At 35.4% G+C, this 230686-nt stretch carries 206 protein-coding genes, 4 tRNA genes and 3 pseudogenes (1 of these 213 cut by a window edge); 78 read left to right on the top strand and 135 right to left on the bottom strand.

Going from position 1 to position 230686, the window contains the following annotated elements; genetic code table 11:
* Positions 1–1583, top strand: partial view of a ferrous iron transport protein B gene (gene feoB / locus ACY2RT_RS06750; protein ID WP_490155136.1) — the 3' portion only. The gene continues 517 nt to the left of window position 1, outside the view; only the last 1583 of its 2100 coding nucleotides appear in the window; its start codon lies off the left edge, out of view; its stop codon occupies positions 1581–1583.
* 174 nt (positions 1584–1757) lie between these two features.
* On the opposite strand, the gene ACY2RT_RS06745 is transcribed toward feoB, so the two are convergent.
* Positions 1758–2174 carry a hypothetical protein gene (locus tag ACY2RT_RS06745; RefSeq protein WP_490155135.1) on the bottom strand — a complete coding sequence of 139 codons (417 nt, stop codon included), beginning with the start codon at positions 2172–2174 and terminating at the stop codon, positions 1758–1760.
* A 179-nt stretch (positions 2175–2353) separates the two neighbouring features.
* Between ACY2RT_RS06745 and ACY2RT_RS06740 the strand changes: the two genes are divergently transcribed.
* Complete coding sequence (locus ACY2RT_RS06740) at positions 2354–3769, top strand: serine hydrolase (RefSeq protein WP_490155134.1); 1416 nt, start codon at positions 2354–2356, stop codon at positions 3767–3769.
* Between the two features lie 38 nt (positions 3770–3807).
* On the opposite strand, the gene ACY2RT_RS06735 is transcribed toward ACY2RT_RS06740, so the two are convergent.
* The 7 genes from ACY2RT_RS06735 to ACY2RT_RS06705 form a co-directional block, all read right to left on the bottom strand.
* Positions 3808–4968 (bottom strand): metal ABC transporter permease, encoded by a 1161-nt coding sequence (locus tag ACY2RT_RS06735; protein WP_490155133.1) that lies wholly within the window; start codon positions 4966–4968, stop codon positions 3808–3810.
* Positions 4961–6085, bottom strand: a complete 1125-nt coding sequence (locus ACY2RT_RS06730; RefSeq protein WP_490155132.1) for a metal ABC transporter permease — start codon at positions 6083–6085, stop codon at positions 4961–4963. Before ACY2RT_RS06730 ends, ACY2RT_RS06735 begins: the two co-directional genes overlap by 8 nt.
* Positions 6085–6822, bottom strand: coding sequence for a metal ABC transporter ATP-binding protein (locus tag ACY2RT_RS06725; protein WP_490155131.1), 738 nt, complete (start codon positions 6820–6822; stop codon positions 6085–6087). Before ACY2RT_RS06725 ends, ACY2RT_RS06730 begins: the two co-directional genes overlap by 1 nt.
* 1 nt (position 6823) lies before the next feature.
* A complete protein-coding gene (locus ACY2RT_RS06720) occupies positions 6824–7735 on the bottom strand; it encodes a metal ABC transporter solute-binding protein, Zn/Mn family (RefSeq protein WP_490155398.1) in 912 nt (303 codons plus the stop codon).
* A gap of 9 nt (positions 7736–7744) precedes the next feature.
* The gene (locus ACY2RT_RS06715; protein ID WP_490155130.1) at positions 7745–8536 is read right to left on the bottom strand and encodes a transporter; all 792 of its coding nucleotides are present in this window, start codon (positions 8534–8536) and stop codon (positions 7745–7747) included.
* Complete coding sequence (locus ACY2RT_RS06710; protein ID WP_490155129.1) at positions 8537–9193, bottom strand: metal-dependent transcriptional regulator; 657 nt, start codon at positions 9191–9193, stop codon at positions 8537–8539. It lies immediately after the preceding gene.
* A gap of 107 nt (positions 9194–9300) precedes the next feature.
* Complete coding sequence (locus ACY2RT_RS06705; protein ID WP_490155128.1) at positions 9301–10041, bottom strand: TerB family tellurite resistance protein; 741 nt, start codon at positions 10039–10041, stop codon at positions 9301–9303.
* Positions 10042–10179: 138 nt separating this feature from the next.
* Here ACY2RT_RS06705 and ACY2RT_RS06700 point away from each other — a divergent pair, with 138 nt between their 5' ends.
* The gene (locus ACY2RT_RS06700; RefSeq protein ID WP_490155127.1) at positions 10180–10590 is read left to right on the top strand and encodes a BrxA/BrxB family bacilliredoxin; all 411 of its coding nucleotides are present in this window, start codon (positions 10180–10182) and stop codon (positions 10588–10590) included.
* A gap of 64 nt (positions 10591–10654) precedes the next feature.
* Positions 10655–11392, top strand: a complete 738-nt coding sequence (locus tag ACY2RT_RS06695; RefSeq protein WP_490155126.1) for a lysophospholipid acyltransferase family protein — start codon at positions 10655–10657, stop codon at positions 11390–11392.
* A gap of 14 nt (positions 11393–11406) precedes the next feature.
* Here ACY2RT_RS06695 and ACY2RT_RS06690 read toward each other — a convergent pair whose 3' ends face one another.
* The 9 genes from ACY2RT_RS06690 to ACY2RT_RS06650 all read right to left on the bottom strand — a co-directional run bounded on the left by ACY2RT_RS06690 (position 11407) and on the right by ACY2RT_RS06650 (position 20765).
* Complete coding sequence (locus ACY2RT_RS06690; protein WP_490155125.1) at positions 11407–12477, bottom strand: PA0069 family radical SAM protein; 1071 nt, start codon at positions 12475–12477, stop codon at positions 11407–11409.
* A gap of 107 nt (positions 12478–12584) precedes the next feature.
* The gene (locus tag ACY2RT_RS06685; protein WP_490155124.1) at positions 12585–13367 is read right to left on the bottom strand and encodes an enoyl-CoA hydratase/isomerase family protein; all 783 of its coding nucleotides are present in this window, start codon (positions 13365–13367) and stop codon (positions 12585–12587) included.
* Positions 13368–13423: 56 nt separating this feature from the next.
* Positions 13424–14881, bottom strand: a complete 1458-nt coding sequence (locus ACY2RT_RS06680; RefSeq protein WP_490155123.1) for a sensor histidine kinase — start codon at positions 14879–14881, stop codon at positions 13424–13426.
* A 47-nt stretch (positions 14882–14928) separates the two neighbouring features.
* Entirely contained in the window at positions 14929–15468 is a 540-nt protein-coding gene (locus ACY2RT_RS06675; RefSeq protein ID WP_490155122.1) for a CopD family protein, read from the bottom strand.
* 140 nt (positions 15469–15608) lie between these two features.
* Positions 15609–16436: a polyphosphate kinase 2 gene (ppk2, locus tag ACY2RT_RS06670; protein ID WP_490155121.1), complete on the bottom strand. Its 828-nt coding sequence runs from the start codon at positions 16434–16436 to the stop codon at positions 15609–15611.
* Position 16437: 1 nt separating this feature from the next.
* Positions 16438–17286, bottom strand: a complete 849-nt coding sequence (gene ppk2, locus ACY2RT_RS06665; protein WP_490155120.1) for a polyphosphate kinase 2 — start codon at positions 17284–17286, stop codon at positions 16438–16440.
* Positions 17287–17368: 82 nt separating this feature from the next.
* Entirely contained in the window at positions 17369–18745 is a 1377-nt protein-coding gene (locus tag ACY2RT_RS06660) for an MATE family efflux transporter (protein ID WP_490155119.1), read from the bottom strand.
* On the bottom strand, positions 18745–19782 hold the full coding sequence (gene hemH / locus ACY2RT_RS06655) for a ferrochelatase (RefSeq protein WP_490155118.1): 1038 nt from the start codon (positions 19780–19782) through the stop codon (positions 18745–18747). The genes ACY2RT_RS06660 and hemH overlap by 1 nt, the downstream gene beginning before the upstream one ends.
* A 92-nt stretch (positions 19783–19874) precedes the next feature.
* A complete protein-coding gene (locus ACY2RT_RS06650; RefSeq protein WP_490155117.1) occupies positions 19875–20765 on the bottom strand; it encodes an AraC family transcriptional regulator in 891 nt (296 codons plus the stop codon).
* Positions 20766–20954: 189 nt separating this feature from the next.
* On the opposite strand from ACY2RT_RS06650, the gene hemA reads away from it, so the two are divergent.
* The 14 genes from hemA (at position 20955) to ACY2RT_RS06580 (ending at position 33811) form a co-directional block, all read left to right on the top strand.
* Positions 20955–22226 (top strand): glutamyl-tRNA reductase, encoded by a 1272-nt coding sequence (gene hemA / locus ACY2RT_RS06645; RefSeq protein ID WP_490155116.1) that lies wholly within the window; start codon positions 20955–20957, stop codon positions 22224–22226.
* The gene (hemC, locus tag ACY2RT_RS06640) at positions 22223–23128 is read left to right on the top strand and encodes a hydroxymethylbilane synthase (protein WP_490155115.1); all 906 of its coding nucleotides are present in this window, start codon (positions 22223–22225) and stop codon (positions 23126–23128) included. The genes hemA and hemC overlap by 4 nt, the downstream gene beginning before the upstream one ends.
* On the top strand, positions 23118–23804 hold the full coding sequence (locus ACY2RT_RS06635; protein ID WP_490155114.1) for a uroporphyrinogen-III synthase: 687 nt from the start codon (positions 23118–23120) through the stop codon (positions 23802–23804). The genes hemC and ACY2RT_RS06635 overlap by 11 nt, the downstream gene beginning before the upstream one ends.
* Complete coding sequence (hemE, locus tag ACY2RT_RS06630; protein WP_490155113.1) at positions 23791–24822, top strand: uroporphyrinogen decarboxylase; 1032 nt, start codon at positions 23791–23793, stop codon at positions 24820–24822. The genes ACY2RT_RS06635 and hemE overlap by 14 nt, the downstream gene beginning before the upstream one ends.
* 29 nt (positions 24823–24851) lie before the next feature.
* A complete protein-coding gene (locus ACY2RT_RS06625; protein WP_490155112.1) occupies positions 24852–25313 on the top strand; it encodes a DUF6973 domain-containing protein in 462 nt (153 codons plus the stop codon).
* The gene (locus ACY2RT_RS06620; RefSeq protein ID WP_490155111.1) at positions 25313–26086 is read left to right on the top strand and encodes an EI24 domain-containing protein; all 774 of its coding nucleotides are present in this window, start codon (positions 25313–25315) and stop codon (positions 26084–26086) included. The genes ACY2RT_RS06625 and ACY2RT_RS06620 overlap by 1 nt, the downstream gene beginning before the upstream one ends.
* Before the next feature lie 25 nt (positions 26087–26111).
* The gene (hemF, locus tag ACY2RT_RS06615; protein WP_490155110.1) at positions 26112–27014 is read left to right on the top strand and encodes an oxygen-dependent coproporphyrinogen oxidase; all 903 of its coding nucleotides are present in this window, start codon (positions 26112–26114) and stop codon (positions 27012–27014) included.
* Positions 27015–27025: 11 nt separating this feature from the next.
* Entirely contained in the window at positions 27026–28000 is a 975-nt protein-coding gene (gene hemB, locus ACY2RT_RS06610; protein ID WP_490155109.1) for a porphobilinogen synthase, read from the top strand.
* A gap of 10 nt (positions 28001–28010) precedes the next feature.
* Positions 28011–28523, top strand: a complete 513-nt coding sequence (locus ACY2RT_RS06605; RefSeq protein WP_490155108.1) for a DinB family protein — start codon at positions 28011–28013, stop codon at positions 28521–28523.
* Between the two features lie 84 nt (positions 28524–28607).
* On the top strand, positions 28608–29705 hold the full coding sequence (locus ACY2RT_RS06600; protein WP_490155107.1) for a CNNM domain-containing protein: 1098 nt from the start codon (positions 28608–28610) through the stop codon (positions 29703–29705).
* Positions 29702–30178: a methylated-DNA--[protein]-cysteine S-methyltransferase gene (locus ACY2RT_RS06595; protein WP_490155106.1), complete on the top strand. Its 477-nt coding sequence runs from the start codon at positions 29702–29704 to the stop codon at positions 30176–30178. The genes ACY2RT_RS06600 and ACY2RT_RS06595 overlap by 4 nt, the downstream gene beginning before the upstream one ends.
* Positions 30179–30187: 9 nt before the next feature.
* Positions 30188–31336 (top strand): serine hydrolase domain-containing protein, encoded by a 1149-nt coding sequence (locus ACY2RT_RS06590; RefSeq protein ID WP_490155105.1) that lies wholly within the window; start codon positions 30188–30190, stop codon positions 31334–31336.
* A gap of 44 nt (positions 31337–31380) precedes the next feature.
* Positions 31381–32094 (top strand): 3'-5' exonuclease, encoded by a 714-nt coding sequence (locus tag ACY2RT_RS06585; protein ID WP_490155104.1) that lies wholly within the window; start codon positions 31381–31383, stop codon positions 32092–32094.
* A 28-nt stretch (positions 32095–32122) separates the two neighbouring features.
* Positions 32123–33811, top strand: coding sequence for an ABC transporter ATP-binding protein (locus ACY2RT_RS06580; RefSeq protein WP_490155103.1), 1689 nt, complete (start codon positions 32123–32125; stop codon positions 33809–33811).
* Between the two features lie 394 nt (positions 33812–34205).
* Here the strand turns inward: ACY2RT_RS06580 and ACY2RT_RS06575 are convergent, their stop codons facing one another.
* From ACY2RT_RS06575 to trhO, 6 genes are all read right to left on the bottom strand, one after another.
* The gene (locus ACY2RT_RS06575; RefSeq protein WP_490155102.1) at positions 34206–34862 is read right to left on the bottom strand and encodes a CoA transferase subunit B; all 657 of its coding nucleotides are present in this window, start codon (positions 34860–34862) and stop codon (positions 34206–34208) included.
* The gene (locus tag ACY2RT_RS06570) at positions 34862–35563 is read right to left on the bottom strand and encodes a CoA transferase subunit A (RefSeq protein WP_490155101.1); all 702 of its coding nucleotides are present in this window, start codon (positions 35561–35563) and stop codon (positions 34862–34864) included. Before ACY2RT_RS06570 ends, ACY2RT_RS06575 begins: the two co-directional genes overlap by 1 nt.
* Positions 35564–35731: 168 nt before the next feature.
* Entirely contained in the window at positions 35732–38050 is a 2319-nt protein-coding gene (locus ACY2RT_RS06565) for a penicillin-binding protein 1A (protein ID WP_490155100.1), read from the bottom strand.
* A 6-nt stretch (positions 38051–38056) separates the two neighbouring features.
* Positions 38057–38545, bottom strand: coding sequence for a gliding motility lipoprotein GldH (locus ACY2RT_RS06560; protein ID WP_490155099.1), 489 nt, complete (start codon positions 38543–38545; stop codon positions 38057–38059).
* Positions 38538–39710 (bottom strand): PSP1 domain-containing protein, encoded by a 1173-nt coding sequence (locus ACY2RT_RS06555; RefSeq protein ID WP_490155098.1) that lies wholly within the window; start codon positions 39708–39710, stop codon positions 38538–38540. Before ACY2RT_RS06555 ends, ACY2RT_RS06560 begins: the two co-directional genes overlap by 8 nt.
* 91 nt (positions 39711–39801) lie before the next feature.
* The gene (gene trhO / locus ACY2RT_RS06550) at positions 39802–40833 is read right to left on the bottom strand and encodes an oxygen-dependent tRNA uridine(34) hydroxylase TrhO (RefSeq protein WP_490155097.1); all 1032 of its coding nucleotides are present in this window, start codon (positions 40831–40833) and stop codon (positions 39802–39804) included.
* Between the two features lie 201 nt (positions 40834–41034).
* On the opposite strand from trhO, the gene recA reads away from it, so the two are divergent.
* The 3 genes from recA (at position 41035) to ACY2RT_RS06535 (ending at position 44249) form a co-directional block, all read left to right on the top strand.
* Positions 41035–42042, top strand: coding sequence for a recombinase RecA (gene recA / locus ACY2RT_RS06545; protein WP_490155096.1), 1008 nt, complete (start codon positions 41035–41037; stop codon positions 42040–42042).
* Positions 42043–42157: 115 nt separating this feature from the next.
* Positions 42158–42691, top strand: coding sequence for an RNA polymerase sigma factor (locus tag ACY2RT_RS06540; RefSeq protein ID WP_490155397.1), 534 nt, complete (start codon positions 42158–42160; stop codon positions 42689–42691).
* Between the two features lie 7 nt (positions 42692–42698).
* Entirely contained in the window at positions 42699–44249 is a 1551-nt protein-coding gene (locus ACY2RT_RS06535; RefSeq protein ID WP_490155095.1) for an outer membrane beta-barrel protein, read from the top strand.
* Positions 44250–44332: 83 nt separating this feature from the next.
* Here ACY2RT_RS06535 and ACY2RT_RS06530 read toward each other — a convergent pair whose 3' ends face one another.
* On the bottom strand, positions 44333–45079 hold the full coding sequence (locus ACY2RT_RS06530) for a lysophospholipid acyltransferase family protein (RefSeq protein ID WP_490155094.1): 747 nt from the start codon (positions 45077–45079) through the stop codon (positions 44333–44335).
* A gap of 71 nt (positions 45080–45150) precedes the next feature.
* Between ACY2RT_RS06530 and trpS the strand changes: the two genes are divergently transcribed.
* Positions 45151–46119 carry a tryptophan--tRNA ligase gene (gene trpS, locus ACY2RT_RS06525; protein WP_490155093.1) on the top strand — a complete coding sequence of 323 codons (969 nt, stop codon included), beginning with the start codon at positions 45151–45153 and terminating at the stop codon, positions 46117–46119.
* Here trpS and ACY2RT_RS06520 read toward each other — a convergent pair.
* The 10 genes and pseudogenes from ACY2RT_RS06520 to ACY2RT_RS06475 all read right to left on the bottom strand — a co-directional run.
* Positions 46116–46715, bottom strand: a pseudogene (locus ACY2RT_RS06520) (DNA-processing protein DprA); the annotation flags it as partial. The gene trpS and the pseudogene ACY2RT_RS06520 sit on opposite strands and share 4 nt — an antisense overlap.
* 668 nt (positions 46716–47383) lie before the next feature.
* Positions 47384–48193: pseudogene (locus tag ACY2RT_RS06515) on the bottom strand (recombinase family protein); the annotation flags it as partial.
* Between the two features lie 70 nt (positions 48194–48263).
* Positions 48264–51260, bottom strand: coding sequence for a type IV secretory system conjugative DNA transfer family protein (locus tag ACY2RT_RS06510; protein ID WP_490155092.1), 2997 nt, complete (start codon positions 51258–51260; stop codon positions 48264–48266).
* Positions 51261–51269: 9 nt separating this feature from the next.
* Positions 51270–51848, bottom strand: coding sequence for a hypothetical protein (locus ACY2RT_RS06505; protein ID WP_490155091.1), 579 nt, complete (start codon positions 51846–51848; stop codon positions 51270–51272).
* Positions 51849–51860: 12 nt separating this feature from the next.
* Positions 51861–54392 (bottom strand): SH3 domain-containing protein, encoded by a 2532-nt coding sequence (locus ACY2RT_RS06500; protein WP_490155090.1) that lies wholly within the window; start codon positions 54390–54392, stop codon positions 51861–51863.
* A gap of 129 nt (positions 54393–54521) precedes the next feature.
* Positions 54522–55085, bottom strand: coding sequence for an RdgB/HAM1 family non-canonical purine NTP pyrophosphatase (gene rdgB, locus ACY2RT_RS06495; RefSeq protein ID WP_490155089.1), 564 nt, complete (start codon positions 55083–55085; stop codon positions 54522–54524).
* Positions 55075–55800 carry an endonuclease V gene (locus ACY2RT_RS06490; RefSeq protein ID WP_490155088.1) on the bottom strand — a complete coding sequence of 242 codons (726 nt, stop codon included), beginning with the start codon at positions 55798–55800 and terminating at the stop codon, positions 55075–55077. Before ACY2RT_RS06490 ends, rdgB begins: the two co-directional genes overlap by 11 nt.
* 10 nt (positions 55801–55810) lie before the next feature.
* A complete protein-coding gene (locus ACY2RT_RS06485; RefSeq protein WP_490155087.1) occupies positions 55811–56443 on the bottom strand; it encodes an ATP-binding protein in 633 nt (210 codons plus the stop codon).
* A gap of 1 nt (position 56444) precedes the next feature.
* Entirely contained in the window at positions 56445–57008 is a 564-nt protein-coding gene (locus ACY2RT_RS06480; RefSeq protein WP_490155086.1) for a nucleoside-diphosphate kinase, read from the bottom strand.
* A gap of 35 nt (positions 57009–57043) precedes the next feature.
* Positions 57044–57733, bottom strand: coding sequence for a hypothetical protein (locus tag ACY2RT_RS06475; RefSeq protein ID WP_490155085.1), 690 nt, complete (start codon positions 57731–57733; stop codon positions 57044–57046).
* A gap of 177 nt (positions 57734–57910) precedes the next feature.
* On the opposite strand from ACY2RT_RS06475, the gene ACY2RT_RS06470 reads away from it, so the two are divergent.
* Positions 57911–59965 carry an ATP-binding protein gene (locus tag ACY2RT_RS06470; RefSeq protein ID WP_490155084.1) on the top strand — a complete coding sequence of 685 codons (2055 nt, stop codon included), beginning with the start codon at positions 57911–57913 and terminating at the stop codon, positions 59963–59965.
* Positions 59962–60627, top strand: coding sequence for a response regulator transcription factor (locus ACY2RT_RS06465; protein WP_490155083.1), 666 nt, complete (start codon positions 59962–59964; stop codon positions 60625–60627). The genes ACY2RT_RS06470 and ACY2RT_RS06465 overlap by 4 nt, the downstream gene beginning before the upstream one ends.
* Positions 60628–60670: 43 nt before the next feature.
* On the opposite strand, the gene ACY2RT_RS06460 is transcribed toward ACY2RT_RS06465, so the two are convergent.
* Positions 60671–60838, bottom strand: a complete 168-nt coding sequence (locus tag ACY2RT_RS06460; RefSeq protein WP_490155082.1) for a hypothetical protein — start codon at positions 60836–60838, stop codon at positions 60671–60673.
* 208 nt (positions 60839–61046) lie between these two features.
* Between ACY2RT_RS06460 and ACY2RT_RS06455 the strand changes: the two genes are divergently transcribed.
* The 4 genes from ACY2RT_RS06455 to ACY2RT_RS06440 all read left to right on the top strand — a co-directional run bounded on the left by ACY2RT_RS06455 (position 61047) and on the right by ACY2RT_RS06440 (position 70988).
* A complete protein-coding gene (locus ACY2RT_RS06455; RefSeq protein ID WP_490155081.1) occupies positions 61047–62273 on the top strand; it encodes a DUF2806 domain-containing protein in 1227 nt (408 codons plus the stop codon).
* 358 nt (positions 62274–62631) lie between these two features.
* Entirely contained in the window at positions 62632–66129 is a 3498-nt protein-coding gene (locus tag ACY2RT_RS06450) for a hypothetical protein (protein ID WP_490155080.1), read from the top strand.
* A gap of 21 nt (positions 66130–66150) precedes the next feature.
* On the top strand, positions 66151–70341 hold the full coding sequence (locus ACY2RT_RS06445; protein ID WP_490155079.1) for a DUF6443 domain-containing protein: 4191 nt from the start codon (positions 66151–66153) through the stop codon (positions 70339–70341).
* A gap of 11 nt (positions 70342–70352) precedes the next feature.
* Positions 70353–70988: a hypothetical protein gene (locus ACY2RT_RS06440; RefSeq protein ID WP_490155078.1), complete on the top strand. Its 636-nt coding sequence runs from the start codon at positions 70353–70355 to the stop codon at positions 70986–70988.
* A 54-nt stretch (positions 70989–71042) separates the two neighbouring features.
* Here the strand turns inward: ACY2RT_RS06440 and ACY2RT_RS06435 are convergent, their stop codons facing one another.
* The 3 genes and pseudogenes from ACY2RT_RS06435 to ACY2RT_RS06425 all read right to left on the bottom strand — a co-directional run.
* On the bottom strand, positions 71043–71522 hold the full coding sequence (locus ACY2RT_RS06435) for a JAB domain-containing protein (RefSeq protein WP_490155077.1): 480 nt from the start codon (positions 71520–71522) through the stop codon (positions 71043–71045).
* A 63-nt stretch (positions 71523–71585) separates the two neighbouring features.
* Positions 71586–72629: a type IV secretory system conjugative DNA transfer family protein gene (locus ACY2RT_RS06430; RefSeq protein ID WP_490155076.1), complete on the bottom strand. Its 1044-nt coding sequence runs from the start codon at positions 72627–72629 to the stop codon at positions 71586–71588.
* A 317-nt stretch (positions 72630–72946) separates the two neighbouring features.
* A pseudogene (locus tag ACY2RT_RS06425) lies at positions 72947–73780 on the bottom strand (tyrosine-type recombinase/integrase); the annotation flags it as partial.
* Between the two features lie 910 nt (positions 73781–74690).
* On the opposite strand from ACY2RT_RS06425, the gene ACY2RT_RS06420 reads away from it, so the two are divergent.
* The 3 genes from ACY2RT_RS06420 (at position 74691) to ACY2RT_RS06410 (ending at position 78961) form a co-directional block, all read left to right on the top strand.
* The gene (locus tag ACY2RT_RS06420) at positions 74691–77795 is read left to right on the top strand and encodes an HD domain-containing protein (protein ID WP_490155075.1); all 3105 of its coding nucleotides are present in this window, start codon (positions 74691–74693) and stop codon (positions 77793–77795) included.
* 193 nt (positions 77796–77988) lie between these two features.
* A complete protein-coding gene (locus tag ACY2RT_RS06415) occupies positions 77989–78234 on the top strand; it encodes a hypothetical protein (protein ID WP_490155074.1) in 246 nt (81 codons plus the stop codon).
* A 13-nt stretch (positions 78235–78247) separates the two neighbouring features.
* Positions 78248–78961 (top strand): ATPase, encoded by a 714-nt coding sequence (locus ACY2RT_RS06410; protein WP_490155073.1) that lies wholly within the window; start codon positions 78248–78250, stop codon positions 78959–78961.
* A 405-nt stretch (positions 78962–79366) separates the two neighbouring features.
* On the opposite strand, the gene ACY2RT_RS06405 is transcribed toward ACY2RT_RS06410, so the two are convergent.
* The 4 genes from ACY2RT_RS06405 to ACY2RT_RS06390 all read right to left on the bottom strand — a co-directional run bounded on the left by ACY2RT_RS06405 (position 79367) and on the right by ACY2RT_RS06390 (position 84000).
* Positions 79367–81532 (bottom strand): DNA/RNA non-specific endonuclease, encoded by a 2166-nt coding sequence (locus tag ACY2RT_RS06405; protein WP_490155072.1) that lies wholly within the window; start codon positions 81530–81532, stop codon positions 79367–79369.
* A 618-nt stretch (positions 81533–82150) separates the two neighbouring features.
* Positions 82151–82570, bottom strand: a complete 420-nt coding sequence (locus ACY2RT_RS06400) for a ubiquitination-like system serine protease family protein (RefSeq protein ID WP_490155071.1) — start codon at positions 82568–82570, stop codon at positions 82151–82153.
* On the bottom strand, positions 82560–83735 hold the full coding sequence (locus ACY2RT_RS06395; protein WP_490155070.1) for a ThiF family adenylyltransferase: 1176 nt from the start codon (positions 83733–83735) through the stop codon (positions 82560–82562). Before ACY2RT_RS06395 ends, ACY2RT_RS06400 begins: the two co-directional genes overlap by 11 nt.
* Entirely contained in the window at positions 83710–84000 is a 291-nt protein-coding gene (locus tag ACY2RT_RS06390) for a multiubiquitin domain-containing protein (protein ID WP_490155069.1), read from the bottom strand. The genes ACY2RT_RS06395 and ACY2RT_RS06390 overlap by 26 nt, the downstream gene beginning before the upstream one ends.
* A 128-nt stretch (positions 84001–84128) precedes the next feature.
* On the opposite strand from ACY2RT_RS06390, the gene ACY2RT_RS06385 reads away from it, so the two are divergent.
* The 4 genes from ACY2RT_RS06385 to ACY2RT_RS06370 all read left to right on the top strand — a co-directional run bounded on the left by ACY2RT_RS06385 (position 84129) and on the right by ACY2RT_RS06370 (position 86915).
* Positions 84129–84683 carry a hypothetical protein gene (locus ACY2RT_RS06385; protein WP_490155068.1) on the top strand — a complete coding sequence of 185 codons (555 nt, stop codon included), beginning with the start codon at positions 84129–84131 and terminating at the stop codon, positions 84681–84683.
* Positions 84680–85081, top strand: coding sequence for a hypothetical protein (locus tag ACY2RT_RS06380; RefSeq protein ID WP_490155067.1), 402 nt, complete (start codon positions 84680–84682; stop codon positions 85079–85081). Before ACY2RT_RS06385 ends, ACY2RT_RS06380 begins: the two co-directional genes overlap by 4 nt.
* 89 nt (positions 85082–85170) lie before the next feature.
* The gene (locus ACY2RT_RS06375; protein ID WP_490155066.1) at positions 85171–85344 is read left to right on the top strand and encodes a hypothetical protein; all 174 of its coding nucleotides are present in this window, start codon (positions 85171–85173) and stop codon (positions 85342–85344) included.
* A 2-nt stretch (positions 85345–85346) separates the two neighbouring features.
* Positions 85347–86915, top strand: a complete 1569-nt coding sequence (locus ACY2RT_RS06370; RefSeq protein WP_490155065.1) for a hypothetical protein — start codon at positions 85347–85349, stop codon at positions 86913–86915.
* 432 nt (positions 86916–87347) lie between these two features.
* Here ACY2RT_RS06370 and ACY2RT_RS06365 read toward each other — a convergent pair.
* A tRNA-Ile gene (locus ACY2RT_RS06365) sits at positions 87348–87421 on the bottom strand.
* Between the two features lie 33 nt (positions 87422–87454).
* Positions 87455–88270: a tyrosine-type recombinase/integrase gene (locus tag ACY2RT_RS06360; RefSeq protein WP_490155064.1), complete on the bottom strand. Its 816-nt coding sequence runs from the start codon at positions 88268–88270 to the stop codon at positions 87455–87457.
* Between the two features lie 505 nt (positions 88271–88775).
* On the opposite strand from ACY2RT_RS06360, the gene ACY2RT_RS06355 reads away from it, so the two are divergent.
* Together ACY2RT_RS06355 and ACY2RT_RS06350 are read left to right on the top strand one after the other, a co-directional pair.
* Positions 88776–89117: a helix-turn-helix domain-containing protein gene (locus tag ACY2RT_RS06355; protein ID WP_490155063.1), complete on the top strand. Its 342-nt coding sequence runs from the start codon at positions 88776–88778 to the stop codon at positions 89115–89117.
* Complete coding sequence (locus ACY2RT_RS06350) at positions 89110–89610, top strand: hypothetical protein (protein ID WP_490155062.1); 501 nt, start codon at positions 89110–89112, stop codon at positions 89608–89610. Before ACY2RT_RS06355 ends, ACY2RT_RS06350 begins: the two co-directional genes overlap by 8 nt.
* Positions 89611–89889: 279 nt before the next feature.
* Here the strand turns inward: ACY2RT_RS06350 and ACY2RT_RS06345 are convergent, their stop codons facing one another.
* The 3 genes from ACY2RT_RS06345 to ACY2RT_RS06335 all read right to left on the bottom strand — a co-directional run bounded on the left by ACY2RT_RS06345 (position 89890) and on the right by ACY2RT_RS06335 (position 93271).
* The gene (locus tag ACY2RT_RS06345) at positions 89890–92142 is read right to left on the bottom strand and encodes a hypothetical protein (protein ID WP_490155061.1); all 2253 of its coding nucleotides are present in this window, start codon (positions 92140–92142) and stop codon (positions 89890–89892) included.
* A 162-nt stretch (positions 92143–92304) separates the two neighbouring features.
* Positions 92305–92772 (bottom strand): helix-turn-helix domain-containing protein, encoded by a 468-nt coding sequence (locus ACY2RT_RS06340; RefSeq protein WP_490155060.1) that lies wholly within the window; start codon positions 92770–92772, stop codon positions 92305–92307.
* The gene (locus tag ACY2RT_RS06335) at positions 92735–93271 is read right to left on the bottom strand and encodes a DNA-processing protein DprA (RefSeq protein WP_490155059.1); all 537 of its coding nucleotides are present in this window, start codon (positions 93269–93271) and stop codon (positions 92735–92737) included. Before ACY2RT_RS06335 ends, ACY2RT_RS06340 begins: the two co-directional genes overlap by 38 nt.
* A gap of 112 nt (positions 93272–93383) precedes the next feature.
* Between ACY2RT_RS06335 and ACY2RT_RS06330 the strand changes: the two genes are divergently transcribed.
* The 4 genes from ACY2RT_RS06330 (at position 93384) to ACY2RT_RS06315 (ending at position 101684) form a co-directional block, all read left to right on the top strand.
* Positions 93384–94319 carry an HU domain-containing protein gene (locus ACY2RT_RS06330; protein ID WP_490155058.1) on the top strand — a complete coding sequence of 312 codons (936 nt, stop codon included), beginning with the start codon at positions 93384–93386 and terminating at the stop codon, positions 94317–94319.
* 68 nt (positions 94320–94387) lie between these two features.
* A complete protein-coding gene (locus ACY2RT_RS06325; protein WP_490155057.1) occupies positions 94388–94897 on the top strand; it encodes an acyl-CoA thioesterase in 510 nt (169 codons plus the stop codon).
* A gap of 172 nt (positions 94898–95069) precedes the next feature.
* Entirely contained in the window at positions 95070–97811 is a 2742-nt protein-coding gene (locus tag ACY2RT_RS06320; RefSeq protein WP_490155056.1) for a S8 family serine peptidase, read from the top strand.
* 252 nt (positions 97812–98063) lie between these two features.
* A complete protein-coding gene (locus ACY2RT_RS06315; protein ID WP_490155055.1) occupies positions 98064–101684 on the top strand; it encodes a S8 family serine peptidase in 3621 nt (1206 codons plus the stop codon).
* A gap of 45 nt (positions 101685–101729) precedes the next feature.
* On the opposite strand, the gene ACY2RT_RS06310 is transcribed toward ACY2RT_RS06315, so the two are convergent.
* The 17 genes from ACY2RT_RS06310 to porW form a co-directional block, all read right to left on the bottom strand.
* Entirely contained in the window at positions 101730–102959 is a 1230-nt protein-coding gene (locus ACY2RT_RS06310; protein ID WP_490155054.1) for a murein hydrolase activator EnvC family protein, read from the bottom strand.
* A gap of 3 nt (positions 102960–102962) precedes the next feature.
* A complete protein-coding gene (lolB1, locus tag ACY2RT_RS06305; RefSeq protein ID WP_490155053.1) occupies positions 102963–103739 on the bottom strand; it encodes a lipoprotein insertase outer membrane protein LolB1 in 777 nt (258 codons plus the stop codon).
* Positions 103740–103743: 4 nt separating this feature from the next.
* Positions 103744–105123 (bottom strand): tetratricopeptide repeat protein, encoded by a 1380-nt coding sequence (locus tag ACY2RT_RS06300; RefSeq protein ID WP_490155052.1) that lies wholly within the window; start codon positions 105121–105123, stop codon positions 103744–103746.
* Positions 105123–106139, bottom strand: coding sequence for a sugar phosphate nucleotidyltransferase (locus tag ACY2RT_RS06295; RefSeq protein WP_490155051.1), 1017 nt, complete (start codon positions 106137–106139; stop codon positions 105123–105125). Before ACY2RT_RS06295 ends, ACY2RT_RS06300 begins: the two co-directional genes overlap by 1 nt.
* A 10-nt stretch (positions 106140–106149) precedes the next feature.
* Entirely contained in the window at positions 106150–106584 is a 435-nt protein-coding gene (gene dut, locus ACY2RT_RS06290) for a dUTP diphosphatase (protein WP_490155050.1), read from the bottom strand.
* On the bottom strand, positions 106581–108041 hold the full coding sequence (locus tag ACY2RT_RS06285) for a lipopolysaccharide biosynthesis protein (protein ID WP_490155049.1): 1461 nt from the start codon (positions 108039–108041) through the stop codon (positions 106581–106583). The genes dut and ACY2RT_RS06285 overlap by 4 nt, the downstream gene beginning before the upstream one ends.
* 55 nt (positions 108042–108096) lie before the next feature.
* On the bottom strand, positions 108097–108618 hold the full coding sequence (locus tag ACY2RT_RS06280; RefSeq protein ID WP_490155048.1) for a hypothetical protein: 522 nt from the start codon (positions 108616–108618) through the stop codon (positions 108097–108099).
* A gap of 102 nt (positions 108619–108720) precedes the next feature.
* Positions 108721–109584: an ATP synthase F1 subunit gamma gene (gene atpG / locus ACY2RT_RS06275; RefSeq protein ID WP_490155047.1), complete on the bottom strand. Its 864-nt coding sequence runs from the start codon at positions 109582–109584 to the stop codon at positions 108721–108723.
* Positions 109585–109599: 15 nt separating this feature from the next.
* Positions 109600–111180 carry a F0F1 ATP synthase subunit alpha gene (gene atpA / locus ACY2RT_RS06270; protein WP_490155046.1) on the bottom strand — a complete coding sequence of 527 codons (1581 nt, stop codon included), beginning with the start codon at positions 111178–111180 and terminating at the stop codon, positions 109600–109602.
* A gap of 49 nt (positions 111181–111229) precedes the next feature.
* Complete coding sequence (gene atpH / locus ACY2RT_RS06265) at positions 111230–111772, bottom strand: ATP synthase F1 subunit delta (protein WP_490155045.1); 543 nt, start codon at positions 111770–111772, stop codon at positions 111230–111232.
* 7 nt (positions 111773–111779) lie between these two features.
* Entirely contained in the window at positions 111780–112274 is a 495-nt protein-coding gene (locus ACY2RT_RS06260; protein WP_490155044.1) for a F0F1 ATP synthase subunit B, read from the bottom strand.
* A gap of 74 nt (positions 112275–112348) precedes the next feature.
* Positions 112349–112591, bottom strand: a complete 243-nt coding sequence (atpE, locus tag ACY2RT_RS06255) for an ATP synthase F0 subunit C (protein ID WP_490155043.1) — start codon at positions 112589–112591, stop codon at positions 112349–112351.
* 24 nt (positions 112592–112615) lie between these two features.
* Entirely contained in the window at positions 112616–113719 is a 1104-nt protein-coding gene (atpB, locus tag ACY2RT_RS06250; protein ID WP_490155042.1) for a F0F1 ATP synthase subunit A, read from the bottom strand.
* 69 nt (positions 113720–113788) lie between these two features.
* A complete protein-coding gene (locus tag ACY2RT_RS06245; RefSeq protein WP_490155041.1) occupies positions 113789–114184 on the bottom strand; it encodes a hypothetical protein in 396 nt (131 codons plus the stop codon).
* Complete coding sequence (locus ACY2RT_RS06240; protein WP_490155040.1) at positions 114181–114429, bottom strand: AtpZ/AtpI family protein; 249 nt, start codon at positions 114427–114429, stop codon at positions 114181–114183. The genes ACY2RT_RS06245 and ACY2RT_RS06240 overlap by 4 nt, the downstream gene beginning before the upstream one ends.
* Complete coding sequence (locus ACY2RT_RS06235; protein WP_490155039.1) at positions 114380–114859, bottom strand: bactofilin family protein; 480 nt, start codon at positions 114857–114859, stop codon at positions 114380–114382. The genes ACY2RT_RS06240 and ACY2RT_RS06235 overlap by 50 nt, the downstream gene beginning before the upstream one ends.
* A 5-nt stretch (positions 114860–114864) precedes the next feature.
* A complete protein-coding gene (gene porW, locus ACY2RT_RS06230; protein ID WP_490155038.1) occupies positions 114865–117429 on the bottom strand; it encodes a type IX secretion system periplasmic lipoprotein PorW/SprE in 2565 nt (854 codons plus the stop codon).
* A gap of 248 nt (positions 117430–117677) precedes the next feature.
* Between porW and ACY2RT_RS06225 the strand changes: the two genes are divergently transcribed.
* A complete protein-coding gene (locus tag ACY2RT_RS06225; RefSeq protein ID WP_490155037.1) occupies positions 117678–118727 on the top strand; it encodes a 2Fe-2S iron-sulfur cluster-binding protein in 1050 nt (349 codons plus the stop codon).
* Here the strand turns inward: ACY2RT_RS06225 and ACY2RT_RS06220 are convergent, their stop codons facing one another.
* The 3 genes from ACY2RT_RS06220 to ACY2RT_RS06210 form a co-directional block, all read right to left on the bottom strand.
* The gene (locus tag ACY2RT_RS06220; protein ID WP_490155036.1) at positions 118728–119759 is read right to left on the bottom strand and encodes a glycosyltransferase family 9 protein; all 1032 of its coding nucleotides are present in this window, start codon (positions 119757–119759) and stop codon (positions 118728–118730) included.
* A 6-nt stretch (positions 119760–119765) separates the two neighbouring features.
* Complete coding sequence (locus ACY2RT_RS06215; RefSeq protein ID WP_490155035.1) at positions 119766–120374, bottom strand: DUF4254 domain-containing protein; 609 nt, start codon at positions 120372–120374, stop codon at positions 119766–119768.
* A gap of 173 nt (positions 120375–120547) precedes the next feature.
* Complete coding sequence (locus ACY2RT_RS06210; RefSeq protein WP_490155034.1) at positions 120548–121471, bottom strand: DUF6427 family protein; 924 nt, start codon at positions 121469–121471, stop codon at positions 120548–120550.
* A 39-nt stretch (positions 121472–121510) separates the two neighbouring features.
* Here ACY2RT_RS06210 and ACY2RT_RS06205 point away from each other — a divergent pair, with 39 nt between their 5' ends.
* Complete coding sequence (locus ACY2RT_RS06205; RefSeq protein ID WP_490155033.1) at positions 121511–121744, top strand: DUF6341 family protein; 234 nt, start codon at positions 121511–121513, stop codon at positions 121742–121744.
* On the opposite strand, the gene purD is transcribed toward ACY2RT_RS06205, so the two are convergent.
* A complete protein-coding gene (purD, locus tag ACY2RT_RS06200) occupies positions 121736–123010 on the bottom strand; it encodes a phosphoribosylamine--glycine ligase (protein WP_490155032.1) in 1275 nt (424 codons plus the stop codon). The two genes, ACY2RT_RS06205 and purD, sit on opposite strands and share 9 nt — an antisense overlap.
* A 66-nt stretch (positions 123011–123076) precedes the next feature.
* On the opposite strand from purD, the gene ACY2RT_RS06195 reads away from it, so the two are divergent.
* Both ACY2RT_RS06195 and ACY2RT_RS06190 read left to right on the top strand, forming a co-directional pair.
* The gene (locus tag ACY2RT_RS06195; protein WP_490155031.1) at positions 123077–124384 is read left to right on the top strand and encodes a phenylacetate--CoA ligase family protein; all 1308 of its coding nucleotides are present in this window, start codon (positions 123077–123079) and stop codon (positions 124382–124384) included.
* Positions 124385–124396: 12 nt separating this feature from the next.
* Positions 124397–125563: a glycosyltransferase family 4 protein gene (locus ACY2RT_RS06190; RefSeq protein ID WP_490155030.1), complete on the top strand. Its 1167-nt coding sequence runs from the start codon at positions 124397–124399 to the stop codon at positions 125561–125563.
* On the opposite strand, the gene ACY2RT_RS06185 is transcribed toward ACY2RT_RS06190, so the two are convergent.
* The 21 genes from ACY2RT_RS06185 to ACY2RT_RS06085 form a co-directional block, all read right to left on the bottom strand.
* Entirely contained in the window at positions 125560–126912 is a 1353-nt protein-coding gene (locus ACY2RT_RS06185; protein WP_490155029.1) for an exopolysaccharide biosynthesis polyprenyl glycosylphosphotransferase, read from the bottom strand. The genes ACY2RT_RS06190 and ACY2RT_RS06185 overlap by 4 nt on opposite strands.
* A 5-nt stretch (positions 126913–126917) precedes the next feature.
* On the bottom strand, positions 126918–127907 hold the full coding sequence (locus ACY2RT_RS06180) for a UDP-glucuronic acid decarboxylase family protein (protein ID WP_490155028.1): 990 nt from the start codon (positions 127905–127907) through the stop codon (positions 126918–126920).
* Complete coding sequence (locus ACY2RT_RS06175) at positions 127904–129217, bottom strand: UDP-glucose dehydrogenase family protein (protein ID WP_490155027.1); 1314 nt, start codon at positions 129215–129217, stop codon at positions 127904–127906. The genes ACY2RT_RS06180 and ACY2RT_RS06175 overlap by 4 nt, the downstream gene beginning before the upstream one ends.
* Positions 129218–129328: 111 nt before the next feature.
* Positions 129329–130549 (bottom strand): O-antigen ligase family protein, encoded by a 1221-nt coding sequence (locus ACY2RT_RS06170; protein ID WP_490155026.1) that lies wholly within the window; start codon positions 130547–130549, stop codon positions 129329–129331.
* A 125-nt stretch (positions 130550–130674) separates the two neighbouring features.
* The gene (locus ACY2RT_RS06165; protein ID WP_490155025.1) at positions 130675–131427 is read right to left on the bottom strand and encodes a WecB/TagA/CpsF family glycosyltransferase; all 753 of its coding nucleotides are present in this window, start codon (positions 131425–131427) and stop codon (positions 130675–130677) included.
* A 71-nt stretch (positions 131428–131498) separates the two neighbouring features.
* A complete protein-coding gene (locus tag ACY2RT_RS06160; RefSeq protein ID WP_490155024.1) occupies positions 131499–132695 on the bottom strand; it encodes an O-antigen ligase family protein in 1197 nt (398 codons plus the stop codon).
* Positions 132695–133627 (bottom strand): SGNH/GDSL hydrolase family protein, encoded by a 933-nt coding sequence (locus ACY2RT_RS06155; protein WP_490155023.1) that lies wholly within the window; start codon positions 133625–133627, stop codon positions 132695–132697. The genes ACY2RT_RS06160 and ACY2RT_RS06155 overlap by 1 nt, the downstream gene beginning before the upstream one ends.
* A 3-nt stretch (positions 133628–133630) precedes the next feature.
* Positions 133631–134692: a glycosyltransferase gene (locus ACY2RT_RS06150; protein WP_490155022.1), complete on the bottom strand. Its 1062-nt coding sequence runs from the start codon at positions 134690–134692 to the stop codon at positions 133631–133633.
* A gap of 3 nt (positions 134693–134695) precedes the next feature.
* Positions 134696–135982 carry a hypothetical protein gene (locus ACY2RT_RS06145; RefSeq protein ID WP_490155021.1) on the bottom strand — a complete coding sequence of 429 codons (1287 nt, stop codon included), beginning with the start codon at positions 135980–135982 and terminating at the stop codon, positions 134696–134698.
* On the bottom strand, positions 135975–137699 hold the full coding sequence (locus ACY2RT_RS06140) for an asparagine synthetase B family protein (RefSeq protein WP_490155020.1): 1725 nt from the start codon (positions 137697–137699) through the stop codon (positions 135975–135977). Before ACY2RT_RS06140 ends, ACY2RT_RS06145 begins: the two co-directional genes overlap by 8 nt.
* 15 nt (positions 137700–137714) lie before the next feature.
* Positions 137715–138905, bottom strand: a complete 1191-nt coding sequence (locus ACY2RT_RS06135; protein ID WP_490155019.1) for an MATE family efflux transporter — start codon at positions 138903–138905, stop codon at positions 137715–137717.
* Between the two features lie 20 nt (positions 138906–138925).
* Positions 138926–140131, bottom strand: a complete 1206-nt coding sequence (wecC, locus tag ACY2RT_RS06130) for a UDP-N-acetyl-D-mannosamine dehydrogenase (protein ID WP_490155018.1) — start codon at positions 140129–140131, stop codon at positions 138926–138928.
* Position 140132: 1 nt separating this feature from the next.
* Positions 140133–141257 carry a non-hydrolyzing UDP-N-acetylglucosamine 2-epimerase gene (gene wecB / locus ACY2RT_RS06125; protein WP_490155017.1) on the bottom strand — a complete coding sequence of 375 codons (1125 nt, stop codon included), beginning with the start codon at positions 141255–141257 and terminating at the stop codon, positions 140133–140135.
* A 33-nt stretch (positions 141258–141290) separates the two neighbouring features.
* Entirely contained in the window at positions 141291–142277 is a 987-nt protein-coding gene (locus ACY2RT_RS06120; RefSeq protein WP_490155016.1) for a hypothetical protein, read from the bottom strand.
* Positions 142264–143151: a dTDP-4-dehydrorhamnose reductase gene (gene rfbD / locus ACY2RT_RS06115; protein WP_490155015.1), complete on the bottom strand. Its 888-nt coding sequence runs from the start codon at positions 143149–143151 to the stop codon at positions 142264–142266. The genes ACY2RT_RS06120 and rfbD overlap by 14 nt, the downstream gene beginning before the upstream one ends.
* Entirely contained in the window at positions 143148–143693 is a 546-nt protein-coding gene (gene rfbC / locus ACY2RT_RS06110; RefSeq protein WP_490155014.1) for a dTDP-4-dehydrorhamnose 3,5-epimerase, read from the bottom strand. The genes rfbD and rfbC overlap by 4 nt, the downstream gene beginning before the upstream one ends.
* A gap of 3 nt (positions 143694–143696) precedes the next feature.
* Entirely contained in the window at positions 143697–144554 is an 858-nt protein-coding gene (rfbA, locus tag ACY2RT_RS06105) for a glucose-1-phosphate thymidylyltransferase RfbA (protein ID WP_490155013.1), read from the bottom strand.
* Positions 144551–145567, bottom strand: a complete 1017-nt coding sequence (gene rfbB, locus ACY2RT_RS06100; protein WP_490155012.1) for a dTDP-glucose 4,6-dehydratase — start codon at positions 145565–145567, stop codon at positions 144551–144553. The genes rfbA and rfbB overlap by 4 nt, the downstream gene beginning before the upstream one ends.
* Positions 145568–145581: 14 nt before the next feature.
* Entirely contained in the window at positions 145582–147249 is a 1668-nt protein-coding gene (locus ACY2RT_RS06095; protein ID WP_490155011.1) for a DUF6909 family protein, read from the bottom strand.
* Between the two features lie 22 nt (positions 147250–147271).
* On the bottom strand, positions 147272–148768 hold the full coding sequence (locus ACY2RT_RS06090) for a GH3 auxin-responsive promoter family protein (RefSeq protein ID WP_490155010.1): 1497 nt from the start codon (positions 148766–148768) through the stop codon (positions 147272–147274).
* A gap of 6 nt (positions 148769–148774) precedes the next feature.
* Positions 148775–149641 carry a M23 family metallopeptidase gene (locus ACY2RT_RS06085; protein WP_490155009.1) on the bottom strand — a complete coding sequence of 289 codons (867 nt, stop codon included), beginning with the start codon at positions 149639–149641 and terminating at the stop codon, positions 148775–148777.
* A 117-nt stretch (positions 149642–149758) separates the two neighbouring features.
* Here ACY2RT_RS06085 and ACY2RT_RS06080 point away from each other — a divergent pair, with 117 nt between their 5' ends.
* Positions 149759–149947 (top strand): twin-arginine translocase TatA/TatE family subunit, encoded by a 189-nt coding sequence (locus ACY2RT_RS06080; protein WP_490155008.1) that lies wholly within the window; start codon positions 149759–149761, stop codon positions 149945–149947.
* 72 nt (positions 149948–150019) lie between these two features.
* Here ACY2RT_RS06080 and ACY2RT_RS06075 read toward each other — a convergent pair whose 3' ends face one another.
* The 3 genes from ACY2RT_RS06075 to ACY2RT_RS06065 form a co-directional block, all read right to left on the bottom strand.
* Positions 150020–150994: a DUF4837 family protein gene (locus ACY2RT_RS06075; protein ID WP_490155007.1), complete on the bottom strand. Its 975-nt coding sequence runs from the start codon at positions 150992–150994 to the stop codon at positions 150020–150022.
* Between the two features lie 21 nt (positions 150995–151015).
* Positions 151016–152575 carry a lytic transglycosylase domain-containing protein gene (locus tag ACY2RT_RS06070; RefSeq protein WP_490155006.1) on the bottom strand — a complete coding sequence of 520 codons (1560 nt, stop codon included), beginning with the start codon at positions 152573–152575 and terminating at the stop codon, positions 151016–151018.
* 108 nt (positions 152576–152683) lie between these two features.
* The gene (locus ACY2RT_RS06065; RefSeq protein ID WP_490155005.1) at positions 152684–153871 is read right to left on the bottom strand and encodes a phosphoglycerate kinase; all 1188 of its coding nucleotides are present in this window, start codon (positions 153869–153871) and stop codon (positions 152684–152686) included.
* A 74-nt stretch (positions 153872–153945) separates the two neighbouring features.
* On the opposite strand from ACY2RT_RS06065, the gene ACY2RT_RS06060 reads away from it, so the two are divergent.
* Positions 153946–155100, top strand: a complete 1155-nt coding sequence (locus tag ACY2RT_RS06060) for a DNA polymerase III subunit (protein WP_490155004.1) — start codon at positions 153946–153948, stop codon at positions 155098–155100.
* A 144-nt stretch (positions 155101–155244) separates the two neighbouring features.
* Here ACY2RT_RS06060 and ACY2RT_RS06055 read toward each other — a convergent pair whose 3' ends face one another.
* The 4 genes from ACY2RT_RS06055 to ACY2RT_RS06040 all read right to left on the bottom strand — a co-directional run bounded on the left by ACY2RT_RS06055 (position 155245) and on the right by ACY2RT_RS06040 (position 161895).
* A complete protein-coding gene (locus tag ACY2RT_RS06055) occupies positions 155245–156093 on the bottom strand; it encodes a class I SAM-dependent methyltransferase (RefSeq protein ID WP_490155003.1) in 849 nt (282 codons plus the stop codon).
* A gap of 36 nt (positions 156094–156129) precedes the next feature.
* The gene (gene mnmG / locus ACY2RT_RS06050; RefSeq protein ID WP_490155002.1) at positions 156130–158001 is read right to left on the bottom strand and encodes a tRNA uridine-5-carboxymethylaminomethyl(34) synthesis enzyme MnmG; all 1872 of its coding nucleotides are present in this window, start codon (positions 157999–158001) and stop codon (positions 156130–156132) included.
* Between the two features lie 113 nt (positions 158002–158114).
* Positions 158115–158531: an rRNA maturation RNase YbeY gene (gene ybeY, locus ACY2RT_RS06045; RefSeq protein ID WP_490155001.1), complete on the bottom strand. Its 417-nt coding sequence runs from the start codon at positions 158529–158531 to the stop codon at positions 158115–158117.
* Complete coding sequence (locus tag ACY2RT_RS06040; protein ID WP_490155000.1) at positions 158524–161895, bottom strand: hypothetical protein; 3372 nt, start codon at positions 161893–161895, stop codon at positions 158524–158526. The genes ybeY and ACY2RT_RS06040 overlap by 8 nt, the downstream gene beginning before the upstream one ends.
* A gap of 78 nt (positions 161896–161973) precedes the next feature.
* On the opposite strand from ACY2RT_RS06040, the gene ACY2RT_RS06035 reads away from it, so the two are divergent.
* Together ACY2RT_RS06035 and gltX are read left to right on the top strand one after the other, a co-directional pair.
* Positions 161974–163014 (top strand): alkane 1-monooxygenase, encoded by a 1041-nt coding sequence (locus tag ACY2RT_RS06035; RefSeq protein ID WP_490154999.1) that lies wholly within the window; start codon positions 161974–161976, stop codon positions 163012–163014.
* 38 nt (positions 163015–163052) lie between these two features.
* On the top strand, positions 163053–164570 hold the full coding sequence (gene gltX, locus ACY2RT_RS06030) for a glutamate--tRNA ligase (RefSeq protein ID WP_490154998.1): 1518 nt from the start codon (positions 163053–163055) through the stop codon (positions 164568–164570).
* Here the strand turns inward: gltX and ACY2RT_RS06025 are convergent.
* Positions 164561–165241, bottom strand: a complete 681-nt coding sequence (locus tag ACY2RT_RS06025; RefSeq protein ID WP_490154997.1) for a hypothetical protein — start codon at positions 165239–165241, stop codon at positions 164561–164563. The two genes, gltX and ACY2RT_RS06025, sit on opposite strands and share 10 nt — an antisense overlap.
* Before the next feature lie 81 nt (positions 165242–165322).
* Between ACY2RT_RS06025 and ACY2RT_RS06020 the strand changes: the two genes are divergently transcribed.
* A complete protein-coding gene (locus ACY2RT_RS06020; RefSeq protein WP_490154996.1) occupies positions 165323–166318 on the top strand; it encodes an SPFH domain-containing protein in 996 nt (331 codons plus the stop codon).
* 29 nt (positions 166319–166347) lie between these two features.
* Here the strand turns inward: ACY2RT_RS06020 and ACY2RT_RS06015 are convergent, their stop codons facing one another.
* A complete protein-coding gene (locus ACY2RT_RS06015) occupies positions 166348–168027 on the bottom strand; it encodes a glutamine--tRNA ligase/YqeY domain fusion protein (protein WP_490154995.1) in 1680 nt (559 codons plus the stop codon).
* Positions 168028–168092: 65 nt separating this feature from the next.
* Between ACY2RT_RS06015 and folB the strand changes: the two genes are divergently transcribed.
* Both folB and ACY2RT_RS06005 read left to right on the top strand, forming a co-directional pair.
* Positions 168093–168452 carry a dihydroneopterin aldolase gene (gene folB, locus ACY2RT_RS06010; RefSeq protein WP_490154994.1) on the top strand — a complete coding sequence of 120 codons (360 nt, stop codon included), beginning with the start codon at positions 168093–168095 and terminating at the stop codon, positions 168450–168452.
* A gap of 53 nt (positions 168453–168505) precedes the next feature.
* Positions 168506–168576, top strand: a tRNA-Cys gene (locus ACY2RT_RS06005).
* A gap of 35 nt (positions 168577–168611) precedes the next feature.
* On the opposite strand, the gene ACY2RT_RS06000 is transcribed toward ACY2RT_RS06005, so the two are convergent.
* From ACY2RT_RS06000 to rnr, 3 genes are read right to left on the bottom strand one after another with little or no spacing between them, the layout of a single operon-like run.
* Positions 168612–169343 (bottom strand): LysE family translocator, encoded by a 732-nt coding sequence (locus ACY2RT_RS06000; RefSeq protein ID WP_490154993.1) that lies wholly within the window; start codon positions 169341–169343, stop codon positions 168612–168614.
* A gap of 33 nt (positions 169344–169376) precedes the next feature.
* Entirely contained in the window at positions 169377–170051 is a 675-nt protein-coding gene (locus ACY2RT_RS05995) for a head GIN domain-containing protein (protein ID WP_490154992.1), read from the bottom strand.
* A gap of 47 nt (positions 170052–170098) precedes the next feature.
* Positions 170099–172312 carry a ribonuclease R gene (rnr, locus tag ACY2RT_RS05990; protein WP_490154991.1) on the bottom strand — a complete coding sequence of 738 codons (2214 nt, stop codon included), beginning with the start codon at positions 172310–172312 and terminating at the stop codon, positions 170099–170101.
* A 97-nt stretch (positions 172313–172409) separates the two neighbouring features.
* Here rnr and ACY2RT_RS05985 point away from each other — a divergent pair, with 97 nt between their 5' ends.
* The 4 genes from ACY2RT_RS05985 (at position 172410) to ACY2RT_RS05970 (ending at position 174930) form a co-directional block, all read left to right on the top strand.
* A complete protein-coding gene (locus ACY2RT_RS05985; protein ID WP_490154990.1) occupies positions 172410–172649 on the top strand; it encodes a DUF2007 domain-containing protein in 240 nt (79 codons plus the stop codon).
* A 488-nt stretch (positions 172650–173137) separates the two neighbouring features.
* Positions 173138–173569 (top strand): ribose 5-phosphate isomerase B, encoded by a 432-nt coding sequence (gene rpiB, locus ACY2RT_RS05980; protein WP_490154989.1) that lies wholly within the window; start codon positions 173138–173140, stop codon positions 173567–173569.
* 10 nt (positions 173570–173579) lie between these two features.
* Entirely contained in the window at positions 173580–174488 is a 909-nt protein-coding gene (locus ACY2RT_RS05975; protein ID WP_490154988.1) for a cation diffusion facilitator family transporter, read from the top strand.
* Position 174489: 1 nt separating this feature from the next.
* Positions 174490–174930 carry a GNAT family N-acetyltransferase gene (locus ACY2RT_RS05970; RefSeq protein ID WP_490154987.1) on the top strand — a complete coding sequence of 147 codons (441 nt, stop codon included), beginning with the start codon at positions 174490–174492 and terminating at the stop codon, positions 174928–174930.
* Here the strand turns inward: ACY2RT_RS05970 and ACY2RT_RS05965 are convergent.
* The 9 genes from ACY2RT_RS05965 to ACY2RT_RS05925 form a co-directional block, all read right to left on the bottom strand.
* Positions 174920–175291 (bottom strand): hypothetical protein, encoded by a 372-nt coding sequence (locus ACY2RT_RS05965; protein ID WP_490154986.1) that lies wholly within the window; start codon positions 175289–175291, stop codon positions 174920–174922. The genes ACY2RT_RS05970 and ACY2RT_RS05965 overlap by 11 nt on opposite strands.
* A gap of 48 nt (positions 175292–175339) precedes the next feature.
* Positions 175340–176161 (bottom strand): sterol desaturase family protein, encoded by an 822-nt coding sequence (locus ACY2RT_RS05960; RefSeq protein ID WP_490154985.1) that lies wholly within the window; start codon positions 176159–176161, stop codon positions 175340–175342.
* Positions 176162–176163: 2 nt separating this feature from the next.
* Positions 176164–177786, bottom strand: a complete 1623-nt coding sequence (locus ACY2RT_RS05955) for a S41 family peptidase (protein WP_490154984.1) — start codon at positions 177784–177786, stop codon at positions 176164–176166.
* Complete coding sequence (locus tag ACY2RT_RS05950) at positions 177783–178607, bottom strand: DUF4349 domain-containing protein (RefSeq protein ID WP_490154983.1); 825 nt, start codon at positions 178605–178607, stop codon at positions 177783–177785. The genes ACY2RT_RS05955 and ACY2RT_RS05950 overlap by 4 nt, the downstream gene beginning before the upstream one ends.
* Positions 178594–178977: a ribonuclease P protein component gene (rnpA, locus tag ACY2RT_RS05945; RefSeq protein ID WP_490154982.1), complete on the bottom strand. Its 384-nt coding sequence runs from the start codon at positions 178975–178977 to the stop codon at positions 178594–178596. Before rnpA ends, ACY2RT_RS05950 begins: the two co-directional genes overlap by 14 nt.
* A gap of 63 nt (positions 178978–179040) precedes the next feature.
* On the bottom strand, positions 179041–180876 hold the full coding sequence (locus tag ACY2RT_RS05940; RefSeq protein ID WP_490154981.1) for a M1 family metallopeptidase: 1836 nt from the start codon (positions 180874–180876) through the stop codon (positions 179041–179043).
* Positions 180876–182546: a S8 family peptidase gene (locus tag ACY2RT_RS05935; RefSeq protein ID WP_490154980.1), complete on the bottom strand. Its 1671-nt coding sequence runs from the start codon at positions 182544–182546 to the stop codon at positions 180876–180878. Before ACY2RT_RS05935 ends, ACY2RT_RS05940 begins: the two co-directional genes overlap by 1 nt.
* A gap of 9 nt (positions 182547–182555) precedes the next feature.
* Positions 182556–183416, bottom strand: coding sequence for an MBL fold metallo-hydrolase (locus tag ACY2RT_RS05930; RefSeq protein WP_490154979.1), 861 nt, complete (start codon positions 183414–183416; stop codon positions 182556–182558).
* A gap of 159 nt (positions 183417–183575) precedes the next feature.
* Positions 183576–185813: a SulP family inorganic anion transporter gene (locus tag ACY2RT_RS05925; protein ID WP_490154978.1), complete on the bottom strand. Its 2238-nt coding sequence runs from the start codon at positions 185811–185813 to the stop codon at positions 183576–183578.
* Between the two features lie 163 nt (positions 185814–185976).
* On the opposite strand from ACY2RT_RS05925, the gene ACY2RT_RS05920 reads away from it, so the two are divergent.
* Positions 185977–187842 (top strand): cation:proton antiporter, encoded by a 1866-nt coding sequence (locus ACY2RT_RS05920; protein WP_490154977.1) that lies wholly within the window; start codon positions 185977–185979, stop codon positions 187840–187842.
* An 81-nt stretch (positions 187843–187923) separates the two neighbouring features.
* Positions 187924–188118 carry a hypothetical protein gene (locus tag ACY2RT_RS05915; protein ID WP_490154976.1) on the top strand — a complete coding sequence of 65 codons (195 nt, stop codon included), beginning with the start codon at positions 187924–187926 and terminating at the stop codon, positions 188116–188118.
* On the opposite strand, the gene lepA is transcribed toward ACY2RT_RS05915, so the two are convergent.
* Positions 188115–189911, bottom strand: a complete 1797-nt coding sequence (lepA, locus tag ACY2RT_RS05910) for a translation elongation factor 4 (protein ID WP_490154975.1) — start codon at positions 189909–189911, stop codon at positions 188115–188117. The genes ACY2RT_RS05915 and lepA overlap by 4 nt on opposite strands.
* 207 nt (positions 189912–190118) lie before the next feature.
* Between lepA and ACY2RT_RS05905 the strand changes: the two genes are divergently transcribed.
* The gene (locus ACY2RT_RS05905) at positions 190119–192548 is read left to right on the top strand and encodes an outer membrane beta-barrel protein (protein WP_490154974.1); all 2430 of its coding nucleotides are present in this window, start codon (positions 190119–190121) and stop codon (positions 192546–192548) included.
* 60 nt (positions 192549–192608) lie between these two features.
* On the top strand, positions 192609–193601 hold the full coding sequence (dusB, locus tag ACY2RT_RS05900) for a tRNA dihydrouridine synthase DusB (RefSeq protein WP_490154973.1): 993 nt from the start codon (positions 192609–192611) through the stop codon (positions 193599–193601).
* Here the strand turns inward: dusB and ACY2RT_RS05895 are convergent.
* Positions 193598–194803, bottom strand: a complete 1206-nt coding sequence (locus ACY2RT_RS05895) for an ABC transporter permease (RefSeq protein WP_490154972.1) — start codon at positions 194801–194803, stop codon at positions 193598–193600. The genes dusB and ACY2RT_RS05895 overlap by 4 nt on opposite strands.
* A 1-nt stretch (position 194804) precedes the next feature.
* Entirely contained in the window at positions 194805–195197 is a 393-nt protein-coding gene (rbfA, locus tag ACY2RT_RS05890; protein ID WP_490155396.1) for a 30S ribosome-binding factor RbfA, read from the bottom strand.
* Positions 195198–195261: 64 nt separating this feature from the next.
* On the opposite strand from rbfA, the gene mce reads away from it, so the two are divergent.
* Positions 195262–195663: a methylmalonyl-CoA epimerase gene (gene mce / locus ACY2RT_RS05885; protein ID WP_490154971.1), complete on the top strand. Its 402-nt coding sequence runs from the start codon at positions 195262–195264 to the stop codon at positions 195661–195663.
* A gap of 77 nt (positions 195664–195740) precedes the next feature.
* Positions 195741–195814: transfer RNA gene (locus ACY2RT_RS05880), tRNA-Ile, on the top strand.
* Positions 195815–196131: 317 nt separating this feature from the next.
* On the opposite strand, the gene ACY2RT_RS05875 is transcribed toward ACY2RT_RS05880, so the two are convergent.
* On the bottom strand, positions 196132–196722 hold the full coding sequence (locus ACY2RT_RS05875; protein ID WP_490154970.1) for a riboflavin synthase: 591 nt from the start codon (positions 196720–196722) through the stop codon (positions 196132–196134).
* 62 nt (positions 196723–196784) lie between these two features.
* Between ACY2RT_RS05875 and pdxA the strand changes: the two genes are divergently transcribed.
* The 8 genes from pdxA (at position 196785) to ACY2RT_RS05835 (ending at position 203442) form a co-directional block, all read left to right on the top strand.
* A complete protein-coding gene (pdxA, locus tag ACY2RT_RS05870; protein WP_490154969.1) occupies positions 196785–197849 on the top strand; it encodes a 4-hydroxythreonine-4-phosphate dehydrogenase PdxA in 1065 nt (354 codons plus the stop codon).
* Positions 197850–197927: 78 nt separating this feature from the next.
* The gene (locus tag ACY2RT_RS05865; protein WP_490154968.1) at positions 197928–198476 is read left to right on the top strand and encodes a YceD family protein; all 549 of its coding nucleotides are present in this window, start codon (positions 197928–197930) and stop codon (positions 198474–198476) included.
* 9 nt (positions 198477–198485) lie between these two features.
* Positions 198486–198683 carry a 50S ribosomal protein L32 gene (gene rpmF, locus ACY2RT_RS05860; RefSeq protein ID WP_490154967.1) on the top strand — a complete coding sequence of 66 codons (198 nt, stop codon included), beginning with the start codon at positions 198486–198488 and terminating at the stop codon, positions 198681–198683.
* 170 nt (positions 198684–198853) lie between these two features.
* Positions 198854–199849, top strand: a complete 996-nt coding sequence (locus ACY2RT_RS05855; protein WP_490154966.1) for a beta-ketoacyl-ACP synthase III — start codon at positions 198854–198856, stop codon at positions 199847–199849.
* A gap of 33 nt (positions 199850–199882) precedes the next feature.
* Entirely contained in the window at positions 199883–200374 is a 492-nt protein-coding gene (accB, locus tag ACY2RT_RS05850; RefSeq protein WP_490154965.1) for an acetyl-CoA carboxylase biotin carboxyl carrier protein, read from the top strand.
* Positions 200375–200451: 77 nt separating this feature from the next.
* Positions 200452–201804: an acetyl-CoA carboxylase biotin carboxylase subunit gene (gene accC, locus ACY2RT_RS05845; protein WP_490154964.1), complete on the top strand. Its 1353-nt coding sequence runs from the start codon at positions 200452–200454 to the stop codon at positions 201802–201804.
* A 502-nt stretch (positions 201805–202306) separates the two neighbouring features.
* Positions 202307–202990 carry a monofunctional biosynthetic peptidoglycan transglycosylase gene (gene mtgA, locus ACY2RT_RS05840; RefSeq protein WP_490154963.1) on the top strand — a complete coding sequence of 228 codons (684 nt, stop codon included), beginning with the start codon at positions 202307–202309 and terminating at the stop codon, positions 202988–202990.
* On the top strand, positions 202987–203442 hold the full coding sequence (locus ACY2RT_RS05835; protein WP_490154962.1) for a 3-oxoacyl-ACP synthase: 456 nt from the start codon (positions 202987–202989) through the stop codon (positions 203440–203442). The genes mtgA and ACY2RT_RS05835 overlap by 4 nt, the downstream gene beginning before the upstream one ends.
* On the opposite strand, the gene ACY2RT_RS05830 is transcribed toward ACY2RT_RS05835, so the two are convergent.
* From ACY2RT_RS05830 to ACY2RT_RS05785, 10 genes are all read right to left on the bottom strand, one after another.
* Positions 203423–203599, bottom strand: coding sequence for a hypothetical protein (locus tag ACY2RT_RS05830; RefSeq protein WP_490154961.1), 177 nt, complete (start codon positions 203597–203599; stop codon positions 203423–203425). The two genes, ACY2RT_RS05835 and ACY2RT_RS05830, sit on opposite strands and share 20 nt — an antisense overlap.
* Positions 203600–203889: 290 nt before the next feature.
* Positions 203890–204603 (bottom strand): YqjF family protein, encoded by a 714-nt coding sequence (locus ACY2RT_RS05825; protein ID WP_490154960.1) that lies wholly within the window; start codon positions 204601–204603, stop codon positions 203890–203892.
* Positions 204604–204608: 5 nt separating this feature from the next.
* Positions 204609–205133 (bottom strand): hypothetical protein, encoded by a 525-nt coding sequence (locus ACY2RT_RS05820; protein ID WP_490154959.1) that lies wholly within the window; start codon positions 205131–205133, stop codon positions 204609–204611.
* Positions 205130–206074, bottom strand: coding sequence for an ABC transporter ATP-binding protein (locus tag ACY2RT_RS05815; RefSeq protein ID WP_490154958.1), 945 nt, complete (start codon positions 206072–206074; stop codon positions 205130–205132). Before ACY2RT_RS05815 ends, ACY2RT_RS05820 begins: the two co-directional genes overlap by 4 nt.
* A 56-nt stretch (positions 206075–206130) precedes the next feature.
* A complete protein-coding gene (locus ACY2RT_RS05810) occupies positions 206131–208293 on the bottom strand; it encodes a prolyl oligopeptidase family serine peptidase (protein WP_490154957.1) in 2163 nt (720 codons plus the stop codon).
* A 95-nt stretch (positions 208294–208388) separates the two neighbouring features.
* Positions 208389–208766 (bottom strand): DoxX family membrane protein, encoded by a 378-nt coding sequence (locus ACY2RT_RS05805; RefSeq protein WP_490154956.1) that lies wholly within the window; start codon positions 208764–208766, stop codon positions 208389–208391.
* A gap of 110 nt (positions 208767–208876) precedes the next feature.
* On the bottom strand, positions 208877–209866 hold the full coding sequence (locus tag ACY2RT_RS05800; protein WP_490154955.1) for an aspartate-semialdehyde dehydrogenase: 990 nt from the start codon (positions 209864–209866) through the stop codon (positions 208877–208879).
* A gap of 135 nt (positions 209867–210001) precedes the next feature.
* Positions 210002–210412, bottom strand: a complete 411-nt coding sequence (gene mscL / locus ACY2RT_RS05795; RefSeq protein ID WP_490154954.1) for a large conductance mechanosensitive channel protein MscL — start codon at positions 210410–210412, stop codon at positions 210002–210004.
* Between the two features lie 80 nt (positions 210413–210492).
* Positions 210493–211602 carry an alanine racemase gene (gene alr / locus ACY2RT_RS05790; RefSeq protein WP_490154953.1) on the bottom strand — a complete coding sequence of 370 codons (1110 nt, stop codon included), beginning with the start codon at positions 211600–211602 and terminating at the stop codon, positions 210493–210495.
* Positions 211603–211604: 2 nt separating this feature from the next.
* A complete protein-coding gene (locus ACY2RT_RS05785) occupies positions 211605–212243 on the bottom strand; it encodes a thymidine kinase (RefSeq protein WP_490154952.1) in 639 nt (212 codons plus the stop codon).
* A gap of 100 nt (positions 212244–212343) precedes the next feature.
* On the opposite strand from ACY2RT_RS05785, the gene ACY2RT_RS05780 reads away from it, so the two are divergent.
* From ACY2RT_RS05780 to ACY2RT_RS05770, 3 genes are read left to right on the top strand one after another with little or no spacing between them, the layout of a single operon-like run.
* On the top strand, positions 212344–213102 hold the full coding sequence (locus ACY2RT_RS05780; RefSeq protein ID WP_490154951.1) for a DUF8457 domain-containing protein: 759 nt from the start codon (positions 212344–212346) through the stop codon (positions 213100–213102).
* A 3-nt stretch (positions 213103–213105) separates the two neighbouring features.
* Positions 213106–213777: a 16S rRNA (cytidine(1402)-2'-O)-methyltransferase gene (rsmI, locus tag ACY2RT_RS05775; protein ID WP_490154950.1), complete on the top strand. Its 672-nt coding sequence runs from the start codon at positions 213106–213108 to the stop codon at positions 213775–213777.
* Positions 213778–214350, top strand: a complete 573-nt coding sequence (locus ACY2RT_RS05770; RefSeq protein ID WP_490154949.1) for a uracil-DNA glycosylase family protein — start codon at positions 213778–213780, stop codon at positions 214348–214350. It begins immediately after the preceding gene.
* 37 nt (positions 214351–214387) lie between these two features.
* Here the strand turns inward: ACY2RT_RS05770 and ACY2RT_RS05765 are convergent, their stop codons facing one another.
* Positions 214388–214978, bottom strand: coding sequence for a carboxymuconolactone decarboxylase family protein (locus ACY2RT_RS05765; protein ID WP_490154948.1), 591 nt, complete (start codon positions 214976–214978; stop codon positions 214388–214390).
* Positions 214979–215100: 122 nt separating this feature from the next.
* Positions 215101–216984: a transthyretin-like family protein gene (locus ACY2RT_RS05760; RefSeq protein WP_490154947.1), complete on the bottom strand. Its 1884-nt coding sequence runs from the start codon at positions 216982–216984 to the stop codon at positions 215101–215103.
* Positions 216985–217198: 214 nt separating this feature from the next.
* On the opposite strand from ACY2RT_RS05760, the gene recJ reads away from it, so the two are divergent.
* The gene (recJ, locus tag ACY2RT_RS05755; protein ID WP_490154946.1) at positions 217199–218890 is read left to right on the top strand and encodes a single-stranded-DNA-specific exonuclease RecJ; all 1692 of its coding nucleotides are present in this window, start codon (positions 217199–217201) and stop codon (positions 218888–218890) included.
* Between the two features lie 76 nt (positions 218891–218966).
* Positions 218967–219581 carry a peptidoglycan-binding domain-containing protein gene (locus ACY2RT_RS05750; protein WP_490154945.1) on the top strand — a complete coding sequence of 205 codons (615 nt, stop codon included), beginning with the start codon at positions 218967–218969 and terminating at the stop codon, positions 219579–219581.
* A 24-nt stretch (positions 219582–219605) separates the two neighbouring features.
* Here the strand turns inward: ACY2RT_RS05750 and ACY2RT_RS05745 are convergent, their stop codons facing one another.
* The 4 genes from ACY2RT_RS05745 to ACY2RT_RS05730 form a co-directional block, all read right to left on the bottom strand.
* Positions 219606–220361, bottom strand: coding sequence for a UDP-2,3-diacylglucosamine diphosphatase (locus ACY2RT_RS05745; RefSeq protein ID WP_490154944.1), 756 nt, complete (start codon positions 220359–220361; stop codon positions 219606–219608).
* Positions 220362–220392: 31 nt separating this feature from the next.
* Positions 220393–220842, bottom strand: a complete 450-nt coding sequence (locus ACY2RT_RS05740; protein ID WP_490154943.1) for a 6-pyruvoyl trahydropterin synthase family protein — start codon at positions 220840–220842, stop codon at positions 220393–220395.
* Positions 220843–220964: 122 nt separating this feature from the next.
* The gene (locus ACY2RT_RS05735; RefSeq protein ID WP_490154942.1) at positions 220965–222299 is read right to left on the bottom strand and encodes an MATE family efflux transporter; all 1335 of its coding nucleotides are present in this window, start codon (positions 222297–222299) and stop codon (positions 220965–220967) included.
* A gap of 15 nt (positions 222300–222314) precedes the next feature.
* Positions 222315–222821, bottom strand: coding sequence for a GNAT family N-acetyltransferase (locus ACY2RT_RS05730; protein WP_490154941.1), 507 nt, complete (start codon positions 222819–222821; stop codon positions 222315–222317).
* Between the two features lie 133 nt (positions 222822–222954).
* On the opposite strand from ACY2RT_RS05730, the gene ACY2RT_RS05725 reads away from it, so the two are divergent.
* The 3 genes from ACY2RT_RS05725 to ACY2RT_RS05715 all read left to right on the top strand — a co-directional run bounded on the left by ACY2RT_RS05725 (position 222955) and on the right by ACY2RT_RS05715 (position 224188).
* On the top strand, positions 222955–223752 hold the full coding sequence (locus tag ACY2RT_RS05725) for a universal stress protein (protein WP_490154940.1): 798 nt from the start codon (positions 222955–222957) through the stop codon (positions 223750–223752).
* Positions 223753–223881: 129 nt separating this feature from the next.
* Complete coding sequence (locus ACY2RT_RS05720; RefSeq protein ID WP_490154939.1) at positions 223882–224124, top strand: GIY-YIG nuclease family protein; 243 nt, start codon at positions 223882–223884, stop codon at positions 224122–224124.
* Positions 224115–224188 (top strand) — tRNA-Ala (locus tag ACY2RT_RS05715). The genes ACY2RT_RS05720 and ACY2RT_RS05715 overlap by 10 nt, the downstream gene beginning before the upstream one ends.
* 61 nt (positions 224189–224249) lie before the next feature.
* Here the strand turns inward: ACY2RT_RS05715 and ACY2RT_RS05710 are convergent.
* From ACY2RT_RS05710 to ACY2RT_RS05690, 5 genes are all read right to left on the bottom strand, one after another.
* A complete protein-coding gene (locus ACY2RT_RS05710) occupies positions 224250–224768 on the bottom strand; it encodes a hypothetical protein (RefSeq protein ID WP_490154938.1) in 519 nt (172 codons plus the stop codon).
* Positions 224752–225957: a PilN domain-containing protein gene (locus tag ACY2RT_RS05705; RefSeq protein WP_490154937.1), complete on the bottom strand. Its 1206-nt coding sequence runs from the start codon at positions 225955–225957 to the stop codon at positions 224752–224754. The genes ACY2RT_RS05710 and ACY2RT_RS05705 overlap by 17 nt, the downstream gene beginning before the upstream one ends.
* On the bottom strand, positions 225957–228068 hold the full coding sequence (locus tag ACY2RT_RS05700) for a type II secretion system protein GspD (protein ID WP_490154936.1): 2112 nt from the start codon (positions 228066–228068) through the stop codon (positions 225957–225959). Before ACY2RT_RS05700 ends, ACY2RT_RS05705 begins: the two co-directional genes overlap by 1 nt.
* A gap of 4 nt (positions 228069–228072) precedes the next feature.
* A complete protein-coding gene (locus ACY2RT_RS05695; RefSeq protein WP_490154935.1) occupies positions 228073–229473 on the bottom strand; it encodes a GspE/PulE family protein in 1401 nt (466 codons plus the stop codon).
* A 491-nt stretch (positions 229474–229964) separates the two neighbouring features.
* On the bottom strand, positions 229965–230375 hold the full coding sequence (locus ACY2RT_RS05690; RefSeq protein WP_490154934.1) for a type IV pilin protein: 411 nt from the start codon (positions 230373–230375) through the stop codon (positions 229965–229967).
* Positions 230376–230686: the final 311 nt, after the last annotated feature.

The raw sequence follows: 230686 nt of genomic DNA, 5'->3' as shown, positions 1-230686 counted from the left end.
CAAAGCCTTGTGTAAATGCTTCGGTAATTTCTCCGGAATATTTTGACAGACTGCGAAAAGCATTTCCCAGCCAAGACTTGTATAAGCTTTGGCTTGTCATAACACAGGATGTTAACTTCGGAAAATTGGACCGAAAAGAAATGCAAGGTGTTGCAACTTTTCAAACCGAGTCTAAAAGCAATCTTAAGCGATTGCAGCAAAAGGAAACCATTGCACGCTACCAATTTATAAATAATGCATTAAAGGGTACTCTAAAAATTGATACTGCAAATGCTAAAGATCTGCGAAGTCGTTTCGATAGGGTGCTAACACATAAAGTTTGGGGGTATTTTATTTTCTTCGGAATATTATTGCTCATATTTCAAGCCATTTTTGATTGGAGTAGTTACCCTATGGATTTTATCGATACTTCTTTTGCTTCATTAAGTGAGTGGCTAAAAAATACACTTCCTCCCGGTGATTTTACAAGCCTTATTGCCGAGGGTGTCGTCCCCGGATTAGGTGGGATTGTAATATTCATTCCACAGATCGCATTTTTATTTTTATTCATTTCCATCTTAGAAGAAACTGGCTATATGAGCCGGGTTGTTTTTTTGATGGATCGAGTCATGCGGCGGTTTGGGCTAAGTGGGAAAAGTGTGGTCCCTTTAGTTTCAGGAACCGCTTGTGCAATACCGGCAATTATGGCTACCCGAAATATTGAAAACTGGAAAGAGCGTCTTATTACTATTCTGGTAACACCATTTACTACATGTTCGGCAAGGCTTCCGGTGTATTTAATCATTATTGCTTTAGTAATTCCTGAACAACGCATTTTGGGAGTTTTTAGTTTACAGGGATTAACACTCATGTTTTTGTATCTGTTGGGGTTTGCTTCTGCTATTTTTTCGGCATACTTATTAAATAAAGTTTTAAAGATCAGAAGCAAAACATTCTTTGTTATTGAAATGCCCAACTATAAATTACCAATGATTAAGAATGTTATCATTACCGTAATTGAAAAAACCAAATCATTTGTTTTAGGTGCCGGTAAGATCATTCTGGCAATTTCAATTATACTATGGGTTTTAGCATCGTATGGCCCGGGAGATTTTAACAATGCCGAAGCAATCGTAAAACAAGAAGCCATTTCAGAAGATCTTTCCGAAGAAGCACTTGAAACCAGAATAGCTTCGTATAAACTTGAACATTCCTATATAGGTATTCTGGGAAGAGCTATTGAACCTGCTGTGAAACCGTTGGGATATGATTGGAAGATAGGTATTGCAATTGTCAGTTCATTTGCAGCACGAGAGGTGTTTGTAGGGACGCTTGCAACTATTTATAGTGTTGGTAGTGAAGAAGAAGAAACTATTAAAAATAGAATGGCAGCAGAAGTAAATCCGGTATTAGGAACGCCTCTATTTAACTTTGCAAGCGGTGTATCACTATTACTATTCTATGCTTTTGCCATGCAGTGTATGAGTACATTGGCTATTGTAAGAAAAGAAACCAATAGTTGGAAATGGCCATTATGGCAATTATTTGCAATGAGTGCTATTGCTTATATAGTAGCCTTAGGTGCCTATCAGTTTTTAAAATAATATATTTACAGTATGCAAACAGTATTAGTATTTATCACCTTTTGTTTAGCTACAGGCTATTTACTTAAGAAATTTGTATGGAATCCTATCTTTGAAGCGCGGAATAAAACTTCCCGCACACTGGATGGCGACAAAACCAAGTGTGGCAACAAAGACTGTGGTTGCCATTAAATCTTATTGGTTTATTTCTGAAACTAAAAGTGCATAGTTCCGTTCTCTATTATCTTTACTATTTGGATAAGGAGCTACCATTATCCCTTCAAGTAAATACCCCCCTGAAGCATATAAAGTAGTATCATTCGATTCTCCGGGTCTTATTTGACCAAATAAAAGTTCCTTTTTTTGAACAGCTGCTCCTTTCAGTTTTATTTCAACTAGTATCCTAACTCTCCCTGCCCAGATACAAACCACATTTTCCGGGCAACGTGAATCTTCAAGTACTTCATTAAATTTTATCGTTGCATATCCTATTTGTACTGTCTCTCCCAGTGGAATTCTTATAGTGATCTTAGGGACCTCAACCTCCTGATCATCTTGTGCATTTACCAAAACTGAAAACAGAACAACCGACAAAAAACACAATTTTTTCATTTTGGATTAAATTTAATTTTAAAGGTATCAATTTTTGAACCGAAAATCCTAAAGTTGTTGATTTTGCAGAATTTCATTGTACAAACTCACATAATACAAAAAAAGCAATAATTGATAACCATCCCTATACTAAACCTGCCTATATTGAAATTCAATTTTTCTTGATAAGATTATAATTTATGAGATTTTCCCGCCTCTTAGTATTGTTCTTGCTGCTCCCATGTTTGGGGTTAGCACAAACCGTTGATACGCAACTGTCTGAAAACTTTCAAACTACACTTGACCTAATGTATCAGGCGCTGGACATAAATGGTTTAGGGGCTGCAGTTCAATTATCAAATGATGCTGTCTGGGCCGGAGGAAGTGGTGTTTCTACCTTTACTCCTCTAGATAATATTAGTGTTGACCACCGATTTGCTTCCGGAAGTTCAACCAAAACCATAACAGCGTCCTGCATTCTACAATTGGTGGATGAAGGGATGATTTCTCTTGATGACAGTATAAGCCTTTGGGTGCCAAATTTTACTCATGTCGATCCAACTATTACCATCCGTCAATTATTAAGGCATGAAAGCGGTATCTATAATTTTACCGATCATCCAAATTTCGGTTCGGCTATGTTCAATAACCCTGCTAGAATCTGGACGTTTGAAGAAGTAATGAACACATTTATAAACCCGCCATTATTTCTACCCGGAGAAGATTGGAGATATTCAAACACTAATTACTTATTATTGGGGTTAATAATTGAAGAGATAACCGGAAAATCATATTTGCAAGAAGTGAGGGATCGCTTTTTTACGCCTTTGGCTCTAAATAGTTATTCAAACCCGGCGTACGATCCTCTTCCGAACCCTGCTGCCCATGTTTGGCTGGATATTACCGGAAACGGTGTTCTGGATGATGCTTTTACGTGGTTAACAAATCAAAAATCAATCTTTAGTGCTATAGATTCGGCTGGTGGTTATTATGTAACGCCTACAGATTTAGTCAAATGGATACGAACCAGTATGAATGGAAGCCTTTTTTCAGCTGAAACATGGAGCGAGGCTACCGAAACTGTACCGACTACATTTTCCGGAGGGGCAGAATACGGACTGGGGTTAATAAAAAGAGAGTTTCTGGGAATTGAAGCTTATGGGCATGGTGGAGACCTTGCGGGATATTCCACAGCTGCTTTTTATTTTCCTGAAAAAGATATCAGTATTGTAGTAAATGGAAATCAAAGCGGGATCTATTCTACACATTTAAGTAGCACTGTTGAAGCATTACTTCAGGCATACCTAGATTATGAAATAAGCCTGTCTGTAAATTCATATGTATTTGAAAAGGAAAATATATTAGTATTTCCCAATCCTTTTACCAGTGAAATACATTTGCAATTTAATTCAGGCTTAAATGTAGATGATGTAACTTTTAATATAACTGATATTTTCGGTAAGATTATATGGAGGTGGGAAGCTGGAAGCAATAGTTTTCAAAACGGTCAAGCTGTTACCTTGGAAAACTTTGCCCATCTTAACCCCGGGATTTTCTTTTTGAATATGTACTCAAGTTCTCAATTTATAAAGACCTTTAAGGTTATAAAAAATTAATACGTCTATAAATAATCCGAAGGGAAATAGCACCTATTCTACCCCCTAAATAAAAAGAAGTCATCTTTCATATGTTCTATTCGTTCGTCTTTATTGGTCATAATGTACTCCAAAGCTCTCTGGGTAAAATCTTTTCCTTTTTCAGTAAGAAAAACTATTTCATTCTTTATTAGAATCATATTATTTTTTTCCGCCAGATCCAGAATTGTTTTTGCACGAATTTTTTGCCAGTTTATGTGCTCATTTAAATGATTAATATGCCGTTCTTCTTCTTCGGAATGATTGTTTAAGTGTAGTAAAAATGTGATTAGGGAAACTTCGGTCCGCTGTTGTTTCTGACGGTATAATACAGAAAGTAGTCCTTTTCCAGGTGCAAATAAATAGACCAACAAGAATACAATTCCCAAAACTGTGGTCATAGAACCTGAAATAGAGGCATCCAAAATATGAGCAAGCCAATATCCCGCAATTGCAGAAAACACCCCAAAAACTATAGATAAAAATAACATCCGTTTTAAGTCACTGGTCAATAAATATGCTGTAGCCGCCGGTGCTATCATCAGTGCAACTACCAAAATAGCTCCAACTGCATCAAAAGCTCCTACTACGGTCACAGATGAAACAGACATTAACCCATAATGCATTACAATTGGAGAGATCCCAAGTGCCGAAGATAAACCGGCATCAAACGTACTTATTTTCAGTTCTTTAAAGAAAAGAAAAAGCAATACTAATGATATCATCAGGATAGCTCCCATAAGCCAAAGTGATTTTGGGCCCATATCCAATCCCGAAAGCATCAATCTATCAAAAGGTGCAAAAGCCAATTCCCCCAATAATACTGCATCAATATCCAAATGAACATCATTTGCATTTTTGGCAATCATGATTACTCCTATACTAAACAAAGCAGGAAACACCAATCCAATAGCAGTATCTTCTTTAACCAACCCGGTTTTTTGTATGGCTTCTACCAATATTACAGTAATTACTCCTGTTAAAGCTGCAAGTAAGATCAATAAAGGAGAGTTTAGATCCTGAGTAATAAAAAATCCTGCAACAATCCCCGGTAGAATAGAATGACTAATAGCATCACTGATCAGTGCCATTTTTCGAAGTACTAAAAACACTCCGGGAATTGCACAAGCAGCAGCAACAACAGCAGCAATCAATTGTATTTCTATTTGTGGACTAGTCATCTTTCCTTTGTTGGCTATATAAATTTTTAGCTTCTTCAAAACCATGCTCTGTCATAGCCCATTGCTGCCCAGTAATTTTAATCCATTCTTTGTCTTCTAATTGCTGGAGTGATTTTTTTGTAAAGCCTTGAAAATTATTTAAAATTCTGATAGCATGAGGATGTGAAATATTTTCGTGATCTTTGACTATCCCATACATGAACTGAAGTGTTTTCTTGAGCTTAAGATCTCTTCGGTTCTTTCTAAAACGAATTTCTCTGAAAAGTAATCCTCTTCCGGGAGAAAAAATAAAAGAAAATATAACAAAAACTGCTGCTACTAAAACAATTACCGGCCCGGTAGACAAATTGTTCTGGCTCGCACTAATCGCTGTTCCAAATACTCCGGAAAAAGCTCCGAAAATTGATGCTAGTACAATCATCACACCCAAACTATTGGTCCATTGCCGTGCTGCTGCTGCTGGAGCCAATAACATCGCACTCATTAAAACAACTCCTACTGTTTGCAATCCCAAAACAATCGCCAATACGATAAAAAAAGTGATTAGAATATCTATGAATCTCGTATTAAAACCCAATGTCATAGTATAGTCTTCATCAAATAAAAGAATTTTGAATTCTTTCCAGAATAATAGTAAAATGAAAAGGCTTATTCCTGTAACAATAAGCATTAATTGAACATCTTTTTCTACTAAAGTAGCTGCCTGGCCAAATAAGTATTTATCTAATCCTGCCTGATTGGCATTAGGTTGTTTTTGAATAAATGTAAGTAACAACATTCCAAACCCAAAAAACAAAGAAAGGACCAGCCCTAAAGCCGTATCGCTTTTAAGGTGCGTTTTTGAGGTCATGCCACGAATCCAAAAAGTTCCTACCAGTCCACTTACCAAAGCTCCCAATAACAAAATATTTGTGTCTTTAGCCCCGGTAATTAAAAAAGCCAAAGCAATTCCCGGTAGTGCTGCGTGAGAGATCGCATCTCCCAATAAACTTTGCTTTCTCAATACTGCAAAGCTCCCCAACATACCACAAATTGCACCCAATACTGCGGTCCCCAACGTTATGGTACGAAGGGTATAATCTGTGAACAGCAACTCAAAATATTCGGGAACAGACATTACTTATTTATTGCAACTTTATAATTGATTCCGTAGGTTTTGGTTAGATTATCATCGTTGAAAATTTCTTTTACAGGCCCCGCAGCAATTTTTTTCACATTTAAAAAAGTTACCCAATCAAAATACTCGGGAACCGTTTGTAGGTCGTGATGTACAACAACCAGTGTTTTTCCTGCTTTTCGTAACTCTTTTAAAATATTGATAATGGCGATCTCGGTGGTTGCGTCAACCCCTTGAAAAGGTTCATCCATAAAATAGATAGAAGCATTTTGTACCAGGGCTCTTGCTAAAAAAACCCTTTGTTGCTGACCACCACTTAACTGACTTATCTGTCGGTTTTTAAAGGCTAACATTCCTACTTTTTCCAGGGCTTCTAATGCAGCCTTCTTTTCTTTTTGCCCCGGCCGTTTGATCCATCCCAGACTTCCGTAGGTCCCCATCATGACCACATCGATAGCCGTTGTAGGGAAATCCCAGTCAACACTTCCTTTTTGAGGTACATAGGCAACTAATTTACGTTGTTTATTATATGGCTTACCATAAATTGCGACACTCCCCGCTATGGGCTTAATAATCCCCAGAATAGATTTTATTAATGTTGATTTTCCGGCTCCATTTGGCCCTACAATTGCCATTAAAACCCCTTCCGGAACTGCCAGATCTATATCCCACAAAACCGGTTTATAGTTATAGGCAACGGTTAGGTCATCTACTTGCACCGCAAACTTGTTTTTCATACTATTTTAATGAATTAACAATTGTATTTACGTTATACCTAAACATCCCTATATAAGTGCCTTCATCTGTTCCGGGATTCCCCAAAGCATCACTAAAAAGAGAGCCTCCAATAGTTACATTGGCTCCTTTTGAAACTACAGATGCCTGCAGTGCTTCAATAGTTCTTCGTGGGACAGAGCTTTCTACAAAAATGGCTTTTACCTGCCTTTCAATGATAAAATCCGAAAGACGCTGTACATCTTGTACTCCCGCTTCTGTTACTGTAGAAAGACCTTGTAGCCCTACCACTTCAAAATCGTATGCTTTTCCAAAATAATTAAAAGCATCATGTGCTGTTACTAATATTCTTTTCTCCTTTGGAAGTGTTTCTATTGTAGCCCTATTTTCTGCTTCCAAAGCATCTAACTTCATTAAATAGGCTTGTTTATTTTTCAGAAAAAAATCAGCATTTTCAACATCTGTTTCAGCCAAAATCTGAGTTACTTTCTCTGCAAATTGTTTAAAATATTGAATATCGAACCAAACATGTGGATCGTAATTTGAAGCGAAATATTCTGACCCTATTAGCCCCCTTTTATCCAATACTTCGGCAAGTGCCACCTGTACTTTATTCTGATTCTCCATTTTTTCAAAAACCTCCACAAGTTTTCCTTCAAGATGCAACCCATTATAAAAAATGACATCTGCATTGTACAATTTAGAAACATCTCCTTCACTGGCTTTATAAAGATGCGGATCTACTCCAGCACCCATAAGTCCATTAACTTCTATACGGTCCCCACCAATATTTCTAACTAGTTCTGTGATCATTGTGGTGGTAGTTACTACATTTAATTTCTCTGATTTCTCTGTAGTATTTTTACAACTGACAACTGCTGTTATGACAAGTAATAATATGAATATTTTTTTCATCATTCTTTTTTAATTTGGAATTCTAAAACTAATCCCTGTACTAATCAATATATCCTGACCCTCAGTAAAACTTTTGCCTATAGTTGCATCTAACTGAATGTTATTCTGAATTGAATAGGTAAATCCCGCATCCCAATAGTGATTAGCCTTATTATCTTCCGGTAAATCGCCATAGACCTCTGCATATACTCCCAGCTTTTCCAGGATTGTATATCCATAAACGAATGTATAAACATAAGCTGCTTCTGAAGTATCATCTCCCCATTGCGCTCCAAGGTTATATGCTATACTTGATTTTTCATTAATGGTATGGGCAAAAGAAAACCTAAAGTCCACTCCGGTTGTTTCAGGGCGATAGTCCGTTGAAGCTATAAACGGGAGCATTAAATGCCCCAATAATCCTATTTCCGGAAGAAGACCTTTTTCTTCGGTAACTTCAACTTTCACCCCCAATAAAAGTGGTGAAAAGCCACTTGTTACATCTTCTGAACGCATATTATTAACTGTTGTCCTTCCCTCTTCAAAATTCCATCCTATTCGTAATTCAAAATTTTCTAAGAGTCCGTAGCGAACTAATGTTGTATTGTATCCAATGGTTTCAGTTTCGCTGTTATTTTCTTCAAAAGATTCATAAAAAACTCCTGTTTCTATTTGAAATGAGCGTACCGGAACTGTATTTGGCGATTCCGTAGCATCCGGCCTGTCTGTTATCATTTCCGGTAACTCTTTGGTTTCCTGAGCAAATATTCCTATAGACATCCCAAAAAACAGAATGCCAATATTGTGTTTTATATACTTCATTTAATTAGTTTGAACATATAGATTTTCCGCGATCTTTTGTGAAATAAAAAACTGGTCGTTTCCTACCTGAATGATCATGGAACCATCAAAAAACTCTTTACCTAACACCTTAATTTTAGTGCCAATACTTATTTTTCGTTTATCGAGATACTGTAGAAATTCTCCACTTGATTCCTTAACTCCAACACATACACCCCGTTGGCTTTTATTACATTCAGAAAGTAATTTCTTTTCCGTTCGCTTTACATTTCCATGCCTGTCGGGAATGGGGTCACCGTGGGGATCGAAATCCGGGCTTCCCAAAAACTTATCCAAACGATTAACTAATTCTTCAGATTGAATATGTTCTAATTGTTCAGCAATCTCATGAACTTCATCCCAATGGAAATTAAGTTTTTCAACTAAAAAAACTTCCCACAAACGATGTTTTCTGATCACATTTGCTGCAATCTTTCTTCCGTTAGGAGTTAACAATGCTCCTTTGTATTTTTTATAGGAGAGCACATCTTTTTCAGCAAGTTTTTGTACCATATCTGTCACTGAAGAAGGTTTGGTGTCCATCCTTTCAGCAATAGCATTCGTACTTACTTCCCCCTGGTTTTGCTGCTCCAGATGGTAAATAGCCTTTAAATAATTTTCTTCTGCAAGTGAAAACATAAAGACAAAGGTAAAGATTTTTTTCTATTTATATAGAATTTATTTTTAGCTTAGACTAAAAATAAAGAAAATTGCCTCCTATTAAACTTACTTTTTCAGTAATAAATTTAAAACCCTCTCTCTTTCTGAAGTTGTTCGTAAGCTTCCTGTACTTTTCTGAATTTCTCTTCCGCTCCCTTTTGATAGGCTTCATCCATGTGTTGAAGCTTATCGGGATGGTATTTTTTTGCCATGGTCCTGTAAGCAGCTTTAATTTCAGAATCCGTAGCAGTGCGTTCAATTTCCAAGATCTTATAAGCACTATCCGGGTTTTTAAAGAACATAGCCTTAATACTCTCGAAGTCTCGAAATTGTACTCCTAAATACCCCGAAATTCTGTTAATTTCCTGAACTTCGGGTTCAGAAACATGCCCATCTGCATTAGCAATACTAAATAGAAAATGAAGTATTTGAAGTCGTGACTCATATCTTGTACGTTGTCTCAACAAATTACAAATATTTATGGCAGAGACCTGTCGCTTCTTTATCACTTCATTAAAAACCCGAAAAGTTGCATTGGCTCGTTCCGTTCCATAGGCCTGCACAAAATATTGCCTCACAAAATTCAGTTCACTTTCGTTTACTGTACCGTCTGCTTTAATAACCAAAGACGCCAGCGAGAGCAAATTGAGTTCAAAATCAGCAGGAGTTACACGATCACCTCTTTGTTGCTGAAAAACCTGTTGAAAGGACCCGCCTCCCTTTTTACTTGACATATTATCTAATAAGCTTCCCAATAAAAAGCCTATAATTGCTCCAGGAAACCTAAAGAATGTATACCCAAGAATAGCGGTAAACCAACGAATCATATATATGTAATTTCAATTTATAAAATGGAGTCAAAGATAACTATTTACTGAAAGAGTTTTGGAATTCTTTAACGCTTTGATAATCTTAAAATTGGTTACCTTTGCACTAAAATTGTTACACATTTAAAAGACTTTATTATGTATCCACCGGAATTAGTAAAACCTATGCGTGAAGACCTTACAAGAGTAGGTTTCAATGAATTATATACAGCAGAGGAGGTAAATGAAGCGTTAAACAAAGAAGGAACTACTTTAGTTGTAGTGAATTCTGTATGTGGTTGTGCCGCTGCCAATGCGCGTCCGGGAGCCAATATGTCACTTCAAAATGAAAAAAAACCTGATCATTTAGTAACTGTTTTTGCAGGAGTTGACCGTGAAGCAGTTGATGCTGCCCGTGCACAAATGGTTCCTTTTCCTCCAAGTTCACCTTCTATGGCACTGTTTAAAGATGGTGAGTTGGTACACATGCTGGAGCGTCATCACATTGAAGGCCGGCCGGCAGATATGATCGCTGAAAACCTTAAAGGAGCTTATAACGAGTTTTGTTAGATAGTTTTTTTAAAAAACATTAAACCACGTTAAGGCGTGGTTTTTTTATGCTTATTTTTAAACTATGTTAAAGCTAATTTCATATCCAATATCAATTATATATTTTTTCTTTTTTGGATTAACCTTGGTTATTTTTCATCCTATCCAGTGGTTTACATTTAATGTATTTGGATATCAGGCACATAAAAAAACTGTAGATCTGCTGCAATTTTTCCTTATGAGGTGTCAAAATATTCTGGGGACACGGTTTTCATTTCGTAATCCATATCATATAGATACAGACAACCCTTTGATCATTGTTACCAACCATCAAAGTATGTTTGATATTCCGCCTATAATTTGGTATATGAGAAAACACCATTGCAAGTTTATAAGTAAGGCAGAATTAGGAAAAGGAATCCCCAGTGTATCTTATAATCTGCGGCATGGCGGATCCGTTCTAATTGATAGAAAAAACCCAAAAGAGGCGATTATCACCATTAAAAAATTTGCAAATTACATTGAAACAAATAAACGTGCTGCTGTAATTTTCCCTGAAGGAACTAGGAGTCGAAGAGGGGTTCCCAAACCATTTCAAACAAAAGGCTTATTAACATTGTTCGAAGGAATTCCTTCAGCAGTAGTTGTTCCTATTACTATTAATAATTCATGGAAAACCATTCGTTATGGAAAATTTCCTCTGGGATTAGGGGCACACGTTACTTTTACCGTACATCATCCTTTGAAAGTGAGTGAGCACGAGCCGGACAGCTTAATAAAAACAATTGAGGAGCAAATTACGCAGGCAATTATTCTTGATTAATTTTTTGATTGTATTCAGAATAATTTTATTTGTGGATCTTTCAATTTCAGGTAATGAGATTTATTCAAAGATTTTATTTTTCTGTTTTTTAAAAACTTCTTTTTTGCTACTCCCATAGTATCTTTTATCTGGATAGCAATTGTTCCTTCTCCACTCATTCTAATACCAAAACGGCTATCATTTAGTTTGCCTCCATGACATTCGGCTATTTGATTGAGAATTCTTTCTGCTTTATCGGGAATAGTTTTATAAGCCCAATCTTTAAAAATTTCAGCAATTTGACCGTTTAGCCTAACAATCGTGTAGGCAATATCTTTTGCTCCTAATTCTGAAACTTTTTTTACCATAGGAATGATCTCATGACTATTTAACGATGGAATTATAGGAGCCATCATTACCCGAACCGGAATATCATTATCTGAAAGTACCTCAACTACCTTCAACCTCTGTTTTATGCTTGCTGTACGAGGCTCGAGTAACCGTCGGGTCTTTTCAGATAAAGATGTTATGGAAATATTCACTGCGATAATATTAAGCTTTGCCATCTCCTGTAGAATATCCAAGTCGCGTAGTATTAATGAATTCTTGGTAATAATACCGGTAGGGTGTTTCCATTTAAGCATGACTTCCATACATTTCCTGGTAATTTCCAATTTTCGTTCAATAGGTTGGTAACAATCTGTATTTCCTGAAAATACGATGGTACGTGGCTGCCAAGATTTGCTTTTCAGTTTTTGTTCTAACAATTCCGGGGCATTCTTTTTTACCAAAATATTTCGTTCAAAATCCAATCCTGCACCATAACCCCAGTATTCATGTGTATTCCGTGCATAGCAATACACACAACCATGCTCACAGCCCTGATATGGATTCGCAGAATAACCCATCCCAATATCTGGGCTATTAACTTTATTAACAAAGGTCTTTGGAAACACCTCTATATAGCGTGTCTTATTTTTGTCTGCCTGCTCACCTTCTGTTTCACAGAAATTTAGAAAATCATCACGTATCTCATGACGTAATTCAAAAAAACGATTGTGTATTCTTTGCTGCGCACCGCGCCCTTTAAGATGTTTTTTAGGCATAAATTAACTTTGATAAGGGACTCATCAAAGTTAATTATATTTTGGAATTATTCCATTTACAATTGGATTTATTCCAAAAATGTTTTTGTGAAGCTTAAAATTATAGCCTATTTGCCCGGGAAATCCGGTTTTCTTTTCTCCAAAAAAGCTTGTGTTCCTTCCCGAAAATCTGCCGTACCAAAACATTTACCAAATTGTGTGATTTCCTCATCAAAACCATTTTCGCCATCCTCATAACCGGCATTGATCGCGGCAATTGCAGCAGCAATTGCTACAGGGGAATTTCTCATGATCTTCCCTGCTGTTTTCTGGGTAAAATCCATCAACTCCTCAGGAGTGGTTACATGATTTACTAAACCATATTGTAGTGCCTTATCGGCATCAATCATTCCGGCAGACATTATAAGTTCCATTGCACGGCCTTTCCCTACCAATTGTGGTAAACGTTGAGTGCCTCCATACCCCGGAATAACCCCCAAAGAAACTTCAGGGAGACCCATTTTCGCATTATTACTTGCAATTCTAAAATGGGCGGCCATAGCTAATTCCAGTCCACCACCAAGTGCAAAACCATTTACCGCAGCAATAACAGGTGTTGACAAATGTGCTACAAAATCAAATAGTTTTGCTTGTCCTTCAGATGCCAGTTGCTCACCTTGAGCAACTGAAAAGTCTGCAAATTCACTAATATCGGCTCCAGCCACAAAAGCTTTTTCTCCACTTCCGGTAATAATGATTACCTTTACTGTCCTGTCTTCATCAGCAGCCTTAAAAGCAGTATGCAACTCTTTGATCGTTTCTCTATTTAAGGCATTAAGCTTAGTAGGACGATTGACCGTAATGGTAGTGATTCCTTTTTGATTATCGGAAAGGATATTGTTATAATTCATTGCCTCTTGGTTTTATAATTGTAAGGTAGTTTCAGAAGATAAAAATACGTAAATGCTTACAATTGTATTGGAAATGTCACAGTAAATGTTGTTCCTTTTCCTTCGGCAGATGTCAATGCAATTTTTCCTTCATAGGTCTCCACTATTTTCTTCACCATAGCGAGCCCAAGCCCCATTCCACTACTCTTTGTAGTAAATTTTGGCTCAAATACCTTCTCTTTATTTCCTTCTGAAATACCCAGACCGTTATCTGCAACCGTTATAACAGCATTGGTTCCATCAGAAAAAACATTTACTTCAATTTTTGGGTTTCCAGAATTTTTTTGCTCAATAGCATAAATACTATTCTTAATTAGATTTGTGATCACACGTATTAACTGTGTACGATCAAATTTAGCGATGATCTCTTTTTCTTCTGAAAAGAAATAGATATAATCCTCATTAAAGATATCTAGTGCTAATTTGGTTATTTTAACAACATTTAGTGTCTCATCTTGCTGTGCAGGCATTTGTGCATAGGTTGAAAAAGCAGATGCAATAGAACTCATAGTATCAATTTGTTGAATAAGCGTATTGCTGTATTCTTCCATTTTTTTATATACATCAGGATCGTTCGCATCAAACTTTCGTTGAAAACTTTGTACCGTTAAACGCATAGGCGTTAGCGGATTTTTAATCTCATGTGCTACCTGTTTAGCCATTTCTCTCCATGCAGCTTCTCGCTCACTTGCTGCTAATTGGGCAGCGCTGCTTTCTAACTCGTCGATCATCCCATTATAGGCATTAACAAGCGATGAAATCTCTAGTGTTGTATCTTCTACCAGTATTTTCTTATTTCGTTTATCTAAACGTGTTTCAATGATCTTTTGACTGATAGCATTTAAGGAACGTGTAATATATTTCGAAAGGAAATAAGCTAATGTAATTGCAAACAGTAGCATCATTAAGTAGGCATAGCCAAGGCGGGTCAAGTACTCTTTTAACTCTTTATTTAGGAACCCGTCATCTTCAATATATGGTAGATTGAGTATTGCAAGGGGTTTAAAGTAGCTGTCGGTAATAAATGTATATGAAGATTGGTAATTTTGCCCATCTTCTTTAAACCCTTCAACGTAGTGTTTATATGGAGAAGCTTCCAGCGCTTCTACTATATAACTTGCCAACTTAGTATTAGTGGTATCTTTAAAGAATGAGGCTTTAGAAGACTTTAAAAGGTTTCCTTCCAGATCATATAGATATAACTCGAGATTATGAATATTCTTAATCTCGTAGATTTTATCCTTAAAAATAAGTGGAATATTTTCTGTGTCTACCGGATATGTAGTCGTTTTTAAGGCATAATTAATATTCTCCCGAATTGCTGTTTCTTTACGTAACAAGCGTTCTCTATGGTAGTCTTCGGCTTCTTCACGATATTGATAAATAGTGACCGCTGCTATCAAGACCGAAGCTCCAATAACCAGAAGGATCATCGATAAAAAAATACGAAAGCGAAGCGACTTGGTAAAATTCATTCAATACAATTTGTTCGAGAAAGATAGCAATAATTAAACCATTTATTTCACGAATTTTTCTCCCGAATCCTTTTGTAGAATCTATAGCCCAACATTACCAATATTGAAAATAGTACAATCCCGACCACCCCATATATCCAATTGACAGCATTTTTTAAGATTACCAGAAACACTATGGCAAATAAGATGATTGTAGCACCTTCGTTAAACAAACGCATAAAATTAGAAGAGTGCTTTACCACATCCTTTTGAAGTTGTTTAAAGATGATGTGACATTTTATATGATAAATAATTAATAAAACAACAAAACCAAGTTTTACCTGCATCCAGGCATCAGTAAGATAAAAAGGGCGAAGGACCAATAACCAAATCGCAAAACCTGTAGCTAAGATCATTGACGGCCAGGTAATGATATACCACAATCGTTTGGTCATAATTTTAAATTGGTTGCCCAAGATCTCCTTTTCAGGTGAGGGCTTATGGCTTGCTTCTATTTGGTACACGAAAAGGCGCACAATATAAAACAAACCTGCAAACCAGGTTATAACAAAGATCAAATGAAGTGATTTTATATAGTAGTATCCCAAGCTTTAGTATTTAATAGCATCCTGATAACAGAATACAAGAAAAAATTATAATAGCAAAAGTAAAAAAGAAAGGCACAAATGCTATATCTCTGCCAGGAATTCTCAATACTACTTGGTTTAATAGAAGTTTTTAAGAAGAATTAATCATGCTCTTCTCTTTCATCTATCTCAATATGTTTAATAACCACTTTATCTTTTGGTTTGTAAGGAATCTCCTTTAAGATGTGTTCTATAGCTTCTATTCTTGCCTTTGTTTTTTTATTGGCCTTTATTATGATCCACGGTGCTAATTTTGTATTTGTCTTTTCAAACATATTCTTTTTATACAATGTGTAATCATCCCAAAGTTCCAGAGCTTTTTGGTCTACTGCACTAAATTTCCATTTTTTTACAGGACTGGACTTAATCTCCTCAAAGCGTTTTTTCTGTTCTTCTTTTGAAATTGAAAAGTAAAATTTAATCAGGCGAATTCCGGATTCAATGATCATTCTTTCAAAATCATTGACCTGATTCATGAAAATATCATATTCCTTTTGCGTACAAAACCCATTAACAGGTTCAACAACTGCCCTATTGTACCAGCTTCTATCAAAAAATACGATCTTTCCCTGCTTAGGAAGTTTGTTGATATACCTTTGAAAATACCATTGACCTCTTTCTTCATCGTTGGGTTTGGGTAATGCGACAACCTTAAACTCTCTGGGGTTTAAATGTTCTGTAGTTCTTCGAATGGCACCTCCTTTTCCTGCAGCATCTCTTCCTTCAAAAATCACAACTATTTTTTCTTTATTGTCTGTTACCCAATGCTGTAATTTTATTAATTCTTCTTGTAATGACTTTAACCTGTTCTCATATCTTACAAACCGTAAAGCCTTATTCATGTTGTATTCTTCGTAAGACAGAAGTTGTTTTAATCCTTTTTTGGAATTTAAACATTTGAGATCTTTTTGAGTTATATTTTCTAACATATTAGTCAATTTGCCTTAGCGTTCTGTGATAACGTTCCACTATATTTGGGTCTGGGAAAGTTGTTGTCCCGGATTCACCTTTATTATCATATTTGAACCTGGATAACACATAACGAATACTTTCCAGGCGTGCCTCTTTTTTTATATTGGTTTTAATTATAATCCAAGGGCTAATAGATGTATGTGTTTTACTGAACATTTGTTCTTTGTACAAAGTATATATATCCCACCTTTTTTGCCCTTCCTGATCTACCGGACTAAACTTCCACCTTTTTAAAGGGTTTTCTAATCTCGCATTAAACCTTCTTAATTGTTCTTCTTTCGATATGGAAAACCAAAACTTAATTAATTCTACACCATCTTCATAAAGCATATGTTCGAACTCAGGGACCTGACGCATAAAATTATCATACTGTTCTTCATTGCAAAACCCCATAACTGGCTCTACCACAGCACGATTGTACCAGCTTCTGTCAAAAAACACAATTTCTCCCGTGTTAGGCAATTCTTTAATATAACGCCTAAAATACCACTGTCCTTTTTCTTTTTCGGTAGGTTTGGTTAATGCAACTACCCTTATAGAACGTGGATTTAAATGTTCAATAAAGCGACGAATGGTGCTTCCTTTTCCGGCAGCATCTCTTCCTTCAAAAATAATGCAAACACGTTTTTTATGTTTGGCAACCCATTGTTGTAAATTAACCAGTTCTGCCTGAAGTTTGAGCAGCTCTTTTTCGTATTGAATTGTATGAAGAATACCGGTAATACGTTCTTCTCCTTCTTTAGAAATAAGTGTTTTTATTAAACCTTCCTTATTCTTGGAGTTTTGAAAATCTTTGGCTGTAAGCATAGAATCTTATGTAATTTATAAAGATCATAATTCTTTAAAGTTAAAAAAATGACATTTATCATTGACAAAATCCCGGCATTACTTATTGTTTCATTTTTCGCACTTCTTTATTCAAATAATACCCTGTTACAATAGTAGAAAGTACATCGGCAATAGGGAAAGAGACCCAAACACCCCAAACACCAAAAAACTTTGGAAGTATTAAAATTAATGGAATTAAAAAGAATCCTTGTTTTGTTAAGCTAAGCAATAAAGCAGGAATTGCTTTTCCAATCGCTTGAAAATACGACGCTCCTATTAATTGAATAACAATAACAGGAGTAGCTGCAAATACCCAACGTAATGCATTTGGGGTTCTACGTAATAACTCCTGATTATTGGTCATTGTTTCAATATCTAAGCCTTCTCTTCCGCTTATAAAAATTGAAACCAAATTTGGAGAGAAAATCATAATAATTGCAAAAATAAATAAAGCCAGCACTCCTGAGTATTTAATGGAAGTGTTGATGGATTCCCTAACGCGTTCAAACTTCCCGGCCCCGTAATTATACCCCGCGATAGGCAAGAATCCTTGATTTACACCAATTACCGGAAAAAGAGCAAACATAAGCATCCGGCTAATAATTCCATACGAGGCAACATCCAATGCATCACCATAGGTAATAAGCACATTATTTAATAAAATAGTTAGTACTGCGATCGCTCCCTGTCTTGCAAGAGTCACAAAACTCAAGCTGTTTATTTCTGAAACTATTTTTTTACGGAGTACAAAGCATTTTGCGGTGAGTTTCAATTCACTTTTAAAAACAAAGAACCAAACTATAAAAGCAAAACAAATCGCATAGCTTATAAAAGTGGCCCATGCTGCCCCTTCCATACCAAAGTCAAATACATTAATTAAAATGTAATCCATAAAAATGTTCCCAATAGCAGGAAGCAGCATTGCGTACATCGCAAACTTTGGCTTGCCTTCGGCACGAATTACACTATTCCCCATCATACAGATCGCCAGCATAACAATACCATATAATACAATGCGATAATAAATCAATGCCAGATCCTTGAAAGAATCATCTGCGCCAAAAAATTCAATTAATGTATTTTGAAAAATAAGTCCTAAAATAGCAAGCAGTCCAGAAGAGACGAATGTGAGTGTAATTTGATTCCCGAAAACCTGCAAAGCTTTACTGTCATTGCCTGAACCCAGTGCTCGAGAAAGAACCGAGCTTCCACCAATACCAATAGATAAACCAATCGCACCAATAAAAAAAGTAATCGGAATAACTACAGTTATAGCAGAGATCGCTAACGGACCAATCCATCTCCCTACGAAAATGGTATCAACGATCATATTAAGTGACATTACCAGGATTCCTATAGATGCCGGTACTGCCTGCCTGACAAGTAGTTTGCTAATGGGATCGGTGCCTAACGTAGTAGATTTTTTCCCTTTTGCCATTAGGCAATTGCTTTTTTAATATCTACAATCCTCCAGGCATCTATCCAACCTGTTAATACATCTGCCCAATCATCTCGGTCATTTAAACACGGAATCGTTGTAAATGTTTCTCCGCCAACTTCACGGAAGATCTCTTGTCCTTCCATTGCAATTTCTTCCAATGTTTCTAAGCAATCGCTCACAAAGGCCGGTGTAACGACCACCATTTTTTTAATACCAGCTTTACCCATTCTTTCTATAGTCCGGTCTGTGTAAGGTTGCAGCCACGGATCAAATCCTAAACGAGATTGAAAGGAAGAGGAATATGTTCCTTTTTTCAAATTTAATTTCTCGGCCACCAACGCTGTTGTTTTATAGCATTGGTGACGGTAACAGAACTGATGGGCTTCCGAAGTGGTTTTACAACAATTCTCATCAATTTTACAGTGTGAATTGGTAATATCACTCTTACGAATATGTCTTTCCGGAACACCATGATAGCTAAACAACAGGTGTTCGTAATCCAGTCCTTCTAATTTTTCAAATATACTTTTGGAAAGGACTTCAATATATTCGGGTTTATGGTAAAAAGAAGGAAGAGATGTAATTTCCAATTCCGGGAAGTATTTCTTCTGAAGCTCCCCAACGGCTACTTCAATTGTCTCTGTCGTTGCCATTGCAAATTGAGGATACAATGGAATGATCAATACTTCATTTACCCCTTTATCAACTAATTGCTGAAGCCCTTTTTTTAGTGTCATACTCCCGTAGCGCATTGCTAAAGCAACCGGAATAGTAGTTCTTTCCTGAATTTTTTTCTGTAATCTTTCAGAAATAACAATCAAAGGAGAGCCTTCTTCCCACCAGATTTTTTGATAAGCTTCGGCAGATTTTTTGGGCCGGGTATTCAATATGATTCCACGTACCAGTAAAATTCGCGCCCAACGAGGTACATCGATTACACGGGGATCCATTAAAAATTCATCCAGATATTTTTTTACGTCCTTTGGATCGGTGCTATCCGGCGAACCAAGATTTACAAGGAGAACTCCTTTCATTTATAGAAATTTTTAGAATGCAAAATTAGTTTTTAAATATGCGCTAGACAAAGGTGTTATGTATTAAAAATCGATAGAATTATTAGTATTTCTTATCCCGAGAGACTCATCAAATATTTTTTTGGGGTTGTCCCAAATTTCTTTTTAAATGATGATATAAAATGACTGGCAGTACTATAACCTACTTTCAATCCTACCTCATTTACGTTATGTGCCCCGGTTGCCAGCAATTGCCTGGCAACTTCCATTTTATAATCGAAAAGAAAACTAAATACCGAATCTCCGTAGATTTGTTTGAACCCTTCTTTCAATTTATTGATCGGGAGGTTAATTTCGTCTGCCAATTCATGTAAAGTAGGAGGTTCCGCCATACGGGAAATGATTATTTCTTTAGCTTTTTTAACCTTAAGCACATTCTCTTCATCCGCTAAAAAGGGGCACTGTTCAATATCTGCTTCTTTTGGTTGATTAAAATATAAGCTCAACAACTCATATGCTTTCCCCTTAAAATATATGGGTTTTACAGAAGGATGCAGGTTATAATTCATGATTTGGTTTAAGACAATTGCCATCGAAGGCTGTATTGTTGCATCTTTATAATACTTTCGATCTTTGTTCTCATCGCTTAAAAAAGTAATGTAGTTTGCTTCGTTTGAAAATAGACCGTGAAACTTTTCAATCGGTAATAATACCGAAAGAACCCATGAATCCGGCCCTACAGCTAAATTTAATGGTAAATCCCGTTGTGGGTTGTACAATAACAATGAATTGTTTTCCTGAAGAGGTAATTTGTAATTTCCATCATTAAAATTAAAGTTTGCCGAACCTTTTATACAAAAGTGAAACTGAATGAAATGACTTCCCACTTCACGCTTAAAAAGTTGATAATCATCTGTTTCGTTATTAAATCTTAATATGAAAAAGCCTTTTTCAATAGATACTTCCTCATAAAAGCTTTCAGCGATATTTTTATTGACAAACATGGTCTCGAATTATTTCTTTATTTAGAATTAATCTAAACAAAGTGAGTTGAAATTTGCTTTCACATAGCGAAATTAGGGCATTTATATGACAAATGTCATATTTTAATAAAAATTAACAGCAGCCGATATAATTGATGCTGCTAGCGTTATTTTTTAAAATATATTGCATATACATTTGCAACGTTAGGTATGAAAATTAACGGAAAACAACCAATTTCGAAATCTCCGGATGGAAATTTTTACGCCATTGGCCTCAACTACAAAAAGGCCGATGCCGAAATTCGTGGGCATTTTAGTATTTCTGAAGAAGCACAAGCTAATATTTTAGAGCAGGCTAAAGAGGAAGGTATTCCGTCCTTAAGCCTAATCTCTACTTGTAATCGTACTGAATTATACGGCGTTGCACAGCATCCTTTTCAGTTAATTAAATTACTCTGTGAGCATACGAACGGAAGTATTGAAGAATTTGAAAAAGTATCATATATCCATAAAAATAAAGCTGCCGTTTCACATCTTTTTAAAGTAGGAACCGGCTTGGATAGTCAAATTTTAGGTGATTTCGAGATTATAAGTCAGTTGCGAAGTAGCTTCAGACATTCCAAAAGAGTAGAATTATTGAATCCATTTATGGAACGGTTGGCTAACGCTGTCATTCAGGCTAGTAAAAGGATCAAAAACGAAACCGAAATATCTTCCGGGGCCACTTCTGTAAGTTTTGCAGCCGTTCAATATATTTTAGCGCGGGTTCCATATGTATCGGACAAAAATATTTTACTTTTTGGTACGGGGAAAATAGGTAGAAATACTTGTGAAAACCTCATAAAGCATACTAAAAATAAGCATATTACACTTATTAACCGAACAAAGGATAAAGCCGAAAAAATTGCAGGAAAATTCAATTTGGTTGTAAAGGATTATACAGATATCCAGAGTGAGATCGCGCAAAGTGATATCTTAATTGTCGCAACAGGAGCTCAAAATCCCACAATTTCAAAAGAATTATTATTTCTGAAAAAACCATTGCTCATTTTAGATCTTTCCATTCCAAAAAACGTATCTGAAAATGTAAAGGAAAATGAACTGGTTACACTGGTACATCTTGACAACCTCTCCACTGTTACAGACAAAACCATAGAAAATCGCACCTCACAAATACCAAAAGCAAAAGGTATTATCAATGAAATTGAAACCGAATTTAATACTTGGGCCGAAAACCGAAAGTTTGCGCCTACCATTAAAGCGTTAAAAACAAAATTAGCCGAAATTAAGGCTGGTGAAATCGATTTTCAACGCAAAAAGATCTCTAACTTCAATGAACAACAAGCGGAGATTATAAGCAATCGCATTATACAAAAAATAACAACACATTTTGCCAATCATCTAAAGGATGATACTGTTTCAACTCCCGAAAGCATTGAACTGATCAAACACGTTTTTCAACTTTCAAATCAAGAAGCGTGAGTAAGATAATTCGTATTGGCACAAGAGATAGCCAGTTAGCTTTATGGCAAGCGAATACAGTAAAAGAAAAGTTAGAAAAGCTAGGCTACAAAACTACATTGGTCCCGGTAAAATCAACTGGTGATTTAGTTCTGGACAAACCTTTATATCAAATGGGAATCACGGGTATCTTTACAAAGACGCTCGATGTTGCCATGCTTAAAGGAAGTATAGATATTGCAGTGCATAGTATGAAAGATGTCCCAACCTTATTACCAGACGGAATCGTACAAACTGCTGTACTGGAAAGAGCTTCTTCTAAAGACATTCTGGTAACAAAAAATGCTGATTTTACAGCCTCTTGTACTATAGCCACCGGAAGCCTACGCCGTAAAGCACAATGGTTATATCACTATCCTCATCATCAAGTGGTTGACCTACGCGGAAATGTAAATACCAGGTTGCAAAAACTGTCAGAGAATAATTGGCAGGGAGCAATTTTTGCAAAAGCCGGTTTAGAGCGCATTAATGTGTTGCCTGTAAACCATATAACACTGGATTGGATGATTCCTGCACCGGCACAGGGCGCAATGGTAGTAGTTGCTTTAGAGGAAGATGCATTTTGTAAAGAAGCAACTTCTAAACTGAATGATCGTAATTCTGAGATATGTACTTATATAGAACGCGTCTTTTTACGTACACTGGAAGGTGGTTGTACAGCACCTATAGGTGCTTTCGCTAAAATTATTGATGACAGATTGTATTTTAAAGGTGCTTTGTTCTCAATAGATGGAAAAACCAAGTTAGAAGTCGAAGAAGAAATCCTTACCTCTAAGCATAATGGATTTGGAGAACATTGTGCTAATAAAATACTTGAAAACGGCGGAAGAGAATTAATGAAACAGATCAAAGATGAACTCTAAAATTTCGTCAACGGTCCTCTCTACAAAGCTACTTTCACCTCCTCAAAAGGAGTTGTTGTTAAACGGCAATATTGCATTTGTAGAATACGATGCTATCACCATCGAGTTTTTGAGCTTTAAATGGCCCAAAAATGCTAAAAGCGTTATTTTTTCAAGTAAAAATGCTATAAAATCATTAAAAAAGACAGATTTTGCCTCAATTTTAGGGACAATTGAAAATTGCTTTTGTGTAGGTGCTTTAACAAAAGCTTTTTTAGAGAAAAATGGTCAAAAAGTAACAAAAATGGCTAAAAATGCTTCAGAATTAGCAGATTTTTTAAAAAAAAGCTACAAAAATGATACATTTTACTTTTTTTGTGGCAGCATGCGAAGAGATGAAATACCTTCGGTTTCAAAAAATTCAAACAATACTGTTTTTGAGGTAAAAACATATAAAACTAAACTTAAACCAATCAAGTTTGATCGAAAATTCGACGGCATTCTTTTTTTTAGTCCTAGTGGCGTACAAAGTTTTACCTCGGAAAATAATATTGGTAATATTCCTGTTTTTTGCATTGGCAACACTACCGCTTCCGAAGCAAAAAAACATACAAAAAAAGTGATCATTGCAAATACAACTTCTGTAGAGAGTGTAATTGCTAAAGCTGTGAAAACTCTAAAAAATGACAAAAATTAAAAACGATCTTTTCCTTCGTGCCCTTCGGGGCGAAATCGTGAACCGCCCTCCTGTATGGATGATGCGGCAAGCCGGACGCTACCTCCCCGAATTTATGGAGATCAAAGAAAAATACGATTTCTTTACGCGTTGCCAGACCCCCGAACTCGCAAGTGAAATTACCGTACAACCTATACGAAGATACGGAATGGATGCGGCTATATTGTTTAGTGATATCCTGGTAATTCCACAGGCTATGAATATTCATGTGGAAATGAAACCCGGAATTGGTCCCTGGTTACCTCAACCAATTCGATCCCGAAAAGACCTTGAAAGGGTGATCGTCCCGGATATTAACGATTCGCTAGGCTATGTGATGGAGGCCATAAAAATGACGAAAGAAAAATTAAAAAATGAAATTCCATTGATTGGCTTTGCAGGAAGTCCTTGGACCATATTGTGCTACTGTGTACAAGGGCAAGGCAGCAAAAATTTCGATAAAGCCAAAGAGTTTTGTTTTACCCAGCCTTTAGCTGCGCATGAGTTACTTCAGAAAATAACAGATACAACAATCCTCTATTTAAAAGAAAAAGTAAAGGCAGGTGTAAATGCCGTTCAGGTTTTTGATAGTTGGGGAGGAATGTTGTCTCCTGAAGATTATCAGGAATTTAGCTGGCAGTATATTCAGCAAATTATAGACGCTCTTAAAGATGAAACACACGTAATAGCTTTTGGTAAAGGATGTTGGTTTGCTTTAGATACCATGTCAAAAAGTGGTGCGTCTGCATTAGGAGTAGATTGGACATGTTCGGCAAGAAATGCACGTTATTTAACCGGTGGAAATATCACATTACAGGGAAATTTTGATCCTACGAGATTATTTAGCCCTCCTTCAGAAATAAAAAGGATGGTAAGACAAATGATCAATGATTTTGGAAAAGACCGATATATTGTAAATTTAGGTCACGGGATATTACCAAATATTCCTCTGGAAAATGCAGGAGCATTTATTGAAGCCGTTAAGGAATATAAAGCATAAGTGTGAATATTTGGGCGAGGATAAAGCAAATGAGTCTGAGGCAACTTTTTCAATTGTCTCTCTTATTTATAAGCAAACCTTTATTGATCTTACCCACACTAAGAGCAACAAAACATACTATGAATATTTGTGATTCTTTGTATGGTATGGCACACCACAAGAGCAATAAAGCAAATGCTTTTCGTCATGCTCTATGGAATTTTATGATTTGTCAAAAAACGATGAAAATTGTAAAAAATGAAACAAAAACGATCATTTGGGCTCAAAAAGTGACTGATTTGTATGAAAAAGTGACAAAAAATGAGATTTTGGATGAAATAATGGATTTACACAATAATGCAATTGGCAGGAATGTATTTTTGCTCAAAAAAGAGCGAAATGAAATCGAAATCGTTGATTTTTTACAAGAAATGTTAAAAAACGCTAAAAAAATCACCAAAATCAATGAAATTCCGGCTGCTGAGAATCAACTAGTTTATATTTTAGAGTAATGCTAAAAAATATATTAAAAGGCATACAAGCTTACGGAGGTACTTTCAAACTAATTTCACAATTAGGTTTGTGGAAGTATTTTGGGATTCCAATGCTTATTAGTTTTTTAACTGCGATAATTATTGGTATTGCTGCCTGGGGGTTTTCTGATACTATTGGTAGCTTTATTGCTAAAATCTGGTTCTGGGAATGGGGTGCGGAAACATTCAAAGTCATTAGCAATTTTATTGGTGCTCTACTGGTAATAGCTGTAGGTCTTATTTTGTACAAACATATTGTCATGGCATTGAGTGCTCCTTTTATGAGTCCTGTTTCAGAAAAGATCGAAGCACATCTAACAGGTATAAATCATAAGCATAGAAATACCACAAATGCTGCACAGCTATGGCGCGGGATTAGAATTAATGTTCGAAATCTAATGATGGAACTATTATTGACGATCCCAATCCTGATCATTGGTTTTATTCCGATAATAGGTTTTATTTCTTCAGTTCTATTATTTCTGGTACAATCCTTCTATGCCGGCTTTGGAAACATGGATTATACTCTCGAACGACATTTTGAAGTAAAAGAAAGTGTACAATTTGTAAAAAACAATCGCGGTATTGCCATAGGAAATGGGATGGTGTTTATGTTGATGTTGCTAATTCCAGTGATCGGGATCATACTGGTATTACCGCTTTCGGTAACTGCAGCAAGTACAGAAACTATTAGGGTCTTAAAGAATTCTGAACTGATAACTGCTTCGGAAAAAGTTAAAAATATTAATTAAAAGATTTCCGTTTTCGGGAAAGAACATGAAAGATAAATTTGTAACCTATATACGTACACTTCAAAACACTATTTGTAGTGCTCTGGAAGAAACCGATGGTAAAGCTACATTCAAAGAGGAGCTTTGGAAACGACCGGAAGGGGGTGGTGGACGAACTCGTGTGATTGAGAACGGAGCTGTTTTTGAAAAAGGAGGTGTAAACATAAGTGAAGTCCATGGAAAGTTACCTGAATCCATGCAACAATATTTTGGGGTACAAAATGCCGATTTCTTTGCCTGCGGATTAAGTTTGGTATTACACCCCAAGAATCCTTTTGTTCCTACAGTTCATGCTAATTGGCGCTATTTTGAAATGTACAATCCCGATGGTGAAATCGTTACGCAATGGTTTGGTGGCGGGCAGGATCTTACACCTTATTATTTGTTTGAAGAAGATGCAATACATTTTCATCAAGTATGTAAAACTGCCTGTGATGCACATAATCCGGAATTTTATCCACAATATAAAGAGCGTTGTGACAATTACTTTTACAATTCGCACCGTAATGAAGCAAGGGGTATTGGCGGATTATTCTTCGATTATCTTAAAGAAACCGAAGAAATGTCAATGCAGGACTGGTATAATTTTGTAACCACTGTGGGGAATAGTTTTTTAGACGCTTATCTCCCTATTGTTAAAAAAAGAAATAATATTTCTTATTCTGAAAATCACTGCGACTGGCAGCAGATTCGACGTGGGCGCTACGTAGAATTTAACCTCGTACATGACAAAGGAACGCTTTTCGGCTTAAAGACCAATGGCCGTATTGAAAGTATATTAATGAGTTTACCTCCTGTAGTGCAATGGAGATATGATCATCACCCGGAACCAGAAAGTGAAGAAGAAAAATTACTCAAAGTATTACAACAACCTAAAGACTGGCTTTAAAATATAAAACTATGTATCCACTAAGAAGAAACCGAAGATTACGAACTTCCGAAGCTATTAGAAGTCTGGTTCGGGAAACTATTGTCACTCCTAATGATTTTCTTGTTCCGTTATTTGTTGTAGAAGGTAAAGGTGTAAAAGAAGAGATTCCTTCTATGCCAAACTATTATCGTTATAGTTTGGACCTGCTTTCCGGAGAAGTGAAAGAATTATGGTCGCTTAGATTAAAATCTGTACTGTTATTTGTAAAGGTTCCTGACAATCTAAAAGACAATACCGGTAAGGAAGCCTTAAATCCTGAAGGTTTAATGCAGCGCGCTATTAGAACAGTTAAGAATGCAGTACCGGAAATGTTGGTAATGACCGATGTTGCTCTCGATCCTTACTCAAGCTATGGCCATGACGGGATTGTTTCAGAAGGAAAAATAATCAATGATGCCACCAATGCCGTTTTAGCTGAAATGTCCTTATCTCATGCCAAAACGGGTGCTGATTTTGTTGCACCCAGCGACATGATGGACGGCCGTATTCTTGAAATTAGATCGCTCCTTGAAGATGAAGGTTTTCACGATACGGGAATTATGAGTTACAGTGCAAAATATGCCTCGGCATTTTATGGCCCCTTCCGTGATGCTTTGGATTCTGCCCCCGGATTTGGTGATAAAAAAACATATCAAATGGACTTTGCCAATCGGGATGAAGCCATTAAAGAAACGCTTATGGATGTTGAAGAAGGCGCTGATATTGTAATGGTAAAACCAGGCTTATGTTATTTGGATATTGTGCGGGATGTCCGCAATGCAGTAGATGTACCGGTAGCAGTATATCAAGTAAGCGGTGAATATGCAATGTTAAAAGCTGCTGCAGAAAAAGGCTGGTTGGACCACGATGCTGTAATGCTTGAGCAAATTACGGCCATTAAAAGAGCTGGTGCTCATATTATCGCCAGTTATTTTGCTAAGGATGTGGTGAAATTAATTTCGTAATTTTCAGGCTATGAAAAACCTACCCTTATACTTTTTATTTTTTTGTCTTACAACTATGATGGCACAACAATCCTCTGTTAAAACTGCTTTTTTGGAAAAATGGGAAAACTCTAAGAATTACCTGCTGGCTTTTGCTGAAGCTATGCCTGAAGAGAATTACAACTTCAAACCTACTGAACGGCAAATGAGTTTTAAAGAGCAACTCATTCATATAAAAGGCAATATGGATTGGTTAAGTACCAGTTATTTTACTGAAACCGAATTCAAAAGAACAAAAACCGAACTTCCTGCCACTAAAGCTGAAACTATTGCAATAATTACCGCGGCATTCGATGCTACTTCAAAAATCATTAAAAATACTCCCGAAACACAATTTACCGAAACGGTTGCGTTTTTTAGCGGTCCCAAAAGTAAATTACAAATATTGAATCTGTTACAGGACCATGTTACCCACCATCGCGGACAACTAGTAGTATATCTTAACCTTAACAATGTTGAGCTACCTAAATATGTTGGGTGGTAAAGACAATCCATTAAGAATATAGTGAAGATTATAACAATGGGAAGGTTATAAATCTTTATTTTAGTAAAAACTTTTACTGAAAGAATGACTTTACTAATTGTCTACGCACTAATATCTATCTTTTTTTCTTTCCTATGCTCTATTTTGGAAGCTGCCTTATTGAGTTTTACTCCTACCTATATAGAAATGAAAACTCAGGAAGGAAAAAAATACGCTCAAACCTTAGCCAATTACAAGAAAGATATCGACAAACCCTTAATAGCCATTCTCACACTAAATACCATTGCACATACGGTAGGTGCCATATTGGTAGGGGTGCAGGCCGAAAAGCTTCCTTATAAAGTAGAGGTTTTGGGCTTAAACATTGTAGGAGTCGTTTCAGCAATTATGACTTTATTGATATTGATAGTTTCTGAGATCATTCCCAAGACAATAGGGGCCACCTATTGGAAAAGTTTAGGTTCGTTTACTGCATTGTTCCTTCAGATCATCATTTTCCCATTAAAATACACCGGTATCTTATGGTTATTACTCCTAACAACAAAACTCATTGGTAAATCTGCCCATGTTAGTACAATGAGCAGAGAGGAGTTTTTAGCAATTACAGATGCTGCAGAGCAAGAAGGGGTGTTTGAAGAAAACGAAAGTGCTGTAATAAAGAACCTTCTTATTTTCAAATCGGTTACAGCAAAAAACGTAATGACTCCTTTTTCGGTTGTGACCAGTGAAGATGAAGCCATAACCCTCTCCGAATTCTACGAAAAGAATAAGAACTTACGTTTTTCACGTATTCCTGTCTTCAAAGAGAAAAGCCACAATATAACAGGGTTTGTTTTAAAAGATGATCTATTAGAAGAAATTGTAGAAGAACATGGTAATAAGCCTTTAAGTGATATTAAACGAGAAATGACAATGGTTCAGGACGATACTCCTATTCCTACACTATTCGATACGTTTATAAATCAAAGGGCGCATATTGCTTTGGTAGTTGATGAATATGGAAATACCACAGGAATTGTAACAATGGAAGATATTATTGAGACCTTATTGGGCCTGGAAATTATGGATGAAAGTGATGCCATCGAAGACATGCAGGCACAGGCTCGAAAAAATTGGGAGCGTAGGGCCATGCGTATGGGAATTGAGCTACAGAATACAAATGAAGAAAAAAATGAGGAATGAAAAAGGCGTATCTAAATAGTCCCATAGGAATATTAGAATTGCAAGGTGATGCTTCAGGATTAGTGTCTGTACTATTCGTGGAAAATATTTCAGTAGATGAAACTTTTAACATTCCTTCTGAGCTAAAAGACGCTGCCTCTCAGCTCACTGAGTATTTTGAAGGACAACGTAACCATTTTGAACTTCCTCTATCGCCTCAAGGAACCGATTTTCAGAAAAGAGTATGGAAGCAATTGCAAACAATTCCGTATGGAAAAACAACCTCATATCAACAAATAGCCAATAGTTTGGGAGATCCAAAAGTAATACGTGCTGCTGCTTCGGCAAATGGTAAGAATCCTCTATCTATTATTATTCCATGTCACAGAGTGATAGGAAGTGATGGTTCACTAACAGGCTATGCCGGAGGGTTGCATCGCAAAAAATGGCTACTGGAACATGAAAGCCCGGTAAAGCAACAGTCTTTGTTTTAAAATTCTCCTATGAAAAGATTCCTCAAATGGTTCATTGGTACTATTGTGGCTGTAGTTGTTTTGCTTTATATAACAGATCATGATTACATATTAAGAGGAACTCGAATTGTATATTTTACCGGACACACTACTGCATTTATTCATGACCATACCTATTTTGAAAATGAAACCTTACCAGCCAGCACAAAACCTCAACCTTGGGCCATTGCCAAGGATTACAATAGCGTGAAAGTTACCAAAAGGCTTTTAGATATTAATAATGAGCTGGGGACAATTGCCTTTTTAATTATTAAAAATGATAGCATTTGGTTTGAGGATTATGCAGAAAATTACGGAACAGCTTCACAAACCAATTCATTTTCAATTGCCAAGAGTATTACCTCGGCATTATTAGGAAAAGCCATTAAGGATGGCCATATCAAAAACCTATCACAACCTGTAAGTGATTTCTATCCACAATTTGAAGGTAGTGGGATGACCGTAGGTGACCTGTCTTCTATGGCTTCGGGGTTGGATTGGGACGAATCCTATAAAAATCCATTTGCTATTACCGCCCGTGCTTACTATGATGATGACTTGGCAGAAACTATTCTTGGATTACGGGTGGCAGAAACACCGGGGGAATCTTTTAAATACTTAAGTGGTAATACACAATTGCTGGGAATCGTTATTGAGAAAGCAATTCAGGTTAAAAGCATAGATCTTAAAGATTATCTTTCTATTAGTTTTTGGGAACCTATGGGATTTGAGCAACCAGCACTTTGGCAAATTGATGATGATGAAAACCGCCTTGTGAAAGCATATTGCTGTATTGCAAGTAATGCCAGAGATTTTGCCCGTTTCGGAAAACTATACAAAGACTTTGGAAAATGGGATGGAAAGCAACTTTTGGATTCTTCTTTTGTAGCAAGGTCCATTGTTCCCAGATTTGAAAAAAGCACCGAATATGGCTACGGTTTTTGGTTAAGCAATCATCTTGATAAAAAGATCTTTGTAATGCGTGGTATATTAGGGCAATATGTGATCACAATTCCGGAAGATGACTTAATTATTGTTCGTTTGGGTCACAATCGCGGTAAAAAAACTGAAAACCCGTTTAGTCACGATTTTTATGTGTATATAGAAGAGGTTTATGCCATGCTTCACAATAATTCATAAAAAAATTGTAGTTTTATTTACACTCCCCAATTATATTTCAAGCTATGCTTAAAAGAATAAATTTGGAACATATCCTGTTTCTGGATATTGAAACTGTTCCACAGCACCCGGATTTTAACAATTTAGACGATACTACAAAAACATTGTGGGAATTGAAGACCCAGTACCAGCGTAAAGAAGAATTCTCTCCTGAAGAATTTTATGATCGCGCCGGAATATGGGCAGAATTTGGTAAAATTATTTGTATTTCTGTAGGATATTTTAAAATGAAAGGAGAAACCCGAAGTTTTCGAGTGACAAGTTTTCATGGAGATGAAATTACTATTCTCAAAGAGTTCAAGGGGCTTTTGGAAACACATTTCAATAAAGCTCAGCATCTTTTATGTGCGCACAATGGAAAGGAGTTTGACTTTCCATACATTGCCAGAAGAATGATTATCCAAGGGATCGATATCCCTTTCAAATTAAATCTTTTTGGGAAAAAACCATGGGAAGTTCCACATCTCGATACGATGGAACTATGGAAATTTGGTGATTATAAAACCTTTACTTCACTAAAATTAATGGCACATGTTTTTGGTATTCCTTCTCCCAAAGATGACATTGACGGTAGTCAGGTGAAACATGTTTTTTATGAGGAAAATGATATTGACAGAATCATTGAGTATTGTGAAAAGGATACTGTTACAGTAGCCCAGATACTATTAAAGCTTCGGAATGAACCTCTTTTAACTGAAGGCGAGATACTTTCAGTATAAAATCATTGAAAACTCTATCTTTGAATACATGTCCAAAAAAACTATTCTAGATGTTAATGAGCTTTCCATTTCTTTTGGAAATAAGAAGAGCCTTGTCGAAGTAATTCATAGTATTTCCTTCAAAATTTTCGAAAATGAAATCGTGGGAATTGTGGGCGAATCCGGTTCGGGGAAATCTGTTACGGCTATGGCAGTGATGAATTTGCTTCCCAAAAAAAAGGCCCTTATTACGGGTGACATCCTTTTTGGTGGAAAAAACCTGTTGGCTGAAAACCCGAAAACCCTTCGGCCCTTTATAGGAAAAGAAATCGCGATGATCTTTCAAGAACCCATGAGTGCCTTAAACCCTTCCTTAACATGTGGTTTTCAAGTTTCTGAAATCCTTCAGCATCATTTAAAAATGACATCTTCTGAAGCCAAAAAAGAAACGGTCTCTTTATTTGAAAAAGTAAAACTCCCTCGTCCTAATGATATTTTCAATAGCTATCCGCATCAAATTAGCGGAGGACAAATGCAAAGGGTCATGATTGCAATGGCCATTGCCTGTAAGCCCAAGTTATTGATAGCAGATGAGCCTACTACCGCATTAGATGTTACCGTCCAAAAAGAAATCATACAATTACTCAAAGAGATTCAAAAAGAAACTAAAATGAGTTTACTGTTTATCTCTCATGACCTGGGATTAGTTTCTGAAATTGCAGACAGCGTTATAGTGATGTATAAAGGGGATATTGTAGAAACAGGAAGTGTCTACCAGATCTTTAAAACGCCCAAACACAGTTATACAAAAGCATTATTGGCATCACGGCCAACCTTAGGAGTTCGTTTAGAAAAACTCCCAACTATTGCTTCTCTTACAGATAACAGTTTTGTCTCCAAAGAAATTACCTCACAACAACGGGCACTAAGGCATAAGAAAATCTATACCAAAGCTCCTTTATTGGAAGTCTGTAATTTGGAAAAAGAATATTTTAGTAAAGCCGGCCTGTTCCAACCTAAAAAAGTTGTAACAGCAGTAAATGATGTTAGTTTTAAGGTTTTTGAAGGTGAAACATTAGGTTTGGTAGGTGAATCCGGCTGTGGAAAATCAACACTGGGAAAAGCTATTTTACTATTGGATAAAGCAACTGCCGGAAGCATAAAATATCGTGGTAAAGAGTTATTAAGGCTTTCCTCCAATGAAATCAGAAAACTTCGAAAAGAAATTCAGTTGATCTTTCAGGATCCATACTCTTCTTTAAATCCAAGACTAATTATTGGAGAAGCATTGGTAGAGCCTATGCAGGTTCATGGTATAGGAAAAACAAAAAAGCAACGAAAAGAAAAAGCATTACAGCTATTGGATCGTGTGGGATTGGACGAAAACTACTATTACCGCTATCCGCATGAACTTTCCGGAGGACAGCGGCAACGGGTAGGAATTGCCCGTACTATTGCGATAGAGCCTAAATTGATTATTTGTGACGAGTCTGTTTCGGCTCTGGACATTTCAGTACAAGCACAGGTACTTAATTTATTGAATGAATTAAAAAAAGATTTTGGGTTTACTTATATTTTTATTTCTCATGACCTTGCAGTAGTTAAATATATGTCTGACCAATTGTTGGTCATGAATACCGGAAAAATAGAAGAAATAGGTGATGCAGATGAGATATATGCCAACCCAACAAAAGAATACACTAAGAAATTGATCGAGGCAATTCCAAAAGGGATATAAAAAAAGTCCCGTTCTAACCTCACAAAGAACGGGACTGACTATTTGAATCATGAAAGATTCGGGGTAATGTACTCTCAGTATTTTTCTGCTGAAAAATTTGGGGGCATTACATCAGCAAAAACACTTTTTTAGCTACATACAATACATTTTTCAACAAACGCATTGTATTTTTTATAGAACTTATAACGCTTTTCATAGTAGGTTAAGTTAGCGGTTAAATTTGGGATTGCTAATATGTGAACATTTTTTATAAATCAACGATAAAATGCATTAATATTCGATAAAATGCATATATATTTAACATTTATCAAATATTTTTAAGTCTTTTCCTACAATTGAGAAATAAAAAAGCCAATGTGATAACATTGGCCAAAAGTTATTTATAGCGTATAAATTACAAGTTCATTTCAGGAATATTGCCTTCAAAAATCAAATCTCCTTCTGTTGCAGCTTCAATTTCTTCAATTGAAACTCCAGGGGCTCTTTCCAGTAATTTGAATTTACCATCTACTATTTCTAATACAGCCAGATTAGTAACAATCTTTTTTACGCAGTTAACACCTGTTAAAGGGAGGCTGCATTTTTTTAATAGTTTAGATTCACCTGCCCTGTTGGTATGCATCATAGCAACAATAATATTTTCGGCCGAAGCCACCAGATCCATTGCTCCTCCCATACCTTTTACCATTTTTCCCGGAATTTTCCAATTTGCTATGTCCCCGTTTTGTGCAACTTCCATAGCTCCCAAAATGGTTAGATCCACATGCTGTCCTCTGATCATTGAAAAGCTAGTAGCCGAATCAAAAAAGGAGGCCCCCGGTAATGCTGTAATAGTTTGTTTCCCAGCATTAATAAGGTCCGGGTCTTCTTCACCTTCATAAGGAAAAGGTCCCATCCCTAATACGCCATTCTCACTTTGAAATTCAACTTCTATATCATTACGTACAAAATTGGCTACCAAGGTTGGAATTCCAATTCCTAAATTTACATAATACCCGTTTTTTACTTCCTTTGCTATACGTTGTGCTATTTGTTCTTTTGATAAGCTCATTAGTCTCTCTTTCTTACAGTTAGTTGCTCAATTCTTTTTTCGTAGGCAGCGCCTTTAAAAATTCGTTGCACAAATATTCCCGGAATATGTATATGATTGGGATCCAACGTTCCAACAGGGACTAATTCTTCTACCTCAGCGACTGTAATGTTTGCTGCTCCACACATATTAGGGTTAAAATTTCTTGCAGTTCCTTTAAAAATCAGGTTTCCTGCTTCATCTCCTTTCCACGCTTTTACAAAGGCAAAATCTGCTTTAAATGCTTTTTCCATAATATGCATTTTACCATTGAACTCACGTGATTCTTTGCCTTCGGCTACTTCTGTTCCATATCCCGCAGGAGTATAGAATGCAGGTATTCCACTTTGGGCAGCCTTACATCGTTGCGCCAAAGTTCCCTGCGGAATTAACTCAACCTCTAATTCACCACTAAGCATCTGCCTTTCAAACTCTGCATTTTCTCCTACATACGAAGAAATCATTTTTTTTATCTGACGTTTCTGAAGTAACAGCCCTAATCCAAAATCATCTACACCTGCATTATTAGAAATACAGGTAACATCCTTTACATTTAAAGTTACCAGTTCGGCAATTGCATTTTCGGGTATCCCACTTAATCCAAAACCTCCCAACATAAATGTCATCCCGTCTTTTACTCCTTTACAAGCTTCGGAAACATTTGAAACCGTTTTATTGATCATATTTTTATATTTTCTGAATAACAACCTTCAACTTTATCAAAGGCTAATTATGAATACGTATTTAATTTCATAAAAATACTGAAATTGCTTTAAATTTACTTCCGAAGCTGTCTTCCTTTTACAAAAAAACCCGAATTAAAATTCGGGTTTTTTCATTTTATCTGTCTCCTAAAAGTCCAATTCGTCCGGAATCTCTTCTATATCTTGATTTCCTTCTTTAAATTCGCTACAATCTGTTACAATAGAAAGTTTGTCCGGTTTTTTAAAACTATCTTTAGAAATACCCAGGTCTTCATTTTCATAGCATTTTTTCATATAAATAGCCCAAACAGGTAAAGCCATTGTTGCGCCTTGTCCGTATGTAGTGGTTCCAAAATGAGTTGCCCTATCTTCACCTCCAACCCATACTCCTGTTACCAGATTCGGAACAATCCCCATAAACCAACCATCACTATTATTTTGCGTTGTTCCTGTTTTTCCGGCAATTGGGTTTTTGAAATCATACGGATATCCTGTCACCACATCTTTATATAGATGCCCTGTGCGCCAGGTTCCTCGCAATCTGCTACCGGAACCAGATTCTACCACTCCTTCCATTAAACTTACAGTTACATAAGCACTCTCATTACTTATTACATCTTTTGTTTCGGGTACATTTTGAAACAAAACAGTTCCGTTTTTATCTTCTATCCTTGAAATTAAAGTAGGTTTAACAAACACCCCTTCATTTGCAAACGTACTATAAGCGCCTACCATTTCATACAATGAAACGTCCGGAGTCCCTAAAGCAATAGAAGGTGCTTCCGGCATTTCACTAGTGTTGACACCCATCTTTTTTACTAAATCTATTACCGGTCTTGGCCCTACACGATCTATTAAACGTGCTGTTACCGTATTAACTGAATTGGCCAATGCATTTTTAAGTGTTAGCATCCCACCGTATTTACCTCCTGAATTCTTTGGTGTCCAAGGTTCCAATAATCCATATTTTCCTTCGGGGATTGTATATTGAGTGTTTGGCAGAGTATCACAAGGAGACATATGCATCTGGTCAATAACCGTTGCATATACAAATGGTTTAAAGGTAGATCCTATCTGGCGTTTCCCCTTTTTGACCATATCATATTTAAAGTGTTTATAATTGATCCCTCCAACCCAGGCTTTCACTTCTCCGGTTTGTGGGGTCATTGACATTAAAGAAGCCTGAAGTATGGATTTATAATATCTAATGGAATCCAAAGGCGTCATTATAGTATCAATAGAATTATTCTCTGCTGTCCATGAAAAAATACGCATCGAAGTCTTTTTATTGAAACTCTTTATAATGTCTGCTTCACTCTTACCTTGTTTTTCTAATTCCCGCCAACGGTCACTTCTTCTCATGGAAGTCTTTATGATCCCATCTATTTCTTCTTTAGTAATATCCCTAAACGGAGCGGTTTTATTCTTCTTATTTTGACTGTCAAATTCTTTTTGAAGGTTTGCAAGATGAAGATCGACTGCTTCTTCGGCATATTCCTGCATTTTTGAATCTATGGTGGTGTATACTTTTAAGCCATCGCTATAAATATCATATTCACTTCCATCACTTTTAGGGTTTTCTTTAATCCAATCTGCCATGAATGCACGTGCATATTCTCTAAAATAGGTGGCAATCCCTTCATCATGGCCTTGTGGCGTATATTTAATGTCCAATGGAAGGGCTTGTAGAGAGTCCTTAACTGTTTCAGAAATAAAATCATACTTTGCCATTTGTGCCAGCACAACATTTCGCCGGTTTCGAACTCCTTCGGGGTTACGTCTTGGATTGTATAAAGATGAATTTTTAAACATCCCAACTAATACTGCTGCTTCTACTGTTGTTAACTGAGACGGTTCCTTATCAAAATATATATTGGAGGCAGATTCTATTCCTACAGCCTGATTGAGAAAATCGTATTCGTTAAAATACATTGTAATGATTTCTTCTTTGGTATATCGACGTTCCAAACGAATGGCAATAATCCACTCCTTTATTTTTTGTACAGCTCTCTGTAGTTTGTTTCGTGAAACCTGTTCTGTGAAAAAAAGTTTTGCCAGTTGTTGAGAGATCGTACTGGCACCTCCTTTTGACCCTAAAAAAACAAAGGCTCTAACGGTTCCTTTAGCATCAATTCCGGAATGATCATAAAACCTGACATCTTCGGTTGCGATCAATGCTTTTACGAGATGATCCGGTAATTCTTCATATTGAACTGGTGTTCTATTTTCCTGATAAAACTTACCAATTACTCTCCCGTCAGAAGCGATGATCTCTGTTGCTAAGTTCTTTTCGGGATTTTCAAGGCTGGTTTCATCCGGAAGGCTCCCAAAAACACCCCAGGAAGCCAACAAAAATATTAAAAGTATAAGACCAATAAACCCCCCGAAAAATTTCCAAAATGTTTTTACATTTCGTTTTATATCATCTTGAGGAGCGGTCTTTTTCTTAACTCTTTTTTGTTTCATAATACGCTACTGTTGTAAAACTTCTTCGATACTGTATCCTACATCTGTAATGCCTTCTAGTTGGGTAACGCCATCTACATCGCCGTTATTGCGAACTGCCTGTGTTATAGTTATGTTATAATTTCCTTCTTCAAAAAAAGAAACATTTTCCTTATACCATAATTTATTTTCTTTTATACTTCCAATTCCTTGTCCTATCCATGATCCGTCCGGGTTTGCCATTCTATATTCTAAAGTGTCAACTACCGTTTTTCCTTTCGGAAAGTTCATAGATACAATTAAAAAAAGATTATTGTATGGATATTCATTGCTATTGCGAATATGTAAAAAAACATTGTACTTTTTCAATGAATCCATTTTCGGTATTGTAAATTCAATCTCATCATTCTTATCCCAATAGCCTCCTGATAAGCTTTTACTTTCACTGGCAACTGTATTAGAATCACAGGATACTAATCCCACAAAAAGCAGTATAGTTGTGATAACCCTATGCATTTTTTTGCGAATTTCGGTTTCTATTTCTGGACTGGTTTTGTTTTTTGTTCCTTCTTTTATTGCGACGGCGCTTAGGCTTGTCAAAGCGAGTCAGGCTATCTTGCCCAACTACATTACTAAAAATTTCTTCCTCAGGCTTTTCAATTTCAACAGTAAATTCTTCAAGGCTTACTGCTTTTTTTCCTTTTTTATTTAACGCAATGATCTCGTTTACCTTATCAACATCTAATGGATACCAGTTCATCCCTTCATTTTCATAGGAATACCAAAGCATTCTTTTAAAAATGTCGGATTTTTGACAAATAGCTACTCCTTTTTCTGTTAAAAGTTTTATGTCACTCTTTGGAAATTCGTCCAGGGCTTCTAAATATGTGTCCAGTTCATAATTGAGGCAACATTTTAATTTTCCACATTGCCCTGCTAATTTTTGAGGGTTCAATGATAATTGCTGAAAGCGAGCCGCAGCTGTATTTACAGACCTGAAATCTGTCAACCATGTAGAACAACACAATTCTCTCCCACAAGAACCAATACCTCCCAGACGAGCTGCTTCCTGACGGAAGCCAACTTGTTTCATTTCAATACGAGTACTAAAAGCCCTTGCAAAATCTTTGATCAATTCTCTAAAATCAACCCGTTCTTCTGCTGTATAATAAAAAATTACTTTGGAAGCATCCCCCTGGTATTCGACATCAGAAATCTTCATTTGCAGTCCCAAACGTATCGCAATTTCACGCGAACGTTTCTGAACTTCACTCTCTTTATCACGTACTCTTTGCCAAACGTCAATGTCTTTTTGCGTGGCTTTTCTATAAATTTTTAGGAGTTCTTTTATATTGCTGCTTTCCTTTTTCTTTTTCATTTGCACTCGCACCAATTCTCCTGTTAGTGTTACCATACCAATATCATGGCCATTGGCAGCTTCGGTAGCAACTATATCCCCTATACTTAAAGAAATTTTTTCAGGATTTTGATAAAAGTGTTTTCTTCCGTTTTTAAAACGCACCTCAACCGCATTAAACGGTTCTTGGTTTCCGGGAAGTGACATATTGGAAAGCCAATCGAATACCGTCAATTTATTACAGCCATCAGTTCCGCAAGTTCCATTATTCTTGCATCCCTTTGGCTGTCCGTTGGCACTCGTGGCACAGCTTGTACAGCCCATATTCTTTATATATAGCTCTTTTTCAAAAGAAAAAGAGACGTAGATTAAACGTTGTCTTAAGCGAGTAAAGATACCAATTTATTACAGAACCTTACTTTTTGAATTTTAGTTTTTCTGAACGTCCTTTTTTGAAGATTTTATTGCTATTAGGGATACCCTGCCGGAGTTTCTTCTGTTCCTCATACGGAAGGTGAATAATCTCCTGACATTCTGTTGAACAGCAGTTTTCCATTTTTGAAGCACACTCCTCACATTGAATAAACAGTAAATGACATGCTTCGTTCTCACAATTTACATGTGTATCACAAGGAATCCCACATTGATGGCAATTTGCAATAACATCTTCGGTAATACGCTCTCCCCGGCGATGGTCAAAAACGAAATTCTTCCCGATAAATTTATTTTCAAGCCCCTTATTTTTTACCTGTCGTGCATATTCAATAATTCCGCCTTCCAGCTGGTATACTTGTTTAAATCCTTTGTGTTTATAGTAAGCACTGGCTTTTTCGCAGCGAATTCCTCCGGTACAGTACATCACCAATTTTTTATCTTCTTTGTGGTCTTTAAGATCTTCTTCAATAATATCCAGCGAATCACGGAAGGTATCAACGTCTGGAGTTATAGCTCCCTGAAAATGTCCAATTTCACTTTCGTAATGGTTGCGCATATCAACCAAAATAGTATTAGGGTCTTCAATTAATTCATTAAACTTTGAGGCATTCACATGAATGCCTTTGTTACGCACATCAAAGGTTTTGTCATTCAGGCCATCCGCGACAATTTTGTTACGTACTTTAACTTTCAATTTCAAAAAAGACTTCATGTTTTGTTCAACAGCAATGTTGAGCCGGACATCTTTCAGAAAATATATCCCGTCGAGAAATGCTTTGAAATCGGTAAATTTTTTTGCAGGAATAGAGAGCTGTGCATTAATCCCTTCATGGGCAACATAAATACGGCCCAGAACATTAAATTCATCCCAGGCAACAAACAAATGGTTTCGAAAAAGTTGCGGATTGCCAATTTTGGCATATTGATAAAAAGAAAGAGTTAACCGATCTTCTCCGGCCTGCTCCAATAAAGCTTCCCTCTCTTTTGCACTTAAGGTGTTGTACAGTTGCATGCTATACTTTATTTAGTGAAAAAAGGTGATTGTAATAAATTATAGTTGCAAAAATATCATTTTCCGGGATGTTAACAAAAAAGTAATGAAGAGGGTTTTTCCTTTTGGGGTAAATGCAAAGAAATAGTACCTTAGCCTATTAGTCACCAAAGCATTTATGCGGGAGTGAAATTATATTATTTACCATCAATTTTTGAATACATGAGCAACGAAAAAGACGCAAAACTAAAAGCTTTAAAGCTTACTTTAGATAAATTAGACAAAACCTACGGAAAAGGAACTGTCATGAAAATGGGGGATACAATTGTTCAGGAAGTCGACGTTATTCCTACCGGTTCTTTGGGGCTGGATGTAGCCCTGGGCGTAGGAGGTTATCCCAGAGGGCGTGTCATAGAGATATATGGCCCCGAATCATCAGGAAAAACAACTTTAACTTTACATGCGATTGCAGAAGCTCAAAAAAAAGGAGGTATTGCTGCATTTATTGATGCTGAACATGCTTTTGATCGCTACTATGCTGAAAACCTTGGAGTAGATATTGAAAATCTTATCATATCACAACCCGATAATGGAGAGCAAGCTCTGGAAATTACGGATAATTTAATTCGTAGCGGTGCTATTGATATCATTGTAATTGACTCTGTTGCTGCACTAACACCCAAAAGTGAAATTGAGGGTGAAATGGGGGACAGTAAGATGGGCTTACATGCTAGATTAATGTCGCAGGCTCTTAGAAAATTAACAGGCTCGATTAGTAAGACCAATTGCACCGTTATTTTTATTAACCAATTACGTGAAAAAATTGGGGTAATGTTTGGAAACCCTGAAACAACAACAGGGGGAAATGCATTGAAATTCTATGCTTCTGTACGATTAGACATACGACGCTCTACTCAAATTAAAGACACAGATAGTAATGTAAAAGGTAATAAAACACGTGTTAAAGTGGTCAAGAACAAAGTGGCTCCTCCATTTAAAACGGCTGAGTTTGATATTATGTATGGGGCCGGTATTTCCAAAGTTGGGGAAATTATAGATCTGGGCGTTGATTTTGAGATCATCAAAAAAAGTGGTTCATGGTTTAGTTATGATGATACTAAGCTAGGTCAAGGCCGGGATGCCGTAAAAACTCTTTTAATGGACAACCCGGAACTCATGGAGGAACTGGAGCAAAAAATTAAAGATGCAATCGCCCTGATTAACCAATAATTTTTGGCCGCTCACGCAACCCTTTTAATATAATGGTATCTACTTAACGTAGAACCCGAAGGTATTATGGTTGGCGCTAAAAACAGTGTATAATGCTAATAATTTGGGACTACTTTTGACTTTAGACGAGCTCATATTACAATGTAAGAAGCAGAGTGCTAAGGCGCAAGGAGAATTGTACAAGCGTTATTCAAGTACGCTTTTTTCCATTTGCCTGAAGTATTCGCCTAATTATGCAGAAGCAGAAGATAGCTTGCAAGATGCTTTTCTTACTATTTTCAAAAAAATAGAGCAGTTTAAAGACAAAGGTTCTTTTGAAGGCTGGATGAAACGAATTACTGTCAATACTGTTCTTCAAAAATACCGAAAACAACGTGTTTTTGACATTGTAAAAGAAGAACATTTAGAAGATGGGGATGAAGAAATAGAGGATACTAACATTCCATTGGATTTTTTACTGAAGATAATTCAGGAACTTCCACATCGGTATAGGTTAGTTTTTACTATGTATGTGATGGATGGTTATTCGCATAAAGAGATTGCTGAAATGTTAGGAATCTCAGATGGAACGTCTAAATCTAATTTAGCACGGGCACGAGGAATTTTGAAAACTAAAATTGAAAACTATAACACCGCAACTAAGGCATAATTGCTAAATGAAAGAAAAAAAGCATATAGATGAGCTTTTTAAAGATCGCTTCAAAAACTTTGAGGCCTCCCCATCTCCTCAGGTCTGGGATAATATTCAGGCAAAATTAAAAGAGGACAAAGAGGATCGCAAGGTAATTCCACTATGGTGGAAATTAGGAGGCGTTGCTGCTCTTTTGGCACTTTTACTCACCATTGGCAATACAGTATTTAATCCATTTGACACTACAACTGATATTACTACTAAAGATAAAACACTTCCGGAAGATACAGAGACCACTAACGATTTGTTTACTAAAGAAGTTCTGAATACAGAAGTAGCCACTCAAAAAAATGAAGTTGATTCCAATAAAGATGCTTCAGAGAAAGATGCTTCAGACACACAAAAGACAAAAGACAAAATCTATAAAAAGGCAAATACTACTAAAAATGCCATAGCTACATCTCCTTCTTCACAGAAAAATGCTATTAAGAAAGTGAAAGCAGATAATACAAATCCTTTCATAGAGAAAGATGCTTCTACTATTTCAACAAAAGAAAAAGAAGCAATGGCAATTAATACTGAAAAGGAATCTGTTTCAGAAAAAAAGATATCAGATAAGAATGATGACATCATCAATAAAGAGAATCTTATTAAAAAGGAAATTGGCATTAAGGAAACTACAAAGATTGAAGTAGCAGAAGAAAATAACATTAAAAAAGAGACAAATAGTACGGATACTCAAAACACTGAAACTGTCAAAAAGGAAGATGAGGCTAAAAAGCGTTCTATTTTGGATGCTATTAACGAAAAAAATGAAGTGGACGCTGTTGCCAAAACAACTAATATCCCTGAAGATCGTTGGGATGTTGCACCTAACTTCGCCCCTGTTTATTACAATAGCATAAGTGAAGGTTCGTCTATTGACCCTTCATTTGCAGATAATGGTCAAAGTGGAGATGTAAATTTTAGTTATGGTGTTCAGGTAAGCTATAACATTAATGATCGCTTAAGCGTACGTAGTGGTGTTAGTAATGTAGACCTTAGTTATTCTACAACCGGTCTTGAATTAGGTACCGCACCGGTCTCTGCCGCACTTACATCTATTAATTACGGGGATAGACAATCTGTTGTTACTGCCCTTGATAAAGGAACACTTGCAGCACAAGCTTCTGCAGGTAATCCCTTAGATAATATTACTCCAAAATCTACTCAGGGAGAGGTAGAGCTTATTCAAAGCATTAATTATTATGAAATTCCTTTAGAGCTTAAATATGCCTTACTCAATAATAAGTTTGGTGTAAATGTCATTGGAGGATTTAGCACATTATTTTTAGGAAACAATGAAGTTTCTGTCCAGGCCGGTGATTTTAGAGATGTATTGGGTGAAGCCAACAATCTATCTTCCATAAGTTTTACCACTAATGTTGGTTTGGGCTTCGATTATAAAATTAGTAAAAAACTGAAGTTTAATATTGAGCCTATGTTTAAATACCAGCTCAATCCTTATACAGATACATCTGTAAACTTTAAGCCTTATTATGTAGGGATTTATAGCGGATTGAGTTTTAAGTTTTAGGTTAGTTTTTTAGTTGGTTGGGTTTGGCTTATACCAGACAATGATGACAGAAAAAACCGTTCTTCGCCATAGGACGGTTTTTTTTATACCGTTGGATTTTCCAGTTCTTGCAGTATAATTTCACGGGTTTGGTTTTTAAGCATTTTTCTGTCCTCTATTTCCAAAATACCCGTTGGGATTATCTCATGTACCTTCACCCGCATTTCTCCGGGACTGGCATAGGTTGATGTAAAACTATATGAAAACCGTTTTCGGTTATCGTGAAACGTCATAGGGGCGATAGGTATGTGGTGTTCTATAGCCAATCGAAAAGCACCGTCTTTAAATTCATCCAGAATAATGCTTTCATCTCCGGGAATGCCTCCTTCAGGAAAAATACAAACACTCAAGCCCAGGTTAAGTTTTCTCTGGGCGCTATCAAAAACATCACGACGGCTCTTAAAGCTATTTCTGTCTACCATAATACAAGTCCGCTTATAAAAAAAGCCAAATAGCGGAATCTTTTCCAATTCTTTTTTCCCTACAAAAACAAAGGGATTTTTAGTAACATATAACATTAACATAATGTCTGTCATTGAAGTATGGTTGGCGACAAACATATAGCTGCTGCCTTTTTGGTATTGAACCTCTCTTTTAATTCTGGGAATAAACCCCATACCAAATAAAATAAAAGCTGCCCAAAATCGAGCCAGCTTAAAAAAGAAAGGATACCATTTCTCCTTTAAAATGCTAATGATAAGTATAGGGAACAAAAGTACAATAGGGAATGCTACTAATATATAAAACCATGTTCTATACAGTACTATAAAAATGTAACGCAAGATTTTCATTAAGTTTCAAAAATAGTGATTTGAATAATGAGAATACACTAAAAAAAGTAACTTTGCCAAAAAACAGACCTATGTCCAGAATACTTACAGGCATACAAAGTACAGGCACCCCTCATCTGGGTAATATTTTGGGGGCTATTTTACCTGCTATAGAAATGGCTAATGACCCAAAGAATGATTCTTTTTTATTCATTGCAGATATGCATAGCTTAACGCAAATTAAGGATGCTGAAATACTTCGAAGTAATACTTATAGTACTGCTGCTGCCTGGCTTGCTTTTGGGCTAGATATAGAAAAGACCGTTTTTTACCGACAAAGCGATGTGCCACAAGTCACAGAACTCTCCTGGTATTTAAGTTGTTTTTTTCCCTACCAGCGCTTAACACTGGCACATTCTTTTAAAGATAAGGCAGATCGTTTGGAAGATGTAAATTCTGGTTTGTTTACCTATCCTATGCTTATGGCAGCTGATATCCTTCTATATGATGCTGAAATTGTTCCTGTTGGAAAAGATCAATTACAACATTTGGAAATGACCCGTGATGTTGCTTCTCGTTTTCATGCTCAAATGGGAGAGGTTTTTGTATTGCCCGAAGCTAAAGTACAAGAAGACACTATGCTCATCCCCGGAACCGATGGAGCTAAAATGAGTAAGTCTAAAAATAATATCATTAACATTTTTTTAAATGACAAACAGCTTCGGAAACAAATTATGACCATCGAAACTGACAGTACTCCTCTGGAAGCTCCTAAAAATCCGGATACTTGCAACGTATTCGCATTATACCAATTATTAGCCCTTCCTGATGCTATTTTACAAATGCGAAATAATTATGAAGCTGGCGGTTATGGCTATGGTCATGCAAAGCAAGCTTTATTCGAATTGATAATTGAGCGGTTTTCTGAAGAACGTACCCGTTATAATTACTATATGGAAAATCTTAATGAAGTAAATAAAGCTCTTGAAGTTGGGGCCTTAAAAGCCTCCAAAATAGCAAATGCAGTTTTAAGTCGAGTTAGAGAAAAGTTAGGGTACTAAATCAATTGAAAGAGTTTTCCCGGCAATGGTCTCACCACTCCTTTCATTTCCATATTCAATAAAATAGTTGCCACCTTAAAAGTGGGGATATTACATTCTAATGCAATGTTATCCAATCCTTCTTTCTCAATATTTTCAAGGTATCCATATACTACTTTTTCTTCATCGGTGAGCTCAACAAATAATTTTGTCTGTTGAGGTTTTGACATGTTTCTTTGAAGCTCCCAACCCATCATATAAATTACATCTGCGGCACTCGTTAATAAATGTGCCTGCTGAGATTTTATGAGGTTATTACAGCCCTGGCTTTGTAGATCTGTGGCTCTTCCGGGAACAGCAAATACATCCCTATTGTACGAATTGGCAATATCTGCAGTTACGAGGCTTCCTCCTTTTTCGGCAGATTCTATTACGATAGTAGCCTCACTTATTCCAGCAATAATCCGGTTTCGTTTTAAGAAATTACTGCGATCAAACGAGTCACAACTCCAAAATTCACTAATAAATCCCCCGTTTTCTTCAACTTTAGTAATATACTTTTTATGTCGTTTTGGGTAAATTTGGTTGAAACCATGTGCCAGACAGCCAATTGGTTGTGTTGCCCATTTGTTTCTAATTCAAAAAAAGGGGAGGAATTCTGATCTGGTAGTATTTTATAGAGGTTAATGGTAATGTCTTGATCTCCAATAATTATGTTTTCGGTAATGATTTCAATAATATTTCTCTTTTGTTGATGGGTTAGGGTATTCCATTTTTCATAGAGGTTTTTAGCTTCTTCAAGAATAAGTTGAGTAACATTTTCTTGACTTGAAAAGCCAGAAATCTCTCCCTCAATTTCAGCAATTGATTCTTGGAGTTGGGTTAATTGTTCATAGGGTTTCTTATGGTAGTCATTAAAGGCGGCTGTTTCGATCTGCCCTTGCTGATGAAGTTCCAATAGATTTTCAATCGCTTTATTAACTTTTCGCTTTTCTTTGTGTAGTGTTTCCAATTCTCTTTGTTTATCAGAAACGATAGTTTTTAGCTGACTGAAGTAACTTTCAACATTTTGTTGAGAAATGGTATAAGCTTGGAGTTCTGATTTGAATACTTCTTCTAGATCCTCTTTATGAATTCGGTTACCGCATTTCTCCATACAGATATAGTTCTTACTATTGTTTCGTGTAACCATCTTTCCACCACACGAGCAAAATACAAATCGGGTGAACAAATGAACTTTGGCGTTTAAAGGTTGAACGTATGCTTTTAATTGTTTTTGAATAATATGATTAACTGCATCCCAAGTTTTTTCCGAAACGATAGGTTCTACCTTATGAAAAACCCATTCCTCCTTTGGCTTTATCATTCGTTTTCCATTCTCCATTTTTGAATAGTTCATACGATGTAACCCTTTATACACAGGATCAGTAAGTATTCTTTGAATTGAGGCGTGCGAGAATTTACTTCCAAGACGTGTTCGGTATCCTTGCTTATTAAGTATTCGCGCTGTTGTTCTCTTTCGCTTGTTTTCTAAGAAGAGGTCATAGATGAGTTTACACACTGGAACCTCATCAGGCCGAATAATGAGCTTCTTATCAACATATTGATACCCTAATGGAGCTTGGCCTCCAACATGCTTTCCAAGCTGTGCTCTGGTCTTCACCGAGCTTGTAACACGATCTACAATCATCTCCCTTTCCCATTCGGCCATACTACTCATTTGTCTAAAGAAATGCCTTCCTATAGGTGTTGAAGTGTCAATGGACATATCCATGGAAATCAAATCGGCATTACAGTGTCTAAATATTTCGGAGATTTCAATAAGTTCTTTGGTATTTCTTGCAAGTCTGGCAATTTTGGAAAAAACCAGACCGGTTATAGTACCACTTCGGATATCGTGAAGCATACGTTTTGTTTCGGGATACTTCATAATAGATTTACCGCTCATGGCTTCAAGGCGGTAGACTTTCTTTACGTTCCAGTCTCGTGATTGAGCGAAATTTTTTGCTCGAACTTCATGGTGGACATGGCTCTCGGTTTCAACTTGTTTTACATCGGAAACCCGCACCCAAATCCCAACATCTTTTTTCTTCATAACTTACTGATATTTAACATTAAAGATACGAAATATAGAGCGTTATAACAAGCTGTAAGGCCCGTATTTATCAATGATTTGGGCGATTTGGATTACGCCCTTTGAGCCTTGATAGCACTATATTTCGTAACAGTTCATTTTTTTCTTTGGCACTAGAAGAATCTATGTCTTTATGGTTTGACTTAATTCGGTATCCACGTATTTTTTTAGTGTTTGATGGTTGTCTTACTGATAGGGAGTCCAAGAGAGCAGGAAGTTCAAGCGGAGTTATGTACTGGACGAATTCTCTTTGTTCCTTCTCAATAACTTGATTAGCCCGTAGACTAATATTTTTTAGGTGCACCATGCTTTCTGAGAGCATATAAATATGTGTGTATCCGGCATTAATACATTTCATAATATTCTGCACTTCGTATTCTAGTGTATTAGTAACCGAGATTTCAACTGCAATACTGATGTCGTCTCTCCTCAATCCGATATCAACACGGCCTCCATTCTCGGTTACTTCTTCTATAGTAGCTTTAAAATTGCGTTGTGTTGCAAGTGCTCTGACGTAGTTTTGCAAGCTCTTGTGCTTACGAATTTCTTCAGCTTCCCTCGTTTGTTCTAGAAATTTTTCCTTTTGCTTATCAAGAGATTCATGAGGAGTTTGAATTTGATTTTCTCTAAAACTTGTTTCTTCAATGGGCCCAATATTCATTATAGGTAGTAAAGTATCTAAGAGTGATTGCACTTCCGAGAGTGGTTTTCCATATTGTTTTCTTGTATTTGATATAATGCTCTTCTTTATACTCCTTGAGATTGAAGAATCAATAGGTTTTAGAGGAAATGTTGAAATGTTAAAGTCATTAGAGCTACGTCCAATCCGCATAATAGCTTCACCAATACCGAGGCTTTGGAGATCATCATGTTCAAAGAATGAAAATCCATTTGATAACCGTTTTGCATCATAGTCCCCTAGACGGAAACAAATACGGGTATGTGGATTTGAAATTACTGAGTTCAAGACATTGGTTTCTTCTATTTGAGCAAGCTCTTGATGAGCTAAAATTAGACCAAGACCATACTTCCTGGCGCCACTTAAAATTGAAGTGATTGAGGGCGTAATAAAGTTGTGAAACTCATCTAGATAAATATAGTAGGGGTGTCGTTTTTCTTTTAGAAGAGATTGTCTTCCTTGTGCAACTTGGTTGAGTTTTGAAATAAAGAGTGAGCCGAGAAGGTAACTGTTTTCTTGGCCAATAAATCCTTGAGATAATTTAATAAGTATAATCTTCTTTTGTTCAATACAGGTATTAAAATCAATTCCTTTTTGCTGTGCCATCATGTAGCGGATGGGTTTTGGACGAAGAAAGGTATCAATGCGTGTCAATAAAGGAGATATCCCTTTTTTCATTAAAGGGTACTCATTTTGCCAATAGTAATGGATTGACCTATCACTGACTGTTAATAAAAACTGTTTTCTAAAATTATCCTCTAAGAGAAACCGCTTCAGTTCGATGAGGGTTCCTCCTTTTTCGCTTTCAAGAAAGGTGTTAATGGCATTAGAGAGGACAGCGGTCATATTGTCCCCCCAAGCTGTAGCATGACGTTTAAATACAGAAACCAAATCTGATGACAGTACAATTTTCTCTACCTCAGTTGTTGCTGATAGTAAGTTGAACCCTATAGGATACTCAGTATCTGAAGGATCAATAATAACAACATCGTCTTTCTTGTTTTCCGGTATTCGAGCTAATATATCGTCAACTATATCACCGTGAGGGTCAAAGAGGACACAACCATTACCCTTTACAATATCTTCAAACATCATCTGGGCAATGAGCGTTGACTTACCAACACCCGTAACTCCAATGATATGGGTATGTCTGAGTCGAGATTTATCATTGATTGTTACTTCATTCTTAAGTCCATTGTGGTCATTAATTCCCCATACATACTTTTGATGTAAAAACTCAGATGGTATCACTTTGGTTTTACCTCCTTGTAAGCCAATTTTTGGTGATACTATGGATTTATTTGGATAGTGAACAAAATTTACTAATTCATTACTATTGAGTATCATTCCAAGACGATTACTCGTTCTGTGATATAGATTATAAAGATGATCTTCATACTCATATCCCTTGTTTGATAGAGGGATAAGTTTGTTATATTCAGAAGTTGAGATAGTTGAGATACTTTTTGAAATTTGGGTAGCAAGGTATTGGCTCTTTTCTTGTGTTTCTCCTTGTGTTGCGAGGCGAAAAACACAGCTAAAGAGTGGTGCAGAAACCTTATTCTTGGCACAATCAATCATCTCAGGGTTATTGGCAAAAAAACTTTCTCCCATACCATCAGATACAGCATAGGGTATATCTTTTGCCCAAGGAGAACTCACTCCTTTAAAAATGATTTGAAGTAGGACGGTATCATCGTGATGTAGGCTATCCATAGTAGCTACAATGGATGTTAAAGGATCTATATCCAATGATTTTGGGCTAACTAGAGGGCATGCAAATTCGTCATTGAGGCCAAAATCACATATAGCTATGGGACTACCTATGCTAAAATTCAAGTCTTTTGAAGAAATGTCCTTGATAATTATATGCCCAAAGTATGCGCGTAAATGTGACTCAATTCGTTGCTTGTCTTTATAGGAACATACTATTTGAAAAGTAATACCATCATGGGTGCCAAGTATTTCAAATGAGATAGGAGCTTCCGAGAATGAGAGCATATTGAGTAGTTCAGTTGAAATTATAGCAGAAATTTCTTCTCCTTTTGGAAGCACAAAGGAAAATCCTGAATCCAATTCTAAATAAGTGGGAGGGTTTGGAAGTATTTTTTTCGTGTTTTCATTTAGAGGTTTTTTAGGTGACTTCTTTTCAAAAAGCCCAATAAATTTTTCTAATAGATTAGGGACCTTTCCGTCATCCACATATGCCTCTGAAGAGCTCCATTTGTGGCTGAAGGGAACATATGGAGGTTCTAGTGATACTTGTGAGTCATAAAAATAATACCCACGTCCGCGATAATCCCACTCATAAAAATTGATTGTAGCTTGCTCCCGAGCAGATAAAACCATCTTCTACCATTATCTATTAAAAATATCATTGAGTAGAGGTTTTCGTTCATCTTCATCAAGAAAACGTACTCCTTTACTAATGGTTAATTCATCAAGGATTTCAAGAACACAGAGATGTGTGTATTTCATAAACATAGTTGCTGTATCAATCTTATAAAAAGTTACTGTGAATAGCTTCCGGTGAAGCCAAAAACCAATAAAAGGGATAAGAATAGTTACCCACTCCAAAAAAGAATATTTGTTAATTAGCCACCAAGAAATGAAAAAACCTTTGCCAAAGGGTGCGGCACAAATATCAAAATAGAATTCCTTATAGTAAATTCTCAGATAACGTCTCCGTGAAGAAAAAATATTTCCCTCCCTTAAACTTACGCTTTCAAAAGTTACATTTGATATGCCTTTCTTTTTAAGTTCTTCCATAAGTAATTTATAAAATTCTTGTGTTGAAAAAGAGAAGCCATCAAGCAATACATCCCACCGAGAGTGTAGATAAAATTTCCTGTTCAAAAGAAATAAATAATAAGTAGCAAAAATTAACAAGACAAACATCAAAAAGCTACCTCCAATAAGTTTTAAAATTTCCTCCATTTTTATTTATTTTTAGTTAATTGTGATTTGTTTTGAAGAAGTTTTTGAAGCAAACAGATCATAAGCTTTTGAATAGGTTTTTTTAACTTTATTCAGAGTGCTTCTACATTCAGATTCCGATGAAAATGGACCGATATATGCTGAGTATATTTTTGTGCCACTTAGACTTTTATAATCTGGGATCCATAAATAGTCAGCTTGAAAACCTTTATTTTTAATTTCGATTACTCTTTTTTGGATTTGTGATAGTTCTTTTTTTGCATAAACAGCAATCATATAAAACTCAGTAGAATCTATTTTTCCAATTGAACCAATTTGAGAGTGGTTTATATCTTTGAATTTGGAAAAATTTATAGATTCTTTTGTATTTAAACCCTTTAAAGCTCCTCCGTGAACCCAACCTATAGTCCCATCAATAAGTTCTACTTTATAATAATAGTCTGGGCTGAATACTTTTTTGAAAGTAGCATTGACTTCTTTTTTACCAGCCTCACCTAAATATTTTACTGGTTCGCCTAGTTTAATGGTTGTTAGGATTTCTCCTTTTCTTGTCCCTTTAGCTCGAACATTAAGTTCATCTACCCAGCAATAGTATATGTTGTTTTTTGTAAAATTGGTTTTGGGAGGTTTATTAATTCTGTATACTTCTAAATTTAAAATGTAAGCATTTGTATTATTATTTATACCAAAACCAATTCTTCTTCCATACCATCTATCAAGAGGCATTTCTCCTATATAAAAATCATTGACCGAATATCGAACAATACCGCCCCTTTTTGTAATTTTTAGAGTGTTTATAGCATTACTCTTTTGATTTATTGATGATCCATATTTCCACCCTCCACTTTTCTCAATCCAATTATCATTGCTATTATCCCAATTATTATATCCATATAGAAATCTGCTCTTTGAGATAGCAACGTAGTTAAATGCTCTTTTTGTAGCGCCAAAAAGCACAAAAGTTCCATTATCGAAATTTCCCCTTTGGATTGATGTTATGATTTCAAAGTCATCTCTTCTCTTAATCTTTGGAACATATACAGTACTCAAGACAAATTTATTTTCCCTATACTCATGGTATAAATTGAGACTACCGTTATATAATTTTGCCCCTTTATTCTTATCTCTACCATAGATTTTTTTGCTATCAGAAAATGTAGTCCAGCCACTCGAATTATTTGTAAAATCATCTTCAAATACTAATGTTTTAGAGTCAGTTAATGTCTCTGTTATTATCATATCATTCACTACAGTAAATACTTTATTTATTGGAACTTTCCCAGTTTCTCTAATTATATAACCAATCTTGCAGCCAATAGGAATCTGAACTGAATAGTTTTCTTTGAAGTTAATAGATTGATTTTCATCACCAATACCATAAAAATAGAGAGGGTTATTTCTTCCTTCAATGGATACTGATACTTTCCTTAAAAAATCACTCTTGGGGTAATACTTATTAAATTCATTGATGTCATTACCTCTATTACTAACCAATGCTATAGAATAAAGTTTCTTCTCCCTTAGCTTATGAATTTTATCGTTATCTCCATACTGTGTAAGATAATTGCTATATGCTGATACTGTATCTAACCTTAAAGCCTTTTCATATGCCTTGGACTCTTGAAAAGAGTTATAAACAAAATATGATGCAATGGAAACTATTGTTATGGCTAAAAAAACAAAAATTCCTATTCTGAGTTGCTTAAAACTTATAGATCTCTGAAGTTTCTCAGCTCTTTTGATTAACGATTGAGTTTTCTCTTCATTAAAGTTGGTTTTCTCTAGAACTTCAATTAGTCTTTTGGCCTTTGAAACATTATTAGTTTTTATTATCTGTTCTGTTTGTATAGCCAATATTTTCTGAGAGGCATTAATAGCTTTATCTACTTCATCCATTTTTCGAACATAGTCGCAATTCTCATCCTCCTTTATTTGCATAAGAGTATTGGAGATAGTAGTTAATATTTCATCATATTGCTTATGTTCAATTTTAGTTGTCTTTAATAGTTCAACGGATAATGAATTTTTGATAAAACGAGGAATAATACTGTCCTTTTTTAAATCTTGAACAACTGATTTTGGTATATTAGAAGTTTTGAATAGTTCATTGTACTTAGTTCCAGCCTTTGTTTTATTTTCTATATTTAGTACTTGATGAATAGCTTCATTCATCTTGTTATTTGATAAAAGAATGAAGATATAGTCGAAAACATCATCGTCAGTAAATTCAATTTCAAGAGATTCTAACAATACTAGCGCCTCTGAATGTTTTTCTTCTTTAAGTAGAACCTTTGACAAGTTAAGAGAATACCTACCTCGTTTGCTTTTGGGTATCAAATCAGCATATTTCCTAAAATGTGTAATCCCTTTATTGTACTCCTTAAGTTTTATCAATGTTTTAGAGATAGAGAAGTGTACATCATAAAAGGTTGGGTCGGTTTCAAAAGCTTTCTGATATTGCTCAAGTGCCTCACGAAATAAGTTACTTTGATAAAACTTATTTCCATTATTGAAAAGTACAATTGCTTGACTCTTAGTACTCATAACATTTTGGTTGGGTATATTAGCAAGTAATATAGATTGTTATGAATACAAGGTATGTTTAATTAAAGGCGAGGTCAATACTGGAATTCCCTAATTTAGAATATAATATAGACAATTTTATTGGTGCTTCTATAACTCGTTCTTGTTTAAAAATATTCGAAGTTTCACTAGAGCAATTCTTCTCATTGAAACTGCATTTTTTTCAAGTGAATTCATTTCAGCATATGTTTTTTCATAACCATTAGGAATAAAAATGGTGTCATAACCAAATCCTAAAACCCCTCTTGGTTTATAAGGTAAAAATCCTTTTACTTCTCCCTTAAAAACTCTAACTCCATTTTCATCTGCATATCCAATACAGGTTGAAACACTTGCTTTTCTATTTTTCTTGTTTTGTATAAGATCCAAAATGCCTTTAGTTCCAATAGTATCTAAAAACCAGGAAACTAAAGCTCCAGGCAAGCCATTCAAAGCTTCAATATTCATTGCTGTGTCATCAACAATAATAGGTTTTTTAACTATTTCATATGCTGCCATTGCTTTTGCTTTGGCAACCTCTAAAGGGTCAATCGACTGTATTTCTTGAATGTCAACTGATATAGTTTTCACATTAAAACCAGTAATTTCAGCAATTTCATTTGCTTTATTTTGGTTTCCAGTTGCTACAAAAATTGTTTTTTCTTTATTTTTCATAATCACTTCTTTTTTTGACAAAAGTTTTTTGTTGTTCCCAAAATTGCTTTGCTTCTTTATTTGCTATGTTATGAGCTATCCTTATAGGATATGGAAAATATGAGTTTTCTTTTAATGTTAACTTTCTTATAATTGCAAGAGAATCTTTTATTGAAATCCTATGCCCAGGAGATATATAAAAAGGGTTGAACTTTTTATTCAAACATATTGAATAACCAATACACTTACCATTTTTAGGATGTATGATTTGCGTAGCAAACCTACCTTTCGGAGCAGTACATTTCCCAAATAGATTCATTTTTGTAAGTCCAATAGTTGGCTTATCATAGAGAACTCCAATATGAGATGCTAATCCAAAACCTCTAGGGTGAGCAATCCCTTGTCCATCTAAAAGTATTAAATCGTATTCATGAATTATATTGTCTAAAATTTTACACACTACAGGTCCAACTCTAAAGGCAAGTAATCCAGAAATGTATGGAAAGTCAACTTCCATTTTGCTTATTATCACATCTTTCATACATAGCCCATTGGCATTAAATGGTATGGCTACAGCAAAGGCAGTTTGAGTATTTTCCTCATAAGCAGTTCCTATTGCAAGTCCTTGATTAAATTCATTATTTATAAACTTTGTTTTTAGATTAAGTAAATCTATCAATGTAGATTGTTCTTTACGTGCTTCTTTTCGATCTTTTGTCCAATAAAAACTTGCCATATAAAATGTTTTATGATTTTAAAATAGATTTTAAATTTTGAATTGATTTTTCCAATATATCATTCTCAATTTTTTGAAAACTTAGGATAGGCTTTTTTATAAAATTAAGTTTATTATTAGCTCTTAATAATTCGAAATAGTAGTGTTTAGAATAGAAATTATTTCTTTTTAAATCTAAAACACAATCAGAAGGGATAAGTTCTCTTTTTCTTGTTTTGTCGTCACGACGATGTTCTAAAAGAGTATGCGGGTTAGTATATATCAGTATTACATTAAGCTTTAAATCGTTGTTTAACTCTATTACATCTTTAAAAACATTTTTTGCAAAGTGAAAAATTAAATCTTGTCTTAGTCCTATTCTATATTCATTATTGTAAATTTTTGCTGCAAAATGAGTATCAATAATAACTTTCTCATCCTTCTTTAACGATTCTAATACCGATTCAATCAAATCTTCAATTACATTTTCTTCATAATAAGACCAATCTCCCTTTCTAATATCATCTCTTTTTTCAAGAAGCATATATTTTTTAAAAAAAGTTCCTGTATTATATATTTTATACCCATCTAAAGAGTTAAGTAAAGTAGTTTTACCCACTCCAGCAGCTCCTCCAATGATTGAAATATGTTTAATATTATTCATCTTAAAATTTCACATCTGGAAATATTAAACTTATTTCATATTCAAATGCAAGCATCTCATTTCTCATCTCATCTGGGTCTGATGCATGAATAAGATTAAATACAGGTCGTTTCTCTTCATTTGCTAGGATAGGAGAATCATCAGAAAAGTCAAATCTAATGGTTCCTGGATCAGCTATATTAGGTAATGTGCTACCACAAGCTTTTCTTACTTTTAAAATTGCTTCATTACCTTCTAAGATAGCTGCAATAGTATCATATGAACACATATGTTCTATCAACCACTCTTTCACCATTTTCCCAATTTTAATAGGATTATCAGTGCCTAATCTTTCCATAATATTAGTATGATTAGATTTGTAATTCTTAATTGTTTTAATTCCTACATTTTTAAGCCAGAGATTATTAGAGGGATAAAACTTATTCCATAACTCTCTATCGCCTCTAACTGTCCTTACATGTAAAATGCGAAGCCCCATATCCTCAAATCGAGTGAAAAATTTTCCAACAAGCCCTCTCTTAACCGCATGTGGTTTTATTATTATAAGTGTTCTGTTCATCATCATTAGTTCGATTTTAAGTAAAATCTTATTTATACATTTCACACATATTTCTTAAAAACAGAAAGCATTAATGTATGAGTTTCATTATTTATATGGGTATTCCATGACTTTAGTTTTTCAATCATTTGATCAAAATAAAAAGTTAAGTCGCAAGGGTTTTTATTAATATCTCCTAAATCTTCTCCAAAATCAACAAAGACTACATCTTCTCCTCTGGTGCGAAGACTATAAATAAAACTTTTAAAAGGACGAAAACCTAACCTCAATATGATCGCTAAAGTTGAGGATAGTTTTAAAAGTATTTTTAAGTTAGGCTCTAGTGAATTTTCTAATGTACTTTGTACGGAAAAAGGGATATATTCTTCTAATATAATCCCATCATTATAAGATATTAATTTAGGCGTCTCAATACTATTTTCAGATAAAATAAGTCTTCTACCAATCCATGTTTCTATTATTTTTTCAATGCAAGACTCTGGATTAAAAGCAACACAAGCTTTCATTAAAAATTCATATTTCTTTCTGTTGTTATGTTTTATAAGCCAAAATTTAAAAATATATGTTTCAGCACCTCCTCTAATCCATTTGCCATCTCCCCCTAAATGAAATGATTCCTTCTGACTACTTATCAGATTCAATTTTACTAATGCTTTTATTAAAGAATCTGTGTTCGAAAGACTACAAAGTTCTTTTTCTAAAGTCCATTTATTTTCTTTTTTATTCGTCATATGGTTTAGGAAAAGTAAAGACGAAATTTGATTAAAATTCGTGATATTAGCTTCCGTCATTTTAATTAATATATTTTTTCAAAGATTAGCTTCACATCAAAATATTCCTATACTGGAATTCCCTAAAAATGAATTGGTTAGTTTCTATGAGAATTTATTTCTACTAACTTTACAGTTATGAAATATGGATTTCATTACTCGCTACTTATTTGTTATGTTTTTTGTTGGATGGCTTTAACACCAATGGCAAATGCATTCCATATTTCAGAAAAAAATTACTTCATTACAAATGATACGTTAGTTCAATTAATTCAAAAAGGGCAAAGATTTTCTACAGAAAAGAAGTATGTAAAAGCTATTGAAATTTTTAATGAGGCATTAAAAATTACTTCAGAAAAAAAATTAAACCGTGATGCAAGCTTTATACATAAAAAAATAGGAGGTATTTATTTTAGACAAAAGCAGTTTGAAAAATCTAAATACTTCTATTTGAAGAGCATCTCGAGTGACTCTCTTTCAAAAAGTGCTGCCGATTCACACTTTAATTTAGCCTTGATCTATAGAAAACAAAAGGAGTTCGATGGCCTAATGTTTTATTTACATCAATCACTACAATTATATGAAGCACTTGAAGATTCTGAAGATAAATTTGGAACTTTTTTGAAATCAGGAATCATTCTCAAAAATAGTGGGAATTATGATTCAGCAATTACTTACTTATTGAAAGCCTATGATGGATTTGATAAACTTGAAAATAAATCAAAGAAGGCAAGTGTTTGTAATGCGATTGCTGCTACACAACGCCTCCTGAATAATTTAGAAATTGCTAAGCAATATTATAAAGAAGGATTGAGTATTAGGGAAGAAATAGGAGATAGCACTAAACTAGCTAACGGATATAATAATTTAGCAAACCTCTATAAAACGCAAAAAAAATATGATTCTGCTTCAGTATTCTATTTCAAAGCAATAAGAATTCAGAATCAAATACATTCAATAAAAGATCTTGGGAAATATTATTACAATCTAGGGACAGTAAATTATTTGAACAAGAATTTAAGCTTAGCAGAACAATACTATAAACTATCCTTATTCTATAAAAAAAAAGAAGGAGATAGCATTTCTTTTACGAACTCTTTTAAAGAGCTAGCTATGATAGCAGTTGAAAAAAAACAGTATCATCTAGCCAAAAAATATTTAGATTCTGCAGAAACGTTTTTAGATGTTAATCAGAATAAAGATGTATTGTTAAGGTTTTATAATGTAAAATCAGATTACTTTGAATCTATTGGAGATTTTGAAAACTCTTTAGATTATAAAAAGAGATATATACAATTGTATGAAAATCTCTTTAAAGAGCGACAAGCAAAAGAGATACAGGAATTACAAGAACAGTTTGAAAGTAAACAAAAGGTTCAAAAAATACGAGAGCTTACAGAAGGGAATAATTCTCAAAAAAAGATTATTAGTCAGCAAGAAGAGAGTCTCCGAGTAAAAAACCTGTTGTTATTGATCTCTTTAATTCTGGTTTTACTGGCTGTGGCTATATATTTTCTCCTCAAACAAAAGCAAAAGACAAAAATGAAAGATCTAGAGGTTCATCGTTTAGAATCCATTTTCAAAGGACAAGAAACCATAAAAGAAAAGATAAGTAATGATCTACATGATATAGTTACTACCAGTTTTGATGGGGTAAGGCTCAAAATACTAGCTCTTCCGAAAGCTAAAAGCCCTAACATTATTAGTGAAGCTATTGTAAAAGATATTGCCGAAATCAATAATCAAATACGACTTATCTCACATAGACTTTCTCCTTTAGGGAATAAGATAAAAGACTCTCTTTTAACTGATATTATAATAGCCCAATTGACAGAATTTCAATACTACCGGAAAGTGTTCGTTAACGTCCAATTGCCTTTGCCTGAAGAGATAAATAGTTTTACATTGGAATCACAAACAAACTTATATGGAATCATATTAGAGACCTTGAACAATATTGATAAACATTCCCAAGCAACGGAAGTGGTAATTAATCATCAAAAAGAAAAAGATTTCATAAACCTCGTTATTTCTGACAATGGAATTGGTTTTCAAGACAAAGACAAAAATGGGGTTGGATTGTTAAATATGAAGCAACGAGCACTTCTTTTGAATGGTGAGTGTAAGGTTATGAGTTTAGATTCTGGGACAACTATTGCCGTGAACTTCCCAATAAAATTAAATTTAAAATGAAAAAGATAAATATATTAATTGTAGAAGATCATCTTGGTTTTGCACAAGGTATGCAGCTTCTCATTGCACAACACCAAAGGGTAAATGAGATTTATATTGTAAATGATTTTCAAGGAGCTCTTAATTCATTGAAAACAAAAACAATAGATATTGTAATACTCGATCTTAATTTTGAAACTAATGAGTACGATGGATTTATAATAGCCAATAAGGTTAAACAACTCTACCCAGATATTAAGATTATGATACTTACTCAGCACGCTAAAAATAGTCATCATGATCGTTTATTCAACGAATGCAAGGTAGATGCCTATTTAGATAAGAAATTAGGAGTTGAAGAAACCTATCATGCAATTGATGAGGTTATGAAAGGTGAAAAGTATATTGACTATAGTATTGAAGAAATGCTTGAAATTGAGGGATGGATGAAAATATCTGACCGAGAAAATGAAGTAATCAAGTATTTAATTCAGGGGCTTACTCAAAAGGAAATTGCTGATAAGATGTATATTGTTCCAAAGACTGTAGAAGTCCACGTCAGAAATTTATTTAAAAAATTTAATGTAAAAAACTCAGTTGAATTAATAGCAAAATATATGAAATACAAAAATGCTAACAGAGACAACCCTGATGATACAACACCTCCATTTAAAGAAATATAGTCCAAAGTAATTCGTCAATTGCTTTGGACTATGGAACTAAGGATTAGTTATTAGGTTCTATTTCATCCTCTTCCCCGCCTTCATCAGAGTTAGGATCACCTGTTGCCATTTCCTGTTGTTCAGTTGTTGTATCCACGATACGTTCGGGAGTACATGAAATTGTTCCTAGTAAAAGAAACAAACCGAAAAATAAAACATGAATTGCTTTCATTTGGTACATTTTATCTCCAGTACTTGACATTCTAGAAGGTCGAGTCCAGAGGTTAAATTGAATGTACCTTGCGCAAGGTTCGAAGCTTGACTAATCGGTGCTAGCTGTCAAACTTGGAACTAAAGTATAGTGATATTAAGCAGTAACAATAAAGGCATACAACCTTTAAAGCTTTTGAAGAATTTTGATAGACCAATAATTATTATGTATGAAGTATTTTAAGAGTAAATTAAAGGATGGGGAGTTGCCAGGACTTATCTTTTTCCTAATCCAACTACTGAAGTATCATTTTAAATCAGACTATGAAAAATTAGAGAATAAAGAAATCCAAAGATTCCTTGATGAAGGAGATACATCAGAGAATAAACAAAAAGCAATTACTATTGAACCTGTGAAGAGTATGTTTGAACTCCTCAGTTATGATACTGGATATAGGCCTCTTTATACGAGTATAGAATTTTTGCTTCATATTTATCTTGAGGAGGAGATTTCGTTTAAGCAATATCTAAATAAAAATAAAAATTATATTGATTCTTATTTTCAATCTCTCGATTATCTTATTTTAGAGGTAAACCCAGAAAAAGAAAGTTCTTCTTTATCCACATATGCGAATCAAATTCTTCATTTAGGTACTGACACACAAGGGCTTCAAATTAATTTAAACCAAGGAGCTGTCAGGAAAATATTAGAATCGGTAGCGTTTAAATTTGGTGATTTATTATCGAATGAACTTATCGAAAGCCCTAAAATTAGGTCGGAGGTTTATAGCAGTCGTATACAAGAGCGTTTGAATCTAACTGAGGAGAGGCGGCAGGAAAATTCTGAAAATATTATTGTAAAGGCAATTGAATTTGGAAAAACATTCAAACCTTCAAAAAATCCAGTTGACCCAGATTGGATTTCTGAGTTCTTTAATATATGTCAAGATTGCTCAAATGAAAAACTACAGTACTTATGGGCATCAATGCTAGCAAATGAAATTGACAAACCTGGTGCTTTTTCAAGAAGAGCACTTCATACAATTAAAGTTTTTGGCATTGATGAAGCAAAAATTTTTACGCTTTTATGTAGCTGTTTATGGCAAATTCATCCTGGAGAAACGAGAGAGGACATGGTTTTAATTAAGAATGCTGATAAACAGGGTTTCTATTCAGATAGCACATGGGGATTTGACAGTGTTTTGTTAAGACATCTTGAGGATCTCGGACTTATTCATGATACCTTTATGACTCTGTACAAAGGAAAAACTTACAAAATTTCCTATTTTGATAATCATCATGAATTAAAGTCTGAAACAAAAAATTTTGAAATGGAGTTTATTTGTCTTTCAAAAGTAGGGTCAGAAATTTATAATGTCGTTATGAAAATGGAAAATGAAGAATACTATCAACATACACTAGAATATCTACGTAATAGTGATCTCCTGAAACATTAATGTAATTGGTTTGGAGAATACTATAAAAGTTGAGAAGGAATTTCTAAAATATCTATAGACTTAGTTTAGAATAGAATTTGTAAGTTCGTTTCTCGATTCTCTTTAGCTCTCTAATGTTGATATAAAGGTTATTTTATTAAGAAAACCTTAGATTATCTATTGTTTTATTTTTGAAATGGATTAAGAATTTTATTAAACTATATAATCCATTTATGATATTTATCATATTTTTTTGTAAAAAAATAGATAACTTTGAAACTCTCCCCGTTGAATTAAAATAACATAACACTAATGTTAAGGTGCTATGCCTTGGCTATTATTGGTATTGTTTTGTAGTACATTTTAAAACCTCATTTCTATGAAAAACCTTCTTCTTTTTTCAGCTTTGCTGTTATGCAGTTTTCTTTCTTTTTCACAAATAACCCTTGGAGAATCTCACCTCCCTATTGTCCCGCAAACTCCTGATGTTGCTTCAATTATGAAGTACGAGGAAGTTCCGGTATCTAAAAATTCCGGGATTCCTCAAATTGGAATTCCTATTTTGACCATTCCTTTAGATGATATTTCAGTACCTGTTCGACTGAGTTATCACTCAGGAGGTGTTCGTGTAAGTGAGATAGCTCCCTGGACAGGACAGGGATGGAATATTATTGCCGGAGGGAGTATCACCCGAACGGTTCGACATTTAAGTGACGACCATCAGTACGGGTACATCAGAACCCCTTTTACTACCTCGGAAATTTATGATGCGTGTGTTAATGGAAATGGTAACTGTGTCGATATAACCAATACCAGAATCAGAAACCAAACCCTGGATTTTGAACCGGATGTCTTCAGTTATTCTGCTCCCGGAATCTCCGGAAAATTTATGTTCAACCAAGTACGGGATACCAATAATCCATATGGAGAAATAAAGTCTTTTCCTAAAACGGATAACAAGATAACTGCATCTTTCAATACGTATCACAATATTACCTCCTGGGATATTACCGACACCAATGGGAACGTATATCATTTTATTGAAGGTAATATTCTCAGTACAACGGATTCTTATACACTGGAGTCAATTGGAAACCTCCCGCAGGATTACCCTTTTGAACCTGTTACCCCCAGTTATACCCAGACATGGAATCTCTCAAAGATAACTACCTATTCCGGAGAAGAGATCACTTTTAGCTACTATTCGGCAGATTCTTATACGGATTGTACTTTTTCCGGACAATCCAACGCACACACTGTACCATCTGGTCAGGCTGATAATCTTAAAACAACTTATGTAGAATCATCGGGGACATCAAGACAGTTATATTCTATTAGCGGAGATTTTGGACATATTAACTTTATTCGGTCAAGTGTAACTAGAGAGGACTATCCCAATGGAAGATCTTTAAAATACATCCAAGTTTTTAATAGCGAAGATGCTTTGGTCAGAAAGTATGATCTAAACTATTCCTATACTACAGCAGCTAGTTATCCAAGCTATAATATATATGGTTGTGCAGGAAATGGGACAGGCACCTATTTATATCATTCAAACAATCAGTCTGCATATCTGCCTTATATGAAAAGAATGTTCCTGGATGAAGTGGTTGTTTTTGATAATAGTTCACAAGAGAGTTATAAATATACCTTTGATTATTATAATGACAATCCACTGCCACACCGAAACTCTTACGCCCAGGATTTTTGGGGCTATTACAATGGAGCCAATAATAATAACACCTTGCTCTTTAATTATTCTAAAAAATATACAAACTACCCCTATCGCCACATCGAACAGGATTATGCTCAATCGGGTCTGCTCAAGAAAATCACCTACCCGGAAGGGGGCTCTACCAAGCTTATCTATGAGAACAACAGGGCAACTACAGTAACCGGAAACGCCTTTGGCTTCCGCCTGGTTCCTTCAGATGAAAAAGTAATTAATTTTCATTCACAAAATGATACTTATGAATATACAACTCTAAATTCATATAGATACTACACATATAGAAAACCACTTATTTTGAACGGACGAACCTTTATTCTCGATAGTGAAATGGAAGGTTTGACTTTGCAGAGAAGAGCGGTCTTTTACTATGCTATTGATCAGGCAATTGATGATAGCGGACACTTCGCTAACATTTGTTTTACCGACCCCAATAGCCTTCCCAATGGTGGAGAATGTTCCTACTGGTTAACCATAAGAAAAACAACTTTAGACCCTGAAGCATATGACAGTGAGGATGACATTAACATGAGTAATATTACCTACGATACAAATTTTACTCCCCTTGATAATTTACTCAGTGATGATACTGAAGAGAGTCGTTTTCTTCCTACCGGAGTTTATGTTTTGGAGTTTATTATTAGAAACGATACAAGTCCCCCACCAGGAGGCCCTTTTTTTGAAATTGATGATGACCTGGTAACTTTCGATGTTACATGCAGAGTTGCTAAAGATGAGATCAACTTCTATGATAGTTACAGAGAAGTTGAAATACCTGTTGGGGGCCAACGCATAAAGAAAATTGAAGAATATACCGATGCAACTACCCTCGCTAAAGTAAGGGAGTATAAATATGTTATGGAGGACTCTGTAAAGACAAGCGGAAGGGTCCTAAGAGTACCCTACTTTATTTCCAGAAATCAGGGAAGTATTAGTGAGTCTTCCATGTCGGCTGTTCCTTTGATCACCACCAGTGCAGGGAATGTTAATTACAGAAGAGTTACCGAGGATTTTGTAGATAAAAATAACAGTAATATAAAGCTTACGGGGATTAGCACGTATCGATACTATGAATTGCCAGAAATTTATAAAAGTCCTATGGTTCCCTTTATGGAAGATTGGCGGTATAACGCAGACCTTAAAAGTGAAGTACCCTTAAAATCTTTAACTGAGAAAGCATACAATGACAATTTTGTATGGATGAATCCGGCTGATCTCTCATCCTTCCACTATGCTATACTCCCTCCGACAACAGCAGTACCCTACAGGTTTTCTCTAATGGAAAATTTGCTGATAGACTTTTTCAACACCAACTATACATATACAGGAACAGATTTTTATAAACTCCAATATGGACATTTAGCCCAAACTTATGAAGTAGAAAAAACATATTATAATGATGATGTGAACAGGGTTGTTACTAAGCAGACAAATTATAACTATGATAACGCTTCTTATTTACAGCCCACCAGTATAGAGACAACGATCAATAATAATGAAAAAACCATCAAGAAGTTCTACTATCCCCATGATCTTGTTGGATCAGGGGAAGCCTTTGCCCAAAACCTCATTAATGAGAACAGGGTTAGAACCCTCTTAAAGGAAGAAACCTACGTACAGGAAGGAACAGATCCAATGGAACTACTCAGTACCCAGAAGATAGACTATAAAAATTCCAATGGCCTGATACTGCCAGATAAACTTAAAACCTCCAAAGAGGCAGGTTCATTAGATACCCGTTTGGTATTTAATAGTTATGATGATGACGGAAACCTTCTTGATTCATCCAAGCCAAATGGCGTACACACCAGCTACATTTGGGGATATAATGGACAGTATTTAGTTGCAAAAGTAGAAAATGCCACCTATGCCCAGGCAACTGCTGCCGGGATTGGCCTTAATATGACCACCATCGACGATCCGGCAACGGAAGCTGCTTTGCAAACGGAACTAAATAAGATACGAAGTGGCTTACCCGATGCCCAGGTTACTACCTATACGTATAAACCACTTGTTGGGGTAAGTACCATTACAGACCCAAAAGGTTATCAGGTGAAGTACAAATATGATACCGATGGGAGGTTAGAATTCATAGAAGATGCCGATGGCAACCTATTGAGTAAAAATGAATACCACTATAAAGACTAATAACTAAAAAAAGTAAGAACCATGAAAAAACTATTGATATTCATATTCGTGTTGTTACCAGTTTTAGTTATTGGACAGACAACCACAGAGAACTATGTCAAAACAACAGCCTATCAAACTGAAACCACTGATGGAAATGTTACTGATGATAACAAAATAGAAACCATTACCTATTATGATGGTATAGGAAGACCCATACAAAGTATTGCACAGAGAGCAGGTGGAGATCGTGAAGATCTTGTTACTCCAGTTGAATATGATGGTTTGGGTAGACAGCCCAAGGACTATTTACCACTACCTGTTACTCCAAATAGCGGGAACTTTTATGTTCCTCAAACAGGCACCATTTATAGTGAGTTAAAAACCTTTTATAAGACTAAATTCCCAGATGATTTTTATCAACCTCCCGGACATACTCCGGATTGGGACAATCCATTTTCTGAAAAGATATTTGAAAATTCACTTCTGGGTAGAGTATCAGAGCAAGGAGCACCGGGAATGGACTGGCGAGCACAGTATGGAGGAGAACATACCATCAAATATGATTATGACACGAACCTGACAAGTGAGGTTATTAGTTTTTCAGTAGACCTTTCAAACAATACACCACAATTAGAATCCAATGGTTATTACCCGGCACATGAATTACATAAAAGAAGAGTTAAAGATGAAAATTGGCTCGCTGCCGATGGAATTTATGGCATTACCTATCAATACACCAATAAGCGTGGACAGGTGGTTTTAAAAAGAAGTTCTGTTTTTGATCCAAACAGAACACCTCAGGATCCTAACTATCATGATACGTATTATGTCTATGATGATCATGGAAATCTCACCTTTGTACTCTCACCTGAGGGCTCAGAACAGATTGTAGGTAGTGGAGGAGCTCTTGTTACGGGACACCAGACCATTCTCGATAAATTGTGCTACCAGTATAAATACGATGACAGAAATCGGTTAACTGATAAGAAACTACCGGGAAAAGAAGAGGAATTTATACTCTATGATGCTTTGGACAGACCTGTCATTACTCAGGATGCTAATCTAAGAGATAGTGATCAATGGCTCTTTACCAAATACGATGATTTTGGACGAGTGGTCTATACAGGAATCTTTACGGATGTTAATGGAACCAAACGCTCTGATATGGAAACGACTTTAAAGGCACCTACCTATACCAGTGAAGAGAGAACCGTAACCGCCACTTCTATTGGAGGCACTAATGTATATTATACCAACTTTGCCTATCCTACAGTTGACCTGCAAGTACTTACGGTAAACTACTATGATGATTATGTAGATATGGGTAACAGTATGGGAACCATAAGCCTTCCAGTTTCGTCCTATGGGGAAACTATTTCTAGTGATACCAAAGGATTGCCGACAGTGAGCAGGGTACGTGTGTTGGGCACAAGTGACTGGACCGTTACGGCTACCGGCTATGATGATAAAGGACGTGCTATTTACACTCGTTCTTTGAATGAATACCTGGATGCTGATGATATTGTAAGAATAGATCTTGATTTTACGGGGAAGGTTATTGAAACTACTACTACCCACAAGATGGGAGATAATCCTATTTTGTATATTTATGATTATTTTTCCTATGACCATATAGGACGACTTAAATCCCACACCCAAAAACTGGACAACGAACCCATACAACTCATCTCTGAGAATACCTATGATGAATTAGGTCAACTGGAACGCAAAGATGTGGGAGGGGAAACCTATGTGCTTGGTTATACAGAGATCACCAATGCCGATATGACCTATGATGGCAAACTGGTTAAGAATACCTCCACCAATGCCTGGGATGCAGGAGCCAAGACCAAGGGAGAACTTCTGGAAGACGGAGGGGTGAGTTATGTGATCTCAACTGATGACAAGATCACACAGGTTGGTTTGCAAAAAACGACCAATGGAGGGGGTTGGAACTCCTATGACTTTGGTATTTATCATTCTGACCAGGATACCAATTCCGATAATCTAAAAGATGTAAAACTGATCAAAAATGGCGTATTACAATCCACGGTTGTAGCAGGGTATGAGGCCGATGATACATTCTCTGTAGAACGGGTCGGTAGCTTGATCACCTATAAAAAAGGAAGTGTAACCATTGGAACGATAACTGATACCGGTGGAGAGAGTACCATGATAGGAAAAGCGTCTTTATATCACAGTACGGCACAGATCGAAGATTTTACTTTATTTGGTACTGACCTGGATAAGAAATTGCAAAACGTAGATTATCTCTATAACGTACGGGGCTGGCTTACCGACATCAATGACGTAGAAAGTGCTGGTTATGGGGCCAATTATGATTTGTTCGAATTCAGGATCAATTACAATAAATTGGAAGGAAACGCTTCAGGGGATAAACTATACAATGGTAATATTGCACAAACCTTATGGAAAAGTGCGACCGATGATAATGATACGAATATACGCAGTTATGCTTATGGGTATGATGACCTCAACCGTATTAAAACAGCCACAGGCTATAAAGGCACAACACTGGCACTCATGGCAGCTAATGATAAACATGATCTAAGTAACCTGGACTATGACCAAAATGGAAACATTCTAAGCCTGATCAGAAAAGGGCGTGATGAAAATGGTAGTACCAGTGGTGAGTGGGATGACTTAACCTATACCTATGACACTAATAGTAACCAACTTAAAAAGGTAGATGATGCTGCAGGTGATGGAGCTACCCTAAAAGCTTTAGGCTTTAATGACGGATATACAGGGGCAATAGACTTTGAATACGATGACAACGGTAATATGACCAAGGATGAGAACAAGAATATTACGGCTATTACCTATAACCATTTAAACCTTCCAACCCTTATCACTGTGAATAACGGAACAACTGCTACCATTGGGTTTGTCTATGATGCTACCGGTGTGAAATTACAAAAAACACTAACCGATGGAGGAGCTACAAGTACGTATTATGCTGGGAACTATGTATATTCCGGAAGTGATTTAGCTTCTGCCGAGTTACAATTTTTTGGTCATCCTGAAGGTTATGTAAAGCCAGTGATAGAAACTCAACAGGTAAAAGGGTCAACGAACGGTGTAACTACTTATAGTGCATTTGAATATGTCTTTCAATACAAAGATCATTTAGGAAATATAAGACTGTCTTATGCAGACAGCAACCTGGATGGTGCTATCACCCCATCTTCTGAGATCATTGAAGAATCTAATTACTATCCATTTGGACTCAAACAAAAAGGGTATAATGATGTTGTTTCTCCTCATGGAAGTTCACTTGCACAAAATAGAAAGTATAATGGAAAGGAACTCAATCAGGAGCTTGAACTTGACTGGACAGATTATGGCTGGAGAAATTTTGATGCCTCATTAGGTAGATGGGTGGGAATAGATAATATGGCAGAAAAATATGTTTCAAATTCACCTTATCACTATGCTGATAATAATCCAATAAGAAATTATGATATTGATGGAAATGAATTTACTGATGCTGCCTGGGAATGGGTTCGCAGAATAATGAGAGATATTGATAACAGGCAAAATAGAAATAATGAAAGAAATACAGAAGAACAAGAAGTCTTAGATCAATTGATGGAAAGTGGACAAGGAGATAGTAAAAAAGCAAGTAGAATTCGAAATAGAATTAAACGTAGAAATAATCAAAACTCAGAACTCGGGTCAGTAAAAGATGAAATTGCAATATTAGAAGCTTCAGATCAAGTATATGATGTTATTACTGATAGCGGTGGAACGCAAAGAGATTTGATAGGCAATCGTACAATAACAAATAAAACTAGATATAATTTTCAAAATGGGAATGTTGAAATTACTGTTTCTAGTGGAACAGATTTAGGGCTATTCGCTCACGAATTAAAACATGCTTATCAGTTTGAAACAGGTAATACAAGTCTAGGAGCTAAAGGGGCCTGGGGAGGTATATTCTTACTTGATAAAATGGATGAGCTAGAAGGATATAAAAGAGCCAGATTATTCGGTGAAAACAATAGTATAATGAGAATTGCCGACTTACCACAAGGATACTTGAGCCTACCTACTGGCCCATTGAGTATAAGTAATCATGTTGAAATACAAAAAACTTTAAAATCAAATTCTTCTCCAGCTATTAAAAATGCTACATTTAATAGTTATTCTAGATATTATCGTCAGGCATTTAGAGTTAATGGAAGGACATATAATGGTAGTAATTAAAAAATAAAAAGATGAAAATAATTTTAAAAGTGTTTATTATATGTTTCTTATGGAACTGCTCAAGTTCTCAAAAGAAAATTATAGGAACTTATGAAAATCAAATACCTCCAAATTTTAGCAGTGTTACGCTTAATGAGGATGATAGTTTCCAATATTCAATTCATCAAGATATGATTGGAGACATGACTGTTACTGGTATCTGGAGTGTAAATGTCGATACGATCTACTTAAATTTCAAAGACATTCCTCCAAAATTAATTAAGGGATCAATGGAATTAGAATCCTTAAATAGCCGTCAAAGTGACTCTATATTCATTCAAGTTTTAGACAATAGTGGAGAAGTTATGATAGGAAGAACACTATTTGTTGATGAAGAAGAACATTTTATCCTAAATGAAGAAGGAAAAATTTTTATAAAACCTAAACACATTAAAAAACTAGGTTTTAAAAATGTTAGTAGCAATGATGTTATTTCGTTAGATATTAACAAGCTTATTGATAGTAATATCAAGGTTAATGTTCAACCTAATATTGAACGTGCTATTATTTATGATATGTTACCAAGCAAATTAGTTTTTAAAAATGGAGAGCTATTTTTTCACAAAGATGGTAAGACAGATTTTCGGTATCCCTATTTAAAAAAATAGACTTATTAAAAGGAAAAATATATCCTCATTTTTGAACATATTTAAATACCCTACCTAATACGGTAGGGTATTTTCATCAGAAAAGGAGTAAAATCCATTACTGGCTATTATTATATGATCAAGCAGTTCAATATCTAATATCTTAGCCATCTTTTGTAACCTTTTAGTCATCTGTCTATCTTGTTCAGATGGTTTTAGGTTTCCGCTCGGGTGATTATGACTTACAATTAAGGCACTGGTGTTTGTTGTGATTGCCAAAGCAAATATTTCTTTAGTGTTGACTGCAACTCCAACAGTGCTACCTTTCCCGATTTCTGAAAAATAAAGTACCTCATTCATTCGGTTCATCAAGAGTACCCAGAAGTACTCCTTGTAGTCTATGATGTCTTGATCAACGAGTTCAAGAATCAGTTCATAGGCATGCTGTGAACTCATAATTTTTGGAATAGTATCATAGATGGGACGTCGGTAAACAATGCTAACTTCATACAGCTCAGTGACCTTCATAGGCTTTTCTTTCTTTATTGTTTTCATTATTCTAATGTTTTTGATTTAGCATTAGTATTGCCTTCACGAGAAATTGAAGATAACACCGCGCTAGAAGTAGTCATCGTACTGAATGGTAACAGCAGTGAATGGCTTCACATTTTGGCCAGAAATCATCATTTTCACAATGCAATGGTATTGTCTCATACGGACAAAATCACCTAACGAAAAGGGGGTTAGACGGTGGTCATCAATGTGCATCTGCTTGACTAGGTATTCGGCATCGGAAGCGTTGGTGCAAAAGGATATAACATTTCCAACGTTTGCAAAGAGGCTATCCTTGAGACGTAAATCAAGTTGTGATAGATGCTGAATTGCCAGACACATCGTTACCTTCATTTTTCGTAGAGTTTCGAGCATAGCTGCAAGGTTCGTTGTATTTACAAAGGTGGCAGCTTCATCAATGTAGACGGTGAATGGTTTTCGTTGGTCTTCGGGTGTATCTATCCGACTGAATCCAGCAGACGAGAGGGAGGTAATTAACAGCGAACCAAGCAAAGTTGCAGTGTCAAGTCCAATTGACCCCACAGCCAAATTGACCAATAAGATTTTTCCGTCTAACACTTTGCGTAGTGACACCTCATCCGGGTTATCTACCAACAAACGCTTAATTGCAGGATGTGCTAAGAAACTTAATTTTGAATACACCGGAATGAAATCATATTTAGGATTGTACTGTTTGAATTCTTTGATGAAGAACTCTTTCACCTCGTCATTTTTAATGTGGTTGACAACCTCACTACGAAAATCCTTATCACGCAATATCTTTAAAACATGGGAAAAGTTTAGCTGCTCAGGATAATCACAAATAGCCAAGAGGCAGTGGCGTAGGATGTGTGATAACTTGTGTCCCCATCCATTTGGACCACTTAATCGCTCAAAAATTTCAAGTATCCCACTGACGACAAGGCTCCGTTTTTCTCTTGAGACTTTCTTGATAGGGTTGTATCCTATATTCAGTTTAGGATTAGGAATATCTATATAAACCATATCCCTTTTTCTATGCTCAGGAATTCGATCTTTGATAAATGAGATGAGGTCACCATGGGGATCAATGAGACAAAAATTCTTCTCATTATGGAGGTCATATAACATGAACGATTTTAGCACATTAGACTTTCCGCTCCCGCTCCCACCAATTAAGGCACAGTGGTATTGCATGTCTTCGTCACGTATGCCAAAGAGTTGATTTGCATTCCTGAAGTTCGTTTTCGCAAAGTATTTTATTCCCCTAGAATATGGTTTCACGGGTGTAAGTATCGCAGAAAATGGGTACTTGGATACTACCCTATACACTAACTTTGATAAAACATCGATTGGAATGGTTCAGGGATTGGACTATGGCCAGAGTGAACACCGACAGACCATGGATGCTTTACCATCTGATTCCTGAGGTGCTCAGGACTTGCGTACATGTACTGTGTCGTCATCCTAATATCACTGTGTCCCATCATCTTCGATAGGCTAAAGATGTCGCATCCACCTTCGAGCATGAAGCGTGCAAAGGTATGCCTGAGTGTATGTATACTGAAGGTAATTTGTGATACTTTTTTCAATTTGGTTGTTAGGTGTTTCAAACCGTGTTCGGTAAATCCGGTATTTCTCTTGGAGGAGGTAAAGAACTTCAGACATGTTTTCCCCTTTGCACTACGCAAAGCCACGTACCGTTCTAAAATAGGAACGAGACTGTCATTCATGGGAATCATGCGATCCTTGTTTCCTTTTCCCAACCGAACAAAGATTGACCGTTGGATGAGGTCTACATCTCCAAGCTTCAAGTTCAAGAGTTCATTTCTTCTGAGACCAGTAAAGATAAAAGTGGCGAACATTGCATGGTTTCGCAACCTCTGAAACTCAGACTCGCATGGGAGGCTAAGAGTGTGCTCTAGGAGTTTTCGGGCATCATACTGACTCAACCCACGCTTGAGGCTTTTTTCCACTCTCGGAAGCTCTATCCCATCAAGAAGACCTTCTTGACAATAACCTTCCTTAATGCACCACCTAAAAAATACCGTGAGGCTCATGTAATATGCTCTGAAGGTTTGAGGTTTCCACAATCGTTTGACTCGACCCTCAAGAAAGAAATTGGAAATATCATGCTTGGAAATATCTTCAAGCCTTGACTTTCCTGTTACCTTACACAATAGCTTTACAGTATTCCGGTATCGTTGTAAGGTATATTTTGATTGTCCTTTAAAATGTTGTGAGTAATTGCAAAATTGTTCAAGTAGTTCAGTAATGAGCATAGAGGTTAACCAGTATCCCATCTCTTCAAATCCATTGGACCACATCTCCGAGCAATGGTAGCCAAATATCTTCTGAATCAACCTCAGAATTTGTGGAATCTCCTTTAAATTTCAGCTTTTATGCAAATTAACGAAGCCTTAGGGTTCGACCGCATCATTATCAGTTCTGTAGGCGCTTTTATTTTCGTAAAAATGACGAAATAAGCCTTATACAATAACGAATTCTGGAATTATGTGCCGCGGAGGTATATTTAAATCATTTGACTACCTCCGAACGCATTTGAAGGTGAAATACTGGTTTTAAAAAATTAATTATTAAAATAGTATCGACAGGTATAGTATAGCATCTAATTTTAAAAGAACATAGCTCTGGAGGCTAACTGTTTTTATCCACCAATTTTATGAAAGAGTGTTTACCGTCTTTAGTCTGAGTTATGTTAAAGGTTTAATAAAGGTTGTTATAATCAACCTATGGGGGTAGAACTTAGATAGCAATTTACGAATAACATAAATGACTATCTTTATACAAACATTGTGTATAATGCAAAAACAATCCTGTAACTAATATGGATAGAGAAGAATATTTAGACAACGTAAGCGATGAATTTATGTCGATTCTTTACCATTCGTCTTAAGCAGAAATTCTGAATTAGATAGAAGTCTTAAAATCAATGAATTGTCCTTCAAAGAAAATCCGAAAATAAAAATTTCGAATATTTATTTTAGGAAAAATTGTGGAATTACTAACGAGGAATTTATGCCTTTTTGAGAGAAGCTGAATTATGTAACTCAAATAAAATTAGGTTATGAAATTGAGAATTTGAAATTCAATTTATATGAATAGCACTATACAAAAACACGTTGTTTTTCATTAAATACTCTAAGGAGTAAAAAAACCTAATAACAAATAATGAATAAGGTCATCAATATTGAAAGTGTAAGGGATACTACACTTTATAAAGAATTAAAGAAAAAATCAGACAACAAAACAGAGGCATTTATTACTTTACTTCCTATCATTTGTGATGAAGCCTCAGATAGAATTAAACTGCTCCCTAAGTATTTTCAAGAATATACCTTACATGACAAAACCCATTTTCTTAGAGTAACAGAATTAATGGGTAAAGTTTTAGGTTCTCAAATAAAAAACCTTAACAGCTTAGAGATTGGTCTATTAATATTGTCAGCCTTTTTCCATGACCAAGGAATGTTGATTTCAGGGCAAGAATTTGAACAACTTGAAGAAAAAGATGATTTTTTAATTTATCGTGATAATTGGTTTCTAGATCACCCAAATTATAAAGACACCCTTAAACAATTCGAATCATCATCAATTTCGGAATCTGAAAGGGTTAGATTATCGAATTTACTAGAACAACTTAAAACAGCAATGCTTACGGATTATCTAAGAGATAGTCACGGTCAACGGTCTAAAGAATTTATAGTAGGTAATTATTCAAACGATAAAAGATTTGAAATAGACGGAATAAATATTTCAGAAGTCCTAAGTAATGTATGTCTATCACATGTGAAACCCGTTGATTGGATTACTCCTGAAAACGGTCTCCAATATGATGAAAACATAGGTTCTTTTAAAGTTAATTCTATCCTTCTATCATTGGTTTTAAGACTTGCGGACATTTTAGATTTTGATGCGGATAGAACACCTGAAATACTTTTCAAATCGATACATTTTACTAGCAAAATAAGTTCTACTGAATGGCAAAAACATAGAAACGTACAAGGCTGGGAAATATCAAAAGATAGAATTAGATTCACAATGTATTTTGAGCATCCGTCTTATGAAAAAACAGCTAGAACTTTTTTAAACTGGATTGATGAAGAGTTAAATAATGTATCAAGTAAAATAAGGGAATTCCCTAAAGAAATAAGTCATTATACACTTGAGATACCAGAAAAGGTTGATAGAAGCCGAATTGGCCCAAAAAACAATTCATACATTTATCATGATTTGGAATTCTCATTATCCAGAGATGAAATTGTCAAATTGCTCCTTACCGAAAACTTATACAATAGCCCTTCCATACTTGTAAGGGAACTTCTTCAAAACTCACTAGATGCAATAAGACTTAGAAAAGCCTCATATTCAGTGGAGAATTTGTCTTGGACAGATGGAGAAGTTTGGTTCAGGCATTTTATTAATAAAAATGATGAGGAAATACTTGAATGTCGAGATAATGGTTGTGGAATGGATGAAACAATTGTCACTCAATTCTTAGGGAAAGTTGGAAGGAGTTATTATCGTTCACCTGAATTCGAGCGTCAAAGAGCAGAATTAAAAGAAAAAGGGGTAGATTTTGAACCATGTTCTCAATTTGGTATTGGCTTTATGTCTTGTTTTATGTTTGGGGACAGAATAGAAATTCACACTAGAAAGGATTATGGTGTTGGGAAAGAAAAAGGGAAGCCATTATTTGTCGAAATCAATGGCATCAATGGTCTTATTGTTATCAAAGAAGGAAATAAAAATCAAGAGGTAGGTACTTCCATAAAAATTTACAGTAAACGAAAGTCACTTTATTTTGATTCATTTTCGGATAACCTCAGGTTGGTTACAAGGTTAAAGGGAGTTGCTTTAGCAACTGAATTCCTAATCCACGCAAAATGTGAAATAGATGGAATAAAAGGAGAAGTTAAACTTCCTGCAACAATAGATAAGAAAAGAACCTTTCTCGAAAAAGCAAAAATAAAGAATAAAACAACTTTTGAAATTGATTTATCAGAAGTCAACCTAAACTTAAAAGGATACTTGAGGCAAAGTTTTCTTATAGATGAAAATGGATTGCCAACAATAGAGAACAAAGAAGCTCAATGGGAATGTATTGACACCAAAAAATTCAAGGATAAACCAAGTTTTGACAACGTTTTACGCATTAAAGAATCAGGTAATCATATTACATATAACTATTACTCTAGAGAAGATAATAGTATTTGCTTAGACGGCATTCTGGTATGTGGCTCTCCTGGCAGACAAGAATATGCCAATGAGGTAAAAATGTATTTGGGCCATATTACAGCAGCAGCAACATCTGAACATCCTTTTACTGCAGATGTACGTGGTAAAATTAAGCCAGAATTAAGTCCTTCAAGGGAACCTTTGAAAAATTCATCTTTTATAGATACTCCTTTTGGATGGAAGCGTTTACAGCATCTATTAAATGTAGGCAGCAGTCTATTATGGGAAAAAATACTTGATTTTCGCTCAGAAGGAATGACTATTGAGACTTTTTGGAAACTTTTAATAATTTATAACGGATGTCTAGATAACATTAGGTCTAATCAATTATTAAAACATCTAGAACTTCCCTACAATAAAGGAGAGGATTGGATAAAATTATCTGAAATAGATAATTATAAATTCGCTGATGGAAAAATATTAATTAAAAATGCTAAGGATGAAATAACCGTTAATTTTTCAGAAGAAATAAAAGGCTTAAGTAAAGCCCACCCCAACTCAATTGATTTTGATTGGTGGGTTGCCCAAATATTAATATCAATTTCAAAGATTGACTTTATTGATAGAAAAAGTGTTTTGGAATTGAAGAAAGTATTTAATGAAGGTGAACGACCTTCTGAAAATATGTATTATCGATCAATAAGTGCATCTGTTAAATTTTTAGATTACAACGGTCTTTCTTCTGATTATATCACATCAATCCCTTTCCCACATACAGTGAATAAACATAATCCTTTAATACAAGTAGGATTTAAAAATAAAGATTCAGGAAATAAATCCGAAGTAGAAGAATTTGCCCTCGCATTAGCATCGGTAATCACAAATTTAATTTATGAATTTAGTAAAGAAAAAAAGCCTTTCTCCTTAGACATCTCGTGGAGACCTTTAAAATATTTATCTAGCTTATATTCAAACATAAAATGGAGTAAGTATGGAAATGAGTTTAAACCACCATATAAAATTTATGTTGATAAAGATAATACTGTAGAAATAACTGATGACATTTTGAAAAATTGGGGAATTAAAAAATCCGGCTAATAGAATTTTGCAAATTGCCATCCTCGTTCCTGTGGTGGAAAAGATCAAAGCCAAAGCTCAGTAAAAGAAATGAAAATAAAAACAATATGTATAATGCAGAGCACTCTTTGGGGTACTACGACACCATACACGGAACGTTGGTATTAATGCGTAAAACATACTTAAGTTAGTAATAGAAACGTTATATTTGTATATGGCAGAAAAAGCAAAATATCTTTGGTATATAGAAGATACCAAAAAGCATCATCCTAAAATATTAAGAGCTGTAAAAAGATCAATTAGGATGGCTCGAAATAGATCTCTAGATCAAAACATCACAATTACTTATTTATTGGGCTCGAAAATTGTGACTGAAAATTCTGATGGTGAAATCGAAGAATTAAAGGACCTTAAAATACAGCCCAGAAAAGTAAAAGTTGGTGAGACCACTAGAATTTAAAAAAGGTCGAAGAATGAGAGTTTTTGCCGGACCGAATGGTTCTGGAAAAACTACTATTTTGAATCAAATTGATCACAGTTTTGATCTTGGTCATTATATTAATGCTGATGAAATTGAGCATTATCTAAAAAAAACAAATTCATTCGATTTAAAATCACTCGGAATAGATTCAGTACCAAGTAATTTTTCTAAAAAGTTTTATTCCCACTCAATTTATAAAAAGGCTATTTCAGAGGGTTTTAGCATTGACCTGGAATTGGTCGGAACCGCTATTCATAATCCAGACCAAGAAACACATTCTTATGAAGCAGCTTTAATAGCCGATCTATCTAGAAACCTTCTTCTTCTTGAGGGTAAGAAGTTTGCATTTGAAACCGTTATGTCGCATGAATCAAAAATTGAGTTCATGAAAGAATCCATTGCAAAGGGTTATAAGAATTATTTATACTTTATATCAACAGAATCACCGTTAATAAATGTAGCGAGGGTTAAGCAAAGGGTAAAATTGGGGGGACATCCTGTCAAAGAATCTAAAATTATTGAGAGGTATGAAAGATCTATGAAATTGTTGAAGTCTGCCGTCAAACAAACTTACAGATCTTTCATTTTTGATAATTCAGGTAAATCACCGAGATTGGTCCTAGAAGTTACTAATGGAGAAGTTATAGAGTTTAAGGATGAACTTTTACCCGTCTGGGTTGACCAATTCCTACTAGAATTGTACTAATACCAACAAAGGTCATAATTCAGCTAGCGGCTGAATTATTCTCTCCACTTCTTCCTATCTTTAAACTTTAACCAAATCCATTGGCTCGGGACAGCCGAAATTATAGACGTGGACGTTATGTGCAAGTCGAAAAAAACTCATAGATCCCTATCAAAAACTGAAGTAGAAAAAATAATCTGGAAGACCCTGAAAGAGTTGCATCTATTTTGAGAGACGAAAAAGAACAATTCAAAATGACTTGCTTTTCAAGAATTTAGGATGAAACACTTATGTGGTCGCATTATGCCGATATTTCATCTGTAACATCCCCGTAAACCTGCTCAATTGCTTAATCAAGCTATGCTAACTCCAATCTCCATGAAATATACTAGTATGATCAGTTCTACTAATCACTTAAATCAGGAGCTATTTCTTCTTCGCCTTCCTACTAGAGTCAAGGTGTTTTATAAGCATTTCTTCTGAGTTTAATTCGACCTCCTGATCACCATCAGAATCGAAGGTATCAAACTCAAAAAGGTTGGAGAAATCAATATCAGTAACTTCTTGAATGAACTCAAGACTTCGCATATGTTCTTTAAAGGCAATGTTTTGGTCCAAATCAATCGCCTCAAAGTCGATATCTTCCATTAGATCAACTTGTGAGAGGGTAAATCCAGTTGCGTTAAGACCTCCATCATCGGTAAGCCAAAGTATAATCTTGTAGTATTCTGTTGGAATCTGGACACCTTTAAATGTTGGATCACTTTGTTTAAATATTGGGCCGCTGAAAACAGTTATCCTGTTAGTATCATTTCCTTCTTTCTCAGCTCCCTTCTCAAGTATAACCTTTTCTAATTTACCCCATAGGCCACCTCGGTTGCTTCGATTGAGTGCTGGCACTTGGGGGCAAGCATTGGTATGGACACACGTAAGATCAGCATTTCGTTTAGCCTTCTGGGCATCTTCACCCCAGTTTGCATCTTCTCTTCTACTCATGTGTCCGCGGTCAAACCCACTTTTCTTATAGAACTTATTATTCAGCTGTACGTCTAGGTCAATTCGATTATCCCTTATCCACTTATCATCTCTCTTAGTTTTATCCTTTCTTTTATCCGAATCACCATCTACATTAATTGCACTAATAAAAGGCATTTTCTTAAATGCATTTTGAACCACACTAAACTTAAAGTAATTTAGAACTATACTATCAGTTCCATTAATTTTAGCAGCAAACCTCCTGGCGTCAATTTTTGGAAGCGGTAAATCGATGATATGCCCTAAGAACTTCGATTGGTATCCCTTACACAGAGAGTAATCCATGCTTCTTTCCAAGCGCAAACTTTCTTCCAAAAACTCATCTATGTTATCAGAATTGGGTGCTATCTTTTGTACTTGATTGTTCTGATCACCAACAGAAAATGAAATGTCAATTTTCTTATGAGTATCAAGTAGTCCTGAAGGGAAGGCTACATTTACTTTATCATCGGTTGCTTCCATATTTTGAGAGTCATTGGTGTTAATACTATTTCTTGAAGGATTAGTATGGATGATTGGTGGGCTAGAAGCTTCAAAAGCAACTTGAATACCCTTTAAGAAGGGATTATTCTCATCAAACTTAGATTTTAAATGCTTAAGAATAACGCTTATGCGAATACCTTCATTAGCAATCCAATGAATTCTTGAAACTTCTATTTTATCATCAATAATCGGAATGACTTTATCATTTTTATCAAGATAATCTCCTTCCGCATTTCTTTTAGCAACCCCCATGTGATGCAATGCTACCACCTGCCATTGATCGTTAAATACAGGAGCCCCACTAGTGCCTTGAGCGGTATCAGATTCATACCACAACGTAGTATCTAAAATCTTTATAAACTTGTTTTCGCGAATGGATAACTGTTTATAATCCCCATTGGGATGATGAACAATGTTTAAAGATTCCTCGTTCTCATCTCCCAACTTTCCAACTGTTGGATCTAGATATATATATCCAATCGACTTCAGTTCATACGTTTGAGTAACGTCTTGCTTGTTAACAGCTACTATACAATAGTCCAGTGACTTGAAGGAGTAGAAAAACCCATCAACGTTAAACGAGAAAGTAACTGGATCTAAAGCGTTTCCATGTTTATCAAGTTCATAGTTAAACTCAACCACGCTATTTGCCACATCCTCTTTTTCTTTGAAAACATGCCAGTTAGTTATTAGCAATTCCTCAGAAATCATAAACCCTGTGGCATAACCTAAATTATCAGATCCATTCTTGACCACAATCCTGCCAACCTTGCGCTTAACATCAATCAATAACTCAATAAAATTACTGTATACTGAATCATTTTTTCCAATTGCCCTTTCATACGCGAAATCTGTTGGCTCCAAACCAAAAGTTTGAATCATTTCCCGCCGCTTTCTTCTGTTCTCATCGTCACCAATGATGTTGCCATCCCTAACTCTGTTATCGATTGCCTCGTCTTCTATAACTTGATCCATTTCCTCCTCAATTTCAGGAACCTTTGATAGTTTTACTTCATCGGCAAATGATCTGAACCTTTGCCCTGATCGTTTAAGCTCTTCAACAGAAAGTAACATAGTCTAACTTGTTTTAATAACTAAATTAAATAGAACAATTAATACTCAACATACTCTGGTCACCACACTTGTACTAAATACTCCAGATTAGCGGATAGGTTTAAAATGTAATTTAAAGGCAACAAAGAATCAGGAAGACGCTACCAACATCTTCTTATTTAATCGGGGAGTATGTAACCAGGGAGATTTAAAGTAAATATACAAAAAAAATGAAAACAATTGCGCGCATGTCAGGATTTGAACCTGGGACCTCTCCATTATCAGTTCTGTAGGCTCTAAAAAAGTGTGGTAAATGTATTTACGGTACCTATAGAATAACGAATTTATAGGTTTGGCATCCTTAAGGGGTCCAAATCGTTTGACTATCTACTGACGCCATACTTGAGATGAGACACTGATTTAAAAAAATTATTGATTAAATCGTATCGACTGACTTAGTATAGCAAGAAATACAAAATCAACAAATGTGGGATTGTGGACTAATAAGTCAAAAAATGGTTTAGTTTTATCTACACAACGCTCTACCAAGAATTGTGTGGTTATCTCAAATAACATCATAGCAAATGTTGAAACGATGTACTAGTTTCTGTCTTCAGCTTCTTTTAAAAATTTTAGATTTTACTGAGATTTCCTTCCAATCAGCCACCTCCAGAAACTCCACTTTTTTCGAAATAACTGATTTTTAGGTGTTGGAATATTTGAGGATATCTTTTTGCTGTAAAATAAATTTTTAGATTTTTTGTCATCAAACCTTCCTGCTTTTATTTCCTCTTCCGACCAACTTCTAGCCCAATGAACTTTATTATTTCGAATAAAATAATGTGATTTGCATTCAAAGCTCCAATTTCCTATTGATGGAGAAAGTGATATTGATTCTCCATCAAAAATAAGTTTCCAATCTGTTGGGGAAAAGGGTGCAATGACCTCTTGTCCACAACCACAAAAGCATTTATGAACTGAGGTTGTGTACTCTAAAGAAATATAGATACAGCCTTCGTTAATTTCCTCTGGAATAAATTCAACAAATTTATGATTCAAGGTCTTCACTGAGTAACATATTTACATTAATTGAATAAGAGCTATTATGCTCTATTTCATGATCTTGATAGAACCTGAAGATTTTTTTCCATTTAATTACTGCCATCGCAGCGTTCATAGCATTAAGTTCTGCAATTTGAATGTTGGCGTTATAATCATCCAATTCTGCATCTTCAAAGGAAATTCTTTTTTGTAGATGATTATTTTTATTTCCTGTTCCTGTTGTAGCCCTTATTGTGCCAATTAACTCATCATCAACTAATTGCACCCCCATCCCAACATCAACAAATGGAATATTACTTTCTAATAACATTGGAATTATTAGTTTTTTTATGTTGCCCCGATCAATACAGATAAAAATAAAATCCAGCTCTTTCAAAGAATTTACATTGGAAGAATCTATATGATATGGATGAGCTACTATTCCTTTATGCATGTTAGAATAGATATTTTTGAGAAATTCAACTTTTTGTAATCTGAGTTTTATATCCTCAATCTTTGCGGCCCCAGGTGCTCGAAAAGAATTATGCTGAAGAAAAAAATCATTATCAAAAAGATGTATTTCCCCTACAGGGTTCTTAGAAACTAAGTCTAAGATATATGAACCTGTTCCCCCTAAACCGATGATTCCAACCTTTTGACCAATAAGCTTATCACTAACATTTCTGATTCCTGCCCTTGCAGAGTTTGTGTCACAGTATTGAAATATGGACTCGTCTTCAGTAGCCAAGGAGACTTTGAAACTTCTAGCCGAAATGTTCTTATCCAGAGATTCAGCAGGAGAAGATATAATGTTCACATATGTCTTGATTTTCTCATAATAGTCCGGATACCCTGCTCTTGGTTTACTTGAGAATAAGTGATCAACTTCTATGGAACTTGTCAACTTCCGCTTATTGCTCGAGTTTAAAATACCTTGTATTGGTTGACCATTCTTTTTACATGGAATTTCCCCCTGAAAATAGGCTACGTGGGTTTCTGGTTTTAAAGTTTTTCCGCCAGAAACATTCAAAGTAGATACTAAAGTTCCAAATTTTACTTTGGATAAGGTATCGACATAGGGTACATTTCGAATAAGTAGATGATTGTCTTTAATAAACAAATCATACCCCTCTTCCCAAAGCTTATTGAGATCGCTGTTATGACTTATCAGTTTGTGTAACATTAAAAATCATTCCTTTTTTAATTACTACTATATCTCCTTCAACCATACTACCTTCTGGGTTTTGACTTGGACCGCGTTTATAGGTAACAGTATAACATATGTTTGGGTTGTTGGAGACCTGTCCAAAAGCGAGTATTATAACATCTTCAAACGTCAATTTTTTGCAGTCAACTTTCTTTTCTCTACCATTTACAATTATTATAATGTTTCGGTTATGTTTTTCAGGATTATTTGATTTTTCTCTAATTTTTTCTTTTTTGTCCATCTTTATTATAAATTTCACGTTATGCTCACAATAAGATGGTAGGCAAATAGAAAAAATTACGATGCAATTGCAATTTTTTTATTTTGGATACCATATATAAATAGGAACTCAATTATATATTTTTAGATATGGTGCTAGAGGAATTAGAAAAGCAGGATTGGCCAATGGTTATAAAATCTGCAACCCTACATGCAGTATATCAACTTAAATATTATGGGCTTTGGAATCGTAGGGGAGTAAAAGGATATTCTGCTGAAGAAATTGCGATGGAAGCAATTGAAAAGGTGTATGTAGGTGAATGGAAATGGAATCCTGAAAAATCATCATTATTGAATTACTTAAAATATCATGTGATTCGTGGACTAGTCTCAAATCTTCAAAAAAGCAGTGAATTCCAATCGACGGATGAAAAAGAGTCTTCTGAGATTTATTGGATTTCAGAACAGAATGGAGATGATATCATTGATTCAATAAATAAAAATCAAATTTTAGGTTTACTGAGACAAAAAATTCAGTCAGACGAGCAAGTTTGTACTGTTTTTGAAGATTTGATGTTAGGATTCAAAAGATCCGAAATATGTGAAAAGTATAATTGGGAGAAAAAAGTTTACGATAACGCTTCAAGAAGATTAGGCGGATACATTAGAAGAATTGAGGAAAATATTAAAAACACAAAATCATGAGTGCGAAATCAAACCTAGAGAAAGTATTTGAGCAACTTTCAAACGTTGATAATATCGATGATGCATTAAGAGATGAGGGATTGGATCCTAAAGATGTAGTAAAAAATGGAATGGAAAAGTTACGGACTATCAAATCAACTCAGGCTGCAAAGAAAAGAATAATAGATTTGATAAAAATTAAAATGAATGAATCTATTTCAAAGGAAGCTTTAAAGGCTATGAACACACTTACAGAATTGATTCCATCGATGAATGGACAGCAAATGGATATGGTTTTTAGAAGTTTCAATGATTCCCCAGAAAATACACCAGATCTCGACTTTTTGATCCAAAGTTTAAAGTCTGATTCTAAACTGCGAGAAATCATGAAGAAAAACAATTTTAAAGAAAAAGATTGATTTTTTTGCTAATGTTAGGTAACATTTGAAAATAAAATTGCCGTTTTTTCAATTTTTGCATTATCTTGCACAATAAGCCTTTTTTAAAAATGTCCGAAAAGAAAACTGAATTAATTCAAATTAAGCTCAAAAATCTTGAAGATTTGGATTTTAAAAGTCAGGAACTTAAAGAGGAATTTGAGGATGTAATGAAGAGAAGTAAGGAATTGATTGAATCTACAAAAATTGATACTGAAAGTCTTAGCAGGAAGTTTGAAGTCTAAAAATGTCAAAAAGAATCAATAATTTCACTGTTCTTCCTTTTAATGAGCAAAATTTAGCAGAAGCTCTTTCAAACAAATATTTACTTCCTGAAAAAATTTCTCAAACTAAGCCGAATCATTTTAAATATCTTCTAAGCTATTTAGGAAATTTAAATGGACTCTCTGCGGGCACCATAGTAGTAGAGTCTCCATATGTCAGCAAATCTTTTTTGAATGACTATTCCAATTATTATTCACTATGTTTTGAAGATTATGACAAGTACACAAAAAGGATTCACTTTTTTCAATCTGAATTTACGACTAGAACTTTTACCGCAGCTATTTTGAACCCAAGAGGTTCAGCCCATAAAAGAGTGTTTGCCGAATTAAATTATCTTGGACACGTTGTTGCCAAACCATTACCAGAAGCAATTATTGGCCCAACTCTTCTTAGAACATTCGAGAATGTTCAAGAACGACAATACACAACAAAAACTTACAAACTCAATCTTTTTGGAACAAAAATCAAGTTTAGATCCTTGGTGTTTCAAGAACAAGACACAGTTGTAAGCGCATGCGCTACAATGGCGACTTGGGTCGCACTGAACAAGGCCTCTAAGCTATTTCAAACAGTATCACCTACACCTCATCATATAACTAATTCAGCTGGTAATTTATTTATGACCTCTGGTAGATCTTTTCCAAATCACGGATTAGATTACCATCAGATAGGAAATGTTCTTAAATCGGTAGGTTTAGTCGCAGAACTCAGAAATAAAATTGTTAACGGTGTTCCCCAACCCTTTAAAGACATGTTTGTCTTTAGGGCTTTTCTCTACGCTTATAACAAGATTGGTATTCCCGTTTTATTAGGTATTATGTTACCGCAAGGAGCTCACCTTGTTGCCATGACAGGATATCATATTGAAAAAAACGCTACGTTTTTGCCTACTTCAAGTATAAGTTTACGAGGACATAAAATGGAAAAAATATATGTGCACGATGATCAAGTCGGTCCATTTGCACGAACTAGAATTCAAGCTACAAATGTTGACGGGTCAGAATATCAACTTATTACAGATATGCCTGCCGATAGTCAAAGTGGGCAGACAAGGGATATAATTTCAACGGTTATTAGTGCACATGCAGTATTGCATCGGAAAATCCGAATCCAATTTGAGGAAGTGTTGGTTAAGGTAAAAAGACTAGACTTTGTATTGAGAACAATTACTCAAGATCCGGAACAATATGAATGGGATATTTATTTAGATTTTAGTAATATTTATAAAAATGAAATCAGTGTTTCTTCTATTGCTAATAATTTTAAAAGAAAAACACTGATTTCTTCTTATCCAAAACATGTCTGGATTGCTAGGCTAAGATATCATGGAACGATTGTTTTTGATTTGATTTTTGATTCCACTGCTATTGCGAGAAGCTTCTTTTGTATAGCAATGAATTTTCATCAAAGCAATTACATTGACTTGTATAAATCCCTAATAGAAAACTCGACTTTTATCAGCGCTATTGAAACCAATATGGGAAGTAGTTATATTGAGTTTTTCAAAAAGGAAATTAACAGTTATCATTAATTTTTTATTGATGTTTTCCTAGGTCGAGATTACAGCATCGGTGAGGACTCTGAAAAGCGGAACTATAACAAAGAACCGTGGATTGGTCTTGGAATAGAGTGGTCACTATTTAAATTGTGAATGTCTAACCTTATTAATTTCATAGTAGTTATTCTTTAGGTATTACCCATTCAAATTTCCTTAATCGCTGTGGAATTCACACTAATCAAAACAATATAAACAAGAAGAAAAGAGACCGTCGCTGCTGACAGTCTCTTTTATTATGTAGACTCCCTTCGACAAGGGAAGAAAAATTCCCGCGGGGGAATCGAACCCCCACTTTGGACTTAGCAGGTCCACGTTCTATCCGTTGAACTAGCGAGTCACTACTAAAATAAGCATTTTTATTTTAGGTTAGTATTCTAAATAATTAACAATATGTTGTTTAGATAGTGCGCATGCCAGGACTTGAACCTAGGACCTTTGCATTATCAGTGCAACGCTCTAACCATCTGAGCTACACGCGCATGATCAGAAGTGTACCATAGCATCAAATGAAGTCAAAATGGTAACTTCTCAATGTAGACTAATGAATCCTTTGGTTTCAAAGACCTGAGGTATCTTAGGGTCATTGCCATTGATGAGTGCCCTAGAAGTTTCATGATTGTCTTCACATCCGCACCCGCCTTAGATAAGTTACAAGTAAAGGTGTGCCTACAACGATGTAGGTGAAAATCAACACCCGATAACTTCTTATACTTCTTTACCCAATGCTTTAACCCATGCTCAGTGAAAGGTGTTCCTCTTTTAGTTGAGACAATAAGAAAGGAGCAAGTAATGTTCCTTCTTTTTCGCTCTGAAAGATATTCTTCAATGATTGTCCTTAGGTTTCGATGCATGGGAATGTACCTATCATATTTCGATTTGGACGTCTCATGGTTAACAAATAACATGTTTGTCTCGAAATTAATATCCTGTACCCTCAGTCCAAGTAGTTCACCTCTTCTCAAACCTGCATATAGTAAGATAGAGATAATGGTTTGATCACGTTTGAATACAAATGAGTCAGTTGAACGGTGAAGTGCCATGCTTGTGATAAACTTCGAAACTTCTTCTTTAGAGAGTGCACGGTCATCATTGTACACCGGTGTTGGAGGACGTGGTATCTTATTTGTCAATTCCCCATGCTTTATATACTCATTCAATTCAAGCCACCGAAAGAAGACCATGAGTTTTTGGTAGTAGGTATTCGTAGTCGAAACCTTGATACCGATTTTAACCTCATTCCCGACCTTTCTTTTGCGAATACTGAGTCTTCTAAAAAATTCACTCACCGTTCGAGAATTAAGGTTGTTCAGTGCCTTTACTTCAGGCATAATTTTTTTAAAGGTTGTATACACTTCTTGGTAACTTCTAATGGTTCGAGGACTCAAACGTTTTGAATATCTGCTTTCAGAGAGATACATTTCGAAAAGACGATCTAATTCTGTCTCATTGATGTTACCCCATATGTTATGATCAGCGCTCATAGAACAATGGTAGCCTAACGAGGAAGACCGAGATAACACCGTCGCGTAATTTCGTGATCGACAGTGCTATCTCTCAGTTCTTATTCGAAGACAAATGATGAAATAAAGAGTTGGTTGGACCTCACTCATATACCATAAAAATACCTAAGCTCATTGCTTCAAATTCGTTAGTAATTCAGGAATTGAAGGTGAATGCAAACGCATTCACCCATGAACTTAGGTTATTTAGACACAAACATATTCACATTATTTCCACGGTTAAGATAATTCTTGCGGTGTTTTATCTAGTTTAGTGCATTGTCTATACTGCAAAAGGCGTCGATTCGTAACCCCGACGCCTTTTACAATTTATATGAAAACTAATATCAATAGTCTTGCTCAGTTTAGAAAAAAAGCAGGACTCACACTACAGGATCTAGCATACATAACCAATATTGATCATGACCACCTTAAAAGGGTGGAGGCTGGTGATAGACCATTAACAGTAGTAACTCTATTAACTTATCATATACTCTTCAAAGCACCCTTAGAGGAGATGCTTTCAGATCTGTATGCTCATCTATATGCACAACTTTTAGAGCGAAGTGATAAACTTATTGCCAACCTTAAGGGGAAGGAATCTCCGAAGAGCATCAGTAGAATAAAATGTATCTCTAAAATTGTCAATTCATTAAGCAATGGACATCATGGGTAAGTCAACTTTGGTAGTTCCTGAGAAAACCATTTCATTCTATCCGTGTACTAGAGGTTTAGCATATGCAGTTATGAATAACCCTGTAGAACTAGTTGAGTTTAACCTTCATGATCTCAAGAAGTTCAACTCTTCAAAAATTCTCAAGCTCATGAAAAAGATAATTAAGGTACATGGACCAGCCACTATTATAATGGAAAATACAAATTGTTCATTCTGTAGAAAAGGAGAAAGATCAAAACAAGTAATAAAACGATTTTCTTCTTGGGCCAAAAGGAATGATATACCCGTTTATCTCTACTCGAGGAATCAGATCAGGTCAATTTTTCAAAAATGGAAAGCCAAGACTAAGTTTGAAATTGCTGAGGTGCTTAAAAGAAATATTGATGAGTTAAAAAACATAAACTTTGAAAAGCCTAAATATCCAGGGAGAGAACCTAATATAGAAGCAGTTTTTAGTGCCATTTCACTTAACGTGACACACTTTTTTAGCTAATAACTTCCTGTAAACTCAAAGGATTTTTTTGTCGATAACCTTAACCAAAAAGCCAAAAACTACATTTTGCAGTTATAGCTTAATACAACAAAAATAAGGTTTGTAATGGCCAATATTGATAGCAGAATTGTGTTTATGAATAAAAAGGAATTTCTTTTTTTTTCAGTAATAAGCTTACGGGCTTCTAAAACAACCCGGGCTTTGCTCGACTCTGTACTATTAGGGTTTGCAGTTATTAAATCAACTAATTGTTGATCTGATTTCTTCGAATAATCCATATCAAATTTCTTCATTTGCAAAATCAATTGTTTCTCCTTCTTCGATTCGGAGTATGTAATCTTGAGTTTTCTTTAATAATTCCTTCAATCTTACCCTTATTTTATGCGAACTGTTCCCATAAAAACTAGATAATGAATATAAAAGAGATACTATGTATATAGTTCTGCTGTATTTGCAATTTTCAATGTTGACTCCTCTTATCGATTTTCTAACATATCTATAGTCACATGGAAGTCCGTACTTAAATAAATATTTATCGTACCAATTTTCCATATCACCATTATACTTAGTGTCCCTAATTTTCTGTAATGCAGATAAGTGTAACTTTATAATGTTAGTTATACTATTTAACATCTTCAGTGAATATTTATTATAGGAATATGGAGTAATATCTAAGTACTCAATATCTTGTTCTTTTCTGTAGCAATCAAACAAATACCCAAATGAATTTATAGTATGCCCAAGGGCAACTTTACCCCTATAAGTGACCTTTACCGTACTTTTGACATCAATGTCCTTATATGATAAAATGACTTTTTTTGACCGAAATGCAACAAAATTCCTAGAACCCCCATCCTGACGAAATAAGTCGTATAGCCCTTTCTTAACCTTTGTTTTTGATATTTTGAAATCAGCAGCAATAGACTTAATTATCTTTTCAACCAGAGGATTGTTGCGAGGACTTGACCTTCTTATTTTGGAGGTGCTTTCATTCCAAATCCGAGTTAATATGACATAAGGAACAAAGCAACTAACCCTTTGATTTCTTTTCGTACTTAGCCAAATTCTTCCTGTTTCTTCCAAAACATTGAAGGTGTTTATTCCGTATGAAGCATCTACAGAGTGTATCCAGGAAAGAAATTCAGTAATAATCAATCTATCATTTATTGATTTCAAGTCTGGTATCTGAGCAGAATCATCTATGTAATGAACGCGATATAGATAAGTAAGAAAATTTGAGTGGATTCTCAGATAATCTCTCAAAGAATTATTACTTAAAAAAATAACCTTTTCTTTATGAAATAGATTCACGAGCCTTTTAGACAACCGCTTTATGTTTAAAAACTCTGTTTTATTAATTATTTTCCCGAATCGTTCTTTATACTCTGAGTTTTTATCTTCAATTTCTTCCTCTATGTATGGTATGTTAAGGGGAAATTCTTTCATAGCCGTTTGTAACTCTGCCCTTAGTTCTCTTATTCTATTTTCTATATCAGAGCTTTTTTCCTTTAGTTTCTTGTAAGAAAAATCTAATCTTCGTTCTATAATTTCTGATAAATCTGCTTTTTTTAAAATAGGAACATTTATAGCACTATAACCTTGAAAACCACCTTGCTGAGATTCATCCTTAAAGGATATTTTAGAAATGTGCGGTTGATTAAAATTATCGTGAAACTTGCCTTCTCTATATATGTTCTCTTCTCGAACGGCAACAATAATATCGGCTAAATTCAGAAATGATTGTTGTATATTCTGAAGAACAGCAACAAATTCGGTTTGTAGTAGATTTGGAAATGCATCGATATTATCTATCCAAATAATGACTCTTTCAAATTCTTTGGTGTAGAAGTAATAGGAGACGTAATGTGGGATATCCAGATGTGAATCTAGTTCTTTAATTATTTCTATTACTTCTTCCTCCTTACTTTTGATGGAATATATAATCCAATCTTCAAGACTCAAGTTTAAGTCCGTTTGATAGGTGTCGTAAAGGAAGTTTATTCTATTGATAAGTCCTTCAAATACTCTAAATGACTGATAATTTTTAATTTTTAGAGCCTCTACCGAAGTAGTAAGAATGAAACAATATAACTTGATTCGTTTATTTGAACTCGAATTTGGTATGTAACGAAAATGTCTTTCAAAATCCGTCAATAGTAAATCCCGAACGTATGATTCATCAATACTAATACCATTATTATCATGGATTTTTCTGGATTCCTCTATCCTAATGTCAATTTCAATAATTTTGACTTTTCTATTTCGTGCTATTTTCTTCTTAACGATGTATGAAGCAGAGCTTTTCCCTGAACCGGAAGGGCCGCATAAAGCAAATAATCTAGTCCTTTTATATTTAAGTCTTTTAAAGAGCTCTTTATCTAAAGCGACAGGCCAGTATATTTCTGACTGATACTCCTTGCCATTTATTTTAAAAAGGCTAGCTTCATTTCCACTTTGCTCAAATATCCGAGATGGATCAATTATAGAAGTTTCCTCATAGAATTCAAGGAAGGTCTCCAGTTTTGAAGTCATATTAGATGGTTAGTTAATAATATATTCCATACGTTTCCCAATAGGAGCGTAATAATTCTATAACAAAAACGGGGAGTATTAATTATGGGGAGAACCAAATATAAAGAATATATTTAAAATACAAAACGCCCAATAAGAGTCAAGAACAGATTTAGCTTCGATTTATTGCCTAATTTTTAGACTTCGTTTGATAAAGGTATCAACTAATTTAAAAGTGTATTCTGAAACGTGAATCCCTGTTTCTATTCTTTTAATTGTATTACTACTTACTCCTATTAGCTGTCCACAAACTGCGGCGTTTATTCCTTCATTTATTCGATAGCATAGTAATCGATTTGAAAGTGAATTTGTCCCATTATCCCAAAAGTTATAACCTAAGAATTCAATTATCTTTTTTCTATTTACAAAATCTGGGCAATTAATGTTTCTTTCATAGTATTGATATCTATTTCTCTTAACACCTATGAAATCTGCTACTTGATGTTGAGTCCATCCTAACTTCAGTCTAATCCGCTTCAGTATAGCTCCGAGAGACTCATCTTCTTCATATGGAAAATCTCGATCAATTGGTTTTATTACAGTCAATTGAATATTACAAATGGGTAATGCAATGGATTGTTTGTAGCCCATTATCAATGGCAGCTTTGTGTGCGGTAATATCCACGCCATAGGCAAATCCGGAAACAATAACAGGATTTAAAGGTGTCAATTCTTCTATCAGTTTCTCACAAAATGCAGTACCGTAAGTAGTAATATTTCGTGTTCCCACAATACTAAGAATCCTTTTGTTTTGAAGGTCAATATTCCCACTGTGAAAAAAGAGAATAGGCCCGTCTTGGCAATGCCTTAGCCTTTCGGGATACGTTTTATCTTTAAAATAACTAATTGCAATACCATTGGCTTCCATAAATCTAAGCTCTTCTTCTGCAACATCTAAAAATCTTTTTTCTGAAAGATCTTTCAGTTTAAAAGCCCCAATACCATCGATCTTTAAAAGTGTGTTTTTATTTTCTTTAAAAACTCCTTCAGCGGAGCCTACATGGTGTAACAGTTTTTTTGCAGAAGTATCCCCTAAGTTTGGAACGCATTGAAGTGCAAGGGTGTAAAGTAATTCAGTTCTTGAAAGCATACATCGGTTTCTTAAAAAACCGGGGAGCTTCCAAAATTAAACTTTTTTATGTGTTAATAAGTTACTACATTTAAAATTGAATGCAACTGAAAAAAAAATTAAGTTTGTTTTAATGCAATTAGCAACTTACATCAACGATTTATTATACCGCTATGAATGTGTGATCATTCCAGGCTTTGGGGCATTCTTAACACAATACCATTCTGCAAAGATCGATGCAGATACATTTTATCCCCCCGGAAAAACACTTTCTTTTAACAGGCAATTACAAACCAATGATGGTTTGCTTGCTAATTATGTTGCTTCTGTAGAAAATTGCAGTTATGAAAGTGCGCTTCAGAAAATTAGAAACTTTACAGGAAAGCTTTCTTTGCAACTTTCCGAAGGAGAAACGGTTTCTTTAAAAAAAATAGGTGAATTCTTTTTAAATGCAGAAAAATCAGTTCAGTTTTTACCCTCAGAAAAAGAAAATTTCAGTACTGCCTCTTTTGGGTTGAGTTCATTTGTTTCACACAAGATTAATCGTGAAGTTTATAAAGAGAATGTAAAAGCACTTGAAGAAAAAACACCTATTCTTTTTACTCCTGAAAAGCGAATTGCCAAGCCTTACCTTAGATATGCCGCTATTGGACTCATTGCAATTGCTATAACAGGTTTAGGTGGGCTTAAGCTATATGAAGGAGAGGTGCAAAAACACAATTTTGCAGAGAAGCAAAAGGCAAATCAGTTGGTAGAAAATCAAATACAAGAAGCTACCTTTGTTATCGAAAGCCCTTTGCCTGCTATTAATGTTACGCTTCCCAAACAAATCGGTAAATATCATATTGTAGCCGGAGCCTTTAGAATTGAAAATAATGCTCATAAAAAAATAGCACAACTTACCGCTAAGGGATTTTCTCCAAAATTAATTGGCAAAAACAGGTATGGCCTACACCAGGTAGTTTACAGCAGCCATGAAGATCGCCTGGAAGCATTACATAGCCTTCGTTCTATTAAACGTATCGAAAATAAAGACGCCTGGTTACTGGTACAAGAACTAAAAAAATAATCTTTTCTTTTCAATAAAAACATTCTCTCTTTCGAGGCAATACTGTGTACCTTTGCAAAAAAATTTAAATGGAATCAAAGACACCCAAAGACTCTCGAACTGTAATAACAGATTTGGTGCTTCCCAGTGAAACCAATCCAATTGGTAATATGTTTGGAGGTGAATTGTTAGCCAGAATGGATCGTGCGGCCAGTATAGCTGCCAGAAGACACAGCAGACGTATTGTAGTGACAGCCTCTGTAAATCACGTGGCTTTTAATAAAATGATACCCTTAGGAAGTGTCGTTACCGTAGAAGCTCATGTGTCCCGGGCTTTTAAAAGCTCCATGGAAGTGTTTCTGGATATTTGGATAGAAGATCGTGAAAGTGGAATGCGAAGTAAAGCAAACGAAGGTATTTATACCTTTGTTGCCGTAGACGAAATGGGCAGCCCTGTTCCTGTTCCAAAATTGATCCCCGAAACCCCTCTGGAGAAAGAAAGGCATGCTGCCGCTTTGCGAAGAAGACAACTAAGCTTATTACTGGCCGGAAAAATAGCTCCTAAGGAAGCTACGGAGTTAAAGGCACTCTTCGAATAGCTTTAAAAAATCATTCTTATAAAAACGCTAAAACCCTTATAAATCTGCCTGATTTATAGGGGTTTGCTTTTTTAACAACATCTTAATTAACAGCTTTTTTTATAGGTTTTTTGAGCTAATTGAATATATTTGGTATTCTTTAAAAATCACTAACACATTTAAATCATTATCTATGAAAAAAACTACTCTAACTTTTCTTTTGAAAAGTAGTTATGTGTCATTTTTTGCGTTTTTATTCTGTTTTTCGATGTCATTTGCTCAAAATCAATATACAATTCAACTACAAGGAGATTCGATTGAAATTTCTGAAAATATTGATTCTTTTGAGTGGAATCAAATGCCGGAATCTTCCCAGCTTGATAATGGGTATATTGGATGGATCCAGTTTTATGAAACTCCTTCTCAAGATATTCAGAATGAATTTAAAGCTAACAATCTTCAGTTGTTAGAATATATTCCCAATAGAGCCTATTTATTCTATTTTCCCGGAAACATTTCGGTAGCATATTTAAAAAGTAAAGGTGTACGATCTATAGTTCCTGTAGAAAGTAGTTTTAAACTTTCTACAGCGTTAAAAAATCCACCTTATGAAAGTTGGGCTATGGACGGGAATAATATTTTGGTAACCTTAGTACACCATGAAAATGTGAGTTCAAGCTTTGTAATCCATGATCTTGCAACAAAACAAATTGCATTGACACGCCAATATACAAATTCAACCAATCTGGAGCTTTCTATCCCAAATAATTGTCTGGATGAATTGTCTAACCTTCCCTATGTAAAATGGGTAGAATTAATTGCAGCACCTCCTGTTAAAGAAGACCTAAGAGGTAGAAGCCTTCATAGAGCCAATGGTTTAGACACCCAAACAAATACCGGAAGAGATTATACTGGTGAAGGGATAGGTGTTTTAGTTAGAGATGACGGGGCAGTAGGTCCTCATATTGATTTTGAAGGTAGAATAAATGGTTTAATAGGAAACAATGGATCTACCAATACTCATGGAGACCGTGTGGCAGGAGTATTAAGTGGTTCCGGGAATATAAACCCCTCTATTAGAGGTATGGCAGCCGGATCCGAGTTACATGTAGTAATGTATGCCTCCAGTTTCTTGGATTTTTCTACAACAGATTTAATTGATGACGGCTCAGTACAAATCACCAATTCTTCTTATGGCGATGGCTGTAATGATGGTTACAATACAAGAGCACGAACAGTAGATCTTCAAACTAATACAGAACCCACTTTATTACATGTTTTTTCGTGTGGTAATTCAGGAACTTCAAATTGTGGCTATGGCGCTGGATCTGGATGGGGTAATATTACCGGAGGTCACAAACAAGGAAAAAATGTTATTGCTACTGCCAGTTCCAACTTCATAGGAACTTTAGCAAGTTCCAGTAGTCGTGGCCCTGCTACAGATGGTCGAATTAAGCCTGACATTGCTGCTCATGGAGCAGGAGTTTCTTCCACATTACCCAACAACTCATATGTTTCCAGCACAAATGGCACTTCATTTGCTTCTCCTGGAATTGCAGGAATTTCGGCACAATTATATCAGGTTTATGCTGAAGCTAATAGTGGCACTTTACCACAATCTGCACTAGTTAAAGCTACGCTTTTAAATACAGCACAAGACAAAGGGAATGTAGGCCCTGATTTTAAATGGGGCTGGGGACTTGTAAATGCGCTGCGTGCAGGATTATTGCTTGAGAATGGTCGTTATCTTTCAGATAATATAACGCAAGGTAATAATAATAATCATACAATTGCTGTTCCTTCAGGAACAAAGCAAGTTCGTTTTATGGTATATTGGAACGACCCAGCGGCTACCGCCGGCGCAGACCCTGCTTTGGTTAATGACCTGGATATGGTAGTAACAGATCCTGGAAGTACAGACTATTTGCCATGGATACTTGATCCAACACCTAATGCAACCGCCTTAGACACACCAGCTACTAATGGAGTCGATCACTTGAATAATATGGAACAAGTAGTAATAAATGATCCTGCAGCAGGTAATTACGATATTGAAATAACCGGATTCAATGTGCCTGTAGGTCCGCAAGAATACTTTATTGTTTACGAAATTATTTCAGAGAACCTTACACTTACGTATCCAAATTCCGGAGAGAAGTTTGTTCCGGGAACGGCACAGGTAATTCATTGGGATGCTATTAATGTTACTACGGATTATGACCTGGAATATTCTACAAACAATGGTTCTAGCTGGACTCCTATTGCTACCGTAAACAACAGTTCAAGCACCTTTTCTTGGGGAGTACCCATTGAAATAACAGGAGAAGCACTTATACGAATTACAAGTGGTACTTTTCAGGATACCAGTGATGAACCCTTTTCCATTGCAAGGCAGGCATCCGGAGTATCAATTGTAACTGTGTGTGAAACAACTGCCTCCTTTGAGTGGAATGAAGTTGAAGATGCAGAGTCTTATGACCTTTATGTCTTAGGAGACAAGTATATGGAAGTGGTTGGAACGTCTAATACTAATAGTATTACAGTTCCTATCACTGATTTTAATGCCGAAATATGGTATGCTGTTGCTCCTAAAAATGATACAGAAGGTTGGGAAGGCTTAAGAAGCAATGCTGTAAACTACGGAGGTGGATTATTAAACTGCGTATTAGGTGTTGAAGATATAGCATTGGAAAACATTGCAATATATCCAAATCCGGCCAGTAATGAAGTGACCATTGCTTTTAACAGCCCTCTGCTTGAAACTTTAAAGGTAACTGTAGCTAACAGTTTAGGACAAGAATTGCAGCGTGTAAACGAAGCACCAAACGGTTCTAACCGCATTTCATTTAATGTTTCTAATTACAAGACCGGGTTGTATTTCATCACAATTAAATCTGAAGAAGTTTCTATTACAAAAAAGCTGATCATTCAGTAAATTAAATATTTTTCAATTAATAAAAATAGCCGTCTTAACCAAAATACTAGACGGCTATTTTATTGAAAAGAGAATTTGTCTTTTTAAAAAGTTTCTTATTGTAGTTCATTGATTATATAGTATTTATGTGTTCTTTTAAGCTTTATTTTTTATAGGTATTGTAATAGTCTTAGATTTTAAATATCTATATTTGAAACTCTTGTTAAGAAATTAACCCATCAAAAACTAATTCTTAAACCTAATCTATCTCAAATGAAAAAAACTACTACCCCCTTACAATTGAAGTCTAAGGGCTTTATTTTATTGGCAATGGCATTTGTTTTTTCAATGTCTTTTGCTCAATCTCGCTACACTATTCAGTTTCAAAATGAAAATATTGAAATTTCTGAAAATATTGATTCGTTTCAATGGAACCAAATGCCAGAGTCTTCAAAGCTAGATAATGGCTACTATGGTTGGGTTCAGTTTTACGAAACTCCTGCCCAGTCCATACAAGATCTTTTTAAATTCAATAGCCTTCAATTATTGGAATATATCCCCAACAAAACCTATTTATTTTATTTTCCGGAAAATACCGCTATTTCTTTTCTAAAAGATAATGGTGTTAGGGCTATTGTTCCTGTTGCGGGGGCTCATAAATTATCTATAGCATTAAAAAGCCCTCCCTATGAACATTGGGCGACAGAAGGGGATAATATATTGGTGACACTTCAGCATCATAAAAATGTAAATACACAATTTGTTATTAATGATCTGGTGAATCAGCAAATTGCTGTACGCCAGCAATACAAAGGGTCTAACAATATAGATTTGTCTATCCCAAATAATTGTTTGGAAGCTCTTTCCAATTTACCATACGTAAAATGGGTAGAACTAATTGTAGCTCCATCTGTTCCGGATGATACCAGAGGTAGAAGTTTGCACAGAGCTAATGGATTGGACACTCAAACCGGTGCAGGTAGAAATTATACCGGTCTGGGAATAGGAGTAATGGTTCGTGATGATGGAATTGTAGGGCCTCACATAGATTTTCAAGGAAGAATTGATAATAGCACAGCAAGTGGGTCAGGGCCTTCACATGGTGATGGTGTTGGCGGAATCATGGCAGGTGCCGGAAACCTCGACCCATCGATGCGTGGGATGGCAGCCGGCTCAAATGTTCATGTAGTAAATTACGAGCCTAATTTTCTCGACACTGAAACTGTGACCCTAATTAATAGTGGTGACGTTCAAATTACCAATTCCTCTTATAGTAATGGCTGTAATGCAGGATATACTACCATAACACAAACAGTAGATGAACAAACACGCACTATTCCAACACTTCTTCATGTATTCTCTGCTGGAAACTCTAACAATAATAATTGTGGGTATGGAGCTGGAAACCAGTGGGGAAATATTACCGGTGGTCATAAGCAAGGTAAAAATGTAATTGCTACTGCCAATGTATTCTTTGATGGTTCTTTGGTTGGTTCAAGTAGCCGTGGGCCAGCACATGACGGAAGAATCAAACCTGATATAGCTGCAAACGGACAAAATCAAAATTCTACTGACGAAAACAACCAATATATGGTTTTTGGTGGTACATCCGGTGCTGCTCCGGGTATTGCAGGAATTGCAGCTCAGTTATATGAAGCCTATGGTGATGCAAATGGTGGTGCTTTGCCACAGTCAGCATTGATAAAAGCAACACTTATGAATACAGCTAATGAAGCCGGTAATATTGGGCCCGACTTTAAATTTGGTTGGGGAATTGTAAATGGGCTTAGAGCCGGAATGCTCATTGAAGATGGCCGTTATTTATCTGATGATATTACGCAAGGTGTTTCTAATACACATACCATAAATATACCTGCAGGAACTCAGCAAGTTCGTTTTATGGTATATTGGAGCGATCCTCAAGCTTCTCCCGGTGCAAGTCCAGCTCTTGTGAATGATCTGGACCTAGTAGTAACAGACCCTTCAAACGGAATGCATTTGCCCTGGATATTAGACCACACTCCCAATGCAACTACACTGGATCTACCCGCTACAAATGGAGCAGATCATTTAAATAATGTAGAACAGGTGCTAATAAACAGCCCGGCTGCAGGAGATTATGATATTGATATCACTGGATTCAATGTGCCTGTAGGACCTCAAGAATATTTTGTTGTGTATGAGATCATTTCAGAAAACCTTACCGTAACATATCCAAATGCAGGTGAAAGCTTTGTACCCGGTGAGACAGAATCGATTCATTGGGATGCTATCAATACTACAGCTAATTTCCTTTTGGAATACTCCATCGATAATGGAAGTTCATGGAACAACATTACTACTGTAAACAGTGATGTTACTAACTATGGATGGAATGTTCCTGCAACTGTTACGGGAGAAGCTCTTATTCGAATTACAAGTGGAACATTTTCAGATACAAGTGATGAAACTTTCTCGATTGCTGAATTAGTCACCAATGTTCAGGTTTCACAAGTTTGCCCTACAGATGCAACCTTTGTCTGGGATGCTGTAGCTGGTGCTGAATCCTATGATTTCTATATGCTTGGAACTACTTATATGGATCTTATAGGTAATTCTGCTACTCCAACAATCAATGTAGCTATTACAGATCCAACTGAGCCCATTTGGGCGGCTGTGGTCGCCAGAAATGATACTGATGGCTGGATAAGTCGTAGAACCATTGCTATAAATCATCCTGGGGGATTGTTAAATTGCTCATTGGCGTTAGATCTGGCTACAGTATCAATAGACAATGACCCAAGTGATTTTGCCTTAGTTTGTTCCGGTTCTTCAGATATTATAATTTCTGCTTCTTTTAGAAACTCCGGAATTGACCCACAAAGTAATTTTATAGTTTCTTATCAATTAGATAGTGACCCACCAGTGCAAGAAACCTACACAGGAACGTTAGGGTCCGGACAACAAATAGCGTATGATTTTACCACACCATTAACTATTACAGCATCCGGCTCCTATACATTAACCGTTGCTGTAGAACTTGTGGGAGATTTAAATGTGAGCAATGACCAACTTGATGAAAACTTCTTTGCCGTTGTTGATGCTACTCAACTTGATTTTTCGGAAACTTTTGAAACCAATGGCTTTCCTCCTCCCGGTTGGACCATTAATAACCCAGACGGAAATATAACCTGGGTAGAGCGATTAGGTATCACCGGTAGTGATGGAAATGCAACAGTTACCTCATTTATAGATAACTATTCTTACAATGAAGCAGGTGAAGAAGATATTTTTGTAACTGAGATCTTTGATCTTATTAATGCATCTTCTGCAATTTTATCTTTCGATCTGGCAAAAGCGCAATATTCTAATACGCTCTTTGACGCAATGAGAGTTGAAGCATCAATTGACTGTGGAGCAACTTATACTGTAATTTATGATAAAACAGATTTAGACCTGTCTACTGTTCCGGGTTATATTACTTCTGAATGGACGCCGGGATCAGCTGGCGACTGGCGAAATGAAGAAATAGACTTAAGTACTTTTTTAGGTGAAAATATTATGTTTCGTTTTGTAAATATCAATGGCTACGGGAATAGCACATTTGTTGACAACATAAATGTGGCCGGAGTGGTAGTGCTTGATGTATCTGAAAATCTATTGGATAATGCCATTTCTCTTTATCCTAATCCAGCTTCAAATAAAGTATTTGTTACTATTAGTGACAGCACTTTTAATACAGTTGATATTAGTATTGTTAATAATTTAGGTCAAACTATATTAAGTGTTGATGATCTGAGTGTAAATGAAACGAATGCTGCTTCAATAGATGTTTCAAACTATGCCAGTGGATTGTACTTTGTATCTATTAAGTCTGAAAACCAAATTACAACCAAAAAACTGATTATTAAATAGAGAATCATTTTTAAAGAAAAAAGGGAGCCGATCAGCTCCCTTTTTTTACATTCTAAATACCCAGTCGGCAGGGTTCATACGTTTAGTATTTTGATAAATAAGGAACTTTAAAGTTGTTTTTCCAGTCGTTGGATTGGTAAAAACAGTTCCTATTTCTTGTTTGGTTGTTACTTTATCACCTTTTTTCACTTTGATACTAATCAAGTTATTATATACAGTGATATAGCTTCCATGTTGGATATAAACAGCCTTATTGGCACCTCTTAATTGTTGTATTTCAAGAACCTCTCCTTTAAAAACAGCTCGCGCTTTCGAGCTGGCTTCTGTAGCGATCTCCACACCGCTATTAAATGTAGTTACATTGGGCAACTGTGGATGTTGTTGTTTCCCATATCGCTTTACAACAACTCCTTTTTCCACTGGCCAGGGTAATTTTCCTTTGTTGTTTGTAAAGCTTGCTGCTAATGCCTTTGCTTCAGCAGTAAGTGCAAAAGTTGTAGAGGATTTTACCGTCTTTGTAGAACCCGAAGTTTTATTTGATTTGGCAATGGCAGATTTAATTAAAGCTTCGATCTGACGATCTATAGCATCTGCTTCTCTTTGTTTTTTACGTATTTGAGACGAAAATTTGCCTTCGTCCTTTTTAAGTGACTTAATTAATTCCTGATGATCTTTCTTTTCGTTTATCAGCTTTGTTTTTACAATCCTGTTTTCCTCGATCAGTACCTGCTTTTTATCCTTTTGTTCCAGAAGATCTTTATTCAGAATTTCCAATAAGGCGGTCTTTTCCTTAATACTTTCTCCTTGCTCTTTTCTGTGCTTTGCGTATTGTTTCATATACTGAAGCCGCTTATACGCTTGTAAAAAATTTTCCGAAGACAGTAAAAACATTATCCTGCTTTGCTGTGATTTACTCTTGTATGATTTGTTGATCATTGCCGCATAGTCTTCTTTCAATTCCTCCAGCTCTTTTTGCAGTGCATCAATTTTTTCGAGATTGTCGTTAATCTCCCGAGTTAGAAAATTGGCCTGTTGGTTGGTAACCTTTATTAAATTTTCCCTGGCAGTAATACGGTGAGTTAAGTCTTCTACATTCGTTAAAATAGACTTTTTTCTGCCCTGTGTTTTAAAAAGTAAAGAGTTGATCTGTTTTATCTCCTGAAGAATTGATTGTCGTTTTTCTTCCAGCTCTCTTTGCTTATTAGGTTGTGCAATTACCGTTGCAATCGTTAAAAAACCGACTGCTAAGAAAATATATAACCTAAATCTTTTCATAAACTACAATTGAATTTCTTCATAACTACTCGGTATAGTAAACGGAAAACTTATCGAAACATTGAGGTCAATCTTCTTATAATTTAATTCGATTTTGGTATTATCATCATTCTCCGAAGCATTTATTACAATTTTAGAAGGGTAAAAATCACTTCCTATTTGTTGATAATCTTTATAACGTATAGATAGTAACCTTTTATCATTAGGCTGTGATAAAGAGCCGGAAGAGACTTTAAAATTTTCCGGGTTTAAAAACAAATAGTGAATAAAATTTTGAGGTTGTTGTTTTGGAAATAGCTGATATTTATTTTGCGAAATCCGGGATGTATATTCTGAAGGACTCACACTAAATATAGATTGTCCCAATAAAATAGCTTGTGCTTTTTTAAAATCAATTTCAGTACCTAGCCATTCACTCAATAGTGAAAAGTCCCCATCGAAATATGTATTCCCAATAGTTTCATAATAACTTACTCTTTCCGGAGTAATCAATACTTTAGAAAGTGTAATTCCCAATATAGAAGCTTTAATCCAAATGGTTTTATCCTTTTCCATCCGTAGGCTTACCGTAATGCTTTGTAGTTTACTTTCATCTTCATACGCTACATGCAAACGTGCCGCCAAAGTTGAAAAATCCGGAGATGCTGCTTTATGACTGGCAATAATATTTTTAACTGAAAGTGACTTATCTGCTATAGCCGAACCGTTAATCGTTTTACTTCCGCCACATGAAGTTATCATCAAAGCAAAAATTAAAAAATAGAAGGATGTAAACTTCATAAACTTAATTAGGGTATTTGATTTCTGAAGCCTTTTTTGCATAATGGTCTCCTTTTTCACGATCTCCTTTTTGAAGAAAGGCAATAGATAATTGTTCATAAAAATCTTTTTCCATTTTTAAGTCATCGAACAAGTAATCTATCCCATTCTCTAAACTTTCTATGGCATCATCCGGTTTGTTCAATTTAATGTTAGCAACACCATTGACCAAATATAAAAATGGTTGTGCCGGAAAGATCTCTAAAGCGTCAGCACTTAATTTTGCCGCTTCAGGAAATTTGTTAAAATCTATTTGAAGCAACAAAGTTTTCTTTAACAAACTGAAATCGTCAGGGCCTTTTACTACTCCTTTTTCATAGAATTTTAAAGCCTCTTCTTTCATTCCTTTATCTGAATAATATCCTCCAAGTTGCTCATACACTTTCCCGTTATTTTCTACTGAAAAAAGGGCCACCACTTCATCAAGGTCTTTTTCATATTCCGTATTGGTATTCACAAACTGAATAAAATCACTTAAGACACGATATTTGCCGTCGCTGTCAATCTCTGAAGATCTAAAAACAATTTTCATAGAATTAATTGCTTTTTTAAATTCTTCATTTTCCAAATAAAATTTATACAATGCCAAATGCGCCAAATGTGATTTCGGGTTTTTCTCAAGCAATTCTTTTGCAGTATCAAATGCTTTTTGAGTATCTCCTTCTTCACTGTACAGAAAGATTAGATTAAGGTAATCTTTTTCATTTTTGGTGTTAGTGCCGATCTTGTGTTCTAAATTTTCAATTTGTCCGGATGTATTTCCGGTTTGACGATAAATCTGTGCTCGCAATGCATCCCTGTAATCACTTTCTCCCCATATCTCATCTAATTCATCCAATACATTAAGTGCTTGATCGTATTGTTTGGTGCGAGAATACAAATTGGCAAGGTCTTCTTTGTAATCATCATCAAATTTTATAAGTTTTTGAACCAACGGAATTGCAGCATCATAGTCTTTCTCTAAATAATAAAGGTCATACAATGCTTCCAAAACATCCAATCGATCTCCCTGAGTTTCCAGTGCTTTATTAAAATTTTCTTCGGCCTCATCATATTGTTTTAGTTGAGTGAGGTTTTTACCCATTTCAAAATGCACAACTGCTTCCTGATAAGGATCATTTTTAGCAGCTTTCTGGGCTTTTCTTAATGCTTCTATAGCCAACTCATAGTTTTCTATTCCTTTTTGTTTAAGAGCTTCAAAAAAGCTTTCCTGAAAAGCATCACTCACATTTCCCAGATCGTCCGTAGCTTCTTCAAGGGCTGGCCTTGTATCCTGCGCATATAAAGACTTCGGAAAAAAATTCATTCCGAAGAAAACTAATATGTAAAGGATGTACGTCTTCATTATTTTAATTCACTGTAATCTCCAATACTTACATTGGTGAAATTACCATCAAAAGCGGCATAATTTCCTATCATTGCATTGTCCAAAGTAGCATTTTTAATCACTGCTTCCTTTTGGATTATACAATTTTTAACATTACTATCCTCAATTATTGTGCCTTCTCCTATAGAAGCGTAAGGTCCTACCGTACTATTTTTGAGTTGTACCCCTTCTCCTATAAAACAGGGTTCAATAATTTTTGAATTCTGGTTGGTAATTGTTGGAGCTACTAAAGCTTCTCCACTATCAGCTAAAAACCTCAACATTCTACGATTGGTTTCTACGGTGACTTCTTTATTTCCACAATCCATCCATTCATCTACAGTTCCGGTTTTAAATATCTTTCCGGAAGCCATCATACGCTTGATCCCGTCATTTATCTGATATTCTCCGCCATTGATTATGTTATTATCCAGAACATATTCCAGTTCTTGTTTCAACACTTCCACTTCTTTAAAATAGTAAATTCCTATCACCGCCTGGTTACTCACAAACTCGGTAGGTTTTTCAACGAGCTCTGTGATTTCCTCTCTTTCATTAAGGTTCACTACTCCATAAGCTTCGGGGTTTTCAACTGTTTTGGTCCATATAACACTATCTGCTTCTTTATCAAGGTTGAAATCTGCCCTGATCAGTGTATCTGCATATGCAATTACTGCCGGTCCCGACAGTGACGGTGCTGCACACATTATAGCATGACCGGTTCCTTTGGGGTCCAGCTGCCTGTAAATACTTGGTTTAGCGCCAAGACTTATCGCTAATTCTTTTAAACTGGTTACAATAGCATCGCCAAAAAATGCCGGATCACCTAAAATAAAGGCAATCTCTTCAATGTCTTCATTAAGTACATTGGCAATATCCGCCACTAAACGATGTACAATTGGTTTTCCCGCTACCGGGATTAATGGTTTTGGAATGGTTAAGGTGTGCGGGCGAAGGCGAGAGCCACGTCCAGCCATTGGGACAATAATTTTCATGTTTTTATTATTATTTGGTTCCCGTACTGCCAAATCCACCGGCACCACGAGTTGTTTCTTCTAATACGTTTACTTCTTCCCAATTAGCACGTTCGTGCTTAGCGATGACCAATTGAGCAATACGTTCTCCGTTTTCAATTGTAAAATCTTCGTTAGAAAGATTTACTAAAATAACGCCTATTTCCCCGCGATAATCGGCATCGATCGTTCCGGGAGCATTTAATACCGTAATTCCTTTTTTTGCTGCCAAGCCACTACGTGGGCGTACCTGTGCTTCATAACCAATAGGTAGTTCCATAAACAATCCCGTTTTTACAATAGCTCTTTGGAGTGGTTTCAATGTTGAAGGCTCCGGGACATTAGCCCGTAGATCCATTCCGGCAGAATAGATGGTTTCATAAGAAGGCAACGGGTGCTCAGATTTGTTAATTATTTTCATTTTCATTTTTTAAAGATTCGTTGAAGGTCTCTCTTTTCAGAAAAATATACCAGTAACAAAAATACCAATAATAATGCAGTCCCTATGATTAAATTTTCATCAAAAACGTAAAAGGAAAGAGCTGAAAAGCCTATTGAAAGTAACAGGTATCCGATTATTTTTTTTAGGTTATAAGGTACTGCATAATATTTTTGGCCCAGAATATAGGAAAGTATCATCATGGTTCCGTAAGCTGCTAAGGTTGCAATTGCAGAACCGCGGTAACTCATAAATGGAATTAAAGCAAAATTAAGAGCCAAGGTAATAACTGCTCCAACTACAGAAATATATGCGCCAAACCTTGTTCTGTCTGTTACCTTATACCATACTGAAAGGTTATGGTAAATCCCCAAACAAAGATTTGCGAGTAAAATAACAGGAACAATGACCAGTGCTTCCCAGAAGTTACTATCGGGAATGAGAATTCGTTTAAAAACATCTATATATACAATTACAAAAAGCAAAATGAAACTCCCGAAAACAGTAAAATATTTTGTAATGGTGGCATAAGTATATTTTGCATTTTCGCTTTTTGCATGATTAAAAAAGAAAGGTTCAATTCCCAGACGAAATGCTGTTCCAAACAGGGTCATAAATACGCCCAATTTATAACACGCTGCGTATACACCCACTTCTGCTTCAGCAATATCAGCAGGTAATAAGTATTTTAAAAGAATTTTATCGAAAGCTTCGTTGATCGAAAAAGCAATCCCTGCAACTAAGACCGGTAATGCGTATTTCAGCATTTGTTTCCAGATAGTATTATTAAAACGGAAGCCAATTTTAATGTATAATGGTAATAAAACTAACAAGGTAATTCCACTGGCAATAGCATTAGCAATAAAAACATATACTACATTTCCTTCTTCTGTATAAATTGTATCCCAAAATGAGTCCGGATTACTTTCTGCCCAGCCGGGTAATATTAAAAAGAAAAACAGATTGAAACCCAAGTTTATAACTACATTAAAAATTTTAATGATAGCATAACGCATTGGTTTTTCGTTTGCCCGAAACCACACAAAAGGTAATACAACCAATGCATCCAAGGCTAATATCAATAGGCCATAAGTAACATATTCGGTTTTAAACTCAAGAAAACCGGCAAGTGGTTCACGAACCAATAATGATATTAGTAAAAAGAGTAAGGTTGAAACCGTTAAAGAAGTAAGCGCTGTAGATTGAACGATCTCTCTTTTAGATTCGTCTTTATTAATAAAACGGAAAAAAGCAGTTTCCATTCCGTAGGATAAAACTACATTTCCTAAAATAAGGAAAGCCATTAATGAAGCATAAATACCATATTGCTCTTTCCCTAGAACAATAACATATAATGGCACCAAAAAAATGGCCAAAGCACGGGGTAATACCGTAGCCAGACCATAGATAAAGGTTTGCTTAAAAAGTTTTTTGAAGATGCTCAATACTTCACAATTTTAGATAAAAGTATTGAAATTTCTTATGTGCAATACTCAAATATTAATTCCCGTTATCTGGTTTAGTTTGAGGATAGGCTATCATATCTCTTTTCTCCATACCTGAGATCTTATAATACTTTGTTTCTCCATTATGTAAATAACTAACTACAGCATCATTGTCTTTTAGGTCAAATGGAAAAGCTTTAGGTGGAATGTTCTGAGCTTCTTTTTTAGGATCGCTATCCATAATAACATCCCGGTCCGGGTCATTTTTATAATAGCCGACATATTGATTTCCTTTTTGTGGAGATTTTTGAGCTTGTGCTATTTTCTTTCTGAAGTAAATATCTTGTACTACAATATCTTCTGTAAAGTTTTTAAAAGAAATGTGAACATTGGTTCCTCTACCTCCAGCTTCAATTCCTGAAGCCCAGTCTTGGTAATATACTTCGCCTAAAGAAAAAGGAGGCGTTTGTGTTAAGCTATATTTTGAAGTATCCATTTTTGAACCTCCGCAGTTTGAAAAGCTGAAAAGCACAAATGATATCCCAATAAGTCCAATTACATATTTTAATTGTTTCATTTTTTTATTTTTTTAGGTCACTTCAAAATCCTTGCCGCAAATATACAAAAAAGCCTTCTGTCTTGTTCAGAAGGCTTTTTAGCACAAAGTAGGTCTTATAAATTATCCTGCCAATGCTTCTGCACCACCAACGATCTCTAAAATCTCATTGGTAATAGCAGCCTGACGGGCTTTGTTATATTTTAGTTTTAATGCGTCACGTAATTCGGTTGCATTATCGGTTGCTTTATGCATTGCTGTCATACGAGCTCCATGCTCACTTGCAACACTATCTCGTAGTGCCTTAAATAATTGTGTTTTTAAGCTTTTCGGAATTAGTCCTTCAATAATTTCCACCTTTGAAGGTTCAAAGATATAGTCTGCTGTCGCTTTTGTTTCAGAGGCTTTTGGGGGAAGAATTGGTAAAAATTGTTCCGTCATCACAATTTGCGTTGCCGCATTTTTAAAATTGTTATATACCAATACAATTTTATCGTATTCTCCTTTGGAAAACAGGTTCATCAACTTTTCGGCAATCTCAGCAGTACTTTCAAAAGACAAGTCATCGAAAATAGCGTTATTGTTTTCAATTACTGTTTCGGTCTTTTTTAAGATATCATTCCCTTTTTTACCTAAGGTCAAAAAGTCTAGCTGTTTTCCTGCATAGACTTCGCTGGCCAAAATTTTAGCTTCTTTAATAATATTACTATTAAAGGCACCTGCCAAACCTCGATTCGATGTAATAGCCACAACCAACACTTTATTAACTTCACGCTGGTCTGAATATTTACTACCTGTATCACTGTCCAAAGATGCACTAAGGTTTTGTAATAACTCAGTCAACTTTTCAGAATAAGGACGCATTGCTGTAATAGCATCTTGTGCCTTTTTCAACTTTGCAGCAGAAACCATTTTCATGGCACTGGTAATCTGCATCGTTGATCCTACCGTAGCAATTCTATTACGTATTTCTTTTAAGTTTGCCATTCTTCCGGTTTAGAATTATGCTTTGTACTTCGCTGAAAGATCTGCAGCTACATTTGTTACAACATCAATAGCATCATCTGTCAACTTCCCTGCTTTTAATATATCTAATGTATCTCTGTGCTTTGCATTCATCATTTCCAGGAAATCTCTTTCAAATTCTTTTACTTTCTCAACAGGGACATCACGCAATAGATTTTTAGATCCCGCATAAATAATAGCAATCTGGTCTTCAACTGTAAATGGATCGTTTTGTGCTTGCTTTAAAATCTCCACGTTACGTTTTCCTTTTTCAATTACATTTAAAGTTGCTGCATCCAGATCAGATCCAAATTTTGCAAAGGCTTCCAATTCACGGAACTGTGCCTGATCCAGCTTCAAGGTACCTGCTACTTTCTTCATCGATTTGATCTGTGCATTACCTCCCACACGAGATACCGAAATACCTACGTTAATAGCAGGACGAACACCCGCGTTAAATAGATCAGATTCCAAGAAAATCTGTCCATCTGTAATCGAGATTACGTTTGTTGGAATATATGCAGAAACGTCACCCGCCTGTGTTTCAATAATTGGAAGTGCTGTTAAAGAACCACCTCCTTTTACCTTACTTTTTAAAGCTTCAGGAAGGTCATTCATCTCTTTTGCAATATCATCATCTGCAATTACTTTTGCAGAACGTTCCAATAATCTGGAGTGCAAATAGAAAACATCTCCAGGATATGCTTCACGTCCCGGTGGACGACGTAATAATAGCGATACCTCACGATATGCTACTGCTTGTTTTGATAAATCATCATAGATAATCAAAGCCGGACGTCCCGTATCTCTAAAATACTCTCCAATTGCAGCCCCTGCGAATGGAGCATATACTTGCATAGGAGCCGGGTCACTTGCATTTGCAGCTACAATAGTTGTGTAGGCTAATGCTCCTTTTTCTTCCAATACTTTAGCAATATTAGCAACTGTAGATGCTTTTTGACCTACTGCAACATAAATACAATAAACCGGTTCACCAGCATCATAAAACTCTTTTTGATTCAAAATAGTGTCGATACAAACAGTTGTTTTACCTGTTTGACGGTCGCCAATTACCAGCTCACGCTGTCCTCTACCTACCGGAATCATCGCATCAATTGATTTTATCCCTGTTTGTAATGGCTCGGTTACAGGCTCACGGTAAATTACTCCGGGTGCTTTTCGCTCTAATGGCATTTCATAAGTTTCACCACTTATTGGTCCTTTTCCATCGATAGGTTGGCCCAATGTATTTACAACACGTCCTACAATGCCTTCACCTACATTAAGAGAGGCTATTCGCTGTGTTCGTTTTACAGTAGCTCCTTCTTTAATTTCTTTTGAAGGCCCTAACAATACTACACCTACATTGTCTTCTTCAAGGTTTAATACGATTCCTTCAAGTCCATTTTCGAATTCTACTAATTCTCCATATTGTGCATTAGCAAGGCCGTAAATTCGGGCAATACCATCACCTACAGTTAATACAGTCCCTACTTCGTCTAATGAAGCAGTTGCTTCAAAACCTGAAAGTTGTTGTTTCAATATTGCTGATACTTCAGCTGGTTTAACTTCTGCCATTTTGTTTAATTATATTTGATAGCCCTATGTTAAAACTTTGGGCCACACGTTATAAACTTTTACTAAATTCTCTTTTTAAATTTCCTAATTGATTAGCAATACTAGCATTGTATTGTAAATCGCCAACACGAAGAATAAATCCTCCTATGATTGTTGTATCTATTTCATTTTCTATAGTTACACTGCTACTACCTGTCAATTCTTTTACTTTTGCCAGTACTTGCTGTTCTAATGCTTCAGAAAGAGGTACCGCTGTAATAACTTTTGCTACTTTAACACCTTTTGATTCGTTGTACAAATCAATGTAACTTTCTGCTACAGAACTTAAAGAGGCGATACGACCATTGTCTGTCAATACTTTAATTAGTGATTTTGTATTTTCAGATTGATCTGCAAAAATTTTAAGTAATGCCTCTTTTTTGTCTTCAGGTTTTATTACCGGACTTTTAAGTACGGCTCGTAATTCCTTACTATTTGATAATGTGGTATACACAGACTGCATATCATCAAATACAATGTTTGTTACATTAGCTTCACTGGCTTGTTGTAAAACCGCTTTTGCGTATCGTATCCCTGCTTTGCTTCCGCTCATTTTATAATTAGTTTAATGTGGCATCACCCAACATATCTTCTACTAGCTTCAATTGCTTGTCTTTGTCTGAAAGTTCAGTCTTCACAACCTTTTCTGCAATTTCTACAGACAGTGCAGCCACTTGATTTTTCAATTCGGCAACAGCAGATTTCTTTTCGGTCTCGATAGCTGCCTGTGCATTTGTAATCATCTTATCAGCTGCTAATTTTGCTTCATCTTTTGCATCAGCAATCATCTTAGCTTTAAGCTCTCGCGCTTCTTTCATCATTACTTCTCTCTCTGCACGTGCTTCTTTTAAAATACGTTCATTATCTGCTGTAAGATTTTCCATTTCTTTCTTAGCAGCTTCAGCAGATGCCAATGCATCTTTAATAGATTGCTCCCTATCGCTTACAGTACCTACAATTGGTTTCCAAGCAAATTTTCTCAAAAGAAAGAACAAGATGGCAAACGATATAAACGTCCAAAATAATAATCCTACATCTGGAGTAACTAAATCCATTTCTATATATTTTTATATTCTTTAGTATTTAAAACCAAAAAAGGCGGCACAACCAACCGTTGTGCCGTTCTTTTTTACTTGATAAGGGATACAACCACCGCGAAAAGTGCTACCGCCTCAACGAAGGCAAGTATAACGATTGCAGATGCTTGAATTTTTCCTTGCATTTCTGGTTGACGTGCAATAGCGTCCATTGCTGATCCACCAATTCTACCAATACCTATTCCGGCACCAATAGCTGCAAGTCCTGCTCCAATTGCTGCAAACGCTCCGTAATCTACGGTTGCTGCTGCTTCCTGTAATAATGCTAAACTCATAGTGTTTAAATATTAAAAAATTAATTAATGTTCGTGTTCATGTTCCTCCATTGCAGACCCTATATATAAGGCAGACAATAAAGTAAATATATATGCCTGTATTGCAACTACCAATACTTCGATCACACTAATAAATACCGAAAAGAAAATAGAGGCCGGTGAGACCCATACGCTTTCAGCAATAAATATTAAGGAGATCAAACTAAGTATTATAATATGTCCCGCGGTAATGTTTGCAAACAAACGAATCATCAACGAGATTGGTTTTATAAATATCCCCATAAACTCAATTGGGGCCAAAAATATCTTCATTGGTACAGGTAGCCCCGGCATCCAAAAAATATGTTTCCAGTAATCTTTGTTTGCTACAAGAGTGGTAATTACAAATGTAATAATCGCAAGTACTAAAGTAAATGCAATGTTACCACTTAGGTTTGCACTAAATGGAAAGAAAGGAATCAATCCCATAACGTTATTGATCCAAATAAAGAAGAACAACGTAAGTAAAAACGGTAAAAATCTTTTATAGTGTTTCTCTCCTATATTAGGTCTGGCTACCTCATCTCTAATAAAAACTACTAATGGTTCTGTAAATTTAGCAAGCCCTTTAGGCACTCCGTTAGCATCATATTTTCGCGCTGAAAGTCCAAAGATCAATAACAATAGTACCATGGAAAGGAACATCGAAAACACCAGCTTGGTAATAGAAAAATCAAGTGGATGTGCATTTTCAGGATGTCCATCTGCCGCAATAGTAAGATAAGTTCCGTTTTCATTTACTCCTTCTGCAGCATAATAAATTTCTTCGTGGTACTTTACAAATCTCTGTCCGTTCTTCTCAACAATCACACTTCCGGTATTATCGTGGTGAAACTCGCTGGACATAAAGGTAACCAGTCCGTTATCGGTCCAAAGAATTACGGGCAGAGGAATAGAAATAGCATGGCCATCCCAATCCATAATATGAAAATCATGCGCATCTTTAATATGATGCATGATCATATCTGTTACATTAAATTCTTCATCGGATTCTTTGGAGGGTGAAGCCGCAAAAGTAGAGGTTGATACTAGGACAAAAAACGCCCCTAATACGAGGCTCTTGATGACGTTGAATTTTGTTGTTTTCAATACAGTGTTTTTGCGTTCCTGAAATTTGGTGCAAATGTACTAATAGTAAATGAATTGACAAACCAAAAATTACTTTGTTTCCTGGTTTTTAAAAAAATTACTTAGGGAGAAGATTTCGAATGCTAAAAACAAAAAATAAGGAATGAAAAAATTAATGACTTCTACTTTAGAATTCGTTGATTTACCGAAGAATAACGGCAATAAGAATACAATTGCCAATATCATTTTTACAAGTGTTGAAATAAGAAACAGGTTGTAGGTTTTTTTGTTTCCTTTTAAAAATTGATAATTTACAATTGCATAAACAATAAAAACCAGAATTGCATTGAATGTATAAATGGTCCAAAGTGGGAAATATAGCTTTATTTCAGAAAAGAAAGTAAAAAAAATATAATAGTGAATTGCAAATAACAATCCTGTAAAAGCTACCAGTTTCAAAAAGAAATTAAACAGGTCTTTATTCATTTATTTTTATTTGAAAAGTCGGTCACTTGTTTTATCACAAAATACATAGCAATTGCTACAGAAGCTAAACTGCAGATAATTGTATAAATTGAATAATCATTAGGGTAAGCCTCATCCAGCTTTACACCCCCATAGCTCCCAAGCCCAATAATGGCAATCATTTGAAAAGCTATTCCCGTGAATCGGGCATAATTATTAATTCTGCTGTTCCGTTTTGGTTTTTTGGATTCTTTGTGATCTGTCAAAAGGATGATTTTGAGTCTTTAAACTCTCCGTATCTTTGGTTTGTGATGACGCTATCGCTGCTTTTTCTTTTCCAGAGCCCTTCATGGCACAGGTTGCATTAAAAGTTGCACCAGGCTCTACAGCAAGTTTCCCAACAACTACTTGTCCTTCTATATGTGCTGTGGCTTTTAAAGTAAGTGTTCCTGAAACATTTAGGTCTCCTTCAAATTTTCCTTCAATATCTGCGTTTTCGCAAGTTAAAGTTCCGTTGATAAAACCTGATTTACCTAATACTACTTTAGATGGCGTACTTACATTACCTTCTATAGTTCCGTCAATTCTAAAAAAACCTTGAGAATTAATATCTCCTTTTAATTTGGTTCCTTCATTAATACGATTTTGTCCTGTGGTTGGTTCTGTCATATTCTTATCTTTTTTATCTGAAAACATAGTCGTTATTTTTGGGGATTACTATTTTTTTCTTCTTCTGAACTGCGGTTCAGATAGTCTTCAAGATTTTTATGAATCTGAATGATCTTATAATTAGGTGTTGAAATTTCGAAATATGGATCTGTAATTTTATACTTTTTATTTTCTTTCAATACTTGGCCAAAACCACGGCCTCCTAATTTTGTATTCAATCCGTGAACAATTACAAAAATAGTATCCGGATCATAATAATCTACCGAGGCATTCATTTTTATATATCTGTATTCTTGAATGGCAAGGTCTAGTTTTTCTTTAAGGGCATCTGCAGATTCTCTGTCATTACTATTAAAAGTATACACTATTTTCCACTTGTTCTCTTCATCATCCGACACGAACTTTTTGACAGCCAGTTTTGGTAAAACCGTATTATATATTGTTTGTGCCTGCTTTCCTTCTTCAGAATTTGGATAGTTAAGTGACACATAATTAAGTGCTTTTTTATAGGCTTCAAAACCATCCTTCCGTCCTAATGCTGTAGCTTTTAGCATTTCAAGTTTAGGAACAATATCATTTCCATTATAAAGGGAAATATATTCATCGCTTGTCGTTATAACATTTTGATAGTTCCCTGCCTCAAACTCTTTATAAAGGGCTTTGTATTTAAATTCCGGGCTGGACTCATCTGTTGCTAGTTGTGAATTTGGATTTCGCAAAATTTCAGCATAGCGTGACTCCGGATAGTTGTTGATGATATCATTTTTGTATTTATCAGCAAGTGCTGTTCGTTCTACCTGAGTGTATATTTTATATAAATTATATTTTGAAGGCAGGATTAACCTTTCTTCGGGATTAAAGGTTAGTAATTTCTCTAATCGGTCTGACGCTAATCCATATTCCTTAAATTTTTCTTTGTATATAAGCCCTAGCTGATAATACGCGAAGTTTCGGTCTTTGGCGATACTATCTATTGCTTTTTGGTCTGTTGGAATTCTGGAAATATAGGTTTCCGGTTTGTATAATTCGCTTTCAGAAATAGGTTCTGCTTCAACAATGGCTACTTCGTCATCATTAATTCCGGTAGACTGTTTGCTTGAAAGCCTCCAGTTATCCTCCAGCTTTCTATCTCCCCAAACTTTTCTAAATTCTTGTTTTCCGTAAGCTACAGTAGCTGTATTATAAAAATAAAATGAGCCTCCTTTTCCTTCTTCTTCTTTCTTTCCTTGTTTCTTGTAAAATTCCTGATTAGCAATACTTTTTTCCAATTTCACACTTGCTATGGAATCTTCAATTGCTTTTTCTTTTAGCCGGGTCGTATATTCCGTAAAATATGCCAATTGCTGTGCTTCAGTCATATTTGCAAGCTGAAGTATGCTATCATTTGTAGTGGCAATATCTTCGTATTTAATAACGTCATCTAAATTTTCACGCTTCTTTTTTACACGACGCCAAAGGCGTGTATTCGCTTCCAGGAAAGTAAGCGTACTGTCATAATAACTTCCCGCAGTTTTATATTTGGCATCATCAAAATTTATTTCGGCAAGTGTTTGGTAATTCACAGCCTGTAATATTCTATCTTCTCTGAAGGTTTGAATGGATTTGTTATAATAGATAACTGCAGTATCAATATTTTGAGTACTTCGATAGTACTCTCCCATTTGGTTATATATTCTGTCTAAAAATGGTCTGTTCTCACGATCTTCTTCTAAATCCTGAAGTAATTCCAATAAAGCAATACGGTCTTCTTTATCATAATTAAAGTTTTTGGCTTTTGCTATATATGCATTAATCATGTAGATGCGAGGTGATTTTCTGTTGAGCTCGATTACCTCATCAAAGGCCATATTTGCACTGTCTTTCTGATCTAAACGATTGTACAACTGCCCTTTTATATACGCATAACGCCCTTTTAATTCGTTATCTTTTATGTATTCCGAAGCCATTTTAATATAAGGAACTGCTTCTTGGATAGAATCCAAATTAATATAAGCCTGAGCCATAATTGCAGCTCCATCTGCTAATTCTTCGTCATCAAGTTCTGTTTCTTCAAACATTTTTTGAAGATTCTCTAATGCAATGTCCTCATTCTTTAATCGAATATTGGTTTTTGCCTTCCAAACTTTTGCACGATTAATGTTGTTGCTTGTTGGATATTTGTTTAGGATAAAATTAAATGCATCGAGTGCAGGCACAAAACGTAGATCGTAGTATCGTGATTTTCCAAGCAACATATATGCTTCGTCAATTTGTGGATTGTACTCTTTACCGTCAATGTAAATGGAATGTTTTTGAATTGCCTTTGCAGACTTTTCTTCGGCTCTGTTAAAATCCGGATTATCAGACTCGCCAGGTAAAGAAATTTTTTCGACAAATTCTATCCGCTCCACAGGAAGAATTTCCCAAAAATTATCGCGATAGTTAAGGGCTAATTCTTCTTTCCCTTTTTCAAAGGCCAACCCTCCGTTATAGAGTGTATTATACTCTGCAGTTACCGCATGAAAATTGCGGCTCATAAATGTGTTTTTCTTTCTGGAACAAGCTGCCAGAACTAAAACAGCCAGTAAAAAAATGGTAATTTTATATATGCCTTTCAAAATACTTTCAGTTTATATGATACTGTAACTTAAAAGCTTTACTTTTAGTATGTAAAAACTCAACGGAACCGTAAAAATACGTTTCTTTTTAATATCTCACCTGTTAAACGTTTAAAAAAAGGCGTTTCAACTGTTTTTTGAGTTATTTATTAAAAAAATAAGATAGAACTTACAGATCATCAACTAGCCCGGCTTTTTGGTCTTTAATTAGCGTTCATTTCACTACATTTGCGGAAAATTTTTAGTCTATGAGCGAATTCCACACGCTTACTATTTCTGAAGTAAAAAAAGAGACTCCAAATGCAGTTTCTATTGTTTTTGAAGTTCCTTCAGCATTAAAAGAAAAATTTCACTTTAAGGCAGGGCAGTACATCACTATTAAGCATTCCTTAAACGGAAAAGAGATCCGCAGAGCCTATTCTATCTGTTGTTCTCCAAATAGTGGATCATTGAAGGTAGGGGTTAAAAAAGTAAAGGATGGTACATTTTCTATATATGCAAATACCTTATTAAAAGCTGGTGACACATTGGACGTTATGATTCCGGAAGGTAAGTTTGTTTTAGAATCTCGACCTGGTCCTATAAAAAACTATATGGCTTTTGTTGCCGGTAGTGGGATTACCCCTGTTTTGTCTATTATACAAACTGCTATGGAAGCTGCTCCTGATACTAGCTTCGTTTTAGTGTATGGAAACCAAACTGTAGGCGAAACTATGTTCTATTCAGAATTATTAGCCTTGCAGGAAAAATATCCGGACCGATTGTATATTGAATTCATCTTTAGTCGTAAACAGGAAGACAAGGCTATGTTTGGAAGAATAGAAAGGTCTACTGTAAATTATATTATCAAGAACAAATTTAAAGACCGTTCATTTGATGCCTTTTATCTCTGTGGGCCGGAACCTATGATCAATGAAGTCTCCTCTGTGTTACAAGAAAGTGGAATTAGCGAAAAGCAAATTCATTTCGAACTTTTTACCACTACCGAGGAAGGTTCTCTGGCAGAACCTCATGATGGAGATACGCAACTTACTGTAACTGTTGATGACGAAACCGAAACATTTTCAATGCCTCAAAACAAATCGGTTCTGGAGGCTGTTCTGGAACAAAAGATTGATGCTCCTTATTCTTGTCAGGGAGGTATTTGCAGTACCTGTATTGCTCGTATTACAGAGGGAAGAGCCGAGATGAAAAAAAATCAGATCTTAACCGATAGCGAAATAGCCGAAGGTTTAATTTTAACCTGCCAGGCACATCCTACTACTCCAACTTTGGTTGTAGATTACGATGATGTTTAATTAAATGGTTTCTACAATTTTCCTAATAATTGTGTCCGGTGAGATCGTATCCATAACCTTTTCATATCCTTCGGGATATTTATTTCCATAGATGGAAGTGGGGATTAAGGGGTATTTATTTCGGTCTGCTGTTAATTGATTTTTCTCCGGTTGTCCAAAAGGCACAAAACCTGCATAAGGGTGAGTAACTCCCCAAATTGTAATTACAGGAATCCCAAACATAGTAGCCAAATGGCCATTTCCACTATCCATTGAAAGCATTAAATCAAGATTAGAAATAAGGGCAAGTTCATCTTCAAAAGTGAGTTGACCGGCAACATTGGTAACTGTAGAATGCAAGGACTCTATTTTTGAAAGTACTTCGATCTCATCCTTTCCTCCTCCAAAAAGGAAAATACGATAGTTTCCCAATATATCTAATTGAGAGATCACTTCTTTCATAAATTCCATAGGATACATCTTACTCTTAAAAGCAGCAAAAGGAGCAATACCTATTGCCTTTTTTGTATGCGTTCCAATAAGGCTTAACAATCTTGGACTTAATTGTTTTCTTTTAGGAAATTGATGCTCACTTAATTTTATAGGGTAGCCTAATCTTTCAAAGACCTCGGCGTAACGCTGGTGTGTACTTTTTAAAGGCTGAATGGTTTTTCCTTTTGCATTGGTAAGTGCTTTCTTTTCGGACCTTCCCTTATCGATGGTCGAAATTTTCACACCTTTTAGTCTTAGGTAATTGGTTATTACTTTGGAACGGATCACATTATGCAGGTCGGCTACAGCATTAATCCCCAACCCTTTTGCTTCTTTAGCAAGTTTTACCAGCCCAAGACCTCTGTGCTGCCCGTAAACATCTGCTTCCAAAAAACAAATGTTCGGGATATCCTTAAATAGTGGCTTAAAAAAAGGGCGGGTAAGGACTGTTAATTTAACATTTGGATAAGTTTGAGCCACAACCCTAAGGACAGGGATTGTCATAGCCACATCTCCCAAAGCAGACAGGCGGATTACAAGTATGTGGACAGGAGGTGCCAAGGATAGCTATTTTTCGCCTCTTAGTACAGGGTTTAGTTCATCATCGTTGTACATTTTCATCTGCTTATAAACTTTCATGTATTTTCTTCCGTGAGCTATATCACTTAGTAATTGATCTATAGCGGTACTTAGATCTATACGTTGCTCCAATAATACATTGAGTTTGGTCTGGCAATTCGCACGGTGTGCCTCAGAAGCATTTGTACGGGTCGCTTCTTCATGCATATGATATATTTTTAGCGCCAAAATAGAAAGGCGGTCTACTCCCCAGGCAGGGCTTTCGGTGTTGATGGTTGCATCTTCACCTACTGTAACATCTTTGTATTTTTCTAAAAAATAGCTGTCAATATATTCCACCATGTCTGTACGATCCTGATTGGAAGCATCTATTTGACGTTTCAGTTTTAAAGCAGCAACCGGCTCTATATTTGGGTCGCGAATAATATCTTCATAATGCCATTGTACGGTATCGATCCAGCTTTTTCGGTATAGCAAATGTTCCAAGAGCTGATCATTTTTATCGTACGGATTTGTAAAAGACTGATCTACTGTATTTACTTCGTGGTACTTATCAATTACTTCAACAAATATTTTATTGGCCTTATCACTAAACATAATTTCTTGGTTTTGCAAAAATTACTTTCAGAATAGTCTCTGAACTCTGTTTTTCATTGGGCAAAGGTATTATATTTTGCAATAGTAATCAGCAAATGGTTGTTAGCTTTGTTTTGTTGTGTTTCAGAAAATTGAATTAAAACACATCATATTCTTTTAGAATTTATGGTGGTTCATATGAACAGAAGGAATATAGGAAGCAATACAACCAATAACAACAATAATTCTTTAAACCAAAATTCCTTGATGTTCTCAATATAATTAGAAGCAATTATAGCTGTAGGAGCCAATAAGAATAAAAGTTCTCCTCCTGTTTTCTCAGGGCTTGATACTACCATAAAAATAGATATTACAGTTATTATTAACATCAACAAGTAGTTGGGCCTGTCTTTTTTGGAAACAGATGAAATCTTAAAAATTCGATATATACTTGTCCAAACAATAAGTGTCATGATTATAGTCGCAGGAATTAAGATTTCTGCCGAATGATATGCAGAAAAATCAGTGCTAATTGTCATTTGCAGCTCAAAAAACCACCCTAAAGAGTTATATACAAAATAATGATATGCGGTTGCAATAACCAATATGCCAAAAAAGCCTACAAAAGGAATGAGTAAATGTTTATATGTGGTGTGCTTTTTCCTTAAAATAGCCAGAAACAAAATGATAAAAAATAAAAGGCAATAAAAGTAAAAGAAAGAAGCTATCGTAATCCAGAGAGAGGCATCAAGTATTTTCTTTTCAATATTTTTTTCAGATCTCAAACTTAAAACTCTGCGTAAAGCGAGTAACAAAAAAATATTTGCCAGGAGAATGTTTTTTTCAAAAAAAATGACGGGAAGCATTACCAAAAAACAGCTAAAAAAAAGTATTCCAAAGGTATTGGACTTTGTTAAATCGTTCTTTCTAATAATAAAATCAACTAATAACATAGAGAAAATACATACAGCAATAAAAAAAATATGTTTTAACATCCATATTGCCGAAAACTCAATTGAAGCGGCTACAAGAATTCTTAAAACATAACCTATGAAAATAAATATACCAAGGATTAAGAAGTTTACCGGGTTAGATTTGCCAAAAAAGCTTGTAAGCATGCTATCTAATTTATACTTTTGTGTTATAAATATAAAGATATGACTTGGAAAGGTTTTTTTGAAGGAATACAAACATTAAGTGAAAATATATTATTTGCTCCCTATGATGCATTACGATTAGGAGTGGATAGCTGGTGGATGTCTAATATTGTAAGCTGGTTATTGACTCTTTGTGGTTTTGTAGCTTTTATCTACTGGATGGGGCAGCTAAAAAAATTCAATGATAGTGGTGAAGAGGATAAGAGTATCACCTCTCATTCGTACTTAGAGTAGGTCGAAGCCAATATCGGAACGATAATACATCCTGTCAAAAGATAGCTTTGCTATGTTTAGATAGGATTTTTTTAATGCTTGTTTGTAATCTATGTCTAAAGATGTAATCGCCATTACCCGCCCTCCGTTGGTGAATATTTTTCCATCTCTTTGTGAAGTCCCGGCATGAAAAACAATAGAATCTTCTATTTCTGAAATTCCTGATATCTCCTTCCCTTTTTCATAAGCTTCGGGATATCCTCCCGAAACAACCATAACCGTAGTCGCTGCGCGTTTATCTATTTCAATTGAAACCTCATCTAGTTTTTGTTGGTACGTAGCTTCAAACAGAGTTACCATATCTGTTTTAATTCTGGGCAACACGACTTCGGTCTCCGGATCGCCCATACGTACATTATATTCTATTACATACGGTTCATCATTCACTTTAATTAAACCAATAAATATGAAGCCCTTATAGTCAATTTGTTCTTCTTTCAAACCATCGACTGTTGGTTTTACAATACGATCTTCAATTTTTTGCATTAAAAGGGAGTCTGCAAAAGGTACAGGAGATATGGCTCCCATCCCTCCAGTGTTTAAGCCTGTATCTTTTTCACCTATTCGCTTATAATCCTTAGCTGTTGGAAGGATCTTGTAGTTTTTGCCATCAGTTAAAACAAAAACACTTAATTCAATTCCATCGAGAAATTCTTCGATCACTACTGTAGAACTTGCTTCACCAAATTTGCTATGCGCAAGCATATTTTCTAATTCTTGTTTGGCTTCAGACAGATCATTTAGGATCAAAACTCCTTTTCCTGCAGCCAACCCATCCGCTTTTAAAACATAGGGGGGTTTTAAGCTTTCCAAAAAATGTTTTCCCGCTTCTAAAGATTCTTTTGTAAAACTGGCATATGCGGCCGTAGGGATGTTATGCTCTAACATAAATTCTTTGGCTCGCTCTTTACTTCCTTCCAATAATGCCCCTCGTTTAGAAGGCCCTATAATCATTACATCTTTTAAAGATGCTGTGTCGGCAAAATAATTTGCTATTCCGTTTACCAAAGGATCCTCAGGCCCCACTACAACCATTTCAATATCATTTTCTAACACGCAATTTCTAATTGCTTCAAAATCACTAAGCGAAAGAGGTATATTTGTTGCGATCGAAGCCGTCCCGGCATTTCCCGGAGCTACAAAAAGCGTATCACAACGATTACTTTCTGCAATTTTGTAAGCAAAGGTGTGTTCACGACCGCCAGATCCCAATATTAAAATGTTCATTTTTGGAAAGGTTTTAATTCGAGATCAAAAATAATTGTTTGTAAATTGACCTACTAATATTTTGGCTTGAATTTATTTGAACTCACATTGCGCTTTAAAGGTTTTCCGATTGCGGAAGCAAAAAAACATTTAGAAGAAATTCATAGGATCCCTGAAAAAGACTACGAAGATCATATTAACAAGCTTCGAATGAATATTTTTGAGTATCATCGACGCGAAAATTCTTTTTATCAAGATTTTATTGGTGCAACTTCATTTTCAAATTGGAACGAAATTCCTGTTATGCAAAAAAACGACTTGCAAAGACCTTTGGCAGAAAGGCTTTCCAATGACTTTTCAAAAAGAAATGTATATATAAACAAAACATCGGGATCTAGTGGCCATCCCTTTATTTTTGCAAAAGATACGTTTTGTCACGCATTGACCTGGGCAGAAATTATAGATAGATACAATTGGTATGGCCTTGACTTCAATAGTTCACTGGAAGCACGGTTTTATGGAATTCCTCTCGATATGAAAGGATATCAAAAAGAACGTTTAAAAGATCGATTAAGCAACCGATACCGTTTTCCTGTCTTTAATCTTTCGGAAGAAAAAATGGAGGAATTTCTTCACGTTTTCCAAAGAAAAAAGTTTGTCTACATAAACGGTTATACCAGTTCAATTGTACTTTTCGCTAAATTTCTTTTAAAAAAGGGCATTCGCTTAAAAGATGTATGTCCAACTTTAAATTATTGTATTGTCACCAGCGAAATGCTTTTTGAAAATGATAAAAAACTATTGGAATCGACTTTTGGAGTCTCTGTAATTAATGAATATGGTGCAAGTGAATTAGACCTAATTGCATTTACCAATCCTCAAGGTGAATTTGTTGTAAACAGTGAAACACTTTTCGTAGAAATCCTGGATGATAATAATCAACCTGTTATAAATGGAAACCCGGGGCGTATTGTTATTACTTCTTTATATAACAAAGCGCAGCCTATGATTAGATATGATATTGGAGACCTGGGAGTATTAAGCCCCCAAAGCACACTGAAAAAACCTGTTTTAAAACAATTGATCGGGAGAACAAATGATATTGCAAAGCTTCCCGCAGGGAAAACCGTCCCTGGGCTTACCTTCTATTATGTCACTAAAAGCGTGATTGAAGATGATGGAAATGTAAAAGAATTCATTATTGAGCAAACCGCTTTAGATACCTTTAAAATTATTTATGTTTCTGAGCGTGAACTCACTAAAACTGAAGCTGAAGCTATAAAAAAAGCATTGTACCAATATTTAGAAGATAACCTTACCCTAATTTTTGAAAGGGTAAGTGTCCTTGATAGAAGTAATCGTGGAAAACTAAAACAGTTTATTTCAAAATTGTAATCTCTTTTTTAAATGAGTAAAAAAAGTATCTTATTGATTACTAATTATTTTCCGCCAGAGAAAGGAGCAGCTGCAAACCGCATGTTTTCTTTGGCAACTGCTTTGGCCGAAAATAAATATCAGGTTGCTGTAGTATGCCCTTTCCCCAATTATCCAAAAGGTAAAATATTTGATAGTTATAAAGGTAAGTTATACTCTAAATCGACTGAAAATGAACTAACAGTACATAGATTATGGGTATGGCCCAGTAATTCTCAAAATAAGTTCTTACGATTGCTCTCAATGTTTTCCTTTTCCATTAGTTTGATGCTTTTTTTCTTTTTTAAAAAAATTCCAAAAAAAGTTTTTGTCCAGTATTCTCCTGTATTCGTAGGGTTTACGGCTGTTTTTTGGAGTTGGGTCTTCAGAAAAAAAATTATTCTAAACATTTCTGACCTTTGGCCTCTGGCGGGTCTGGAAATGGGTTTGTTAAAGAAAGGAGTGTACTATTCGGTACTTAAAAAAATAGAACGTTTTTGTTATAGAAAAGCCACATTGATTACTGGCCAATCTGAAGAAATTTTAACTCATATAAAAACATTAGGAATTAGAAAGGAAACTTTTTTATATAGAAATTTTCCGCGATTTAATGCTCCTGTAGTTTCTGAAAAACAGCCTCAATCAAAAATTTCCCTGGTATACGGAGGTCTTTTAGGTTTAGCTCAGGGGTTATTTAAAATTTGTTCTCAAATTCAGTTTCCGGAAAACGTAACAATACATATTTATGGCGCCGGTCCTGAAAAGGACGCTACCATGTCTTTAAATAACAGTCAAATACTGTTTCACGATGAAATTACCCGTGAAAAACTACATGAAGAATTACTGCAATATGACATTGCTTTCATTCCACTTACTAAAAGAATCTATGGTTCGGTCCCATCTAAAATTTTTGAATACAGTCGGCTGGGTCTACCCATTTTATACTATGGCGGGGGGGAAGGAGAACAGATTGTTCTTAAAAACAATTTGGGATGGGTTGTGCCTGTAAATAACCTCAAAGAGCTTCAAGGATTTATTGATTCTATAAATACAGATAAATTAAAAGAATTTTCAAGGGGTGATGTTCAGAAAAACGCAATGGTAGCATTTAATTTTGAAAAACAATTTGAGCGCTTCAGTAAAAAATTAGAATTTCTTTAATATGCCTTTTCCTCACCTCTAAGGGCATTATAAATTGTTTGGAAAACAATTTTTAAATCTAAAAACAAAGACCAATTTTCCAGATAAAATATATCGTATTTTACTCTGTTTATTATGTCATTATCATTTTCTACTTCACCTCTGTAGCCACTAATTTGTGCCAATCCGGTAATTCCGGGTTTTACAAAATGCCGTACCATAAATTTGTCTATTCGTTCTGCATACATGTGTGTATGGCTCACCATATGAGGTCTTGGTCCTACTACAGACATTTCGCCTTTAAGCACATTGATAAATTGTGGCAATTCATCAATACTGGTTTTTCTAATAATTTTACCTACTCTTGTTATCCTTTCATCTCCTTTTGTTACTTGATAGAGATCTGCAATAGGATTAGGCCTCATGGAACGAAACTTATAGCAAAAGAATTCTTTATAGTCCAAGCCGTTTCTTTTCTGTTTAAAAAAAACAGGGCCTTTAGATTCCAGTTTAATAATGAGGCCTAAAATTGGTGTTAGCCAAGATAAAACCCCCACTATAATTATAAGAGATAAAATTACGTCAAAGCTTCTTTTAATAAATTTATTGAAAGGCTCATCCATGGGTATTTTGCGCAGAGATAAAATTGGCAAAACACCATAATATGCAAAATCTAATTTTTTAGAATATATTTCCTTATTATCCGGAAGAAATTTTAGAATCTTCAAATTATTATCTGCAAAATCAATTAACTTTAATAAATTGTCATTGTCCAGCTCGGCAACGGAGGAATATATTTCATCTATATTATTCTTTATTATATAATCAAAACATCGTTCTATTTCAATATTGCCTGTTCCTCTAAGGTCAAAAGTTTTTTGTAAATGATAACCAAATTCTGGTCTGTCTAAAAAGAACTTATGTAATTGCTCTGTTTTTTGGTTAAGTCCAATTATAACTACCTTTCTATTATTTCCACCTAAGAATTGTCTATATTTTTTAAGTAAAAAATAAATGGTAAGCTTTATGATGCTTATTAACAGCATAACCAAAATAACATATTTGATTATAGCTATTGGACTTATATCCAAATCATTATAAAAACCAAAAAAAGCAAATACAATTAAAAAATAGAGAATGCTTTGTTTGCTCACTAACGATATAATTTTTGCAACATGGGTAAAACGATATATTTCGTAAAAATTAGATTTTAAGGAAAGTATTATCCAGGCCAAAGACACAAAAATCGTATAGTGTAAATAATGAGAATCTTTAGTAAAGAATTGAAACGCAAATGTGTGGATAATGACTAAATCTATAACATATGAAATAGGTCTTAAAAATCCTGAATATCTTCCTTTCTTAAACATTTTGACTACTCTCTGTTATGTTTTGAAAAATCTTTGTGTTCACTTTTAAACAATTCTTCTTTAGAAAGGTTTTTAAAATATTCAAATGTTTTTTTCATCCCTTCTTTTCTGGATACTTTTGGCTCCCAATCCAAAATTTCTTTTGCCTTAGAGATATCCGGTTGTCGCTGCATGGGATCATCTTGAGGTAAGGGTTTATAAATGATTTTTTGATCTGCTTCTGTAAGTTTAATAATTTCTTGAGCGAAGTCCAATATTGTTATTTCGTGAGGGTTGCCAATGTTTACAGGGAGAGTATAATTACTTAATAACAAACGAAACAATCCTTCTATTTGATCATCCACATAACAAAAGGATCTGGTTTGTGATCCATCTCCAAATACAGTTAGATTTTCTCCTCTAAGGGCCTGTCCAATGAATGCGGGAATAACTCTACCGTCATTCAATCTCATTCTTGGCCCATAAGTATTAAAGATACGTGCAATGCGTGTTTCAACTCCGTGAAAACGATGATAAGCCATAGTAATAGATTCCTGAAAACGCTTTGCTTCATCGTAAACCCCTCGTGGCCCTATAGTGTTTACATTGCCGTAGTATTCTTCACTTTGAGGATGAACCAAAGGGTCTCCATATACTTCTGAAGTGGAAGCGATTAATATACGTGCGTTCTTTTCTTTTGCAAGACCTAACAAATTATGAGTCCCTAGAGAACCTACTTTTAGTGTTTGTATAGGAATTTTTAAATAATCTATTGGGCTTGCCGGCGATGCAAAATGAAGTATATAATCCACTTTTCCAGGAACATGTACAAATTTTGTAACATCATGATGGTAAAATTCGAAATTTTCTAGTTTAAACAGATGTTCTATATTCTTTAAATCTCCTGTAATTAAATTATCCATTCCTATAACCTCATATCCTTCATCAATAAACTTATCACAAAGGTGAGAACCTAAAAATCCAGCAGCTCCGGTTATTAAAACTCTCCTTCTCATGTATTTGTCTTTTTTCTCCCTACAGAATAATATGTAAATCCTTCTGCCTTCATGTCTTCTATATTGTAGAGATTTCTACCATCAAAGACAACGGGTCTTTTTAATAGTTGCTTCAGCTTATAATAATTTGGCGTCCTAAAAATACTCCACTCTGTACATATAATTAATGCATCTGCATTTTCTAACGCAGCATACATAGAGTCTACGTAAGTTAACCTTTTCCCAAACAGCTTTTTGATGTTTGGCATAGCTTCTGGGTCAAAAACAGTTAAGTTAGCACCTCTTTCTAACAATGCATTCATTATATATATAGATGGTGCTTCTCTTATATCATCAGTTTCCGGCTTAAAGGCTAGCCCCCAAACTGCAATCTTTTTTTCAGAAAGATTATTATTAAAATAGGCGTCTATTTTAGGGATTAAAATAGTTTTTTGAGTATTATTTACGTCGATTACTGAATCCAAAATTTTAAAATCATATCCTTTATCTCGTCCCGCTTTTTGCAATGCTTTTACATCTTTTGGAAAACAAGATCCTCCATAACCAATCCCAGGAAACAAAAACCGTTTTCCAATTCGGGAATCTGTACCCATTCCCACACGCACCTCATCTACATCTGCACCTACTTTTTCACAGTAATTTGCAATTTCGTTCATAAAGGTGATCTTAGTTGCCAAAAAAGCATTTGCAGCATACTTTGTCAGTTCTGCAGAACGTTCATCCATAATAATAATAGGATTCCCTGAGCGAACAAATGGAGCATAAAGTTTCTTCATTTGGTTCGTAGCTCTTTCTTGACTAGAACCTACAATAATCCGCTCTGGTTTTAAAAAATCATCCACAGCAAATCCTTCACGTAAAAATTCCGGATTGGAAACCACATCGAAATCACAGACAGCATTTTGAGCGATTACTTCCCTTACTTTATCTGCTGTGCCAACTGGAACTGTGCTTTTATCCACAATTATTTTATACTTTTTGATTTTACTTCCTATCTCTTTAGATACATTTAAAACATATGTGAGGTCTGCAGAACCGTCCTCATCTTCAGGTGTCGGTAAGGCTAAAAATATAATATCCCCATGTTCTAATCCTTCATCTAGTGAAGTAGTGAATCTCAAACGATTTGCTTTTATGTTTCTTTCAAACAAGATATCCAAATGAGGTTCATAAATGGGGACTATACCACGTCTCATTTGTTCAATCTTTTCTATATCAATATCGACACACACTACTTCGTTCCCTGTTTCGGCAAGACAAGTCCCCGTTACCAATCCAACATATCCTGTACCTATTACTGTTATTTTCATATTTTTTAAAAACGCTATGATTCGGTTTTCTCCATCATCCAAAATTCTGAAGAAGGTTTAAAATGATCTATTTTGTTTTTGATGAAGCAAAAATACAATTTGCAATCATTTTTATTTCTTTTTTATAACGTTGTTTTGAACGTCATTACTTTTAAATATTAAAAAAATTAGAAATAACCCAACATAATATGCCCCTATTTGACGATGAAACACATTTTCTACCAAACAATACAATACCAAAGAAAACATTATTGCTGTAGCAAAATAATTATTTTTATTTTGCATAAACACTACTAAAAGGAAAGTTGTAAAAATTAAGAAAGAAAGAAATCCATAACTAATATATAAATCAATAAACTGATTATGGGTATTATATCTTTCAGAAACAAAGTCATTTTTTTTTGCTGGATCGTCGATTTGTTCATTATAACAATTTACTAACTTCTCCTTGGTGCCTTCAAATCCATAGCCTTTTAACATAAGGCCTTCTGTTTTCATTATATGTAAACCGCACTTCCACACAACAGCCCTTAATTCCCATGTCATTGTATTATTTATAAAACGAGAAATTGCAGTATCCTTAATCATATTTACGGAATCATTATTTTTATTACTTATAGTGATAGTAAAAAATGCAATTAGTACAGATATTGCTATGGCTGCCAAAATTCTAATTATTTTTATTTTTCCATAAAATTGCCTAAGTACAACAAGTAGTATTAAGAGAATTATAGAAATCTTTGACCCTATTACAATAATAAAAAGGGCATTTATAATGATATTGGTGAGATTATAATTATTATTTGGATGATATGTTTTGTGCAAAGCCTGAGATGAAACTAAAATACTAGCTATGCTTAACAGACCAAGATAAATTCTATCTACAAGAAGCGCTTCAATTACTAAAGGTGAGTTTCCTAATTCAAAATTGCCTGAAGTAATAGATAAGATAATAATATTTGTTACAGAAAAAAGGATGGCAGCTAATGAAGAGAATACAATTGCCTTATTTATTTTTTTAAAATCTGCAATAGGAATATACAATATCACTAGTCCAATGGCTATAAAAACTTTTTTTATAATCTTAAAATCCCCATCCAGTCTATAAGAAAAAATTGCATTTACAAATAAATATGCAAAAAAAGCTATAAATAGAAATGTAGGGATTTTTCGTAGCTTCTTAAAATCTTCCTTAGTTACTATAAATGGAAAAGTAGCCACTAAGATTCCAAATAAAATATTTGGCAATGCCCTTACATAGTCATCAAAAGGAATAATGAAATATAATAATAAAAAAGCATAGGGATATATGGAAGCGAGTAGTATCCTCATCTATAGTATTCTAAATAAATTAATTGGCCTAAGTTAAAAAACAATACTACAAGAACCATATTTAGCCATTAAAATTTTAATAGCGATCAATCCTTTTCTAATTAAATAATGAAAGTATCTGATTATTATTTTCTATTCCCTGATAGTTTTTCTTTGAGAACTAAAAGTATAAACTTTGTGTTTCCAATCAAATAACGCTTCCACATTCTTTTAGGTTCCTGCAGAAAACGATAGAACCATTCTAAGCCTACTTTTTGCATCCATAATGGAGCTCTTTTTGTAACTCCAGCTTCTACATCAAAACTGCCTCCAACTCCCATGATAAGGTTTACATCCTTAAGGGTTTCTCTATATTTATATAAGAAATTCTCTTTAATTGGTGAGGTAATAGCGACAAATAACATTTGAGCTCCACTATTGGCAATTTGCTGCGCAATAGCAGATTCGTCCGTGGATGTGAAATATCCATTTCTATAACCCGCAATAATCCCATTATTGTATTGACTTGTATAAATCTCAGAAACTTTTTTTACAATTTCTTCTTTAGCACCAAAAAGAAATATTTTATAGTTCTTTTCATGTGCAAGAGCAACCAGGTTTTTCATTAGATCAATTCCTGTAACACGTTCTTTTAATGGCTTGTTTAAAAACCTTGATGCCCATATCACAGCTTGTCCATCTGGACTTATAAGATCACAATTATTGACGCTCTCCAAAAGCTGAACATTCTTCTGCATTTGCACCATCTTACCAGCATTTACAGCAACATGATGAATTTGTTGTTGTGCTTCAATTTTTTCTTGAATCAACATAATAGTTTCATTCATAGACAGATTGTCTATAAATGCATTAAGTAATTGTATTCGGTTTTGTGGCAAGCTTTATTATAAAAATTCCGGCAAATATAGTATTAATATATCCTTTTTTTGCAAAAAAAGGATGTTTATTACTAATCATTTACTGAGTATTTTGAAATATTTCTATAGGTCAGAATAGTTATTAATATTGAAAAAATTACTATGCCGCTATGCCGCTGCAATATGGACTCTGTAACCATATATACAATAAAAATAGAGAGAAAAATTACTGCCAAAGAATCCTTAGATTTTATGTACAACCTAAATAAATAGATTATCATTGTTACGAAAGCCAATAATCCTAACAGCCCATAATCTAATATCGTTTCCAAATATTGGTTGTGTGCATTATACTGGTTCTCGTATGCAGAGGTAAGTTTGTATTCTCGGTACTTGTTATACAAATAATCTCTATGGCTTCTTGTTCCGTTTCCAATTAATAAAGAATTATGATCAATGGCCTTAAGCACTGATTTCCAATGCATTTTTCTATAAGACAGGTCGTTAATTTGAGCATTTTCAATAGCACTAGGCTCAAATCTTTTTTTAAAGTTAGGAGTAAAATAAAGAGAAGCAAATAATAATGGCAAAATTATAAAAATTCCCCATTTTAACTTTCCCTTATTCAGATAAAAGAGGATTCCAAAAAAACCAATCCCCAATGCAACTATACTAATACGTACACTTAGCATATATAAAATAGGAAACAGTGAAAGGGCGCTAAAGACAAATACATGTTTTTTAAACTTACTCTCTAAATACATGTATAAAAATGAAATAATACTAAGAATGATGAACAACGAGAAATAGGTAGTATGCTTATCTAAAAATTCTGAAAATTTGTCATAATAAAAATAGTTCCCTAAAGAATTAATCTTAAAATAAAGAACTTTAACAGATGCTAAGAGGGAAGTAACAATAACTGCATAACCAAATTGAGCAATCACAAAATCAAACGTTTTATTCTTCAATTTAACACTAAAAAGCGTAACGGGGAAAACCAAAAAAGGTAATTTTAGTTGAACCTCTTTAAAACCAGCACTTACATCGTTAGAATATAATAATCCTAAAAGAGTCAACCAAAAAGGACTAGATAGGAGCATAATAGGAAGCCAATATTTTTTAAGCAATTCTAATTTTTCAGAAAAAGGATTATAAAATCCCCAAAATATGATGAATGCAATAATTGCTTTTGAATTTAAGCTATAATCCGGAAAGGGTAAAGTAATTAGAATAAAAGCTAACAGCCAATAAAAAAACTTATCCTTTGTTGTATTACTAACTCTCATTATAGTTTTTTTACCAGCTCTTTAGCTAATTTTTGATATCCTTCTTTATTCAAATTAATCCCATTTGGCATAAGGTATCTGAGTTTTTTCTCCGAAAATATTTTGTAACTATCCAATACTGTTATTCTAGGGTCAACCACATTCTGTATCAAAATTTCATTAAATTTCATATTAAATTCATTTCTTTTATCTATTGTTGAAGGAGGTAATGAAATTAATATAATCCTTTTCGCCTGTTTAGCAGTCAACAACCTATCAAAGATTTCTTTTAAAATAAAGCTATTGTCATCTAAAGAAGTATTTATTCCTTGTAAATCAAAAAACAAAACATAAGCATTTGCATCTGCTATTATCTTTGTTTGTTCCAACATATTTTGCAAAGTATTCTCTTTAATTGCCTCATGTGGAAAATTAAAAACATCCAAAAATCGTCCTTTAAATTCAATGTTCTTTTGTGTTGCTATGCTCTTTCTAAAATACTTTGCTTCATTCTCAAAAAGTAATTCATCCCCAAGGGTTACCAAAGAAATATTGCCTGTCTGTTTTAAAGGAATAAGTACTTCAGTAAGTTTTCCTCGTTTTTGGTCATTTGAAGGGATGCCTGTTATCCATTCAACACCTTTAAACTCAATTTCATTACCAACAATATTTGTATATACAAATCGATAGTAAAAGGACTCATCTTCTAATTGTAATTTATATGTGTATTGTGCGTTTGTTTGTTTTTTTCTCTCTAAATTAACTTTAAGGTAGTTATACGAGATAGAGTCTATACTCATATTACCGAAAGAACTAATCTCTTCTGTATTATCCCAATCAAAATTCAACTGAAAAAATTGATTTTGAGCAGTGTTCAAAAATACTAATCCAAACCACATTAGCACTGCCAAAATTGTGATTATCATTATTTTATTTGAAGGAAAATTTGACATCTTTTAGTATATATAGCTATCAATAAATTTATTAAAAACAACATTGCTATTAAACTTTTCAAAACTTTTTAGAGCATTTTTATGGTATATATTGTAATTATCTTCATTAAAATGTAAAATTGCATCTTTAAGCTGCTTTTCATTTTTAATATCTATTAAAACTCCATTTTCCTTGTTCGTAATAATCTCAGGAAGAGCTTTCCAGCATGTTGTTATAACTGGTATTCCTAAAGCCAAGCTTTCAATAACAATTCCCGGATACCCTTCTCCTTCAAAATATGATGGCAATAACAATACATTATATTTAGAAAGTGTTGAAATAACCTCATTTGGTTTTAAAACTCCTTTATAATTTACTTTCGTATTATTAAACAATTCAACTGTGTAATGCCTGTCATCAACCGGACCATAAACATCAATTATATAATTAACGGGTAAATGAGAAGAAGCTTTGATAATTTCGGTTATTCCTTTTTGCGGAATCACTCTAGAAACAAATACAAATTTTTTCTGAAAGGTTTCATTTGCACTAAAATTTGTAATAGGTTTTCGAGAATTAGGCAACCATCCAATATTTTTAAATCCTTTTTTTTTAAAATAATTTACTAATTCTTGTGTTTCAAAAAATACGGTGTCCGAATTTAGAATTGTTTTTTTTAACACCCATTTTAAAACAAATGGTAATTGCTTATAATGATCTTGAAAGTTTCCTCCAAAAAAATGGTACACTGTCTTCTTTCTTAGAAGTTTTGCCCATAACCACAAAATAGGTGCAATGGTAAAGTGAAAATCCTTTGTACTATGAAAGCTTATCACATCATAATTGAATATGTTAAAGGGAAATCTAAAAATCCATAAGAAAAAATCTACTAATTGAAGTTTATTTCTCCAAAAAGAACGTATTTGTTGGTGCTTAATAAAAACCCTATCGTCTGCATTAAGAAAATCTAAAATATTATTTGCCAAAACTGTTGCTCCGCCAATAGAGCGTTCTTTAGATGCAACAGGTATATTTGCAAAAAAAAAGACTTTTGGTAAATTTTTATTTTGTTTAACAGGTTTCATTTATTACACGGATTTTTCAACGTATACATTATTTTTATTACTTGAATAATAATATATGGGATATACAAAAACCAAAGAAAAAAGCAGATATTCCAAGTTGTTCAAAGAAAAAGAAAAAAGCATATCAAAAAACAAGCAGAAATATATCACATATACTAATTTAACTTTTGCATTTAATTTTCTTTGATATAAGGGAGTTAATAGTGCAAATAAATAAATAAAACCCCCTACTATTCCCAGTTCTACAAATAGGTGAGGCAAATATGTATCTGTAGTTGTTAAGTTTAACCATGCCGTATCATACCAATTAAAGCTTACTTCTCTATAAAAAGGAGAGTTGTACGTAGTAGATGCCGGTCCTCCAAAAACACCTACTCCTCTTCCAAATAAATTAAAATTAGCCATTTCGTTTAACATCACCCTATAAGATTCACTTCTAGCTGAATTACCTTCAGTGATATAAAGACTCATTCTAAGAGCGATATCATTTACAAAACCATTTATTCTCGAAGGAAAAATTATATAGAAGCCTATTACAAGAAAAAAAAGGTAAAGAAAAACTTTGTAAAGTTTTTTATAATAGTAAATGAAAAGGACAACTAAAAATGCCCCAAAAGCCTTATAAGAAAGGCTTGCTAATAATGAAAATAATGTAATCGCTAGTAATATTTTTTTAAATTTCCCTTTATAGAATTTATTTATTACAAAAAAAGCAATCATATTAAAGAACCCAAAGAACCCAAAGAAAACAACTATACCTGTAGCCCTTATTAGCCCAGAAGCTTTGTTATAATATACAAGGCCATCTTCAGTTGTATAATAAAACCATTGTTGTATTCCTCTAGCCCAATTTATATAATTTACTATCTGCATTAAAAAATTTATGACAACAAAAGCAATAATAAATTTTAGTAGTAATGGAAAATGTTTTCGAATTGCAAATCCGTAAAACAAAATTACTACTGGAAACAAATATCGTATCCCGTCACTTATACCAGCTTTAATGTTATATGAAATTATGACTCCATAGAATAAAAGAGGGAAAAATAAAAGAGTGCTTATGATTAAATTTCTATTACTTTTTTGTTGCAGCAATATATATAATAACATATATCCAAAAGCAGAGAGTTTGAAAATTGTAACAATGCTCTTATTTGTAGTTTGAAAAACTGAGCCTAAATAAACCAATATAAAGGGAAGTAAAACTAAAAACTGTTGAACTATTTTCTTTGAAATTGAAAGTTCAAGGTTTAGCTTATTTAAAAAAAAATATCGGATATTTTTACTCAATTTCAAAATGAATTTTTATTGCTAATAATGCTGTCACAACAGCAAATTTATTTCTATATTCAAATATATCATTATTGTAAATCTCAAGTAGGTCTTTTTTAAGTTCAGGAAGAATATATTTTTTACTGCTTTCAGACTCAACTATATAATCCATGCTATTAATTATTGATGGATGTGTTTTTAACCATTGATTATATGGGTTCATACTATCATATTTTAAGTTGAAATATTTTTTACCCCCATTAATATATTTTTTTATTTTTTTCCCGTAAATAATTTTTAATTTATGGTTTGGGACCATATCAATTTTATCCCATGGGTATTTTAAAACTTGCTTATGATATTTTTTCAACCAATCAAAATATATTAATTGATGCTTTTTATACTCATTCGGTAAAGACAAACAGAAATTAATTAGTTCAAGATTATAGAAAGGAGAAATATTATCAATTGTATTGTTTAAACTTCTGTCTCCGGTAATTGTTGCATTTATTTGTCTCTGTTCATATATATACAATTCAAACCCTAGTTCTTGGTATTTATTCAAAATATTAGGTAAAGAATCTATTTTTTCTAACAAAGAGTTATCCGAAATAAAACCAGTATATCCTATACGTCCCTTATTTTTATTAAGATTATACCCCTGTTTGTTAAAAGAACCGAACAATACATCACCTATTTGCCCTGTGTGTAACGTGCTATAATTCAATAAATTAAAACTCTTAACTGTTGAAGAAGTATGTGCTGATGTATGAAACATCATTAAGCCATCATTTGGAATAATATAATTATCGACAATATTGTCGATCAAATATTCCGGTGCATCTAGTAATCTTTGAAAATGATTGAATTCTTCACCAACAGCAATTTGCTTTGCATACTTAACATCCTTAGAATTTGATTGTCCAAAAGTAATTGTAGAAATATTATTGAACCCAAGTTCTTTAGCAATAAGAACATTTACCCTAGCATCCATTCCTCCACTTAAAAGAGAAAGATGGTTTGAAGCATATTCTCTGTCTTTATTCCAATTCTTGTGAATACTATATTCCATTAATTCATTAATTCTATGTAAGGCATCAGGATAAGATATTTTAATTTTTGAATATGAATATGAATGCAGTTTTTCAATTTTAAATTCCGTACTTGAAAAATCATACGTTATTAAAGAGCTATATTCTAGTTTTTTTACTTCATTAATATAAGTATTGTTTTCTAATAAAAAACCATATAAGGCCATCATATAAACTGCATCGGTATTTAAAGAATATTGTATATTCTCTTGTCTAAAAAACTTTGATAAGGCGAATAACTCAGATGAAAAAATAAAACCCTCATCCTTCTTATAATAGTAAAATATATTTTTGGTTGAAAGATTATCATTAAAAACATAAATTTTATTCTTTAGCTTATCATATACAAAGCCGGAATATGTTCCCCTTAAATCTTTTATGAAAGAAATGCCCCTCTCCTTGTAATTCTTAAAAAATAATTCTGAACTTATAATTGTATTACTTAAGTTAACACCTTCAAAACATACAACTACGTCATCATATTTATCGAAAAATCTGTCTTTTTGAAGCTTATTAATAACTGACCTGCCCAAAATACCTCCATCAACTTTAACTTGATTTCTAATGGCTGTTTCATTTAAAGAAAATTCAAAACAGTGTTTATACTTTTTGTTTTTTAAGAAAACTCCGAAAATACCTGCCATTACTACTTGATTTTTTTAAATGGATTTGCTTTTTATCTTACTATAATTAAACAATAGCATTAATTGTCTGATTCCTAAACTAATTAAACTTGCATAGGCAATACCCATCAACAGAAAGTAATTGTATAGGAAATAACTAAGTAGTATATTAACTATCAAGCTAAAAATGTTAATGATCAGATTGATTCTAAATTTTTTATTAATAAGAAGCATTGATCCATATAATGGCGAAAAGGATTGAATAATCTTTGCCCCTAAAATGATTAAAAATAAAGAAAAAATTCCGGTATAATCTTTTAAAATATAATTTGTAATAAAAAGAAAAGCGGGAATCAAAAGCAGTGAAATGGTTGATATAAAAATTATTAATCTTTTATTCAATTCCTTTACATAATTAGAGCTTCTTTTTAATTTTTCTATGTCAACTTGAACTAATGTTAGCGGTACTAACATTAAAATATTTGCAATATTTAAAGCAAAACTGTAATTAGCTATATCAATATTTGCAGTATCAGATAAAAGTTTAATGATAAAAATATCAGTATACAAAAACATCAAATTTGCAAAATTACTAATTACCAATGTAAAAGAGTTAATCAGTAGTTTTTTGAATAAATTCCAATACTTAATTAACTTATTTAAGACTATTTTATTCCTATAAAATACAATAAACAAATACATTAATGCTATGGGAATTAAAATGTAATTCACATAGACATATGCCATTCCAGCTACATCGTAAAAATATATAGAATAAAATATAACTCCATAAAACCCTAATGAAACTATTATTTTATAAATAGATGAAGCATTACTACTTCTATACACTAATAAATAGGCTGGAGTGATTCCTCCATTAAAAAAAATGGCATAAAAAACAAATGGAATTATTAAAAACTCCCAATTGAAAAGGTTAAAAAAAATGCTTGAAATAATTGCAACCCCAATAACAAAAAGTATCCCCAATAATGTAAAATACTTTTTACTATCCTTACTCCTTGTGTAATTAATAATTAGCGCTGGAAAACCAAAAGCAAAAACAGAAGAGCCAACCTCAATAATTTTTTTATAATATTCTAGTTCTCCATAATCAAATTTTGAAAGATGATGAGCAGCAAAAAAAAGAACGGCGTACTCTAAACCCCTACTAAAGACAATAGAGCTTCCATAAACCAAGTATTTTCTATTAAGTAGACTATTAAGCAAATGATTATATTAAAAATAAGCTAATTAATGCCAACAAAATCTAAAACTAATTTTGTGCTTTTAAGTTTTAAATTTTTGAACTCTGCATGAGCCACCAAAAATACAACAATATCTGCCTGTTGTATTGCTTCATTGACAGGTGTTAATTCTTTTTCAATTCCGTTCTCAAGATTAGGTTCAACATTTAGAATGGTAAAACCATTTTTTTCAAGAGTTTCAGCTACATATAATGCAGGAGATTCCCTCAAGTCATCAATGTCTGGTTTGAATGCCAAACCCATACAAGCAATTATTGGATTTCTCTTGTTTTCAATTTTGAATATAAGGGCCTTATTTTTAATTTTTTCCAAAACCCATTCGGTCTTATATGTGTTAGCTTCTCTTGATTTTCTAATCAAAGGGCTTTCTTTTGGAAATTCCGAAACAATAAACCAGGGATCTACAGCAATGCAATGGCCCCCTACTCCGGTTCCTGGTTTTAAAATATTTACTCGTGGGTGTTTATTAGCCAACTTAATCATATCCCAAACATTAATTTCTGCTTTATCACAAATGATTGATAACTCATTAGCAAATGCAATTTGATTATCCCTTGAAGCATTTTCTACAAGTTTTACCATTTCGGCAGTTTTTGCATTAGTTGGGTGTAATTCTCCCACAACAAAATGTTTGTAAAAATCTATTGCTTTTTGAGTAGATATCTCATCAATTCCTCCTATAGCTCTATCGTTATGTTTTAATTCATGTAGAATATTTCCTGGAAGGACTCTTTCTGGGCAATATGCAATATAGACTTGTCCTTTTAATTCTGGTCGTTCCTCAAATATGAGCTTTTGCATTTTCTGTGTAGTTCCAACAGGACTGGTGGATTCCAAAATGACTAAAGCGCCCTTTCTAAGTGTAGGAATAATACTCCTAACTGCAGAACTTACAAATGATAGATCAGGAACATAATCTTTTTTGAAAGGTGTAGGGACTGCTATTAAATAAACATCTGCTTCAACTGGAGCTGTGGCTGCTTTTAAATAACCTTTTTTTACTACGTGATGTACCAATCCGTCCAAATCAGGTTCTACAATATGTATTTTACCCTTATTAATAATATCAACTACACTTTTACGAATATCAATCCCAATAACTTGTAAACCTCTACTTGCTATTAGTGCAGCAGTTGGGAGGCCTATATAGCCTAATCCCATCATTATTACAGTGGGTTTTTTTCTCATATTATAAGCTTTTTATAAAATTTATTATTCTCAAAGATGCTTTTCCATCACCATACGGGTTATGTAGCATGCTCATAGAATTATAATAAGCGGCGTCATTTATGAGCTTTTGAGTTTCTTCAATTATTTTTTCAGTATTAGTTCCTACTAATAAAACTGTACCTTCTTCTACCGCTTCAGGTCGCTCAGTAGTATCTCTTGTCACCAAAACCGGCTTTGCTAAACTAGGAGCTTCTTCTTGAATACCTCCACTATCAGTAATAATAAGAAACGATTTTTCCATAAGCCATATAAATGCAGCATATGCCATTGGTTTTATAAGAGTTACATTGTCAATTCCCGATAAAAGTTTATAAACAGGTCCTTCTACATTTGGATTTAAATGGACCGGATAGATGATTTGAACATTTTCATTTTTTTTAGCTATGATTTTTAATGCTGAACAAATTTTCGATAGTCCCTCTCCATGATTTTCTCTTCGGTGACCAGTTACCAAAATAATTTTCTTCTTAAAGTCCAATATAGATTTAAGTCGTTCAATTTCTGAATCTTTAAATGTTTCAGAATTTACCTTTTCAATACCATACATTAAAGCATCAATAACTGTATTGCCCGTTACTAAAATAGAATTATCATCCGTGTTTTCCTTTATCAGGTTGGAGCGAGATAATTGAGTAGGTGTAAAATGATAATCAGCTATTTTGCCCGTAAGTTGTCTGTTAAATTCTTCAGGGAATGGATATTTTCTGTCATAGGTTCTCAGACCAGCTTCTACATGACATACCTTAGCACCACTATAAAAAGAAGCTATTCCAACGGCCATTGAAGTGGTTGTATCTCCGTGAACATATACATAATCAGGTTTAACTTCTTCCAACACCTCTTTCATATTCTCGATAATTGTCGCTGTAAGGCTGTAAAGGTTTTGATTAGGTTTCATGACATTAAGATCAAAATCTGGAGTTATATTAAAAAAATCCAATACTTGATCCAGCATCTCTCTGTGTTGTGCTGTAACACAAACCTTCGTAATAAATTCAGTGTTTTTTAAAAAACCTAAAACTAAAGGGGCCATTTTAATTGCTTCCGGTCTTGTGCCAAAAACGATTAAATTTATTTTTTTCATACTTTTTTTTATTTGAAAAGAAATCTAATAGTCTTAAGCATTTTTTTCACTCATCCTTTTTATCTTCAAATAAAAATCTTTAATCAAAATAAAGGCTATGTATATAAAAACCAATAAAATAGGAAATATTAATTTTTTATTACTAGAAAAGGAATCTACTGTAACTAAAAATGGCTTGTTAAGAACTTTAACTATTTCGTCATATTTTAAAAGTTCTATTTCTAATTCTTTAATCTCTTCAATTAATATGGTTTTTTCATCAAGTAATAAATGTATGTTTCCATTATTAAAAGTATTTAAATATATCTGGCTCGCTTGAGGCTTATTGTAAATATTAGATCCATAGACACTTACAAGAGAGTCAATTGACATAATACTTTGTTTATTTTCAAGAACATTATACTTTGAACTTTCTATACTAGCTTCCTTAATTGCAGAATAAATTTCATTTTCATTTAAATAATCAAGAAAAAGATCTATAGAATCTTGATTTGCAAGATCAGAAAACAATAATGAAATTTTATGAATTTTATATCTTGGCAAGAAAAATTCTGACTTTAGAATATTATCTTTATATTCAGCCTCTTCCATTAATTTCTCTAAAGTCCTAGTATTATTGTTATTGTCATTGTTTTCAATTAAATCAAAAACATTTACAATTGGCTCAATTTCAGCACCTAAAAGAATTAGCTCTTCTTCTTCATATAATTTATATTCTTTTAAAAAAACAGTATCTCTTTCTTTAATTTCACCATTTAGTTTTTCAATAGCATCATAAACGTAATTAGTGGCATCAAAATTTATTTGAACCAAAAGAGATGTTTGTTTTGGAGGGGTTGAATTTTTCGAGGAAAAATAACCTGCTCCAATTCCTATTATTATTAATATCAGCAGTATCCTCCATTTAGAAAGTAAAAACCGTAACCCTCTATATAGACTAATTAAAAGGTTATAATATCCTCTTTTAATTTTATTTAAAACAACTAAAAGATCTATTTCATCGTTATTATTCTGTGCCATTCTTATTCAGTTTGTGGATTAAAGTCATCTTATTAATTAGAAATTGAATACTTTCTCTCCAGTTTATTGCTTTTATATCTAATATTCTATAAATTTTTGATTTACTTAGAATACTGTAAATTGGTCGCTTTGCAAAAGTACAGTAATGGTCGGTTTTAACAAGCTTTACAGCATCAAATTGATTTGATAATTTTAAAATTGCTTCTGCAAACCCATACCAGGTAGTTTCTCCTTCATTACTGAAATGATAAAGCCCGTAGTTTTCATTTTCCGAAACAACAATATCCAAAATCAGTCTTGCAAGGTCATTAGCATTAGTTGGCGTCCCTGTCTGTTCTGTGGTTATAGTAAGCTGTTTTCCTTCTTTAGAAAACTTTAAAATACTTTTCAAAAAATTATGGCCGTATTGTGAGTACAACCATGAGGTACGAATAATGAAATATTTCTCACATATTTCCTGAATATATTGCTCCCCTTTTAACTTTGAAGCTCCATATACATTTAAAGGATTCGTTGCATCTTCCTCTATATAGGGCGTTCTCTTTTGCCCGTCAAATACATAATCTGTAGAAATATGAATAAAAACTATATCTGCTTTTTTACACTGTAATGCCAATGTTTTGACTGCATGCGCATTGACCTTAAATGCTTTTTCCTGTTCACTTTCGGCTTTCTCCACATTCGTATATCCGGCAGCATTTATACAATAGTCAAAAGAATTTGTTTTAAAAAAATCTTCAACCAAAGCTGTATTTTCAATGTCCAATTCATCTTTTGAAGCAAAGAAAATGTCTAGTCCGGTGTATTCTGAAACAGCGTCTCTAATACATTTTCCTAATTGTCCTTTCGCACCTGTAACTAGTACCTTTTTCATTTAATTGCCTCCTCAAAAGTAGGAAGTTGTAAGTCTTTTTCTGAAATGATAAAATCTTCCTTCGGAAGATGCCAATCTAAAGATAAGGTTGCGTCATTATAGATAATTCCTCTTTCCGAAACTTTATCGTAATAATTATCACATTTATATGCAAAAACGGACTTTTCTGAAAGTGTTATAAAACCATGCGCAAATCCTTTAGGAACAAATAATTGTTCGTTTTTAATATCATCCAACACATATGAAAAATGTTTACCAAAGGTTTTAGACCCTCTCCGCAGATCAACAACAATATCCAACACTTTACCTTTAATCACCCGAACTAATTTAGCTTGTACCATCATCCCTTTTTGATAGTGAAGCCCTCGGAGTACACCATAACTGGAAACCGATTGATTATCCTGCACAAAGTCAATTTCTATTCCTGTAGCTTTCTTAAAGGTTTTCTTATTAAAGGTTTCACAAAACAACCCTCGCTCATCTTTGAAAACGTTTGGCTTTATAATAATACAGTCTTCCAGTAATGTGTGTCTTATTTCCAAAACTTAGTCCAGTTGTAATAAATGTTTTCCGTAACCACTTTTTAATAATGGCTTTGCCAAAATAATAAGTTCTTCTTTTGAAATATATCCCATCTCATAGGCCGCTTCTTCAATAGATCCTATTTTTAACCCTTGTCGTTCTTCTATCACTTCCACAAATTTGGCTGCCTGCATTAAAGAAGCAAATGTTCCGGTATCCAGCCAGGCAGTACCTTTATCAAGTATGCTAACATTTAATTTCCCCTGCTGTAAATAGGCGTTATTTATATCGGTTATTTCCAATTCTCCCCGAGTACTGGGTTTTATATTAGATGCAATTTCCACTACGCTATTGTCATAAAAATAAATTCCGGGTACGGCAAAATTTGATTTTGGTGATTTCGGCTTTTCTTCAATAGAGAGTGCTTTTCCTGTTTTATCAAATTCTACTACTCCATAACGCTCGGGATCGTGGACATGATATGCGTATATAACTCCCCCATCCGGATCATTATTGGATTGTAACAGCTCTCTTAATCCGGAGCCGTAGAATATATTATCCCCTAAAATCAATGCTACTTTTTCATTTCCAATAAACTCTTTTCCAATAATAAATGCTTCGGCAAGGCCATTAGGATGTTCCTGGATTGCAAAGCTAAACTCGCAACCAAATTTTTTTCCGTCTCCTAATAATTTCTGAAAAAGAGGTAAATCCTGTGGCGTTGAAATAATCAATATTTCTCTAATCCCTGCATACATTAACGTTGATAAAGGGTAATAAATCATAGGTTTATCATATACAGGCATCAACTGCTTGCTCACTGCCAAAGTAATAGGATGTAACCGTGTGCCGGAGCCTCCTGCTAATATAATTCCCTTCATAATCGATCTGTGTTATTTAAATACCAGTTTACGGTTTTCAAAATACCCGTTTCAAAGTTTTCTTGTGCTTTCCAGCCTAATTCGTTCTCAATCTTCGAAGCATCAATAGCATACCTAAAATCGTGACCAGGCCTGTCTTTTACAAAAGATATCTGTTTCTTATACGAAATACCCTTTGGCTTTAATTTATCCAATAATTCACAAATTGTATGGGCTATATACAAATTCTCACGCTCGTTATTTCCTCCTATATTGTACGTTTCACCTAGTGCTCCTTTATCTATAACCAACTTAATTCCTATACAGTGGTCCTTTACATATAACCAATCCCTTATATTCTTGCCTTCCCCGTAAATAGGAATTGGTTCTCCCGAGATTGCTTTTCGAATGATTGTGGGTATTAATTTTTCTTTATGTTGATTAGGTCCATAATTATTAGAACAATTGGTTGTAACTACCGGTAGTCCATAGGTGTGAAAATAGCTTCGCACCAAAAAATCTGAAGATGCTTTTGATGCACTATAGGGACTATTAGGTGCATAAGGTGTCTTTTCGGTAAAGAGCCCCGTCTCGCCTAAAGTTCCATATACTTCATCTGTAGATACATGTAAAAACCTGGCAGACTTAAAATCTTCTTTTATTTGGTTGGGGCCATTCATCCATGTTTTGTAGGCATTTTGTAAAAGGTTAAAAGTCCCTACAATATTGGTTTGTATAAATGCTGCCGGCCCGGTTATAGAATTATCAACATGAGATTCTGCCGCAAAATGTACTACTTTGGAAAATTTATGCTCATCAAACAGTCTTTTAACTAAAACTTCATCACAAATATCTCCCTTGACAAAAGTATAATTTGGTTTTTCCGAAATATCAGTCAAATTCTTTAAATCACCCGCATAAGTTAGCTTATCTAACACAAAAATATGATCTTCCGTATTAGTAATAAGATACTTTACATAATTAGAGCCAATAAACCCTGCTCCTCCGGTAATTAAGACTTTATTGTTGTTCAAAATATTTTTTTAGTTTAATCTAAAATCTGTTTTAATATCTTTTCAGTTATTACATAGGTGGGCTTAACTCCTGTTGTTCCAAGTCCTCCGGAGGCTAGTGTACTTCCTGTCTCTAAAGGATTATCTGATGCATAATACGCATACCGTACCTCAACTTTGGCATTTATGCTATTTCTAATCTTTGATGCCGCCTGTATTGCTTTTTGATAATGGGCTCCTTCCATTTCCAGACCAATCACATTCCATGTAGAATCGTGAAAAAACTTTAAAATATCTCTGTTCTGAAGCGAAGTTCCCAATACAGTGATCATAGCACCCGTACAAACATTAACATCATCATCTACAAACTGTGATTTTTTCAATTTATTTTTGAAAGGATAATTATCTGCTGTTCCTTCAAAAACATGCGCAGAAGGAATCATGATATCTCCTTTTCCGCCTTCTAAAATTCCGGCTTTTCCCATTATTGAAATTGAAACAACATTTAAAAAGTGTTTTGTTTTATTGATTTCAAAAGGTTTTAAAAGTTCATCCATGCTTTCGTAGGCCTGCTCACCAAAGGCATAGTCCATAACAATAATTACAGGACTTTCTTCTAAAGGGATTGTTGTATTTTCAACAAGTTTTGAAGTATCGAAAATCTGTACATTTATATTTGTTCCACTGCTGTCTTCAATAGCCGTCATCCCATTTTGTAAAGCCACCTTGGTAACTTTTTCCCGTAGTTTACTGTTTTCGGCCTTGCTTAGAGCTTCATACACTTCTAATGGCCCTTTTTTATTAAATTCAGAAGGCAAAGCAATAGAGGCATATAAGCTATTCATGATACTGTGCATATTTGCACTAATGATGTGTAAAGGTCTCTTTAAATATCCTTTTTCTTCGAGAGTTTCTTTAATTTTCAGTGCCCATCGTTCTCCATGAATGTGGTGTCCTAAGCGTTCCCGAAGTACCGGGCTAAAAGTAATGATCCGCTTATTATCCTCTATTACCTCTTCAATAGCATACTTTCCTAAATAATAAATAATATTTAAAAATCGATTTTCGTCTTCAGTACAGGCAAACTCCGGGTATATTTCATAGACTTCTTCAAAAGTCCTTCCTAAAAAATTAGCGGTATGTGTTAAAGCAATTTCTTTTTCATTTTGAGTAAGCTTTCCCTTTTTAAGTACAGCTTCTTCTAATTTTTTCCAGTCACGTATCACACTCCCTTTTTCATTAATCAACACCTGTTTCATAATTTTATGTGACTCAATATAAAGGAAGGTTAAGTGTGTTAGAATATCATAAATCTCTGAGCGACCACGAGTGACTTCAATATTCATTTGTTCAGAATCAATACGGTAACAATTACGCCTACGTTTCTCAGGAATAATTACTTTAAAGTGCGAATTTTTGTACCCCTCATCACTGGTTAGATTTACAAAACGACATTCTTCAATTCCAAACGGTAATCTGTCAATAACATATAATAATCCCTGAAGCTCTATTTTTTCTTCAGCAATAGATCCATAAATCTCTGGCCTTAGGGTGAAAAGGGCATCTCGAAGTGTTTCCCCGGAAAGCCCCATTGGTTTATAGTAGCCCCTGTTAAAAAGGTGCCGCATGGTAATGTACAATCGCTCTATTGCCCCGGAGCTCTCTTGTGCACGTGTTCTTGTATGTGATTTTAATTTATTCATATTTTGCAAAGATACGCTAATTTTAAGGTTGCATTTTAACCAATGCATCTGCTATCTTTCGGTCATTTGCCAGCCTGGGCGTCTTATTTTGGCCTCCCAATTTTCCTTGGGACTTCATATAATCGTTGAAACTGTTTCTTACCAAAGGCCTTATTTTTAATGGCTGAAGCACTTTGCCTTTGATCAGGTCAAAATAATACGAATTCTGTTTTTGTAAAGAAGCATCTAAAGCACTGGCGATCTGCATTAGATCTTGAGGTTCCTGTTCAAATTCGATCAACCATTCGTGATACGGTAATTTTCCTGCTTCTACTTGTATTCTGGGAGCTACTGTGAATTCAGAAATTGAAAAATTATACTGTTCCATAGCTTCTTGCATGGCTTGTTCAACTTCTTTCCCAATTACATGTTCTCCAAAAGCCGAAATAAAGTGTTTGATTCGCCCCGAAACAATTAAACGATACGGGTTTGTTGATGTAAACTGAACTGTGTCTCCCAGATTATAAGCCCATAGACCAGCATTTGTGGAAATGATCATTACATAGTTGACTCCGGTTTTCACTTCACCAATTGTAATACGGGGAGCATCTTCTTCAAAAAACCTATTGGATTCGACAAACTCATAAAAAATGCCAGAATCCAATTGAAGCAGCATCCCTTTTTCATTCTGTTTATCTTGAAAAGCAAAAAACCCTTCACTGGCAGGAAATAGTTCAATACTGTTTACTTTTCTTCCTATTAAATCCTCAAATTTGGCACGATACGGTTCGTAATTAACACCGCCATAAATGAAAAGATCAAAATTTTTAAATAATTCTCCAACTTTTTTGCCCGTTACTGCTTTTAATCTTTCAAAATACATTTGAACCCATGAAGGAATCCCGCTAATAACGGTCATGTTTTCGCTTTTAGTCTCTTCTACAATGGCGTCAACTTTGGCTTCCCAATCTTCAATACAATTAGTTTCCATACTGGGTAATCTATTTTTCTGAAGGTATCCGGGAACATAATGGGCCACTATCCCGGAAAGCCTCCCAAGTTTAACACCATTCTTTTTTGATAGCTTTGGGCTTCCTTGTAAAAAGATCATCTTTCCATTGACAAATTTTGCATTTCCCGTTTCGTTGATATAACACAAAATAGCATTTCGTGCCGCTTTAATATGTGACGGCATTGAAGCCTTGGTCAGTGGAATATATTTTGCCCCACTTGTTGTTCCCGATGTTTTTGCGAAATAGATTGGTTTTCCGGGCCAGAGAATATTTTCTTTACCACTTACAACTTGCTCTACATAAGGTTTTAACGCTTCATAGTCTCTTATAGGAACCTGTTTTATAAAATCTTCAGGGGTTTTAATGCTACTAAAATTGTGGTCCTTTCCAAATGTAGTGTCTTGAGCTTGGGCAATTAATCTTTTAAAAACACGATGCTGTGTTTCTTGTGGGTTTTTTGCCCATTTATAGATGCGGTATACCACAACTTTCGCGAAAATTTTAGCAGCAAAGGGTTTTAAAGACATACTGTGTTAGTCAAAATCAATAAAGTTAGTTGGATTTATAGGATATCCTTCACTCCACAATTCAAAATGGAGGTGTGGTCCTGTAGAAAGTTCTCCGGTGTTTCCGGCAATAGCAATTACCTCTCCTGCTTTCACCAGTTCACCTTGTTCTTTGTTCAATGCCGCATTGTGTTTGTAAACAGAAATGAGGTTATTTGAATGTTCTATAATAACCACATAACCTGTATCTGCGGTCCATTCGGCAAAAATAACCGTTCCATCTGCAGTCGCTTTTACAGGAGCATCTTTTACGGTTACTATATCTACTGCAAAGTGTTTTTCCTTAGGATTGTATCCTTCGGAGATAGTTCCTTTTACCGGAGCAAAAAGAACAAAGCTTACTTCTGTGTAGCCGGTCAACGGATTGTATTTATCTTCCTGGGACACTTTTTCTCTTAGCAGAGAATCTTGCTTTGAGGCATTCAGGTTTATTTGAGAAGCATCGATCTTTGCCGCTTCAATAATAGAATCCTTATTAAAATCAACTGTTTTAACGTCTCCTGTAAGGACTTTACGTATAGAAGCAAGGTATTGCTCATTAATATTGATAACCTGCTGTAAAGAGTCTGTTTTAAAGGTGAGATCTGTCGCCTTTTTCTTTAAAGAAGTAGAAGAGTAACCCGGAATGTATTCCCGCAAGGGTGTAAAAGCAATAATGAGGGTAGTAATTGTGATTAGAAAAAAAGCGAAAAAAGTACTAAACACAAAGACATTCAATCTGTTCAATTTAAATGAAAAACGTTCTTCAAAAGTATCTTCGTTAAGTACTACTAAACGGTACTTATGCAATAACTTCTTTTTAAAATTTTTAGCCCTTTTATCTTTTTCTGCCATTGCGGATGCTTAAGAATACAAATATAAAATAAACTCTATGGGTTCAATGCTAAACTTAATTGGAAAACGTTATATGTAAGTATTTCTTGTTACCTTTGTACCTTAAATTTTATAAAGATGGATGCATTAATGATACCCTTAGCGATCGGTCCTTGGCAAATTGCATTAATTGTAGTGATTGTTTTATTGTTATTTGGCGGAAGAAAAATTCCTGAATTAATGCGCGGTTTGGGAAGTGGGATTAAAGAATTTAAGGATGCTTCAAAAGAAGAAAACGACGACAATAAAATAGATGAAAAGAAATAATTTTCTTTCATCTATTTATAAAAAAAGCCTGTTATTGTAGAAATAACAGGCTTTTTTTAAATTAACCATTTACTATTCTATTCTAGCTGATTTCAAAATTGCTTCCAACTCAAACTGAAGGTCTCTCTTAGCAACAGAAGGAGCATACGTAAACCCTTCTAAAATTAAATACCTGTTATTTGCTTCATCCTTAACAGCATAATTTAAAAAAGGGCCAGCCATATATTTATCTTTTACTTCCCATGTTCCTTTTGTCTCATAAGCAAATTTTCCGTCTATTTCACTGATAAACAAATAAGGTGCATAGGCCTCTTCGGTAATAAAGCGACCTTCATCTTCCACCGGAAGGTAATTTCCGCCTATAGAGTCTCTTATTTTAATGATATCTCCTACAATTGCAGAGTCTTTACCGATCATTCCCATGGGAACTTCGTAAATGACTACATTGGTACTCCCCGATTTAAGGTCTTTTCTAATCCAATAAAAATCCTCTGTGGCCAATGCGGTTCTGTAAGCCGAAGGGATCTTGAGGCTAACCCCAAGGTGCTCCTTTAACGAGTCCAGTTTTTTTAAAGAGATCTTAATTCTACGTTGTTTCTCGGTTATTTCTGAAGCTCGGAATGCAGCAATTATATTTTTGTGGTTTTCTGCAATTAAAGCGACCAGACGCTCCGCAGTTTTTGCTGTTACAAATGCTCCTGTTTGTGGTTTTGAATATGAGTTCTTCCTTATGGACACATTTTCTTCATTTCCAATGGCCACATTCAGAAAAAGTCTGTTCTTACGTGCAAAGCCCGTAAAGGTTGATGGTGGCATTTGATTAATAGAGTACAAAGGTTCTTCTTGCGGAAGACCATCTGTTGGAGCTGCAAAATAAGTACGTATTTCTTCACCTACTTCAGCATTCCAAAGATCGTTGGTAATGATAACTTGTAAGGAATTAATATTTCCCAGGGATTTAGGAAGGTAAGAGGTATCTTTTTTCCCATTATTATCGCAGGAAATAAATAAAAAGGCGGCAAAAGCTACTAGGTAAAACGATTTCATACAAAGAGGTTTATGTGGGAGTTATCCTTTTGAAACTTTAAGCTTCATTCCCGGTTTTAATTTGTTACCACTAATATCGTTCCATTTTTTAATATTCTGAACCGTAACACCAGGAAATTTTTGGGAAATGCTCCACAATGAATCTCCACTCCTTACTGTATACACTTTAGCATTTCCATTATTTGAAACTGTAGCTTTTGTCGCTCTTTTACCAACAGGGTTTCTTGGGTGGATAGTGAGTCTTTGTCCTATTTTAAGCCTATTGCTTCTTAAACCATTCCAGCGCTTTATCTGACTAACTGTTACACCATATCTTGACGCTATTTTACCTAAATAATCGCCACTTTTTACACGATATCGTATTCTGTTAGACTGCTCGAAAAGTTGTGGTAATGGTTTCTCCCTATCATTAAACTCCTTTTCTGCATATGCATAGATAGCTTCTTCATTTGCTACAAATTTTCCAACTGCATCCAACGGTAATCGCAATACATAATTTTCATTTTTCACTTTTGGGATGATATCCAGTTTGTAGGACGGGTTCAAAAACTGTAACTCAGCAAGGTCGGTATTTGTCACTTTTGCAACCTGGTCTAAACTTATCATTTTTTTAACCTGTATCGTGTCCGTAGCAACATAAGGTATTGCAGGGCCGTTACTTTTAAAACCGTGTTCTTCAGCAAATTCAAAAATGTACATTGTAGCTAAAAATGCCGGTAAATAGCCTGCTGTTTCACGTGGAAGGTGTTGCCTTATATTCCAGTAATTGGTATAGCCTCCGGAACGCCTTAATGCCTTTGAGACATTTCCGGGGCCAGAATTGTACGCAGCCAATGCCAGATCCCAATCACCTAAACTTTTATATAAGCTTTTAAGGTATTTACATGCGGCTTCTGTCGCCAATGTAGGATCAGACCGGTCATCTACATAAGAACTAACATCCAATCCAAATAATTTTCCGGTATTGAACATAAATTGCCATAGCCCGGTAGCCCCTACTCTTGATTTTGCCCGTGGATTTAGTGCAGACTCAACAATAGCAAGGTATTTTAACTCTAAGGGAAGGTTGTGTTTGTCTAATTCTTCTTCAAACATTGGAAAATAATAATCGCTTAACGCCATTAGTTTTACCATTGTTCTTCTTCGGTTCTTAAGGTATTGTTTAATTACACTTTCTAAGGAAGGATTGTATTCTACATTAAAAGGGGTCCGTGCATTTAGCTCTTCGAGGCGTTGTTTTAAAACTTCCGTTGACAGTTCTTCATAAGCAACCGGTTCATAGGTCTGTGTAGTTATAGCTCCATAGACCTCTTCAAATAATTCGGAACCATACAATTCCTGTAGCCACAAACTATCCTTTTCTCTTGCTACAGCCATATCTTTCAAATCAAAGACCAACGTATCTTTAATTTTTGTTGCCACAAGGGTTGTAGGCAGGTCTCCGGAAAATTGTTGAACAGCAATAGAATCAACAATTTGAATTTGTTTTTGTTGAAGAGAATCTATCGTTGCATTTTCTTCCTGAGCATATAAAATTCCACAGCTAAAAAAAAGAATAAAAAGTAAGAGATATCTTTTCATATAGAAATAAACGTAGGTTATTGGGGTAAATTTTGCTAAAATTAATGAATTGAAGGAAATAGACAAATTTTTAACATACCGAAACACGCTGTTATTGCAGGTTTACCGTTACTCTAAAATCGCTTTTATACCGGGCAATGTTTTTCCTTCCAGCATTTCTAGCATAGCTCCTCCTCCCGTAGAAACATAACTCACTTTATCTGTAAAATTAAATTTCTTTACGGCAGCAACAGAGTCTCCCCCTCCTACCAGCGAAAATGCCCCTTCTTTTGTTGCAAGTGCAATCGCATTTCCCAGAGCAATAGTACCTTCTGCAAATGGCATCATTTCAAAAACTCCCACAGGTCCGTTCCACAAAATAGTTTTAGACATTGCAATTACAGTTGCAAAATGTTCATTGGTCTTAGGGCCGGTATCTAAGCCCATCCAACCTTCAGCTATAGTATGGGTGTCATTTATCTCTGTATTGGCAAATTCAGAAAAGCTATCAGCTACAATAGCGTCCGTGGGGAGATGTACTTGTACGCCTTTCTCTTTAGCTTTTGTAAGAATTTCAAGTGCCAATTCCTGTTTGTCGTCTTCTACTAAAGAACTTCCTATACTGCCCCCTTTAGCTTTCACAAAAGTAAAGGCCATTCCGCCACCTATAATCAGATGGTCTATCTTATCCAATATGCTTTCAATTATGGTTATTTTTGAAGATACTTTTGCGCCTCCAATAATAGCAGTCACAGGTGCCAGGCTATTTGTAAGCACTTTATTTACATTCTCGATCTCTGAGGCCAATAGCAGCCCAAAGCATTTATTTTGCGGAAAAAATTCTGCAATTATCGCAGTAGATGCATGTGCTCTGTGTGCTGTCCCAAAAGCATCATTCACATAGATATCCCCTAATGCAGAAAGTTGTTGTGCAAAATCACGATCACCCTTTGTTTCTTCTTCATGATAACGAAGATTTTCCAATAATAAGATTTCTCCCGGAACTAAATTTGAAACTCCTTCTGTTGCCGGATTGCCCACACAGTCTTCAGCAAATTTAACATTGACTCCTAAAATTTCAGAGGTCGTTTTCACAATATGTTGTAATGAAAGCTTAGCTTCTTTGTTTTTTGGCCTCCCTAAATGAGTCATCAAAATACAGCTTCCCCCGTCTTCTAAGATTTTAATAATAGTAGGTTTTGCAGCTGCTATGCGAGTAGTATCGGTAACTTCAAGCGCTTCATTTAAAGGAACATTGAAATCCACTCGAATAAGTGCTTTTTTATTGTTAAAATCAAAGTCATTTACAGTTTTCATATGCATCTATTTCAGCTGTAAATATACAAGTTTAGAGCTTCTTTTTTCGAACTAAAAAAAGTGTAGTTTTGTAAATGGATTTTTCTGAAATAATTGGTCAAAAACATCTTAAAGTACACCTTACAAAAACGATAGAAAATAGTCGTGTCCCACATGCACAATTATTTGTGGGTGTTAATGGAAGTGGTCTCTTGCCAATGGCTATTGCTTATGCCAAACAACTTTTATGCAGCCGCTATGAAAAGAATAGTCCCGAATTTGAAATTTGTGCCCGAAAAGTTGATAAGCTGTCTCATCCTGACCTTCATTTCGTATATCCTGTAAATACAAATGACACCATTAAAAAGAATCCTGTGTCTTCACTTTTTACCGAAGAATGGCGCAATTTTGTGATTGCCAACCCTTATGCATCTCTTTTCGATTGGTTTCAAAATTTAGGAATAGAGAACAAGCAAGGTAATATTAGTGTAAAAGAAGCCGAAGAAATCTCTAAAAAATTGTCTTTAAAGGCTTATGAAGGAGGTTACAAAGTTATGATCATTTGGATGGCAGATAAAATGAATACAGAATGTGCCAATAAAATTCTTAAAATTGTTGAAGAACCGCCGGAAAAAACCGTATTGCTGTTACTTACCGAAAATGAAGAGCAAATTTTAACCACTATTAAGTCTCGCTGTCAAAAATTACATTTCCCACTGCTTCCGGAAGAGGAAATCGCAATGATTCTTACCCAAAAACACCAGATTGCAAAAAACACTGCAAAAAAAATAAGCAGGCAGGCACACGGAGATTATAATAAAGCTCTGCATATAATGCATCACGATGGAGATGACCTGACGTTTGAACAATGGTTTGTGTCCTGGGTACGAACAGCTTTTCGGGCTAAAGGAAACAAAAAAGCTGTCAACGATTTAATAGAATGGAGTGACATTGTTGCCGGACAAGGCAGGGAAACCCAAAAAAAGTTTCTCCGGTTTTGTATTGAAGTCTTTAGACAGGCTTTGCTCAAAAATTACAAAGCAGATTCACTGCTCTATTTTGAATCTGAAGAAACCGGTTTTTCAATTGAAAAATTTGCTCCTTTCGTTCATCAAAATAATATTTTTGAAATTACAGCAGCTTTAGAAGATGCTACTTATCATATTGAACGAAACGGAAATGCCAAGATTATCTTTACAGATCTTTCTATCCAATTAACACGATTAATTCATAAGCCAGAGCTTGTATAGGAAGTTATTATCACAAATAATTAAATAATAGATTTTAATTATTAAATGCCGCTTTAAATTATGGATTTTTAGGCTTCTTTTAGATTTCAACGAGGAAACTACACAGAAACAGCTAAATAATGTGTTAAACAGCCTTAAAATTGATTATTTGCTCTTTTTGAAGCAATAGATAAGTGAAGAAAACTCTTTTGTGCGCCAGGCAACGATATTTGACCAAAATCCAATAAATAGTGCTTTTATAGAAAACTTATTTTTGGTTTTATATTTTTCTGAAAGCAGGCTCACATAGAACGAATCAAAAATCATCGGTTTTATTTTTAAGAGTTTCATTTCTCCCGAAAATAATTTTAACATTGATTTTCTTGAAAAATGCCATAGATGCCTTGGAGTATCATAAGCAGCCCAAAATTTATTATAGTGTTTTGCGTCGAATGATCGAAAATTAGGTACGGCAATAACTAAGTTGCCACCGGGTTTTACAAAAGCTTCTATTTTAGAGATTGTTTCTTCTAATTCAGGTAAATGTTCTAAAACATGCCACAACGTAACAACATCAAATTGTTTTCCTTTCAGTTCGTCAATAGATATTTGACTGTTTATTCCCTTTTGATCAGAAAAAAAACGTGCTTTTTCATTAGGTTCAACCCCACATACTTCCCAACCATTATCTTTTGCCAGCTTTAAAAACTCTCCTGTTCCGGCACCAATATCTAATAAAGAACCCGGTGCTTTATTTAAAAAAGTAATTAGTCTTAACTTTAAAGCCAATGAATATTTCTTCACTGTCTGGTATAAAGTTGCTAAAATTCCTTTCTTGGCATCTGTGTGAGAAATATATTCTTCGCTTTCATAATAAGAAGGGAGGTCTTCCTTTTTGGGTGCGGGGAAAGTGAGCAGCATTTCCTTTTCAGGATCGTATAATAAGTCGAAAGATTCTCCCGAAACGAGAAAATCTTTCGTAGTTAAGTATCTATTTTTCTGACTTTCTTTCAATTTACATAATTAGTTGTTCCACGTGGAACAACTTATTTAACGACCCATATATACAAGCATTACAGAGATATCGTTTGGAGAAACACCACTGATTCTGGACGCCTGTGAAACTGTTGTTGGTTTAATTGCGCTTAGTTTTTCCTTTGCTTCAAAGGACAATGATTTCAGTTTTGAATAATCAAAATTTTCAGGTATTCTAATCTCTTCTAAGCGATTTAATTTATCGGCATTGTTCTTCTCTTTTGCAATATATCCCGCATATTTTACCTGTATCTCGGTTTGCTGAAGCACTTCGGCATCTAAATTGTTTTCTGTGATGTGTGCTTCAACCGAATCAATCTTACGCATGTCTTCCATGGTGATATTAGGCCTTGAAAACATCTTGAACATTTTATCGCTTTGCTTTATAGCCGTAGATGATTTTGATTCCAGTATTGGATTTATCTTTTCCGGTGTCACACTGGTTTCTTTAAAAAATCGAATGAATGCATTTGACTCTTCTTTCTTCTTCTCCATTTTTTTCATTCGTTCATCTGTAGCCAATCCAATTTCATAAGATTTTGGGGTAAGCCTGAAATCAGCATTATCCTGTCTTAACAATGTTCTGTATTCTGCCCTAGAGGTAAACATTCTATAGGGTTCTTCCGTTCCTTTTGTAATAAGGTCGTCTATCAAAACACCAATATATGCCTCATCCCTCTTTAGAATAAAAGAGTTCTTCTCGCTAACTTTCAGGTGTGCATTAATTCCAGCCATTAGTCCTTGCGAAGCTGCTTCCTCATAACCAGTGGTGCCATTGATCTGTCCTGCAAAAAAAAGCCCGGAGACTAACTTAGTCTCTAATGTATGCTTTAATTGAGTAGGGGGGAAATAGTCATATTCTATAGCATATCCGGGCCTGAAAAACTTCACGTTTTCAAAACCGGCTACTTGCTGCAGTGCCTTAAATTGAACATCTTCCGGCAGCGAGGTAGAAAAACCATTAACATAGTACTCAACAGTATCCCAACCTTCGGGTTCTACAAATAGCTGATGTTTTTCCTTATCTGCAAAGCGATTTATTTTGTCTTCAATAGAAGGACAATATCGCGGGCCTATACTATTAATAGATCCATTAAACATAGGGGAGCGGTCAAAGCCTTCTTTTAAAAGTTCGTGCACTACATTACTCGTATATGTCATGTGGCACGGCCGTTGTTCTTTTAGAGGTTGTGTGGAATCTAGATAAGAAAACTTTTCGGGTATGTCATCACCGGGTTGAATGATCATTTTAGAAAAATCTAAAGATCTTCCGTCTACTCTGGGCGGGGTTCCGGTTTTCATTCTTCCAGCATCGAAACCAAGATCAACTAACTCTTTGGTGATACCTGTAGCGGCACGTTCTCCTGCTCGCCCACCACCAAATTGTTTTTCACCAATATGAATTAAGCCATTTAAAAAAGTTCCGTTTGTAAGAACAACTGTTTTTCCTCTAACTTCAAGTCCTAACGAAGTTTTAACGCCAACAACTTTCTCTCTTTCTACAATAATTCCCGAAACCATCTCCTGATAAAAATCCAGATTTTTCGTTTGCTCGAGCAAAAGTCTCCAGGTTTCCGAAAATCGCATTCGGTCACTTTGAACCCTCGGGCTCCACATAGCAGGACCCTTTGACTTATTAAGCATCTTAAACTGTATAGCCGTTTTGTCTGAAACTATACCGCTATATCCTCCCAAGGCATCAATTTCACGTACGATCTGTCCTTTTGCTATACCTCCCATAGCAGGGTTGCAAGACATTTGACCAATATTCTGAAGATTCATTGTGATCAACAGTGTTTTGGAGCCCAGGTTTGCAGCTGCGGCTGCAGCTTCAGACCCGGCGTGTCCGGCACCAACAACTATTACATCATACTCTTTTTGAAACATAGCATTCTATTTGTTCCACGTGGAACATTATATAAAAATTTTTAGGGCTGCAAATATAGTGTAAATTACTTAAAATCAAGCAGTTAATAGATAATATTCTGAAAATCAGACTTCTAGGTAAAGGTGCGTCTTTTTAGAGCTTCGTCTTCCTTTTTACGCATTATAGAGACGTCTGCAGCTTCTTTGTCTTTAAATCCGCAAAAATGGAGTATACCATGGATCATAACTCGATGCAATTCTGCTTCAAAATCTGTTGAAAATTCGGTTGCATTTTCTTCTACTCTTTCAATAGAAATATAAATCTCCCCATGTATTTGCTTCCCTAAAGTATAATCAAAACTTATAATATCAGTAAATGTATCATGCCCCAGGAATTCTACATTTAATTTGTACAAATACGCATCATTGCAGAATATATAGGTGATGTCTCCTTCTTCATAACCTTCTTCAATAATACTATCAGAGATCCATTTTGAAACCGCATCGGAATTATTCAACTGAAAATTTGTTTCAGAATAAAATTCAATCATTTTTTTCCTTAAAATACGTCTGTACCTTTTTCTTGTATTCTTGACGCAAAGGTAGCGCCTCACGATTTAAAATTTCAGTAGAATTAAAATATTTTTTTACATCGTCCGGTGATAATCTTAAGCTATTCTGGTAATTCGTCCGGTTTGTTCGGGATTCTCTCCTGGTTTCCTGTCCTTGTTCAAAATCTGCTTTGTCCAACTTAAGTAATTCATATTTTAAATTAAGCATTTTTTCCAGTGTACGCTGGTTAAAACCTTTGTCCAGTAGCTGTTGTTCAATATCTTCCATTTGACGCAACAGATCGCCTCCTTTACCCTTTATGCCTTCTTTACTAAGTCTGTCCTGGAGTTGCTGGCGAAGCATTTGTTGTTGTTTATAGATTTCATACAGCTCTCCATTTAAATCTTCGTTTTCACCCTCACCATCTCCATTATTGCCAGCTTTCCCTTCACCTTTACCGTCATTACCGCTTTCTCCATTTTCCCCATCCCCTTGTCCGTCTCCACTACCGCTTCCTTCTCCTTCACCTTGTCCTTCTTTCCCTTTCTGCATTCCCTCTTTCATTTTTTCTCCTAAGCTTTCCTGTTTTTCGATAATATCCGGTAATTGAAAACCTTTCCCTTGTCCTTGCCCTTTTCCTTTTCCGGCACCAGATCCAAAACTGGACATATTCATTGCATTTTGCATACTGTTGAGCAACTCACTCAATAAAATAGCCAGTTCGTTTGCCCCGGTAATAGTATATTGCTGATTGGATATTCCCTGTCGCATCTGGTTTTCCGCAAGTCGCTCCAAAGATTTGTCAATATTATACTGCACTTCCGTCAAAGACTCATTAATACTATTACTAATCATTGGTTGTCGCAAAGAAAGTGCAAACAAACTGTCGTCAATATGCTCAAAATTTAACTTTAAGTCATTTTGTATGTTCAGCTTTTTTCCAAAAACAGGATTGCCATACTTTGTCTTTTTAAACTCTTCCATCAGGTTTTCCTGTTCAAAAGAAAAAACTACCAGATTATCTAATATCTGCCGAAGCATTTCCACATCTTCTTGAATGGTCTCCATCTGTCCAGCTTGCATTTGCATTTGCATTTGCTGACCCATTTGTTTCATCTTCTTCCCTGCTTTCTTTTGATTTTCTGAAGCTCCTTTTTTATTTTCTTGCTGCAACTTATTTGTTGCTTTTTGTTGTTCTTCCTTTACTTGTTGCTCTCCGGATTTATCCTGTGGAATATCCATTGGCTTCTTCAGTCCGTCATTTTCCTTTTTAAGCTCCTCCATCTGTTTTTTATATTCTTCGAATTCCTCGTTGAGCTCTTCTTGTTTCTCTTTTGTGTTATCATCTTCGGGAGCATCTGCCAGTTTTTCTTGCTTTTCACCCAGTTTATAGATTTCCTCAGCTAGTTTTTCAGCCTTTTTGTTCACATAATAACGTTTTGTCAACTCTAAAAGCTGTTCAAGATTCTTTTCCTTGTTTTTATTCTGTTTTGCCAGTTTTTCTAGTTTTTCGGTCAGATCTTCTTTCTGGATCTTCTCCTGAAGTTTCTCTAATTCCTCTAAGAGTTTTTCATTCTCTTTTAAACGTTCTTCGTTTTCCTCCAACCGGTCCTTTAATTGTTCCTTATAGGGATCTTCCTCATTCTCAGGTTGAAAATTTTCCAGGTTTTCTTTTAACTCTTTCGAAAAATTCTTCATCATCTCCTCCTGCTGTTTCTGTCGCTTTATAAAGTTTTCAAGTTTCTTTTTATCGTTCCAGTTAAGTTCATTTTTTTCTTTTTGAGTTTTGGATAATTCTTCCAGTTTCTTTTCCTGGTCTCTTAAGTCTTCGAGTGATTTATCCAGACCTTTGATAGAATTCTCCTGATTTTGAAGTTGTTCATTTTCCCTTTCGTCCTCGGTTAGTTTTCTAAATGAATACATCCCCGATTTACTGGACTTAAACTTATGTATGGCATCATTATCAAAAACTTCAAAATAATATTCATAAGCTACTCCATCTATAAGCTGAAGATTTCCGGGAAAAGTAAATACAAATTGATCAAAGTTAGTTTTGTTAAGAGGCAGGGGTTCTGTCTTTTTTTGGACTTCCTCACCTTCAGGATAATAGACCAATCGGAGTTTTGTTAACCCATAATCATCACTTACACGTCCCAAAAAATATACTAGTTGACTATTTGTGCTGTCTCGTTTGGATTGTACATCGATCTCCGGATATTCATCTTTAATAACTCCCAGAGTAAAAGAAAGGTTTTCATAGTCTTTCAGATCACTATTTGATGTGGTAATAGCATAGTCCAGTTTATTGTAAACACCCCTGTCAAAAGTAAAGTTTTGTTCTTTTGATAAAAACGCATACACTGTATCTTTTGTTTTTAGGTGTACCGCATCTGTATTTTTGGTATTTACTTTCCACGCGACACGGGTACCTTCCGGGATGGTAGCGTTTCCGGTGCTTTTTAAAACTTCATCTTTTTTTCCTGTATAGCCCGGATAATCCAGCACCATCTCAAAAGACAGCAATGAGGGAGTTTTCACAACATCCAAAGTGTATCTTTGAGAGTTAACCTTATTTGCTTTTAACTGAAAATCAATTGCTTCATCAGGCTGCAAAAATGTATATTCAAATAAACCCGGGGCCGTTTGCTGAAGGTAATATGTTTCCTCATTATAATGAATGCTTACATTTTCCGGAAGAACCTCTCCTTCCGTGCGGACTTTAAGTGTAAAGCTGTTGTTTTCAATAGCATTCAGGTCCTCATTCAGCACAAAAAAAGAAAAGGGTGCCGGTGGTTCGTAAGCAGTGTCATAATTTACTACTCGTTTATAACTATTCGAAAAAAGATCCTTTTCGCCTAATATGCTGAACAGTACAAAAATGATAATTGGTATCGCAGCATATTTTAAGTATTTGGCATTTTTCCTAAAATTAACTGCTCTTTTAAACTGAATGGGCTGTAGCTCTCCCGATTTTTGATCAATACTTGCAGCAAGTAATTCACTTTCGCGTTGGTTTTGATTCAATTGAATCACATTCAGTAGTTTATCATTTACTTGTGGAAAATGACTTCCAATAATTTTTGAAGCCTCTTCGTGAGAAATTCCGCTTTGGAGGTTAAACAGCTTTAAAAGAGGGAATGCGATAAAGCGAACAAATAGCCCCGCTTCTACAACAACAAACGCCCAAAATAGAATCGTCCGGCCAGCAGGGTTCAACCACAAAAAATATTCAACCAAAAGCGTAATCAAAAAATACAATAGTCCAATAGCAAAGAAAAGGATCGCCCCCTTGATCAACTCATTGGTATAGTATTTTTTTATAAATTGTTCCAGCTTTTGCTGAATGATACTAAATGTACTCATTAATAGGTTTTACTTAGAAACAGAATTTCTAAAATACAACTTTATTTTGTATCAAAAATTGCTCCAAAGCACACTATTATGAAGGATTTAAAATATCTCGCTGCATTCTCCATCCCAATGACAGCTGTTCTTGGGTTGGTATTGAGGGGGTATTGGGTGTTTTTCACACCCGTCTTTGCGTTTGTTTTAGTTCCAATTTTTGAAATCTTACTCCCTGTAAAAAACGAAAACCTTTCTGAAGATGAAGCCAAAATAAAAAGTAAAAATGTCTTTTTCGATATCCTGCTATATCTAAACCTTCCTTTGGTTTATGGTATTCTGGGCTGGTTTTTATGGAGTACTGTCTGGGAAGGGTACTCAAAGTACGAGTTGATTGGGCTTACTTTTTCCATAGGAATTGTATTAGGTTCTAACGGTATTAATGTTGCCCATGAGCTTGGGCATCGCAAAACACAATGGGAAAAAACACTGGGAAAATTATTACTGCTCCCCGCATTATACATGCACTTTTATATTGAGCACAACTTTGGGCATCACCTGAATGCGGCTACCAAAGAAGATCCTGCCAGTGCAAAGTACAATCAATCCCTATACTCTTTTTGGGCCACTTCCATAGTGCGGCAATACGCAAGTGCCTGGAAAATTCAACGAAGCTTATTGAAACGGGAAAAAAAGTCGTTTTTCACTATTAAAAACGATATGTTTTGGTTCGTTATTTTTCAAGTCGCTTATTTAGTAATCGTTTTTCTGTTTTTTGGAATTACAGCCCTTTGGACTGCCATTGGGATTGGGGTTATTGGGGCTATTCTTTTGGAAACCATAAACTATATAGAACATTACGGGCTTAGCCGAAATAAAACCCCATCCGGGCGCTACGAGAGAATGCAGGAAATCCATTCCTGGAACTCTAATCATGTATTAGGACGTGTAATACTCTATGAACTCACACGGCATAGCGACCATCATTATCGAGCTCGTAAAAAATACCAATTACTGGATTGTCATGAGACAAGCCCTCAAATGCCTTATGGCTACCCCACTTCTATGGTGCTTTCCATGATACCTCCTTTATGGTTTGCGATAATGAACAAAAGAATTCCTATTGAAATGCGATCTTAGGATTGTATCTTTGCCTTTTCAGAAAAAAGAGACCATTTATGAGCCAAAAAGTGCGTGTGCGTTTTGCCCCTAGTCCAACTGGGCCACTCCATATTGGAGGAGTAAGAACTGCTTTGTTTAATTATTTATTTGCAAAAAAACACCGCGGTGTTTTTATCTTGCGAATCGAAGACACAGATCAAAACCGTTATGTTGAAGGTGCTGAAGATTATATCATTGAAGCCCTTAACTGGCTTGCTATTCCCTTTGATGAAGGCCCCGGAAAAGAAGGAGGTTTTGGTCCCTATCGCCAAAGTGAACGAAAGCATTTGTATAAAGAATATGCTGAAAGGTTAATTGCCGATGGAAACGCTTATTATGCTTTTGATACTTCAGAAGAGTTGAATGCTCATAGAAAAGATCATGAAGCGAAAGGAAAAACATTTATCTATAATTGGCACAATCGCCTAAAACTGAAAAATTCATTATCTCTTTCAAAAACAGAGACACAAGAAAAATTGGCTGCCGGAGAAGAGTATGTCATCCGGTTTAAGTCTCCCGAAAACGAAACACTTCATTTAAGAGATATTATTCGTGGAGGTATGGAAATAGATACAAATGTGCTAGATGACAAAGTACTCTTTAAGAGCGATGGCATGCCAACATATCATTTGGCAAATATTGTAGACGATCACCTAATGGAGATTTCCCATGTGATTCGTGGAGAAGAATGGTTGCCTTCATTGGCCTTACATGTATTATTATATAGAGCTTTCGGTTGGCAGGCCCCTCAATTTGCGCACTTACCGTTGATCATGAAACCGGAAGGTAAAGGAAAACTAAGTAAGCGTGATGGTGAAAAATTGGGTTTTCCTGTTTTCCCTTTGGAATGGAAAACAGCAGATGGGGATATATTCAACGGTTATAGAGAAGATGGTTATTTGCCCGAAGCTGTTATAAATATGCTGGCATTTTTAGGTTGGAATCCCGGCACCGAGGAAGAGATTTTTAATTTAGAAGAACTTGTAAGTGCTTTTGAACTGGATCGTGTACATAAAGCAGGAGCTAAATTTGACCCCGAAAAAACAAAATGGTACCAGCATCACTATTTACAGGAGATAGATGAATCTGTTCTTGTTAATCAATTTACGGCTTTGCTAAAAGAAAAAGGTATTGAGAATATATCGAACGTAGCAGCTATTGTATCTCTTTTAAAGGAACGTGTTACGTTTGTGAATGATCTCTGGGAGCAAGGAAGTTTCTTTTTTGAGAGACCCGTAAGCTATAATGAAAAAGCTTCAGCTAAGGCTTTTAAGCCAGACACCCCGGAAGTTCTTCGGAACGTTGTAGCGATCTTAGATCAAGAGATTGATTTTTCTGCAGCTAACATTTCAGAAAAAGTAAAAGGATGGATCACTTCACAGGAAATGGGTTTTGGTAAAATAATGATGCCTTTACGACTAGCTCTTGTAGGTGAAATGAAAGGTCCGGATGTTTTTGAGATTGCGTCTCTCTTAGGAAAAGCTGAAACGATTAAACGTATTGAGAACGCTATTTTAGCAATGGATCAAAAATAAATGACCGCTGCGATAACAATGGTTGAGCTATGTCCTTCAAACTCTTTGTCTCCATTTGTTTCCAGGTCTTTGTCATTTAGGTTATTGAACATATTGGTCACCCCATATTGATATTGCCCGCTTATGCGGAAGTTTTCCAAGCCAGCTGTAATGCCTCCCATTACATGAAAATTGACTTTTGAAATGTCCTGGATATCACTAGACTTTAACGTGGTATAACCATCAACAATGTAGTTTTCATACCTGTCTTCCTTAAGTTTCATCTTCCCGTTTACATTTAAAATAGGACCAAACTCAAGGCTTAAATGGTGTTTTATGATGTTGAAGCTTCCCAAAAAATTCAATTGTGCAGCCTGTATGCTATAAGGTACATATTGCTGGTCAAAAGTACCACTATCCGCACCCGGGTTTCTGGCAAAAATTGCTATTTCGGTGTTATAAAAATTTATTCCGTAGATGAGGTCGAAGTTATTTCTAAAAGAGCCTCGCGTAGTAAAACCTGCCATAAAGCCTTCGCCCTGTTCTGTGTTAAAATTTGACGTATTAATATCAAATAACGTTAACCCGCCATTAATTCCCAATCGATTGTATCCCTCATAGTTTCTTTGCGAAAAGGATTGTTGAAAAAGTAATAAGGAAAGGGTAACAAAACACAGGTTTTTTAGACTCATAATAAGGGTGCATTTAAAGCGCGTAAAAATAGCTTTATTTTTGTATCTTCAAAGTCTTTATCAACTAAAAATTAACACGCTATGGGAGGATTTCTTTTATTGGTTCCACTTTTTATTTTCGGATTCTTTATTTTATTAGCTGCATTCTTCACTGTAAAGCAGCAAACTGCGGCTGTTGTAGAACGCTTTGGAAAGTTTCATAGTATACGTAATTCGGGATTACATTTAAAAATTCCTGTGTTCGATCGAATTGCAGGGCGTATTAACCTGAAGATCCAGCAGTTAGATGTATTGGTAGAAACCAAAACAAAAGATGATGTTTTTGTAAGATTAAAGATCTCCGTACAATTTCAGGTAATTAAAGAGAAGGTATACGATGCATTTTACAAGCTAGAAAACCCACACGATCAAATTACATCTTATGTGTTTGATGTGGTTCGGGCTGAAGTTCCTAAAATGAAGCTGGATGATGTTTTTGAACGAAAAGACGATATTGCAATTGCCGTAAAGCAAGAGTTAAATGAGGCAATGATTAATTATGGATATGATATTATTAAGACTCTGGTAACTGATATTGACCCTGACGTACAGGTAAAAGCTGCTATGAACCGAATCAATGCTGCAGAGCGGGAAAAAGTAGCTGCAGAGTATGAAGCAGAAGCAGAGCGCATTAAAATTGTTGCAAAAGCGCGTGCTGAAGCAGAAAGTAAACGACTTCAGGGGCAGGGTATTGCGGACCAGCGTCGTGAGATAGCCCGTGGACTGGAAGAAAGTGTGGATGTGTTAAACAATGTAGGAATCAACTCTCAGGAAGCATCTGCCTTAATTGTAGTAACACAACATTACGATACATTACAGTCTATTGGAGAGGAAACCAATACCAACTTAATATTGTTGCCAAACTCACCGCAGGCAGGAAGCAATATGCTTAATGACATGATCGCTTCATTTGTTGCCAGTAACCAGATTGGTGAACAAATGAAAAAAGAAAATGAAGCTAAGGGTATTGGAAAAACAACGAGGAAAAAGAGAACACCTCCGCCAAGGCCTGCAGAAGGAGATGATCTTAATTACTAAAATAAAAACCCGTCTAATTGACGGGTTTTTTATTCTGCCAATTTACCCCAGGAGTCTCTTAATGGGACTGTTCTGTTAAAAACAATTTTTTCTGAAGTACTATCACGGTCTACAACAAAATAGCCTAAACGTTGAAATTGAAACTTATCCTCCGGCTTTACATCCTTTAAGCTGGGCTCTGCAAATGCAGTAGTTACCTCTAAAGAGTTAGGGTTTACAAAATCCATAAAATCTTTTTCTTTATGCGAATCCGGGGCGGGATCTGTAAATAGACGATCGTACAAACGTACTTCGATTGGTAAAGCGTCTGCCACAGACACCCAATGCAACGTTCCTTTTACTTTTCGCATAGAAGCTTCGGTTCCGCTACCACTTCGGCTATCAGGATCATAGGAGCAGTGAATCTCAGTGATATTTCCATCTGCGTCTTTTACTACGCTTTCTCCTTTGATGATATATGCATTCTTTAACCTGACTTCTTTATTTAAAGTAAGTCTGAAAAATTTTCGATTAGCCTCCTCTTTAAAATCATTTCTTTCAATATATAATTCGCGGGAAAAAGGAACTTTTCTACTACCTGCACTGGCGTCTTCCGGATTGTTTTCAGCTTCCAGCCATTCGGTTTCACCTTCTGGATAGTTTGTTATCACCAGCTTCACCGGGTCTAAAACAGCCATTACCCTTGGTGCTTTTTTATTGAGGTCTTCACGAACATTAAATTCAAGATGTGAAACATCAATTAGGTTTTCACGTTTTCCAACACCTATGCTTTCTACAAAGTTTCGTATAGCCTCAGGAGTATAGCCCCTTCTTCTTAATCCTGAGATCGTAGGCATTCTGGGGTCGTCCCACCCTTTCACAAGTCCTTTTTCAACAAGTTTTGCAAGTTTTCTTTTGCTAACAACTGTGTGGCTTAAGTTTCTTCTTGCAAATTCTCTTTGCTTAGGCCGTAACTTATCTTCTTGATATACTTGGTCCAAAAACCAATCGTACAGCTCTCTATGGGGTAGAAATTCAAGTGTGCAAAAAGAATGTGATACCTGTTCAATGTAGTCACTTTCACCGTGGGTCCAGTCATACATTGGGAAGATCTTCCAATCGTTTCCTGTGCGGTGGTGGTGCTTAAATAATACACGATACATCACCGGGTCTCGCATTAGCATATTTGAAGACTCCATATCAATTTTAGCACGAAGGACATGTTCTCCCTCAGCTACTTCTCCGTTTTTCATTTTTTCCAGAAGTTCCAGATTTTCTGCTACTGAACGGTCTCTATATGGGCTTGGTGTTCCGGGAATATTAGGGGTTCCCTTTTGTTTTGCGATCTCTTCGGAAGATTGAGAATCTACATAGGCCTTCCCTTCTTTTACGAACCGAACGGCCCAATCATACAATTGCTGAAAATAATCTGAAGCATAACATTCCTTTGCCCAGGTAAAACCTAGCCAGGAAATATCACGTTTTATAGCGTCTACAAATTCCTGCTCCTCTTTTGCCGGGTTGGTGTCATCAAATCGAAGGTTCACCGGAGCATCATACTTTTCGCCTAATCCAAAATTAAGACAGATCGCCGAAGCGTGTCCTATATGGAGGTATCCATTTGGTTCCGGAGGAAATCTAAAGCATAACTCATTTTTTGAATGAGTTGTTGCCAAATCTTCTTCAATAATATGTTCAATAAAATTAAGGGGTTCCTTTTCTTCTGTCATTGCTAAAAATAAAAAGCAAAGGTAACTAAATAACAGAAAAAAGTATCTTTACCAAAACTTTTTAAATGAGTACGATCCGGTTAAAGAATATAAAAATATATGCCTTTCATGGATGTTTGGTAGAAGAAGAAAAAATAGGTTCAGACTACCTTGTTAATTTATCTGTTAAAGCAGATCTTTCTAAGGCGGCAGTGACCGACAAGTTAGCAGATACGGTAGATTATGTCCATCTTCAAAAAATAGTAAAAGAAGAGATGGGAGTACGATCCAAACTTTTAGAACATGTTGGGCAACGTATTATAGATACAATTTTTAGCCAGATTTCTTTAGTAGATTTTATAAAAGTAACTGTTTCAAAAGTAAATCCGCCTATTGGTGGCGATGTTGCAGAGGTAAGTGTTACCATGCAATCCTATAGGGATTAAAAATTTTATACGGAGTTTTAGTTAAATTTATTTACATTTGCCCCTGTCTTAAAGGCATCGTGGCCGAGTGGCTAGGCAGAGGTCTGCAAAACCTTGTACAGCGGTTCGAATCCGCTCGATGCCTCTGGAAAACCTTCAGCGAAAGCTGAGGGTTTTTTATTAATCACTACCAATCACAGAGCTGGTATTTTCAATAGGAGGGTGTCCTTGTCCCGGAATACGTTCAAGCCCTGCTTTTACTTCGTTTGGAAAAATTCCCTGTAATAACAACAAAACTCCAAAACCTATAATAAGTATGCTGACCCATTTTTTTGTTTTGAAAATAAAGCGAGGGGTCATTTTACTTTTTAATTTTTTTGCGAGTGTGATCTTTAACAAATCCGTACAAAAAAAAGTAATCAGGACCGTACTCAAAAAAAGAAAAACACCATTCTCAGAAGATGTTAATGCATTTGCCATAATGATAGTACCAATCCATCCTGCCAGCACTCCAAAGTTTACGAAATTGAGTAGAAAACCTTTTAAAAACAGTCCGCTCAAGTTTTTTTTCACCTTTACTGCATAATGTTCCCTTACTATTTTAATAAAAGATTTTACGGTGCGGATATAAGAAATAATTCCATAAGCAACCAATACGGCACCTCCAAAAATAAGAAGTCCCGGATCATCTTTTACTTTTTCTAAGATCTTACTGGTACTATAATAGGCAATAAGTATAAAGAACACGTCGGCTGTCATAGCCCCTAAATCAAAAAACAGCCCGGCTTTAAATCCTTTCGTAATGCTTGTTTCAATAAGTGTAAAGAAAACCGGCCCTACAGCAAAAGCAAGTAGAAATCCATAAAAAGCAGCATACCATAAACCATCAAACATAGTACTGTAAAAGTACAACTTTTGTTTATTCTCGTTCGGGGTATTTCTGTATTAATTCAACACTTTGATTCTACCTCCGGCAAATTTGTTCTTTTTAATTTCTTTTGGGTCTCCATAGATAATAACATCTCCACCTGCAACGACCCTAACATCTACTTTATCACTTGCATTAACCTCAGCTTCTCCTGCAGCTGTTATAGCTATTTTTGTGTCTTGTGTTTCCAGAGCCATTCCTTCAAAAATACCCCCTGTGTTCAATGTTATTTCCTGACTTTTTGACAACCCTGAAGCCTCTACGATTCCTCCTGTAACTGCTTTAATTTTTGTGTGACCAGTTCTTAGGCCTACTTTTATTTTTCCACCTTCCTGAGAACGGAGTGTAATTGTATTTTGTTCAATTGCTTCATTAGAAACAATATAAGCTCCTTCATTTGCGTCTATAATATCTATAGAAGTATAATATACTTCAACAAATGTTTGTTCTCCATCAAATCGTTTTTCAAGATGCATCCTGATTTTTAATTTTCCATGGTCATTTATAACCTTTACATCATCTGTGTTTTCACCTTTTATAATTACTTTATTCTCATCTGAAGCAATAAGATTTACTTCTATTAAGTCAAAGACTTTTAGTTCATTGAAATCTCCTACATCTTTTTGAATCTGGCGTTGTCCAAAAACGAATAAGGAATATAGTACTGCTGTAATTGTTATAACTGATCTCATAAAATCTAATGTTTTGTTTCTATATAGAGTATATTATATTTAAAATGTTACACTTTGGCTTCTATTTCATTTCGATGCCCCAGCATTGTAAAATCTAAATGTTTTTTTACTAAGTCTGCATTTTTTACTTTCACATATACTTCATCTCCTAATTGATAGGTGTTTTTTGAATACTGACCAACTACAGCATATTCATCTTTATTAAAGGTATAGTGGTCATCCTTAAGGTCTTGTAATCGAACCATCCCTTCACATTTATTTGATAATATTTCAACATAAACACCCCATTCTGTCACTCCGGAAATAACTCCTAAGAAATCTTGATCTTGATGATCCTGCATGTATTTTACCTGCATATACTTAATGCTGTCTCGTTCTGCATTAGAAGCTAGATTTTCCATGTCACTGGAGTGACTACACTTATTTTCGTATTTTTCTTCTTTAGCCGAATTTTTTCCATCTAAATATCTTTGTAGTAAGCGATGTACCATCACATCAGGATAACGGCGAATAGGAGATGTAAAGTGTGTATAATAGTCGAAAGCTAACCCATAATGTCCAATATTATTTGTAGTATAAACAGCTTTACTCATAGAACGTATCGCTAATGTATCTACTAAATTCTGTTCTTTTTTACCTTGAACATCTTTCAGTAACTTATTTAATGAAGAGGCGGTGGTATTACGGTCCCTTGTATTTAATTTATAACCAAAGCGTTTAATTATGTTTTCCAGCGCAGCAATCTTTTCATCATCAGGTTCATCGTGAACCCGGTATACAAAGACCTTTCTATTACTTTGTTTTCCAATAAATTCGGCTACACTCCTATTAGCAAGAAGCATAAATTCTTCAATTAGTTTATTTGCATCTTTGCTTTCTTTAAAATAAACTCCTTCCGGTTCATTGTTTTGATCTAATTTAAATTTTACCTCTATTTTATCAAACGAAATTGCTCCTTGCTGCATTCTGTTTTTCCGAAGAATTTTAGCTAGTCTATCCAATTCTGTAATAGCTTCCGCTATTTCTTTTTTAACAAAATACTTTTTTCCAGTAAGAGATATTTCTGAAGGGATCTCATAATCAACACCTTCTGGATTTTCAATGATATGTTGTGCTTCTTCATAAGCAAACCTGGCATCACTATAGGTCACTGTTCTACCAAACCATTTTTTTAAAACTTCGGCTTTTGTATTCATTTCAAAAACAGCGGAAAAGGTATATTTTTCTTCATTAGGCCGCAATGAACATGCTCCATTAGAAAGTATTTCAGGAAGCATAGGTACTACTCTGTCAACTAAATACACAGATGTTGCCCGTTCATATGCTTCGTCATCTAATACTGTACCGGGTTGTAAATAATGTGATACATCTGCGATATGAATACCTATTTCGTAATTGCCGTTTTCAAGTTTTTTAAAGGATAAAGCATCATCAAAGTCTTTTGCATCTTTTGGGTCGATCGTGAAAGTTAATTCAGTTCGCATATCACGACGCTTTTTAATTTCTTCAGAATGAATTTTGGTATCCAGATTATTTGCAAACTCTTCTACTTCATAAGGAAACTCATAAGGTAATCCGTATTGTGCCAAAATAGAGTGAATTTCGGTATTATGTTCTCCGGGTTTTCCAAGTATTTTTATCACACGTCCAAAAGGAGAATCAGCCTTTTCCGGCCAATCTTCCATTGCAACTAATACTTTTTCACCATTTTTTGCCTTACCTATGTTTGCTTTAGGGATAAAAATGTCTGTATACATTTTATAGTCGCTTACATCCACAAAGGCAAAGTTCTCCATAACCTGTATTGTTCCTACAAATTCTGTGCGTTTACGTTGTAAGATCTTAGTGATCTCGCCTTCTGTTTTTCCTCTTTTACGACGGTTAAAAACATAAACTTCTACTATATCCCCTTGAAGAGCTTTATTTAAGTTTTTATTTTTTACTAAAATATCTTCTTCAAGGTCGTCTACAATTACATATCCCTGGCCACGACCGGCAATATCAACTCTCCCTGTATAATAGTTTTGTGAAGGTGTGAGGATGTATTTACCTCTTTCTGTTTCCTGGATAGTTCCTTTTACTTGTAATGCTTTTAGTTTTTTAATAATCTGATTCCGACTACTGGGATCATCTAATCCTAATTTCGCGGAGATTTGTTTGTAGTTATGTGGTTTGGAATGGTCCTTTCGGAGTATGGTTAAAATGCTTTCGGTAAGTCCTTCAATTTTTTGCTTTCTCCTTCTTTTTTTTCGCTGAGGCATAGTTCATTATTAATAATTGTAAAAGTACGTTTTCTAAATCAATAGAGTTCTCTTATTCATAAAGATTTAGTATCTTGTTAAGACCTCAGAAATGTATATGAAAGACTTTAAAACCATAGCTATTTTTACGTTTCCCAGCGAATATGCTGTTCTACGATTATTACTGGAGCAACAAGGAATTAAGCATGTTTTTTTACATGAGACCATGATAGGGGTATTACCTTTTCATTCTAATGCATTTGGAGGTATACGGCTTCAGGTACATATAAACGATATAGAAGCAACTCAAAAGATTATAAAAGGGTTAGATGATTCTTCAAATTTAAAGATTGTATAATTTTATTATCAACACATACTACATATACATTTTTTCTTTTTAAAATTAATTAAATAAAAATAGTGGTTATTATAGTGTGTTAATATGTAGCATAACTTTTTAGGTATCTACATAAAACTAAAGTTATAGTTATTTTTTTATAGCTTATCAACAAGTTTTAATAAGTGAAATTCTTTTAAAAACAGTGAATTAATAACTATAATTAACAACTGTCGACAACCTATATTCACAGTCTGTTTTTAGTAACTTTTTCTTTTAAAAATGTTTAGAACAAGAAAAATTCTGATAATAAGATTAAGATAATTAATATTTAAAAAAGTTGCATACTGTTTTTAGATGTCGTTATTACAAAACATAATGGATTTAGCAACTTTTTTTCTTTAGTTTATATTCATAAATATAAACAGTGTTGTTAACTTTATAATTACATAAATATTAATAAATAGTAAACTCACACATTTACAATATCTTTGAAAAAATAACGAACAATGAAAATAGCTATAGGAAATGACCACGCTGGTACGCAATACAAAAACACGATCATTAATTACCTGAAAAATGAAGGATACGAAATCACTAACTATGGAACTAACACAAATGATAGTGTTGATTATCCGGATTTTATTCATCCAGTTGCAAGTGATATTGAAAACAATAAAGCAGATTTTGGAATTATTATTTGTGGAAGTGGAAACGGAGCGAATATGACTGCTAATAAATATCAAAAAGTAAGATCTGCTTTGTGTTGGACCAAAGAGATTACAGTTTTAGCGAGAGAGCACAATGATGCAAATGTGTTAAGCATTCCTGCACGATTTACCAGTGAGCCACAAGCACTTGAAATGGTAAAATCCTTTTTAAATACTTCTTTTGAAGGTGGCCGTCACCAAAGACGTGTTGAAAAAATAGCTTGTTCTTAATCCTTTAGACATGGGCCACTCTCATCACAACCATTCACAAGATGATGTAAAGGGGAGAAATCTGCTTATTTCTATTGTTCTCAATATTCTCATTACAGTTTCGCAGGTAATTGGAGGATTAATTTCCGGAAGCTTATCGCTATTAAGTGATGCATTGCATAATTTTAGCGATGTACTGTCTTTAATAGTAAGTTATATTGCTGATAAATTTTCTAAAAAAAAGGCTTCAACAGCCAAAACTTTTGGATATAAACGTGCTGAAATTATTGCTGCATTTGTAAATGCATTCACACTTTTAATTGTTGCAGTATACCTGGTTTACGAAGCAATATTACGATTTTTTAATCCTCAGGAAATAGAAAGTACATTGGTAATTTGGTTGGCTTTATTTGGAATTTTAGCTAATGGTTTTAGTGTTTTATTACTTCGGAAAAACGCAAAAGAAAACATGAATATGCGTTCTGCATATCTACATTTATTCACAGATATGTCTGCCTCGGTTGCTGTATTAGTGGGCGGATTACTTATGAAGTATTATGGTTGGTTTTGGGTGGATAGTGTTTTAACTGTTTTGATAGCAATCTATTTATTGTTTATGGGATATGCACTTTTAAAAAGTTCTTTTAACGTGCTGATGCTTTTTACACCAAAAGATGTAAACCTGGAAAGTATTAGCGATGCCATTACAGAGCTATCAGAAATAAAAAATGTACATCATATGCATGTATGGCAGCTTAACGAAAAAGAAATACATTTAGAGGCCCATATTGAATTTTATGAGGATATATCCCTATCGCAATTTGATGAGATTTCAGACAGAATAGAAGAATTACTATACCATGACTTTGAGATTAATCACGTGAATTTACAACCGGAGTTTCAGAAAGATGATCCAAAAGACATTATAATTCAGGATTAGTATGGAGATTATTGTAAAAACCTTTGATGAACTTACTATTCATGAATTACACGATTTATTGCAATTACGAATCGAAGTTTTTGTAGTGGAACAAGATTGTGTATATCAGGATATTGATGGAAAAGATAAAAAAGCACTTCATATTATTGGTAAGAAGCAAGGGAAGGTTGTGGCGTACACACGTTGTTTTGCACCCGGAATTTATTTTGAAGAAGCTGCTATTGGAAGAGTTGTTGTTGAAGAAGGACAACGGAAATATGGTTATGGGCATGATATTATGAACGCTTCAATAGAAGCTATAAATAAAAAATTCAATACCAATGCCATTAAGCTTTCTGCCCAAACCCATCTCGTTAAATTTTATAAATCACACGGATTTAAAACCATTGGCATGGAATACCTAGAAGACGGTATTCCACATATTGCTATGGTTATAGCTTAATAGGGTCTTTCTTAAGATTAAGATCATCCAACATATCCTGTGTAAACTTATAATGTCCTCGCCGCGTTATAATCCTAAACCGCTCATTACGCATACGGGTTAGTACATCTAAAAACCGCCACTTTGATTTGAGTAAAGTGGGTGTTTGAGATTTTAAACTTACCTCAAAATAGTGCTTGATTCCCGCTCTTTCTGCTACTATATCCGGGGTTATTACGACATCAGTTCCTTTTTTATGATATGATTTAGGTGTTTCATAACCATCGATATCGGCCTGGATATTTTCAAACCCTTTTTTTTCTAAATAACTAACAGATTCTTTTATTAAGTCTCTACTTTCCTCTTTGTCTATTTGTATCATAATCAAGTATAATACAAAAAATAAAGGAGAATCTGTGTTAATGCTGCGTTAAGTCTTTTTTGACTGAACTTTTTTATTAAAAGGAATTCCTAATTGCACCCAGATATTTTCATCATTGGTTTGATCTGAAATATCCAGTCCATACTGTATGTTAGAGGTGTCTTCGTAGACAAATGTTCTAAAAATACGGTCCCAGACAGACAACATATTTCCATAATTACTATCTGTCCAAGGCAATTGGTAATGATGGTGAAACTTATGCATATTAGGCGTGACAATTACATAACTTAGGCTTTTATCCAACCACAATGGCATACCTATGTTTGCATGGGTAAAATATGTGAAAAGAACACTTAGAATTCTGTATAAGAAATAGAATGAAATAGGCATTCCTGTGATGATAACAGCTATTAAAGCAAATGTTTCTCTGATAATAAAATCAAAAGGGTGGTGACGTGTGCCGGTAGTAACATCGACATTCTTATCGCTGTGGTGCACTATATGTAATCGCCACATCCATTTTACCTTATGCAACAAATAATGTACACTGTATTGTGCTATCAGGTCCAGAATTACAATAGAAAGTAATAATTCTAACCAAATAGGCGCTTCAAATAAATGCAGCACTCCAAACTGGTTTTCATTCAACCAAGAAAACACACCTGCGGTTGTAATACCAAATACAACATTAATAATTATCACAAAGACCAATAAGGTTAAATTTACCTTAGCATGCTTCCATTTTTTGTATTTCAGAACAACTAAGTGATAATTACCTTCCAGGATCCAAAAAATAGCAATGCAGAAAAAAATCCATCCGGCTTTCATCCAGACTGGCATGGCTTCAAAGAAGTTTAAAAATGCGTCCACTATTATTTAAGGATTCGCTTATATCGACTTTCATCATTTAATACCGAAACAGCCTCTAAAATTTCAGGATTGTTCAGAATTTGATGGTTGTAAAGCCCTTCACGGTAAAAATAGCGCTTTAAGATCTCATCACTTAGCAATGATTTTATTTCAGCTTTTTTTGCGATAACCGCCTTGTCTTTAGCAACATTAATTGCTGCCATTAATTGATTGTAACTGGAGTCAATTTCTTTTTGAAGATCATCATCTTTTGCTCGGCGCAAAGCTTCTGCAAACTCCTTTTCGGTTTCGGTCTCGTAGGTAAAATTGTTTTTCTTTAGAAATTGTATAAAATCCTGAAAGTCGGCATCAGTAAAATTAAAACTCTTCCAGTCGCTCATTTGATGACTATAGTAATACTGTGTAGCGTAATCAAAAATTACATTATCTTTTAGTAAAGCAGTTGTAATAGGGCTAAATACAGCAGTTTCTAATTCTATATCCGGTAAAATTCCACCGCCATCGTAAACTGTTCTTCCTCCTTTAGTTTTGAATTTGTTATATTCTTTAGAGTCTACTCGAATAGGATCTCCATTTTCATCACGATTCCAATAGTCCAATGCTTGTATGCACCGCCCACTAGGCGTATAATACCGCGATATAGTAACCTTTAATTGAGTTCCGTATGTTAACTTTTTAGGGCGTTGAACCAAGCCTTTTCCAAAACTTCGAGCTCCTACAATTACAGCACGATCCAGATCCTGTAAACCTCCAGACACAATTTCGCTTGCCGAAGCACTTCTTCCATTAACCAATACCACTAAAGGAATTTCAGTATCTACAGGGTCTTTGGTTGTTTTATAGGTTTTGTTGTATTTCTCAATAATCGATTTTGTAGTTGTAATTACCTCTCCTTTCGGGACAAAAAGATTGACAATACTAATAGCTTCGTTTAACAAACCACCCGGATTACCCCGTAGATCCAAAATGATCTTTTTAGCTCCTTGCGACTTTAAATCTTCAAGAGCCCCTTTGGTTTCAATAGTAGTTTTACGGTTAAACTTTGACAATACAATATATCCAATATCGTTATTGATCAATTTGTAGAATGGTACAGCATTTACATCTACCGAAGAACGGGTTATAGTAGCCGTTTTTGTCTTTCCCTGACGCACATAGGTTACTTCAACTTGAGATCCGGGAGCCCCTTTTAGTAATTCTCCGGCATCGTCTTCAAAATCGGCAATTCGCACAGTACCTATCTTAATAATTTCATCTCCTGCTTTTAATCCTGCTTTATCTGCAGGATAGTCCTTGTAAGGCTCAACAATTATAATTTTGTCTTTTTCTGCACGTGCAGATGCACCTATCCCGGTATAGATTCCGGAATTATTAATACGAGCATCTTCCACGGCCTGTTCGTTCCAATACATAGTATATGGGTCCAGATCTTCAAGCATTCCTTTTATAGCCTTATCCATTAATGTTGCAGGAGTAACCTCGTCTACATAATTCATGTTTAGCTCCTTAAAAAGAGTTGTGAAGATTTCTATTTGTTTGGCGATTTCAAAAAAATCGCTTTTAAAACTTGCAGTAGAAAGCAGTATTCCAATTGCAAGAACAGGTATGATAATTTTCTTTTTCATAGTTTTTTATTTCTTCTTTTTTTCAACAACCTCCTAATTACAATAATAGCAACAATAGCTATTAAGAACAATGGCCACAGATAAAGTAGTCCCAGAAAGAAAATAGAGATTCCGTCCCAGCCCCCCTTTAGAGAATTAAGCATCTTTTGGCCATAAGATTGTGTAATACCGGTTTCTGAGGTAAGCTTATAAAACTCTATATTCACTGTGCTCATGGAGACACGATTCTGTAGATATTGTAAACGCCCCTGCTTAGCTTCAATTTCTTCGCGAATATTAGATAATTCCCGTTCAATTTCCAGCATTTCTTTTACGTTTTTAGCCTGGCTTAGTAATTCAAGATATCGTTTTTCTAATTCGTGTTTTGCCTTTAAACGAGCTTCCAGGTCTACAAATTCTTCGGTAACATCCTGACGGGAAATATCGCGCTGGTCAAAGTAATCTATCCCTTCGGAAGCGGCATCAATGAAATTTTGAAAATTTTCTGAAGGCACACGAACAGTCATATTTCTAAAAATACGATTATAACCTTTTCCACTATTGTCGTTTTGAATGATCCCTTTGTATTCCTGTGCAAGTTGAAGAATTTTTTGATGAGTTTCGTCCGGTTTTTGTGTTTCGAAAACCAAACGGGCCGTTTTAATTATTTTTTGTTCCGGAGCTTCATTTTTTTGAGCAACAATTGCTTCTTCTTCAAGGTAATCAGCTTCAAGCGCTCCCAAGACTTTGGATTCATTGTTGGCCATTTCAAAATTTCCTGTATCTCCCGATTGTCCACATGCCAAAAAAAATAAAAACAATAATGCACTAGCAAATTTCATCGTGTATATTTTTAAGCAGTGTTTTCATAGAGCTTTCTAATGAATCATACTGCGGTTCATCTTTACTAATATATAAAAATAACAACGCAAAATTTAGGCCGTTATTAACTGTTAACATTTGTTTATGAAGCCTATAGGATTCTCTTAGCTGTCTTTTGATACGATTACGGGTTACAGCATGTTTAAAATTTCGCTTGGGAACAGCAAACGCAGCTTTAGAAATATCGCTGTTTTCAACAGGAAGGTAAAAGACCTTTACAGGAAATTTTGAAATTGATTTCCCTTCTAGAAAAAGGGTTTCTATCGTCTTTCGGCTTTTTAGTTTCTCTTGTTTTGGAAAACGAAGGCTCATAAGGTAAAAGTACAACATTACTTCATAAAAAAACCCGCTTCAGTCGATGCGGGTTCTCTTTGTAAATATTAGTTCTGAATATTATTCCATTCCGTAACGATTGTTCCCTGGATTGATATCTGCCATTAAGCTTGTAGCATCTATCATCATATTTTTTACTTTTTTGCCATTGGTAATTTTAAATTCGTAGGTAGGATATGCCCAAGCCCAGTCCTCTAAAACATTTCGAGACATTGAAGGAAACGGGTTTGATTTTTCTGCTCTGGCCATTTGTAACGGAATGTAGAAAGACTCTTGAGTTCCGTCTTCATAGGTAACATATAAATCAATAGGCATTGGCATTAAACCAATACGCTCTAAAACCACTTCAGTAGCTCCGTTTTCTTCGGTAACACTTTTTATTCCATAGTCAATAGTATTGGTAGTTTGCGTCCAATCCATTAAATACCAATCCAGCTCAAAGCCCGAGACTTTTTCAGCAACACGAATAAAATCATTGGGGGTAGGATGTTTATATTTCCATTCTTGAAAATATCGCTTCAGTGTTTTTTTCAGATTGTTTTCTCCTATTATATATCCTAGTTGAGCTAAGAAGACCGCTCCTTTACTATAAGCAGAAATGCCATAAGTAAGGCTACTAGCATACCGGTCTGCATGAGTTGATTGCGGATGTTCTTTACCGCTTTTTGCTAAAAAGATATAGCCCCGATATGAACCCGAATGTGGATTAGGGTTATTTTGATTCATAACAACATCCATAGCCATGTCTGAAATGTAAGATGTAAATCCTTCGTCCATCCATTCGTGCTTTGCTTCATTTGTAGCTAACAAAAATTGAAACCAGGAATGTGCCATCTCATGAGCAGTAACACCAACAAGGCTTTCAAAATTGCGTTCACCGGTAATTAAGGTACACATAGCATATTCCATTCCACCATCGCCTCCTTGAATTACGGAATATTGCTTATAAGGGTAAGTACCTATGTTCTCATTAAAATAAGCTAACAACTCAGCTGTTTTTGGCTGTAAGTTTTTCCAATTTTCTATAATCTCTGGCTTGTTTTTGTAAAAAAAGTGCAGGTCAACGCCATTAGGCCCTTTATATACATCGTGGATATAATTATTATCTGCAGCCCAAGCAAAATCATGAACGTCAGGAGCAACAAAATGCCAAGTGTATTTTCCTTTTTTAGGCTTCATGGTTTTTTGTCCTGGCATTTGGTATCCGTGGCCAATTTCGGATGGATTTTGCAGATATCCAGACCCACCAATTGTGTAATTTTCATCAATAGAGATCTTTACATCAAAGTCTCCCCAGACGCTATGAAATTCGCGTCCTATATATGGGTCAGCGTGCCATCCTTCAAAATCATATTCTGCCAATTTTGGATACCATTGCGTCATAGACAAGGCAACTCCTTCTGCATTATTACGACCGCTTCTGCGAATTTGTAATGGCACTTGTGCATCCCAATTCATTTTGAAAAGAGTGCTTTGCCCTGGCAGAATAGGCTTGTTCAATACTACCTCTAAAACAGTTCCTACGACCTCATATTCTAGATTAGAACCATCTTGTGTTAACATTGTTGGTTTTATATATCCAATTTCTGTAGGAGTTAATTTTGAAATACGGTCTGCAACACGACCGTCTGGATCTGTAATAGTACGAGATCGGACATCCATTTCACTTCCCGGCTGAAACGCATTAAAATACAAGTGATAAAACACCCTATTTAGGGTATCAGGAGAGTTATTTGTATATGTTAACTCCTGCTTACCCTTATATTGATATGTGTTAACATCCATGTCGATCTCCATCTTATAATCGACTTTTTGCTGCCAGTATCCATTTGTATTTTGACCCACCGCCGAAGCAATCATTAAAAGGGTCAATAAACTTCCAAAAAATCTTTTCATTATCGAGACATTTTATCTGCCATAATAATAGCGTTATATAAATTTACCATCTTTCCTCCTTTAGAAATATTCGTGAAATTGTCTGTATTTGAAGGATCTCCACCCAATACTACAGGTGTTTTTGATGACAATCCACTGTTTATTAAAATTGCCTTGACCTGCTTTGCCGAAAGGCTTGGATAGTAAGAACGAATCAATGCGGCTACACCACTAACGGCCGGAGCAGCCATGGAGGTCCCTTGCAGGTATTCATAAGTATTCAAAGGTGTTGTAGACCAAATTTTTACTCCTGGAGCAAATGCATCTACATTCGATTTCCCATAATTTGAAAAACTTGCAACCATTTCACTGCCATACTTATAATTAAGCGCCCCTATTGTAATAAATGTTTCGCCCATTTCTGCACCGGTTCCTTTTTGATCATTAGGATACACTTGGATCGTGTCAAGGTTTAAGCCTTCGTTTCCGGCAGCATTAACTATTAACACATCCTTTTGTGAGGCATATTCAATAGCTTCCCAAACCCATTCAGGGTGTGGAGAATAATATTTACCAAAACTGGTATTGATTACTTTCGCTCCGTTGTCTACAGCATAACGAATTGCCAATGCAATGTCTTTATCATATTCATCTCCATCAGGAACAGCACGAACTACCATTATTTCTACATTGGCTGCAACTCCATTCATTCCAATCCCATTATTTCGTTGAGCAGCAATTATACCCGCAACATGTGTTCCGTGACGCGCATCTTCTTTTTTAGGATCGGGACCATCTACATCTCCATTTCCGTAGGAACGATCATTAATATCATCAGGGTTGTCACCTAAGACGCTTCTAAAGTCCTTTTCAATATTGAAATGTGTGTCAATTCTTCCATCAAAATAGTCAATACCATCACTTAATTGTGTCATTACTTCAGGAACGGAATCTCCAAAATTAAGCATCTGAGTAAGTATTCCGATTTGCTGTTGTTCATCTGCTGTCGGATTTTGAATTGCTGCCAGCTCTTCTTTTGTATAGTTTTCTTTACCTAATTTTTTAGAGAAAGTGGCATGAGCGGGTTTTAACTGTGAAAGTATTTCTTTATAACGAGCTTTTGAAGCATTGGCCTCCTGATAGTCTTTATCATATTCGGCTTTTGCTTTTTTGTACAATTCGAAGTCTGCACGATCTACCGCACTTACAGAAGCTTCTGTTTTACCTTCAAATTTTGGCCCGAGCTTCTTTAGGTACCGAACATATTCCATATTTTCAGCAACGATATCTCCAAGAAAATTCCATCCGTGAATATCATCTATATAACCATTATTATCATCATCTTTTCCATTTCCAGGCACTTCATCTTTGTTAACCCAAATAATATCCTTAAGGTCTTCATGCTCAACATCAATACCACTATCGATAACACCTACAATCACTTTTTGGCCTTTTCGGTTATTTAAGATTTCGGCATAAGCTTTATTCACACTCATCCCGGGAATTGTATCAGTTAACAGATCGGCGGCACCCCAGCTTTTGTATTGCGCATCGGTAAGAGGAGCTGCTTTAATAGGTAAAACATCTATATTCTCAATAGGTGTTGAAACAATGGGCGCAACACTACTTCCGCAGCTTGCCAATAATAGAGCTGTAGTTACAGCCAACAAGGAATTTTTTAAAATTTTCATTTGTACATATTAATTAAAAAGTTCATCAAAAGTGAAGCATGTATCCAGGCGTACGCCCTTTTCTGTATGCTTTACAGTAATTATCTGGTTATGAGCATCATGCTCTAAAAATAAGTAATAGTTATTATCTGCTGCAGCCGTTAGAAATTTTTCCTTTTCAGGCAAAGTTAACAAAGGCCGGGTGTCGTATCCCATAATAAAAGGAACTGGTAAATGCCCAGCAGTTGGCAGTAGGTCTGCCATAAAAACAATAGTCTTTCCTTTATAGCCTATATGCGGGATCATTTGCTTTTCTGTATGGCCATCTGCAAAGAGGATACTAAAATCAAGTTCTTTGGCCTCTGCAAAATCTGTTTTCGGTTTAGCCACAAATTTCAATTGGCCACTTTCTTCCATTGGAAGAATATTTTCTTTTAGAAATGAGGCTTTTTCTCTTCGGTTGGGTTGGGTTGCCCAGATCCAGTGATCTTGATTACTCCAAAAGGTAGCATTCTTGAACGCAAGCTCATATCCGGCACGGTCTTTCTTCCATTGTACACTTCCTCCACAGTGATCAAAATGGAGGTGTGTCATAAATACATCTGTAATATCATCCCTGTGAAAGCCATATTTTTTTAAAGAGTCGTCTAAGTTGTGATCGCCCCAAGGATAATAATATCCAAAAAACTTATCACTTTGCTTGTTACCCATTCCAGTATCAATAAGTGTAAGCCGACTTCCATTTTCAATAAGTAAACAGCGGGCAGCTATATCTATCATATTGTTATTATCTGAAGGATTAGTTCTGGACCATAATGACTTTGGTACAACACCAAACATTGCGCCTCCATCCAATTTAAAATTTCCAGCTTCGATAGGGTATAGTTGCATAAGGGCGCAAATTACTAAAACTGTTGCAAATGCAAATACTTGTTAAGAGTTTATTAAGAAAGAAGAAAAACGAAATTGAAAAACGTCCTAATTCCAATGTTTCCACAGGTATTTATGAAGCAGATTAGTACAATTATTATTAAACATGATACCTTGGCCCTATAAGGAAATCTCTTTCAACTTCATATGGTTTAATAAATTGTGTGCAAAGAAAAGCATGTTTTTTACTTCATCGGTAGGTGCGATATGAAGATATTTAAAAATCATTAAGGCTTCACCATTACTTTCTATGTGATGAATTTCGTTTTCCTCCAGAAAATGTATAAGATCATCCGTGAAAAATTCTCGAATGGCTTCCTCATTGTTACCACTTAGAAGAAACTTACCAGAGAAAGTGGTGTGTTTTTTAAAGTTGATATCCCCATTTGATCCTGAAAGCACCTTGACTCTATTAAAAATTTTGTCAAATAACCCTTCCTTGTCAATAATAAACTTTGGTACCGGAGCAGGAAGCCGAACTACCTGCACAGTAGTTTGATACACCTCCAGGGCGAGCATCGCGCCTTCATCGAATACAATATCAGCAATCTCCCATTGGGCATTATTTTCTACATCCAGTCCTTTAAGTGAATTGCTTTTCATTTCAATAGGGCGTGAATCGAAGAAATGAAAATTTCTCAGATACGAAGTATTCCAATCTACTTCTCGTTCAAACGACCATCCGTTGGCAATAGCTAATTTTTGTAAGCGTATCTGGCGTTGAGTAATTCGCTTTTTTACACGTCCTGTTACAATTTTCAGGGCGCGATTATGGCTGGTAGAAGCGACATGTTGATCTAAACCATTTAACTTTACATCTCCACCGTCGTTATCATGGATACGTTTAAATTCGATTAGGCTTTCCATTATTGATAGGTCTACCAGACGTGTTTGAGACATATCGATATTCACGGTAGAACCGAAGGGAATCTCTTTGAGTAATTTGTCTAGCTTTAAGGCATATAGGAAATTGGCTATCCCTTTCAATTTAACATCGTAACTGCCGTTTTCAAGATGGTAGACTTTCGACCCAGACTTATAAATCATTTTAAAGAAACGCAAGAAACCTACCTTAGCCAATAACATATGAAGTATAAGAGTGACCAAAATACCGCCTACAATTCCGTAAAGCAAATCAGTAAACAATGTAATTATAAGAGTCGAAGAAAGGAATAACAATTGCTCAACACCCTGATCATAGGCATGTTTGAAAACCTTTGGAGACGCCAACTTAAACCCGGTATGCACTAATATCGCCGCCAAAGCTGCTAAAGGAACACTTTTTAAAAGAGGAGCCAATATAAGAACAAAAAGAATCAGGAAAATTCCGTGATATAAGTTTGACCATTTAGTTTTCGCATTACTATTTACATTCACGGTACTTCTCACAATTACCGTAATAATTGGAAGTCCACCTAAAGCCCCTGAAACCATTGTACTAAACCCAACACCGACTAAGTCCTTATTTAAGTTGGTAGTACGCTTATAGGGATCGAGCTTATCTACAGCACGTGCACTGGCCAAGGTCTCTACAGAAGCAATCATTGTTATAGATAAAACGGTAATCCAAAAAGGAAATGTTGCTACCATTCCAAAGTCTGGATGCATAATACTATCCAAAGGGTTATCGGGAATATCAATTAGTAATTCGGGACCAACACCGTAGGTGTTTCCAAAAAGAGAAATGCTATGTTCAGTAAAAAAATCGAATCCAAATACAATTGGCAAAGCCAATAATAAAACCCACATGGGAGCTGGAATGATGCGGATGAACTTATGTTTAATTTTTTTATAGAAAACAAGCACTAAAATTCCAACCAATGCCACTAAAAAAACAAAAGGGTTGGCTTCCGGAAGTTTATAGAAAATATCAAATAAAGTACCAATGGTGGTGTCGGCGTCCGATGTTGTTCCAAAAGCAAAGTGCGCTTGTTTCGCAAAGATAATAACACCAATTGCCGCTAATATACCATGAAGAACCGAGGATGGTAACATCTTAGCAAAGCGCCCCATTTTGAGAAACCCAAGTATAACCTGAATTCCTCCAGATATAACGATAGCCGCCAAAACGTAGTTGATATTTCCTTCTAAAGCGACAAGACCACCAAGAATGACCGCAATCAAACCAGCTGCTGGGCCATTGATTGCTAAGTGACCTCCTCTAAAGAAGGTGGTCACAACACCACCTATAATGGCAGAAAGAATTCCTGCCATAGGTGACACCTCTGATGCTACTGCGATTCCCAAGGCAAGTGGTAAGGCCACCAATGACACACTTATGGCCGCTGAAAGATCACTTCGCCAATTCTCTTTTAAACCTTTGAGTCCGTTTGAAGGAATAGCGTTGTTATTGTTCATGGTTTATTGGTTAGAGATAGTTTTTTCTAAATTTGTTTTCCGTGAGAATTTTGAAAGATAATCTTTTTTAAAAAGTAATTCATGGAGTGTTTCAAATAATAATTGATACTTTAATATATGGGCATCCTAATTTTTCTTGTAATTTTAGAACTTAATTTGATATATGCTTGAACTTGCCGGAATTATTATTTTAGGGATTTTAGCTCAATGGGTGGCTTGGAAATTTAAAATACCTGCCATATTACCACTTATTTTAATTGGGCTTTTTGTAGGCCCAATTTCTACTTTATTCTCTGAAGATGGCAGGCAATGGATCCAACCTATTTATGAAGGGAAAAACGGATTGTTTCCCGGAGATAATCTTTTCTACTTTGTTTCACTTGCCATAGGAATTATTTTATTTGAAGGAGGACTTACCCTTAAGCGAAATGAAATTAAAAAAGTAGGATCTGTTATAGGGAAACTCATTAGTATTGGTGCAGCTATTACTTTTTTTGGTGCCGGTGTAGCTGCTTATTATATTTATGGACTTGATTGGCGAATTTCGTTTTTGTTTTCTGCGTTGATAATTGTTACAGGGCCTACGGTAATTACTCCTATATTACGGAATATTCCTCTTAAAAAAGATATTTCCGCAGTATTAAAGTGGGAAGGTATTCTTATCGATCCCATTGGGGCATTAGTCGCTGTTTTAGTTTTTGAATTTATAAGTATTGAAGGAGACAGCGGGTTTACCAAGCAAGCCCTTATGGAGTTTGGAAAAATTGTAGTCATAGGCTTTTCTTTTGGTATTGCAGGAGGCTTTGCACTTTATACAGCAATAAAAAGAAAGCTTATTCCACACTATTTATTAAATGTCGTCTCACTTTCCGTTGTATTACTCATCTTTGTAGAGAGTGATATTTTTGCCCATGAATCCGGATTACTTTCAGTAGTGGTCATGGGAATGTTTTTAGGAAATAGCGATCTGCCAAACTTAAAAGAATTGTTATATTTTAAAGAGTCATTAAGTGTATTGCTCATTTCTATACTTTTTATTTTGCTTGCTGCAAATATTAGTCTTGATGATCTATTGCTAATCTATAATGTTAACACAGCCATATTGCTCGCTGTTGTAATATTTGTGTTAAGGCCTTTGGCAGTTTTTTTAAGCACTATAAACTCTTCACTCAAAACCAACGAAAAACTCTTTATAAGCTGGGTAGGCCCCAGAGGGATTGTAGCAGCGGGTATCGCATCACTTTTTGGAACAAAGCTGGTAGCAAAAGGAGTGGCCGGGGCAGAATATATAACGCCATTGGTTTTTGCGGTTGTATTGATAACAGTACTATTTAATGCCACAACAGCTCGGTTTTTTGCCAGAGTTGTAGGGGTATTTCTAAAGACCTCTGAAGGAATTCTAATAGTTGGGGCCTCTAAAGTGTCCAGGTTAATAGCTACATACCTTCAAAAAAATAATCGTCATGTGGTATTGGTGGATTCAAACAGGCAAAGCATTACTACTGCTAAAGAGCTTGGCTTAGAAGCTATTGACGCCAATATCTATTCTAATGACCTGTCGGACAATATAGAACTGAACGATGTAGGTTATCTATTAGCTATGACTGGAAATGATGAAATAAACAAACACGCTATTAACCGCTTTAGAAAAGAATTTGGAGAAACGGGAACCTTTCGTTTAATAACTACTGATGAATCAAAAAACCGGAATAAAATTGCATCAAATAATGAACTATTTTCTACGACACATAACTATATGAAGCTTACAGAAGTTGCTAACAATTTCCCATCTATTCAGGAAATCCCTGTAAATTCTCAGAAACAATTTCTTAAACTTATCAATATCATTGAAGCAGATGATAATGCTGTTACACTGTTTTTAAAGAGACCCAACGGTTTTTTAGATATAGCAAATGAGCCAAAAGAAATGAATGTATCCGAAGGCAGTCATTTAGTTTACTTAGGGAAACCGATGGATTTTGAAGACATAATAGATGCGACCCGGGATAAAAAAGAGGAACAGATTTAGAAATAATAAGAACACAAAACCGTTAGACTTTCAGAAATCAACTCTATGCATAGACAAATAATTTTTTTAAGTCTCTTTTTAATGATGTCAATTATTTCCTGTAAAGAAGATGACACACGTTCATGTACAACCTGTAGTTCTCCTCAAACGGCAGATTTTGACGTTTGTGAAGAGAGTGATGGAAATGCTTCTGTCAATGGTGAAAATACAGGAACCTCTTTTCAAGTATATATAACGGGCCTTGAAGACGCAGGAGCAACCTGTGGAGGAGGTTAATCGTTCAGCTTTAGAACTGCCATAAACGCTTCCTGTGGGATTTCTACATTTCCAACCTGACGCATACGCTTTTTACCTTTCTTCTGTTTTTCCAGTAATTTACGCTTCCGGGAAATATCCCCCCCATAACATTTTGCTGTAACGTCTTTACGAAGAGCCTTAACGGTTTCACGTGAAATAATTTTAGCGCCAATAGCTGCTTGTATTGGAATGTCAAACTGCTGCCTAGGTATCAATTGGCGTAATTTTTCACACATTTTTTTACCAATTTCATATGCGTTTTCCTTATGCAATAATGCTGAAAGTGCATCTACAATATTTCCATTAAGTAAAACATCTACTTTCACCAGTTGTGAAGTACGCATACCTATTGGAGAATAATCAAAAGAAGCATATCCTCTGGAAACTGTTTTTAAGCGGTCATAGAAATCGAAGACAATTTCAGCCAAAGGCATATCAAAAGATAATTCTACACGTTCGGTTGTTAAGTATGTTTGATTGGTTATTTCGCCCCGTTTTTCGATACAAAGAGACATCACCGGGCCTACAAAATCTGATTTTGTGATAATAGTAGCTTTTATATATGGCTCCTCAACACGGTTTAATGAAGACGGTTCCGGCAGGTCCGAAGGATTATTCACCAAAATTACTGTATCGGGCTCTCTATTGGTATACGCATAATAGGAAACGTTGGGAACTGTTGTAATCACAGTCATATCGAACTCACGCTCTAAACGCTCCTGAATGATCTCTAAATGAAGCATCCCTAAAAAACCACATCGAAAACCAAACCCCAAAGCTGCAGAACTTTCCGGGGTAAATACCAAAGAAGCATCGTTTAACTGCAATTTTTCCATAGAATTTCGAAGCTCTTCATAATCTTCGGTGTCAACAGGATATATACCGGCAAAAACCATAGGCTTTACATCTTCAAAGCCTTCGATCATGTTGGTGGTCGGGTTTTTTGAATCTGTTATAGTATCTCCAACCTTAACCTCTTTAGCTTCTTTAATTCCGGTAATCAGGTAGCCCACATCACCGGTTTTGATAACGCTTTTAGGTTGTTGCTTTAGTTTGAGCGTTCCTACTTCATCTGCATAATATGACTTACCTGTGGCCATAAATTTAATATGCTGCCCTTTTTTAATTTCCCCGTTAAGAACTCTAAAATATGTTTCCACACCTCGAAAAGGATTGTATACCGAATCAAAGATCAAAGCCTGTAACGACTCATCAGGATTACCTTTTGGGGGAGGAACACGTTCAATAATAGCCTTTAAAATATTTTCAATTCCAATCCCTGTTTTTGCACTGGCCGGGATTACTTCTTCAGGCTCACAACCTAATAAATCAACAATATCGTCTGTAACTTCTTCAGGACTTGCAGAAGGAAGGTCTACTTTATTTAATACAGGTATAATTTCTAAATCGTTTTCTAAAGCCAGATATAGGTTTGAAATGGTTTGAGCCTGTATACTTTGAGCAGCATCTACAACTAATAAGGCTCCTTCACAAGCTGCAATAGAACGGGAAACCTCGTATGAAAAATCAACATGGCCGGGAGTATCTATTAAATTTAGAATATAGTTTTCACCTTTGTACACGTATTCCATTTGTATGGCATGGCTTTTAATAGTGATACCACGCTCACGCTCCAAGTCCATATTATCCAGCAATTGATCTTGCTTTTCGCGATTGGTAACAGAACCGGTAGCATCCAATAACCGGTCTGCAAGGGTGCTTTTTCCATGATCAATATGTGCAATGATGCAAAAATTCCGAATATTCTTCATAACAACTTTCCTCGATACCTTTATGGCTGCAAATATAACTTAAAAAGGCAGGTTTTTTCAATTAATAAATCTTTAGCTGTTAAAAAAATATTTATAGGATATTTCCTATTAAAAAAATTTGTGACATCTTTGTATAGACAGCATTTAAGTTTGAAAGATTCTATCCCCAGCAAGACTTCTTTTAAAAACCATAAATTAAGTAAACAAATGCCGTCAATTATAATGCAAGCCTTTCGAACGCTAATATTAGTGTTGTTTTTTACAACTCCCCTATTCTCTCAGACTTTTACAGTCTCGGGAAAGGTAGTAAATGGGGATAACGAGCCACTTTCTTTTGTAAACGTTTTATTGTTAGTTGAAGGAGCCACCAGTGCTACTGCAGGGACATCGACAGATGATAAGGGAACCTTCTTTTTTAATAATTTAAAAGAAACCAACTATACATTAACATTTAGTTTTGTTGGTTACCAAACAAAACAACAGGATATTTCTGTTACCGAAGATCAAAACCTGGGTACAATTGTTTTAGAAGAAGTTCCGGAAGTTCTTGATGAAGCAGTTATAGCTATAAGGAGGCCAACAATTATCAAAGAACCCGGAAAGCTGATTTTTAATGTTGAAAATACATCCCTCTCCACCGGGACTACTTTAGAATTACTTACAAAAACACCTGGAGTACTTGTAATACAAGATCAAATTACTATTAAAGGAGCTCCAACGACAATTTTTATAAACGGAAAACGAGTGTATTTGTCCGCTGCCGAAGTAGCCTCCCTTTTAAAGAACGTTGATGCATCTGTTATAAAATCTGTTGAGGTTATTACAAACCCTTCGGCAAAATACGATGCAGAAGCAGGTTCTATTTTAAATATAACAACCACCAGGGCAATATCTGTAGGATATAAAGGCTCTTTGAGTGGAAGGTATGAACAAGCGACATATCCCAAATATAATGTTGGAACATCACATTTTTATAAGAACAATTGGGTTAACTTTTATGCCGGCTATAGCTTTAGCCCTCGTAAGGAATTTAAAGATCAACACGATGATATTCAGTTTTTCAATCCGGATGGAAGTATTAAATCTATTTGGGATACGGACTTCACCAGAACGACCAGATCTTATGCACATCAAGGAAATATAATTGCAGATTTTACCTTAAATAAGAATAATTCGCTTAGTATTTCATCAAATATATTTGTGTCTCCAAACAAACAGTTTAATAATACTGTTCTTGCTGAAATCTTTAATGGGCAACAACAGCTCGATTCAACTTTTACAACCGTCAGTGATTTAGAAAATGATCAACATAACCTTTCATTTAGTGGAGAATATAAAACGTTAGTTGACTCTAAGGGGACTAGCTTAACTACAACAGTAAACTATATTTTATATGATGACAAGCAAGATCAGAATGTTTCAACAAGTTATTTTTTACCCAATGGAGACTTTGTACGAAACAATAGCTTTTTAACAAATGCATTGCAGGAAAGCGATATTATTACAGCAGCCGTTGATATAGGCGTGCCACTTACATCGGCAACCCTTGAAGTTGGAACAAAGTATTCGAATATTGACACTAAAAGCAGCTTGGATTTCTTTGATATTGAAAACAATATGGCAGAATTTAACGCAACACTTTCAGATGAATTTATATATGAAGAGTCTATATATGCCGCCTATGCAAATTTTTCAAAAGAATGGGAGAAATGGGAAATGGGAATAGGACTCCGAAGTGAGTTTACATCTGTTAACGGAGATTCTCGTTCTTTAGGGGAAGTGAATACCCAGGAATATTTTGATTTTTTCCCTTCTGCCTCTGTTCAACATACCTTAAATGATAAAAACACACTGGGGCTTACGTATGCAAGGCATATTCAAAGACCCCGCTATCAAAGCCTAAACCCATTTAAGTACTTTTTAAACGAAAACAACTTTAATGGGGGAAATCCAAACTTAGTGCCTTCAATTGATGATAAAATCACCTTGAGCTATAATTACAATAGTAAATGGTTTTTTGACCTGTATTATCTTCGCACTGAAAATGTCTTAAGTCTATTGCGGTTTCAGGACAATGAAAATTTGGTTATGAGAACAGTAGATGCTAATCTTATAAAAGATTTTCAATATAGTCTGGATATTGTCCATGTTTCTTCACTTACCCCCTGGTGGTATTTGAGTATGTATACCTCAGCATTCTATTTTGAAAATGAATTCTTTGCATTGGAAAGTGTTGAAGAAAAATTTTCAAACGATACCTTCGGCTTTTATGCACAAGTTTACAACGGAATTTCATTTACAAAAGACCGAACATTTTCCGGAGATGTTACAGCCGTATACCTTTCAGACTTTATATATGGCTCATATGATTATGGCAACCAACTTTCGGTATCATTTTCAGTTAGAAAATCTTTTTGGGATAATACGGCAAGTATTTCAGCAGGGGTCAACGATGTATTCGACACTTATAATGTCCCGGTGACTTCCAGATATTACAACCAGGACAATACCTACTTTGCCCAACCAGAGTCAAGATTGTATCGCGTAAGCTTTAAATACACTTTTGGTAATTCAAGGTTGCGGGATAATAACCGTAACAATAAACCCGAAGAGACAGGGCGTTTAGAAAAGAACTAATCCCTGCTTTCTGCTTTTAATACTGTAAAGCATACTAATTTCTTTATTTTTGCAACATAAATGGCAATGATAGGTAATATAGATGTGGGAGAATTCCCGTTACTACTCGCTCCTATGGAAGATGTGAGTGACCCTCCTTTTCGCGCACTTTGCAAAGAACAGGGAGCAGATGTGGTGTATACAGAGTTTATTTCTTCTGAAGGCTTGATACGAGATGCTGCTAAAAGTGTTATGAAGTTAGATATCTACCAAAAAGAACGTCCAGTAGGCATTCAAATTTTTGGGGCGGTACTGGATTCTATGTTACGAAGTATCGAAATTGTGGAAGCCAGTGGCCCGGATATCATAGACATTAATTTTGGCTGTCCTGTAAAAAAAGTTGTTTCTAAAGGAGCTGGTGCCGGTATACTGAAAGACATAGACCTAATGGTATCATTAACCGAAGCAATGGTAAAACATACCAAGCTGCCTATTACTGTAAAAACAAGATTGGGTTGGGACCACGATTCTATTAAAATTGTTGAAGTTGCCGAAAGACTACAAGACGTAGGTTGTAAGGCAATTTCTATTCATGGGCGTACACGTGCTCAAATGTATAAAGGAGATGCTAATTGGGCCCCTATTGCTGAAGTAAAGAACAATCCACGAATGCATATACCCGTTTTTGGGAATGGAGATGTTAATACACCTGAAAAAGCTATGGAAATGAGAGATAAATATGGTTTGGATGGAGCTATGATAGGCCGTGCAAGTATTGGTTATCCTTGGTTTTTTAAGGAAGTAAAACATTTTTTTAAAACAGGAGAGCATTGTGCGCCACCTACTATGCAAGAACGAGTGGAAGCGGCCAAAAGGCATTTACAAATGGCCATTGACTGGAAAGGCGAAAAATTAGGTGTTTTTGAAACCCGGCGGCATTATACCAATTATTTTAAAGGAATTCCAAACTTTAAAGAACACAGAATGAAGATGGTCACCAGTGATGATTCTGCTTCAGTTTTTGAGGCTTTTGATAACGTTCTGGAACTATTTGGAGACCATCAGTTTATTTAAGCAAGTAGTTTTTCACGCACTCTTCCCGATGCAATTTTTGAAGCTAACAAGCCAAGAATTGTAATTGTCACAAAAACCACAAAAATATTTATAAACTCCAGCTTTACCGGATAAGGCAATGTTGCAGTAATATTCACAAATTCAAATTTTAGTTGAGCAACTACAGCAATAACACCCAATAATATGCCCAATAAACCTCCAAAAGTGGTTAGCAAAGTACCCTGGTAGAAGAATATTTTTCGAATATCTTTTAACGTAGCACCTAAGTTGTATAGGGTTTTTATATTTTTTCGTTTATCAAGGATCATCATGATAATAGAACCAATTACATTAAATAAAGCAATGACCAATACTAATGTAAAAATAAGGTAGACAGCAATATTTTCAGTATTCAGCATTTTGTACAAAGCATCGTTTTGCTGAATTCTGTTTTTAATAGTAATATCTTCAGAGAAAATGGATTCTATTTTGGGCCGAATATTCTCTTCAGAATAGTTAGGAAGCAGCTTTAATTCCACCGAAGAGATCTTTGTGCTGTCCAGTTGTAATAAAGACCGCGCAAAGTCAATATCTGAAAACATGTACTTACTGTCCAAATCTTCATTAACTTGATAGACACCGGCCACCACAGCATTTTCTTTGGTAAAAGCCTGTGAAGGATCCAAAACATTTATTTGCCCCGTACCCGGTTTGGGTACATAGATCTCCAGCAGGTCAACATAATCCTGCACACCCATAGAGAGCTTAGCAGCAGTGCCTAAGCCAACCACGACCTCACTTTGGTTAGGAGTTAACCAATTTCCAAAATAAAGAATACTGTCCAAAGGGTTTACGTTTTCGAAGTTTTCATCGATCCCCTTTATGTATAGAATATGATTTTTCCCTTTATACTGAAGGAAAACACGTTCTTCAATAACTTTTGAATAAGCTTCAACCCCTTCAATTTCTCTTAATTTTTTTTCCTGAGCTTCGGAAAAAGTGATGGTTTTTCCACTTTGTGGATAGATCTTTAAATCGCTGTCGAATACATTGGTAAACTGAAGACTAAAATCTTTCAGTCCTGAAAATCCAGAAAGAACTATAAACAAGGACATTGCTCCAACTACAACACCAATAGCCGCAATGATGGTAATGATATTAATGGCATTATTACTGCTTTTAGAAAACAAATAACGCTTGGCAATGTACAAAGGAAACTTCACCTTAGGTTTTTTTTCGTTTGGGCAAAATATCCGGGTTCTCTATTGGGTTTTCAATACCCTTGACAGCTTTTTCTATATTTTCTATATATTCTAATGAATCATCATTGTAAAACTGTAAATCCGGCATTTTACGAAGCTGATGCTTTGTAAGTTGTGCGATTTGATGTTTTATCCTTGATTTAAACTCATTTAATTCATTAGTAACATCAATGGCTTTATCAGCCGGAAAAACACTCACATATACCTTTGCAATGGAAAGGTCTGCGGTTACACTCACTTTAGAAACTGAAATAATAATTCCCAACTGCCCTGAATCCCTAAGCATACTTTGCAATACCGTTGCCAGATCATTTTGTAAAACTCCGGCTATTTTCTTTTGTCGGTTACTTTCCATCATACTGCAAAAGTAACATATTTAAAGATTTGTTATTTTTTTAATTTGCAATACATTTACATATATGAAGAAAATTGAGCATATAGGTATTGCGGTTAAAAACATTGAAGAAGCCAATAAAGTATACAAAAGCTTGTTAGGGTATGAGCATTATAAGGCGGAAGCGGTTGAAAGTGAAGGTGTTATTACTTCTTTTTTTACTTGCGGAGAAAGTAAGATAGAATTGTTGGAAGGAACAAACCCGGATAGCCCTATTACCAAATTTATTGAAAAAAGGGGAGAAGGCATTCATCATATTGCATTTCATGTTGATGATATAAAAACAGAGGCGGAACGCCTAAAAAAAGAAGGATTTCAGGTACTAAATGAGGAGCCTAAGAGAGGCGCAGACAACAAATGGGTGGTTTTTTTACACCCAAAATCTTCTCATGGTGTACTAGTTGAATTATGTCAGGAAATAAAATAAGATCATTGATAACTCAATATTAACTTTAAATAGTTTTGCAGTAATTATAAAGTGTTTTACATTTGCAGACTGTTTTTGGTCCCATAGCTCAGCTGGTTAGAGCACCTGACTCATAATCAGGGGGTCCATGGTTCGAGCCCATGTGGGACCACTTTTTTTATTAGATATAGCACAATTAATTATAAAAAAAAGAGTTTATAAGTTTTGGATAAATTGATTTTTTATTTATTGTTTAAAAAAAATTATTACATTAGCCCCTATATATGCGACCCCAAATCGTAAAATTATTAACCTCGGTACTTTGTATATTTACGAGTACGATTATGCTTGCACAGCAAAAAAGCGGTGACACAGGCCCACCCCCTCCTACAACTCCCCCACCTGAATTACCTTTAGACGGAGGCATTATAATTTTACTTGTTATTGGATTTATTTACGGTTGTTATATAACTGCCAAAAGACTGCGTGTTAACTATAAGCACGGCTAAGCCTGCTCAGGTATTTTCCTATAAGATCAAATTCTAAATTTACAACAGAATCTATTTTAAGATTTTTAAAGTTTGTATGCTGATATGTATATGGTATTATGGCAACACTAAAGGTGCCTTCTTTCGAATCTACTACCGTTAGGCTTACTCCATTGACTGTAATAGAACCTTTTTCAATAGTTAAATTCCCTTTGGAAGCATCGTATTGAAAAGTAAAATACCAACTTCCCCCACTTTCTTCAATTTTTTTGCAGAAACCTACCTGATCCACATGCCCCTGTACTAAATGTCCATCCAGACGATCTCCTAATTTCATGGCTCTCTCTAAATTTACCATATCTCCTTCTTGCAAAGAACCTAGATTGGTTTTCCGGAGAGTTTCTTTAATTGCAGTAACAAAATAACTGTCATCATTTATATCTACTACCGTTAAGCAGACGCCATTATGGGAAACACTTTGGTCGATCTTAAGTTCTGAGCTTAAATTACTTTTTACTTCAATGGCAATATTTTCTCCTTCTTTCACCAAAGAACGAATTTCTCCAATTGCCTCAATAATTCCTGTAAACATTAGTACATTTAGTTACATTTGTAGTGCAAAAGTAATAATAAAATAAAGGGGTAAAACGAAGAATGAATAAACAAAATAAAATTATTGTTGGAATTTCGATAGGAGATTTAAACGGAATAGGCAGTGAGGTCATTTTAAAGACTTTTCAAGATCATCGAATGTTAGAATTTTGCACCCCGGTTATCTTTGCTTCTGTCAAGTTATTGTCATTCTTTAAAAGAGCGTATGAGTTGGATATTAACCTTCATGGAATTGACAACATTAAAAATGTCCTTCATAAAAAGATAAATGTATTAAACGTTTGGAAAGAACCGGTAGAAATTAATTTCGGAAAAGAAGAAAAAGAAATTGGCGCTTATGCTGTAAAATCTTTAAAAGCAGCCGTTTCAGCATTAAAGGATAACAAAATCGATGTATTGGTAACCGCACCAATTAACAAATCGAATGTACAATCTGAAAGTTTTAACTTTCCCGGACATACAGACTATCTTGCAGAGGAGCTAGATGGCGAAAGCCTTATGCTAATGATCTCAGAAAACCTTCGGGTAGGGCTGCTTACGGACCATGTACCCGTAAAAGACATCACTAAGCAGATTACCAAAGAAATCATTGAAAATAAGATAAATACTATACACCATAGCTTAATTCAGGACTTTGGAATTGAAAAGCCCAAAATAGCTGTTTTAGGAATTAATCCACATATTGGAGACAATGGCTTGATAGGAGACGAAGACGATAAAATACTTATTCCAACACTGGATGATTTCCGTAAAAACGGAAAAATGGTTTTTGGCCCCTATGCGGCAGATAGTTTTTTTGGCTCGCGAAATTATAAAAACTTTGATGCAATTGTTGCATCTTACCATGACCAGGGACTTATTCCGTTTAAAACACTTGCTTTTGGATCTGGAGTAAATTATACTGCAGGACTTGATAAGATTAGAACTTCACCGGACCACGGAACAGCATTTGATGTTGCCGGCAATAATATAGCAAATCCAGAATCTTTTAAAGAAGCGGTTTTTAGTGCGATCAAGATATTTAAAAAGAGAAAAGAATTTCTTGAAATTTCTAAGAATCCACTTCAAACCAATAAGAGAAAAGTGCTCCCAAAAAAGAAACAATAAAATAATTTGCTATTCAAATAATTTTTTATCTTTGCACCCGCCTTATTGCTAAGGTGGAAGAGCTAAACAGGTGTGATTATGAAGGAACTGAAAGAATTTACCATCCCGTTTGTGGGATTGAAGTTGGGAGAACATCGGTTTGATTTTAACATTGGGAAATCGTTCTTTGAGCATTTTGAGTATGATGAATTTAATGGAGCAAGCATTAAACTCAAAGTATTGTTGATTAAGAAAACAACACTTCTCGAATTTACACTATCTTTTGAAGGTTTTGTAAATGTAAACTGTGATATAACCAATGAACCTTATAATCAGGACATAACTGGGGATTATCATTTTATAGTAAAGTTTGGAGAAGAGTTTAATGATGAAAATGAAGAATTGTTAATATTGCCTCATGGAAGTTATGAAGTCAATATTCAACAATATATTTATGAATCCATTGTACTGGCAATGCCAGTAAAAAGAATTCATCCCGGAGTTGAAGACGGGACCTTGAAAAGTGATATACTTACAAAACTTGAAGAATTAAGCCCTAGGCAAAAAGAAAATAACAAATCACCAAATGATGGTGATACAACAGACCCTCGATGGGACTCATTAAAAAAACTATTAACGGATAAATAATATAGAGTAATGGCACATCCTAAAAGAAAAATCTCAAAAACCAGAAGAGATAAAAGAAGAACACATTACAAAGCTACTGTCCCTCAAATTGCAACAGACCCAACTACGGGAGAAGCACATTTGTACCACAGAGCACATTGGCATGAAGGTAAATTATACTACAGAGGCCAGGTGGTGATTGATGCAACAGGAGAAGTAGAAGCATAAGATCTTTTTTATACAAAATAAGGACTCTCACATTGTTGTGAGAGTTTTTTGCTTTTTAGGGCTAAAAAATCAAAAACAGCCCGGTTTTAAGTCGTTTCTGATTAAATTTTAGTAATTTTCATTCATTTTTAAAAGATTTTTACCTTTTTTTGCGAATCTAATTCAAATTTATGAGTACAATCACAGCAGCAATCACAGCTGTAGGGGGCTATGTACCGGAGTACGTTCTCACCAACCAGATTTTGGAGACCATGGTAGATACTAATGACGAATGGATCACAACTCGTACAGGGATTAAAGAACGTAGGATTTTAAAAGACAAAGGCAAAGGAACCTCTTATCTTGCCATACAAGCAGCAAAAGACCTACTCAAAAAAAGCAATACAGATCCAAAAGATATAGACATGGTGATCATGGCAACTGCCACACCAGATATGCCAGTAGCAGTTACAGGTGTTTACGTAGCTACAGAGATAGGAGCCGTAAACGCTTTTTCGTATGACCTTATTGCTGCCTGTTCCAGCTTTCTCTTTGGAATGTCTACCGCCGCGAGATATATTGAATCCGGGCGTTACAAAAAAATACTTTTAATAGGTGCCGATAAAATGTCTTCTATTATTGATTATGAAGACAGAGCCACTTGTATTATATTTGGTGATGGCGGAGGGGCTGTTCTTTTTGAGCCTAATACCGAAGGCTTAGGAATACAAGATGAGATTTTACGAACCGACGGAATAGGAAGACCTCATCTAAAAATAGATGCCGGAGGTTCTATTCTTCCTGCTTCTGCAGAGACGGTTGCCAACAAACAACACTATGTGTTTCAAGATGGAAAAACCGTTTTTAAATTTGCTGTTTCCAATATGGCAGATGTAAGCGAAAAAATAATGCAACGAAATAACCTATCCGGGGAAGATGTGCAATGGTTAGTTCCGCATCAAGCCAATAAGCGAATTATTGACGCTACGGCAAACCGGATGAACCTACCGCAGGAAAAGGTAATGATGAATATTCACAAATATGGCAATACTACCTCTGCAACATTACCACTTTGCCTTCAGGATTACGAAAAAAAGCTAAAAAAAGGGGATAATCTGGTATTCGCCTCTTTTGGAGGAGGATTTACCTGGGGAGCCGTATACGTAAAATGGGCGTATAATTCATAAATGTTAACTAAACAAAAACAAAACACAGATACTATGGATTTAAAAGATATTCAGAACTTAATAAAATTTGTGGCAAAATCTGGAGCTAGCGAAGTTAAGCTGGAAACAGATGATGTTAAAATTACAATTAGAACCGGAAGTGACAGTAAAGGAGAAACTACGTACATTCAACAAATGCCAACTATGGCGACTTCACAGCCACAGGTTATTGCACAGCCACAGGGTGAAACAGTAGCACCTGCAGCTCCGGAAACTCCGGCTGCCCCGGCTGATGAAAATTCAAAGTATATAACAATTAAGTCTCCAATTATAGGAACATTCTATAGAAAACCAGCACCGGATAAGCCTATGTTTGTTGAGGTAGGAAGTACTATTGCTACAGGAGATGTACTTTGCGTTATCGAAGCAATGAAACTTTTCAATGAAATTGAAAGCGAAGTTTCAGGAAAGATCGTAAAAATACTTGTAGACGATGCTTCACCGGTAGAGTTTGACCAACCCTTATTTTTGGTAGACCCATCTTAATATTAATTCCAAATTTCAAAAAATAGATTCCATTCACTTGGAAGAGTTTATTGAATGCTGAAAATATTTAAAAACATATGTTTAAAAAGATATTAATAGCCAATAGGGGAGAGATTGCATTACGAATTATTCGTACATGTAAGGAAATGGGAATTAAAACTGTTGCAGTTTACTCTAAAGCAGATGAAGAAAGTCTGCATGTTCGATTTGCAGACGAAGCAGTATGCATTGGCCCTCCTCCAAGTAGCGAAAGCTACCTAAAAATTTCAAGTATTATTGCCGCTGCAGAAATTACAAATGCAGATGCTATTCATCCGGGATATGGATTTTTATCTGAAAATGCCAGATTTTCGAAAATTTGTGAAGAACACAATATCAAATTTATTGGAGCTTCCCCTGAAATGATCGATAGAATGGGAGATAAAGCTTCTGCAAAAACAACCATGCTTGAAGCTGGAGTACCTTGTGTTCCCGGAAGTGAAGGAGTGATACCTGATTTTGAAACCTGCAAAAAACTGGCAAAAGAGACCGGATATCCAGTCATGCTTAAAGCAAGTGCTGGTGGTGGTGGAAAAGGTATGCGTGCAGTATGGAAAGAAGAAGAACTGAAGGAAGCATGGGAATCTGCCAGGCAAGAAAGTAAAGCCGCATTTGGCAATGATGATATGTACATGGAAAAATTAATTGAAGAACCACGTCATATCGAAATCCAAATTGTGGGAGATAACACCGGAAGAGCCTGCCACTTGAGTGAAAGGGATTGCTCTATCCAACGTCGTCACCAAAAATTAACAGAGGAGACACCTAGCCCGTTCATGACCAAGAAGCTGAGAAATGACATGGGAATGGCAGCTGTAAAAGCAGCAGAATACATTAAATACGAAGGTGCCGGTACAGTAGAATTTTTAGTAGACAAACACCGTAACTTCTACTTTATGGAGATGAATACGCGTATTCAGGTAGAACACCCAATTACAGAACAGGTTATAGATTTTGATTTGATTCGGGAACAAATTCTGGTAGCAGCAGGCGTACCAATTTCCGGAAAACATTATTCACCAAACCTGCATTCTATTGAATGTCGAATCAATGCAGAAGACCCTTATAATAATTTTCGCCCTTCTCCAGGGAAAATAACTGTATTACATGCACCGGGAGGACATGGAGTTCGTTTAGACACACATGTTTATGCAGGTTATATAATTCCGCCTAATTATGACTCTATGATCGCTAAACTCATTACTACGGCACAAACACGTGACGAGGCTATCAATAAAATGAAACGGGCACTGGACGAATTTGTAATAGAAGGAGTTAAAACAACCATTCCTTTTCATCGACAGCTGATGGATCATCCGGATTATGTTGCAGGAAATTATACTACTGCATTTATGAATTCTTTTGAAATGAACCCTCCGGAAGAAGAATAAGCTCCTAACGAATAAATAGTTTAATAGCATCGAATTTTGAAGATATTATATCTCCCGAAATTCGATGTTTTTTATAAAATGAATCTGCTACACGCACGGGATATTAACTATTTTCTAAAAACGGTGTTTTTTTTAAGTTTTTCTATTGAAATCAATCATTTTTACACTAAATACGCTAAAAACTGACTTATTTTAGACTGTTTTTAAAAGAACTAGGAACTGAAAGAAATAGTAAACATTACGTTTCGAAAAGATGAAAATCAATCGTTTTTATACAAAAACGAATCAAAATTCAGTTATTTTAATCAAAAATGAGTCGTTTTCTACTAAAAAAGACCATTTTAAAGAATTTTCATAGAATTAAAAAACAGACCTCAGGAAATTTGTCTGTTAACAACAATTTTGCATTGCCAACCGTTTGAAATAGAACCCAATGAAACGTTAAGGTGAATAATGTTATTGGGTTTTCTATTTGGCAACAACTAACAAATTAAGTAATAACATGAAACGACTGTTTCGGTTTCTATTAAAATCCTTTCTTTGGTTTGTAGTATTAAGTATACTTTGGGTGTTTTTCTACAAGTTTGTAAATGTAACCTACACTCCCTTAATGGCAATTCGTTCTTTTAATGCCGAAGGGAGCTACGAGACAAAACATGAATGGCAATCTATTGACAAAATCTCGATTAATCTACAACTGGCAGTTATTTGTGCAGAGGACCAAAATTTTGCAAAACACAGTGGTTTTGATGTAAAATCAATCAAAAAAGCCTATAAAGACAATAAAAATGGCAAAAAGTTGAAGGGAGGGAGTACTATTTCACAACAAACAGCCAAAAATGTTTTTTTATGGCCGGAACGTAGCTGGCTACGCAAAGGTTTGGAAGCATGGTTTACATTTTTGATAGAAACTCTATGGAGCAAAGAACGAATTTTAGAAGTATATCTTAATAGTATCGAAATGGGTAATGGAGTGTATGGAGCCGAAGCAGCGTCAAGTTACTGGTTTAACAAACCTTCTCAATACCTTACTAGGGAAGAAGCAGCTTCTATTGCTGCTATTTTGCCAAACCCACTTCATTACAAAGCGAACCCGCGAAGTATTTATATTGAAAATCGAAAGGATTGGATTGTACAACAAATGAGAAATTATGGTATTTTGGCTTTGAAAGAAGTTAAAGAATGAGCCTGGAAATAAAAACAGTTTTACTTAAAGCTTGCCAGAATTGGGTAGACAGAAGACATCAAACAATCCTGAACTCCATAGAAGGCATTAGAGCTTCTCTGCTTGAAGAATCTAAGAGCAGTGCCGGCGACAAACATGAAACAGGACGGGCAATGTTGCAGATTGAAAGGGAAAAAGCCGGAGAACAACTTCGGGAAGTGGAAAAAGTGAAAAAGACCCTTAATAGAATTAATATCAAGGCCTCTTCAGAAAATGTAAAAATGGGAAGTTTGGTGGTGACCTCCACAGCGAGTTATTTTATTAGTGTTTCTGTAGGAGCAATAAAACTAAATGAAACCACATATTTTGTGATATCCCCGGAAAGTCCAATAGGGAAATTGCTACTCGGTCGGCAAAAGGGAGACGAGTTTGTGTTTAGAAACAGTAAAAGTATTATAGTAGAGGTTCAATAAATATCACCACTGTAAGTTCAATATTGGGGCCAAGTTGCCCACTTAAAGTGACCTGGCCACATGTAGCTGACCACTGATAAATAGCATGATGGCGATTTGCAAAGAGAGCAACAGGCAGGCCTGTACAAGTAGGTGTTCCTTGAAGAATAGACGTCATTTCCGTTTAGCCTCAGAGAGGAATCATTTCTACCTGAATCGGTAATTGTAATAAGAACAGTAATACAGGGGCGGTATTATCAATGAAAAAAACGATATCTCCTCTATCTTGCTGAGCAGTATCGCCCCTCCATCATCATTGCTTTTATTGCAGGATAGGAGCGCAAGGGAAAGGGACAGAAATAAAAAAGCCTTCTTTTTAAATACATAATGTTGAGTTTTTCGTTTCTCAAATGTATTTAGATGACAAAATGAAATCTCCTATATCATAATAAATAGGACAATCTTTTTTTAAATTTTGTAAGTTTTTTTGTTTTCTACAGTTATAGGAGACCCTTCGGTGAGTATTACAGAAACAGGCCTTAGATGATTTAAAAACTCAAAATCATTACCATAATTAGCTTTAAAATCTATGTGCGATTTAAAATCTATAACAGGATATTGTAACCATCTAGGGTGAGTTACTTCATATTCATTTGTTTTATTTTCAGTTACTCTTGCGTAGCCCCAGTAATGTTCGGTAATAAATTCTGCTTCACTACCTTCTTCAATTTCAACAGGATTATTTTTTGCTGAAACTTTTAAAAACTGCCAACCACTACTTAATCTCCAGTGGTATTCAATGACGATAGAATTTTTCTCATTTTTCCAGTAATGTCGCATAGGAAGTGTTTGATAGTGCTCTTTGTAAATAGTATTGGCAATAAAAGTAATTGCCGGTTTGGGAACTATTTCTTTGATAAAAACTACTCCACGGCGCCATTCGTTCCCCACTTTCCTTTTTACATAGAACCGAAGATTTACTTCCTCAAAGGAAGTATGATATGGGACTTTAATCCCTAAAACCTTGGTATTGATAAACATAAAACCAACCACACTCACATAACACTTACTATTCCAGAGATCCAGTTCTGTACCAGCAGGAATATGCTTTTTCAATACCGAAGGGGCTACTTCATAATTAGCAATTGCAAGTTTTCTCCACTCAGCTTTTAAAAAACTCATCTAATTTACTTTTGTTTAGGTAAGTAGACACCAGGAATAGGGTTTTCTTTAGACTCCTGAGCCCAATAAATATTTACAACCCACCAACGATTGCCATCATTTAGAAGCTGGATACTATTAATACCGCGCATAAACGGAACAGTATCCTTTTTGCTGTGGAAAGTCTCGTAAGTACTAAATACCTGAGTTATATTACCAAACGTATTCGAACTACGGGATATTTCGGTTTCAAAAAACCCATTTTCAACCAACCATTTTCCTGAAGCAGCAATATAATCTTCAGGAGACATATAACGAACATCATAAATTCCTTCTTTATTTTTCCCTGAAGGAATTAGTTTTGCATCGGGTTTAAATAAATACCTGAAAAGCTCCCAATCTCTTTCTTCTCCTTTTTCACCTGAAATTACACGATATAATGTTTCAATAGTACTGTCCAGTGTTTGTACGTTATCAAGATACTTTTTGCTACTGTCTTGTGCTTGCATTGCTGAAACAATACAACAACAAATTAAGATTAAGTGTTTCATGTTTTCTGTAATTGGATTTTGGTTCCGTTTTGTATGCTTTCAGAATGGTTGAAAAACACTTTTTTTCCTTTCCAGTCTGAAAGAATGAGATAATGACTGCCTTTAAAGTACGAATTTTTTACAATAACCTGAAGTCTTGTCTTAACTGAACTAACCTTTAACTGATGTGGGAAAAGAATGACCTTTTCTAAAGAATCACTTACCTCAAATAACGCTGATGGCAAAAGGGTAAATTCATCAAAAAACCCGGCCTGATAAGAAGTAGAAACATTTTCATACACTTTTTCAGGTGTCCCAAAGGCTTCAACGCCTCCATTTTTTAGGATGATAATTTCATCACTATAAGAAAGCGCCTCTTCACTATCGTGAGTAGCTGTAATACAACTAATATTGTTTTTTTTAAGATAAGAGAACAAACTTCTGCGCAGTTTGTTTTTTCTGAACGTATCGATATTACTAAAGGGCTCATCAAGTAATAGCAATTCAGGTTTTTTGGCTAGTGCTTTTGCAAGTGCAACACGTTGTTTTTGTCCACCACTAAGGTCTTTTACTTTTGTTTCTGAAAATACCTCCAGATCCACTACTCTTAATAACTCTGTTACCCGGGACATGTCTTTTTCTTTATCTAATCTGGAAAGGTAGGTAGCAATATTTTCTGCAACAGTTGTATACGGCATTACATTAAATTCCTGAGCCACCAATTTCATAAAACCTTCTCCGGGGATGAGGTTATGCTTTGGTCCCATTAACTGCATATCGTTCCAGAACACACTTCCTTTTTCTAAATGGAGTAGTCCATAAATAATATGCAATAATGTGGATTTACCACAGCCACTCTCTCCTAAAACAGCTAAATGCAGGCCCTTATCCAGATGGAAAGAAATATTTTTCAGGATCTCTTTTTCAGAATATGAAAAGGATTGAATATTTACCTGTAGCATATATAAAAAGAAACCTCACGAACAATCGTGAGGTTTTTATTAAGTTTTAACTTCTTCTATTCTTTAACACCTTTATTCACTTTTTCCGGGAGTACTTCGTAACCCATGTTATATAAAGTAAACCCGAAAATATCTGCATATTGTTCGATTGTTTTACTCACAGGTGTCCCTGCTCCGTGACCGGCATCGGTTTCAATCCGGATCAACACAGGATTCTTTCCTGCTTGTTTTTCTTGCAATTCTGCAGCATACTTAAAACTATGTGCGGGAACTACGCGGTCATCATGATCTCCTGTTGTAATTAAAGTAGCAGGATATGCCACTCCGGGTTTTACATTGTGAACAGGTGAGTACCCTTTTAAATAATCGAACATTTCTTTACTGTCTTCTGCGGTACCGTAATCGTATGCCCAACCTGCACCGGCAGTAAAGGTGTGGTATCTAAGCATATCCATTACGCCTACTGCGGGTAACGCAACCTTCACTAGGTCCGGGCGTTGTGTCATCGTGGCACCTACCAATAAACCTCCATTAGAGCCTCCGCGAATAGCCAGATAATCACTCGAGGTATAGTTATTTTCAATTAAGTATTCGGCGGCGGCGATAAAATCATCAAATACATTTTGTTTTTTCATCTTAATTCCGGCATTGTGCCATTTTTTGCCATATTCACCACCCCCGCGTATGTTAGGCACGGCGTAGACCCCTCCTTGTTCCATCCACACCGCATTGGTAATGCTAAAGCTTGGGGTTATGCTTATATTGAAACCGCCATACCCATAAAGTATCGTTGGGTTTTTTCCGTCAAGTTTCAGCCCTTTTTTGTAAGTAATAATCATCGGTACTTTTGTACTGTCTTTGGAAGTATAAAATATTTGCTCACTTTTATAATTATCAGGATTAAAGTCAATTTCGGGCTTTTTATATAATTCCGAAGCACCCTCAGCTATATTATACTTATAAATACTTCCCGGAGTTACATAATTTGTAAATGAATAATACAATTCTTTTTCCTCTTTTTTAGTGTTAAAACTACCGGCGCTTCCTACGCCTGGAAGCTCAACTTCACGAACTAAATTTCCATCAAAATCATATTGTAATACCTTAGAAACAGCATCTACCATATATTCTGCAAAAAAGTATCCTCCGCCGGATGATGGAATCAATACATTTTCTGTTTCAGGAATGAAGTCTACCCAATTTTCCGGGGAAGGATTGGAAGCATCTACAGTAATGATCTTTCTGTTAGGAGCATTAAGGTTGGTTACAATAAATAGCTTTGTGCCAACATTATCAATGATATATGAATCACTATCTGTATGATCTAAAATGGTTATAAATTTACTGTCAGGTTGAGACAGGTCTTTTAAAAAAAGCTTATTCCCCGAAGTAGAAACACTCGCACTTACCCGTAGATAGCGATTATCTTCGCTCACAAAACCATTAACATATCGATGCTTTTCTGAAGGGATCCCCCCATAAACAAGTGCATCCTCACTTTGTTTAGTTCCTAATTTATGATAGTATAATTTATGTTGGTCTGTTTTGGCAGAAAGTTCACTGCCTTTAGGCTTATCGTAACTAGAGTAGTAAAAGCCATCGTTTGCTTTCCAGGAAAGCCCACTAAATTTAACATCTACAATAGTGTCTTCTATAACTTCTTTTGTTTCGGTATTCATCACCAATATTTTGCGCCAGTCACTTCCTCCTTCAGAAATAGTGTAGGCTGCTGTTTTGCCATCTTCAGAAAAACTTAGATTCCCTAATGAAATAGTTCCATCTTCTTTAAATGTATTTGGGTCTAAAAATAATTGAGCCGTACTTGGGTCTTCGTCGGTTTTATACCTATAAATGGCGTATTGGTTTTGAAGTCCGTCATTTTTATAGTAATATGTATAGTCTCCTTCTTTAAAGGGGGCACCCACTTTTTCATAATTCCATAATGCCGAAAGACGTTCTTTTAGTTCTGACCGAAAAGGAATATTGTCCAAATACCCAAAAGTTACTTCATTTTGAGATTTTACCCAGGCTTCGGTTGCTTCACTTCGGTCATCTTCCAGCCATCGATACGGATCTTCTACTTCTACTCCAAAAAATGTGTTTACAGTATCAACTTTTTGAGTATTTGGGTAAGTCACAGCAATAGGTTCTTTTTTTTGTTCTTCTTTACAGGCTATTACAACAAGTGTAATAAAAACAGGAATAATTAGTTTTTTCATTTTATGGATGATTTAATAGCCGTAAATGTAGTAAAAACTAGCCTTCTAAAAGGTTATAGAACTGTTAGAACAATAAAATTAGCATTAATAAGCAACTAATACTGAAATAATGGCCGATAGGCTTTCCAATATTTGTAAATTAAAATTCCATTGATAATTGCTATTATCAATGCTTGAATAATGTCCGGCATATCTAAAAATAAATGAAATAAAAGAATATTAACCGAGATAGGAACAAGTAATAATAATGCAAAAGGAACCCATTTGTTAATTAATAAAAGAAGCCCTACAAAAATTTCAAAAACGGCTACTACATAAAGAACATATCCGGTTGCTTGAAGAGAGGATATAAAACTGGCAGCATCTGTCGGCATATCCGGAGTCGGAATAAAGCCAATAAACTTATTTAGCCCAAAAACCAACAGGCCAAGGCCTAGAATAATACGAAGAATTTTAGTAAAAGTTGAATTCATAGGGATGGTTTTTAGTGTTGAAGAACTAAATATACTGAAAAATAAAAAATTCACTTATAGTTATCTATGTGAATAATTATTGTAGCACACCTTAATAAAATTCACCTGAATTATACTAACTCCCTGGCAACCAGATATTCGGCAATTTGAATAGCATTGGTAGCAGCCCCTTTACGTAAATTATCACTTACAACCCACATATTTAATGTATTAGGCTGTGTTTCATCTCTACGGATTCGCCCCACGAAGACCTCATCTTTATTGTGGGCATATATAGGCATTGGATATGTATTAGTATCCGGATTATCCTGCACGGTAATACCTGGGACCTCATGGAGCAACCTACGCACTTCACTTAGATCAAAGTCGTTTGTAAATTCAACATTTACCGCTTCACTATGCCCTCCGGCTGTAGGGATTCTTACCGCTGTTGCCGTTACCGAAAAAGTACGGTCTCCTAATATTTTTTGTGGCTCGCGGGCAAGTTTCATTTCTTCTTTTGTATATCCATTAGCTTCAAAAACATCACAATGAGGCAGTGCATTTTTATGAATAGGATATGGGTATGCCATTTCACCGGAGACTCCTTGAATTTCATTTTCTAACTGAGCGACAGCCTTTACACCTGTTCCTGAAACAGATTGGTAAGTGGATACCACAACACGTTTCATATTATATTTTTTATGGAGTGGAGCCAGAGCCATTACCATTTGAATGGTAGAACAGTTTGGGTTGGCAATAATCTTATCTTCTGAAGTTAATACATGAGCATTGATTTCCGGCACGACCAATTTTTTGGTTGGATCCATTCGCCATGCTGAAGAATTGTCGATAACAGTGGTTCCGGATTCAGCAAATTTAGGCGCCCACTGTAATGAGGTATTTCCTCCTGCAGAAAAAATAGCAATATCGGGCTTCGCAGCAATAGCTTCTTCCATTCCTATGATCTTATAGGATTGTCCTTTAAAACTCAATTCCTTTCCTATAGAAGTTGCAGAGGCTACCGGAAGCAATTCGGTAACAGGGAAATTACGTTCTTCCAACTGTTTTAACATCACTGTGCCTACCATTCCGGTTGCACCTACCAGAGCTATTTTCATTTATACCTTTAATTTGAGTTCAAAAATAAGAGATAGCTTTTAATTTTTTCAGAATAAAAAGCAAAAAAAAGACCCTTCCGAATTTTCGGAAGGGTTTAATTAATGTATGTAGTGTAGCGGTCGCTACAAGTTCATTTATCTTTTTTTCAATTCGTCACGAATTTCAGTGAGCAGTTCTTCCTGAGTAGGTCCTGCCGGCTCTGCAGGAGCTTCTTCAACAGGCTTCTTGGTTTTATTGTACGCTTTAACGATCATAAACAAAACAAACCCTACGATGATCAAATTGATAATAGAGTTAACCCATTTACCATACATTATTGCATTTTCTGCTTTTTCAACTGTTCCGTCAGCAGCTACTACCGCTTCGTCAAGAACAACTTTCATGTCGGCAAAATCTAATCCGCCGGCAAAATGTCCAACAAATGGCATTACAATATCATTTACAAATCCATTAACCACCAAGCCTATTGCGCCTGCGAGTAATACTGCAACGGCAAAGTCAATAACGTTGCCGGTCATAATGAAATTCTTGAATTCTTTTAACATTTTTGATGGGTTTAATAGTTAATAACCACTAATTTAAATAAAAAGAATCGCTTTTTATAAAATATAATTCACACAACACATTATTTCCTGCAAATAATTCGCTTAATGCGCTGAGAAATAGCAGTTAATAACTCATAAGGAATCGTATTAACAGCTTCTGAAAGAGCATCTATAGTAGGGTATTCACCAAATACAACAACTTCATCTCCTTCAATACATTCAATATTTGTAACATCCGCCATGATCATATCCATACAAACATTACCTATAATAGGCGCTTTTTGACCGTTTATGGTTACCCACCCTTTTCCGTTACCAAAAGCACGATTTATACCATCTGCATGCCCAATAGCCAGTGTTGCAGTTCGAACAGATCTTTCGGCTTTAAACCCCATATTATAACCCACTGTTTCTCCGGCTTCAATTTCATGTAGCTGTGAAATCACGGTTTTTAATGTAGAAACAGGTTTTAGGTTTTTATTTTCTTCGGGGTCGTTTCCAAAACCATATAGGCCTATTCCGGTTCGAACCATATCGAAGTGCGCTTCGGGATAATTAATAATTCCGGAGGTGTTTACAGTATGTAAAATAGGTTTGTAGCCTAATTTTTCAATTAATATTTTTGAAATACTTTGGAAACTATTTATTTGTTGTAATGTAAAATCCCGCTCATTTTCATCTTCGCTGGCCGCCAGATGCGATAAAATTGATTGAACTTTTACACTTTCAGTTTTTGAAAGAGTTTCTACTATAAAAGGAATGTCATCTTTTCTGAAACCTAACCGATTCAAACCAGTATTGAACTTTAAATGAATAGGATATAGCTTTTGTTTATTCTTTTCAGCAAAGGCAATAAATTTTTTGAGCATAGTACGCGAATAAATACTAGGCTCTAAACAGCGATTTAAAATAACATCAAAGTTTACGGGCAAAGGATGCAGCACCAAAACAGGAGCTTCAATTTTAGCATTACGTAAATTAACACCTTCATTTGCATAGGCTACAGCTAAATAGGTTACGCCTAAATCGACTAATTCTTTGGCAACTGCAGAAGCCTCACTACCATAACCAAAGGCTTTTACAACCGCCAGCACTTTGGTGTTTTTTTTTAGTTTTGATACGAGGTAGCGGTAATTGTGCCCTAAAGCGTTGAGGTCAATTTCCAGAATGGTTTCGGTAGCTTTTGGCATGCTCAGGCTTGCTTTTTCGAAGGAACTTCTTCCGGATCTTTCACATCCATTTTACTTACTTTTTCCCGAAGCATGGCTTTGTAATATGATGACCGGCTTAATGGTTCATAATCTTCGGTTTCACCTAAAAGCACCAGATCATCACTTTTTGCTTTTCGATAGCTGTAATGGGCAAGATTGCCGGTACGCGTACAAACTGCGTGTACTTTTGTCACATACTCTGCTGTTGCCATAAGTGCAGGCATAGGGCCAAAAGGGTTCCCTTTAAAATCCATATCCAAACCGGCAACAATCACACGCACACCGCTATTGGCAAGGTCATTACAGACTTTTACTATTTCATCATCAAAAAACTGTGCTTCATCAATACCCACAACATCACAATTGTCTGCCAAAATTGGAATATTGGCCGCAGCAGGAACAGGAGTAGAGCGTATTTCATTACTATCGTGCGAAACCACCTTATTTTCATCATACCTAAGATCGATATTTGGTTTAAAAATTTCGACACGCTGGCGTGCAAACTTAGCACGTTTAAGTCGGCGGATGAGCTCTTCGGTCTTTCCCGAAAACATAGAGCCACATATGACCTCAATCCAGCCAAATTGTTCTTTTTGATTTACAGTATTTTCGAGAAACATATGTTAAATTTAGACGAAAACAGAAATAGTTGACGTTTACATAAAGGTTGCGTAAATTTATAAAAACAAAATAGAGAAAAAGAGAATTATTTCAAAAGATATGAAAAAGAAACTTCGCTTACAGATTAAAGCACTTGCCGAGCAAATTATTGCTGAAGAAAATGCATTGGATACTAAATCGCTAAAACAAGCGGTAAGAGAATTATACGAACGATTTACACTATTAGAGTATTTAGAATCTCAAATAGAAGACGAGGCTGTTGTTTCAAAAACGCAATCGTTGGACTCGAAAAGTTTCCGTGAAGAAAACTGGTTTAAAGAACCGGAACCGGTCCCTCAACCTGAAAACAAGGAGGAGTTGGTAGAGCCGTTGATGGAGAAAATTAAAGATATCGTGGCACAAATGCCGGAAGAATCTCAACAAGTTGATGAACTTCTGGAAGAAGTGATACCCAAAAAAAAGTATGTTAAAAATGACCTGGAAGAATTTGCTTCTACCTATCAGCAAACTCCAACCTTTGAGAGAAAAGAACCTACTAAAGGAGGAAAAATTCCAAAAAAGACCGACGGATTAGTCGAAGATATTGGAGCATCTGCGAACAAACCCAAGTCTATTAATGATAAAAATCATCAAGGGTTGAATATAGGTCTTAATGACCGTCTTGCATTTATAAAGAACTTGTTTGATGGTAATGCTGAGGATTATACACGGGTACTTTCTCAAATTAGTACTATGAAATCGTATGATGATGCAGCGAATTTTATTAAAGGCAAAGTAAAACCCGATTATAATTACTGGATTAAAAAGGAGGAATATTCCGAACGATTTATGGTGATTGTTGAGAAAAGCTTTAATTAGTTTATGGGGAAACTATACCTTGTTCCAACTCCCATAGGTAACCTAAAAGACATGACCTTTCGGGCAATAGAAGTATTAAATGAAGTTGATCTTATCCTTGCTGAAGATACACGTACAAGTGGTAAACTTCTAAAACATTTTGAAATTACAACGCAGATGCATTCCCACCATATGCACAATGAGCATAAAACTACGCAGGGGATCGTGAAGAGAATTCAGGCAGGGGAGAACATTGCACTTATTAGTGATGCGGGAACTCCAGCTATTAGTGACCCTGGATTTTTGCTCACACGTGCTTGCATAGAGGCTGGTATTGAAGTAGATTGTCTTCCGGGAGCTACTGCTTTTGTACCTGCATTAGTTAATAGTGGCTTACCCAACGATAAATTTGTGTTTGAAGGCTTTCTACCTGTAAAAAAGGGAAGACAAACCCGACTACAATTATTGGCTGAAGAAACCCGAACAATTGTTTTTTATGAATCTCCCCATAAGCTGTTGAAAACACTGGGGCAATTTGTTGAGTTCTTTGGCGCAGACCGAAATATCTCTGTTGCTAGGGAATTGAGCAAATTGCATGAAGAAACCATTCGTGGAACAGCTGCGGAAGTTTTAAAGCATTTTGAAGCAAAACCTCCCAAAGGAGAGATTGTCATTGTGGTTGACGGAAAAAAATAAATGCAAACATTACTAAAAGATATTCGCGCTTGCGAAATTTGTAAAGAGCACCTGCCTTTAGGGCCACGCCCTATTGTTACAGCACACCCGGGTGCTAAAATTGTAATTATAGGACAAGCCCCCGGAACAAAAGTTCATAAAACAGGAATTCCGTGGGATGATCCCAGTGGAAAACAGTTGCGAAAATGGTTGAATGTTTCAAATGAAGTCTTTTATGACGAAAGTAAAATAGCACTTGTTCCTATGGGTTTCTGTTATCCCGGAAAGGGAAAAAGCGGAGATCTGCCCCCACGCCCGGAATGCGCTCCTCAGTGGCATGAAGTATTATTGGGCAAAATGCCAAATTTAAAACTGGTTATTTTAATTGGAATGTATGCTCAAAAAGAATATTTAAAAGAAAATGCTAAAAAAACACTTACAGAAACTGTGAAGAATTACAATGAGTACCTTCCTAAGTTTTTGCCGTTACCCCATCCATCTCCCAGAAATAGATTTTGGCTCACTAAAAATCCATGGTTCGAAAAAGAAATTGTTTGTGAGCTTCAAAAGCGACTTAAACAACTGCTCGATTAATTAAAAAAGAGACAGACCTACCTTGAAGTTATTTTTATTAAACATGTTTTCCCTTGTTCCAGCCATGTTTTCCCAAATACTGAGTTCCACTTTCCACAGCTCCGCCTTCTATAGAAGTTCCCATAGAATCATTCCAGCGATTAAGGTAGCCAAATAACGAAATAACCCCCAACATTTCTACAATTTCACCTTCATTCCAATGTTCATAAAGGCGAGACTTAATGTTTTCATCTACAGCATTAGGAACTTGTGAAGCTGCTAATGAAAAATCCAATGCAGCTCTTTCGGCATCATTGAATGCGGGATGTGTTCTATATTCCCAAATATTATCCAGTTGTTCCTGCTCTGCTCCATAACGCTCTGCTGCCCGAATGGCATGTGCCTGGCAATACCGGCATCCGGTGGAGTTACTACTTACCCAGGCGATCATTCGTTTTAAAGCTGAGGTCACACGTCCTTCATTGGCCATTACTGCTTTATTCAAATTAATAAATGCTTTGCTAATGGCAGGGCGACGCTGCATGGTAAGCACACTATTAGGGCAAAATCCAAGTGTTTCGTTAAAGAATTCAGCTAATTGCTTGGTTTCCTGATCGTGTTCCGAAGATAAAGGGGTTACTAATGGCATAATTGCTATTTCTGAAAATTATTGGGTTCCAAATTACAAACTCTTACCTTCAAAAAAAAACGACTGCAGAATATGTTGCTTTCAAATATTCCACAGCCGTTTCAGACTAAAATAAATAGTTATTATTTACAGAACAGTACTCTGTCCCATATTCCATCGTGCTGAGTTTCTCCATTGGTAAGTTTTAACTCTGCCGTAATTCTAACCTCATAAGCACAGCTGGGAAGTGAGGCTACATCACCTACATAAAGTGAAGTTCCGTGTGCTTCTTCGCCGGGAGTTGGGAAAACAACCGGTTGAAATGCATGAGGCCCTCCTTGTCCGTACATTTGTAATGCCACAGTACCCAGATTAGGATTTGCTGCTGTATAGTTAACAGTAATAGAATTAGTGATCTTATTACAACCACCTCCAATTAATTCCTGAAGGTCCAAACAGGCAATCCCAAGTTCGTTATTGCTTACAGTTGGCAACCAGGAACCTCCCTGAGGGACTCCATCATATTCAGTATTGAAAATAGCCAACGGACGTGAGAACCCTGCGGTTACTTTGGATGCATCATTGCCCTGCTCACGTTTCCACATGCGCAATGCAAAATACCTGTTTTTCTCAAGAGGTGCAGAACTATTACCTTGTACCAGACCGGCTTTGTTTACAGCTCCTCCTGCAAGGTTTTTAGAAATTAATTTTATCAATGATCCATTGAAAAAGATATCAAAACCACCACCTGAATATTGAGGAGCCTGTATCCAGTTGCCATCAAAATGTACCTCTACCTCATTTCCGTAAGAAGTTGGGGCATCTGTTCCCTTTATTACATAGGCATCATACTTTATAATAGGAAACAATTGAGTAATTCTGGTTGCTATTTCATTTCTGGCAATGTCATTTGGGGCAACATCTACCCAATTTCCGGATGGAATAGTTCCTACATCTACAGATGGGTTATTCACCTCAGCATATTGAAATTTATATTCTACAGGCTGACCGTTAAATGTTTTGGATAAAGAGCCTCTTAGGTCCAAATTGCTATAGAATGCCTGATCATTTAATACTGTATTTGCCTTCCCGGTTGTTCTTCCGGTTGCAGGGTCTATATTTAGGACAGGGTGGTATTTTCGTGCATATCCTATTTGATAAAAAGCGGCAGGAGGGTCAATACTTCCTCCGGGAGAATCATCCAGACATAAGTTTACACATAAACAATTTGAAATATTCTTTCTGCTTGGTTTGTGCGCTTCAGATGTGTCTTCAGCAAAGAAAACAGAACCACCAACGGCAAATTTAAAATAGATATCCGGACCATTATCAAAGCTAAAAATAGGAGTAGTTTCAATGTTGATAAAGGGTGACAAAAAAGTCTTTTTAAAATCGATAGAACGATAAAATATACAGAACCGTCCTTTACTGTCCGTAACACTACTTCCCAGAAAATCATCGGTTATAATATCATCGTCCATTGCAATTACTTCTATTCCTATAAGCGGTTCTTTAGATTCGCAATTGGTAAGTGTCCCGCAGATCACCCAAATGTCCAACCGTCTTAAGATGTAACACCAGATTCTATGTAATAAGCAGTAATTCCACCCTGCTACAAGGCCATTGTCGGTTTCTCTCCATTTGGGTTGAATGATATCAATTAAAACTTCAAAAGGCTTAAAGCCTTTAGGGAGGGATGTTCCTTTTTGCCCGTATTCCGGTACTTCGTCATAGTATAAAGTAATTGCAACAGCACCGCCGGTATAACCTGTTTTGTCTCCATCGAGATTAAATTCATAATTTCCATTGGCATCAGTTTCGGTTTCGGCAAGGAGCTGCTTTTTACGAGACTTTATTTCTTTCTCTTCAAAAACCTGAATAAGCTCTTTGCTTTGTGCTGCTGTATATGCAGTAGCCGCATTTATTTCTTCCTGTAGGCTATATAAACGTATTTTTGTGTTGGGAATAGCTTTTTTGTGGTCGTCGCAGATTGCTGTATACAATCTGCCTTTAAGTGTGTAATTCATGATGTAGGGGTTTTAATAGTTATTTTTAAATGTTTTAGAGAGCTAAATTACTTTCTCTTCAAACAAATTTTATAGATGAAATGCCTCATATTTAAAGAGTTGAACACTTCATTTTTTTGGAGGAAAAATCCTACCTGAAATAGGAAAAATCCTTTTTTGAACTAAAATGAATTTGTATTTTTACAGACCTCCCCAATAACCCCTTCTAGGATACATGCGCTGGACATTAAAACCGAAACCTTCCCCTCAAAAAATTAAGGAACTTGCCAATGCTTTAGGAGTTGAAGAAATAATAGCTTTATTATTACTGCAAAGAGGGGTTGAAAGTTACGAGGAGGCTAAAGACTTCTTTCGCCCAAGTTTAGAAAAGCTACACGACCCTTTTTTGATGAAGGATATGGATAAGGCTGTGAATAGGATCGAACAGGCTATTTCTAAGCAGGAAAATGTACTTATCTATGGCGATTATGATGTAGACGGTACTACAAGTGTTGCTTTGCTTTCTTCCTATTTAAAAACCTATTATCCAAATGTGGCAACGTATATTCCGGACAGATATGATGAAGGATATGGTATTTCTTATAAAGGAATTGATTTTGCTGCAGATAATGATTTTTCGCTGATAGTTGCCTTAGATTGTGGAATAAAAGCCATTGAAAAAGTAGAGTATGCTACTAAAAAAGGAATTGATTTCATTATATGTGACCACCATCGTCCGGGAGCCAAACTTCCAAAAGCAGTGGCGGTTTTAGACCCTAAAAGAGAAGACTGTGACTATCCTTACAAAGAGCTATGTGGCTGTGGAGTTGGGTTTAAACTCATTCAGGGCCTTTCAGAAAAAAGAGGTCAAACGATTGATGATCTTCTTTTGTATCTCGATTTAGTGGCTACTGCGATTGGAGCCGACATTGTTCCAATTACAGGAGAAAATAGAATACTTGCATATTACGGTTTAAAAGTGATCAACTCTAATCCTCGCACCGGATTTAAAGCGATCCTAAAACAAGTAAAAAAAGAAACGCTGACTATTACCGATGTCGTTTTTATTATTGCTCCGCGTATTAATGCTGCAGGCCGGATGAAACATGGAAATCATGCAGTTACCTTATTGACCGAAACCAATATGGATACTGCAATTACATGGGCATTGGAAATAGAACAGTTTAATACGGATAGAAAGGATACCGATAAAAAAATGACAGAAGAGGCGTTGCAGAAGATCATAGAAAACAAAGAAGAGAACAGGGTGACAACTGTAGTCTATGATGAAAATTGGCACAAAGGAGTCATTGGTATTGTGGCTTCACGATTAACAGAAACGTATTATCGCCCAACATTAGTATTCACTAAAAGTGGCGAAAAACTGGCTGCCTCTGCGCGCTCTGTTCGGGATTTTGATGTCTATAATGCTTTAGAAGCTTGCTCTAAATACATTGAGCAATTTGGCGGGCATAAATATGCTGCGGGACTCACATTACTGGAAAAAGATTTTGAAAAATTTAAAACTAAATTCGAAAAAGTAGTTTCTGAAACAATAGACCCTAAATTACTTACGCCTGAAATTAAAATTGATGTTGAAATTGACTTAAATGATATTAGTCCGAAATTTTATCGGATCCTGAAGCAGTTTGCGCCTTTTGGCCCCGGAAATATGACACCAGTATTTATGACACAATATTTAAAGGATACAGGCTGGGGAAAATGTGTAGGGGAAGACAAAAACCATTTGAGAATTACTGTACGTCAGGGAGACTCGCCTCAATTTACCGGGATTGGTTTTGGAATGGGGGACAAAAAAGATCTTGCCTGTAGTGGAACCCCCTTTAAAGCGGTATATGCTATTGATGAAAACGAATGGCAGGGAACCGTAAACCTTCAATTAAAATTAAAAGATATAAAAGCCTAGCTAATGAAATCTCATTTGACCTTCTTGGTTACAGATGTTTTCTTATTTTTATATTAGAAATGAACTATCGCATATTATGAAACAAATTATTATTTTCTTACTTATTGTGATCATTGCAATTTTAGGCTACAATCAATACAAAAAATACAAGCGATTTTCCTTTTCTGAATACGAATACAAAATTCCGGAAACCATAAATGCAAAAAAAACAGATAAGGCTTTATTGTTGGATTATTATGAAGCTGTTGAAGCATTAAACGGTTATGTAATTACCCAGTGGAGCTCTCAGGAGATTGATGTTAGAAATCCGGGTGATGACGATGGTGAAATTGTAGCAGCAGCTTCAGAATACCGGAAAAAATTGGCAAATGTTAAGTTCTACGAAGCTCAGCTTTTGGATTTTTCAACAACAGAAAATCCGAAAATAAATCTTTCAGAAGAGGAAGAGAAAAACCATTTCATTAAAAAAATATTCTATAGTGACCCTTCCGGGAATACGTTAAGTTTAGGTGAAAAAAGTGCTCTAATATATGAAATACAAAGGCTCTTGAATCAAAAAGGAGATTCTATACGACATGATGGTATTTTTAGAGAGGAAACATTTAATTCTTTAAGATCTTTCGAAGAAAAGAATCATTTGTATCCAGATGGGAAGCTGGATGCCTTGACACTGGAATATTTATTGAAGTGAGTTAAAACAAGACCTTATAAAATGTTATTCAAACTTTTTCAGCTCGAAAACAGAACCGTCAAAAACACCATAGGTATAATGGCTTATCCAATCGCCTAAATTGAAATAGGTTGAATTCTCGCCTACTTTTATTTCCATAGGTAAGTGCCGGTGCCCAAAAATAAAATAGTCATAATGTTTATTTTCCAGCTTTCTTTTAGCGTATTGTGCTAACCATTCGTTTTCTTCGCCCAAAAATTCCTTATCATCTTCCCCGGAAATTAATTTATTTTTTACGGAAAGATATTGCGCCAAACGCATTCCCAGCTCGGGATGAAACCAGCGAAATAACCAATTAAAAACGGGGTTGGTAAATACTTTTTTCATTCGCTTATATCCTTTATCACCAGGGCCTTTGCCGTCTCCATGACCAATGAAAAAAGTTTTATCATTAAATATAAATTCTTTAGAATCCCGATAGGTTGGAATGTTAAGCTCTTTTTCAAAATAGTCTCGCATCCACAGATCATGATTCCCTACAAAAAAATAAATAGGAACACCACTATCACTTATTTCGGCTAGTTTTCCCAATACACGAACGAAGCCCTTGGGCACCACCGTTTTATATTCAAACCAAAAATCAAACAGATCACCTAACAAAAAAATAGCTGCAGCATCGTCTTTTACAGTATCTAACCACCGCACGAATTTCTTTTCACGTGGACGGCTTTCAGTGTATGAAGGAGCACCAAGATGGTTGTCGCTAGAGAAGTAGATTTTTTTTCCTTGCGGGATTTGCATAGTTCAAAGATAATGAAAAGGTTGTATGGAATTAGTTTTCCGAAGCAAACCATTCTGCATAACTGGTTTCGGTTTCCTGAAGCCTTAGTGAATGCAACCGAATGCTTTGTGGAAGCCGGGCCTTAATTTTTTCTGAAAAATCAATTACCATCATTTCACTGGTGGGTTGGTAATTTACCAACAACACATTGTGTCCTCTATTTTGAAGTTCTTTAGCCAATTCTACATGGGGTGTATTTTTATTGAATACGGTAGCATGGTCAAAAACATCTACAACTTCCTCCTTCACAATTTTTTTCAGGTCGCCAAAATCTATGACCATACCATATTTTACATTTGTGGTATCGCTAATGGGTTTTCCAATAACTGTTACGGAAAGCTTATAACTATGGCCGTGTACATTTCGGCATTTACCGTCGTATCCATATAAAGCATGTCCGGTTTCAAAAGAAAATAATTTTGTAATTCGAATATTGCTCATCGCCTTTTTTTGAATTTATTGTAAAGTACTACAATAATCAGCAGTAAACCAAGGACTAAAAAAAGGCCGTTTCCGCTTAAAAATTGTAAAACATCCATCCCAGAAAATTTTTGTAAATGTATTTAATTTTCAACTAAAGGAATGTATTTTCGTCTAAATTTGATCACCAGTGCCAAAGCTCTGTAACCTATCCAAACCAGAATGGCTAACCAGATACCAATCAAGCCCCAGCCCATATATTTTGAAAGATATAACACAGGAATAAACCCAATTAGAGTTGCTCCCAATAAAACATTCCGGAGATAACTCATTTCTCCTAAACCTTTAAAGATAGCATCTAAGGTAAAAGCAAGAGCATTTAACGGCTGACTGATTAGTACCATAAAGAACATACCATAAAAAATAGCAAGTACTTGGGGATCTTTGTTGAATAAAAGGCCTAAGGGTTCGTAGAAGATAATTCCGAGAACAATAAGTAAAGCTGCTATACCCAAATTATAGAGATTTACACGTTTTGTAAGTTTCCATAAGGACCCATAATCCTTGGCCCCTAATAATTTTCCGCCTAAAATATTACCTGCAGCGCCATATCCATCAATAAAGAAGGCGGTAAATAACCAAATATTTATAGCAATAGCATGTGCTGCTATAAATTCTTTTCCCAGCCCGGTAGCCTCTCTTACTGCTAGCATTAATGCAGCGTTTAAAGCCAGAGATCTTATAAAAAGATTAAAACTCATAGTAACCAGTCGATAAATTTCCGGATGAATTGGAAAACGTAGCCTTAAGGATACTTCTGTTTTCCAAAGTAAAAAGACAAATGCCAATAGTGCCATTACCGCCTGTGAAATAAGACTTGCCCATGCGGCTCCTTTAATTCCCATTGCAGGGATATAGTCCTCAACCCCATAGACAAGAGCAAAATCCAATCCAATATTTATCAAGGCTCCCGAGGAAGCAATAATCATAGGCCAAAAAGTATTCTGTAACCCGCGAAATAATCCAAAAACAGCAAAAGTGAATAAGGTCAATGGGAAACCCCAGACGCGGATGTTATAATAATCAATGCTATATTCCAGAATAATACCTTCTGCATTTAAGAGGGTAAAGATCTCTTCTACAAAAAAATAGGTAGAGAATAATACGACGATACTGAGGATAATGTTGAAATAAATGGCCTGGGCAGGAAAATTATGCAGTTCTGTAATTTTACCTGCACCCAGATTTTGTGAAACAATAGCCGAAATAGCACTTCTGCTTTGTGCCAGAATCCAGATAAGCATAGAAAGAAAGGAACCCACGATTCCAACTGCTGCAAGGGATTCTGTACCAAATTGCGGAATATTCCCTACAATTGCTGCATCTGTGCTGGAGAGTACAGGCTCTGCAATCCCCGATAGAATTGCAGGAATAGCAAGTTGCTGGATACGTTTAAAGGAAATATCGGTTTTTCGCATCTTAAGGATACAAAATTAGCTATTCAAAATCAGTTCGTAACAATAAAAAGGATATTTACTTTGCTTCGGAAAATAAATGTTTCCCAGACGTTGATACCCACGTGCTTTGTAAAATTTCTGATTGCGTTTGTTTTGACTGAAGGTATCTAATCTAACAGAGGTGATATCATTTTCGACGGCTCGGCCTTCAGCAAAATCCATTAATTTTCTGGCATAACCTTTCCCCTGAGAATTTGGATGTATTGCAAGGCGGTGGATGTAATAATGACGGGAATCTGCTGTTAACCAATCAATTTCGTTGTATTCTACATCTTTTTCAGAAGAAATAACGATGCAACCTACAATTTCATCAAAGTCTAACAGAACATATAGCTCATTTCGTGTAATGTCTTTTTGAAATGCTTCACGTGTAGGGTAGTGTTCGTTCCATTGAAAAATGTTTTCAGAAGCCATTTTCACGGCACAGGCACGTGTAATTTGCATAATTTCATCAATTTCTAAAGGTTTCGCGTGCCGAATCATATTTAAAGAATTAATTTTGCAACGAAATTAAAGGTAATTGTTTTATGAATGAATCATGGAGGAAGGATATTTTATTCACTCCTCTAACATTCAGGCAAATACCATTTAACAATTTTAAAATAATAAAGTACAGATGAAAAATATATTAGTTCCTGTAGGGTCTACACATAATGGGGTTAATAATTTACAATATGCTGTAAATTTTGCAGCCATGACCGGCAGTACCGCAACGGTTTACCTTATTAATTTGTATAAAGAGTTTTCGAAGGTAGGAGGATTGACCAAAGTAAATCAATTGATCATTGATGATAACGAATCTCAGTTGAATGAAGTACTAAACCAGGTAGATACCAAAGGAGTGAAGGTAATTGCAAAACCTGTTAAAGGGGATCCTTTTGAAGGGATCGCACGGATATCAAAACAATTGAATATTGATTTGATCATTTTATCTCCGCAGAGTATTGACATAAAGAATGAAGTGTATTTAGGAAGTACCACCGGAAAGATCGTAAAGCAAACAGATATCCCGTTACTAATTGTACCCAGAGACTATCTGTTTAGAAAATTTGAAACGATTTTGCTGGCTTTTAAAAAAGGTCATTTTGAAAAAGCAGGAGTTCTAGACCCTTTAAAAGAAATGATGCATTTGTTTAGCTCGAAACTTAATTTACTACAAGTAATAACTCCGGATGCTCAAGAAGATAGAAGTATTGATGAAGGTCTAATGCAATTACAATCTTCTCTTAAGGTCACTGAAAATGCAACTATTTTTCAAGGGGTCTTAGAGCATTTTCAGTCTCATAAACCGGACATGCTTTGTGTGCTAAGAAGGAAACGAGGTTTTTTCCAGAAATTATGGGAAAAGAATACAGTTTTGAAGAAAGAGTTTCATACGAGTATTCCTTTATTGATTTTAAAAGGGCGGGAATAAAAAATTTAGTATTTTAGCCCTTCTTAAATGGGGATGTAGCCCCGCCAGAACGATTCTGTCGGGCTGGTCAGCTGGCTACCCGCCCTTACCGAACGGCACGTTCGGGCGGGGAGCGCGAATTGATTAAGAATGTATTTTGTTTACATTTTATATAGCAGTAATTTTGTCCGGAATTATGTTGGAATGACTGCTGACATTGAGAAAAGATTACATGCGGATAATAGAGGATATGTACGGTCAACGAGTTCGTTTGTACCATGGGAATTGATTCATACTGAAGAATATCCCTCAAGAATTGAAGCAAGGAAACGGGAAAAATATTTAAAATCTGCTGCCGGAAGAAGGTGGCGCAAAAATAATCTGGGGATGTAGCTCAGCTGGCTAGAGCGCTTGACTGGCAGTCAAGAGGTCGTGGGTTCGACTCCCATCTTCTCCACATTTAGAAAAAATCCATACGAAAGTGTGGGTTTTTTATTTATACTCGGTTAGGGAAATCATTATTCCGACACAAAACTTTCAACGATCACAAAGCATTCCAGATAATCCTTTCGTTGCCGGTGGTTTCTCTTTTTTTGGAATGAAACATGAGAGATCTTACCAAAATTGTACGTCTGCTCCAGTTTGTAGATTACTTCGAGCAATTCATTAAAACTACCCTGAAGGGTAAATTGATAGGAGGCCAGGGGAATATTATTTTCTGAAGCTATATGTGGTTCTTTAAAATTGGTTATGGTAAACGATTTTCCGGTTGCTTCCTCATTCAGAAATTCTAACAGGTTATTCTGTACAGAGATATTTTTAAAATTGTTTTTGTTTAAAACCGAATCTGCAAACTTTTCCCGTTGATGTAATGAACTGGAAAGGCTTGCTAAATTTTCAAAACCAATAGACTGTTCCTTTAGAGTATTCAACTCCCTTTTAAGAGCAAAGGTTTGTGAAAAAGCTAACTGATAGGTGATAATAAGACCTATTACAAAACCAGCTAAAAGGAGTATATTTTTATTCTTCTGCGTCATTCTTTATTTGTATGCTTATCTCAAACTCTGCGACCCTGCTGTTCGTTGCACCATAATTAATAACAGTTATTGTTTTAATCCAATTCTTTTGTTCCATTGCTTCGATCCACTTTGAGAATGCTCCTTTATCGTTGCTCTCTCCGGCAACTGTTATTTTATCGGCTTTATATTCGATCTTTTTATCCGGCCGAATAGCGCGCCCTAAAGGTTGAAATTCAATAGCACGGAAAAGAATTGAAGCGGGTCTTTCAGCAACAATTCTATTGAGATAAAACGAGCTCTTGGAATTACCACTGGTTAAAATATTAGTAACCACTTGCTCTTTTGCTTCAATTTCATTGATTCTCGCTGCAAAAGTTTCTTTCTGAGCTTGTAATAATTGCACTTCCTGTGAAAGAGACTGCTGCCGGTTATAATAAGAGCTGAAAAAAAGAAAATTTATGAAAAGCAAAACAAGCAAAATACCAATACCTGCCACTAAGCCTTTTTTAAAGAACGCTTTTTGACTTTGTAATTCCTTAAGGTGCCTGTTTTCCTTATTGAAATTGGTTAAACCTTCTTCATTTTTGATATAATTGAATAACCCCGAAAGAGGAAGCACGTAGTTAGACGGTACATTTATATCTTCAATGGCATATGTATGGCCGGAGCCTGTTTTTTCGCCAAAAGAAGCAATGGATGTATTTTCTATGGAAAACCGATGTCTGGAAGTGCTTATTTCACTTTCATTTATAAAAGGAATCAAATTTGAAATAGTGCTAAACCCTAAACTAAATCCTATAATTGTTATTTTTTGATCTTCTGCTTCTTTTAGAAGCATATCTATATAGTCTTTTCTGCAAACAGCGATAAAACATTTAGAAGGCGTTCTTAAGATCTCGTAATAAAAATCTGATAGGGCCAGACCCGGAAAAGCTTGGGCAAGCACCTTTTTATTATTACTATCAAAAGGTGTTTCTTTTAGTAAGACGTTATTGGTATTTACAATAAGATAGGCATGTTGGTTTTTTGGCAGTTTAGCTGAAAGTTCTGAAAAAGAGGAGGATTCAATAAAATCTAACTCTTTAAATTCATCTTTTTTCTTTTTTGCAGCTACCGCAAATAATTTTTCTTCATCTGAAACAGAAGCAATTTCGATACTACAAAAAGTAGTTCCGTAGTTCCAATATGATTGTATCCCGGAACGCATTAATTAATAATGGTTGGTTTGATCATTACATTTAAATTTCGTTTTGTAGCTTCCTTTCTTCTTTGGCTAAAGAACCATTTTATAATAGGAATCCTTGCTAAAAAAGGGACTCCTGAACCTGAATCATCTTTTTTAACGGACTCTATTCCGCCAAGAACCACTACGTCCTGATCCTGCATTCTGACTATAGAGGAAAACTCTCTGCTGGTAATCCCCGGAGGAGCGTCCTCTGCAATTCGTTCTCCATTAAAAGCAGACTGTAGTACCTGGATATCTAAAGTAATCTGGCCATCGCCTGAGACAAATGGCAGGATCTCCAGTGAAAGTTCTGCATCGATAGGATAGTAATTTCTTATTTCGGAAGTTTGAGGAATCTGTGATCCGTAAAAGCTTTGACTTGTTACTGCATAATAAGTGGTCTCTCCGCTGGACAAAAAGGCCTTATGGCCATTGATGGTAGTTAATTTAGGCGTAGACCTTATTTTTAAGGTGCCGGCAGATTCCATAGCTTTAATATCCAGATAGAAATTAGGAACTACCTTTCCTATATTCAAAGCTCCAAAACCATCAAAATTTCCAATGATTTTATTTACGTCCTGTGCTCCAATGGTAACATCGCCATTAGGGAAAAATTGTCCCTGAGTTTGTACGGGTTTATCACCAATACCAAATGAAATTCCGGTTTCGGTAATTGCACTTCGATTTACTTCAATGATCATTACTTCAATTAAAATAACCGGAACCGGTTTGTCTATAAATTGAATGAAATTCTTAAATCGTTCTACCTTTGCTCCCGGGCCACTAATAACAAAACTGTTCAGCTCCACATCAACTTTAATGTCCAGTCCTTCTTTAATGTCATCGGGGATAATTTCTTCGATCGAAGTTAAATTAGATTCTGTATTTGGCCGTGTATTGTTATTCAGCCTGTTATTCTGGTTTAGATTATTCGGGTTTGTATAAGGGCTGGTATTATTTGTATTAAAATTGTTTCTTCCCGCTTTTCTTTCTCCACTGCCGGATGGGTTTTCAAGTAATTGAATTGAGCGATGCATCATGGTAACCAGTTCCACCTGCTTTAGCGACAATTGATCTTCAGTTCCAAAATAATAGATATTGCCTTCCTTTTTATAAGTAAAACCTGAGCTACCACCATTTGAAGGATTGGCAGAGCCTCCATTTGAAGGACTTACGGCACTTTCAAATATTTTATCCAAAAGCATATCAAAACCGATATTGCTTGCTTTTACCGTTGCGATTCCGACATTATCCAAAGAAGAAGCAGTAAAAATATCCAGCTTCAGATCTTCCCCTATGGTATAGATCACATCTGCTATGGGTGTATTCTGTAAATCAACTTCAACTTTTCGTTGTAGCGTATCCAGGATCTTATAATAAAAATTTGCACTTTTCCTTCTGGCCGGTCGCAGGGCATTCGTTCCGTTTCCTGTATTGGCAGCTTCTTCTGCGTATGCTGCGTTAAAGACATAGAAACCATCTCTCGATTTGTTTAAAACTAAATTATTCGCTTCAGCTAATTTAGCTAAGGCAAGATCAAAAGGAACACTATTTATATAAATGGACAGTGGTGTTGATTCGATCTCAGGAGTATACAAAAGATTTTTTCCGGAGAGATCCATAACTTTCCTGAAGACCTTGTCGAGCCGATCATTTTTAAGGTCAAGGCTGAGGTTTCCATTAGCAACAGAGAATATAGCATTTATTTCTTTCTCTTTTTGCACCTCCGGGATTTCTACATAGGGATGTATTGATAATATATTTCCGGTAAAATCAATATCCAGATTGTATTCTTTTACTAAAAAAACAAGTATATCCTGAACAGAGACATTGGAAAAATTATTTACAATGGTAATATTATTTAGGTCGGGAGAAACATTGATGTTTAAACTGTGAACTTTTGAAATTGCCAGTAAAAAATTGGAAAGTGTTGTTTGAGAAATATTTATATTAAGTGCTTCATCGAGACCGGGAGTATCAACTTTTAAGAGTTCTAATTGATTTTTTAAAGTATTAATTCTGGAAGTGTCTTGAGAAAATCCTTTTCCAAAAAACAAAAACAAAATTAAAACCGAAATGAGTATTCTTTTCATAAAACTAGTTTGCAAGGATGGAATATAATTCTTCAATGGAGGTCTCTCCCGAAATTATCATTGCCACGGCATTGCTTTTTAAGGTATTCAAGTTATTTGCAGCAAGATAATCATCTATTTGCAATTCATTATGCTTTATTGCTGTTTCCAGATCTTTGGTAATGGGGATGATCTCATAAATAGCTTTTCTCCCGTCATATCCGGTAAAATAGCAATGATTACACCCTACGGGAACAAAGTGTTTTTTTATACTGTCCCTTTCTTTAAAGCTTTCCGGAAAAACTTCAGCAGAGGCTGTAACTTCTTTTTTACAATGGTCACAAAGCTTTCTAACCAACCTTTGTGCAACACTCATATTTAAGGTAGAAGCCAAAAGGTAAGGTGCAACTCCCATATCAATGAGTCTTGAGATAGTCGCCCAGGCCGAATTGGTGTGTATGGTAGATAGCACTAAGTGACCTGTTAAAGCTGCTTTAATGGCCATATTGGCCGTTTTATCATCTCGTATTTCTCCTACCATGATAATGTCCGGGTCCTGTCTTAAGAAAGTCCGTAGCGCGGTAGGAAAATCAAAACCAATATCTTCTTTTAACTGTACCTGGTTAATTCCGTCCAGCGTATATTCTATAGGATCTTCAATGGTGAGAATATTTGTCGCTTCTTTATTAAGCAATTTTAATGTACCGTATAAGGTGGTTGTTTTCCCGGATCCTGTAGGCCCGGAAATGAGCACGATCCCATTAGGCATTTTTACGCCTTCCAGATACAACTTTAATTCTCTGGGATTAAACCCCAATTCTTTCAGCTCTACCGCCTGAGCATCTCTTTTTAAAATCCTAAGCACCACTTTTTCGCCGTATAATGTTGGCATGGTAGAAACCCGGATGTCAAAATCATCTGAAGCAGATTTTACCGTGATCCTTCCATCCTGAGACAATCGTTTTTGAGAAATATCCAACCCGGCCTGAATTTTTATTTGATTGATAAGTTGGGGGTATTCATTTAAAGGGATGTTGTATTGTTCTTTTAGTTTTCCATCTAAGCGAAAACGTACCCTGCAATGATTTTCATAGGCTTCTAAATGGATATCACTACTATTAAAATCTTTTGCTGTCTGTAATAATTGTTCCAGGAAATTGGTGCTGTTCAGTTCCTGAACTTCTTCGGTGATTTGGCGATAATTATAGGTTAGATACGACTGGATATTTTCTGTAGTTTCTGAAACCAACTCCGTTTCAAAGCTTAACAGAATGGCAAGTTCTGAAGCAAGGGATCTCAAATCTGAATGGTCGGTTTTCAGCATAACAACAGCCCCCTTTTTTTCAACCGGAATAATTCTATAGTGAAATGCCTGATTAGGAGTAATTAGTTGTTTAAGCGCTACGGGAATTTCAAATTCTTTCATCTACAAAATATAAACGGGATGGTAAAAACCTGTCCAATGAATAATATATACAGCCATTAGGAACAGGGACATACATCCGGCAAGGGGAGCTTCTTTTTGCCAGGAAGGCGATATTTTTTTAATAATTATATGGAAAACGAATGTAAACAAAATGGAGAAAACAAAGAAATTAATAAACGTAACTGTTGGAAAAGAAACCGCGAAACCGATAAAAAAAAGAATGTCGCCTAACCCTAAAGCTTCTTCTAAGAACTTCTTTTTTAAAATAAACCTTGCAAAAAGGTAATTGAGCAAAAGGACGATACCAATTACGGCAATATTTATGAGGGCAGAAGTGATAAAGAATTCGGCAAACGTACTTTTATAAAATAAATAACCCCCACAAAGGGCAAATATTGGAAAGAGAAAGGCCCAAACCTTCCGGTCTTTAAAATCCTGGTAAAAAATGAGTGTTAGTGATAGTAACAAAAAGCATTTGACAATGAGGGACATTAGTCTTTTGTAATTTCTTTAGGATTTCCGTTTTCGTCTATTTCCCACACATTAAAAACACCATCGCCGTCAAAGTCTACGATCGCTTCAGCCCTAGCTTTAAAAGTAGTAGTTGTAGATTGTATAATCTCATAACTGTAATTAGCCGTTCCGCCTTCATTAACTGTTTTTGGTGCTTCAAAATCGATCTCATTGAAATCCATCGAATATTTAGAATTTATATAGCGGTATTGGGTTTGCAGGTTCGCAATATGTTTAAGTTGGATCTTTGCTTCCTGTGCTTTTGTTTTGGAGATCAACGGCATAAATTGTGGCAGGGCCAGTAATAGTAATATTCCTATTATTGCAAGCACCATAAGCATTTCATTGAGTGTAAACGCTTTGATTTTATGTAGTCTTATTTTTTTCATTTTTAATTCCTTTACTGCTCATTAGCTATCTAAGAGTAAAGCAAAATGGTTTCTACAAAGGTATAACTAATATTAATTGAGTTTAAAGTTTAACGTTAAAAAAAATCACAGTAGCTAGCTGTAAATCAGCCAAAGTATCATTCTTTTTATCGAAAACATAACGTAGGATGTGATACCCTACCACATTTCGTTTAAAATAAAAAAAATAGCTTTGAACTTTCCCCTTTTAATTAACATCAGGCCTGTTTTTTGGCATGATGAAATACAATTTTAAAACATGATCTATGTCATATGATATGGAAAAGAAAGCG

Source organism: Ulvibacter sp. 2210JD10-4, from assembly GCF_058148525.1.
Note: the sequence above shows the minus strand (reverse complement) of the source record. Positions and strands in the feature narration are given on the sequence as shown.

Coding starts and splice junctions, on each gene's coding strand:
- ACY2RT_RS06745 (WP_490155135.1), bottom strand. CDS start 2,174: ATGAAAAAATTGTGTTTTTTGTCGGTTGTTCTGTTTTCAGTTTTGGTA.
- ACY2RT_RS06740 (WP_490155134.1), top strand. CDS start 2,354: ATGAGATTTTCCCGCCTCTTAGTATTGTTCTTGCTGCTCCCATGTTTG.
- ACY2RT_RS06735 (WP_490155133.1), bottom strand. CDS start 4,968: ATGACTAGTCCACAAATAGAAATACAATTGATTGCTGCTGTTGTTGCT.
- ACY2RT_RS06730 (WP_490155132.1), bottom strand. CDS start 6,085: ATGTCTGTTCCCGAATATTTTGAGTTGCTGTTCACAGATTATACCCTT.
- ACY2RT_RS06725 (WP_490155131.1), bottom strand. CDS start 6,822: ATGAAAAACAAGTTTGCGGTGCAAGTAGATGACCTAACCGTTGCCTAT.
- ACY2RT_RS06720 (WP_490155398.1), bottom strand. CDS start 7,735: ATGAAAAAAATATTCATATTATTACTTGTCATAACAGCAGTTGTCAGT.
- ACY2RT_RS06715 (WP_490155130.1), bottom strand. CDS start 8,536: ATGAAGTATATAAAACACAATATTGGCATTCTGTTTTTTGGGATGTCT.
- ACY2RT_RS06710 (WP_490155129.1), bottom strand. CDS start 9,193: ATGTTTTCACTTGCAGAAGAAAATTATTTAAAGGCTATTTACCATCTG.
- ACY2RT_RS06705 (WP_490155128.1), bottom strand. CDS start 10,041: ATGATTCGTTGGTTTACCGCTATTCTTGGGTATACATTCTTTAGGTTT.
- ACY2RT_RS06700 (WP_490155127.1), top strand. CDS start 10,180: ATGTATCCACCGGAATTAGTAAAACCTATGCGTGAAGACCTTACAAGA.
- ACY2RT_RS06695 (WP_490155126.1), top strand. CDS start 10,655: ATGTTAAAGCTAATTTCATATCCAATATCAATTATATATTTTTTCTTT.
- ACY2RT_RS06690 (WP_490155125.1), bottom strand. CDS start 12,477: ATGCCTAAAAAACATCTTAAAGGGCGCGGTGCGCAGCAAAGAATACAC.
- ACY2RT_RS06685 (WP_490155124.1), bottom strand. CDS start 13,367: ATGAATTATAACAATATCCTTTCCGATAATCAAAAAGGAATCACTACC.
- ACY2RT_RS06680 (WP_490155123.1), bottom strand. CDS start 14,881: ATGAATTTTACCAAGTCGCTTCGCTTTCGTATTTTTTTATCGATGATC.
- ppk2 (WP_490155121.1), bottom strand. CDS start 16,436: ATGTTAGAAAATATAACTCAAAAAGATCTCAAATGTTTAAATTCCAAA.
- ppk2 (WP_490155120.1), bottom strand. CDS start 17,286: ATGCTTACAGCCAAAGATTTTCAAAACTCCAAGAATAAGGAAGGTTTA.
- ACY2RT_RS06660 (WP_490155119.1), bottom strand. CDS start 18,745: ATGGCAAAAGGGAAAAAATCTACTACGTTAGGCACCGATCCCATTAGC.
- hemH (WP_490155118.1), bottom strand. CDS start 19,782: ATGAAAGGAGTTCTCCTTGTAAATCTTGGTTCGCCGGATAGCACCGAT.
- ACY2RT_RS06650 (WP_490155117.1), bottom strand. CDS start 20,765: ATGTTTGTCAATAAAAATATCGCTGAAAGCTTTTATGAGGAAGTATCT.
- hemA (WP_490155116.1), top strand. CDS start 20,955: ATGAAAATTAACGGAAAACAACCAATTTCGAAATCTCCGGATGGAAAT.
- ACY2RT_RS06635 (WP_490155114.1), top strand. CDS start 23,118: ATGAACTCTAAAATTTCGTCAACGGTCCTCTCTACAAAGCTACTTTCA.
- hemE (WP_490155113.1), top strand. CDS start 23,791: ATGACAAAAATTAAAAACGATCTTTTCCTTCGTGCCCTTCGGGGCGAA.
- ACY2RT_RS06625 (WP_490155112.1), top strand. CDS start 24,852: ATGAGTCTGAGGCAACTTTTTCAATTGTCTCTCTTATTTATAAGCAAA.
- ACY2RT_RS06620 (WP_490155111.1), top strand. CDS start 25,313: ATGCTAAAAAATATATTAAAAGGCATACAAGCTTACGGAGGTACTTTC.
- hemF (WP_490155110.1), top strand. CDS start 26,112: ATGAAAGATAAATTTGTAACCTATATACGTACACTTCAAAACACTATT.
- hemB (WP_490155109.1), top strand. CDS start 27,026: ATGTATCCACTAAGAAGAAACCGAAGATTACGAACTTCCGAAGCTATT.
- ACY2RT_RS06605 (WP_490155108.1), top strand. CDS start 28,011: ATGAAAAACCTACCCTTATACTTTTTATTTTTTTGTCTTACAACTATG.
- ACY2RT_RS06600 (WP_490155107.1), top strand. CDS start 28,608: ATGACTTTACTAATTGTCTACGCACTAATATCTATCTTTTTTTCTTTC.
- ACY2RT_RS06595 (WP_490155106.1), top strand. CDS start 29,702: ATGAAAAAGGCGTATCTAAATAGTCCCATAGGAATATTAGAATTGCAA.
- ACY2RT_RS06590 (WP_490155105.1), top strand. CDS start 30,188: ATGAAAAGATTCCTCAAATGGTTCATTGGTACTATTGTGGCTGTAGTT.
- ACY2RT_RS06585 (WP_490155104.1), top strand. CDS start 31,381: ATGCTTAAAAGAATAAATTTGGAACATATCCTGTTTCTGGATATTGAA.
- ACY2RT_RS06580 (WP_490155103.1), top strand. CDS start 32,123: ATGTCCAAAAAAACTATTCTAGATGTTAATGAGCTTTCCATTTCTTTT.
- ACY2RT_RS06575 (WP_490155102.1), bottom strand. CDS start 34,862: ATGAGCTTATCAAAAGAACAAATAGCACAACGTATAGCAAAGGAAGTA.
- ACY2RT_RS06570 (WP_490155101.1), bottom strand. CDS start 35,563: ATGATCAATAAAACGGTTTCAAATGTTTCCGAAGCTTGTAAAGGAGTA.
- ACY2RT_RS06565 (WP_490155100.1), bottom strand. CDS start 38,050: ATGAAACAAAAAAGAGTTAAGAAAAAGACCGCTCCTCAAGATGATATA.
- ACY2RT_RS06560 (WP_490155099.1), bottom strand. CDS start 38,545: ATGCATAGGGTTATCACAACTATACTGCTTTTTGTGGGATTAGTATCC.
- ACY2RT_RS06555 (WP_490155098.1), bottom strand. CDS start 39,710: ATGGGCTGTACAAGCTGTGCCACGAGTGCCAACGGACAGCCAAAGGGA.
- trhO (WP_490155097.1), bottom strand. CDS start 40,833: ATGCAACTGTACAACACCTTAAGTGCAAAAGAGAGGGAAGCTTTATTG.
- recA (WP_490155096.1), top strand. CDS start 41,035: ATGAGCAACGAAAAAGACGCAAAACTAAAAGCTTTAAAGCTTACTTTA.
- ACY2RT_RS06535 (WP_490155095.1), top strand. CDS start 42,699: ATGAAAGAAAAAAAGCATATAGATGAGCTTTTTAAAGATCGCTTCAAA.
- ACY2RT_RS06530 (WP_490155094.1), bottom strand. CDS start 45,079: ATGAAAATCTTGCGTTACATTTTTATAGTACTGTATAGAACATGGTTT.
- trpS (WP_490155093.1), top strand. CDS start 45,151: ATGTCCAGAATACTTACAGGCATACAAAGTACAGGCACCCCTCATCTG.
- ACY2RT_RS06510 (WP_490155092.1), bottom strand. CDS start 51,260: ATGGTTTTATCTGCTCGGGAGCAAGCTACAATCAATTTTTATGAGTGG.
- ACY2RT_RS06505 (WP_490155091.1), bottom strand. CDS start 51,848: ATGGAGGAAATTTTAAAACTTATTGGAGGTAGCTTTTTGATGTTTGTC.
- ACY2RT_RS06500 (WP_490155090.1), bottom strand. CDS start 54,392: ATGAGTACTAAGAGTCAAGCAATTGTACTTTTCAATAATGGAAATAAG.
- rdgB (WP_490155089.1), bottom strand. CDS start 55,085: ATGAAAAATAAAGAAAAAACAATTTTTGTAGCAACTGGAAACCAAAAT.
- ACY2RT_RS06490 (WP_490155088.1), bottom strand. CDS start 55,800: ATGGCAAGTTTTTATTGGACAAAAGATCGAAAAGAAGCACGTAAAGAA.
- ACY2RT_RS06485 (WP_490155087.1), bottom strand. CDS start 56,443: ATGAATAATATTAAACATATTTCAATCATTGGAGGAGCTGCTGGAGTG.
- ACY2RT_RS06480 (WP_490155086.1), bottom strand. CDS start 57,008: ATGATGATGAACAGAACACTTATAATAATAAAACCACATGCGGTTAAG.
- ACY2RT_RS06475 (WP_490155085.1), bottom strand. CDS start 57,733: ATGACGAATAAAAAAGAAAATAAATGGACTTTAGAAAAAGAACTTTGT.
- ACY2RT_RS06470 (WP_490155084.1), top strand. CDS start 57,911: ATGAAATATGGATTTCATTACTCGCTACTTATTTGTTATGTTTTTTGT.
- ACY2RT_RS06465 (WP_490155083.1), top strand. CDS start 59,962: ATGAAAAAGATAAATATATTAATTGTAGAAGATCATCTTGGTTTTGCA.
- ACY2RT_RS06460 (WP_490155082.1), bottom strand. CDS start 60,838: ATGAAAGCAATTCATGTTTTATTTTTCGGTTTGTTTCTTTTACTAGGA.
- ACY2RT_RS06455 (WP_490155081.1), top strand. CDS start 61,047: ATGAAGTATTTTAAGAGTAAATTAAAGGATGGGGAGTTGCCAGGACTT.
- ACY2RT_RS06450 (WP_490155080.1), top strand. CDS start 62,632: ATGAAAAACCTTCTTCTTTTTTCAGCTTTGCTGTTATGCAGTTTTCTT.
- ACY2RT_RS06445 (WP_490155079.1), top strand. CDS start 66,151: ATGAAAAAACTATTGATATTCATATTCGTGTTGTTACCAGTTTTAGTT.
- ACY2RT_RS06440 (WP_490155078.1), top strand. CDS start 70,353: ATGAAAATAATTTTAAAAGTGTTTATTATATGTTTCTTATGGAACTGC.
- ACY2RT_RS06435 (WP_490155077.1), bottom strand. CDS start 71,522: ATGAAAACAATAAAGAAAGAAAAGCCTATGAAGGTCACTGAGCTGTAT.
- ACY2RT_RS06430 (WP_490155076.1), bottom strand. CDS start 72,629: ATGTTATATGACCTCCATAATGAGAAGAATTTTTGTCTCATTGATCCC.
- ACY2RT_RS06420 (WP_490155075.1), top strand. CDS start 74,691: ATGAATAAGGTCATCAATATTGAAAGTGTAAGGGATACTACACTTTAT.
- ACY2RT_RS06415 (WP_490155074.1), top strand. CDS start 77,989: ATGGCAGAAAAAGCAAAATATCTTTGGTATATAGAAGATACCAAAAAG.
- ACY2RT_RS06410 (WP_490155073.1), top strand. CDS start 78,248: ATGAGAGTTTTTGCCGGACCGAATGGTTCTGGAAAAACTACTATTTTG.
- ACY2RT_RS06405 (WP_490155072.1), bottom strand. CDS start 81,532: ATGTTACTTTCTGTTGAAGAGCTTAAACGATCAGGGCAAAGGTTCAGA.
- ACY2RT_RS06395 (WP_490155070.1), bottom strand. CDS start 83,735: ATGTTACACAAACTGATAAGTCATAACAGCGATCTCAATAAGCTTTGG.
- ACY2RT_RS06390 (WP_490155069.1), bottom strand. CDS start 84,000: ATGGACAAAAAAGAAAAAATTAGAGAAAAATCAAATAATCCTGAAAAA.
- ACY2RT_RS06385 (WP_490155068.1), top strand. CDS start 84,129: ATGGTGCTAGAGGAATTAGAAAAGCAGGATTGGCCAATGGTTATAAAA.
- ACY2RT_RS06380 (WP_490155067.1), top strand. CDS start 84,680: ATGAGTGCGAAATCAAACCTAGAGAAAGTATTTGAGCAACTTTCAAAC.
- ACY2RT_RS06375 (WP_490155066.1), top strand. CDS start 85,171: ATGTCCGAAAAGAAAACTGAATTAATTCAAATTAAGCTCAAAAATCTT.
- ACY2RT_RS06370 (WP_490155065.1), top strand. CDS start 85,347: ATGTCAAAAAGAATCAATAATTTCACTGTTCTTCCTTTTAATGAGCAA.
- ACY2RT_RS06360 (WP_490155064.1), bottom strand. CDS start 88,270: ATGCCTGAAGTAAAGGCACTGAACAACCTTAATTCTCGAACGGTGAGT.
- ACY2RT_RS06355 (WP_490155063.1), top strand. CDS start 88,776: ATGAAAACTAATATCAATAGTCTTGCTCAGTTTAGAAAAAAAGCAGGA.
- ACY2RT_RS06350 (WP_490155062.1), top strand. CDS start 89,110: ATGGGTAAGTCAACTTTGGTAGTTCCTGAGAAAACCATTTCATTCTAT.
- ACY2RT_RS06345 (WP_490155061.1), bottom strand. CDS start 92,142: ATGACTTCAAAACTGGAGACCTTCCTTGAATTCTATGAGGAAACTTCT.
- ACY2RT_RS06340 (WP_490155060.1), bottom strand. CDS start 92,772: ATGGGCTACAAACAATCCATTGCATTACCCATTTGTAATATTCAATTG.
- ACY2RT_RS06335 (WP_490155059.1), bottom strand. CDS start 93,271: ATGCTTTCAAGAACTGAATTACTTTACACCCTTGCACTTCAATGCGTT.
- ACY2RT_RS06330 (WP_490155058.1), top strand. CDS start 93,384: ATGCAATTAGCAACTTACATCAACGATTTATTATACCGCTATGAATGT.
- ACY2RT_RS06325 (WP_490155057.1), top strand. CDS start 94,388: ATGGAATCAAAGACACCCAAAGACTCTCGAACTGTAATAACAGATTTG.
- ACY2RT_RS06320 (WP_490155056.1), top strand. CDS start 95,070: ATGAAAAAAACTACTCTAACTTTTCTTTTGAAAAGTAGTTATGTGTCA.
- ACY2RT_RS06315 (WP_490155055.1), top strand. CDS start 98,064: ATGAAAAAAACTACTACCCCCTTACAATTGAAGTCTAAGGGCTTTATT.
- ACY2RT_RS06310 (WP_490155054.1), bottom strand. CDS start 102,959: ATGAAAAGATTTAGGTTATATATTTTCTTAGCAGTCGGTTTTTTAACG.
- lolB1 (WP_490155053.1), bottom strand. CDS start 103,739: ATGAAGTTTACATCCTTCTATTTTTTAATTTTTGCTTTGATGATAACT.
- ACY2RT_RS06300 (WP_490155052.1), bottom strand. CDS start 105,123: ATGAAGACGTACATCCTTTACATATTAGTTTTCTTCGGAATGAATTTT.
- ACY2RT_RS06295 (WP_490155051.1), bottom strand. CDS start 106,139: ATGAAAATTATTGTCCCAATGGCTGGACGTGGCTCTCGCCTTCGCCCG.
- dut (WP_490155050.1), bottom strand. CDS start 106,584: ATGAAAATGAAAATAATTAACAAATCTGAGCACCCGTTGCCTTCTTAT.
- ACY2RT_RS06280 (WP_490155048.1), bottom strand. CDS start 108,618: ATGAAACAATTAAAATATGTAATTGGACTTATTGGGATATCATTTGTG.
- atpG (WP_490155047.1), bottom strand. CDS start 109,584: ATGGCAAACTTAAAAGAAATACGTAATAGAATTGCTACGGTAGGATCA.
- atpA (WP_490155046.1), bottom strand. CDS start 111,180: ATGGCAGAAGTTAAACCAGCTGAAGTATCAGCAATATTGAAACAACAA.
- atpH (WP_490155045.1), bottom strand. CDS start 111,772: ATGAGCGGAAGCAAAGCAGGGATACGATACGCAAAAGCGGTTTTACAA.
- ACY2RT_RS06260 (WP_490155044.1), bottom strand. CDS start 112,274: ATGGATTTAGTTACTCCAGATGTAGGATTATTATTTTGGACGTTTATA.
- atpE (WP_490155043.1), bottom strand. CDS start 112,591: ATGAGTTTAGCATTATTACAGGAAGCAGCAGCAACCGTAGATTACGGA.
- ACY2RT_RS06245 (WP_490155041.1), bottom strand. CDS start 114,184: ATGAATAAAGACCTGTTTAATTTCTTTTTGAAACTGGTAGCTTTTACA.
- ACY2RT_RS06235 (WP_490155039.1), bottom strand. CDS start 114,859: ATGTTTTCAGATAAAAAAGATAAGAATATGACAGAACCAACCACAGGA.
- ACY2RT_RS06225 (WP_490155037.1), top strand. CDS start 117,678: ATGAGCGAATTCCACACGCTTACTATTTCTGAAGTAAAAAAAGAGACT.
- ACY2RT_RS06215 (WP_490155035.1), bottom strand. CDS start 120,374: ATGTTTAGTGATAAGGCCAATAAAATATTTGTTGAAGTAATTGATAAG.
- ACY2RT_RS06210 (WP_490155034.1), bottom strand. CDS start 121,471: ATGCTTACAAGCTTTTTTGGCAAATCTAACCCGGTAAACTTCTTAATC.
- ACY2RT_RS06205 (WP_490155033.1), top strand. CDS start 121,511: ATGACTTGGAAAGGTTTTTTTGAAGGAATACAAACATTAAGTGAAAAT.
- purD (WP_490155032.1), bottom strand. CDS start 123,010: ATGAACATTTTAATATTGGGATCTGGCGGTCGTGAACACACCTTTGCT.
- ACY2RT_RS06190 (WP_490155030.1), top strand. CDS start 124,397: ATGAGTAAAAAAAGTATCTTATTGATTACTAATTATTTTCCGCCAGAG.
- ACY2RT_RS06185 (WP_490155029.1), bottom strand. CDS start 126,912: ATGTTTAAGAAAGGAAGATATTCAGGATTTTTAAGACCTATTTCATAT.
- ACY2RT_RS06180 (WP_490155028.1), bottom strand. CDS start 127,907: ATGAGAAGGAGAGTTTTAATAACCGGAGCTGCTGGATTTTTAGGTTCT.
- ACY2RT_RS06175 (WP_490155027.1), bottom strand. CDS start 129,217: ATGAAAATAACAGTAATAGGTACAGGATATGTTGGATTGGTAACGGGG.
- ACY2RT_RS06170 (WP_490155026.1), bottom strand. CDS start 130,549: ATGAGGATACTACTCGCTTCCATATATCCCTATGCTTTTTTATTATTA.
- ACY2RT_RS06160 (WP_490155024.1), bottom strand. CDS start 132,695: ATGAGAGTTAGTAATACAACAAAGGATAAGTTTTTTTATTGGCTGTTA.
- ACY2RT_RS06155 (WP_490155023.1), bottom strand. CDS start 133,627: ATGTCAAATTTTCCTTCAAATAAAATAATGATAATCACAATTTTGGCA.
- ACY2RT_RS06150 (WP_490155022.1), bottom strand. CDS start 134,692: ATGAAACCTGTTAAACAAAATAAAAATTTACCAAAAGTCTTTTTTTTT.
- ACY2RT_RS06140 (WP_490155020.1), bottom strand. CDS start 137,699: ATGGCAGGTATTTTCGGAGTTTTCTTAAAAAACAAAAAGTATAAACAC.
- wecC (WP_490155018.1), bottom strand. CDS start 140,131: ATGAGAAAAAAACCCACTGTAATAATGATGGGATTAGGCTATATAGGC.
- wecB (WP_490155017.1), bottom strand. CDS start 141,257: ATGAAAAAAATAAATTTAATCGTTTTTGGCACAAGACCGGAAGCAATT.
- ACY2RT_RS06120 (WP_490155016.1), bottom strand. CDS start 142,277: ATGGCACAGAATAATAACGATGAAATAGATCTTTTAGTTGTTTTAAAT.
- rfbD (WP_490155015.1), bottom strand. CDS start 143,151: ATGAAAAAGGTACTAGTTACAGGTGCGAAAGGACAATTAGGAAAATGT.
- rfbA (WP_490155013.1), bottom strand. CDS start 144,554: ATGAAGGGAATTATATTAGCAGGAGGCTCCGGCACACGGTTACATCCT.
- ACY2RT_RS06095 (WP_490155011.1), bottom strand. CDS start 147,249: ATGAATAAATTAAAATCACATACAAGAACACGTGCACAAGAGAGCTCC.
- ACY2RT_RS06090 (WP_490155010.1), bottom strand. CDS start 148,768: ATGTCTTTAAAACCCTTTGCTGCTAAAATTTTCGCGAAAGTTGTGGTA.
- ACY2RT_RS06085 (WP_490155009.1), bottom strand. CDS start 149,641: ATGGCAGAAAAAGATAAAAGGGCTAAAAATTTTAAAAAGAAGTTATTG.
- ACY2RT_RS06080 (WP_490155008.1), top strand. CDS start 149,759: ATGGATGCATTAATGATACCCTTAGCGATCGGTCCTTGGCAAATTGCA.
- ACY2RT_RS06075 (WP_490155007.1), bottom strand. CDS start 150,994: ATGAAATCGTTTTACCTAGTAGCTTTTGCCGCCTTTTTATTTATTTCC.
- ACY2RT_RS06070 (WP_490155006.1), bottom strand. CDS start 152,575: ATGAAAAGATATCTCTTACTTTTTATTCTTTTTTTTAGCTGTGGAATT.
- ACY2RT_RS06065 (WP_490155005.1), bottom strand. CDS start 153,871: ATGAAAACTGTAAATGACTTTGATTTTAACAATAAAAAAGCACTTATT.
- ACY2RT_RS06060 (WP_490155004.1), top strand. CDS start 153,946: ATGGATTTTTCTGAAATAATTGGTCAAAAACATCTTAAAGTACACCTT.
- mnmG (WP_490155002.1), bottom strand. CDS start 158,001: ATGTTTCAAAAAGAGTATGATGTAATAGTTGTTGGTGCCGGACACGCC.
- ybeY (WP_490155001.1), bottom strand. CDS start 158,531: ATGATTGAATTTTATTCTGAAACAAATTTTCAGTTGAATAATTCCGAT.
- ACY2RT_RS06040 (WP_490155000.1), bottom strand. CDS start 161,895: ATGAGTACATTTAGTATCATTCAGCAAAAGCTGGAACAATTTATAAAA.
- ACY2RT_RS06035 (WP_490154999.1), top strand. CDS start 161,974: ATGAAGGATTTAAAATATCTCGCTGCATTCTCCATCCCAATGACAGCT.
- gltX (WP_490154998.1), top strand. CDS start 163,053: ATGAGCCAAAAAGTGCGTGTGCGTTTTGCCCCTAGTCCAACTGGGCCA.
- ACY2RT_RS06025 (WP_490154997.1), bottom strand. CDS start 165,241: ATGAGTCTAAAAAACCTGTGTTTTGTTACCCTTTCCTTATTACTTTTT.
- ACY2RT_RS06020 (WP_490154996.1), top strand. CDS start 165,323: ATGGGAGGATTTCTTTTATTGGTTCCACTTTTTATTTTCGGATTCTTT.
- ACY2RT_RS06015 (WP_490154995.1), bottom strand. CDS start 168,027: ATGACAGAAGAAAAGGAACCCCTTAATTTTATTGAACATATTATTGAA.
- folB (WP_490154994.1), top strand. CDS start 168,093: ATGAGTACGATCCGGTTAAAGAATATAAAAATATATGCCTTTCATGGA.
- ACY2RT_RS05995 (WP_490154992.1), bottom strand. CDS start 170,051: ATGAGATCAGTTATAACAATTACAGCAGTACTATATTCCTTATTCGTT.
- rnr (WP_490154991.1), bottom strand. CDS start 172,312: ATGCCTCAGCGAAAAAAAAGAAGGAGAAAGCAAAAAATTGAAGGACTT.
- ACY2RT_RS05985 (WP_490154990.1), top strand. CDS start 172,410: ATGAAAGACTTTAAAACCATAGCTATTTTTACGTTTCCCAGCGAATAT.
- rpiB (WP_490154989.1), top strand. CDS start 173,138: ATGAAAATAGCTATAGGAAATGACCACGCTGGTACGCAATACAAAAAC.
- ACY2RT_RS05975 (WP_490154988.1), top strand. CDS start 173,580: ATGGGCCACTCTCATCACAACCATTCACAAGATGATGTAAAGGGGAGA.
- ACY2RT_RS05970 (WP_490154987.1), top strand. CDS start 174,490: ATGGAGATTATTGTAAAAACCTTTGATGAACTTACTATTCATGAATTA.
- ACY2RT_RS05965 (WP_490154986.1), bottom strand. CDS start 175,291: ATGATACAAATAGACAAAGAGGAAAGTAGAGACTTAATAAAAGAATCT.
- ACY2RT_RS05955 (WP_490154984.1), bottom strand. CDS start 177,786: ATGAAAAAGAAAATTATCATACCTGTTCTTGCAATTGGAATACTGCTT.
- ACY2RT_RS05950 (WP_490154983.1), bottom strand. CDS start 178,607: ATGAAATTTGCTAGTGCATTATTGTTTTTATTTTTTTTGGCATGTGGA.
- rnpA (WP_490154982.1), bottom strand. CDS start 178,977: ATGTTGTACTTTTACCTTATGAGCCTTCGTTTTCCAAAACAAGAGAAA.
- ACY2RT_RS05940 (WP_490154981.1), bottom strand. CDS start 180,876: ATGAAAAGATTTTTTGGAAGTTTATTGACCCTTTTAATGATTGCTTCG.
- ACY2RT_RS05935 (WP_490154980.1), bottom strand. CDS start 182,546: ATGAAAATTTTAAAAAATTCCTTGTTGGCTGTAACTACAGCTCTATTA.
- ACY2RT_RS05930 (WP_490154979.1), bottom strand. CDS start 183,416: ATGCAACTATACCCTATCGAAGCTGGAAATTTTAAATTGGATGGAGGC.
- ACY2RT_RS05925 (WP_490154978.1), bottom strand. CDS start 185,813: ATGAACAATAACAACGCTATTCCTTCAAACGGACTCAAAGGTTTAAAA.
- ACY2RT_RS05920 (WP_490154977.1), top strand. CDS start 185,977: ATGCTTGAACTTGCCGGAATTATTATTTTAGGGATTTTAGCTCAATGG.
- ACY2RT_RS05915 (WP_490154976.1), top strand. CDS start 187,924: ATGATGTCAATTATTTCCTGTAAAGAAGATGACACACGTTCATGTACA.
- lepA (WP_490154975.1), bottom strand. CDS start 189,911: ATGAAGAATATTCGGAATTTTTGCATCATTGCACATATTGATCATGGA.
- ACY2RT_RS05905 (WP_490154974.1), top strand. CDS start 190,119: ATGCCGTCAATTATAATGCAAGCCTTTCGAACGCTAATATTAGTGTTG.
- dusB (WP_490154973.1), top strand. CDS start 192,609: ATGGCAATGATAGGTAATATAGATGTGGGAGAATTCCCGTTACTACTC.
- rbfA (WP_490155396.1), bottom strand. CDS start 195,197: ATGGAAAGTAACCGACAAAAGAAAATAGCCGGAGTTTTACAAAATGAT.
- mce (WP_490154971.1), top strand. CDS start 195,262: ATGAAGAAAATTGAGCATATAGGTATTGCGGTTAAAAACATTGAAGAA.
- ACY2RT_RS05875 (WP_490154970.1), bottom strand. CDS start 196,722: ATGTTTACAGGAATTATTGAGGCAATTGGAGAAATTCGTTCTTTGGTG.
- pdxA (WP_490154969.1), top strand. CDS start 196,785: ATGAATAAACAAAATAAAATTATTGTTGGAATTTCGATAGGAGATTTA.
- ACY2RT_RS05865 (WP_490154968.1), top strand. CDS start 197,928: ATGAAGGAACTGAAAGAATTTACCATCCCGTTTGTGGGATTGAAGTTG.
- rpmF (WP_490154967.1), top strand. CDS start 198,486: ATGGCACATCCTAAAAGAAAAATCTCAAAAACCAGAAGAGATAAAAGA.
- ACY2RT_RS05855 (WP_490154966.1), top strand. CDS start 198,854: ATGAGTACAATCACAGCAGCAATCACAGCTGTAGGGGGCTATGTACCG.
- accB (WP_490154965.1), top strand. CDS start 199,883: ATGGATTTAAAAGATATTCAGAACTTAATAAAATTTGTGGCAAAATCT.
- accC (WP_490154964.1), top strand. CDS start 200,452: ATGTTTAAAAAGATATTAATAGCCAATAGGGGAGAGATTGCATTACGA.
- mtgA (WP_490154963.1), top strand. CDS start 202,307: ATGAAACGACTGTTTCGGTTTCTATTAAAATCCTTTCTTTGGTTTGTA.
- ACY2RT_RS05835 (WP_490154962.1), top strand. CDS start 202,987: ATGAGCCTGGAAATAAAAACAGTTTTACTTAAAGCTTGCCAGAATTGG.
- ACY2RT_RS05830 (WP_490154961.1), bottom strand. CDS start 203,599: ATGACGTCTATTCTTCAAGGAACACCTACTTGTACAGGCCTGCCTGTT.
- ACY2RT_RS05825 (WP_490154960.1), bottom strand. CDS start 204,603: ATGAGTTTTTTAAAAGCTGAGTGGAGAAAACTTGCAATTGCTAATTAT.
- ACY2RT_RS05820 (WP_490154959.1), bottom strand. CDS start 205,133: ATGAAACACTTAATCTTAATTTGTTGTTGTATTGTTTCAGCAATGCAA.
- ACY2RT_RS05815 (WP_490154958.1), bottom strand. CDS start 206,074: ATGCTACAGGTAAATATTCAATCCTTTTCATATTCTGAAAAAGAGATC.
- ACY2RT_RS05810 (WP_490154957.1), bottom strand. CDS start 208,293: ATGAAAAAACTAATTATTCCTGTTTTTATTACACTTGTTGTAATAGCC.
- ACY2RT_RS05805 (WP_490154956.1), bottom strand. CDS start 208,766: ATGAATTCAACTTTTACTAAAATTCTTCGTATTATTCTAGGCCTTGGC.
- ACY2RT_RS05800 (WP_490154955.1), bottom strand. CDS start 209,866: ATGAAAATAGCTCTGGTAGGTGCAACCGGAATGGTAGGCACAGTGATG.
- mscL (WP_490154954.1), bottom strand. CDS start 210,412: ATGTTAAAAGAATTCAAGAATTTCATTATGACCGGCAACGTTATTGAC.
- alr (WP_490154953.1), bottom strand. CDS start 211,602: ATGCCAAAAGCTACCGAAACCATTCTGGAAATTGACCTCAACGCTTTA.
- ACY2RT_RS05785 (WP_490154952.1), bottom strand. CDS start 212,243: ATGTTTCTCGAAAATACTGTAAATCAAAAAGAACAATTTGGCTGGATT.
- ACY2RT_RS05780 (WP_490154951.1), top strand. CDS start 212,344: ATGAAAAAGAAACTTCGCTTACAGATTAAAGCACTTGCCGAGCAAATT.
- rsmI (WP_490154950.1), top strand. CDS start 213,106: ATGGGGAAACTATACCTTGTTCCAACTCCCATAGGTAACCTAAAAGAC.
- ACY2RT_RS05770 (WP_490154949.1), top strand. CDS start 213,778: ATGCAAACATTACTAAAAGATATTCGCGCTTGCGAAATTTGTAAAGAG.
- ACY2RT_RS05765 (WP_490154948.1), bottom strand. CDS start 214,978: ATGCCATTAGTAACCCCTTTATCTTCGGAACACGATCAGGAAACCAAG.
- ACY2RT_RS05760 (WP_490154947.1), bottom strand. CDS start 216,984: ATGAATTACACACTTAAAGGCAGATTGTATACAGCAATCTGCGACGAC.
- recJ (WP_490154946.1), top strand. CDS start 217,199: ATGCGCTGGACATTAAAACCGAAACCTTCCCCTCAAAAAATTAAGGAA.
- ACY2RT_RS05750 (WP_490154945.1), top strand. CDS start 218,967: ATGAAACAAATTATTATTTTCTTACTTATTGTGATCATTGCAATTTTA.
- ACY2RT_RS05745 (WP_490154944.1), bottom strand. CDS start 220,361: ATGCAAATCCCGCAAGGAAAAAAAATCTACTTCTCTAGCGACAACCAT.
- ACY2RT_RS05740 (WP_490154943.1), bottom strand. CDS start 220,842: ATGAGCAATATTCGAATTACAAAATTATTTTCTTTTGAAACCGGACAT.
- ACY2RT_RS05735 (WP_490154942.1), bottom strand. CDS start 222,299: ATGCGAAAAACCGATATTTCCTTTAAACGTATCCAGCAACTTGCTATT.
- ACY2RT_RS05730 (WP_490154941.1), bottom strand. CDS start 222,821: ATGATTCGGCACGCGAAACCTTTAGAAATTGATGAAATTATGCAAATT.
- ACY2RT_RS05725 (WP_490154940.1), top strand. CDS start 222,955: ATGAAAAATATATTAGTTCCTGTAGGGTCTACACATAATGGGGTTAAT.
- ACY2RT_RS05720 (WP_490154939.1), top strand. CDS start 223,882: ATGTATTTTGTTTACATTTTATATAGCAGTAATTTTGTCCGGAATTAT.
- ACY2RT_RS05710 (WP_490154938.1), bottom strand. CDS start 224,768: ATGACGCAGAAGAATAAAAATATACTCCTTTTAGCTGGTTTTGTAATA.
- ACY2RT_RS05705 (WP_490154937.1), bottom strand. CDS start 225,957: ATGCGTTCCGGGATACAATCATATTGGAACTACGGAACTACTTTTTGT.
- ACY2RT_RS05700 (WP_490154936.1), bottom strand. CDS start 228,068: ATGAAAAGAATACTCATTTCGGTTTTAATTTTGTTTTTGTTTTTTGGA.
- ACY2RT_RS05695 (WP_490154935.1), bottom strand. CDS start 229,473: ATGAAAGAATTTGAAATTCCCGTAGCGCTTAAACAACTAATTACTCCT.
- ACY2RT_RS05690 (WP_490154934.1), bottom strand. CDS start 230,375: ATGAAAAAAATAAGACTACATAAAATCAAAGCGTTTACACTCAATGAA.